Source organism: Streptomyces sp. NBC_01551 (genome assembly GCF_026339935.1).
Taxonomy (GTDB): Bacteria; Actinomycetota; Actinomycetes; order Streptomycetales; family Streptomycetaceae; genus Streptomyces.
On sequence record NZ_JAPEPX010000001.1, the window covers coordinates 968,462 to 1,196,214 of the forward strand.

Consider the following 227,753-nt stretch of genomic DNA (forward strand, 5'->3'; position numbering starts at 1 on the left):
TTCACCGCGAGGAAGTTGGCGTACGGGTTGCCCTCGGCCTTCTCCAGGGCGAGCGCGTCCTTGGCGGGCGAGAGCTTGGCTTCCAGGGCGTAGTTGCCGTTGATGACCGCGGCGTCCACGTCGCCCAGGGCGCGCGGGACGGTGGCGGCCTCCAGCTCCTTGAACTCCAGGCCCTTCTTGTCGGTGATGTCGGACAGCTTGGCGCTGGTGCCGACACCCTCCTTGAGGGTGATCAGGTTGTTCGCGGCGAGCAGCTGGAGCGCGCGGCCCTCGTTGGTGGTGTCGTTGGGGACGGCGATGGTCTGGCCGGGCTTGATGTCGCCGATGGCCTTGACCTTCTTGGAGTAGAGGCCGAGGGGCTCCAGGTGCACGTTCACGACGGGCACGATGTGGGTGCCGTTCTTCTTGTTGAAGTCGTCGAGGTACGGCTTGTGCTGGAAGTAGTTGCCGGCGACCTGGCCCTGCTCGGTGGCGGTGTTGGGCAGGACGTAGTCCGTGAACTCCTTCACCTCCAGCTTGAGGCCTTCCTTGGCCGCGAGCTTGTCCTTGACGAAGTTCAGGATGTCGGCGTGCGGGCTCGGGGAGGCCGCGATGACGAGCGGCTTGCTCTCGTCGGTCTTGCCGCCGTCGGCCTTGGTGGAGGACGGGTCCGAGGAGCTGCCGCAGGCGGTGAGACCGAGGGCGAGCGCGGCGGAAGCGGCGGCGAAGGCGGTGGCCTTGATGTTCTTACGCACGAAGAGTGCCTTTCATTGCGGTGCAAGTGCGCAGGTCGTGCGCGGTTCTTGCGGGTGGAGGCCCAAGCACGACAAGTGCGGGCTTTTCTGGGGTGGAGAAGGTTCAGGCGGTCCGGCCGCGGCGGGCGAGGACGCGGACCACGCCGTCGCCGATCAGCTGGATCACGGTGACGAGGACGACCAGGATCACGACGGTCGCGAGCATGAAGCCGGTCTCGAAGCGCTGGAAGCCGTAGGTGATGGCCTTGGAGCCGAGGCCTTCGCCGCCGACCGCGCCGGCCATGGCCGAGTAGCCGATCAGGGTGATCAGGGTGGTGGTGACGCCGGCGATCAGCGAGGGCAGGGCCTGCGGCAGCAGCACCTTGCCGACCAGGGTGGGGATCCCGCCGCCCATGGACTCGACGGCCTCGATCAGACCGGGGTCCACCTCGCGGACGGCCGTCTCGACGAGCCGGGCGAAGAAGGGGATGGCGCCGATGGCCAGCGGGACGATCATGGCGGTGGGGCCGATGAAGGTGCCGACGACCGCGGTGGTGACCGGGATCAGGGCGATCAGCAGGATGATGAACGGCAGCGAGCGGCCGATGTTCACGATCACGCCGAGGACCTTGTTGAGCGGCTGGTTCTGCAGGAGGCCGCCCTTGTCGGTCAGGACGAGCAGGATGCCGATGGGCAGTCCGCCGAGGACGGTCACCAGGGTGGACCACAGCACCATGTAGAGGGTGTCGTAGGTGCCCTGGGTGAGCAGGGGCTGCATCTCGGACCAGGTCACTTGGCACCGTCCTTGACGAGCTGGGCGAGCTCGGCGTCCGCGTCTTCGGGATCGTCGACCACGTCGACCTGAAGGCCCTGCTCGCGCAGGAAGCCGACCGGCACGACGTTGTCCTCGTAGCGGCCGGGCAGCTCGATGCGCATCCGGCCGATCTGGCGGCCGGCGACGGTGTCCATCGCGGCGCCGAGGATCGAGATGTCGATGTTGTACGTCCGCGACAGCTGGGAGATGACCGGCTGGGTCGCGGCGTCGCCGTGGAAGGTGACGTCCACGACGGTGCGGTCGGGGCCGGTGGCGGCGCCGCTGACCGGGAAGAGTTCACCGGCGAGCTCGGAGCCGGGGGTGGCGAGGAGCTCGGAGACGGTGCCGGACTCGATGATCCGGCCCTTCTTCATCAGGGCGGCGGAGTCGCAGACGGCCTTGACGACGTCCATCTCGTGCGTGATGAGCAGGACGGTCAGGCCGAGCTGCTGGTTGAGGTCGCGCAGCAGCTGGAGGATGGAGCGGGTGGTCTCGGGGTCCAGGGCGCTGGTGGCCTCGTCCGAAAGCAGCACCTTGGGGTCGCCGGCCAGGGCGCGGGCGATGCCGACGCGCTGCTTCTGGCCGCCGGAGAGCTGGGCGGGGTAGGCCTTGGCCTTGTCGGCCAGGCCCACGAGGTCGAGGAGTTCGGCGGCCTTGCGGGAGCGCTCGCCGCCGGAGATCCCGAGGATCTCCAGGGGCAGTTCCACGTTGGCCTGCACGGTGCGCGAGGACAGCAGGTTGAAGTGCTGGAACACCATGCCGATGCGGCTGCGGGCCTCGCGCAGTTCCTTGCCGGCGCGGCGGCCGCGGCCGGCGAGCGCGGTGAGGTCGACGCCGTCGACGGTCACGGTGCCGGTGGTGGGGCGCTCCAGCAGGTTCACGCAGCGGATCAGGGAGGATTTGCCGGCGCCGCTCTGGCCGATGACTCCGTAGACCTCGCCCTCGCGGACGTGGAGATCGACGCCGTCCAGGGCGGTGACCTCGCGGCCACGGGACTGGTAGACCTTCGTGAGGCCCGATGTGGTGATCACAGGATTTCCGTCGCTGTCGAGTGCTCGGCGCATGCGGGTGCCGGGCACGGGGCAAACATCTGGGGACGCGATACGGGTCAGACCATCAGAAAACGACGCTGACGACGCGTGCGCGGGGCAGGAGCGATCCGGTGCTGCTTCGGGGCGGCGGCGCGGACGGGCTCGGCCGGTCTCGCTTCGGGGCGCGAGACTGCAAGGAGAGGGGCCCTCAGAAGGCGCACATTCGACACATACAACGAGCACCGGGCGTCATCGTCGCCTCGGTCGCAAGGGTGCGGCTGCTCGTCGTGGTCATGGGCCCCAGTAAAGCAGACCTATCCCTTCACCGATCAACGCTGTCCGAATAGCGGACGAAATCCAGCCGCATTCCGGACAGCACCGGTCAGGAACGGTCATCCGCCCCGAAGGGTCCACCAGCCACGCTGACCTGCCCGGACGCGGCCCTGCGAGCCCGCGCGCGACGGCCCTCGGGCGGTCTGGCGGGGCGTCCGCTGTGGCCAAGGCCACGACGTCCGGCGCCCCGGGCCACGCGCGCGCCGGGGTGTACACAGGGGCGCCCGCAGGGGTGCGCGCGGCCGGGCCCGCGGCCCGTAATACGCTCGCTGCATGCTCGACGCCCTGACGGTCGCCATCGGTGTGACCGCACTCGCCCTCGCCGCCTGGTGCGGCCTCGCCGCCTGGCGGGACCAGCCGACCAAGGACTGGCATTTCATCGGCATGGCGGTCGTGACCGTGCTGGTCCTGGCCCAGCTGGTGGTGGGACTCGTCAAGCTGGCCCAGGGCGGGAAGCCCGACGAGGGCACGGTGATCTTCGTGGCCTATCTGGTCGGCGCCTTCGCGGCGGTCCCGGCCGCCGGGCTGCTGTCGCTGACCGAGCGGTCCAAGTGGGGCTCGCTGACCGTGGCCGCCGGCGCGGTCGTCCTGGCCGTGCTCGAAGTACGCCTCTATGACATTTGGGGAACCCCCGGTGCCTGACACGCAGACGGACGACACGGCCCCCGCGCCCGCCGAGCACAAGCGCCTGGTCTCCGGACCGGGGCTGCTGCTGGTCTGGCTGTACGGGGTGATCACGGTCGGCGCGGTCTCGCGCTCGGCCTACCAGATCTCCACCGAGTTCGACCGGGCACCGCTGGCGTACACGCTGAGCGGCGTCGCCGCGCTCGTCTACGCCTTCATCACGTACTCACTGGTGCGCGGCGGGGAGACGGCCCGCAAGGCGGCGCGGATCTGCTGCGCCGCCGAGCTGGCCGGTGTACTGACCGTGGGCACCTGGACGCTGGTGCGGCCCGAGGCGTTCCCGGATGCGACCGTGTGGTCGGACTTCGGGATGGGGTACCTGTTCATCCCGGTGATCCTGCCGATCACCGGGATGCTCTGGCTGCGCACGAAGCGCTGACTCCGCATCAGACGTACCGGACGTATCTGATGCATCTGACGTATCAGCGGTACCAGCAGTACCAGCCGTCAACAGGGATCAGGCGCTGACCGCGAAGTCGTCGGCGCTCTTGGCTTCCTTCTCCAGGATCACCAGCTTGACGCCGTCGGACGCGGTGCGGCCGCCGACCTGGGTGTAGCCCGCCTTGCGGTAGAGCCGCAGGTTGGACTCGCTCTTGTGTCCGGTGTGCAGCCGGAAGCGGGTGGTCCCGCCGTCGCCCTGGAGGGCCACCTCCACCGCGCGCAGCAGCCGGGCGCCGAGCCCGTGGCCCTGGAGACGCGGGTGCACGCACAGCTTGGCGATCTTGGCGGTGCCGTCCTCGTCGACGTTGCCGCGGACGGTGCCGACGACCTCGTCCCCGAGCCGGGCCACCAGGACGGTGTCCGTCTCCAGTTCCCCCTTGAGGGAGTCCAGGGTCTGGGTGAGCGGCTGGATGCGGTAGTTGCCGTACAGCTCGGCCTCCCGCTGGAACGCCAGATACTGCAGCTTGAAGATCTGCTCGGCGTCCTCGGCGGCCGCCGCCGAAATGGTCACGCTCATGCCCATGTGCGCATGCCTCCAGCTCACCTGGTAGCCCGTTGGTCTACCGCTCCTTTCCCCGCAGGCCAGGAGCCGCAACCTCTGCAGCCAGCATTCTGCGCAGACATCCCAGGCAACGGGAACGGACCGGCCCCAAACTTCCTTGTGAGATACCCAACTCCCCTGCGATTTCACGGTAAGTCAAGTCCCTGGGCGAAAGAAGTGCCCCTATGAGTTCAGGACAGCGTCCGGGCAACCGGGCGACAGCTGATCGGATGACCTTCTTCTCCTCGCCGTGGAGAAGGGCGTCTTCCGGCTCCGCCGCGCCGTCCACGAGATGAGCGCGCCGGCCGTACGGAACCTCGCGCCTGGCCCGGCGCCGGGCCACCCGGGCCTCGGCGCGCACCGCCCGGCGCAGCCAGCGCACGGGCTCGGCGGGGGCGGGGCCCTCTTCCAGCAGCCTGACCCAGACGGCTTGTTCGAGGTCGGCCGCTTCCACTCCGGTCCCGGGGGCTTCCGCGGCCGCCTCGGCGGAGAGGAGCGGGCCCAGTCGGTTCAGGAGGTCGGGTTCCTTCAGCAGGTCCATGCCGGGCGGGACGCGTGGGGCGTGCCCCGCGGTTTCCCCGCGGGGCACGCCCCACCCGTACGTGATATTCCGTTTATCGGTTGACGCCGCTCAGTCGCGGCGTTCGACCGCGCCGCTCAGCTGACGCCGCGGCCCGGGCGGAAGGCCTCGGCCGCGAGGAGTCCGGTGTCGGGGTTGTCGGTGAAGATTCCGTCGATCCCGAGTTCGAAATACGTCCGGAAAGCACCGAAGGCGTCCCCGTACCCGGCCGGATCCGTTCCCTTGCGGTATTCGGCCGGCAGGAAACTGTTCTCGTTGCGCGCCGTATAGGGGTGCAGCACCAGGCCGCGGGCGTGCGCGTCCTTGACCAGGGTGGTCGGGGTGCCCAGCTTGCCGTCCGCGTCGCGCGGCACGATCAGGTCGAGGGTCGGGCCGATGCCCTGGGCGAAGGAGGCGATCCACTTCAGGCCCTCGGGCTTGACCAGGTCCGCGACGGTACGGGGGTCCTTGGCCACCTCGAAGTCCCAGGGGCGGGTGTTCGCGGCGGACAGCAGCACCACGCGCGGCGCCGACACCAGCCGCGACAGCCGCTGGATGCTGGACGGCTCGAAGGACTGGAGGAAGACGGCGGCGTTCTTGCCGTCGCGGCCGTAGCGGCGCAGCAGCCGGGCGAGCGGCTCCTCCAGGGAGAGGCCGAGGGAGCGGAAGTAGCTGGGGTGCTTGGTCTCCACGTGCAGCCAGACGCGCTTGCCGCGCCGCTTGCCCTCGCGGTCGGCCCAGCGCAGCACCTCTTCGAAGGTGGGCACCGCCCAGCGGCCGTCGTAGAGCGTGTTGCGCTGGCGGACGGCGGGGATACGTTCCTTCGCCCGCAGGGTCTTCAGCTCGGCGAGGGTGAAGTCCTCGGTGAACCAGCCGGTGACGGAGACCCCGTCGACCGTCTTGGTGGCGCGCCGGGAGGCGAACTCGACGTGGTCGGCGACATCGGTGGTGCCCCCGATCTCGTTCTCGTGGCGGCACACCAGGTGGCCGTCCTTGGTGGGCACCACGTCCTGCTCGACCACGTCGGCGCCGAGGTCGAGCGCGAGCTGGTAGGAGCCGAGGGTGTGCTCGGGCCGGTACCCGCTGGCACCCCGGTGGCCGATCACCGTCGGGACGGGGAGGTCCCGGTAGCCGCCAACGCCGCCGCGGCCGCTCTCCGCCGCCGAGGCGGAACCCGCCGAGAGTCCGGCGATCGTGCCGCCGGCCGCCAGGACCGCCGCCCCAAGGACCGTGCGCCGCGCTGCCCCACCCTGCGTCATGAGTGCCACTCCTCATTCTGAAAGGGCCAGTACCCCCGGGATCTCCGGCGTCGCGCGGCCCGATTCGGCGTGGTGATCGTAGGCAGCGGCCCGTGTCCGGCGGATGGGGCGGCGGGGAACATGGCGCAAACGTGTGTCAACGCGTCAACACTGCGTATCCACCGCGTGAACCCGATGTGCGATCAGCCCACAGCCGCGAGTATCGTCCTCACCTGCACTACCGCCGTGTGGTGCGCACCGCTTTCGATGCCGGAGGGCTCACGTTGTTCCGTACCGCGCTCATCAAGGCCACTGTCGGACCCGTCATGCGCATGATGTTCCGCACCCGGGTGGAGGGCGTGGAGAACATCCCGGGGACCGGTCCGGTGATCCTGGCGGGCAACCACCTCACCTTCATCGACTCCATGATCCTCCCGCTGGTCTGTGACCGTACGGTCCACTTCATCGGCAAGGACGAGTACGTGACGGGCAAGGGCATCAAGGGCCGTCTGATGGCGTGGTTCTTCACCGGTTCCGGCATGATCCCCGTCGACCGCGACGGCGCCAACGGCGGGGTCGCGGCCCTGATGACCGGCCGCCGGATCCTCGAAGAGGGCAAGATCTTCGGCATCTACCCGGAGGGCACCCGCTCCCCCGACGGCCGCCTGTACCGCGGCCGTACCGGCATCGCCCGCCTGACCCTGATGACCGGCGCCCCCGTGGTCCCGTTCGCGATGATCGGCACCGACAAGCTCCAGCCGGGCGGCGCGGGCATGCCGCGCCCGGGCCGGGTCACCGTCCGCTTCGGCGAGCCGATGGAGTTCTCCCGCTACGAGGGCATGGACCGCGACCGCTACGTGCTGCGCGCCGTCACCGACTCGGTGATGGCCGAGGTCATGCGGCTGTCGGGCCAGGAGTACGTGGACATGTACGCCACCAAGGCCAAGGCGGCCTGACCTTCCCGGGCCGGAACCTACTGACGTTGCAGTGACCGGCTGACGCCCGCGGCGGTCGTCGTGGCGAGCACCCAGCCGGTCACGATCAGCAGGTACGACAGCCACTGGTACCAGCCGCCCGGCGCGAACGCGGCCTCCTGCCCGAAGCCGATGATCGGGACCATCAGGTCGAGCGTGTAGAACACGGCGTTGAAGTCCGGGGCCTCCCCCGCCTTGAGCGCCCGGGGCGGGTGCAGCCCGTACGCGATGGCCCCGGTCGTCAGCAGCGCCAGCAGCCACCCCGCCGCGCGCAGCGGCCGGAAGCCGTAGCCGACGGTGGCGTCCTGGAGCAGCCCCCAGAGCCGGGCGTGCCGCGGAAGCGTGCGCCGGTGCCGGCGCAGTTTGGCGAGCTGGACGGTCCGCGCGGCCCCCTCGTCCCCGGCCGTACGGTAGGCCGCCGCGAGCTGCTCGTAGGCGTACGGGAGGTACCCGGACTCCTCGCGCTCCAGCGCCGGCAGCCGCTGCTCGGCGGGCAGGTGCGGGGCGAGGGTGCGGTAGGTCAGGCCGTCGATGCGGATCTGCTCGGGCCAGGTTTCCGGCGATATGTACAGCATGTCGAGCTGGGAGCGCCGCAGGTTCACGTCGCCCTGGATGGTGTCGCAGGCCCGCAGCCACAGCTCTCCGATCACGCAGCTGGAGGCACGGAGGGCGACCCCGTCGGGGTTCACGAGCCGGGCGCGTGCGAGGTTGAGGTGGCCCGGTATCCGGGCGCTGCTGAGGTTGACCCGGCCGACGGCCTCCATCGCCCGGCCCCGCAGGTCGGTGCCGACGGTCAGGGTCTCGGCGTGCAGGGCGGTGCCGCCGGGGGCGTACAGACGGGCGCCGTCGAGGTTGATCTGGCCGCCGATGGTGGCGCCGTTGACGCGGGTCTGGCCGTGGACGGTGAGGTCCATGGCGATGACGTCGGTGCCGATGTCGGCGTGGTTGATCTGGAGGGCGGGTTCCTCCGCCTCCTCCTGCGCGCCGGGGTCTCCTATGACGGCCCGCTGGAGGAAGAGGCCGCCGCCGGTCCGGGCGCCCTGGAGGCGGACGGGCCCGGTGATGCGGCAGCCGGTCAGCCTCAGGGTGATGTCCACGCGCAGGGTGGCGGCGGTCAGCCCGGGCAGTACGGAGTGCGACAGGACGAGGGCGCGCAACTGGGCACCGTAGAGCAGCGGTTTGCGCTCGAACCAGCAGCCGCGCAGCCGGACGGCGTGCTCGACGACCGCGTACTTCAGGTCGAGCCTCCCGGCGATCCGGGCGCCCTCGATGTTGAGCCCGGCGACCCGGCCCTCGGCGGCCGCCGCGGCCGTGTCGGCGTGGTCCCCGCGCAGCAGCAGCGCGGCGAGCACCTCGGCGCGCAGGGTGCGCTCGGGCCCCCAGGCGGCCCCGCCCGAGACGTCCTCGTCGGGGTCTGCCCGGAAGTCGACGCGCTCGCCGCGCGGGAAGGCGTCCCACACGCGGCGTTCCGCCGGGGTCAGGTCGGTGATCTCCATCGCCGGGATGGTGTCCTGCGGGTCAACGGAATGTCAACTGTGCGCACGTCACCACCCCTTGGCTGGAAATCACCGAGGATCAGTGCTCGATGCCGTCCTGGAGCTTCTGCCCCTTCAGCAGGAACCAGGCGGCCGCGGCGGTGGCCAGCAGGACGGCCGCGCCGACGCCCGAGGCGAGGCGGAGGCCGTCCACGAAGGACTCCTGGGCGGCGTGCACCATGGTCTGCGCGGTCGCCGGGTCCACCGACCTGGCGGCCTCGACGGCCCCGCCCAGCGACTCGTGCGCGGCGTCGGCCACGGCGGCCGGCACCCCGGCCGGGGCGGTGAAGCCCTGGTAGACGCCGGTGACGATGGAGCCGAGCAGGGCGATGCCGAGGGCGGCGCCGAGTTCGTACGCGGTCTCGGAGACGGCGGAGGCCGAACCGGCCTGTTCCTTGGGCACGCTGGAGAGGATCACGTCGGCGGTGACGGTGAAGGAGAAACCGGCGCCGAGGCCGACGATCAACAGGGCCGCGCCGAGCAGCGGGTAGCCGCTCTCCTTGTGGATCAGGGTGAGCACGCCGAGCGCGAGGCCGATGGCCGCGAGACCGCCGGTCACGATCGACCGTACCGAGTAGCGGCGGGCGTAGCGGCCGGCGACGAGACCGGTGACCACCGCGCCGATGGCGGCGGGCAGTTCGGCCAGGCCCGCCTCCAGCGGCTCGCGGCCCTGGACGAGCTGGAGGAACTGGGAGAGGAAGAAGACCAGTCCGGACAGCCCGAACACGGTGAGCAGGTCGGCGAGGACCGCGCCGGAGAAGCCGCGGTGCTTGAAGAGCCGCATGTCGAGCAGCGGCGCGGTGAGGCGGAACTGGCGCCGTACGAAGGTGTACAGCGCGCCCGCGCCGAGCGCGGCGGCGGCCCAGACCTCCCAGGTGGGGCCGTGGGTGGCGACCTCCTTGACCGCGTACACGACCGCGATGATGCCGACCAGGGAGAGGGCGACGCTGGCCAGGTCCCAGGGCCCGGCGACCGGGTTCTTGGACTCGGGCAGCAGCTTGATGCCGACGATGACCAGGACGATCATCACGGGCAGGTTGATGAGGAAGACCGAGCCCCACCAGAAGTGCTGGAGCAGCGCTCCGCCGACCACGGGGCCGACGGCCGCGCCGGCCGAGGCGGTGGCGCCCCAGATGCCGATGGCGAGGCTGCGCTCCTTGGGGTCGTGGAAGATGTTGCGGATCAGCGCGAGGGTGGACGGCATCAGGGTCGCGCCGGCCACGCCGAGCAGGGCGCGGGCCAGGATCATCATCTCGGGGCTGGTCGCGTAGGCGTTGAGGACGGACACGGCGCCGAAGGCGGTCGCGCCGACCAGCAGCAGCTTCTTGCGGCCTATCCGGTCGCCGAGCGAGCCCATGGAGACGAGCAGGCCGGCGATGACGAAGGAGTAGATGTCGCCGATCCACAGCAGCTGGGTGCCGGACGGCTTGAGGTCCTCGCTGAGTGAGGGCGTGGCGAGGCCGAGTACGGTGGCGTCCACCGCGACCAGCAGCACGGCCAGGACGAGCACGGAGAGCGCGAGCCAGCGGCCGCGGCTCTTCTCCTCCGCCCCCGTCTGCGTGATCAGCTGTTCGGTCCGGCTCATTTCTCCACACTCCGTCGTGCGCCACCGAGCAGCAGCTCGATGATCATGTACTGAAAGTCCTTGGCGGCGACCCGGCCGTCCGTGACGGCCCAGGCGCAGGTGCCGATGAGGCCGTAGAGGGCCTCGGTGAGCCAGGCGGGGCTCAGGTCGATCCTGATGTGCCCCTCTTCCTGGCCGCGCCGGAAGAGCGCGCTGACCCGGGCGTCGAGCCGGGCCCATCCCTCGTGGACCTCGTCGCCCTCGAAGAGCTGGTTCTCGGTGACGAGAAAGGCCAGCAGCTGGGCGTTCGGCTCCGCCTCGGCGACGAGTCGCCTGAGCGCGTCCACCGCCGTGTCCTCGTCGAGGCGGGCATTGTCGAACGCCACCTCGAATTCCCGGATGCCGAGTTCTTCGAGGGCGCGCACGAGGGCGTCGCGCCCGGCGAAATGCCGGTGGAGGGTCGCGCGCCCGATTCCGGCGGCGCGGGCGACCTCGTCCATCGTGGCGGTCGATTTGCGGGAGAGCAGGGCCGCCGCGTCACGCAGCACCTGGTCACGATCCATGGCCATGAGACAAGCATACCCCGAATGAGACGTTCATGTCTCATTCGATAATGGGGGTGCCCCCGGGCGCCCGGAACGGAAGCATGATCGAGATGACGCACCCGACCCCGAAGCCCCTGCTCCTGATCGACGTGGACGGCCCCCTGAACCCCTACGCCGCCAAGCCGCAGCGCCGCCCGGAGGGCTACCTCACCCACCGGATGCGCCCCACGGGCTGGACGGAGGCCGAGAGCGCCAAGCCGCTGCGGGTCTGGCTGAATCCCGGCCACGGCGCGGAGCTCCTCGCGCTGGCGGACGCGTACGAACTGGTCTGGGCGACGACCTGGAAGGACGAGGCCAACGACTGGATAGGCCCGCACCTGGGCCTGCCGAGACTCCCGTTCATCGACTGGCCGCAGATGCACGGCCGGGCGCCGCGCGGCACGTTCTGGAAGACCCAGTACGTCCTGGAGTACGCGGCCGGGCGCCCGTTCGCGTGGATCGACGACGACATCACGGCCATGGACCGCGAGTACGTCGACCAGCGCCACCCGGCGCACACCCTGCTCCTGCGCATCGACGAGCGGATCGGCCTGGTCCGGGCCGACTTCGACGCCCTGGCCGCGTGGGCGGCGTAGCGCCCGCGTCGTCCGCCGATCACCCGCACGACGAAGGGGCGGTGGGAACCGTGTGGCTCCCACCGCCCCTTCACGCGTGACGGGTGACCGCTACTGCTTGTGCTTGGCCCAGGCGTGCTGGATCACCAGGTCGGCCTTCAGCTCGGTGAGCTGGAGCGCCACCGCCGACGGGGCGGTGCCGCCGCGGCCCTTGCGGGAGGCCAGCGCCCCGGGCACGTTGAGGACCGTGCGGACCTCCGGGGTCAGGTGCTCGGAGATCTTCGCGAACTGCTCGTCGGTGAGCTCGTCGAGCTCGATGCCGAGCGCCTCGCACTCCTTGACGCACTCGCCGGCCACCTCGTGCGCGACGCGGAACGGCACGCCCTGCTTGACCAGCCACTCCGCGATGTCGGTCGCGAGGGAGAAGCCCGCCGGAGCCAGCTCTTCCATCCGCTGCCGGTTCACCGTGAGGGTCGCCATCATGCCGGTGAAGGCCGGGAGCAGCACTTCGAGGGTGTCGCAGGAGTCGAAGACCGGCTCCTTGTCCTCCTGGAGGTCCCGGTTGTAGGCCAGCGGCAGCGCCTTCAGCGTGGCCAGCAGACCCGTCAGGTTGCCGATGAGGCGGCCCGACTTGCCGCGCGCCAGCTCCGCGATGTCCGGGTTCTTCTTCTGCGGCATGATCGACGACCCGGTCGAGAAGGCGTCGTGCAGGGTCACGAAGGAGAACTCCTTCGTGTTCCAGATGATGATCTCCTCCGCGATCCGGGACAGGTTGATCCCGATCATCGCGGTGATGAAGGCGAACTCGGCGACGAAGTCGCGGGAGGCCGTGCCGTCGATCGAGTTGCCGACCGAGCCGCGCTCGAAGCCCAGGTCGGCGGCGACCGCCTCCGGGTCCAGGCCCAGCGAGGAGCCGGCCAGCGCCCCCGAACCGTACGGGGAGACCGCGGTCCGGGTGTCCCACTGCCGCAGCCGCTCCGCGTCCCGGGACAGCGCCTGTACGTGGGCCAGTACGTGGTGGGCGAAGAGCACGGGCTGCGCGTGCTGGAGGTGGGTCCGGCCCGGCATGGCCACGTCGGCGTGCGTGTCGGCGAGGTGGACCAGCGCGTCCTGGAGGTCGGCGATCAGGCCGCCGATGATCCGGGCGTGGTCGCGCAGGTACATCCGGAAGAGGGTGGCGACCTGGTCGTTGCGGGACCGGCCGGCGCGCAGCTTGCCGCCGAGGTCGGCGCCGAGCCGCTCCAGCAGGCCGCGCTCCAGGGCGGTGTGCACGTCCTCGTCGGCGATGGTGCCCGTGAAGGAGCCGTCGGCCACGTCCGCTTCGAGCCGGTCGAGGCCCGCGATCATGCGGTCGAGCTCGTCGGCCGTGAGCAGGCCCGCCTTGGCGAGCACCCGGGCGTGGGCGCGGGAGCCGGCGATGTCGTAGGGGGCGAGGCGCCAGTCGAAGTGGACGGACGCGGACAGCAGGGCCAGCGCCTCCGAAGGGCCGTCGGCGAACCGGCCGCCCCAGAGCCGGACGTCACCACCGTTGTTGCTGCTCACAGCTACTGCTCCTCAAGACTGCATGGCCTGTACGGCTGCTTCTGGATGTGAAACAGCCTCCCCGCCGCGGAGGAAACGGGGAGGCGGTCACGTACTGCTGGTCGGTCAGGCGAGGTCGCGCCGCGCCGCGATCTTCGAGGACAGGCCGAAGATCTCGATGAAGCCCTGCGCCTTGGACTGGTCGAAGGTGTCGCCCGAGTCGTAGGTCGCGAGGTTGAAGTCGTAGAGCGACTCGTCGGACTTGCGACCGGTGACGACGGCGCGGCCGCCGTGCAGGGTCATCCGGATGTCGCCGGTGACGTGCTGGTTGGCCTCGTTGATGAAGCCGTCCAGGGCGCGCTTGAGCGGGGAGAACCACAGGCCGTCGTAGACCATCTCGCCCCAGCGCTGCTCGACCTGCCGCTTGTAGCGGGCCAGCTCGCGCTCGACGGTGACGTTCTCCAGCTCCTGGTGGGCGGTGATCAGCGCGATCGCGCCAGGCGCCTCGTACACCTCGCGGGACTTGATGCCGACGAGACGGTCCTCGACCATGTCGATCCGGCCGATGCCCTGGGCGCCGGCGCGCTCGTTGAGCTGCTGGATGGCCTGGAGCACGGTGACGGGCTTGCCGTCGATGGCGACCGGGACGCCCTCCTTGAAGGAGATGACGACCTCGTCGGCCTCGCGGGCCTCGGCGGGGTTCGAGGTGTACTCGTAGATGTCCTCGATCGGCGCGTTCCAGATGTCCTCCAGGAAGCCCGTCTCGACGGCGCGCCCGAAGACGTTCTGGTCGATGGAGTACGGGGACTTCTTGGTGGTCGCGATCGGGAGGTTCTTGGCCTCGCAGAAGGCGATCGCCTTGTCACGGGTCATCGCGTAGTCGCGGACCGGGGCGATGCACTTGAGGTCGGGGCCGAGGGCGGCGATGCCGGCCTCGAAGCGGACCTGGTCGTTGCCCTTGCCGGTGCAGCCGTGGGCCACGATCGAGGCGCCGTGCTTGTTCGCGGCGGCCACCAGGTGCTTGACGATGGTCGGCCGGGACAGGGCCGAGACCAGCGGATAGCGGTCCATGTAGAGGGCGTTCGCCTTGATCGCCGGGAGGCAGTACTCGTTGGCGAACTCGTCCTTGGCGTCCGCGACCTCGGCCTCGACGGCACCGCAGGCGAGCGCGCGCTTGCGGATGACGTCCAGGTCCTCGCCGCCCTGGCCGACGTCCACGGCAACGGCGATGACCTCGGCGCCCGTCTCCTCGGCGATCCAGCCGATGGCGACGGAGGTGTCCAGGCCGCCCGAGTAGGCGAGTACGACGCGCTCGGTCACGGGTTTCTCCTTACGGTGCATTGAACGACAGGCATAACTATGCACTACTCCGTATGTTTCGTCAATCAACCCCCTGTCGAGGCGTCTGACCAGGCCGAATATGGGAGGCGCGGATCCGGGCCGCCGCCTACGATCGGCGGCCTGGCCATACGGGGAGGACACATGGGCGCCACGGCGCGGTGGGAGACGGACAGCGGGCGCGACGCGGCGGAGCGCTTGCTGCTGCGCGGCGAGCGCTTCGGGATCGGCGGGATCCGCCGGCTCGACCTGCCCGGGGCCTGGACCGCCTTCGACGAGGAGGTGCGGCGCGTCCACGCCCGCTCGTACGAGCCGCCGCGCGGCGACCGGATCGAGACGCGGCTGTGCCACCCCGACGGCCGGATCCGCGAGGCCGCGCTCGGGGAGCGCAACCCTCCGCTCCCGCTCGTCGCCATCCGGTGCGCGGACTGGGTCCCGGCGGTCCGCGAGCGCGCCCGGCGGGTGCTCGCCGATGCGCTCGCCGCCCGGCCCGGACAGACCCTGGTCGACCTCGTGCCGCTCGTGCTGCGCCTCGGCCGGCGCGAGCAGGGCGCCTGGGCGCTGGAGCTGTTCGAGACCGCCCTGCGCGCCGAGGAGCCGGTGCTCGCCCCGCTGTGGCGCCCGGCCCGCCCCGCGCGGTGGTGGCGTGACGCCCGACCCGCCCTCACCATGACCGGCGAGGTGCCCGACACCGTCATGGCCTGGCTGCGGCGCAGCGGGGACCTGCGGGTCCGGCGGTTCGCCGTCCGGCTGACGCTCGACGCCGGGCTGTTCGACGTACGGGAACTCGCCCGGCGGGCCGCCGGCGAGCAGGATCCCCTGACGAGCCGGCTGTGGGCCGAGGCCGCGACGGCCGCGATGGCCGCCGACGGGCCGGACGACGAGGCGATCGACAGCCTGCTCGGCGGGCACGTCCCCATGGTCCGCGCCTGCGGGGTCACCGCCCTGCGCCGGGCGGGCCGGGCCGCGGAGGCCGGGCGGTACCTCACCGACCGCTCGGGCCTCGTACGGGCCTGCGCGCGCTGGCTCGTCAGGCAGGCCGGGGACGACCCGTACGCGCGCTGCCGCGAGCTCGTCGAGGACCCCGCCCGGGTCTCCGCCTACGCGGTGGCCGGGTTCTGCGAGTGCGCCGGGCGCGCCGACGCGCCGCTGCTGGGCGCGCTCCTGGGCCACCCCGACGGGGCGGTGCGGGCGGCGGCCGTCGCCGGACTGCGCCTGCTGGACGCCACCCCCGACGACGGGGTGCTGCTCCCGATGCTGGACGACCCGTCGGCGTCGGTGACCCGCGAGGTGTACCGGAGCCTGCGCGACGCGGCCTGCCGGCTGCCGACCGGCCTGCTCGCGGCGCGGGCCGTACCCGAGCGGCCGGTCCACGTCCGCCGGGCCGCGTTCCGCCTGCTGCGGGCCCAGGGCGGCGAGGCCGCGCTGCGGGCCGCCGTCACCCTGGGGGAGGACAGCGACCCGGGGCTGCGCGCGCTGGCGGCGGACACCGTCCGGGCGTCGCGGCGACGCGATTGACCGGCACCGGAAGGGAGTCCGGGCCGGCAATCGCCCCAACGGCGAGTGCGAGGCGGCCTTCCGCGACGACCCCCGCTGGAGCACTTCGACACCCGGCCGGCCGCGCTCAGCGCCGACGCGGGCGACTTCGCGACCGCGCGAGTTCATCGAAACGAGCCTCGACGGCCTGCCTGCGCTGCCGCTGCCCCTTGTGCCCCGTACCGTCTGACATGTGCTGCGTACCGCTCTTGTCACCGGCTCGCTGATCGTCACCTCCCTGCTCCCCCGGGGGACCGGCCCGCTGCCCGCCCGGCTCGCCGACACCGGCGGCGGAAGTCAGCTGATCACCGCCGTCGCCCCCGCACCCGGATCCACGACAGGCCGCCTGACCTGGTGGGACCGGCGCGCGGGGCACTGGTACGCGGAGGGCAGCGCCGAGGCCCGGTTCGGCGCGAACGGGCTGACCGAGGGCGCGACCCGGACCCAGGGCACGAACACCACGCCGACCGGCCTGTACGCACTCCCGTTCGCGTTCGGGATCCGGTCCGCCCCGGCCGGGACGGCGTACCACTACCGGCGGGTGACGGATCGTTCGTGGTGGTGCCAGGACAACGCGTCCGGCAGCTACAACCGCTGGGTGGAGCCGCTGCCGGCGGACTGCGCGCCGGGCGAGGCCGAGCACCTGGTGACGTACGAGAAGCAGTACGCGCACGCGCTGCTCATCGGCTTCAACTACGAGAGCCCGGTGCGCGGGCGGGGCGCGGGCATCTTCCTGCACGTCAACGGCAAGGGCGCGACGGCCGGCTGCGTGTCCGTGCCGGAGCGGACCATGCGGGCGATCCTGCGCTGGGCCGACCCGCGCCGGGCTCCCCACATCGCGATCGGCACGGAGTCCGGGGCGCTGGCCGTCACCCGCTACTGAGCGGCGGGCACGCTGCTCTCGGCGGGTGTCCGACGGCGGCGCGGACGCCCCCGGTTGCGGCCGCGCCGGGTGCGCACGCGGCTCACGCCCAGCCGCCGCAGGGCCTCCGGATCGCGGGCCTCCAGCGTGGCGAGCGCCGGATGGGTCAGGCGCGCGGCCTCCGCGACGTCGGCGTCCGCCGTCCAGCCGGCCCCGCGGGCCCGCGGGTAGACGGGGAACCAGATCACCTGGGCGATCAGTGCGGTCCAGGCAGCCCAGGCGGCCGTCCATTCGGCGTCGCCGTCGGGCCGCAGCGACATCAGGCCCGCGGCGCAGAAGAGCATCTCGGCCAGGACCAGGTACAGCCCGAACATGGCCGGACGGGCGGGCTCGCCGACCCTGAGGAGGGCCGGGCGGGCCGCGCGGAACTCCCGGCGGGCCGCCTCGAACCCCGCGTCCCGTTCCACGATGTTGCCGAGGGTCGCGGGGGCGGTCCGGCGCAGCAGGGCGGCCAGCAGGGCCTCCGGCAGGGGATGGCCGGGGATGCGGGCGGGGTCCGAAGCGGCCGGGGACGGCCTGAGGTTGCCGCGGTGGTTGACGGTGACGAGCCCGTCGAGGACCAGCCGCGCGGCGGCCGCCTGGGTCGTGTCGTACGGCCACCAGCGGTCCATGACCGCCTGGTACGGGTCGGCCAGGACGACCGCCCACCGGCGCAGGGCGCGCCGCCGCCGCACCGCGGTACGGCACCGGAGCACGCCCGCCAGCCCGTACAGCGCGGCCGTGACGGGCACGGCGACACTGGCGAGGGTGTAGGCATGCACACGCCGAGCCTAGGCCGCCCGGCCGGAGGCCGTACACCGGATATCCGCCCGCCGGAGCGCGGGAGGTGACGGGCCGTCGGCAAAGGCCGCGGGGCCGTCAGCCCTCCTTCTGGGCCAGCCTCAGCAGGTGGTCCGCGAGGGCCTGGCCGCCCGACGGGTCACGGCTGATCAGCATCAGCGTGTCGTCGCCGGCGATCGTGCCGAGGATCTCTCGGAGTTCGGCCTGGTCGATCGCGGAGGCGAGGAACTGGGCCGCACCCGGCGGGGTGCGCAGGACCACGAGGTTCGCGGAGGCCTCCGCCGAGATCAGCAGCTCACCGGAGAGGCGCCGCATGCGCTCCTCCTTCGCCGACTCGCCGAGCGGGGCCTGCGGGGTGCGGAAGCCGCCCTCGCTGGGTACCGCGTAGATCAGCTCGCCGCCGGTGTTGCGGATCTTCACCGCGCCCAGCTCGTCGAGGTCCCGGCTGAGCGTCGCCTGGGTGACGCTCAGCCCGTCGTCGGCGAGGAGTTTCGCCAGCTGGCTCTGGGAGCGGACCGGCTGCCGGTTGAGGATGTCCACGATCCGGCGGTGGCGGGCGGTGCGGGTCTGCGGGACGGACGGGCCGCTCTGCTCGTGTTCCTGCGCGTGACTCATCGTCGTCTCATTCCCCGGTTCGTCCGTCCCCGTTGGCAGCGTTCTCGGCGGCGCCGCTGGCCGCCGCCAGGATGCCCGGCAGGGCGTGGACGAACGCGTCCGCCTCGGCCTCGGTGAGGACGTACGGGGGCATGAGCCGTACGACGTCGGGGGCGGGCGCGTTGACCAGGAAGCCGGCATCCTGAGCCGCCTGCTGCACCTGAGGTGCGAGGGGCTCGGTCAGCACGATACCCAGCAGAAGGCCCGCACCGCGGACGTGGGATACGAGCGCGCTCCCGGAGGCCTCGATTCCGGAGCGCAGCCGCTCGCCCCGCGCCTTGACCCGGTCGAGCAGTCCGTCGGCGGCGATGGTGTCGATCACGGCGAGGCCGGCGGCGCAGGCGACCGGGTTCCCGCCGAAGGTGGTGCCGTGCTGGCCGGGCTGGAGCAGCTCGGCGGCCGGCCCGAAGGCGGCGACGGCGCCGACCGGCAGACCGCCGCCGAGCCCCTTGGCGAGGGTGACGAGGTCGGGGTCGACACCCTCGTGGGCCTGGTGCTCGAACCACTGGCCGCAGCGCCCGATGCCGGTCTGCACCTCGTCGAGGACGAGCAGGGTCCCGGTGGCCCGGGTGATCTCGCGGGCGGCCTTCAGGTAGCCGGCGGGCGGGACGACGACGCCGTTCTCGCCCTGGATCGGCTCGATGATCACGAGCGCCGTCTCCTCGGTGACGGCGGCCCGCAGGGCCTCCACGTCTCCGTACGGGACGTGCGTGACATCGCCGGGCAGCGGCAGGAAGGGGCCCTGCTTCGCGGGCTGGCCGGTGAGCGCGAGGGCGCCCATGGTCCGGCCGTGGAAGCCGCCGTCGGTCGCGACCATGTGGGTCCGCCCGGTCAGCCGGCCGATCTTGAAGGCGGCCTCGACGGCCTCGGCGCCCGAGTTGCAGAAGAAGACCCGGCCCGGGCGGCCGAAGAGCTGGAGCAGCCGCTCGCCGAGGGCGAGGACGGGCCCGGAGGCGTAGAGGTTGGAGACGTGGCCGAGGGTGGAGATCTGCTCCGTCACGGCCGAGACGACCGCCGGGTGCGCGTGGCCGAGGGCGTTGACCGCGATGCCGCCGACGAAGTCGGTGTACTGCCGGCCGTCGGCGTCCCAGACCTGGGCGCCCGCGCCGCGTACGAGGGCCAGCGCGGGGGTGCCGTAGTTGTTGGTCAGAGCGCCCTGCCAGCGGGCGGCGTATTCCTGGTTGCCGGTCATGCGGGTTCCCCTCCCTGCTCGTCGGGCACGACCATCGTGCCGATTCCCTCGTCGGTGAAGATCTCCAGCAGGATCGAGTGCTGGACCCGGCCGTCGAGCACCCTGGCCGTCCTGACCCCGTTGCGAACAGCGTGCAGACAGCCCTCCATCTTGGGCACCATGCCGCTGGACAGATCGGGCATCAGCTTCTCCAGCTGGCTGACCGTGAGGCGGCTGATGACCTCGTCGCTGTGGGGCCAGTCCGCGTAGAGGCCCTCGACGTCGGTGAGGACCATCAGCGTCTCGGCGCCGAGGGCGGCCGCGAGCGCCGCCGCCGCGGTGTCGGCGTTGACGTTGTACACGTGGTGGTCGTCGCCGCTGCGCGCGATGGAGGAGATGACCGGGATCCGGCCGTCCGCCAGCAGCGCCTCGATCGCCCCGGTGTCGATGGCGGTGATCTCCCCGACCCGGCCGATGTCGACGCTCTCGCCGTTGATCTGCGGGCTGTGCTTGGTGGCGGTGATGGTGTGCGCGTCCTCGCCGGTCAGGCCCACGGCGAGCGGCCCGTGCTGGTTGAGCAGCCCGACGAGCTCGCGCTGGACCTGGCCCGCCAGGACCATCCGTACGATGTCCATGGCCTCCGGGGTGGTGACCCGCAGGCCCGCCTTGAACTCGCTGACCAGGCCCTGCTTGTCGAGGGCCGCGTTGATCTGCGGGCCGCCGCCGTGCACGACGACCGGCTTGAGGCCGGCCTGGCGCAGGAAGACCACGTCCTGGGCGAAGGCGGCCTTCAGTTCCTCGTCGATCATGGCGTTGCCGCCGAACTTGATGACGACGACCTTGCCGTTGTGGCGGGTGAGCCAGGGCAGCGCCTCGATGAGGATCTGCGCCTTGGGCAGCGCGGTGTGCTTGCGCGCGGTGCCGGTGCCGGGCTGGCCGGCCTTCTCGTCGCTCATGAGCTGTACGCGCTGTTCTCGTGGACGTACTCGGCGGTCAGGTCGTTGGCCCAGATCACGGCGGACTCGTCGCCGCCGGCCAGGTCGGCCGTGATGCGGACCTCGCGGTCCTTCATGGAGACCTGGTCGCGGTCCTCGCCGACCGAGCCGTTCTTGCAGACCCAGACGCCGTTGATGGCGACATTGAGGCGGTCCGGGTCGAAGGCGGCCTTGGTGGTGCCGATGGCGGAGAGCACCCGGCCCCAGTTCGGGTCCTCGCCGTGGATGGCGCACTTGAGCAGGTTGTTCCGGGCGATCGAGCGGCCGACCTCGACCGCGTCGTCCTCGCTGACCGCGCCGATGACCTCGATGCGGATGTCCTTGCTGGCGCCCTCGGCGTCGCCGATCAGCTGGCGGGCGAGGTCGTCGCAGACCGTCCGTACGGCCTCCGCGAAGGCCTCGTACGCGGGGACCTGGCCGGACGCGCCGGAGGCGAGCAGCAGCACCGTGTCGTTGGTGGACATGCAGCCGTCGGAGTCGACCCGGTCGAAGGTGGTGCGGGTGGCGGAGCGCAGCGCCCGGTCGAGGGTGGCGCTGTCCACGTCGGCGTCGGTGGTGAGGACGACGAGCATGGTGGCCAGGCCCGGGGCGAGCATGCCCGCGCCCTTGGCCATGCCGCCGACGGTCCAGCCGTCCTGGGAGGCGGTGGCCGTCTTGTGCACGGTGTCGGTGGTCTTGATGGCGATCGCGGCGTCCTCGCCGCCGTCGGCGGTGAGGGCGGCGGCCGCGGTGTCGATGCCGGGGAGCAGCTTGTCCATGGGGAGCAGGACGCCGATCAGGCCGGTGGAGGCGACGGCGATCTCGCCGGCGTTGTGCTCGCCGCCGAGGGCCTGCGCGACCTTCTCGGCGGTGGCGTGGGTGTCCTGGAAGCCCTTGGGGCCGGTGCAGGCGTTGGCGCCGCCGGAGTTGAGGACCACCGCGCTGACGAGACCGCCGCGCAGGACCTGCTCGGACCAGTGGACGGGCGCGGCCTTGACGCGGTTGGAGGTGAAGACGCCCGCGGCGGCCAGTCGCGGCCCGTTGTTGACCACGAGGGCCAGGTCGGGGTTGCCGTTCGCCTTGATTCCGGCGGCGATGCCGGCCGCCGTGAACCCCTGTGCTGCCGTGACACTCACGGTGCGACTCCGATCGTGGAAAGACCCAGGCTCTCGTGGAGCCCCAGGGCGATGTTCATGCTCTGGACCGCGCCGCCGGCGGTGCCCTTGGTGAGGTTGTCGATGGCGCTGATGGCGATGATCCGCCCGGCGGCCTCGTCGTGGGCGACCTGGACCTGAACGGCGTTGGAACCGTAGACCGAGGAGGTGGCGGGCCACTGGCCCTCGGGGAGGAGCTGGACGAAGGGCTCGTCGGCGTACGCCTTCTCGTACGCGGCGCGGAGCGACTCGGCCGTCGTGCCGGGGAGGGCCTTGGCGGAGCAGGTGGCGAGGATGCCGCGGGGCATCGGCGCGAGGGTGGGCGTGAAGGACACGGAGACGCGCTGCCCGGCCAGGGGGCTCAGGTTCTGGATCATCTCCGGGATGTGGCGGTGGCCGCCGCCGACGCCGTAGGGGCTCATGGAGCCCATGACCTCGGAGCCGAGCAGGTGCGGCTTGAGCGCCTTGCCGGCGCCGGAGGTGCCGGTGGCGGCGACGATCACGGCCTCGGGCTCGGCGAGCTGGGCCTGGTATGCCGGGAAGAGGGCGAGCGAGACGGCGGTCGGGTAGCAGCCGGGGACGGCGACGCGCTTGGACCCGGCCAGCGCGGCGCGGGCGCCGGGGAGCTCGGGGAGGCCGTAGGGCCAGGTCCCGGCGTGCGGGGCGCCGTAGAACTTGTCCCAGTCGGCGGAGTCCTTCAGCCGGTGGTCGGCGCCCATGTCCACGGCGAGGACGTCCTCGCCGAGCTGGGCCGCCACGGCGGCGGACTGGCCGTGCGGCAGGGCCAGGAACACGACATCATGTCCGGAGAGCACCTCGGGCGTGGTCGCCTCCAGGGTGCGGCCCGCGAGCGGAACGAGGTGCGGCTGCAGGGAACCGAGGAGTTGCCCGGCGTTGGAGTTGGCGGTCAGCGCGCCGATCTCCACCTCGGGGTGGGCGAGCAGCAGGCGCAGCACCTCACCGCCCGCGTATCCGCTCGCTCCGGCCACCGCTACACGTACCACCATCGGACCCTCCTCTTCGATGGCATGACTATACGTAGACCCGCACGTTTATGCAATGTTCCCCCCGTCCGGGAAGGAGCGTGATCGGCGTGGCCCGCAACCGCCGCCTGATCCTGAGCTCGCCGTCCGAGGTCTGGCGCCTGCTGTCCGACGGCCACCGCTACGGGGAGTGGGTCACGGGTACCCGGCAGGTCCTCGCGGCGGACGCGCACTGGCCGGCGGTGGGCGCGCGCCTGCGGGTCCGGGTCGGCGTCGGCCCCCTGACCCTCGACGACACGTGTGTCGTACGGATCTGCGAACCGCAAACGCGCCTGGAACTGGAGGCGAAGGCGGAACCCTTCGGGGCGGCCCGCATCGCCATGAGGCTGACCCCCTGGGGCGAGAACACCCTCTTCACCCTCGACTGGCACCCCCTGCGGGGGCCGGGCACCCGGATGCACGGGCTCCCGGTCGACTACCTCGTCGCCGTCCGCAACGGCATGATGCTGACGAAGCTGGCCAGGATCGCGGTGCGCGAGCACGCGGGGAGCGTCCCGCCCCGGTAGGGCTACACCGGCGCCTGCAAAGAGAGGTGCCAGCGGCCGGACCAGCCCGTCAGGGTGATCGTGGAGAGCGGGCGGACGTCCACGTTCCAGTACGTCAGCGGGGGCGCCTTCAGCGCGTAGACCAGGGCCGCCCGGACCACCGCCGGCTCGGCCACCGCCACGATGGCGCCGCCGTCGTCCGCCGGCCGGGTGTCGAGCCAGCCGCCGATCCGGGAGATGAAGGCCAGCAGGGATTCCCCGCCGTGCGGGGCGGCGAGGGGGTCGCTGAGCCAGACGTCCACCGCCCCGGGTTCGCGGGCGGTCACCTCGCCCAGCGTCAGCCCCCGCCAGCGCCCCATGTCGCAGTCGCGCAGCGCCGGTTGGGCGAGCGGGGCGTACCCGAGGGCCTCGCCGGTGGCCCGGCTGCGCGGGGTCGGCGAGCAGTAGCGCAGCTCGGCGGCGCCCAGCGGCACCAGGCCGTGCGCGGCGGACTCCACCGCGCGCCAGCCGGCCCCGTCCAGCGGGCGGTCGTCGTCGAAGCGCTCGGCGAGCAGCGGGGTACCACGCGCTGCCGCGACGAGCGAGACCCGAACGTGCATGCGGTGATGGTGGGCCGCCCGCGGCGCGGGGTCAAGCGTCCGGGGCCGCCGCGTTCGCCCCGGGGCCGACCCGCAGCCGCCGCACGGCTTCGGCCAGCTCCCCCGCGCCCGACACCCCGGCGAAGCTGAGCCGTACGTACGGGCCCGGCGGTTCCGCGCAGAAGTACGGCCGCCCGGCCGCGACCGCGACGCCGGAGCGCAGGGCCGCCGCGGCGAAGGCCGTGTCGTCGGCGCCCTCGCCGAGCCGGGTCCAGAGCTGGTACCCGCCCGTCGGCGGATGCGTCAGTTCCAGCCCGGGCAGCTCCCTGCGCAGCGCGCCCGCGAGGACGTCCCGCCGGTGGCGCAACTCGGCGGCGACGGCCCGCAGGTGACGCGGCCAGGCGGGCGCGCCGACCAGTTCGAGCGCGGCCTCCTGGAGCGGCCGGGGCACGAAGAAGCTGTCCACCACCTGAATGGCCCGCAACCGGTCCAGCACCGGCCCCCGGGCGGCCAGCGCGCCCACCCGCAGGCTGGGCGACGTGGCCTTGGTCAGCGAGCGGACGTGTACGACCACCCCGTCGTGGTCCTCGGCGGCCAGCGTCGCGGGCAGCGGCCCGGCGTCCTCGTGGGCCAGGGCCCGGGCGTAGTCGTCCTCGACCACGAACGCCCCGGCGGCCCGCGCGATCCGCAGCACCTCGCCCCGCCGCCCGGCGGACAGCACCGCCCCCGTCGGGTTCTGGAACAGCGGCTGGCACACGAACACCCGCGCGCCGGTCGCCTCGAAGGCGGCGGCCAGCAGCTCCGGGCGGACCCCGTCGGCGTCGACCGGTACGGGGACGGGCCGGCAGCCGGAGGCACGGGCGATGGCGAGCAGCCCGGGGTAGGTCGGGGACTCCACCAGCACCGGCGCGCCGGGCGGGGCCAGCGCCCGCAGCGCGGTGGTCAGCGCGCTCTGCCCGCCCGCGGTGACCAGGACGTCGGCGGCCGCGACGGCCCCGCCGATCTCGCGGGCGAACCAGTCGCGCAGCTCGGGCAGGCCCTCCATCGGCGGCCGCCCCCAGGCGCCGGGGCGGCGGCCGGCCCGGGCCAGCGCGGCGGCCATGGCCCGCTCGGGCTGGATGGAGGGGTGCAGGTAACCGCTGTTGAGCCCGATCACCCCGGGCGGCGGTTCGGTCAGGCAGACGAGGACCCCGGAGGCGTCCACGGAGCGGGGCACCACGTCGCCCGCGCCCTCGGCGCTGAGGGCGACCTCCTGCCAGGAGGTGTCGCCGGGCACGCCGGTCTCCGTACGGGGCTGGGCGCGGAACACGCCGGCGCCGGGCCGGGTGACCACGAGCCCTTCGGCGGCGAGCTGGGCCAGGGCCCGGGAGACGGTGACCGGACTGACCCGGTAGCGCTCCACGATGGCCCGGCTCGACGGCAGCTTTCCACCGATCGAGTAGCGATTGAGCTCCGACCGCAGGGATTCTGCCAGTTCCGCCACACTGCTACGCTCGTACATGACAGCACAGAATAGCGCTACCCGCCCCAGCCCGATAGCAGTTCGGGGCCGGGCGGGCAGTCGCGCGAACTCCGGCACCGCCCTCGCCGCACTCGGCGTCGTCGCCTTCTCGCTGACCTTCCCCGCCACCGCCTGGGGCCTGGAGAGCTTCGGCCCCTGGTCGCTGGTCTCGCTGCGCAGCGTGCTCGCCGCGCTGATCGCGGGCGGCTTCCTGCTGGCCGGACGGGTGCCGCTGCCGGCCCGCGAGCACTGGGCGGGGCTCGCCGTCGTGGCCGCCGGGGTGGTGGTCGGGTTTCCGCTGCTCACCACGCTCGCCCTCCAGACGTCCACCACCTCGCACGCCGCCGTGGTGGTCGGCCTGCTGCCGCTGACCACCGCCGCCCTCGCGGCCCTGCGCACCGGGGTGCGCCCGCCCCGCCGGTTCTGGGCGGCGGCCGTCGCCGGAGCCCTGGTCGTGCTCGGCTTCACCCTCGGGCAGAGCGGCGGCGGCGTCTCGGCCGGCGACGGCTTCCTCGGCGCGGCCCTGCTGGTGTGCGCGGCCGGGTACACCGAGGGCGGGCGGCTGGCCCGCCGGCTGCCCGGCTGGCAGGTGATCGGCTGGGCCCTGGTGCTGTGCCTGCCGCTCAGCGCGGCCGGCTGCGTGCTCGGGCTCGCGTACGAGCCGGTGCACCTGACCGGCCACGGGCTGGCCGGGCTGGTCTGGGCCGCGGCCGGTTCCACCTTCCTCGGCCTGTACGTCTGGTACCGGGGGATGGCCGAGATCGGCCCGGCCCGGGCGAGCCAGCTCCAGCTCGCCCAGCCGCTGCTGACCCTGGTGTGGTCGGTGGCGCTGCTGGGCGAGCGGCTGTCGCCCGCCGCACCGCTGGCCGCCTGCGCGGTGCTGGTCTGCATCGCCGTGACCCAGCGGGTCAAATAGGGGCGATCCGCCCTAAACTGCTAACACCGGATCGGATCGGACCGCCACCGAGGAGGTCACTATGCGCGCGACCGAGGGCGACCAGTTGGTGCAGCACGGCAGGATCGTCGGGCAGCACGACAAGGTCGGCGAGATCACCCAGGTACTCGGCGAGAACGGCACCCCTCCCTACCGGGTCCGTTTCCAGGACGGCCACGAGGCCGTCATGTCCCCCGGCCCCGACTGCGTCGTGAAGCACCCGACGGAGCCCACGCACTGACTCAGCGCGGCGCCGCCGCGGTCGGGTAGTGGTCGGCGACCACCCTGGCCATCGCTCCATTGGGGTCCGCGACCACCTGCTTCGCCGAGAAGTAGCAGTGGCCGCGGACCTCGGGGTACCCCTTCGCGAACCGGAGGTGCCGCGACAGCTCCGCCGGATCGCGCCAGGCCGCCGTGGCACTGTCCGGGTCGCAGCGGTAGAGCGCCTCGCCGACGTAGAGCCGCACATTCGTGCCGGCGACGGTCCGCGCCCACCAGGGCACGAGGTCCGCGTAGTCGGCGCTCGCGTGTCCGATCTCCCAGTACGCCTGCGGCACGATGTAGTCGATCCAGCCCTCCCTGACCCACTTGCGGGTGTCCGCGTACAGGTCGTCGTACGTCGCGACGCCCGCCCGCGTGGGCGAGCCCTCCGGGTCCACGTTGGAGTTGCGCCAGACCCCGAACGGACTGACACCGAACCGCGCCGCCGGACGGACCTTCCTCACTCGCGCCGACATCTCGCTGACCAGCAAGTCGATGTTGTTCCTGCGCCAGTCCGCCCGGGAGTCGAAGGCGCCGCCGTACTCCTCGTACGCGTCGTCGTCGTCGAAGTAGTCGTCCTCGGCGGGGTACGGGTAGAAGTAGTCGTCCCAGTGCACCCCGTCCACCGCGTAGCGGGAGACGGCGTCGAGCATGGCCTCCTGGACGAAGCTCCGCACCTCGGGCAGGCCCGGGTTGTAGTAGGTCTTGCCGCCGTACTGGACCACCCACCCGGGATTGCGCAGGGCCGGGTGGCCGTCGGCCAGCCGGTCGAGGTCGGTGTGCTGGGCCACCCGGTACGGGTTGAACCAGGCGTGCAGTTCCAGCCCGCGGGCGTGCGCCTCGGCGACGGCGGTGCCGAGCGGGTCCCAGCCGGGGTCGCCGCCCTGTTCCCCCGTCAGCCATTCGCACCAGGGTTCCCGCGCCGCCGGCCACATCGCGTCGGCGGCCGGCCGGACCTGGAGGATCACCGCGTTCAGGCGCCGCCTGACGGCGGTGTCCAGCAGGGCGATCAGCTCGGACCGCTGCTTCGCGGCGGACAGCCCGGCCCGCGAGGGCCAGTCCACGTTCTGGACGGAGGCGATCCACATCCCCCGGAACTCGGCGGCGGCCAGCTGACCCCCGGCCCGCTCACCGGCCCTCGGCGCCGCACCCGCCGCAGCCGCACCCGCCGTGCTCGCCGCACCCGCCGGGGCCGCCGCCGCGCCCGTCGCCGCGACGGCAAGCGCCCCCGCCGCCCCCGTCAGCAGCCCGCGCCGCCCGATGTACTCCATGTGAGGACTCCACTCCGCTCGGTGACATTGTCCTGCTGGCGCCCAGCATGCCCGCCCCGGCCCGCCACGACGGTCAAGGTCGGGGGTAACGTCGGGGGGCGTGGCGGGCGCCGGAAAGCAGTTACCACTGTCGAGCACGGGGGACCCGCGATGGATGAGCAGCGAAAGGCACGATGTGACGGACCTCCCTACCGACATCGCACGCGTCGGCGTAGTGGGCTGTGGCCAGATGGGCGCGGGCATCGCGGAGGTGTGCGCCCGCAGCGGTCTTGAGGTGAAGGTCGCCGAGACCACCGGCGAGGCCCTGGAACTCGGGCGCACCCGGCTGCACAACTCCCTGACGAAGGCCGCCGAACGCGGCAAGATCAGCGAGGAGGAGCGGGACGCCACCCTGGCCCGCCTCACTTTCACCACCGACCTCGGCGAGTTCGCCGACCGCGACCTCGTCATCGAGGCCGTCGTCGAGAACGAGCAGGTCAAGACGGAGATCTTCCAGGTCCTGGACCAGGTGATCACCCGTCCGGACGCGATCCTCGCCTCCAACACCTCCTCGATCCCGCTGGTGAAGCTGGCCGTCGCGACCTCGCGGCCGGACCAGGTCATCGGCATCCACTTCTTCAACCCGGCCCCGGTGCAGAAGCTCGTCGAGCTGATCCCGGCGCTGACCACGGGCGAGGAGACGGTCAAGCGGGCCGAGGCCCTGGTGCGGGACGTGCTCGGCAAGCACGCGGTCCGCGCCCAGGACCGGTCCGGGTTCGTCGTCAACGCGCTCCTCGTCCCGTACCTGCTGTCCGCGATCCGGATGTTCGAGTCGGGCATCGCCAGCCGCGAGGACATCGACAACGGCATGGAGCTGGGCTGCGCCCACCCGATGGGCCCGCTCAAGCTGTCCGACCTGATCGGCCTGGACACCATCGCGTCGATCGCGGACTCGATGTACACCGAGTACAAGGAGCCGCTGTACGCCGCTCCCCCGCTGCTGCAGCGGATGGTCGACGCGGGCCGCCTCGGCCGCAAGACCGGCTCGGGTTTCTACCCGTACGGCTGACCCCCGTAACGGCCGCTAACCCAGCCTCAGGTGATGGAGCAGCAGGAGCCCGGCCGCCATGTTGGCGGCCGGGATCTCGCCGCGGGCGATCATGTCCGGCACCAGTTTGAGCGGGACCCATTCGCGGCGTGAGGACTCGAAGTCGTCCTCGGGGTGGCCCGTGTACGTGGCCCCGTCCGCCCAGTAGAGGTGGTGGCGGGCGTCGGTGAGCCCGTTGGAGGGCTCCACGGTCATCAGGTGGCGGAGCGGGCCGGGCCGCCAGCCCGACTCCTCCTCCATCTCGCGGGCGGCGGCCGCTTCGAGGGACTCGCCGTCCTCGACGACCCCCGCCGGCAGCTCCCAGCCCCAGCTGTCGGTGATGAACCGGTGCCGCCACAGCAGCAGCACCTCGTTGGCCCCGTTGACGGCCGTGGCGGCGGCGACCGGCCGCAGCCGGATCACGAAGTGGTCCAGGTGCCGCCCGTCCGGGAGCTCCACGTCCGCGAGGTTCACGTCGAACCAGCGGTTCTTGTACACGGTCCGCTCACTCAGGTTCGTCCACTGCACGGTTGTGCCACCTTCCGTTCGAGTAGGTGGCAACATGGCAGCAGTCCGGGCTGTCACAGGGGAACGCGCAGCGCCCCGTCGATGAGCTGTGCGGTCTCCTCCGCGCCGGCACAACCGCTGGTCAGAAGCTGTTCGCGGACCGCCCGCAGCCGCTCCCGCAGCCGGAGCGATTCCATCCCCTTGGCCCGTTCGGCCATCTCGGCCGCGGCCGCCACCGCCCGGTCGGCCTCGCCCTGGCGCAGCTGGATCTCGCACAGCATCGCCAGCCGGTGCACGCGCCCGCGATCGTGCGCCGGGGTGGCCGCGGCGGCCGCCGCCTGCTCGTGCGCGGCGTCCAGATCCCCCAGGCTCAGCAGCGCCTGAGCCACCTGTACGTTGACCAGCCCGGGCTGGACGTACCCCGTCTCGTCGGGCTCCGTGCCGGGGCGGATCCGCTCGGCGGCCGCCTCGGCCTGCCGGATGCACGCCAACGCGGTGCGGGTGTCGCCGAGTTGGGCGTACGCCTTGGCCTGCATCGCGTACAGGTCCGCGGCCAGGGCGGGGGTGGTGTGGCGGCCCGCCGCGCGCAGGGCGGCCTCGGCGAAGGCCACCGCCTGGCGGTGGTCGCACAGGTGCAGCGACTGGTTGACGAGCAGCGCGATCACATACGCCCCCAGGCCCCGGTCCCCACTGGCCTTGGCGAGCCGCAGCGCCTGGTGGAAGTAGCGCTGCGCCAGCCCGTGGGCGTCCGAGTCGTACGCGCAGATGCCCGCCACCGCCACCAGGGACCCGGTGGCGCGGTGCAGGCGGCGGCCGAGGGCGTCGGGGTAGCTGCCGCGCAGCAGGGGGGCCGCCTCGCTGCCCAGGAAGCGGATGATCCGCTCCCGGGTGGCCACCCCGCCGGCCCGGCGGTACATCAGCTCGTAGTGCGCGCGGGCCGCCCGCAGGATCTCGATGTGCTCGGGGCCGACCCTGGTCGCGCCGTCCCGGGACACGTCCATGTCCTCCGGCGGGTTCTCCCACTCCCAGACGGGGATGACGGCGGGGGTCCCGGTGACCGCCTCGGCGGCCAGGAGCTGGGTACGGCCCTGCTGGTCGGCGCGCCACAGGGCGGCGGCCCGGTCGACGAACCCGCTGAGCGGGGTGGCGTGCGGGGACGCCGGGCCGGGCACGCCGAGCCCGGCGTCGTCGAGGCCCACGGGCCGGCCCAGCCGGCCGCCGAGCACCTCGCAGATCAGGTCGGGCACCTGACCGCGCGGCCGCTGCCCCTTCAACCAGCGGGAGACCGCGGTGTGTTCGTAGCGCAGTGCGAGTCCGCGGGTGCGGCCCGCCTGGTTGACATGTGCGGCAAGTCCGGCGTGGGACATGCCCGCCTCGGCGAGGAGGGCGTCGAGCAGGGTGTTGGGCTGCATGGGCCCCTCCAAGGGCTCGTGGAACTCAGGCTAGTGGGTGTGCGATTCACACGGGGTGTGAATGCAGTACGCGCATAAATGCGATACGCACCCTCGCGCTGGGGTGCCCCGGGGCGGTTCACTTAAGGGCCTCGCCAAGAGGCAGCTCGGGTCGTCGGCTCCCCCTCGTACAGTGCGACGACCCGTCACCGCGCCGCCCGTTCTGCTGTCTGCCCGACACTCCACGGCAGGCGGGCGGCGCGCCTCGGTTCCGCCGGTGCCCGGTTGGTCGCCGGGCCCCGGCAGGGGCCGGGCCGGACGCGCGCCGGGCCCTCCCACCGGGCCCGGTGCGCGTGGCCAGGACCGGTCGCTACCGGTCGTTGCGGAGCACCAGCAGGGCGACATCGTCGGCGAGCCGCCCGCTGGTGTGACGCAGCAGCGCGGCGTGCACGCCCGCCACCAGCCGCGCGGGCGTGAGCGCCGGTTGCGCCGCGAGGGCGCCCGGCAGGTCGAAGAAGCGGCCGGCGTGGTCGCGGGCGTCCTCGGCGCCGTCGGTGTGCAGCACCAGTGCCTCGCCGGGGCGGAGCATGCCGCACTCCTGCGGCCGCACGTCCGGGTCCACGGGCACCACCCCGAGCGGCGGCCACGTCTCGCCCCCGTCCAGCGCCCGTACGCGGGCCCGCTGCGCGGAGCCGATCCCCGCCCCGCCCTCTCCCCGTCTCCCGGGGCTGCGCCCCAGACCCCGCGCCGCGGACGCCGGCGAGGCCGAACTCCCTGCGGGGACGGGCCCGCAGGGTTCGCCGGACGCCGCCGGGCGGAGCAGATGGGGCCAGGGGTGGCCGCGGTTCAGGGCCAGGAGGGAGCCGTCCGGGGCGATCTGGAGCAGCAGCACCGTGACGAACTCCTCCGACGACGGCGACTGCGGCTCCGCCGGGCACGCGGACGGGTGCTCCGCTCGGCCGCGGTCCCGCACGTGCCGGGCCAGCGCCCGCTCCATGCGCCGCAGCACCCCGCCCAGCGAGGGCTCGTCGTACGCCGCCTCCCGGAACGCGCCCAGCGCGGCCAGCCCGTGGCCCCGTACGTCCCCGATGACGACCCGCACCCCGTACCCCGTCGGCACCGCCTCGTACAGGTCCCCGCCCACCGCCGCGCCGCGGCTCGCGGACAGCTGGGCCGCCGCCAGCGCCAGGCCGTCGATCCGCCCCGGCAGCGGCCGCAGCAGTGCCCGCTGCGCCGCGCCCGCGATCTCCTGCGAGCGACGCAGCTCCGCGACCAGCCCGCGCCGGATGTGCAGCGCGCAGCCCGTCGCCAGCAGCAGGAACGCCGCACAGGTCGCGAGGCTCGGGGCCAGCCCGCCCGGGGAGGACAGCTCCCAGGACACCGCGGCGCCGCCCCAGGCGAGGACGCACACCCGGCGGACCTGGGGCATCTCCCCGCGCGTGATCATCGTTTCGGCCTCCCCTCGGCCGGAACCGATTGTGGCCACCATCCGCCCCACGCGACACGGCTCACCTGCGTTCTCACCCGAATGAGTGAGGGGCGCACCCGGTACCCCGGATGCGCCCCTCAACAGGCGTTGCCTACGGCCTACGGCCTACGGGCTAGGCGCCCCGGAGCACCGCCCCGGTCCGCTCGCCCGCCAGCGCCACCGCCGCGTCGCGCGCGGCCGTGGACTCCTCGGCCGTCAGCGTGCGGTCGGCCGCGCGGAAGCGCAGCGCGTACGCGAGGGACTTCTTGCCCTCGCCCACCTGCTCGCCGGTGAAGACGTCGAACAGCCGCAGGGACTCCAGCAGTTCGCCCGCGCCCTTGCGCAGCGCGGCCTCCACGGCGGATGCCGGGACCGACGCGTCCACGATCAGCGCGACGTCCTGGGTCGCCACCGGGAAGGTGGAGATCCGGGGCGCCCCCACGGGCTCGCCGCCGGCCGCCGCGAGGCGGTCCAGGTCGAGCTCCATCGCGCTGGTACGGGCCGGCAGGCCCATCGCCTTGACGACGCGCGGGTGCAGCTCACCGGCGTGACCGATGACCGTCTCCACCCCGTCCAGGGTGACGATCAGCTCGGCGCAGCGGCCCGGGTGCCACGGGCCGTACTGGCCCTGGCGCACCACGAGCTCCGCACCGGCCTCGACGGCCAGCGAGCGCGCGGCCTGGACGGCGTCCGCCCAGTCGGCCGGACGGCCCTTGCCCCACCAGCCGGCCTGCTCGCGCGCACCGGCCAGCACGACCGCGGCGTACCGCGGCTGCGCCGGCAGGGCGGCGTCGAGCGTGGCGATCTCCTCGTCCGTGGGACGGCGGTCGACGGGCAGCCGTACGGCCACACCCGGCTGCGCGTCGGCCCGGAAGACCGAACCGGTCTCGAAGAGCGCGAGGTCGTGGCTGCCCCGGCTGTCGTTGCGGCGCAGCGCGCCCAGCAGACCCGGCAGCAGCGTGGTGCGCAGCGCCGGCTCCTCGTCGGAGAGCGGGTTGACGAGCTTGACCACCTGGCGGGTGGCGTCGTGCGCCGCCAGCTGGAGCTGGTCGAAGACGCCCTCGCCCAGGAACGGGTAGCTCAGCGCCTCGACGTAGCCCGCGCCGGCCAGCGCGCGGCCGACCCGGCGGTGCAGCTGCTGCCGGGCGGTCAGACCGCGGCCGGACGGCACCTGCGGGAGGGTGGAGGGGAGGTTCGCGTAGCCCTCCAGCCGGATGACCTCCTCGGCGAGGTCGTTGGGCTCGGCGAGGTCGGGCCGCCACGACGGGACGGTGACGACGAGCTCGTCCTGCCCGTAGACGTCGCAGCCGATCTCCTGGAGGCGGCGGACGACGGTCTCGCGGCCGTACTCCATGCCCGCGACGCGGTCCGGGTGGTTCGCGCTCATCGCGATGGTGCGCGGGGCGCCCGGGGCGATGAGCTCGGTGACGCCGGCCTCGGCGGTGCCGCCCGCGAGCAGCACGAGCAGGTCGACGGTCCGCTGCGCGGCCGCGGAGGCGGCCAGCGGGTCGACGCCCCGCTCGAAGCGCTTGGACGCCTCGGAGGACAGCTTCAGGCGACGGGCGGTGCGCGAGATCGACACGGGGTCGAAGTGCGCGGCCTCGATGACCACGTCGGTGGTGCCGGTGACGGCACCCGTCTCGGGATCGGTGACGGAGTCGGCGATCTCGGTGTTGGCACCGCCCATGACACCGGCGAGCCCGATCGGGCCGCTGTGGTCGGTGATCACCAGGTCCTCGGCGTCGAGCGTGCGCTTGACGCCGTCCAGGGTGGTGAACTTCTCGCCCTGCTCGGCACGGCGGACGCCGATGGCGCCGTCGAGGCGCGAGCGGTCGTACGCGTGCAGCGGCTGGCCGAGTTCGAGCATCACGTAGTTGGTGACGTCGACGGCGAGCGAGACCGGGCGCATGCCGGCCTTCTGCAGGCGGCGCGTGAGCCAGATCGGGGAGCGCGCCTCGGGGTCCAGGCCGATGACGGTGCGCGCGGTGAAGCGGTCGCAGCCGGTCGGGTCCTCGACCTTGACGAGGTAGCCGTACGAGTTCGGCTGGGGCACGTCGAGCAGCGCCGGGTCGCGCAGCGGCAGGCCGTAGGCGGTCGCCGTCTCGCGGGCGACACCGCGCATGGACATGCAGTAGCCGCGGTCCGGGGTGATGTCGATGTCGAGGACCTCGTCGACGAGCTGGAGCAGCTCGATCGCGTCGGTGCCGACCTCGTGCTCCGGCGGCAGCACGATGATGCCGTGCGTGCCGTCGTCGCCCATGCCGAGCTCGTCGCCGGAGCAGATCATGCCGTGCGAGGTGCGGCCGTACGTCTTGCGCGAGGCGATCGCGAAGTCGCCGGGCAGCACCGCGCCGGGCAGGACCACGACGACCTTGTCGCCGACGGAGAAGTTCCGGGCGCCGCAGACGATCTCCTGCGGCTCGCCGGTGCCGTTGGCCTGGCCGACGTCGACCGTGCAGAACCGGATCGGCTTGCGGAAGCCCTCCAGCTCCTCGATGGTCAGCACCTGGCCGACGACGAGCGGGCCCTGGAGCCCGCCGCCGAGCTGCTCGACGGTCTCGACCTCGAGGCCGGCGTCGACGAGCTTGGCCGCCACGTCACGACCGGTCTCGCCCGCAGGCAGGTCGACGTACTCCCGCAGCCAAGAAAGCGGGACCCGCATCAGATCTCCATCCCGAAAGGCCGGGTGAAACGAACGTCACCCTCGACCATGTCTCGCATGTCTTCGACGTTGTGGCGGAACATCAGCATCCGCTCGATGCCGAACCCGAAGGCGAACCCGCTGTACTTCTCGGGGTCCACACCGCAGGCGATGAGCACCTTGGGGTTGACCATTCCGCAGCCGCCCAGTTCGATCCAGCCCTCGCTGGAGCAGGTACGGCACGGGCGGTCGGGGTTGCCCACCGACTCGCCGCGGCACACGTAGCACTGCATGTCCATCTCGGCGGACGGCTCGGTGAACGGGAAGAAGTGCGGGCGCAGCCGCGTGGTGGTCTCTTCCCCGAACAGCTCCTTGACCATGTGGTCGATGGTGCCGCGGAGGTCCGCCATGGTCAGGCCCTCGTCGACGGCGAGCAGCTCGACCTGGTGGAAGACCGGCGTGTGCGTCGCGTCGAGCTCGTCGGTGCGGTACACCCGGCCCGGGCACACGATGTAGACGGGGGGCTTGCGCTCCAGCAGCGAGCGCGCCTGCACCGGGGAGGTGTGGGTGCGCAGCACGACACCGGACTCGTCGCCCTCGGTGCCCTCGGGGCCCTTGACGAAGAAGGTGTCCTGCATCTGGCGCGCCGGGTGGTCGGGCGTGAAGTTGAGGGCGTCGAAGTTGAACCACTCCGCCTCGACCTCGGGGCCCTCGGCGACCTCGTAGCCCATGCCCACGAAGATGTCCGCGATGCGGTCCATCAGCGTGGTCAGGGGGTGCCGGGCGCCGGCCGGGACGCGGTCGTAAGGCAGCGTGACGTCCACGGCCTCCTCGACCAGCACCCGCTCGTCGCGCTCGGCCTCCAGCGCGACCGTGCGGGCCCCGAAGGCCTTGTTCACGGCGCCGCGGGCCTGTCCGACGCGCTTGCCCGCCTCGGCCTTGGCCTGGGGCGGCAGGGCGCCGATCTCGCGGTTGGCGAGCGCCAGGGGCGAGCGGTCGCCCATGTGCGCGGTCTTCGCCTCGCGGAGCTCGTCGAGGTCGCCGGCGGACGCGAAGGCGGCGAGCGCCTCGTCCCGCATGCGCTCGATCTCTTCCGGTTTCAGTGCCTCGACCTCGACAGGGTCGTACGACTTGTTCGGTGCCGACATCTCTTCCCGTACTTCCGATGGCTGGCTGGTGGTCCCCGACGACTCGATCGACCTGATCGGACAAGGACACAAAGGTGCCAAAGGACGAGTCTAAAGGCCGCTGGGGGTGGAGGGAGCCCGTGGGCCGCCTGCCGGGACTCCGCGCAGGGTCACTGCGTGAGGTAGGCCGGGGCGGCGACGGGCAGGATAAATCGGAACTCGGCGCCGCCGCTGTGCCCGCGGCCGACCGTGATGGTGCCGCCGTGGGCTTCCACGATGCCCTTGACGATGTAGAGGCCCAGGCCGGTGCCGCCGCGCTTGCTCCCCCGCCAGAAGCGGGTGAAGACGCGGCCCATCGACTCCTCGGGGATCCCGGGGCCTTCGTCGGTCACGGTGACGGCGGTTCCCTTCTCGTGCGGCGTTACGTCGATGGTGACCGTTCCGTCGCCGTGCCGCACCGCATTTTCGAGGAGGTTGCCGAGGATCTGGTCGATCTTGTCCGGATCGGCCCAGCAGTCGGGGAGCGGGCGGCTGACCCGTACGAGGAACCGGTCGGGCGCCTGTCCGTTCGCCGTCAGCGCCTGGACGTGCCGGCCCACCGCGGTCGCGAGGTCGACGGGCTGGCGGCGCACCTCCAGGCGCCCAGAGTCGATGCGGGAGATGTCCAGGAGCTCCGCGATCAGCCGGGTGACGCGGTTCGCGTCGGCGTCGACGGTCTCCAGCATCAGCCGCTTCTGGTCGTCGGTGAACCGCTCCCACTTGGCCAGCAGCGTCGCGGTGAAGCCCTTGACGGAGGTCAGCGGGGAGCGCAGCTCGTGCGCCACCGTCGCGATCAGCTCGGCGTGGCTGCGCTCGGTGCGGCGCCGGGCCTCGGTGCCCCGCAGGGTGACGACGAGGCGGCGCAGCGGCCCGGTGGGGTGGGTGCGTACGTAGCGGGCCGAGACCAGCACCTCGCGCCCGCCGGGGAGCAGCAGGTTCCGCTCGGGCTGGCCGCGCCGGGTGGCCAGCCCCCCGTACGGGTCGGTCAGCGTCCACCAGCGGCGGCCTTCGAGGTCCTCCAGCGGCAGCGCCCGGTCGATCAGCGCGCCGAGCGCGTCCCCCGCCTTCAGGGCGGTGATCCGGGCGGCGGCGGAGTTGAAGCAGATGACCCGCCCGGTGTGGTCGGCGATGACGAGCCCGTCGGGCAGGTCGTCCGGATCCATCCCGAGCCCGGCGAACTCGGCCGGGGCCGCATCGACGGCCGCTGGCGAGCTGTTCGTACCGACGGTCATGTCCCCGTACCCCACATCTCCGAGTACCGCAGTGGGCCCCCCGGGCCGCCACATTACTAGCTGGGGGTCACGGAGCGGCACCCTCCGGGAGCCCGCTGTGCACGCGCGGAGGCGTAGAGGCACACGGCGGCGGCCGTCGCGAGGTTCAGGCTCTCGGCCTTGCCGTGGATCGGGACCCGCACGACGGCGTCCGCGAGCGCCCGGGTCTCCTCCGGCAGACCCCACGCCTCGTTGCCGAAGACCCAGGCCGAGGGGGTGCCCATGGTGCCCGCGTCGAGCTCGGCGTCGAGGTCGTCCTCACCGGCCCCGTCGGCCGCGAGGATCCGTACGCCGGCGGCCCGAAGCCCCGCGACGGCCTGCTCGACGGGCACGCCGACCGCGACCGGGAGGTGGAAGAGGGAGCCCACGGAGGCCCGTACGGACTTCGGGTTGTACAGGTCCACCGAGGCGTCGGTCAGCACCACCGCGTCCGCGCCGGCGGCGTCCGCGCAGCGCAGCACCGTGCCCGCGTTGCCGGGGTCGCGGACGTGCGCGAGGACGGCGACCAGCTTGGGCCGGGCCGCCAGGATGTCCTCGAAGGGCGAGTCGAGGAAGTGGCAGACGCCGACCAGGCCCTGCGGGGTGACGGTCTGGGACACCTCGGCGAGCACCTCGTCGGAGGCGTAGTGGACGCGCGCCCCGGCGGCCAGCGCGGCCTCGACGATGTCGGCGTAGCGCTCGGCGGCCTCGGCGGTCGCGAACAGCTCGATCAGGGTCGCGCCCTCGGTCCCGCGGTGCTCCACGGCCTCGCGGACGGCCTGCGGGCCCTCGGCGATGAAGCGGCGCTCCTTGGTGCGGAAGTTGCGTCGCGCCAGGCGCCTGGCGGCGGCCACCCGGGGGGACCGGGGGGAGATCAGCTCGGCGGGGGCGGGGGTACCCATGGCGGTCGGCTCGCTTCCGTACGTACTGCGGGTGAAAACAGGTGGGTCGTCGACGACGGGTCCGCCGACAACGCACGGACCCGCAGGCACAGGGCCTGCGGGTCCGGGCTGAAGCCAGTGAGGCTTGCTGCGCGAAGCGGATCGCTTAGGCGGCAGCGGGGGCCTTCGGGGCGTTCACGTCGGCCGGAAGCGCCTTCTGCGCGACCTCGACGAGCGCGGCGAACGCGTTGGCGTCGTTGACGGCCAGCTCCGCGAGGATCTTGCGGTCCACCTCGATGTTGGCGGCCTTCAGACCCTGGATGAGGCGGTTGTACGTCATGCCGTTCTGGCGGGCAGCGGCGTTGATGCGCTGGATCCACAGCTGACGGAAGTCGCCCTTGCGCTTCTTGCGGTCGTTGAAGTTGTAGACCAGCGAGTGGGTGACCTGCTCCTTGGCCTTGCGGTACAGGCGCGAACGCTGACCGCGGTAGCCGGAGGCAGCCTCGAGGATCGCCCGGCGCTTCTTGTGGGCGTTTACTGCCCGCTTGACGCGTGCCACTTTTTACTCCTTGTAGCGGGGCCGTGGGTGTCTTCACACGGCCCGAAATTCGATGGGGTCCCGGTCATGGCGTCCCGCTCCCGGGAGGGAGCGGAGACGTCAGATGCCGAGAAGCTTCTTGATCTTCGCGGCGTCGCCCGGGGCCATCTCGGCGTTGCCGGTGAGGCGACGCGTCAGCTTGGACGACTTGTGCTCGAGCAGGTGGCGCTTACCGGCGCGCTCGCGCAGGATCTTGCCGGAGCCGGTCACCTTGAAGCGCTTCTTGGTACCGCTGTGCGTCTTGTTCTTCGGCATAGCGCCGTTATCTCCTCGTCGGTGGCGCTCCCGCCGGTCCGGTCCGTTGTGCGGACCGGGCTCGCGGGAGCGTCATGTTGTGTCGGTGACCCGGGACAGGCTGTCCCTGGATCAGGCCTCGGCAGACGCCTCGTGAGAGGTGGGTGCCTCGACGTCCTCGGCAACCTCGGCAGAGGCGGCAGCCTCGTCGGGGGCGGTCTCCGCCTCGACGGTGGCGTCCTCGGAAGGAGCCTCCTCGTCGGTGGCGGCAACACCCTGGCGCTCGGCCTTGCGGGCGGCCTGCGCCTCGCGGGCTTCGGCCATCGCCTCGGTCTTCTTCTTGTGCGGACCGAGAACCATGATCATGTTTCGGCCGTCCTGCTTCGGGTTCGACTCGATGAACCCGAGGTCCTCGACGTCCGAAGCCAGACGCTGCAGCAGTCGGTAGCCGAGTTCCGGCCGGGACTGCTCGCGACCACGGAACATGATCGTGATCTTGACCTTGTCGCCCTGCTTGAGGAACCGAACGACGTGACCCTTCTTGGTGTCATAGTCGTGCGGGTCGATCTTCGGCCGGAGCTTCATTTCCTTGATGACCGTGTGCGCCTGGTTCTTGCGCGCCTCACGGGCCTTCATGGCCGACTCGTACTTGAACTTGCCGTAGTCCATGAGCTTGCAGACCGGCGGGCGTGCAGACGCCGCGACCTCGACCAGGTCCAGGTCGTACTCCTGCGCGAGCTCAAGCGCCTTCGCAAGCGGGACGATGCCCACCTGTTCGCCGCTGGGACCGACGAGTCGCACCTCAGGGACACGAATCCGATCGTTGATGCGGGGCTCGGTGCTGATGGATCCTCCTCGGTAGCACCACACGGCTGCCTGGCAGACAGCCGCTGACGTTTTTTGTCGTCAGACCAACCGCGGCGGAAACACGAAAATGCCCCGCCGGGCACAGGCAGGGGCTCCAACACAACCGGAGCACCTCCGCATGCGAACCGCGGGGCGCAGACTCGGGCAGCTTTCCATCGTCCGTACGGAACGATGGATGCCGCCTGACCGGATGACCCGCCGCCCCGGAGGGCAGTCAGGTGGGAGATCGGAGCCTCCACTTGTGGGCCGGGCACAGAAGTGTCCGGCCGGTCGAAGTACATACTAGCACCCGCGTTGCAAGGCCGCCGCACGGCATATCGTGTGACACATGACTGACGCGACGCCCCCCATTGACTCCACCGTTTCCGACCCGGCCCCCGACTACGACGCCATGACCCGCGACATCGCGGACGTGCCCGCCGTCGAGGTCATCACCACGGTGGCCGTGCACCTGCTGAGCGCCGCGGCGGTCAACCTGGGGCTCGACAAGCCGGACTCCGAGCACAAGGACCTCGACGAGGCCCGCAAGCTGATCACGGCCCTGGCCGGCCTGGTCACGGCGAGCGCCACCGAGATCAGCTCCTTCCACGCGGCCCCGCTGCGGGACGGCCTGAAGTCGCTCCAGCTCGCCTTCCGCGAGGCCTCGATCGTGCCGGACGAGCCGGGCCAGGGTCCGGGCGAGAAGTTCACGGGGCCGGTGTACGCGTAGCCAGGGGAACGAGAAGAGGGAGGCCGGGGCCTGGCGCCCCGGCCTCCCTCTTCTCGTTCCGCGGGTCCTACGGGCGCGTGTACAGCGGCTCGCCGGGCGGGTTCGGCGCCTCGGCCGGCAGCAGCGCCAGGTTCAGCCCGCGCACCAGCCGCCCGCGCAGGGTCTCGTCGCCGGCCAGCGCCTCGGCGACCCGGCGGGCCGCCGCCTGGGCGGTCTGGGGGTCGCCGGCCAGCGCGATGGCGAGGGTGCCGTCGGCGTCCGCCCCGCCGGGGCCGAGGTGGGCGCGGAGCACGGCGGGCTCCCCCGCCACGGCGGCCCGTACGGCCTCCCGCACGGCGGGGTCGGCCAGCGGGTCCGCGTCCGTACGGCCCTCGGCGAGGGCGCGCAGGGCGGGGCCGGTGAGCTGGTAGGCGACCGGGCCGGCCAGGTCCAGGACGACGGTGTCGGCCTTCTCGTGCGCGGCGGCCTGGAGGGCCTGGTGCAGCGGGACGGCCACCGGGCGGGCCGCCGGGTCCCAGAGCGCGAGCGAGGCGATGGAGGTGAAGGCGGGCAGCGCGCGCCGGTCCCCCGCCTTGAGGGTGGGGACGGCCATGTCGCTGGTCTTCTCGCGCTTGAGGCCGGTCTCCGGGTCGGTCTCCACCTCGCCGAGGACGGCGACGACGGGGACCAGCAGGCGGGCGTCCTTGAGCGCCGCCAGCACCTCGGGCTCCTTGCCCCGGTCCTCGGCCCAGGCGGCCAGGGCCGCGCTCAGCCGGGGGTCGGCGGAGCCGTCGTCGTCGGAGAAGCCGGGGTCGGGGATGTTTTTGTTCGCCACAGTTACCCGACCCTATCCCGGTCCGGGGTCCTGTCCCGGCCCGGGGCGCCGCGGCCGCCGGGCCAGCACGAGGGCCAGCACGAGCAGCGCCGCCCCCGCGGCGGCGGCCGCCGGGGCCCCGAGCCGGGTACCGCGCCCGGCGGCCGGGGCGGGCTCGGGACCGGGGCCGAAGTAGGGCTGCCCGGCGGCCACCGGCGAGGGCAGCGGCCGCTCGGGGCGCAGCGCCTCGGCCGCCTGGAGCGCGGCGACGGGGTCCACCAGGCCGTGGCCCCTGGAGTCGTCGCGTCCGCCGGCCGGGGCGTCGGAGGCGGTGTCCTCCAGCAGCCTCTTGATCTGCGCCGGGGACAGGTCGGGGTGGGCGGCCTTGACCAGGGCGACGGAGCCGGAGACGAAGGCGGCCGCGGCGCTGGTGCCCCAGCCCTCGTAGTAGGAGCGGTCGGGATCGGCGATGACGACGCCGACGCCGGGGGCGCTGACGGTGGCGTACCAGTTGCGGGTGGAGAAGGCGGCCCGGCGGCCGCGCCGGTCGACCGCGGCGACGGCGATGACCCCGGGGTAGGCGGCCGGGTAGGAGACGGGGTCGCCGTCCTTGCCGCTGTTGCCGGCGGAGGCGACGACGACCACGCCCTTGCCGAGGGCGTACTGGACGGCCTCGTCCTCGGCGGCCTCGTGGTGCGCGGACTCGCTGTCGTCGCCGAGGGACAGGTTGATCACGTCGGCACCGTGGTCGGCGGCCCAGCGGATGCCCTCGGCGAGAGCGCCGCCCTTGTTCTCGCGGGCCTTGGCGCGGCCGGGGTCGCCTTCTTCGAGGATCACCCGGACCGGGAGGATCTTCGCCTGGGGGGCGATGCCGAGGACGCCCTGGCGCCGGTCGGTGCCGTGGCCGTGCCCGGCGATGATCCCGGCCATGGCGGTGCCGTGGCGGGCCCAGGCACGGTCGCCGCGACCGGCGCCCATGCCGATGAGGTCGGTGCCGTCCAGGACCCGCCCGGCGAGGTCGGGGTGGGTCGAGTCGACGCCGGTGTCCAGGACGGCGACGGTGACGCCGTCGCCCTGGGTGGTGCCCCAGGCCTCCTCGGCGCGCAGGGCGAGCAGGGCCCACTGGCGGTCGCGGACGATGTCGACCGTGTCGGCGGCGGCGGGGGCCGCGCCGACGCCGGCGAGCAGGAGGGCGAGGAGGAGGGCCGACTGCCGGCGGCGTCCGTTCACTTCTTCGGCTCCGGCACGGTGGCGAGGGCGCGGACGCCGCGCTCCATCCGGTCGGCGACGGCCTGCGCCTCGTGGCCGAGGCCGGCGCGGGCCACGGCCGAGGTGGCGCCCTTCTTCACCGCGTCCGCGGCGGGCAGCGGGGTGTCGAGGGTGCGGCCGTCGGCGAAGGCGGAGACGGCGTAGACGACGACGGGGGCCTCGGGGAGCACGGTCGCGGTCCAGGCGGCGCGCTGGGCGTCGGTGAACCCGTAGGCGGGCGGGGCGGTGAGATGCCCGCGCAGGCCGGCCATGGTGGTGGCGTCCGCGGGGGCGAAGACGAGCCCGACGGCGATGAGGGAGCTGCGGGTCGCGTCCGTGTACGTGGCACGGAGCACGCGGGTGCAGCCGGCGCCGGTCTCGGCGAGCAGGCCCTGCCACTCGGGAGCCAGGGCCGCGGCGCACTCGGCGTCGGGGGCCAGGGCGATCCGGGTCCAGGTCCGGTCGGAACCGCCGGGCCCGGCGGCGGCCCCGTCGAGCACGGGCGGAAACAGACGGTCCACGGGACTCCCGCGCCACAGCGACCCGGCCTTGCGATAGGCGACTTCGGCGCCCACCGCCCGCTCACCGTCCCGGCGCTTCTCCCAGGCGCTCACCCCGGCCCCACCCACGAGCCCGGCCCCGAGCACCCCACACAGCACGGCGGCCACCAGCCGCCGGGGTGCGGCCTGCACGGGCACGTCGGTCTGCTCTGTGGACATGCTCATACGGCGGCTCAGCCCCCCGTTCATCTGCTGCGGCCTCCCCGTACTCTACGTCCGCGCCCAAACCCCCCGCTCCACACCCCAAACCCCCCGCTCCACACCTCGACACCGCCGGCCACCGCGCACCAGCGCCGCGGCGCGCCGACATCGCCGCCGGCGTTTGAGGCGCGGGGGTTGTGGGGCCGGCCCCCGACACCGCCGGCGGCGCGCCGGCCGAGGGGTGAGACGGCGGGTTCCGGGGCCTACCCACCGGTAAAGGGGTCTGGCAAGCTGCCGCCATGAATCCCCCCGCCGGAGGTGACCGGGCCCGCTACGACCGGGCCACCGCCCACCTCGACGCGCCGCTGGCCATCGTCGACCTCGACGCCTTCGACGCCAACGCCGACGACCTCGTACGCCGCGCCGGCGGCAAGCCGATCCGCGTGGCCAGCAAGTCCGTCCGGTGCCGCGCGCTGCTCGAACGGGTCCTGGCCCGGCCCGGGTTCGCCGGGATCATGTCGTACACCCTCGCCGAGAGCATCTGGCTGGCCCGCTCCGGGTTCGAGGACGTCCTGCTCGCCTACCCCTCCGCCGACCGCGCCGGCTTCGCCGAACTCGCCGGCGACCCCAAGCTGGCGGGCGCCGTCACCGTCATGGTCGACGACCCCGCCCAGCTGGAGCTGATCGACCGGTCCCGCGACGGACACGGCACCCAGGAGATCCGGGTCTGCCTGGAGCTCGACACCGCGCTCCACCTCTTCGGCGGCAAGGTCCGCGTCGGCGCCCGCCGTTCGCCGCTGCGCGAGCCCGCGCAGCTCGCGGACCTCGCCCGTGCCGTCCGCGCCCGGCCGGGCTTCCGCGTCGTCGGGGTCATGGGCTACGAGGGCCATGTCGCCGGCGTCGGCGACGCCCTCGCGGGGCGGCCGCTGCGTTCCCGGGCCATCCGCCTGATGCAGGCCGCCGCCCGCAAGGAGCTGGCGGCCCGCCGCGCCGAGGCCGTCCGGGCCGTCCGCTCCGTGGTCCCGGACCTGGAGTTCGTCAACGGCGGCGGCACCGGAAGCGTCCAGCAGACCGCCGCCGAGGACGCCGTCACCGAGATCGCCGCCGGTTCGGGGCTCTACGTACCGCGGCTGTTCGACAACTACAGCTCGTTCCGGGGCCGCCCCGCCGCCCTCTTCGCGCAGCCGGTGGTCCGCAGGCCCGGCGTGGGCGTGGTCACCGTGCTCGGCGGCGGGTACCCCGCCTCCGGCGCGGCCGGGGCGGACCGGCTCCCGGTCCCGTACCTCCCCCAGGGCCTGCGCTACGACCCGCAGGAAGGCGCGGGCGAGGTGCAGACCCCGCTGCTCGGCAGCCCGGCCGACGACCTGCTGATCGGCGACCGGGTCTGGTTCCGCCACGCCAAGGCGGGGGAACTGTGCGAGCGCTTCGACGCGTTGCACCTGATCGAGGGCGACCGCGTCACCGCCACCGTCCCGACCTACCGGGGCGAAGGCCGCACCTTCCTCTAGCCCCCTTAGTCCCCTGGCCCCTGGGTTCTGTCTCTTTGGTCAGCGTCGTGCCCAGAGGAGGAGGGCGGCGAGGTGGAGTGCTGTCTGGTAGGCGATGGCGAGTTGGTGCGGTACTTCCACGCGATGGCCTCGAACCGACCAACCCGTCGAAGAGACACGCGCCGGCCGGGAGGCCCCAGCCGGCTGCTCCCTCGGGGCAGTCGGGCCCCGGTCAGATCGTGACCGGGCCGTGGGCGGTGGCGAACTCGACCGAGACCAGTCCCGGTTCCTCATCCTCGACCCAGGTGACGTCGATCTGGTCGAGGGGGTGGTCGGCCGGTTCGCCGAGGAATTCGGCGATGGAGGCGGCGTCGCCGGCGATGGAGACCCCCTGGATGGTGGTGGAGGTGCGCGGGTCGGCGCTCGGGCGCTCCTCGACGGGGACCGACCACTGAAGGAAGTAGGGCAGTTGCGGGTCCTCCAGCAGCTCCAGCAGGCCGATCTGCTTCCACCTCAGGTCGAACCCGTCGGGGCGGACACGGTGGCCCTCGGCCGAGGTGCGGCCGAGGCGGGCCTCGACCGGGGCGATGTCGTCGACGGAGACCACCCAACCGAGCCAGCCGCCGCCCTCGGCGGCGCGGCGCGCGACCGCCTGGCCGAAGGGTGCGCGGTCGGCGGCGGGGTGGTCGAGTGTGGTGACGACCTCGACGTAGGTGCCGCCGCTCAGCGGGAGAATGAAATTGCGGGTGCCGAATCGCGGGTGCACGCCCCCGTCGACGAACCCGGCGCCGAGGGCCGACCCGATCCACTGGACGGTCGAGACGAAGCTGTCGCGGGCCACCGCATAGGACACGTGATCAAGTCGCACCGCGCCATCATCACCCGACAACCCGTACAAATCCCGACGCCACGCCCGCCGCCCCGGCCACGCCCGCCGCCCCGGCCGCGTCCGCCGTGGATTCAGCCGTGGAGCGGATCGATCATCGTCATCCCGGCGGGGCATGCGGCACCATGCGCACCGCACTTCCAAGAGACAGGCTCTAGCCGCCGAACACCGCGTCCGTCTGGTCGGGGATGATGCTCGTGTCACCCCGCCGGACGGGCCCCGGCGTGCCGTCGTGGTCCACGTACCCGCTCGTCGCGCACGGGTACGGCGCGGCCTTGCGCGACTTCGGCTCGATGAACATCGGGTTCACGATCCACTTGCCGTCGCTGTTGTCGTACGCGCGGCACATCAGCTCGTTCTTGTTCCGGTTGACCACGAGCCGCAGCGCGGTCGCGTCCCGCAGGAACGAGATGTCGGTGTCGGAGTCGCCCGCGGCGAACACCTGTCGCCGCGCGGCCGGCTGGACCTTCTCGGCCGCGGCGCCGCGCACGCCGAAGATCTCCTTGTTGATCCAGCAGCGCTTGCCGTCGATGTACGTGATCATCGTGTCGGCGCCGTCCTCGACCGACCCGCAGCCCCGCAGGTGCGGGGTGAACTTCCCGCCGTAGGAGGTCACGTTGCGGATGCCGATGACGTGGTCCGCGTCGATGCCGACGCCCTCGGCCCACACCTCGACGACCGGCTGCGGCGAGGCCGAGCTGATCCAGACGTCGAAGCCGGCCTTCTGCAGGCCCCGCACGAGGTCCTTCTGCTGGTCGTAGTAGCGGACCCAGCCGGTGGCGGCGGAGCTGCCGACCTGCTGCTTGGCGCCGATCGGCGCCGCGAGGTTCTCGGTGCGGGCGGCGGCCGCGAAGCCGCGGACCTCGCGCGCGGTCCAGCCCTGCATCAGCTGCGGGAGCCAGGCGTAGCCGGGTTCGGTGGTGCGCCGGTCCCAGCCCGCGAAGGCGGCGGCCCCGCCCCGCGTCGCGGCCGTCCCGTAGACGGCGTTGATCTCGTCGGCGCAGCCTGCGCCCGCCGGGGTGCCGGTGGGCAGCGGGTCGCCGGGGTGGGCGAGTGCGCCGCAGGCGTCGGCCAGCGCCCGGGCGGCGGCAGGGGTGAGGAAGCGGCTGGTGGTGGACCAGTCGCGGGCGGCGGGCTGGCGTATCTTGCCGTTGCGCAGCAGCCAGAACATGGTGGCGTCGCCGACGTCGTTCTTGACGACGGTGTTGTCCCAGTCGAACACGGCGACGGGCTTGTTCCGGTTCGGCCGGTACGGGTTGCAGCGGCCGTACTCGTCGATCAGCCGCTGGAGGCGGGCCTGGTTGTCCCCGTACCAGCCGGCCGCGAGCTTCGGGGTGACGCAGTGGCCGCCGGGGCGGGCCGCCTGGGCGGCGGGCGCGGTGGCGACGAGGGTGCCGGCGGTGATCGCGGCGGCGGCGACGGCCTGGAGCCGTCGCGCGGTGCTACGTGGGGTCACTGAGGTGAACGCTCCCTTTTCTGATGAAGATCGTCTCGGACGGTAGAACACGACAGCCGGGCGTCGTGCGACGCCCGGCTGTCGGGGGGATGGAGTGCGGGTGAACGCCCGGGGCCACCCCGGCGCGCCGCCCGCGGGTGCCGCTACAGGGGCGTCACGTACGCGCCGGAGATGCCGCCGTCGACCAGGAAGTCGGTGGCGTTGATGAAGGAGGAGTCGTCACTGGCGAGGAAGGCCACGGCGGCAGCGATCTCGGTGGGCTCGGCGAACCGGCCCAGCGGGATGTGCACGAGCCGGCGGGCGGCCCGCTCCGGGTCCTTGGCGAACAGCTCCTGGAGCAGCGGGGTGTTGACCGGCCCCGGGCACAGGGCGTTGACGCGGATGCCCTCGCGGGCGAACTGCACGCCGAGCTCGCGGGACATGGCGAGCACGCCGCCCTTGGAGGCGGTGTACGAGATCTGCGAGGTCGCGGCGCCCATGATGGCCACGAAGGAGGCGGTGTTGATGATCGAGCCGCGGCCCTGGCGCTGCATGTAGGGCAGGGCGGCCTTGCAGCACAGGTAGACGGAGGTCAGGTTGACGTCCTGGACGCGCTTCCAGGCCTCCAGGCCGGTGGTGAGGATCGAGTCGTCGTCCGGGGGCGAGATGCCCGCGTTGTTGAAGGCGACGTCGACCGAGCCGTAGGTGTCGAAGGCGGTCTTGAACAGCGCCTCGACCTCCTCGGGGCTGGTGACGTCGACCTTGACGAACAGACCGCCCACTTCCTCGGCGGCGGCCTTGCCGGCCGTCTCGTCGATGTCCGCGCAGACGACGTTGGCGCCTTCGGAGGCGAGGCGGCGGGCGGTGGCGAGGCCGATGCCGCTGCCGGCTCCGGTGATGACGGCGGTCCGGCCGACCAGGCGGCGGCAGACGATCTCTTCGTGGGACGCAGTGGTCATGTGTTTCAGGCCTCCGTGCTGATGAAGACGTTCTTGGTCTCGGTGAAAGCGGTGAGGGCGTCGGGTCCGAGCTCGCGGCCGAGCCCGGACTGCTTGTAGCCGCCGAAGGGGGTCCAGTAGCGGACGCTGCTGTGGGAGTTGACGGACAGGTTGCCCGCGGCGACGGCGCGCGAGACGCGTAGCGCGCGGCCGATGTCGCGGGTCCAGAGGGAGCCGGAGAGCCCGTACTCGGTGGCGTTGGCCAGCCGTACGGCGTCCTCCTCGTCCTCGAAGGGCAGGACGACGGCGACCGGGCCGAAGACCTCCTCGACGGCCACGGGCGCGGTGGGGGCGACGCCGGTGACCAGGGTCGGGGCGTGCCAGAAGCCGCGGCCTTCGGGGGCGCTGCCGCGGATCGCCGTGAGGTCGTCGGTGACGTAGGACCGCACCCGGTCCAGTTGCAGCCGCGAGATCAGCGGCCCCATCTGCGTCTTCTCGTCGGCCGGGTCCCCGACGACCACGCCCTCGATCCCGGGCGCGACCAGCTCCAGGAACCGGTCGTACACCGAGCGCTGTACGAGGATCCGGGTCCGGGCGCAGCAGTCCTGGCCGGTGTTGTCGAGGAAGGCCATCGGCGCCGCGGCGGCCGCGGCCTCCAGGTCGGCGTCGGCGAAGACGATGTTGGGGCTCTTGCCGCCGAGTTCGAGGGTGACCCGCTTCACCCGGTCGGCGCACTTGGCCATGATCTGCTTGCCGACCCGGGTGGAGCCGGTGAACACGATCTTCGCGACGCCCGGGTGCTCGACGAGCGCGTCTCCGGCTTCGTCCCCGCGGCCGGGGAGCACCTGGAAGAGGTGTTCGGGGATCCCGGCTTCGAGGGCGAGTTCGGCGAGGCGCAGCGCGGTGAGCGGGGTGGTCTCGGCGGGCTTGAGGATGACGGCGTTGCCCGCGGCGAGGGCCGGGGCCAGGCCCCAGGCGGCGATCGGCATGGGGAAGTTCCACGGGGCGATCACGCCGATGACGCCGAGGGGTTCGAGGAAGGTGACGTCGATGCCCCCGGCGACGGGGATCTGGCGGCCGGAGAGCCGTTCCACTCCCCCGGCGGCGAAGTCCAGCAGGTCGCGTACGTTGCCGGCTTCCCAGCGGGCGTTGCCGATGGTGTGCCCGGCCTCCCGGACTTCCAGCAGGGCCAGTTCCTCGATGTGTCCGTCGACCACCGCGGCGAAGCGGCGCAGCAGCCGGGCCCGGTCGGCGGGGGCGGCCGCCGCCCAGCCGCGCTGCGCCGCGGCGGCCCGGGCGACGGCGGCATCGACGTCGTCCCGTGTGGCGGCCGGGACGACGGCGACGATTTCCTCGGTGGCCGGATTCAACACTGTCAACTTGTCGGGGGCCAGCGCATCGGACACGTGATGCCTCTCAGACGTTCGGTGAGGGTGGCTGCGGGTGGTGGCTGCTCGCGGGGTTACAGGCGTTCGAAGGAGCGGCGCAGCTCCCAGTCGGTGACGGCGGAGTCGTACGCGTCGAGTTCCACGCGGGCCATGTTGCGGTAGTGCGCGACCACCTCGGGGCCGAAGGCGGCCTTGGCGATCTCGCTGTTCTCCCAGAGCTCGGCGGCTTCCCGCAGGGTCGTCGGGACGTGGGCGAAGTCGGAGGTGTACGCGTTGCCGGCGCAGGCCTCGGGGAGCTCCAGCCGGTTCTCGATGCCGTAGAGCCCGGCCGCGACCAGGCCGGAGACGGCGAGGTACGGGTTGACGTCGCCGCCGGGGAGGCGGTTCTCGAAGCGCATCGAGCGGCCGTGGCCGACGACTCGGAGGGCGCAGGTCCGGTTGTCCACGCCCCAGGCGACGGCGGTCGGTGCGAAGGATCCCGGCCGGAAACGCTTGTACGAGTTGATGTTCGGGGCGTAGAGAAGGGAGAAGTCGCGCAGCGCGGCCAGCTGGCCGGCCAGGAAGTGCCGCATCACGGGGGACATTCCGCCCGGTCCGTCACCGGCCATCGCGTTGTGCCCGTCGGCGTCGGCGAGGGAGAGGTGGATATGACAGGAGTTGCCCTCGCGCTCGTCGAACTTGGCCATGAAGGTGAGCGAGACGCCCTCCTGGGAGGCGATCTCCTTGGCCCCCGTCTTGTAGACGGCGTGCTGGTCGCAGGTGGTGAGCGCCTCGTCGTATCGGAAGGCGATCTCGTGCTGCCCGAGGTTGCACTCCCCCTTCGCGGACTCGACGATCAGGCCCGCGGCCTGCATCTCGTTGCGGATGCGGCGCAGCAGCGGCTCGATGCGGCCGGTGCCGAGGACGGAGTAGTCGATGTTGTACTGGTTCGCCGGGGTCAGGTCCCGGTAGTTGGCGTTCCAGGCCTGCTCGTAGGTGTCCTGGAACACCATGAACTCCAGCTCGGTGCCGACCATCGCGGTGTACCCGTGCTCGGCGAGCCGCTCCAGCTGGCGGCGCAGGATCTGGCGGGGCGCGGCCACGACGGGCGAGGCGTCGCTCCAGGCCAGGTCGGCCAGGACGAAGGCGCTGCCCGGGTTCCAGGGGATGCGGCGCAGGGTGGCGAGGTCTGGGTGCATGGCGAAGTCGCCGTAGCCCCGGTCCCAGGAGGACATCTCGTATCCGTCGACGGTGTTCATGTCGGTGTCGACGGCGAGGAGGTAGTTGCAGCCCTCGGTGCCGTGCGCGAGGACCTCGTCGAGGAAGAACTGTGCGGCGAACCGCTTGCCCTGGAGGCGCCCCTGCATGTCGGGGAAGGCCAGGACCACTGTGTCGATCTCACCGCTGGCGACGAGGGCACGGAGCTCCTCGGGCGCGAGCGGCGGCTTGCGGTCTACCACTGGAATCTCTCCTTCGGTGAGCCGAGTGCGCCTAAGGTATTGAATAGAACCATTGCTTGGGAAGGGGAGGAGCCGAGATGACCGATACGGCGAGTGAAGGCGACGCGATCGCGCGGCTGAATCCCGTGCTGCGACAGGTGCGGGCGGGCAACGGTTTCGAGGAGGCGCTGGAGCAGATCCTCCAGGTGGTCCGGCTGGGCCTGGTGCCCGGCGGGGAACGGCTGCCGCCGGAGCGCGAGTTGGCCGAGCGGATGGGCATCAGCCGGGTCACCCTGCGCGAGGTGCTCAAGGTGCTCCAGGACCAGGGCCTGGTGGAGGCCCGGCGCGGCCGCTACGGCGGAACGTTCGTGCTGCCGCGCCCCGACACCCCGGCCGGCGGGGCCGAGGAGGAGCTGCGGCGGCGGGTCGCGAGCGTGGACATCGAGGACGTGCTGCGCTTCCGCGAGGTCCTGGAGGTCGGCGCGGCCGGCCTGTGCGCCGCACAGGGGCTGACCGAGGAGGGCTCCGATCGACTGCTCGGCGCGCTCGCCGCCACCCATGACGCGCCACTGGCGGACTACCGCCGCCAGGACACCCTCTTCCACCTCACCCTGTGCGAACTCGCCGGGTCCGCGACCCTGACCGCCCAGTACGCGGCGGTCAGGGCGTCCGTGAACGACCTGCTGGACTGCATCCCGCTGCTGGTGCGCAATCTGGAGCACTCCCAGCAGCAGCACTCCGCTCTGGTCGAGGCCGTTCTGGAGCAGGACGCCGACGGCGCCCGCGAGACGATGCGCGAGCACTGCTGCGGCACGGCGGCCCTTTTGAGGGGGTTTCTGGCCTGATCGGCTGATTCGCGCCCTTGTGGCGGGGAGGACTTCGTAACCGCTGTTTAACGCAGGGGTCTTGCGCGTTCCACTCCCCTGACGCAAAGGTACGCCTCACAACCATTGCCCTCAGGTAGGAGCGCACCATGGCCGACGACATCGACGCCCGGCTGAAAGCCGTGCCCGAACCCACCACGTCCCCCGGGGGCGACGGCTATCTGGAGCGCCGGACGCTGCGCCGCGGCAGCGCCGGCTGGCTGCTGCTCACCGGTCTCGGTGTCGCGTACGTCGTCTCCGGCGACTTCTCCGGCTGGAACGTCGGCCTCGCGCAGGGCGGCTTCGGCGGCCTCGCCATCGCCACCGTCCTGATGGGCGCGATGTACGCCTGTCTCGTCTTCTCCCTCGCGGAGCTGTCCGCGATCCTGCCGACGGCCGGCGGCGGCTACGGCTTCGCCCGCCGGGCACTGGGCACCTGGGGCGGCTTCCTCACCGGCACCGCGATCCTGATCGAGTACATCCTGGCCCCCGCCGCGATCGCCATCTTCATCGGCGACTACGTCGAATCCCTGAACCTCTTCGGGCTCACCTCCGGCTGGCCCGTCTACCTCGCCTGCTTCGCGATCTTCATCGGCATCCACCTGTGGGGGGTCGGCGAGGCCCTGCGCTTCTCCCTCGTCGTCACCGCCGTCGCCGTGATCGCGCTGATCGTCTTCGCGCTCGGCGCCTTCACCGAGTTCGACGCCTCCAACCTCAACGACATCGCCGTCGACACCAGCGCCGCCGGGGCCAACTCCTGGCTGCCGCTGGGCATACTCGGCATCTGGGCGGCCTTCCCGTTCGGCATGTGGTTCTTCCTCGGCGTCGAGGGCGTCCCGCTCGCGGCGGAGGAGGCCAAGGACCCGGTGCGCTCGATGCCGCGGGCCCTGTCGATCTCCATGGGCATCCTGGTCCTGCTCGCCCTGATCACCTTCCTGGCCTCGACCGGCGCGCGCGGCGCCGACGCCATCAAGGACGCCGGCAACCCGCTCGTCGTCGCGCTGGAGGGCAACCCGAGCCTGTCCTGGCTGAAGACCTTCGTCAACTACGCCGGTCTCGCCGGGCTGGTGGCCTCGTTCTTCTCCCTGATCTTCGCCGGCTCGCGCCAGCTGTTCGCCCTGTCCCGGGCGGGCTACCTGCCGCGGTTCCTGTCCCTGACCTCGAAGCGCAAGGCCCCGTACCTGGGCCTGCTGATCCCCGGCGCGATCGGCTTCGCGCTCGCGGCGGCCACCGGGAACGGCCCGCGCATGCTGAACATCGCGGTGTTCGGCGCGACCATCTCGTACGCCCTGATGGCCCTGTCGCACATCGTGCTCCGCAAGCGGGAGCCGGGGCTGGAGCGGCCGTACCGCACCCCGGGCGGCATCGTCACCTCCTCGGTGGCCTTCGTCCTGGCCCTGTCGGCCCTGGTCGCCACCTTCCTGGTGGACAAGGACGCGGCGTTCATCGCACTGGCCGTGTACGCCGTCGCCCTCGCCTACTTCGCGCTCTACAGTCGGCACCACCTGGTGGCCTCGGCGCCCGAGGAGGAATTCGCGGCCCTCGCGGAAGCCGAGGCGGAACTGTCCCGCGACTGAAACCCTTGCCCTGCCCGACCCGTCTGCTCCCGGAGGTAGAAACCGTGCCCAGGCCGCTCATCGGCATCTCCACCTATGTGGAGGAATCCACCCGCTACGGGGTGTGGGACCTTCCCACGTCCCTCGTTCCCGCCGGGTACTACGAACTCGTCCAGGCGGCGGGCGGCGCGGCCGTGCTGCTCCCGCCGGACGAACCCGGAAGGGCGGCGGAGGTGCTGAGCCGGGTGGACGGCCTGGTCATCGCGGGCGGCCCGGACGTGGACCCGGTCCACTACGGCGCCGCGCGCGACCCCCGTACGGGTGCTCCCGCGACGGTCCGCGACCACTGGGAGCTGGCCCTGATCGAGGCCGCGCTCGAAGCGCGGATGCCGCTGCTGGGCATCTGCCGGGGCATGCAGGCGCTGAACGTGGCCCTCGGCGGCACGCTGCACCAGCACATCGACGGCCACGTCGACACCCCGGGCGCCACCTCCTGGCACCCGGTCCGCCCGGTCCCGGGCACCCGCTACGCGGCGCTGGTCCCGGAGGAGGCGCAGGTCCCGACGTACCACCACCAGGCGGTGGACCGGCTGGGCCGCGACCTGATCGTCTCGGCCCACGCCGTGGACGGCACTGTGGAAGCCATCGAACTCCCCGACCCGGACCGCTGGGTCCTGGGCGTCCAATGGCACCCGGAACGCGACAAGGACACCCGTGTGATGTCCTCGATGATCGAGGCCTGCGCATTCAGCCTGGCCGCCGTCTAAGACACACGCCCGGGCCCGCCGGCACCCTCTCCGGCCCCCCTCAGCCTCGCCGGCACCCCCCAGCCCCGCCGGCGTTCGAGGCGCGGGGGTCCGGGGGCCGGCCCCCGGCAACGGCGCCGCACCCGACAACCCCGGCGCCACCCGGGCACGTTCCGCCTCGGGCCGGGACAATCCAGCCCCGCCGGCGATTGAGGCGCGGGGGTCCGGGGCCGACCCCCGGCAACGGCGCCGCACCCGACAACCCCGGCGCCACCCGGGCACGTTCCGCCCCGGGCCGGGACAATCCAGCCCCGCCGGCGATTGAGGCGCGGGGTCCGAGGCGGCGCCCCGGCGGCGGCGCAGCGGCGTCCGGTCAGGCGGCGGCCGGGGGCTGGCCGCGGGTCAGCGAGAGCAGGTCCCGCGCCGGCCCGGCCGGCCGGGTCCCCCCGGGCCACACCGCCCGTAGGGCCCGGCCGAGCCCGGCGGCCCCCGACACCGGCACCTCCACCAGCCGCCGCCCCGCCAGCTCGTCCCCCACCGCCAGCTCCGACAGGACACACGGCCCCGCCCCGCTCAGCGCCGCCGCCTTCACCGCGGTGGTCGACGCCAGCTCCAGCAGCGGCACCGCCAGCCCCCCGCACCCCGCCAGCGCCGCGTCCAGCACCTGCCTCGTCCCCGACCCCCGCTCCCGCAGGATCAACGGCGTCGCCGCCAGCTCCGCGGCCTCGACACCCCGCGCCCGCCGCGCCCACGGGTGCCCCGGCGCCACCGCGACCACCAGCCGGTCCTGCGCGATCACCACCGAGTCCAGCCCCTCCGGCACGGACAGCCCCTCCACGAACCCCAGGTCCGCCTCATGGGCCAGCACCCGCTCCGCCACCACCGCCGAGTTCCCGGCATGCAGCGACACCGCCGTGTCCGGCCGCTGCCCCCGCAGCGCGATCAGCCACCCCGGCAGCAGGTACTCCGCGATCGTCATGCTGGCCGCCACCCGCAGCCGCGAGTCCCGCCGCCCCCGCAGCGCCTGCGCCCCCGCGTCGAACGCCTCGGCCGCCTCCACCACCCGCCGGGCCCAGTCCGTGACCAGCGCGCCGTCCGCCGTCAGCGTCGACCCCCGCGGCGAGCGGTCCACCAACGCGACCCCCAGCCGGGTCTCCATCGCCCGGATCCGGCTGCTAGCGGCGGGCTGGGTGATCCCCAGTCGGCGCGCGGCCCCGCTCAGGCTGCCGACCCGCGCCACCGCCAGCAGCAGCTCCAGCGCGCCGAGGTCCGGCACGCGGTGCGCCAACGGCACCCACTCCTCGTTACCCATAAATGCAGTTTATGCCCTCATATGAACGTGACCTCTGCCGCCCCGCCCCCGCCGGGGCGACGCTGGCTCCATGGCCACCACCCTCGTGCGACCCCGCACCGCCACCGAACCCGTGCGCCCCGCCCACAAGGCACCCGCGCTCCGGCACCTCGGCCCCAACTGGTACGCGTCCGTCATGGGCACGGCGATCATCGCCAACGCCGGCGCGAGCCTCCCGTACCAGCTGCCCGGGCAGCGCGTGGCCTGCCAGCTGATCTGGGCGCTGTCCGCCGCCGCTCTCGCCGTCCTCCTGACCGCCCGCGCCGGGCACTGGCTCCACCACCGCGACCAGGCCCGCGCCCATCTCCTCGACCCCGCCGTCGCTCCCTTCTACGGGTGTCTCTCGATGGCGCTGCTGGCCGTCGGCGCCGCCACCCTCACCGTCGGCAAGGACCTGATCGGCGTCGGCCCGGCCGTCGCCGCCGACGCCGTCCTCTTCACCGCCGGCACCGTGACCGGCCTGGTCATGGCCGTCGCCGTGCCCTACCTGATGGTGGTCCGGCACCAGGTCGAGCCCCACCAGGCCACCCCCGTCTGGCTGCTCCCGCTGGTCGCCCCGATGGTGTCCGCCGCCGTGGGCCCGCTGCTGATACCCCACCTGCCCGCGGGCCAGCCCCGCGAGGCGCTGCTGCTCGCCTGCTACGCCATGTTCGGCATCAGCCTGCTGGCCACCCTGCTGATGCTGCCCCTGGTCTTCGGCCGGCTGATCGTGAGCGGCCCGCTCCCCCTGGCCCTCACCCCGACCCTCTTCCTGGTACTGGGCCCCCTCGGGCAGTCCACCACCGCCGTGAACCAGCTCGCGGACGTGGCCCCGCAGTCGATCGGCGCCCCCTACGCCGACGCGCTCGGCGCGTTCGCGGTCGTCTACGGGGTCCCCGTGATGGGCTTCGCGCTGCTGTGGCTGGCGCTGGCCGCCGCGATGCTGGTGCGGGCCGCGCGCCAGGGCATGGGGTTCGCGATGACCTGGTGGGCCCTGACCTTCCCCGTCGGCACCTGCGTCACCGGCGCCGCCGGCCTGGCCCGGCACACCGGCCTGACCGCCTACGCCTGGCTGGCCGCGGCCCTGTTCCTGGCCCTCGTCACCGCCTGGCTCCTGGCCGCCACCCACACCCTGCGCGGCCTCCGCACCGGCCGCCTCCTCGCGGCCCCGCGCTAGCTCCTGGTCGTCCGCCGCTCATAGCGCACGGACAGCGGCCGGGCCCGGCCCCGACCCGGACTCCGGCGCCGCGCAGGCACCGACCAGCAGGGCCGCCCCCGCGAACAGGGCAAGGCTTCTTCCGATACGCATCCCCGCGGAGTACGAGCGCCCCCCTCACCGCACCCCGCGCAGGGCCCCGCCGGGCAGGCACCGACCCCGCGCAGGGCCCCGCCGGGCACAGGCACCGGCCCCGCGCCGGCGCGAGCCCGTGCCGGCTCAGGCGCCGCCCGCACCCAAGGCCCGCGCCAGGACCGCCGGGGCCTCCGCCAGCGAGGGTCCGTACCAGGTCAGGTGCCGTCCGCTGACCAGCGCCGCCGGGAGTCCCGGGAAGGCCTCCGGCCCGTCCTCGGCCGTGAAGCGGTACGGCTCGTCCGGCAGCACCACCAGATCGCACCCGGACTCCGCGAGCTCCGCCACGGGGACCCTCGGATACCGCTCCGCGTGCCCGGCGTACACGTTGCGCACGCCCAGCCGCGCCAGCAGGTCCCCCGCGAAGGTGTCCCGGCCGAGCACCATCCACGGCCGCCGCCAGATCGGTACGAACGCCAACCGCTCCGCGTCCGGCTCCACCCGGGCCCACGCGGCCTCCGCGTCCGCCAGCCACCCCGGTCGCGCCAGCCCCAGCGCTCCCACCAGTACCCGGTCCAGCTCGCGCAGCGCCTGCGGCAGGCTCCGTACCTCGGTGACCAGCACCCGCACCCCGGCCGCCCGCAGCTCCGCGAGGTCGGGGGCCCGGTTCTCCTCCTCGTTGGCGATCACCAGGTCGGGGCGCAGCGCCACGATCGCCCGTACGTCGGGGTTCTTCGTGCCGCCGATCCGCACCGCGCCGCCGTCGGCGACCAGGTCGGCGGGGTGCGTGCACCAGTCGGTGACGCCGACCAGCAGCCCGGGCGCGGTCACCGCCACCGCCTCGGTCAGCGACGGCACCAGCGAGACGACCCTCACTGCCCGGGCGAGGGCGGCTCGGAGGTCGCGTCGATGTGCTCGCCGACCGCCACGACCAGGAACCGGGTGTCCTCGGTGACCGCCCGCCAGCGGTGGCGCACGCCGCCCGACAGGAACAGCGCGTCCCCGCTCTCCAGCCGGTACGCCCGCCCCTCGGCCTCCACCTGGCAGGCGCCCGAGACGACGTACATCAGCTCGTCGTTGCGGTGCTGGTACTCCCGGCCGGCGTCCTGGTCCCCGGTGAACTCCAGTGCGTGCAGCTGGTGGTGGCCCCGTACGAGGGGACGCACACCGGGCACCGGTTCGAGCCCGGAGTCGTCACCGGCCCGTACGAGGTCCACCGTGCGCGCGGTGTCGGAGGCGGCCAGAAGTTCGACGGCCGTGGTCTCCAGCGCGTCCGCGACCCGCTCCAGGGAACGCATGCTGGGCCGGGCCCGCTCGTTCTCTATCTGGCTCAGGAAAGGCACCGAGAGACCGCTGCGCGCCGACACCGCGGCCAGCGTCAGGTGGAGGGCGCGGCGCCGTTTGCGTACGGCCACACCCACCCGAAGCGGTTCCTTGGCGTCCTTGTCCCGTTCCTTGTCGTCTGCGCCGTCCCTGTCGTTCATGTCGGGGCTGCCCTCCCCTTGTCCGTCGCACATCGGTCTGCGGTAAGCGCGCACACTGCTGTAAGCACCATACGCAGCAACCGCCTCCGGTTTCGCGCGGTCGGCCTGGCTGGCCGGAGTCAGCGGTTCACGGCGCGGCTGCGGCATCATCGTCACCGTGACGACACGACGCCTGATGCTCCTGGACACCGCCTCCCTCTACTACCGCGCGTATTTCGGCGTACCGGATTCCGTGAAGGCCCCGGACGGCACCCCGGTGAACGCCGTGCGCGGGCTGCTCGACTTCATCGGGCGGCTGGTCCAGGACCACCGCCCGGACGACCTGGTGGCGTGCATGGACGCCGACTGGCGGCCGCACTGGCGGGTGGAGCTGATTCCCTCGTACAAGGCGCACCGGGTCGCGGCGGAGTCGCAGACCGGTCCTGACCTGGAGGAGACGCCCGACACCCTGGCCCCGCAGGTGCCGATCATCGAGGCGGCGCTGGACGCGTTCGGGATCGCGCGGGTGGGCGTCGCCGGGTACGAGGCGGACGACGTCATCGGGACCCTGACGGCGCGGGCGACCGGCCCGGTGGACATCGTCACGGGCGACCGGGACCTCTACCAGCTGGTGGACGACGCCCGGCAGCGGCGCGTGCTGTACCCGCTCAAGGGCGTGGGCTCGCTCCAGGTGACGGATGAGGCGTGGCTGCGCGAGAAGTACGGGGTGGACGGCCCGGGCTACGCGGACCTGGCGCTGCTGCGCGGGGACCCGAGCGACGGCCTGCCGGGGGTTGCGGGCATCGGCGAGAAGACGGCGGCGAAGCTGCTCGACGCGTACGGCGATCTGGCCGGAATCATCGCGGCGATCGACGACCCGAGGTCCAAGCTGACCCTCACGCAGCGTAAGCGGCTGCACGAGTCCCGGCCGTATCTGGCGGTCGCCCCGAAGGTCGTCAAGGTCGCCGCGGACGTTCCGCTTCCGGACTTCGACCCGGTTCTGCCGAAGGCTCCGGCGCAGCCTGATCTCGTGGACGCGCTCGCGCACAGGTGGGGTCTGGGCGGAGCTGTGTCGCGTCTGAGCGGCGCACTCCTCCCATGAGGTGCTAACTTAGGTAATCCTAAGTTTAACTGGAGTCAGGGGAGACGCCGTGGCAGAAGGACGCGCCCGCACAGTCGGCACTGCCGTCGTTGTACGCACCGAGCGGCTGACGCCGCACATGGTGCGCTTGGTGCTGGGCGGTGACGGGCTGGCCGATTTCGACGCGGGCGAGTTCACCGACCACTACATCAAGCTCCTGTTCGCGCCGGAGGGTGTCACGTACGACGCCCCCTGGGACCTGGAGGCGATTCGTTCCTCCCACCCGCGCGACGAGTGGCCGCGCCAGCGCGCGTACACGGTCCGGGCATGGGACCCGGCGCACCGGGAGATGACCCTCGACTTCGTGGTCCACGGGGACGAGGGCCTCGCCGGCCCCTGGGCCGCCCGGGTCCAGCCTGGTGAGACGGTACGTTTCCTCGGCCCGGGCGGCGCGTACGCCCCGGACCCGGCGGCGGGCTGGCATCTCCTGGTCGGCGACGAGAGCGCCCTGCCGGCGATCGGCGCGGCGATGGAGCGGATGCCGGTCGGAGCCGAGGTCCACGCGTTCGTGGAGGTCGAGGGCCCGGCGGACGAGCAGAAGATCGCCACCCCGGACGGTGTCATCCCCATCTGGCTGCACCGCGCGGGCCGCCCCGTCGGCGAGGCGCTGGTGGAGGCGATCACCGCCCTCGACTTCCCCTCCACCGACGTCCACGCGTTCGTCCACGGCGAGGCGGGCTTCGTCAAGGACCTCCGCCGCCACCTCCGCCTGGAACGCGGCGTCCCGCGCGAACGCCTGTCGATCTCGGGCTACTGGCGCCAGGGCGAAACGGACGAGGGCTGGCGCGCCATCAAGCGCGACTGGAACGCCACGGTGGAAGCCGAACAGGAACGCGCGGCCTGACCGGCCGGCCGGGGCCGAGCCCCGGCGGGCGGGGCGGCTTCCGCGCCGCCCTTGGCGCCGGCCCCGGACGTGGTTCGGCCACGACGGGCGGTGGGGCGGCGGCGGCAGGAGAATGTGGGCATGCGTACGCTGCGCGGGCTCACGGCCATCGGGGTTCTCGTCGCGCTGGGCGCCGCCGGGACGGCAACGGCAACGGCCGCCCCCAGCCCGCCCCCACCCCCGAAACCCCAGATCACGGACGCCGCCGTCGAGAAGGCCGTGGCCCGTCTCGACGACACCGTCGCCGCCATGATGAAGACGACCGGCGTCCCCGGCACCTCCGTGGCCGTCGTCCACAACGACAAGGTCGTCTATCTCAAGGGCTTCGGCGTCCGCAAGACCGGCGAGACCGGCAAGGTCGACCCCGACACCGTCTTCCAGATCGCCTCCCTCTCCAAGCCGGTCTCCTCCACCGTCGTCGCCGGCACCCTCACCGACCCCGCCGAGTGGGACAAGCACGTCCCCCTCCCCGGCTTCGCGCTGGGAGACCCCTGGGTCACCGACCACGTCGCGACCGCCGACCTCTTCTCCCACCGCAGCGGCCTCCCCGACCACGCCGGGGATCTCCTCGAAGACCTCGGCTACGACCAGGCGTACATCCTCGACCACCTCCGCCTCGAACCCCTCGACCCGTTCCGCATCAGCTACGCGTACACCAACTTCGGCTTCACCGCCGCCGCCGAGGCCATCGCCGCCGCCAAGGGCACCAGCTGGCAGAAGCTGTCGGAGGACACCCTCTTCAAGCCGGCCGGCATGACCCGCACCAGCACCGAGTTCTCGGCCTTCCGCGACGCCCCCGACCACGCCGCCACCCACGTGAAGAACCCCGACGGCACCTGGAGCCCCCGCTACGTCCGCGACCCCGACGCCCAGTCCCCCGCCGGCGGCGTCAGCTCCACCGCCCGCGACATGTCCCGCTGGCTGCGCCTCCAGCTCGGCAACGGCGCCCTCGACGGCAAGCAGATCGTCCCCGCCGACACCCTCGCCCGCACCCACCTGCCGCAGATCCTGTCGCAGCCGCCCACCACCGCCACCGGAGAGCACACCGGCTTCTACGGCCTCGGCTGGAACGTCTCCTACGACGACGCCGGCCGGCTGCGCCTGAGCCACTCCGGGGCCTTCGAACTCGGCGCCAACACCAACGTCACCATGCTCCCGCTGGAGCAGCTCGGCATCATCGTCCTCACCAACGGCGCCCCCGTCGGCCTCGCCGACGCCGTCGCCCTCGACTTCTTCGACGTCGCCGAACACGGCCGGCCCACCACCGACTGGCTCGCGCTCGCCTCCGCCCTGTACGCGCAGGCGCTCGACACCGGCCGCTCCCCCACCGACTACGCGCACCCGCCCGCGAACGCCAAGCCCGCCCGGGACGACACCGCGTACACCGGGACGTACGACAACCCGTACTACGGCAAACTCACCGTGACGGCGAACCCCGACGGCAGCGGCCTGACCCTCTCCCTCGGCCCCAAGCCCCTGAAGTTCCCCCTGACCCACTACGACGGCGACGTCTTCAGCTTCGAGACCGCCGGCGAGAACGCGGTCGGCCGCACCGGGGTCACCTTCGCCGACGGCACGGTCCGCGTGGAGTACCTGGACGCCAACCACCTCGGCACCTTCACCCAGCGGTAGGGCCGGCCCCGGCGGGAACAGGACACCCCGCCGGGACGCCTACGCTGGACCCCGATGAGACGCAGACCCCTACCCCCCGCGCCGCTCCCCCAGGTCGCCGGCATCGACCCGGTCCGGCTGCGGCTGCCCTCCGACCCCGACGGGCTCTGGCCGGACCTCGGCGCCTACCTCGCCGACCGCTACGCCGGCACCCGCGGCGCCGAGACCATGCCCGCCCTGCTCCGCGCCGGCCGGGTGCTCGGCGTCGGCGGCCGGGTGCTGCGCCCCGAGGACCCGTACGAGGCGGGCAGCTACCTGTGGTTCCACCGGGACATGCCGCCCGAGCCGCCGGTACCGTTCCCGATCGGCGTCGTCTACCGCGACGAGCACCTCCTGGTCGCGGACAAGCCGCACTTCCTGGCGACGACCCCGCGCGGCAGCCACGTCACCCAGACCGCGCTGGCCCGCCTCCGCGACGAGCTGGACCTGCCCGCCCTCAGTCCCGCGCACCGGCTGGACCGGCTGACGGCCGGCCTGGTCATGTTCAGCATCCGCCCCGAGGACCGCGGCGCCTACCAGCTGCTCTTCCAGAACCGGCAGGTCGAGAAGGAGTACGAGGCCCTCGCGGCGCCGGATCCGACGCTCGCGCTCCCGCGCACCCTGCGCAGCCGGATCGAGAAGACCAGGGGCGTCATCGCCGCGGCCGAGATCCCCGGCGGCGAACCGAACGCCGAGACCCTGGTCGAACTCGTCGAATCGAAGGGCGACCTGGGCCGCTACCGGCTGACCCCGCACACCGGCCGCACCCACCAGCTGCGGGTGCACATGAACAGCCTGGGGCTGCCCATCCTCGGCGACCCGGTCTACCCCGAGGTCAGCGACCCGGACCCGACGGACTACCGGCGCCCGCTGCAACTGCTGGCCCGGGTCCTGGAGTTCACCGACCCGGTCACCGGCGTAGCCCACCGCCTGGAGAGCCGGCGCACCCTGCTGGCGTGGGAAGACCCCACTGCCTGGGACGCCGGCCCCCGGCCGGGGAGCGGCTAGCCGACGGAGCTGTAGGCCACGACACCGCGCAGCAGCGAATCGACGGCCTTGCGGGCGTTCTTCGCCACCGTGCTCCCGGTCGAGGACGGCGGGGCCGCGGCGGCGATCTGCCCGAGCACGTCGATGACCTGCTTGCACCAGCGCACGAAGTCGCCGGCCGGCATCTCCGCCTCGCGCAGCACCTCGTCCAGCCCCTTGTCGGAGGCCCACTGGTACGCCGCCCACGCGAAGCCGAGGTCCGGCTCGCGCTGGCCCACGCCCTCCGCCTGGTTGATGCGGTGCTCCTCCTCCAGCGCGTCGAGCCGGCCCCAGATCCGCACCATCTCGCCGAGTGCCACCTTCGCGGCCCCGTTCGGCACCTTCGGCGCGGCCGCGTCGTCGGACTGCCGCGCCTCGAACACCAACGCCGAGACACAGGCGGCCAGTTCGGCCGGGTCCAGGCCCTCCCAGACCCGCTCGCGCAGACACTCCGAGGCCAGCAGGTCGAGCTCCCCGTACAGCCGGGCGAGCCGCTTGCCGTGCTCGGTGACCTCGTCCTCGCGCAGGTAGTCGAGCTCGGTGAGCAGCGCGTGGATCCGGTCGAAGGTGCGGGCGATGGTGTTCGTCCGGCCCTCGATGCGCCGCTCCAGCTGCTGCGTGTCCCGCTTGAGCCGGTGGTAGCGCTCCGCCCAGCGGGCGTGGTCCTCGCGCTCGTCGCACCCGTGGCACGGGTGCGCCCGCAGCTCGGCGCGCAGCCGGCTGATCTCACGGTCGTCGGCCGCCGCCGCCCGGCCCCGCTTGTGCCGGTCCGGCGCTATGTGCCCGGCCTTGGCCCGCAGCTGGGACGCCAGGTCCCGACGCGACTGCGGCGAACGCTGGTTGAAGGTCTTCGGGATCCGCATCCGCTCGATGGCCTCGACCGGAACCGGGAAGTCGATCGCGGCGAGCCGCTTGACCTGCCGCTCCGCGGTGAGCACCAGCGGGCGCGGGCCCTCGGTGTACTCCTGGCCCCGGTGCCCGTTGACCCTCCCGGCCGGCATGCCCGGGTCCAGCACCAGTGCCAGCCCGGCGAACTTGCCGGTCGGCACGTGGATGATGTCGCCCGGCTTGAGCCGCTCCAGCGAACTGGCCGCCTGCGCCCGGCGCTGCGCCGCGCCCTGCTTGGCCAGGTCGCTCTCGCGGTCCTTGAGGTCGCGGCGCAGCTGCGCGTACTCCTCGAAGTCCCCGAGGTGGCAGGTCATGCCCTCCCGGTAGCCGTCCAGGCCCTCCTCGTTGCGCTGCACCTGCTTGGAGATCCCGACGACCGAGCGGTCCGCCTGGAACTGCGCGAAGGACGTCTCCAGCAGCTCGCGCGAACGGTGCCGGCCGAACATCTGGACCAGGTTCACGGCCATGTTGTACGAGGGCTTGAAACTGGAGCGCAGCGGATACGTACGGGTACCCGCGAGCCCGGCGAGCCCGACCGGGTCCATGCCGCGCTGCCACAGCACCACCGCGTGGCCCTCGACGTCGATGCCGCGCCGCCCGGCCCGGCCGGTCAGCTGCGTGTACTCGCCGGGGGTGATGTCGGCGTGCTGCTCGCCGTTCCACTTGACCAGCTTCTCCAGGATCACCGTGCGCGCGGGCATGTTGATGCCCAGCGCCAGGGTCTCGGTGGCGAAGACGGCCTTGACCAGGCCGCGGACGAACAGCTCCTCCACGACCTCCTTGAAGGTGGGCAGCATGCCGGCGTGGTGCGCGGCGATGCCCCGCTCCAGGCCTTCGAGCCACTCGTAGTACCCGAGGACGTGCAGGTCCTCGGTGGGGATGGAGGCGGTCCGCTCCTCGACGATGCCGCGCACCTTCAGGCGCGCTTCCTCGTTGTTGAGCCGCAGCCCCGCGTACAGGCACTGCTGGACGGCGGCCTCGCAACCGGCCCGGCTGAAGATGAAGTTGATGGCCGGCAGCAGGTCCTCGTTGTCGAGGCGGGCGATCACCTCGGGACGGCTCGGCGTCCAGATCCGGCTGCGCGAGCGCCGCTCGCGCTCGCGGTCGGCCTCGCGGACCATCTTGCCGCGCCGCCGGTCCTTCGGGTTGTACGTGCGGCTGTTCTCCTCGCGCGCCATGCGCAGCAGGTCGGGGTTGACCTCCCGGCGGGCGGAGCCGCGGCCGCCGTGGTCGGACTCCTCCTCGAAGAGGTCGTAAACCCGGCGGCCGGCCATGACGTGCTGCCACAGCGGGACGGGCCGCTCCTCGGAGACGATCACCTCGGTGTCGCCGCGGACGGTGTCCAGCCAGTCGCCGAACTCCTCCGCGTTGGACACGGTGGCCGAGAGGGACACCAGGGTCACCGAGTCGGGGAGGTGGATGATCACTTCCTCCCAGACGGCGCCGCGGAAGCGGTCGGAGAGGTAGTGCACCTCGTCCATCACGACGTAGCCGAGGCCGCGCAGCGCCTGGGAGCCGGCGTAGAGCATGTTGCGGAGCACCTCGGTGGTCATCACGACCACGGGCGCGTCGCCGTTGACGCTGTTGTCACCGGTCAGCAGGCCCACCTTGTCGGCGCCGTAGCGCTTGACGAGGTCGGCGTACTTCTGGTTCGACAGGGCCTTGATCGGCGTCGTGTAGAAGCACTTGCGCCCCTGCCGGAGCGCCAGGTGTACGGCGAACTCGCCGACGATGGTCTTGCCCGAGCCGGTCGGGGCGGCGACCAGCACGCCCTTGCCGGCCTCCAGTGCCTTGCAGGCCTCGATCTGGTACGGGTCCAGGTCGAATTCGTACATCTCGCGGAAGGGGGCCAGGGCAGAGGCCTCTTCGGCGGCGCGGATCCGGGCAGCGGCGTACCGCTCGGCGGGTGAGAGTTCTTCGGTCATCTTGTAGTCGAGCCTACCCGCCGCCTCTGACAACAGTCGCGATCTTTATCAGGAGCCCTCTACCCGGGATCAGGGCGCCAGAAGCCTCAGGGCGGCGGGTACGCATTCGGCCGTCACGGGCAGCGGCCCCATGGGTTCGCCGTCCGCGTAGGCGGTGATCCCGGCCGCCTCCAGGGTGACCTTCCGGGCCCGGTGGACGGTCACCTTCGGGTGGTCGAGGTGGGTCCCCTTGTAGACGCGCGGGAACACCCGCAGCAGGGTGCCCCGGCTGCAGTCGCCGACCACCGTGATGTCGAAGAGGCCGTCGTCGGGCACCGCGTCCGCGCAGATCCGCATCCCGCCGCCGTACGAGGAGCCGTTGCCGACCGCGACCAGCGTGGCCTCGGTCTCGATGACCGGGCCGTCGTCCAGGGTGATCCGGTACGGGAAGGGCCGGAAGGCGGCCAGCTCCGCGATCATGGCCAGGTCGTACTTGAATCGGCCCGCCGGCAGCCGCATCCGGTTGCCGCGGTCGTTGACCCGCGAGTCGAAGCCGGAGCACAGCACGGTCCCGTACCAGGTCCCGCCGCCCTCCCCCCGGGGTGCGACCCGGCCGAGGTCGATCTCCCGGATCCGCCCCTCCTTGAGGGCCTCGGCGGCCAGCCGTCCGGCCTGCGCGGGCTCCCGTACGGGCAGCCCCATGGCCCGCGCGAAGTCGTTCCCGGTGCCCACGGCGATCACGCCGAGCGGCACCAGCGAGCCCGCGAGCGCCTGGAGGGCGAGGGAGACCATCCCGTCGCCGCCGACGGCGAGCACCGCGCCGGTGCCCTCGCGCACGGCGGTGCGCAGCCGGGCCAGCGCGTCCCCGGCGTCGGCGCCGAGGACGGTCCGCACCGAGAATCCGGCCGCCCGGAGCGCGGAAGCGGCCGGCTGCGCGGCGTGCGCGCCCCGGCCGCGTCCCGCGGTGGGATTGACGAAGAGGGTGATCTCAGCGCTCACCCCCGGAATGTACCTGTCAGGTCGCGTCGTCGTAACCGTTGATCCGCCGGCTCCCGCCGTCGGCCTGCTCGGGCAGCGCCTTCGGTGCCGGAACGGACTCCACGGCTCCGATCGGGGCGGGAGTCAGGTCCAGCTGGGAGGCCTCGTCGTCGTCGAGCAGCGCGTCGGGGTTGTTGCGCCCGCGCCGGCGGTCGTTGAGGAGGCAGATCCCGAGGGCCATGAAGTACAGGGCGACGATCGGGGACGCCAGCGTCAGCATGGTGAGCGGGTCGCCGGTCGGGGTCGCGAAGGCCGAGAAGAGCGTGATGCCGAGGACCATGGCCCGCCACCAGCTGCCCAGCCGCTTGGCGCTGAGCACCCCGGTGAAGTTCAGCAGCACCAGTATCAGGGGCAGCTCGAACGCGAGGCCGAACACCACGACCATGCGCGTCACCAGGTCGAGGTAGTCGTCGACCGGGAGCAGGTTCTGGACGTGGTCGGGGGTCAAGCCGAGGAGGATCTCCGCGGTCTGCGGCAGGATCTTGTACGCGAGCACCGCGCCGGCGAGGAACAGCGGGGCGCCGACCGCGACGAAGCTCAGCGCGTACTTCTTCTCGCTCTTGTGGAGGCCGGGGGCGGCGAACGCCCACAGCTGGTACAGCCAGACCGGGGCGGAGAGCACGACGCCGGCGGAGAGTCCGACCTTGAGCGCGATGGAGAAGGGCGCGGTCAGGCCGCTCGTCGTCATCTGGGCGCAGGGCTGGCCGTTGCGCTGGTAGGTCGCGCCGTTGCCGCAGCCGACCGAGGAGAGCATCGGCTCCAGCAGGAAGTCGATGATCGGCCGGTAGTAGTAGACCGCGACGGCGGTGATCACGATGATCGCCAGCACCGACTTCAGCAGCCGGTTTCTCAGCTCACGCAGGTGCTCGACCAGCGGCATGCGCCCTTCGGCGTCCTTCGCCTGCTGGTCCTGTTTCCCCTGCTTGCGGGCAGACTTGAGCAACCCACGTCCCTTGTCTCGTTGCAGATGACTGGCGTGACCTCGGCCGGTGCGGCCGGGGATCAGCCCTGGGCGGTGCGGTTCGGCTCGTTCACGGGCCGGGAGCTGGTGACGTCACCGGGCGCGGCCTGGATGGTGCGCGGGGCGACGGGCTGCTGCGGGGCCTGGTCGGCGACCGGAGCGGCAGCGGCGGCGTCCTCCGCCTCGCCCTCCTTCTTCATCGCCTTGGCCTCGCTCTTGAGGATGCGCGCCGACTTGCCGAGCGAGCGGGCCATCTCGGGGAGCTTCTTGGCACCGAAAAGCAGCACGATGACAGCGATGATCAGAAGGATCTCAAGGGGCTTCAGATTGCCGATCATGTGTGTCTTCCTTCTCACCGAAACGGCTGATTGTGGAGGGCGGTGGTGGTCTGGACGGAAATCCGGTGACCGCCTTGCCAAGGATCGTAACCCCCAGGGGTTAACGTCCGGCAATCCCCTCGGGTACCGCAGGAGTCCGAGCGTACGGCTCCGGCCTCGCGGTTTCTACGGTCGTACGCCTCTGCCCGCACGCGCCAGATCCGTCGCCGCGCGTTCAAGATCACACGAGGCGTCGGTGATCCGGCGGCTGGCCTCGGCGACCTGTCCGGACAGCCGCCGCACCTCCAGGAAGACCCGCAGGGCCAGCACGGAGAGGACGGCGACCCCCAGGAAACCCAGGGCAATTGCGAGCATCGGCCACAGCATGGGACCGAGCCTAGGCCACCGCCCGCCTCAGATGCTGCGCAGGGTGCTCACGCCGCCACCGGTCAGGAGTTCCACGATCCGCTCACCGGCCGGTTTGCGGACCGCCGCCCCGCAGGCGGGGCAGGTGAAGGAGTAGAAGGTGGTGCGCCGGCTGCCGCCGATCACCAGGCGCAGCGCGCCCGCCGCGAGCTCGAAGCTGCCCCGGCAGTCCGGACAGCCCGCCTTGAAGGTGACCGGCCCCGCCGGCTTCCCCGCACCGGCCCTCAGCCCTGGCGTCCCATACGTCGGCGACATCACTCGGCGCTCCCCTCGGCCCAGCTCTCCGTACCCAGCCCAGCTCTTCCTGCCCGCCCCGCCCCGCGGCCGCCGCCCCCGGCGGCCGCGGGCTCAGACCTGTTCCCCGTACCCCGCCAGCGCCTCGCGCGCGGCCTGCCGCGCGCTGTCCGCGAGCTCCGCGGGCGCCACGATCCGGCCCTCCCGGCCCAGCCGCAGCGCCAGCCGGCGCAGCGAGGCCGGGTCGGGGCTGCGCAGCGTGATCCGCAGACCACCCTCCGCCAGCTCCTCGGCGCTGTCGTGCGGGTAGTACTCGGCGACCCAGCGCCCGCCGGGACCCACCTCGACCACGACCTCCGGGTCCTCGGCGGCCGGCTGGACCAGCCCCTCGGACAGGTCGCGCGGCTCGATCGCGGGCGGCTCGGACCGCTCGTCGAGCAGCCGGATTTCGGCCACCCGGTCGAGACGGAAGGTGCGCCGCGCCTCCGAGAGGTGGCACCACCCCTCCATGTAGGTGTGCCCCACCGTGAACAGCCGGATCGGGTCGACGGTGCGCTCGGTGAGCTCGTCGCGGGCGGGCGAGTAGTAGCGCAGCCACAGCCGCCGGCGCTCCGCGATGGCCCGGTCGACGTCCGCGAAGACCCCGCCCTCGGCCTCGAACGTCACCGACAGCCGGGAGCTGGCCCCGGCCGCCTCGCCCGCCGCGGCCTCCAGCTTCGCGGTCGCCCGCAGCAGCGCGTCGCGGTCGCTCTCGCGCAGGCCGGGCAGCGTCGCCACCGCGCGGGCGGCGACCAGAAGCGCCGTCGCCTCGTCGGCGGCCAGCCGCAGCGGCTCGGCGGTGGACTCCCCCGAGGCGTCGGGATTGCGCCACCAGATGCGCTCCCCGTCGGTGTCGATGTCGAGCAGGTCACCGCCCCGGAAGCTGGTCCCGCACATGGGCAGCACGTCGAGGTCCGAGATCAGCTCGTCCTCGGTGATCCCGAAGGCGCGCGCCACGTCGGCGACGTGCGCCCCGGGCCGCTCGCGCAGGTAGGTCACCAGGGACAGCATCCGACGGGTCTGGTCAATGGCGTTCGCGGCCATGCTGGTACGTCTCCCCCTCAGGGCGTAACTAACGGATCTTGCGCGGTCGGCGGGTCAGCCCTTGGCGACGGCGCGCAACCGGTCCACCACGTCCGCCCGGAGATCGGCGGGCTCCAGGACCACCACGTCCGGCCCGAACTCCACCAGCCAGGCGTCCAGCCCGTGCCCGTACGGGATCTCCAGCTCGTCCCAGCCGTCCCCGTCCTCGCGGACGGCGGTGGCCTTGGCCCGCAGCGGGTACCCCGCCCCGGCGCGCAGCCGGATCCGCGCGGAACGGTCCGCGCTCTCCCCGGCCCAGCTCGCCACGGTCTCCCGCACGGTCACCACGTCCGGGACCTCGGCGGTGTACTTCGCCGCCCGCGAGCGGACCTTCCCGGTGATCCGGGAGAGCCGGAACACCCGCTCCGCCCCGCGGTCGCGGTCGAACCCGGCCAGGTACCAGTGGCCGCGCCAGCACTCCAGCGCCCACGGCTCGACCTGCCGCGTCTCGGGCCGCGCCGCCGTGGACTTGCGGTAGTCGAACACCACCGGCCGCCGGTCCCGGCATGCCAGCATCAGCGGCTCGAAGGCCGCCTCGTGGACCGGGATGCGCGGCTCGATGGCGCTGTGCCGGCTCTCGTACGGGTCCTCGGCCTCCGGCATCCCGCCCGCGCGCAGCTTCTGCAGGGCCCCGCTGGCCGCGCCCGCCAGGCGGGCCTGCTGCCACACCTTGGCCGCCAGCCCCAGGGCGGCGGCCTCCTCGGCATCCAGCGAAACGGGCGGCAGCCGGTTGCTGTCCCGGCGGGCCAGATAGCCCGTTTCGCCGTCCAGGTTCTCCACCGTCTCGATGACCAGGCCGAGTTCACGCAGATCGTCCTTGTCCCGCTCGAACATGCGGTTGAAGGACTCGTCGTTGCCGGCCTCAAGGTAGGCCTCGATGGAGCCGCGCAACTCCCGCTTGCTGAGCGGCCGGCGGGTCCCCAGCAGACACAGCGCCAGATTCATCAGCCGCTCGGCCTTGGCAATCGCCATCGACGCCCATCCGCCCTTCTCGACGCACACCCTGTTGGACACACTCGTGACCGTTGACCGTACCGCCCCGGCCGTCCGGGACAAAAGCGAGGGCCCCTGCCTCACGGCAGGGGCCCCACGGCTGTCACAGCCGGACGATCAGGCTCAGGCGGCCATCAGGTCACAGACGAAGATCAGCGTCTCGCCCGGGGCGATCGCGTTGCCCGCGCCGCGGTCGCCGTAGGCGAGGTGCGCGGGGATCGTCAGCTTGCGGCGGCCGCCGACCTTCATGCCCTGGACGCCCTTGTCCCAGCCGGCGATGACCTGGCCGACACCGAGCTGGAACTGCAGCGCGGAGCCGCGGTTCCAGGACGCGTCGAACTCCTCGCCGGTGGAGAAGGCCACGCCCACGTAGTGGACGGAGACCTTGGAACCGGCCTTGGCCTCGGCGCCGTCGCCCAGCCAGATGTCCTCGATCACGAGGTCGGTGGGAACCGGACCCTCGGGGAAGTCGATCTCGGGCTTCTCGAGCTTGTCGCTCACGGAACTGCTCCTCATATGTACGAACCGGTCAAGTGGAACGGAACAGTCTTACACTGCTCCGACGATGTCGACGACGAACACCAGGGTGGAGTTGGCCGGCAGGTCCTCACCCTTGGCCTGGTCCTTGTACGCCTGCTCCGGCGGGATCACCAGCAGCACACGGCTGCCGACCTTCTTGCCCACCAGGCCCTTGTCCCAGCCCTCGATGACCTGACCCTCACCGATCTTCGTCGAGAAGGGGGCACCGGTCTTCCACGACGTGTCGAACAGCTTCGCCGCGTCCTTGCCCTGGTTCGGCGCCCACGCGGCACCGCTGTACTGCATGTACACGGTCTGGCCGTTCTTGATCTCCGGGCCCTTGCCCTCGATCAGGACCTTGTCGACCAGCTCCTTCGGAGGGTCGTTCTTCGGGACCGTGATCGTCGCGGCCTCGTCCTTGTCGGCCTTGACCTGCGGCAGCTCCGACGGGATCGGCGCCTGCGTGCCCTCGACCTTCTTCGGCATCACCGAGTCCAGGTCCAGCACGAAGATCAGGTTGTCCTTCGGGCCGACACCCAGCTGCGGCTGGCCCTGCGGACCGAAGGCGGCCTCCGGCGGCGCCACGACCAGCACCCGGCTGCCGACCTTCTTGCCCAGCACCGACTCGCTGAACATCGGGACGATCGTCTGCGAACCGGCCGGGACGACGAGCGGCGTGCCGTCCTTGTCGTAGGACCCGGCCAGCTCCTTGCCGTCCTTCCAGATCTTGCCCGTGTACTTCGTGACGACGAGATCGTCCTTCTTGATCTCGGGGCCCGTGCCCTCCTTGAGCGTGTTCACCACGAACTTGCCGCTCGGCTCGCCCTTGGGGGCGGTGATCTCCGCCTTCTGGCCGACCTCACCCTTCACCGTCGGCATCGGGTCCGCGGACGCCACCGCCTTCGGCACGTCCGGCTGGGAAGGGCTGGCCGACGGGGACGCGTCCTTCTTCTTCCCGGAGTCGTCGCCCCCTCCGCAGGCCGCGGTGAGCATCAGAGCCGGCACGATGAGCGCGGCAGCAAGTCGGCGTCGCACAGTGGTCCTCAGGGTTGCTGGAATGGTCCGTCGTAGCGGCCCACTCTACGGCCAACCCCCTCCGCGACAAGGCGGTGGCGTGCGAAGAGCCCCGTACACCACCGTGCACGGGGCCCTCCGGCCGGCGACCCCTACATGCCGGCGATGAGCTTCTCCACCCGGTCGTCCACCGACCGGAACGGGTCCTTGCACAGCACCGTGCGCTGCGCCTGGTCATTGAGCTTCAGGTGCACCCAGTCCACCGTGAAGTCCCGGCGCTGCTCCTGCGCCCGGCGGATGAAGTCACCGCGCAGACGTGCCCGAGTCGTCTGCGGGGGCACCGACTTGCCCTCGAAGATCTTCAGGTCGTTGCAGATCCGCGCCGCCTGCCCCTTGCGCTCCAGCAGGTAGTACAGACCGCGCCGACGGTGGATGTCGTGGTAGGCGAGGTCTATCTGGGCGACCCTCGGGTTCGACATCGTCATGCCGCGCTTGGCCCGGTACCGCTCGATCAGCTGGTACTTCATGACCCAGTCGATCTCCGTGCCGATCCGGTCCAGGTCCTCCGACTCGATCGAGTCCAGCGTGCGGCCCCACAGCTCCAGCACCTGGTCCACGACACCCGTACGGATGCCCCGGCGCTCGGCGAAGTCCACGGCCTTGTCGTAGTACTCCCGCTGGATCTCCAGCGCCGACGCCTCCCTGCCACTGGCCAGGCGCACCTTGCGCTGCCCCGTGATGTCGTGGCTGACCTCGCGGATCGCCCGGATCGGGTTCTCCAGGGTCAGGTCCCGCATCACCGTGCCCGCCTCGATCATGCGCAGCACCAGGTCGGTGGCGCCGACCTTGAGCAGCATCGTCGTCTCCGACATGTTCGAGTCGCCGACGATCACGTGCAGACGCCGGTAACGCTCCGCGTCCGCGTGCGGCTCGTCCCGGGTGTTGATGATCGGCCGGGACCGGGTCGTCGCCGAGCTGACGCCCTCCCAGATGTGCTCCGCCCGCTGGCTCACGCAGTAGACCGCGCCCCGAGGGGTCTGCAGCACCTTGCCCGCGCCACAGATCAGCTGGCGCGTCACGAGGAACGGAATCAGGATGTCCGCCAGGCGGGAGAATTCTCCGTGCCGCGCCACGAGGTAGTTCTCGTGGCAGCCGTACGAATTACCCGCAGAGTCGGTGTTGTTCTTGAAGAGGTAGACGTCGCCCGCGATTCCCTCCTCGTGCAGGCGGCGTTCGGCGTCGACGAGCAGGCCCTCGAGAATGCGCTCGCCGGCCTTGTCGTGAGTGACCAGTTCGGTCAGGTTGTCGCATTCCGGCGTTGCATATTCCGGATGCGAACCCACGTCGAGGTAGAGGCGGGCGCCGTTCCGCAGGAAGACATTGCTGCTGCGGCCCCATGACACAACACGGCGGAAGAGGTAGCGCGCCACTTCGTCAGGAGACAGTCGGCGCTGTCCCCTGAACGTGCACGTGACGCCGTACTCGTTCTCCAGCCCGAAAATGCGGCGGTCCATGACTGAACATTACGCCTTCTGCCCTCTTCTGAAACCGGGTTCGCCAGCGCGGTTCGATCAGTTTCCCCGCAAACCCCCGACCAAGCGCCGGGAAGCCGCCGGAACACACAGACACGACACCTGTGCATACCCGGACGGCCCCCCTTCGAAAACCCCGGCCGGCCCTCAGCCCCGACCCGCGGCGGCATCCGCCGGCGCCCCGGCCGCGCCCGAGCCCGCCACCTCGCGCCCACGACCGCCCGTCGCCAGCACCCGCTGAGTGGCCATCAGCACCAGCAACGCCGCGGCCCCGCCGACACTCGCCACCCCGAAGCCCGCCGCCGTACCGCCCAGTTCCACCGCGGGACCCGCCGCGGCCGTACCGATGGCCGCACCCACCCCGAAGAACGTCACCAGCCACGAGAACGCCTCCGTCACCGTGCCCACCGGAGCATGCCGGTCCACCACGATGAACGCACAGGCGATCGCCGGAGCCAGGAACACCCCCGCCAGCGCCGCCAGCCCCGTCATCGCCACCGGCCCCGGAACCAGCATCAGCGGCAGGTAACACACCGCCAGCAACGCCACCAGCAGCCGCAGCCGCCGCTCCGGCGCACCCGCCCACTGCCGGGCCCCGTACGCCACACCGCCGACCAGCGCGCCCAGACCCAGCGCCGCCATCAGCCAGCCGTACACCGCCTGACCACCGTGATCGTCCGCGTACGCCACCCCGGCCACCGTGATCGAACCCAGCGCCGACCCCACGAAGAAGAACGCCGCCAGCAGCGCCAGCAGCCCGCGCGAGCGCAGCGCCCCCAGCCAGTGCGCCTCACGCGGCTCCGAGCGCCACGCCCGCGAAGGCTCCGACACCACCACCGACAGCGCGCCCAGCACCCCGATCGCGTTCAGCGCCAGCAGCGCCCCCGCCGGGGACCACACCGCCACGAACAGCGTCACCAGCAGCGGGCCCACCGTGAACATGACCTCCTGCGCCACCGCGTCCATCGCGTACGCCTGGTGCACCCGCTCCTCACGGCCGCCCAGCACACCCGGCCACAGCGCCCGCAGCCCGCCCTCCAGCGGCGGCGTGAACAGCCCCGCGACCACCACGGCCGCGTACGCCACCGCCACCGAACCGGTACCCGACAGCGCCAGCCACACCATGCCCAGCGCCGAGACCAGCGCCGCCGGCAACTGCACCCGCGGCTGCCCGTACAGGTCCACCGCCCGCCCCAGCAGCGGCTGACCGACCGCGTTGGCCACCCCGTAGGCGGCGGCCAGCGCCCCCGCCAGGCTGTAGCTGCCGCCCTCGGCCCGCGTGAACAGCACGATCGCGATCGGCGCGGTGCCGTTCGGCAACCGGCCGACCAGCGTGCCCACCAGCAGCCTCGCGGCGTGCCGGGTCCTGAGCAGCTCCGCGTAACCCGCGGCCATGACCGCCCCCTTCTGCCCGGATCAAGCCGGGGTAATACGTATAACGTGACTCGTCATACGTACCATGGCCGCAGCACCACGGTCCACCCCGCAGGCCCCGCCCACACCCACGACCTCGCACTTCAGGAGCCCCCTGTGACGAGACCCACCAGCCGCGACGTCGCCACCGCCGCCGGGGTCTCCCAGGCCACCGTCTCCCTCGTCCTCGGCGACAAATGGCGCGGCCGCGTCTCCGAACGCACCGCCGGCCTCGTCCGCGACGCCGCCACCACCCTCGGCTACCGCCCCAACCTCGCCGCCCGCAACCTCCGCCTCGGCAGCACCCGCACCGCCCTCCTCGTCGTCCCCGCCCTCACCAACGAATTCTTCGCCCGCGTCTACACCGGCGCCGCCCGCATCGCCGCCGAACACGGCTTCGGCGTCGTCCTCTACCCCTCCCCCGACGGCACCGGCCCCGCCCGCAACCCCTTCGCCTCCGCCCAGGCCGCCCTCGACGGAGTCATCGCCTCCTCCATGGCCGCCCACGCCCTCGACGCCATCGGCGGCGACACCCTCCCCCTCGTCATGCTCGACAGCGACCCCACCGCCGGCCCCGCCGCCGCCCACGTCAACCTCGCCATGGCCGACGGCATGCGCCAGGTCGCCGAACACCTCCTCGGCCTCGGCCACCGCCGCATCCTCCACCTCGCCTCCGCCGTGGACTCCTGGACCTTCGACGTCCGCGCCGAAGCCCTCGCCTCCCTCCTCGGCCCCCACACCGAGCTGCGCACCGTACGGGCCCCCCTCACCGTCCACGGCGCCCGTACGGCCACCGAGGCCGCCCTCGCGGCCCCCCACGGCCGACCCACCGCCATCGTCTGCGACGACGACATCCTCGCCGCCGGCGCCTGCAAAGCCGCCCGCCGCCTCGGCCTGCGCGTCCCCGACGACCTCTCCGTCACCGGCTTCGACGACCTCGCCCTCGCCACCGCCGTCGAACCCGAGCTCACCACCGTCCACCTCCCCGCCGAACGCGTCGGCGAACACGGCATGACCGCCCTGCTCGCCGTACTCGACGGCACCCCCTGGACGGCCCCCGACCTCCCCGTCCACCTCGTCGTCCGCGACTCCACCGGCCCCGCACCCGCCTGACCGCCCCGGAACGCGAAAATGCCCCGACCCGCCCAACAGGGCGGACCGGGGCACTCACGCGCTTGCTACTCGGAATCCTCGGGCTCTTCGTCGTTCGACACGGCATCGGCCTGAGCCGCCGCCGGAACATCCGCCTCCAGCAGCCGCGACAACTGCCGGCCCCGGATCCGCTTGAACTTCCGCTGCTGCGCCCGCGTCCGGTCCAGCACCGCGACCTCCAGCCGCTCCGCCGGAATCGTCTTGTCAGCACCGTTCGCCTGACTCGACAGCGCCTGCACCGCCAGCTTCAACGCCTCGGACAGGGTCATCCCGTCCCGGTGACGCTGGTCCAGGAACGTACTGATCTGCTCCGCGTTCCCGCCCACCGCGACCGAGCCGTGCTCGTCCACGATCGAACCGTCATGCGGCAGGCGGTAGATCTGGTCACCCGCGGCCGTCGCACCGACCTCCGCGACGACCAGCTCCACCTCGTACGGCTTCTCACCGGCACTCGAAAAGATCGTGCCCAGCGTCTGCGCGTACACGTTGGCCAGCCCACGGGCCGTCACATCGTCACGGTCGTAGGTGTACCCGCGCAGATCCGCGTAGCGCACACCGCCGATCCGCAGGTTCTCGTACTCGTTGTACTTGCCGGCGGCCGCGAAGCCGATCCGGTCGTAGATCTCGCTGAACTTGTGCAGCGCGCGGGACGGGTTCTCGCCGACGAACACGATGCCGTCGGCGTACTGCAGCACGACAAGGCTGCGACCGCGGGCGATGCCCTTGCGGGCGTATTCCGCCCGGTCGGCCATGGCCTGCTGGGGTGACACATAGAACGGAGTCGACACCGGCTGTCCGTCCCTTTCTTCTGGGCTCCTACGGGGCGACGGATGGTCAGAGCAGGGCGGCGCGCGGGCCGTCGGGCTGCTCCAGGCGACGGTTGGTGACCGTACGGGCGAGCTCCTGCGACTCCTCGTCGCTGAGCCTGCGGAATCCCTCGTCCGTGATGACGGTGACGATCGGGTAGATGTGGCGGTAGAGGTCCGGGCCACCGGTCGCCGAGTCGTCGTCGGCCGCGTCGTACAGCGCCTGCACGACCAGCGTGGTGGCCTGCTCCTCCGTCAGGTCGGGGCGGTACAGCTTCTTCATGGAGCCGCGCGCGAAGATCGAGCCGGAACCGGTGGCGGCGAAGCCGTGCTCCTCGGAGCGGCCGCCGGTCACGTCGTAGGAGAAGATCCGGCCCTTCTCCTTGCCCTCGTCCCAGCCGGCGAACAGCGGCACGACGGCCAGCCCCTGCATCGCCATCCCGAGATTGCTCCGGATCATGGTGGACAGCCGGTTCGCCTTGCCCTCCAGGCTCAGCGTCGCCCCTTCCACCTTCTCGAAGTGCTCCAGCTCCAGCTGGAACAGCTTCACCATCTCCACGGCCAGGCCGGCCGTACCGGCGATCCCCACCGCGGAGTACTCGTCCGCCGGGAACACCTTCTCGATGTCCCGCTGCGCGATCATGTTGCCCATGGTCGCCCGCCGGTCACCGGCGAGCACGACCCCGCCGGGGAAGGTGGTGGCGACGATGGTCGTCCCGTGCGGCGCCTCGACGACACCCTCCGGCAGCTTGCGGTTGCCGGGCAGCATCTCGGGCGAGTGCGCCCCGAGGAAGTCCATGAAGGACGAGGACCCCGGCGTCAGGAAGGCTGCCGGTAGACGCCCTGTGCCACGATTGTTGGCTTCCACGCGTTTCCCTCCAGGTATGAGATGGCCCGCTGGATGGTGCCGGGATCCTCTCCCAACAGTCCGATAGCCGTATTGCAGTTGAAGCACGGTACGCCACGGACCCTACCCGCCTCGTGGCAATGATCCACATGGACCGCCGGGGCCGTTTCGCGGATGCAGCAGGTGCCGTTGTGGAACGCGATCATTTCGTCGCGCACGGCCTCGGTGATGCCGTAAGCGCGCTTCAAGTGCCCGACCCGCCGTTCGACGGCGGTGGAGTCCGTCCAGGTTGGCCCGCCTGGAGGCGAACGCCCGGTCCGGCTTCTCCTCACCACACCGGGCGCACCGCTTCATCTGCCCCACCCCGACGCCGCCACCTTCAAATCGAAGGCAAACAGGCCCTACTGGCCACCCTTTTGAACGAAGGAGCGCACGAAGTCCTCGGCATTCTCCTCGAGCACATCATCGATTTCGTCGAGTACGGAGTCGACGTCGTCGGAGAGCTTTTCCTGTCGTTCCTTGAGGTCGGAGCTCGCCTCGGCGGTCGTCTCCTCGACCTCCTCGGTCGAGCGCGTCGCCTTCTGCTGTCCGCCGCCGGTGTCCTTGGTCGCCATGTCTACCTCACCCCGCTCGGTTCGCACGCTCATGTCGAGAGATCCCGGGTTCGGGATCTCCCAAGATCAGACCCTACGCCGGACCCTACAAGGAGGGTCCGGCATTCGTCCCCGTACTTTCACAACGTCCGGGTGTCTTCATGATTCCCGGACCGGGGGCTTTTCAGCCCCCGCCCGGGGACCCGGAATGGGCTCAGTTTCCGGACAGGACCCGGACCAGGTCCTCCGCCGTGCGGCAGCGGTCCAGGAGCTCCTTCACGTGGTTGCGGGTGCCGCGCAGCGGCTCCAGCGTCGGGACCCGCTGCAGCGAGTCACGGCCCGGCAGATCGAAGATCACCGAGTCCCACGACGCCGCCGCCACGTCATCCGCGTACTGCTCCAGGCACCGGCCCCGGAAGTACGCCCGGGTGTCCTCCGGAGGCTTGCTCACGGCCCGCTCGACCGCCGGCTCCTCCACCAGCCGCTTCATCTTGCCGCGGGCCACCAAGCGGTTGTACAGCCCCTTCTCGGGCCGTACGTCCGCGTACTGGAGGTCCACCAGGTGCAGCCGCGCCGCGTCCCAGCCCAGCCCGTCGCGCCTGCGGTAGCCCTCCAGGATCTCCCGCTTCGCGATCCAGTCCAGCTCCCCCGACAGGCTCATCGGGTCGCTCTCCAGCCGCCCCAGCACGTCCTCCCACCGAGCGAGGACGTCCTTGGTCTGGTCGTCCGCGTCGGCCCCGAAGCGCTCGTCCACGTACTTCCTGGCCAGCTCGAAGTACTCCATCTGGAGTTGTACGGCGGTCAGCGTGCGGCCGCTGCGCAGGGTGATCAGGTGGTGTAGGTCGGGGTCGTGGGAGACCTGGTGGAGGGTGCGTACCGGCTGGTCGACGGCCAGGTCGACGTTGATGAACCCGTCTTCGATCATGGACAGGACCAGCGCGGTCGTACCCAGCTTCAGGTACGTGGAGATCTCGGAGAGGTTGGCGTCGCCGATGATCACGTGGAGCCGGCGGTACTTCTCGGCGTCCGAGTGGGGTTCGTCGCGGGTGTTGATGATGGGGCGCTTGAGGGTGGTCTCCAGGCCGACCTCGACCTCGAAGTAGTCCGCGCGCTGGCTGATCTGGAAGCCGTGTTCGCGGCCGTCCTGGCCGATGCCGATGCGGCCTGCGCCGGTGACGACCTGGCGCGAGACGAAGAAGGGCGTGAGGTGGCGCACGATGTCCGAGAAGGGGGTTTCCCGCTTCATCAGGTAGTTCTCGTGCGTGCCGTAGGAGGCGCCCTTGTTGTCGGTGTTGTTCTTGTAGAGGTGGATCGGCTGGGCGCCGGGCAGCTGGGCGGCGCGCACGGCGGCCTCGGCCATGATCCGCTCGCCGGCCTTGTCCCAGAGCACGGCGTCGAGCGGGTTGGTGATCTCCGGGGAGCTGTATTCGGGGTGCGCGTGGTCGACGTAGAGCCGTGCGCCGTTGGTGAGGATGACGTTGGCGAGGCCGATGTCCTCGTCGGTGAGCTGGCTGTTGTCGGCGGCCTCGCGGGCGAGGTCGAAGCCGCGGGCGTCCCGCAGCGGATTCTCCTCCTCGAAGTCCCAGCGGGCGCGTCGCGCCCGGTGCATCGCCGCCGCGTAGGCGTTGACGATCTGGGACGAGGTGAGCATGGCATTGGCGTTCGGGTGCCCGGGGACGGAGATCCCGTACTCCGTCTCGATCCCCATTACTCGCCGTACGGTCATGCGGCCCTCCTTGCCCGGCGGCGCTCCCGTTCGGGAGCGGCGCTCAAGTACCGCTGGTGCTCCGGTGCGTGTGCTTGTGCGGTGCCCGTCCCCGCACTGCGCTACCGGCGGTACGGAAGAGCCTAGAACCACTCCGCGCTGGTGGGGAGATCATTTCAGTCATTGACCTGTCCCGTCTCCGGCTGAAATGCGGTCGGTAAAGCAGTCGGCTGCGGGTGCCCTGTGAGGGCATCCGCAGCCGCCCCGCTTTGTCAGAGGTACTGACCGGTGTTTGCCACCGTGTCGATGGAGCGTCCGGTGTCCGCGCCTTGCTTTCCGGTGACCAGGGTGCGGATGAATACGATCCGCTCGCCCTTCTTTCCGGAGATTCGGGCCCAGTCGTCGGGGTTGGTGGTGTTGGGCAGGTCCTCGTTCTCCTTGAACTCGTCCACGCAGGCCTGGAGGAGGTGGGAGACGCGGAGGCCCTTCTGGTTGTGCTCGAGGAAGGCCTTGATGGCCATCTTCTTCGCACGGTCCACGATGTTCTGGATCATGGCGCCGGAGTTGAAGTCCTTGAAGTAGAGGACTTCCTTGTCGCCGTTGGCGTACGTGACCTCGAGGAAGCGGTTCTCCTCGGTTTCGGCGTACATCTGCTCGACGACCGTCTGGATCATGCTGTGGACGGTGCCGGCGGTGGAGCCCTGGTGCTCGGACAGGTCGTCCGAGTGGAGGGGCAGCGAGGCCTTGAGGTACTTCGCGAAGATGTCCTTCGCGGCCTCGGCGTCCGGGCGCTCGATCTTGATCTTCACGTCGAGCCGGCCGGGGCGCAGGATGGCCGGGTCGATCATGTCCTCGCGGTTGGAGGCGCCGATGACGATGACGTTCTCCAGACCTTCCACGCCGTCGATCTCGGCGAGCAGCTGGGGGACGATGGTGTTCTCCACGTCCGAGCTGACTCCGGATCCGCGGGTGCGGAAGAGGGATTCCATCTCGTCGAAGAAGACGATGACGGGGGTGCCCTCGCTCGCCTTCTCCCGGGCACGCTGGAAGACGAGGCGGATGTGCCGCTCGGTCTCGCCGACGTACTTGTTGAGGAGTTCGGGGCCCTTGATGTTCAGGAAGTAGGACTTCCCGGCGGGCTGGCCGGTGACCTCGGCGACCTTCTTGGCAAGGGAGTTGGCGACGGCCTTGGCGATGAGCGTCTTGCCGCAGCCGGGCGGGCCGTAGAGCAGGATGCCCTTGGGCGGGCGCAGTTCGTGTTCCTTGAAGAGGTCCGGGTAGAGGTACGGGAGCTCGACCGCGTCGCGGATCAGCTCGATCTGGTCGCCCAGACCGCCGATCTTGTCGTAGTCGATGTCGGGGACCTCTTCGAGGACGAGTTCTTCGACCTCGCTCTTGGGGACCACTTCGTAGACGTAGCCGGAGCGGGGTTCGAGCAGGAGGGCGTCGCCGGGGCGGATGGTGATGTCCAGGAGCGGCTCGGCGAGCCTCACCACCCGTTCCTCGTCGGTGTGCCCGACCACCAGGGCGCGCTCGCCGTCCTCGAGGATCTCCTTGAGGGTGACGATGTCCCCGGCGCGCTCGAACTCCATGGCCTCGACCACGTTGAGCGCCTCGTTGAGCATGACCTCCTGGCCGCGCCGGAGGTCTTCCGGGTCGACGCTGGGGCTCACGTTCACGCGGAGCTTTCGGCCTCCGGTGAAGATGTCGACGGTGCCGTCCTCGTTCGCCTGAAGGAAGACACCGAAACCGGCCGGCGGCTGCGCGAGCCGGTCGACTTCTTCCTTGAGAGCCACGATCTGGTCGCGGGCCTCACGGAGGGTATTCGCCAGTCGTTCGTTCTGTGCGGAGACGCCGGCCAGATTTGTCTGGAGCTCGACGATCCGCTCTTCGAGAATCCTCGTGTGTCGCGGAGAGTCGGCGAGCTTACGTCGCAGGACGGCGATTTCCTGCTCGAGATAGGCAACCTGACCGGCGGGGTCCTCAGACCCTCGCCCGGGCCGGATGCCGCGGTTGATGTCGTCGTCGTGGGCTGCCACGGTCCTCACCTCCTCCAAGGGGAGCTGGACGCTTCCTGACCCTACCTGGGCTGGTGGTGATTGAAACCCCTAGATCACAAAGACGGTAGAGGTGTGTCCGATCTTCACCCTTGCGTACTCCCTCACGCCAAGGAAATACCCACCCATCAACATCGGAAAGCAGCCGGTTGTAAGGTCGAACTGTTCAACACCCGTCAGGGCTCGTGCGACTTGCCGCGAGTTGTGGCCGGGATGGATCACTCAGCGCAGGGAACGGCAGGAGATATGACCGTGCAGCAGGAGGCCCGGACGGGCGGTACCGGCGGGGCCGGGGAGCCGCTAGAGGTCTGGATCGACCAGGACCTCTGCACCGGGGACGGGATCTGCGTGCAGTACGCCCCGGAGGTGTTCGAGCTGGACATCGACGGTCTGGCGTACGTGAAGAGCCCCGAGGACGAGCTTCTGGTGGAGGCGGGGGCGACGACTCCGGTTCCGCTGACGCTGCTCCAGGACGTGGTCGACTCGGCGAAGGAATGCCCGGGGGACTGTATTCACGTAAGGCGCGTTTCGGACAGGGTCGAGGTCTTCGGTCCGGACGCCGAGTAATGGGCTTGTGACGCTTCAAACCCGCGCGGCGGCCGAGTCCGTCAGCTCCTGGCGGAATTTCCCGTCGCTCCAGCGCCACTTGGCGAGCTGCTTCGTGTCGGGGCTGGAGCGCGGGACGTCGGGCGAGGAGTAGCCGAGAAGGCTCGCGGTGACGACCCCGTCGCGCACGGTGAGGTCGGCGGCGGTCTGCCGCCGGGCGGTGTCGAGCAGGGTGGCCACGACCCGGGCGCGGGCGTCCGCACCCTTGTCCCGGGTCAGTACGTAGACCGCGTGGGGCGGGGTGCCGGAGCCGGCGTCGCAGCGGACGGCGGCGACGGTCTCGGGGCGGCCGTCGCCGTCGAGGTCGCCCTCGGCGGTGTCGGTGACGGCCTGCGGGAGACCGTGGCAGTCCAGGGGGTACGTGAGGGCCCGCGCGTCGGGAGCGGTGGCCTGGGGGCCGGCCGCGGCGGCGCCGGAGGCTCCGGCCGGGGCGCCGGAGCGGGTGGTGGCGCCTGCGGAGGGCTGGACGAGGCCCGCGGCTGCGATGACGGCGGCCATGGCCGAGGCGGTGGCGAGCCAGTGGACGGGCCGGGTGTGGTGGTGCGCCAGGGTTTCCAACGTTGGCGCGAGCTCGGCGGGGCTGTGCGGCACGCGGGGTGTCTCCTGTGCGAAGGGTGACGTGGCGCCAGCATCGTGCCACACCTCACACGGAGGTGGAACGGCTGGGTCCGCCCGGTGCGCGGGGCAACGAAAAGGCGCTGTGGCGCAGTTCCCGATCGCTTCGGGGAACTGCGCCACAGCGCCTGTGTGTTGGGTGCCGGGTGGCCGGTCCGGGTGGGGTCAGCCCCGGTCGCCGCGGTCGGCCCGGTCGGCGGAGCCGCCGGACTGGCTGCCGGGTCCGTCGTAGTCCTCGCCGTAGGCGCCCTTGGCGGGGCGGCGGCGGCGCATCGGGGGCTCGACGCCGTCCGCGAGGCGGCGGGCGGTGACGAGGAAGCCGGTGTGGCCGATCATCCGGTGGTCCGGGCGGACGGCCAGGCCCTCGACGTGCCAGTTGCGGATCATCGATTCCCAGGGCTGCGGCTCGGCATAGCAGCCGAACTCGCGGATGGATTCGACGGTGCGGGCGAGCTGGGTGGTGGTGGCCACGTAGCAGCACAGGATGCCGCCGGGGACCAGGGCCTTGGAGACGGCCTCCAGGCACTCCCAGGGGGCGAGCATGTCGAGGATCACGCGGTCGACGTCCGTGTCGGACAGGTTGTCCTGGAGGTCGCCGACGGTGAGCTGCCACGCGGGGTGCGGGCCGCCGAAGTAGCGCTCGACGTTGGCCGTGGCGATCTCGGCGAAGTCGGCGCGGCGCTCGTAGCTGTGGAGCATGCCCTGGTCGCCGATGGCGCGCAGCAGGAAGCTGCTCAGGGAGCCGGATCCGACACCCGCCTCCACGACGCGGGCGCCGGGGAAGATGTCGGCGAAGGCCAGGATCTGGCCCGCGTCCTTGGGGTAGACCACGGCGGCACCGCGGGGCATGGACAGGACATAGTCGGGGAGCAGGGGACGCAGCGCGAGGTAGGCGACGTTGCCCGTGGTACGGACAACACTGCCCTCGGGGGCACCGATCAGCTCGTCGTGGGGGAAGGAACCCTTGTGGGTGTGGAAATTCTTCCCGGCTTCGAGCGTGAACGTGTAGTGGCGGCCCTTGGGGTCGGTGAGCTGAACCTGGTCCCCGACCTCGAAGGGCCCGCGTCGGCGGGCGGCACCGGTCGGTTCGGACATGTGACCAGTGTATTGGCTTCAGGACTGGGGCCGCGCCATGGCCTTCACGAAGGCCTTCTCGACGTCGAGGGTGGACAGGACGCCGTAGATCTCGCCGCCGGTTTCGACGACGAGGTATTCGGTGGCGGGGGTGGCGCGGAGGTGTTCGAGGAGTTCTTCGCCGGTGAGTTCCGCTGAAACCTTCATGCCGTCGGTGAGGTCCTGGGCGAGGGTGCTGACGGCGACCCAGGGGCGGCGGTGTTCGGGTACGGAGGCGATGGCGCTCTCGCGGACGATGGCGGTGGGGTCGCCGTGTCCGTCGACGACGACGAGGGCGCGGGCGCCGGCTTCGTTGGCGCGGCGCAGCGCTTCGGAGAGCGGGGTGGCGTTCTCGACGGGGATGGCGCGGCGGGTGAGGGCGCGGGCCTGGAGTTCGGGGAGGTGTTCGCGCAGCCGGGCCATGCGCAGGCTGTTGCCGGCGCCGGTCCAGATGATGGCGGCGAGGATCGCGGCGAGCAGGGCGTCCATGACGGTGTTCATGCCGCCGATTTCGGTGCCGCGGTTGCCGAGGGCTCCGGTGTGGGTGAGCAGGGGCAGGCCGAGGAGGACGGCGACGGCGAGGCCGCGGCCGACCCAGGCGGCGGCGATGGTGCCGGTCATGGGTTTGCCGGTGATGCCCCAGATGACGGCGCGGAGCATGCGGCCGCCGTCGAGGGGGAGGCCGGGCAGCAGGTTGAAGGCGGCGACGAGGAGGTTGGAGATCATCAGGCCGGCGAGGAGGACGCCGGGGACGGTGGCGGGGTCGACGGCCTTCATCCCGAGGTAGAAGAGTCCGGCGAGGACGAGGGAGAGCAGGGGGCCGACGAAGGCGAGGACGAATTCGCGGCCGGGGGTCTCGGATTCCTTCTCGATCTCGGAGACTCCGCCGAAGAACTGGAGCTGGATGCGGCGGACGGGGAGTTTGAAGCGGAGGGCGGCGATGGTGTGGGCGAGTTCGTGGACGAGGACGGAGGCGTAGAAGGCGACGGCGAAGAAGAGGGAGACCAGGTAGCGGACGGGCCCGAGGTCGGGGAGGATCCGGTCGAGCTGGTCGCCGAAGACCCAGGTGATGAGGGCGGCGACGAGGAACCAGCTGGGCGAGACGTAGACGGGCACGCCGAAGGGGCGGCCCATGAGGATTCCGCCGCCCGGGTCGGAGCGCCGGCTCGCGCGCTCGCCGGTCTGGTCGGTGTCTGCCACGGCTGTCCTTCGTTCGGTGCTGTCCGCCGGGTCGGTTCCGCCGGTGGTTTCCATTGTGGTTCCCGCGCGGTCCCGGTGCGGGGCGGGTCGGGTCGTAGCGCGGTGTGATGCACCGATCATGCAGTGCGAGGGGGGCCGGCGTCGATGGTACGCACGTGCTGTCGGTGAGGGGTCGTACTGTTTTGGGTATGACGACGCCCCCCGGTTCCGTTCCCGGTGCCGCCGATGCCGACACCGCTGCCGCTGATGCCTCTGCCGCTGCCGACGCCGAGGCCGACGCCGTGGTGAGTGCCGCGCGGCCGAGTTCGCTGTCTCCTTCGCGGGCGAGCGATTTCATGCGGTGTCCGTTGCTGTACCGGTTCCGGGTGATCGACAGGCTGCCGGAGAAGCCGAGTGCGGCGGCGACGCGGGGGACGCTGGTGCACGCGGTGCTGGAGCGGCTCTTCGATCATCCGGCGCAGGAGCGGACGGCGCCGCGGGCGAAGGCGTTGATCCCGGGGCAGTGGGACCGGTTGCTGGAGGCGAAGCCGGAGCTGACGGAGCTGTTCCCGGAGGGGGACGAGGGGGCGGGGCTGGCGCGGTGGCTGACGGAGGCCGAGGCGCTGGTGGAGCGGTGGTTCACGCTGGAGGACCCGACGCGGCTGGAGCCGGTGGAGCGGGAGTTCTTCGTGGAGACGGAGCTGGATTCGGGGCTGCGGCTGCGCGGGATCATCGACCGGGTGGACGTGGCGCCGTCGGGTGAGGTGCGGATCGTCGACTACAAGACGGGCAAGGCGCCGCGGCCTGAGTACGCGGAGGGCGCGCTGTTCCAGATGAAGTTCTACGCGCTGGTGGTGTGGCGGCTGAAGCAGGTGGTGCCGCGGCGGCTGCAGCTGGTGTACCTGGGCAGCGGGGACGTGGTGACGTACGACCCGGTGGTCGCGGATCTGGAGCGGGTGGAGCGCAAGCTGCACGCGCTGTGGGAGGCGATCCGGGAGGCGACGGAGACGGGGGACTGGCGGCCGCGGCCGACGAAGCTGTGCGGCTGGTGTGATCATCAGGCGGTGTGTCCGGAGTTCGGGGGGACTCCCCCGCCGTACCCGCTGGTGATCGTCCCGCGTGCGGAGGCGGCACGCCCGGCGGATTCCTGATCGCCGGGCCAGGGCAGAATGGGCGGGGTCCGCCGAAGCCGTCCGACGAATACGAGGTAGACCCCGTGGCGATCCGCGTCCTTCTGGTCGACGACCAGCCGCTGCTGCGCACCGGTTTCCGGATGATCCTGGAGGCCGAACAGGACTTGGCGGTGGTCGGTGAGGCCGGGGACGGTCTGCAGGCGCTGGACCAGGTGCGGGCGTTGCAGCCCGACGTGGTGCTGATGGACATCCGGATGCCGCGGATGGACGGGGTGGAGGCGACCCGGCAGATCACCGGGCCGGGACGGGACGGGCCGGCGAAGGTGCTCGTGCTGACCACGTTCGATCTGGACGAGTACGTGGTGGAGGCGCTGCGGGCGGGGGCGAGCGGGTTCCTGCTGAAGGACGCGCCGGCCAATGAGCTGGTGCAGGCGATCCGGGTGGTGGCGGCCGGTGAGGCGATGCTGGCGCCGAGCATCACGCGGCGGCTGCTGGACAAGTACGCGGGGCACCTGCCGTCGGGTGAGGACGATGTCCCGAACACGCTCGGCACGCTGACGGAGCGCGAGGTCGAGGTGCTGAAGCTGGTGGCCCGGGGGTTGTCGAACGCGGAGATCGCAGCGGATCTGTTCGTCAGCGAGACCACGGTGAAGACGCACGTGGGGCACGTCCTGACGAAGCTGGGGCTGCGTGACCGGGTGCAGGCGGCGGTGTACGCGTACGAGAGCGGCCTGGTGCGTCCGGGAGCCGGGCAGTAGGCAGCGGGCAGTGGGCGGCCGTGCGAACGGGCCGGCAGCCGCGTGACGCGGTTGCCGGCCCGTTGGCTTTTCAGGCGTGCCAGGCGTACCGGGCGTGTCAGCCCTTGGAGATCTCCCAGAAGCGGAAGACGGTCGAGGCGTCCAGGGACCACTGCAGGCCGGTCACGTTCTGGCGGGTGACGGCGTACTGCTTGCCCTGCCAGAGCGGGAGGATCGGGATCTCCTCGGCGACGATGTCCTGGAGGCGGCCGTAGTCGACGGTGGCCGCGGTGCGGTCGGACTTGGCGGAGGTCGACGGGATGATGGTCCCGCTGATCTCCTTGTTCTCGTAGTTGTTGCCGAGGACGTTGTCCGGGCCGAAGAACGGCTGCGTGAAGTTGTCGGCGTCCGGGTAGTCGGGGACCCAGCCGAGCGCGTAGACGCCGTACTTGCCGGCCTTGATGTCCTTCTCGTACTGGTCGAAGGGCACCGACTTGACGTCGGCCTCGAAGAGGCCGCTGTCGTTGAGCATCTTGGCGATGGCCTGGAACTCCTGGTCCATGGCCGGGCCGTAGCGGGTGGGCGTCGAGTACAGGGTCAGCTTGACCTTGTCCTTGATGTTGGCCGCGCGCAGCACGGCCTTGGCCTTCTCGGGCTGCGGGGTGCCGCCGTAGCGGTCGAAGAACGCGGTGTTGTGCGAGCCGATGCCGGCCGGGATGATCGAGTACAGCGAGGTCGCGGTGCCCTGGTAGACGCCCTGGACGAGGGCCTCGCGGTCCACGAGGTAGGCCATGGCCTTGCGGATCGGGAGCTTTCCGGCGACCGGGTCGTTCATGTTGAAGACGAGGTGCTGGACCTCGGCTCCGGTGCCCTGGACGACGTCGATCTTCTGGTCGCCGGTCCGGCTGGAGAGTTCGGCGATGTCCTTGGCGGCGAGGCCGCGGTAGGCGAAGTCGACGTCGCCGCTTTCCAGGACCTTCTTCAGGGCTGCCTGGTCGTCGGTGAAGAACTTCATGGTCACGCCGTTGTTCTTCGCCTTGGCCTTGCCCGAGTACGACTCGTTGACGGAGAAGCTGGCGCTCTTGTCGTTGATCGAGTCGAGCTTGTAGACACCGGAGCCGGTGGCCTTGTTGTCGGTGCGGAGCTTGTCGGCCGGGTACTCGGTGTGGTCGACGATGGCGCCGGCGCCCGAGGCGATCTTGCTGGGGAAGGTCGCGTCGGAGGTCTTGAGGCGGAAGATGACGGTCTTGTCGTCGGGGGCCTCGATGCTGGAGATCGACGAGAGCATGACGGCGGGGCCGTTCTCGTCGTTGATCTTCAGCGTGCGCTCGAAGGAGTACTTGACGTCCTTCGAGGTCAGGCTGTTGCCGTTGCTGAACTTCAGGCCCGAGCGCAGGACGCACTTGAAGACCTTGCTGTCGCCGCCCTCGAAGTTGCAGGCCTGCGCGGCGTCGGGCTCCGGCGCGGTGCCGCCCTTGGGGAAGCTCAGCAGGGACTGGAAGACGTTGTTGAAGAGCAGCCACGAGCCCGGGTCGTAGCCCGACGCGGGGTCGGTGGCCTTGACCTTGTCGGATATGCCCATGACCACGCCCTTGCCGCCGCCCGCGGCCGTGCCATCCTGCGAACCGCAACCGCTGAGCAGCGCGGCGGCGGTGGCTGCGCCGAGCGGGGCCGCCAACCACTGGTTACGTCTCATCACGCGAACGTCCTTCACAGTCGAACTGTTTCGTTCTGGCCGGCTCGCGAGTTCCGCTGCCGGTTGGTGCCGTTCTCAGCCGCTGACTCCGCGGCCGAGTTCCCACAGCTGGAGGTCGGAGATGGCGTTGACCGACCACTCCACTCCGGTGATCCCGTCGCGCGCGGCGACGTACTGCTTGCCCTGCCACAGGGGCAGGACGGGTACGTCCTCGGCGACGATGTCCTGCATCTCCGAGATCGCGCCGGCGGCGACACCGCGGTCGGCCGCGCGGCGGGATTCGGGGATGAGCTTGGTGCGCACCGCGGCGTTGGCGTACGGCGTGCCCAGGAAGTTGTCCTGCTCCAGGAACGGGGCGAGGAAGTTGTCGGCGTCCGGGTAGTCGGGGAACCAGCCGAGCCCGTAGGCGGCGTAGTCGCCCTTCTTCTGGGCGGGCCGGAATTCGGACCATTCCTTGCCCTGGACGGTGATGTCGAAGAGCTGAGTGGAGTTCAGCTGGGTCTTGAGGGCCTCGAACTCGGCGGCGGTGCCGTCGCCGTAGTGGTCGGCGGTGTAGGTCAGGGTCAGCTTGACGGGGGTCTTGATCCCGGCGTCCTTCAGGAGTGCGGCGGCCTTGGTGGTGTTGGCGTCGCCGTACTTGTTGAAGAAGGAGTTGACGTGGCCGTTGACGCTGGTGGGGACCAGGGAGTACAGGGGCTGCGCGGACTTGCCGTAGACCTTGGAGACGAGGGCGCCCCGGTCGACGGCGGCGGCGAGGGCCTGGCGTACTGCCTTGTCCTTGACGACGGGGGCCTCGGTGTTGAAGCCGAGGTAGCGGATCTCCAGGCCGGGCAGGGGGGTCAGCTTGACGCCCTTGGGGGGCTTGGCGGAGAACTCGGCGATCTGGGCGGGCGACAGGGTGCGGGAGACCATGTGGACGGATCCGGCGGCCAGTGCCTTGCCCATGGCGGCGGAGTCGTCGAAGGTGCGCAGTTCGACCTTGTCGTTCTGCAGCTTGATGTCGCCCTTGTAGTGGGGGTTCTTGCTGAAGACGGCGCGGACGAGGTGGCCTTCCTTGACTTCGGCCTTCATGGTGTAGGGGCCGGAGCCGTCGATGGCGAAGCCTTCGCGGAGCTTCTTGGCGTCGTAGTTCTTCGCGCTGACGATGCCCGCGGCGGGGGTGGCGAGCTTGTACGGGAAGGTCGCGTCCGGGGTCTTCAGGTGGAAGACGACGGTGTCGGCGCCCTTGACTTCGACGGTGTCGAGGGTGGAGAGCAGCGAGGAGGGGCCGTTCTCGTCCTTGATCGCGCGGACGCGGTCGATGGAGAACTTGACGTCCTTGGCGGTGAGGGGCTCGCCGTCGGCGAACTTCAGCCCGGGGCGCAGGACGCAGCGGTAGCTCTCGTTGCCGGTGTCGGTGAAGCGGCAGTCGGAGGCTGCTTCGGGGACGGGCTGGCCGCCGCCGCGCGGGGTGTGCATCAGCGTCTGGACGGTCTGGCGCAGTACGTTCCAGGCCCCGGCGTCGTAGGCGTAGGCCGGGTCGAACGGGGCGGGCGCGTAGTCGGCGGCCTCGAACCGGTCGGTGGTGCCGACGACGATCGCTCCGGAGCCCGCTCCTCCGCCGGTCGCGGTGCCGCAGGCGGCCAGCGCGGGGGTGAGCAGTCCGGCCGCGGCCGTCAGCACCATGGTCTTGCGGTTCATGCTGGAAGTACTCCCTATACCGGCACTTGCTCAAAGCGGCGTAAAGGGCACTCGCGACGGTCGCCCGTTCAGGGCGGAACGATCGGGCCGGTGTTGTGACGATCGGTCCACGCGGTCTCGGCACAGGGGTGTGCGTCCGGGACGGCTGCGGTGCGGCGCGGTGCCCGGATTGACAGTAGTGGCCCTGGACGGGATGGCTGGAACTGGCCCGAGTTGGGGCGTAATCGCACGGTGATGGGAGCGGACTGCCTGTTCATGCCGGGGTCGCCGCAGATTGGGTCAGGAGCTGATCAATCCGGACACAAAGGAAGCCCCCGAGGGGTCCGGACAGGTCCGTCGGGGGCTTGACGCGTGACCAAGGTCACCCGGGGCAACTGCCCCGGAGGGGATGGAATTTCAGCCTCCGGGGCCTTCGGCGGAAGAATCTTCCGTCGGGCGTGTTTTTATGCACGTTCCGTTCGGTACGGAGCGTATGCGGTCAGTTCATCGGAGTGATGAGGGAGCGCAGGAAGGACAGGTCCACGTCCTCCAGCGAGCCGACGATCGTGCGGCCCGGGGCGGGCGGGATCATGCCGACCGAGGGAACGGCCACGACCCGGCAGCCGGCCGCCTCGGCGGCGGCCACCCCGGTGGCGGTGTCCTCGATGACGGCGCACCGCGAGGGGTGGGCGCCCAGGGTGCGGGCGGCGAGCAGGTACGGGTCGGGATGCGGCTTGGTACGGGGCACCTCGTCGCCCGCGACGCTCAGCGCGAACCGCTCGGGGCCCAGGGAGCGCAGCACCCGGTCGATGACCCGGCGGTGCGAGGCGGAGACGAGGGCGGTGGGCACGTTGTGCAGGGCCAGCTCGGCCAGCAGCCGCTCGGCGCCGGGCATGAGCGGCACCTGGTCGGCGATGCGGGCCTCGAAGCGCTCGTTGAGCAGGACGCTCAGCTCCGCCAGGGTGATGGCTGCGCCGGTGGACTCGATGAGGAAGGTGGCGCTGCGGGTCATGGGGCCGCCGACGACGATGTCGCGCCAGGACTCGTCGAGGCGGTGGCCGAGCTCGCCGAAGACGTCCACCTCGATCTCCCACCAGAAGCCCTCGGTGTCGACGAGGGTGCCGTCCATGTCGAGCAGCACCGCCTGGAGGGCATGCCCGTCGGCCGTGCGGGCGACGGGGGCGGGAACGGTGCTGGTCATGCGGCACGCCTCTCTCAGGGGACGAGAAGGCCGGCCGCCGTCTCCCCACGGGCATTCCCCCGGGGAACAGGCGACCGGCCTGTATGGGACCGACAAGTGTACGTCGGTCCGCGTCAGCGTGCGTTGAAATACTTCGCTTCGGGGTGGTGGATGACGATGGCGTCGGTGGACTGCTCCGGGTGGAGCTGGAACTCCTCGGACAGGTGGACGCCGATCCGCTCCGGCTGGAGGAGGTCGGCGATCTTGGCGCGGTCCTCCAGATCGGGGCAGGCGCCGTAGCCGAGGGAGAAGCGGGCGCCGCGGTACTTGAGGTCGAACATGTCCTCGACGGCGGCCGGGTCCTCGCCGCCGAAGCCGAGCTCGGCGCGGACGCGGGCGTGCCAGTACTCGGCCATGGCCTCGGCGAGCTGGACGGAGAGGCCGTGCAGCTCCAGGTACTCGCGGTAGGAGTCGGACTCGAACAGCTTGGCGGTGGCCTCGCCGATCTTCGAGCCGACGGTGACGACCTGGAGGCCGACCACGTCGGTCTCGCCGGACTCCTCCGGGCGGAAGAAGTCCGCGAGGCAGAGCCGGCGGCCGCGGCGCTGGCGCGGGAAGGTGAAGCGGGTCCGCTCGTTGCCGGCGTCGTCGAGGATGATCAGGTCCTCGCCCTTGGAGACGCAGGGGAAGTAGCCGTACACGACGGCCGCTTCCAGGAGGTTCTCGGTGTGCAGCTTGTCGAGCAGGCCGCGCAGCCGCGGCCGGCCCTCGCTCTCGACGAGCTCCTCGTACGTGGCGCCGCCGGCGCGGGCCTGCTTCAGGCCCCACTGGCCCTTGAAGAGGGCGCCCTCGTCCAGCCAGGAGGCGTAGTCCTTGAGCGGGATGCCCTTGACGACGCGGGTGCCCCAGAACGGCGGGGTGGGCACGGGGTTGTCGACGGAGACGTCGGAGCGGCCCCCCGGCTCGTCCGGCTCCTCCACCTGGAGGACGGGCGTGTCGCGCTTGGCGACGCGGCGCTGCTTGAGTTCGGGGAGCTTGGCGCCGGGCACGCCGCGCTTGACGGCGATGAGGGCGTCCATCAGGCGCAGGCCCTCGAAGGCGTCGCGGGCGTAGCGGACCTCGCCCTCGTAGATCTCGTGGAGGTCCTGCTCGACGTAGGCGCGGGTGAGGGCGGCGCCGCCGAGGATCACCGGGTAGTCGGCGGCCAGCTTGCGCTGGTTGAGCTCCTCCAGGTTCTCCTTCATGATCACGGTCGACTTCACGAGCAGCCCGGACATGCCGATGACGTCGGCCTTGTGCTCCTGCGCGGCTTCGAGGATCGCGGAGACCGGCTGCTTGATGCCGATGTTCACGACGTTGTAGCCGTTGTTGGTCAAGATGATGTCGACGAGGTTCTTGCCGATGTCGTGGACGTCGCCGCGGACGGTGGCGAGGACGATGGTGCCCTTGCCCTCGTCGTCGGTCTTCTCCATGTGCGGTTCGAGGTAGGCGACGGCGGTCTTCATGACCTCGGCCGACTGGAGGACGAACGGCAGCTGCATCTGGCCGGAGCCGAACAGTTCGCCGACGACCTTCATGCCCTCCAGGAGGGTGTCGTTGACGATGTCGAGCGCGGGGCGGGTCTGGAGGGCCTCGTCGAGGTCGGCCTCCAGGCCGTTCTTCTCGCCGTCGATGATCCGGCGCTGGAGCCGCTCGTCGAGCGGCAGCGCGAGGAGCTCTTCGGCGCGGCCGGCCTTGAGGGACTTGGTGTTGACGCCCTCGAAGAGGGCCATCAGCTTCTGCAGCGGGTCGTAGCCCTCGGCGCGCCGGTCGTAGATCAGGTCCAGGGCGGTGTTGACCTGCTCCTCGTCGAAGCGGGCGATCGGCAGGATCTTGCTGGCGTGCACGATCGCCGAGTCCAGCCCGGCCTTGACGCACTCGTCGAGGAAGACCGAGTTCAGCAGCACGCGGGCGGCCGGGTTGAGGCCGAAGGAGATGTTCGACAGGCCGAGGGTGGTCTGCACCGCCGGGTGGCGGCGCTTGAGCTCGCGGATCGCCTCGATCGTGGCGATGCCGTCGCCCCGGGACTCCTCCTGGCCGGTGCAGATCGTGAAGGTGAGGGTGTCGATGAGGATGTCGGACTCGTGGATGCCCCAGTTGCCCGTCAGGTCGTCGATGAGCCGTTCGGCAATGGCGACCTTGTGTTCGGCGGTGCGGGCCTGGCCCTCCTCGTCGATGGTCAGGGCGATGAGAGCGGCGCCGTGCTCCTGAGCCAGCCGGGTGACGTTGGCGAAGCGGGACTCCGGGCCGTCGCCGTCCTCGTAGTTGACGGAGTTGATGACGGCGCGGCCCCCGAGCTTCTCCAGGCCGGCCTGGATGACGGGAACCTCGGTGGAGTCCAGGACGATCGGCAGCGTCGAGGCGGTGGCGAAGCGCCCGGCCAGCTCCTGCATGTCGGCGACGCCGTCGCGGCCGACGTAGTCGACGCAGAGGTCGAGCATGTGCGCGCCCTCGCGGATCTGGTCGCGCGCCATCTCCACGCAGTCGTCCCAGCGGGCCTCCAGCATGGCCTCGCGGAACTTCTTCGACCCGTTCGCGTTCGTCCGCTCGCCGATCGCCATGTACGAGGTGTCCTGGCGGAACGGGACCGTCTGGTAGAGCGAGGAGGCGCCGGGCTCCGGGTGGGGCACCCGGGCGGCGGGGCTCAGCTCGCGGACCCGCTCGACGACCTGGCGCAGGTGCTCCGGCGTCGTGCCGCAGCAGCCGCCGACCAGGGAGAGGCCGTACTCGCGGACGAAGGTCTCCTGGGCGTCGGCGAGCTCGCTCGCGGACAGCGGGTAGTGCGCGCCGTTCTTGCCGAGGACGGGCAGGCCGGCGTTGGGCATGCAGGAGAGCGGGATGCGCGAGTTGCGGGCGAGGTAGCGCAGGTGCTCGCTCATCTCGGCGGGGCCGGTGGCGCAGTTCAAGCCGATCATGTCGATGCCCAGGGGCTCCAGCGAGGTCAGCGCGGCGCCGATCTCGGAGCCGAGCAGCATGGTGCCGGTGGTCTCGACGGTGACGGAGCAGATCAGCGGCACGGTGATGCCGAGGGCCTCCATGGCGCGGCGGGCGCCGATGATGGAGGACTTGGTCTGGAGGAGGTCCTGGGTGGTCTCGACGAGCAGCGCGTCGGCGCCGCCGGAGATCAGGCCCTCGGCGTTGACCTGGTAGGCGTCGCGGATGGTGGCGTAGTCGATGTGGCCGAGGGTGGGCAGCTTGGTGCCCGGGCCCATGGAGCCGAGGACCCAGCGCTGCTGTCCGGTGGAGGCGGTGTACTCGTCGGCGACCTCGCGGGCGATGCGGGCGCCCGCCTCGGACAGCTCGAAGTTGCGCTCGGGGATGTCGTACTCGGCGAGGGCGGCGAAGTTCGCGCCGAAGGTGTTGGTCTCGACGCAGTCCACGCCGACCGCGAAGTACTCCTCGTGGACGGAGCGCACGATGTCGGGGCGGGTGACGTTCAGGACCTCGTTGCAGCCTTCGAGGTTCTGGAAGTCCTCCAGGGTGGGGTCCTGTGCCTGGAGCATCGTTCCCATGGCTCCGTCGGCGACGACCACGCGGGTCGCGAGCGCCTCGCGGAGGGCATCGGCCCGGTTCTGCGGGTCGGTGGGCAGGTTCGGCAACGAGGCCATGGCTGAGCTCCCTGGAATGCGACGGCTGTCGGCTTTACACCCCATCTGCGTCAAGGGTGCACGCGGTCAGGGTAACCGCGCGGCAACAGCCCCGGTGGAGGTGTCCCACGTGGCGGACTGCATTCTGGGCGTGGGGGCTTCCCGGCGTGGCCGAAACCGGCTGTCCTGATGACCTGCACCTCGTGCGCAAGGTCGACATCGACCGATACTGTTCAGCATTGTCGAACTACGTCAGCAGGAGGCTGCACGATGGCACGGAACATCCAGTCGCTCGAACGAGCCGCTGCGATGCTGCGGCTCCTGGCGGGCGGCGAGCGCCGGCTGGGTCTCTCGGACGTGGCGGGCGCCCTGGGCCTCGCCAAGGGCACCGCGCACGGGATCCTGCGCACCCTGCAGGCCGAGGGCTTCGTGGAGCAGGATCCCGCCTCGGGCCGCTACCAGCTGGGCGCGGAGCTGCTGCGCCTGGGCAACAGCTACCTGGACGTCCACGAGCTGCGCGCCCGCGCCCTGGTGTGGACGGACGACCTGGCCCGGGCGAGCGGTGAGAGCGTCTACGTCGGCGTGCTCCACAAGAGCGGGGTGCTGATCATGCACCACGTGTTCCGGCCCGACGACAGCCGTCAGGTGCTGGAGGTGGGGGCCATGCAGCCGCTGCACTCCACGGCTCTGGGCAAGGTGCTGTCGGCGTTCGACCCGGTGGCGCACACGGAGGCCGTGGAGGTGGAGCGCGAGGCGTTCACGCCCCGGACGGTCACGGACGCCGTCGGCTTCGAGGAAGTGCTGGACCTGACCCGGGCCCGCGGCTGGGCCTCGGACGTCGAGGAGACCTGGGACGGCATCGCCTCGGTGGCCGCGCCCATCCACGACCGGCGCCGGATGCCCGTGGGCGCGGTGGCCGTCGCGGGCGCCGTGGAGCGGGTCTGCGGGGAGTCCGGGGAGCCGCGGCCGGCCCTGGTTGCCTCGGTCCGGGACTGCGCCCGGTCGGTTTCGCGCGACCTTGGCGCGGGCCGGTTCTGACCTTGCTTTGAGCACCCCGGTGGCCGATCCATACGCCATTGGGGTGCATTTCGCCATCTTCTGATCATGGGATGGCTGAATTTGGGCGATCGTACCGTGTGGTAACGATCCGGCATTTGACCTGGTCAACCCTTGACGCGTTCTTCACCCGGGATGAAAACTGCCGTTCATCGGTCGGCATTGTCGAACAGCTACCGGCAATAAGCGTTAGGCTGTGGCAAGGCCAAGGACCGGTGCAGCACTCACCGAGTGCGTGGACCACCGGAGGGACCCGGTGTCCGCCCACCCCTGGACGTAAGACAAAGGAGTCGCGGGTGTCCAGCTCCGACATCTTCATCGGCGAGACCATCGGTACCGCCCTGCTCACCCTGCTGGGTGGCGGCGTCTGCGCCGCCGTCACGCTCAAGAGCTCCAAGGCCCGGAACGCGGGCTGGCTCGCGATCACCTTCGGCTGGGGTTTCGCCGTACTGATCGCCGCCTACGTGTCCGCGCCGCTCTCCGGTGCGCACCTCAACCCGGCCGTCACCGTCGGCCTCGCCATCAAGAACAGCGACTGGAGCGACGTACCGGTGTACTTCGCCGGTCAGCTCCTCGGCGCCATGCTCGGCGCGGTCCTGATGTGGGTCACGTACTACGGCCAGTTCCTGGCGCACCTCTCGGACCCGGAGCACATCCGTGACGCCAAGCTCGGCCCCGAGGACCCGCACCCGCACGACCAGGCCGGCCCGGTCCTCGGTGTCTTCTCCACCGGCCCCGAGATCCGCAACGTCGTCCAGAACCTCGCGACCGAGATCATAGGTACGGCCGTCCTGGTCCTGGCGATCCTGACCCAGGGGCTCCAGGACGGCGGCAAGGGCCTCGGCGTCATCGGCGTCCTGATCACCTCGTTCGTCGTCGTCGGCATCGGCCTCTCGCTCGGCGGTCCGACCGGCTACGCCATCAACCCGGTCCGCGACCTCGGTCCGCGCATCGTCCACGCCCTGCTGCCGCTGCCCAACAAGGGCGGCTCGGACTGGGGATACTCCTGGATCCCGGTCGTCGGCCCGCTCGTCGGTGCCGCCGTCGCCGGTGGTCTGTACAACATCGCGTTCGCCTGATCAGCATCGGCTCGTATCGCAAGATCCGCACCGCACTCCTGATTCCGCCTACCTAGAGACCTGCCAGGAGCAGTCACCATGACGAACAGCACCGGCCCCTTCATCGCCGCGATCGACCAGGGCACCACCTCCTCCCGCTGCATCGTGTTCGACCGCGACGGCCGCATCGTCGCCGTCGACCAGAAGGAGCACGAGCAGATCTTCCCGAAGCCGGGCTGGGTCGAGCACGACGCCACCGAGATCTGGACCAACGTCCAGGAGGTCGTCGCCGGCGCCATCGCCAAGGCCGAGATCACCGCCGCCGACGTCAAGGCGGTCGGCATCACCAACCAGCGCGAGACCACCGTCCTGTGGGACAAGAACACCGGCGAGCCGGTGCACAACGCGCTGGTCTGGCAGGACACCCGCACCGACGCCCTGTGCAAGGAGCTCGGCCGCAACGTCGGCCAGGACCGCTTCCGCCGCGAGACGGGCCTGCCGCTCGCCTCGTACTTCGCGGGCCCCAAGGTGCGCTGGCTGCTCGACAACGTCGAGGGCCTGCGCGAGCGCGCCGAGGCCGGCGACATCCTCTTCGGCACCATGGACTCCTGGGTCATCTGGAACCTCACCGGTGGCGCCCAGGGCGGCGTGCACGTCACGGACGTCACCAACGCCTCGCGCACCATGCTGATGAACCTCCACACCCTGGAGTGGGACCACAAGATCGCGGAGTCGATGGAGGTCCCGACCAACGTCCTCCCCGAGATCAAGTCCTCCGCCGAGGTCTACGGCCACGTCAAGGACGGCGTCCTCGCCGGTGTCCCGGTCGCCTCGGCGCTCGGCGACCAGCAGGCCGCCCTCTTCGGCCAGACCTGTTTCGCCGAGGGCGAGGCCAAGTCCACCTACGGCACCGGCACGTTCATGCTGATGAACACCGGCGACAAGGTCATCAACTCCTACAGCGGCCTGCTGACCACGGTCGGCTACAAGATCGGCGACCAGAAGCCGGTCTACGCCCTGGAGGGCTCCATCGCCGTCACCGGCTCGCTCGTCCAGTGGATGCGCGACCAGATGGGCATGATCAAGACCGCGGCCGAGATCGAGACCCTCGCGTCCTCGGTCGACGACAACGGCGGCGCCTACTTCGTGCCGGCCTTCTCCGGCCTGTTCGCCCCGTACTGGCGCTCCGACGCCCGAGGCGTGATCGCCGGCCTCACCCGGTACGTCACCAAGGCGCACATCGCCCGTGCCGTCCTGGAGGCCACCGCCTGGCAGACCCGCGAGATCACCGACGCCATGACCAAGGACTCGGGCGTCGAGCTCGCGGCCCTCAAGGTCGACGGCGGCATGACCTCCAACAACCTGCTGATGCAGACCCTCTCCGACTTCGTGGACGCCCCCGTGGTCCGTCCCATGGTCGCGGAGACCACCTGCCTCGGCGCCGCCTACGCCGCCGGCCTGGCCGTCGGCTTCTGGCCCGACACCGACGCCCTGCGCGCCAACTGGCGCCGCGCGGCGGAGTGGACCCCGCGGATGCCCGCCGAGCAGCGGGACCGCGAGTACAAGAACTGGCTCAAGGCCGTCGAGCGGTCCATGGGCTGGATCGACGACGAAGACGCCAGCTGACGCACCAGCTGAGTCAATCGACGAGGAGCTAAGAGAGATATGAGCAGCCTGCAGAGCGTTCCCGCACTGGGCACGCACCCGACCGCCGGTTCGAACCCGAGCCGTGCCGAGACCCGCGAGCAGCTGGCCAAGGCCACGTACGACCTGCTGGTCATCGGCGGTGGAATCCTGGGCACCTCGGTGGCCTGGCACGCCGCGCAGTCGGGTCTGCGGGTTGCCATGGTGGACGCCGGCGACTTCGCCGGCGCCACCTCCTCGGCCTCCTCCAAGCTCGTCCACGGCGGTCTTCGCTACCTGCAGACCGGCGCGGTCAAGCTGGTCGCCGAGAACCACCACGAGCGCCGGGTGCTGGCCAAGGACGTGGCCCCGCACCTGGTCAACCCGCTCACGTTCTACCTGCCGGTCTACAAGGGCGGCCCGGTCGGCGCCGCCAAGCTGGGCGCGGGCGTCTTCGCCTACTCCGCCCTCTCGGCCTTCGGCGACGGCATGGGCAAGGTCATATCCCCGGCCCGCGCCGTCGCCGACAACCCCGGCCTCAAGACGGACAACCTCAAGGCCGTCGCGGTCTACTACGACCACCAGATGAACGACTCCCGCGTCGCCGTCATGACGGTCCGCGCGGCCGTCGAGTCCGGCGCCGTCGTCCTCAACCACGCCGAGGTCACCGGTCTGCGCATGACGCGCGGCCGGGTCAGCGGCGCCGAGCTCAAGGACCGCCTGGACGGCACCGAGTTCGGGATCGACGCGCGCGTCGTGCTCAACGCCACCGGCCCGTGGGTGGACCACCTGCGGCGCATGGAAGACAAGCACTCGATGCCGTCGATCCGCCTGTCCAAGGGCGCGCACATCGTGATGAAGCGCAAGTCGCCGTGGAAGGCCGCCATGGCCACCCCGATCGACAAGTACCGCATCACCTTCGCGCTCCCGTGGGAGGACCAGCTGCTGCTGGGCACCACCGACGAGGTCTACGAGGGCGACCCGGCGGACGTGCGCGCCACCGAGGCCGACATCCAGCAGATCCTCGACGAGGCGGCGTTCTCCGTGAACGACGCCGACCTCGACCGCTCGCTGATGACGTACGCCTTCGCCGGCCTGCGGGTGCTGCCCGGCGGCCCCGGCGGTGTCGAGAAGGCCAAGCGCGAGACGGTCGTCTCCGAGGGCGCCGGCGGCATGCTGTCGGTGGCCGGCGGCAAGTGGACGACGTACCGCCACATCGGCCGTGTGGTCATGGACAAGCTGGCCAAGCTCCCGGGCAGCCCGCTGACCGAGGACATGGAGCCGGTGAAGTCCCTCGTACGCCGGATCGCGCTGCCCGGTGTCGCCAACCCGAACGCCGTCGCGCACCGCCTGCTGGTGGACCGCGAGCCCGGCACCCGGATGGACCCGCTGACCGCCCGTCACCTGGCGTCCCACTACGGCTCGCTGGCCTTCGACATCGCGCGGCTCGCGAACGAGGACCCGGCGCTCGCCGAGCGGATCCACCCCGACGGTCCGGAGATCTGGGCGCAGGTCGCCTACGCCCGTGACAACGAGTGGGCCGAGACGGTCGACGACGTGCTGCGCCGCCGTACGACGGTGACGATCCGCGGCCTGGACAGCGACGACGTGCGCGGCCGGGTCGAGGAGATGCTGGGCCGCAAGGCATAGCTCTCCCGCAGGTGGGGAAGAGGGGCGGTTCCGAGGGGAACCGCCCCTCTGTCGTGGGCTGTGGCTGGTGTCGTCTCAAGGCTTAGGCTGACCCACGTACGCAAGGGAACTTCGGAAGGAGACCTGGGTGATCGAGCTTGAGGGCGTGCCCGAGCTGATCGACCCGGTCATGGTGGCCGCGTTCGAGGGCTGGAACGACGCGGGTGACGCGGCCTCCGGTGCGGTGGCGCACCTGGACCGGGAGTGGAAGGGCGAGGTCTTCGCGGCTCTGGACGCCGAGGACTACTACGATTTCCAGGTCAACCGGCCGACGGTGTGGCTGGACAACGGGGTACGGAAGATCACCTGGCCGACGACCCGGCTGTCGGTGGTGCGCATCGGCGGGACCAAGCCGCGTGACCTGGTGCTGGTGAGGGGGATCGAACCCTCCATGCGCTGGCGGTCGTTCTGCAACGAGATCCTCGGCTTCGCGCACGAGCTGGGCGTGGAGATGGTGGTCATCCTGGGCGCGCTGCTCGGGGACACCCCGCACACGCGTCCCGTTCCGGTGAGCGGGGTGACCTCGGACGCGGACCTGGCGCGGACGATGGACCTGGAGGAGACCCGCTACGAGGGGCCCACGGGGATCGTGGGGGTGCTCCAGGAGGCCTGTACGCACGCGGGCGTTCCGGCGGTGTCGCTGTGGGCGGCGGTGCCGCACTACGTGTCGCAGCCGCCGAACCCGAAGGCGACGCTGGCCCTGCTGAACCGGCTGGAGGACCTGATCGACATCCGGATCCCGCTGGGTGAACTCCCGGAGGACGCGCGGGCCTGGCAGCTGGGCGTGGACCAACTGGCCGCCGAGGACAGCGAGGTGGCCGAGTACGTCCAGACGCTGGAGGAGGCGCGGGACACGGCGGACCTGCCGGAGGCCTCGGGCGACGCGATCGCCCGGGAGTTCGAGCGGTACCTGCGGCGCCGGGACCCGGCCGGGCCGTCCTCGACGGAGCCGGGTGACGGTTCGTACCTGCGCGACCCGTCGAGCGGGCTCCCCCGCCCGCCGAAGCGCAAGCCGGACCCGGAGCCCCCGTCCCCGTCCTCGGACGATGAGGACGACACCCCGCCGGAAGCCTGACCGGGCCGGGCCGGGTGGAGGGAACTCCTCCCCGCCCCGCCCTTTCCCCGTTTCCCGGGGCTCCGCCCCGGACCCCCGTACCAGGGGCGGAGCCCCCGGCACGTGTGGTCGCGGGCGTCGCGGGCGGAATTGCTACAGGGCTACGCCCAAGAGGGCGTCCACGGCGCGCGAGACCAGGCCCGGGGCCGACTCGTCGTCGCCGTCCGAGGCGTTCTGGGCGTCCACCCAGCGGTCCACGGCCGCCAGCGCGGCGGGCGCGTCCAGGTCGTTGGCCAGGGCCTCGCGGATCTCCTCGACGAGGGCGTCCGCGGGCAGGCCGTCCGGGCGGGACACGGCCGCGCGCCAGCGCTCCAGGCGGGCCACCGCCCGGGCGAGGACCTCGTCGGTCCACTCCCAGTCGTCGCGGTAGTGGTGCGAGAGCAGCGCGAGGCGGATCGCGGCCGGGTCGACGCCCGCGCGGCGCAGCGCCGAGACGAAGACCAGGTTGCCCTTGGACTTCGACATCTTCTGGCCGTTCAGCGCGACCATGCCGGCGTGGACGTACGCCTTGGCCATCGGGAACTCGCCCGTCAGGACCTGCGCGTGCGAGGCGCCCATCTCGTGGTGCGGGAACGCCAGGTCGGAGCCGCCGCCCTGGATGTCGAAGCCCATGCCGAGGTGGTCCAGGGCGATCGCGACGCACTCGATGTGCCAGCCCGGCCGGCCGCGGCCCAGCGAGCCGCCGTCCCAGCTCGGCTCGCCCGGGCGCGCGGCCATCCACAGCATCGGGTCGAGCGGGTTCTTCTTCCCCGCGCGGTCGGGGTCGCCGCCCCGCTCCGCCGAGAGCAGCCGCATCGCCTGCGCGTCCAGGTTGGAGACCTGGCCGAAGTTCGGGTCGGACTCGACGGAGAAGTAGATGTCGCCGTCCAGCTCGTACGCGGCGCCGGCGTCGCGCAGCCGCTCCACCAGCGGCACGATGCCCGGTATGGCCTCGACGGCGCCGATGTAGTGCTGCGGCGGCAGCATCCGCAGGGCGGTCATGTCCTCGCGGAAGAGGGCCGTCTCGCGTTCCGCGAGCTCGGTCCAGTCCTGGCCGTCGCGCAGCGCCCGCTCCAGGAGCGGATCATCCACGTCGGTGACGTTCTGGACGTAGTGGACCTGCCGCTTGGTGTCGAGCCACACGCGCTGCACGAGGTCGAACGCGTTGTAGGTCGCCGCGTGACCGATGTGGGTCGCGTCGTACGGGGTGATGCCGCAGACGTAGATACGGGCGACGGGACCGGGGGCGAGGGTGATCGTCCCCTGGGTCGCGGTGTCGTGGATCTGGAGGTCGCGGCCCTTGCCAGGAAGGGCGGGGACCTCAGAAGCGGGCCAGGCATGCATGCGTCGAGCCTAACCGGACGGGTGTTCCGAAAACGAACCGGACCTGCGCTGTTGGCTTGATCGACACTCTTGCGGTCTGGCCGGTTCTGTGCGTGTGCCGCTTGGCTGGTTCAGACCGGTGGCCAGGGGATGGCGGGCCACTGCCCGGAGGGCTGCGGGTGCACTCCCGTGCGCAGCAGCTGCTCCACGCGGCCCCGTACGGCGGCCAGCTCGACGGGCGTGATCAGTTCGGCCAGCCGGGTGGCGAGGGGCTCGCCCTCGGCCAGCTGCGCCGCCAGGGACGCCAAGACCTCGCGGGCCTCGTCGGTCAGCGGCTCCCCCGCCCACCCCCACAGCAGGGTGCGCAGCTTGTCCTCGGTGTGGAAGGTCACTCCGTGGTCGATGCCGTAGAGCCGTCCGTCGGGCGTCGGCAGCAGGTGGCCGCCCTTGCGGTCGCCGTTGTTGATCACGGCGTCGAGGACGGCGAGCCGTCGCAGCCGGGGGTCGTCGGCGTGCACGAGCAGGGCGGTGCGGCCCTCGCCGACCTCGGCGAGGGCGACCGGCTTCCAGCCGTCCCCCGCCTCCTCGCCCTCGACGAGCGCGAGGAGCCCGGCCTCGGGGGACTCGCCCGCCTCGATCCAGTGCTGGACCATGCCCTCGCCGTACGGGCCGTCGCGCAGCACGGTCGCGGGGACCAGGCCCCAGCCGGTGGCCTCGGAGACCAGGTAGGCGGCGCGCTCGCGCTGAGCGAGGTTGCCGTCGGGGAAGTCCCACAGCGGCCGCTCGCCCTTGACCGGCTTGTAGACGCACTCCGCGCTGACGCCCTCGTACGTGACGTCGCACAGCAGTACCGCGTTGGACGCCTCGCGGATCCGTCCGCGTACGGTGAGCTCACCTCGGGCGAGCAGTTCCTCGATCGGGGTCTCGGCGGTCACGCCTGGCGCCGGTACCCGTTCTGGCGCGGACACACGTGCCCCTCGGGGTCCAGTGGCAGGCTGCACAGCGGGCACGGCGGCCGGCCGGCGTTGACGACGTCCAGGGCCCGCTTGGCGAAGGCGCGGGCCTGCGCGCCGGACAGGCGCACCCGCAGCATCGGCGGGCCGTTCTCCTCGTCCTGCAGGAGCCGCTCCTCGGCCTCGGCGAGGTCCTCGTCGGAGTCGGCGTCGAGCTCGACCAGGGCCTGCGCCTCGACGATCATCCGCTGTTCCTCGCCGTCCCAGGCCAGGGCCATCGTGCCGACGCGGAACTCCTCCTCGACGGGTACGTCGAGGGGGGCGGTGTCGGCGGCCTCGGTGGAGGCCATGGCCGGCACCGGGGCGTTGCCGCCGGTGCGCCGCACGACCTCGTCCAGCAGCTCGTCCATCCGCTCGGCCAGCGCCGCGACCTGGGTCTTCTCCAGGGAGACACTGGTGACCCGGGGGCCGGAGGAGGCCTGCAGGAAGAACGTACGGCGCCCCGGCAGACCGACCGTACCGGCCACGAAGCGGTCCGGCGGGTCGTAGAGGAACACCTGACGGGGCACGTCCAGTCTCCAAGTCTCGGCGGCGGGGCGGGGCTGCGCGCTTGTGTTGGCCCGTCCACCCTACTGCGCCGTTCGATCACACCGCGCCCGCACCGCCTCCCACGACCGCGATCCCGCCGTCTTCGGCGGCTTTGTCCGCGGCGGGCCCGGCGGCGGGCGGCTCGTCGCGCGGTACGAATCCGGCGAAGTCCCCGGTGTCGCCGAGCCGGAGCACGAACGGGCGGCTCGGGGTGTACCGGATCACGGTCACCGAGCAGGGGTCGACGTGGATGCGCTGGAACAGGTCGAGGTGCATGCCCAGGGCGTCCGCGACAAGGGACTTGATGATGTCCCCGTGCGAGCACATCAGGAAGAGGGCGTCGGCGCCGTGCTCCTCCTCGATCCGCGCGTTCCACTCCCGCACGGCGTCCACGGCGCGGGCCTGCATGGCGCGCATGGACTCGCCGCCGGGGAAGGCCGCGTTCGACGGGTGCTGCTGAACGATCTTCATCAGCGGGTCGTCGGAGAGCTCTGAGAGTTTGCGGCCCGACCAGTCGCCGTAGTGGCATTCGCCGATGCGCTCGTCGGTGTGCAGCGCCAGCTCGGGGCGGGCGGCCAGCAGGGGGGCGAGGGTCTCCCCGCAGCGCTGGAGCGGGCTGGAGACGGCGGCCGCGAGCGGCACCCCGGCGAGCCGGGCGGGCAGCGCCGCGGCCTGCTCGGCGCCGCGCTCGTCGAGGGCCACTCCCGGGGTCCACCCGGCGAGCAGCCCTGCGGTGTTGGCGGTGGACCGCCCGTGTCGTACGAGGATCAGCGTGGCCATGGACACCACCCTAAGCGGTGGCACGGGTGTGCGGGTGGGCCTCGGGCAGGGACAATGCCCAGGTGATTGTGGACTGCGCCATGTACCGGGACGGCCGTCGCTCGAACGCTCCCGAGGACTTCTCGGACGCCCTGGACGAGGCGCGCGCCACGGGCGACGCCTTCCTCTGGATCGGTATGCACGAGCCGACGGAGAAGGAATTCGAGCACGTCAGCCAGGAGTTCGGGCTGCACCCGCTGGCGGTGGAGGACGCCCTGACCGCGCACCAGCGCCCGAAGCTGGAGGTCTACGACGACTCACTCTTCGTCGTCCTCAAGCCCGTGACGTACGACGAGGACCGGGACACGGTGACCGCCGGCGAGCTGATGGTGTTCATCGGCGACTCGTTCGTGGTCACGGTCCGGCACGGCGAGGGGGCCGCGCTGAGCGCCGTACGGCAGCGCCTGGAGCACGAGCCGAACGTGCTGCGGCACGGTCCGACGGCGGTGCTGTACGCGGTGTCCGACGCGGTGGTGGACCACTACATCGACGTCGCCGCAGAGCTCCAGGGGGACCTGGAGGAGCTGGAGGCGGAGGTCTTCGCCCCGAACGCCGCCGACACCAAGAACACCGCGGCCCGGATCTACGCGTTCAAGCGGCAGGTGCTGGAGTTCCGGCGGGCGACGAGCCCGCTGCTGCTGCCGATGGACCGGCTCGCCTCCGGGAACGTGCCGTTCGTGCACGACCACGCGCAGCCGTTCTTCCGCGACGTCGCCGACCACCTGACGAAGGCGAACGAGTACATCGAGGGCCTGGACCGGCTGCTGTCGGACGCGCTGTCCGCGCACCTGGCGCAGATGGGCGTCCGGCAGAACGACGACATGCGCAAGATCTCGGCGTGGGCGGCCATGGCGGCCGTGCCGACGATGGTCGCGGGGATCTACGGGATGAACTTCGACCACATGCCGGAGCTCGGGCACGAGTGGGGCTACCCCGGAGTCATCGCGCTGATGGCCGGCGCGTGCCTGGGCCTGCACCGGCTGTTCAAGACCCGGGGCTGGCTGTAGGGCTCCCGCGCGTGGTGGGCTACGCGTATTCGGGCGCGGTCGTCGGCACGCCGCCCAGGGCGTCGCGGCGCGCCGGCATCCGCAGGCTCACCATCCGGTGCCAGCCGCTGAACCGCTCGTACGCGTACATCCCGCGGATGCCGGCGGCGAGCGCGGCGGCCTTCGGCGCGGGCCATCTCAGCAGCCGCCCCATGTGGCCCATGACGGCGAGGCTGACGTCCCGGTAGATGCCGATCTCGGTGAGGGCGCTGTCGCGCAGCACGCGCTGGATCATCCGGCCGTGGCCGTCGCGGACGAGTCCGAGCAGCTCTTCGTGGCAGTACGCGAGGTGGTTGTCCTCGTCGTCGCTGATCATGCGGATGGCCTTGCCGAGCTCGGGGTGATCCCCGAAGTTCTTGACCAGCATCTCCATCTGGTCGGCGGCGCGCTGTTCGGTGACGCGGCTGTGCGCGAGGTAGACGACGATGTCCTGCTCGGTCAGCGGCGCCTCGCGGCGCAGTTTGTCGTGCGCGAGGCCGATGCCGCGCCGCTCCAGCAGCATCGTGTAGTCCGTCTCGGGCGGCACCGGGACGGGCTCCAGGCCGCGTTTGCGGAGCAGGGCGTTGAAGATCCGGCCGTGCTTGTCCTCGTCGGCGCCGTGCCGGGCGATCTTGGGCCCGAGATCGCACATGGCGTCGGGGACCAGCGCCGCGATCCGGGCGTTCTCCCAGCCGCCCTGGGACTCCCCGCTGGCGGCGATGGAGCAGAACAGCTGGAAGGCGTCGTCGTCGTCGACGATCTCCTGGAACAGGCTGCGGGCAGAGAGCATGAACCGAGTCAAATGCGGATTTACCGGGCGGGCAACCGATACGTCGCACTACTCGGCCGAATGAACGAAGCGAAGGGGTGACGCCGCAGGCGTAACCCGGCGGGCTCCGGACGCGTTGTTGGGTGTGACGGCCGTGGCGGGGAAGACCCCCGAGCCCCCACCACGGCCGCAGAGACTTCCCCCGGGACGCCGTCGGCTTACGGCCTTACGCCAGTCCGGCCAGCTCCAGGGCCTGCGTGCCGGCGCGCAGCGCGGCGATCCGCTCGTCGAGGGTGAACCCGGCCGGGGCGAGCGTGAGGGTGGTGACCCCGGCGTCGGCGTAGGCCCGCATCCCGTCGGCGATCCGCTCGACCGGGCCGAGCAGGGTGGTCGAGTCGATCAGTGAGTGCGGAACGGCCTCGGCCGCGCCCGCCTTGTCGCCGCCCAGGTACTTGGTCTGGATCTCGGCGGCCTCCTTCTCGTACCCCATGCGCTGCGCGAGCTGGTTGTAGAAGTTCTGCTTGGGGCTGCCCATGCCGCCGACGTACAGGGCGGTGTACGGGCGGAACATGTCCGCGAGCGCGGTGACGTCGTCGCCGAGGGCCAGCGGCACCGTCGGGCAGACGTCGAAGCCGTCCATGGTGAGCCCGGCCTTCTCGCGGCCCGCGCGGATGTGGCGCAGCGCGGTGTCCTCCAGGTGCGCGGCGGACGGGAAGATCAGCAGGGCGCCGTCGGCGATCTCGCCAGTCTGCTCCAGGTTCTTGGGCCCGATGGCCGCGATGTAGAGCGGGATGTGCTCGCGCTCCGGGTGCACGGTGAGCTTGATCGGCTTGCCGGGGCCGCCGGGCAGCGGCAGGGTCCAGTGCTGTCCCTCGTACGAGAGCCGCTCGCGGCTCATGGCCTTGCGGACGATCTCGACGTACTCCCGGGTGCGGGCCAGCGGCTTGTCGAACTTCACGCCGTACCAGCCCTCGGAGACCTGCGGTCCGGAGACGCCGAGGCCGAGGCGGAAGCGGCCCTTGGTGAGGGAGTCGAGGGTGGCGGCGGTCATGGCCGTCATGGCGGGCTGGCGGGCCGGGATCTGGAAGATCGCGGAGCCGACGTCGATGCGCTCGGTCTGGGCCGCGACCCAGGCGAGGACGGTGGCGGCGTCGGAGCCGTAGGCCTCGGCGGCCCAGCAGACGTCGTACCCGAGGCGGTCGGCCTCCTGCGCGACGGCGAGGTTGTCGGCGTCCATGCCCGCACCCCAGTAACCCAGATTGATGCCGAGCCGCATGTGTCGTCCCCTTACCGGTTTACCGATCAGTAACGTTCGTTGCCGGGACTGTAGCGCGCCAAGGTCCGATCCGTCAGCGCCCCAGTAGTCTCAGCGCTCATGGAGCAGAGGCATCTCGGCCGCACCGGCCTGCGCGTGTCCCGGATCGGCCTCGGCACCCTGACCTGGGGCCGTTCCGCGGGGGGACCGGACGAGGCGGGCGCCGCCGAGCAGTTGAAGACCTTCTGGGAGGCGGGCGGCACGCTCGTCGACACCGCCGACGTGTACGGGGGCGGTGAGGCGGAGTACGTCCTCGGGCAGCTGGTGGACGGCCTGGTGCCGCGCCGGGACCTGGTGATCGCGACGAAGTCGGGCTCGGTACGGGACCCCGACCGCCGCTTCGACTGCTCCCGGGGCCATCTGCTGGCCGCGCTGGACGACTCGCTGGCCCGGCTGGGCACCGATTACGTGGACCTGTGGCAGGTGCACGCCTTCGACGCGGCGACCCCGCTGGAGGAGACCCTCCAGGCGGTCGACCTCGCGGTCAGCAGCGGGCGGGCCCGGTACGCGGGCGTGGCCGGGTTCAGCGGCTGGCAGCTGGCGAAGGCGGCGACCTGGCAGCTCGCGGCGCCGGGGGTACGGACCCGGCTGGCCTCGACGCAGATGGAGTACTCCCTGCTCCAGCGGGGCGTTGAGCGGGAGGTCCTGCCGGCGGCGCTGGACCTGGGCGTCGGACTGCTCCCCTCCTCCCCGCTGGGCCGGGGGGTCCTGACGGGCAAGTACCGGGACGGCACCCCGGTGGACTCGCGGGGCGCGTCGGAGACCCTGGCCGCGTTCGTGGACCCGTACCTGGACGAGGCGGCGGGCCGGATCGTGGACGCGGTGGCGACCGCGGCGCAGGGCCTGGCGGTGACCCCGCTCCAGGTCGCGCTCGCGTGGATCCGCGACCGGCCGGGGGTGGTCGCGCCGATCGTCGGCGCGCGGACGTCGGCGCAGCTCGGGGCGGCGCTGTCGGTGGAGGCCCTTAGTCTTCCGGAGGAGATCTGCCAGGCGCTGGACGACGTTTCGGCCCCGGTACACCGCTATCCCGATCAGGACTGGAGCACGCTGTGAGCACGGACCGCCCGGACGCCTCCGCGGCCGACCCGACCACCCCGACGCCGGGTCCGTCCGCCCCGTCCCCGGCCGGCTCCGGCCCCGCCGACGACGCCACCCCGCAACCGGCCCCCGCCGAACCGGCATCCGCCACCCCCGGCGAAGCCGGGTCCGACGGCCCGGAGGCTGAGCCCGGCGAAGCCGGGGACGGGGGGCCGGGGGCGGAGCCCCCGGTTTCGGGAAGGGGCGGGGAGGGGGAGAGCCCCGCAGGGCCCGAGGCGCCCGCGGTCAGCGAGGCGGCGGCGGAGTTGGCCGCGCAGAAGATCGAGCGCGAACGGATCGCCCGCCGGAAGGCGGAGCGGCAGGCCCCCGTCGAGGCCGGCGGCAAGCTCAGCGGCAAGGCCGCCGACCTGCTGGCCGCCGTACGGGCCGTGGAGAGCGGGGAGAAGCCCCCCGCCGTGTACTTCGACGACGCCCCCGCCGCGCCCCGCAAAGCAGTGGCGGGCGCTGTCACTCCCCCGCCCCGCACCCCGGCACCGGCACCCGCCCCCGCGGCCACCGCCGACGCCGTCGCCGCCGTGCAGGCCGTGCTCGGCCGCGGCGGAGCCCCCGCCGCGCTGGCCGGCCCCGCCGCCACCGCCCTCGGCGAGGACGCCGCCGGGCAGCTCGCCGAAGACCCCTGGCGGCTCCTCGCCGTCGCCGGGGTCCGCCCCACCCAGGCGGACGGGTTCGCCCGCGCCCTGCTCGGCCCCGACGCCGGCCCCGCCGACGAACGCCGCGCCGCCGCCCTGGTCGGCTGGCTGCTGGAGCAGGCCGCGCTCAAGGGGCACACCGCGCTGGAAGCCCCCACCCTGGAGTCCGCACTCGCCCAGTACGGCGTACCGGCCCCCGCCGAGGCCCTGGAGCAGTCCATCGGCGACGGCGCCGTGCTCGTCTTCAACGAGCCGCTCGGGCCGCCGGCGGAGGAGGGCGAGGAGCAGGCCGTACGGGTTCTCGTCGGCCTGGAGGGATACGCCCTCGCCGAGGAGAGCCTGGCCGACGGCTTGGCCCGGTTGGCCAGCACCTTCAACGACCCGGCGGACTGGGGCGACGGCTCCGAGCTGATCCGCGCCGTCGCCGGCCACGGCCTGGTCACCCACACCGGCGGCGAGGCCGCCCGCGCCGAGCCGCTGGCCCTGGCGGCGGCCGCCCGGGAACTCGGCCTGCGCGTCTGCCTGGCCGCGCACTCCCCCGCGCACACCCCGGCCCCCGACGCCGTCAGCACGGCGGGGCTGCTCGCCGACACCGAAGGCCCCGGCCGCGACGCCGACGGGCAGTTCGCGCTGGACCTGCTCATCCTCCTGGACGCCCCGCAGCTGGACGTGGAGGCGGCGGCCGCGCTGGTGGAGTCCGTCCCCGACGGCGCCCGACTGGTGCTGTCCGGGGACCCCGCGGTGCTCGGGTCAGCCGGTCCGGGGCGGGTGTTCGCCGATCTCCTGGCGGCCCGCGCCTGCCCCCAGGTGGTCTCCCGCGTCCCCGACCCCGGCCCGGTCGGCGAGCTCGTCTCCGGCATCGGGATCGGGGAGCTGAACCAGGTCGACGCCCCCGGCAAGGAGGTCGTCATCGTCCCGGTGCGCGACGCCGGGGAGGCCGTCCACCGCACCGTGCAGCTGGTGGCCGAATCGGTGCCGCGCGCCTTCGGGATCCCCGCGGACAGCGTCCAGGTCATCACCCCGGGCCACGGCGGCTCCGCCGGGACCCGCGCCCTGAACGCCGCCCTCAAGGAGCGGCTCAACCCCGGCCCCGGCCGGTTCGGCGGCTTCGACCCGGGTGACCGGGTGGTCCACGTACCCGCGCCCGGGAGGGCGGTACCGGCCGCGGTGGTGTCGGCCGACGCTCAGGGGCTGCACCTGGACGCCGCCGGCGCGCGGATCGTCGTACCGAAGGAGCGGGTGGAGTCGCAGGTGCGGCACGGCTGGGCGGTGACGGCGCACCAGGCGGTGGGCGCGCGCTGGCCGGCGGTGGTCGTCGTACTGCCGGGTGACGCGGCGCAGGCCCTGTCGCGGGACTGGGTCTACACCGCGTTCGGGCGGGCCGAGCGGCACCTTTCCGTCGTGCACGGCGTGGACCAGGCGCTGGCGCGCGCGGTCGCGGAGGTGCCGCCGAAGCCGCGCACGACCCGGCTCACGAGCCTGCTGCGCACCCTGTTCGAGGCGGCGCGGGAACAGCCCGGCCAGTGACGGGAGCGGCCCCCGCCCGGCTGGGCGGGGGCCGCACTCTCGGCGCTGCCGGGACCTGGGCCGGGGCCCGGACCGGGGCCTAGGCCGGGGCCAGGCCGGGCTCCACGGGCTCGTCGTCGTCCTCGTCCTCTTCGTCCGCCGCCTCGTCGTCCTCGTAGTCCTCCGACTCCTCGTCGAAGACGGAGCTCACGTCGAAGCGGTGCAGTACGTCCTGCGGATCGGTGTGCCCGAAGGGCGAGTTGAGCCACTCCCCCGGCTCGGCGACCTCCTCCGACGTCGCGATCCAGAGCGTGGAGTCGCCCTCTTCGAGACCGAACTCCTTGTAACGGGAGGCGATTTCGTCGGGCTCGTACTCCCCGAACAGCACGCCCAGCGCACCGGCGGAACCGGCCTCGTCACCGAGGTCGGCGTCCCGGTCGAGCGCGGTGAGGCGCTCGGCCTGGGCGACGAGCCGCTGCGGCTCCACGACGGCGTAGTCGCGGCGGATGAGCACGCTGAAGGCGGCGGGCTCGGTGGGGCCGGTGTACGGGACGGGGTCCTCGGGCGTGGGGATCTCGAACGGGGTGACCTCGTCGTACCGGTCGTAGAGGAGCTCGTCGTACTCCTCGGCGGCGGCGGCGAGTTCGTTGAACGCCGCGTAGACGGCCGGGTCCTCCTCCCCGGTCCTGCTCTCGACCGCGGCGAGGTGACGGTCGAGCGCGGCCTTGACCGCCTCGGCGGCGGCGCGTACCTCGGCAACAGTGGGCAGAGCGGCATCAGACATAGTGCAGACGCTATCCGTAGCAGGGCGCTGCTTGCACAATAGATGCGATGCCGGAATACGAATTTGTCGACGTGTACGTGCCCCGCGGTGTTCCCCGCAAGGAGGCGACCCGCCTGCTGACCGATCATGCCGAGTACGGGAACTGGGAACTCGACCGGCTGACGCTGCACCGGGACGGCAGTCGCCGGGTGCGGTTGCGCCGCCGGATCATCCGCCAGGTACGCGCCACCTGGTGACGCGGGTCCCTGGCGGGACCCGCGTCGTACGCGCCGGTCAGGCGGCGTTGCGCGCCCGCCGGTAGAGCACGGCGCCGCCGAGCAGCAGGCCGCCGGCGAGCGGTACGCCCGCGCTGAGGACGTCACCGGCGCCGGTGGCCGCCAGTCCCTGGCCGGGAGTGGAGCCGGTCCCCTGGGCGGGGTGCGTGACCGGCGTGACACCCGTCCCCTGGCCGGGGGCCGTGGGGGTGCCGGGCGTACCGGGCGTGTTCGGAGCACCGGGGTTGCCGGGCGGCGTTCCCGGGGCGCCGGGGGTGCCGGGGTGTTCGCCGCCGGGGGTGCCGGGCGTACCGGGGGTGTCCGGGTGGTCACCGCCGGGGTTCCCGGGCGTTCCCGGGGTGCCCGGCTGGTCGCCGCCGCCGTTGTGGTCGCCGCCGGGGTGGCCCGGCGTACCGGGGTGGCCCGGGTGCTCGCCACCGGGGTGGCCCGGGTGCTCGCCGCCCGGGTGACCGGGCTCGTCGCCGTCGCACGGCTCGTCCGGACCGCCGGGGTGGCCCGGGTTTCCGGGATGACCGGGGTGGCCCGGGTTTCCGGGGTGGCCCGGGTGACCCGGCTTGCCGGGCTTCCCCGGCTTGGCCACGTTCGAGCAGTGGTTGCCGAAGGCCGGGTTCAGCCCTCCCACCACCGTGATCGTGTTCCCGCAGAGGTTCACCGGCGCGTCCACGGGCGCCTGGACGTTGTTCCCGGACAGAAGGCCCGGAGAGTTCGCGGCGTGTCCGGACGCGGACGCCCCCGAATCCGCGTGTGCGTAGCCCCCGCCCAGCGCGAGAACACCACCCGCCGCCGCCATCGTGACCAGCGTCTTCCTGGTGACCTGTCGTCGCATCTGTACTCGTCCCCTGACGTGCTCGTTCGGTCGGCGTACCGGCCGTGCCTGCTCCCCCGCCGCGTACGCCGAAAAGATCTGGTTCCGGGCCGGAAAGCCCGGCGGCCCCGGAACGCTGGAATGCGCTCCGGGGCCAGAACTTCAGATGCGTCAGGCGTTGACGCAGGTGTTGCCGAAGGCCGGGTTCAGCAGGCCGATGACGTTCACGGTGTTGCCGCAGACGTTGACCGGGATGTGGACCGGGACCTGAACGACGTTGCCGGACAGCACACCGGGGGAGCCGATGGCCGCACCCTGGGCACCCGCGTCGGCGGAAGCCAGGCCCGCACCAGCGAGCAGCAGACCACCGGTGGCAGCCGCAGCGGCGACAACCTTCTTGAGCATTGTTCCTCCTAGTAGGCAAGTGCGGTCCCAGCCGCGGACCGCACCACCTGTAACGAGGAGGGATCACCGGGGCTACGAGCGTATGAGCGCATTCACTCTTCTCAGTGGAATCCGCACACCCACCCGAATCTCAGGCGTTGTCGATGAATCGGTCGAGCACGCGCACGCCGAACTTCAGCCCCTCCACCGGAACGCGCTCGTCCACGCCATGGAACATCCCGGCGAAGTCGAGCTCCGGCGGCAGCTGCAGCGGCGCGAAGCCGAAGCAGCGGATCCCGAGGTCGTCGAAGGACTTCGCGTCCGTGCCGCCCGAGAGCATGTACGGGACGGCGCGCGCGATCGGGTCCTCGGCCTTGAGGGCGCCCTGCATGGCGTCGACGAGCTTGCCGTCGAAGTCCGTCTCCAGCGCCCGGTCCCCGTGGACGTCCTCCCGCTTCACGCGCGGGCCGAGGATCCGGTCGAGGTCGGCGAAGAACTCGTCCTCGTAGCCCGGCAGGAAGCGGCCGTCCACGTGCGCGGTGGCCTGGCCGGGGATGACGTTGACCTTGTAGCCGGCGCCCAGCATCGTCGGGGCGGCGGAGTTGCGCAGGGTGGCGCCGACCATCTTGGCGATGCCGCCGAGCTTGGCGAGCGTGGCGTCCATGTCGTCGGGGTCGAGGGGGGTGCCGAGGGCGTCCGAGAGCTCGTCCAGGAAAGACCGTACGGTCTTGGTCACGCGCACCGGCCAGGTGTGGCGGCCGAGCCGGCCGACGGCCTCGCAGAGTTCGGTGATGGCGTTGTCGTTGTTCGTCATCGAGCCGTGGCCCGCGGTGCCCTCGACCGTGAGCCGCATCCAGTGCATGCCCTTCTGGGCGGTCTCCACGAGGTAGAGCCGCAGGTTCTCGTTGACCGTGAACGAGAACCCGCCCACCTCGCCGATCGCCTCGGTGACGCCCTCGAACAGCCCGGGGTGCTTGTCCACGAGGTACCGGGCCCCGTGGATCCCGCCCGCCTCCTCGTCCGCGAGGAAGGCCAGCACGATGTCGCGCGGGGGCTTGCGGCCGCTGCGCATCCGGTCGCGCACGACGGCGAGCGTCATCGCGTCCATGTCCTTCATGTCGACCGCGCCCCGGCCCCACAGGCAGCCGTCGGCGATCTCGCCCGCGAACGGGTCGTACGTCCAGTCCGCGGCGTTGGCCGGAACCACGTCGGTGTGCCCGTGGATCAGCAGGGCGGGCCGCGACGGGTCCTCGCCCTCGATCCGCGCGACGGTCGAGGCGCGCCCCTTGTGCGACTCGAAGATCTGCGGCTCCAGGCCGACCTCGGCGAGCTGCTCGGCGACCCACTCGGCCGCCTTGCGCTCACCGGGGCCGGAGTGGTCCCCGTAGTTGCTGGTGTCGATCCGGATGAGGTCCCGGCAGAGGTCGACGACCTCGTCCTCGCCGGAAACGGTCCTGCCCGCGCTCGTCTGGCTCACGCTGCTTCCTCCCACTGATCGGTACCGAACTCCTCCCATCCTCCCGCTCCGGGCCGCTCTCCCCAAGGACGATCCCCGGCCGATGGGGGGTGTGATCGGGCCCCCGGAATGTTTGGTAATGTTTTCCACGTCGGAACGGCCAAGGGCCGCGAGACAGACACCTTGTCCGGGTGGCGGAATGGCAGACGCGCTAGCTTGAGGTGCTAGTGCCCTTTATCGGGCGTGGGGGTTCAAGTCCCCCCTCGGACACCAACGGAAGACCCCAGCCCAGCTGGGGTCTTCCTGTGTTTGCGGGGGTCGCCGGGTCCGTGCCGCGGAGCGGGCGGGGATATTCTGGCGATGTGATCGAGAACCTTCCCCCCTGCCCCAGATGTTCCTGTGCCTACACCTACGAGATGAACGCGCTGGTCGTCTGCCCGGAGTGCGGGCACGAGTGGGTGCCCGCCGAGGATGCGGAGCGCGGGCCCGAGGGCGGCGGGGACCGGGTCGTCAAGGACTCCGTGGGCAACGTCCTGCGGGACGGCGACTCCGTGACCGTCGTCAAGGCGCTCAAGGTCAAGGGCAGCGCCTCCGGGATCAAGGCCGGGACCAAGGTGCGCAACATCCGGCTCGTGGACGGTGTCGACGGCCATGACATCGACTGCCGGATCGAGGGGTTCGGGGCCATGCAGCTGAAGTCCAGCGTGGTGAAGAGGGCCTGACCGGCCGCGGCGCTCCGAGCCGGAAGAACGAGAAAGGACCCCGCCGTCGAGCGGGGTCCTTCGTCGTCGGGCGGGGAGGGGTCAGTCCCGGGCTGCGGCGAGTTCGGCCACGCGGCCGCGGACGAGGAACCAGCCGAGGACCAGTGCGGCGGCGATGGCCGGGACCAGCATCACCGTGGTGCGGCCCACACCGCCGTCGCACCACATCAGGACCAGCACCGTGACCAGGAAGACCAGGGTGACGATCTGGGTGTACGGAGCCCAGGGCAGGCGGTAGGAGGGGCGCTCCACGAGGCCCTGCTGCGCCCGGCGCCAGAAGAACAGCGAACAGATCATGACCATCGCCCAGGTGCCGAGGATGCCCAGCGAGGCGAAGTTCAGGACCAGCTCGAAGGCGTCCTTCGGCATCAGGTAGTTCAGGCCCACGCCGGCGAGGCCGAAGGCGGCGGTGAACAGGACGCCGCCGTAGGGGACCTTGCCCTTGTTCATGCGGGCGGTGAACTTCGGCGCGGAGCCGGACATGGCCATCGAGCGCAGGATGCGGCCGGTGGAGTAGAGGCCGGAGTTCAGGCTGGAGAGGGCGGCGGTCAGGACGACCAGGTTCATGATGCCGGCGGTGCCGGGGACGCCGAGCTTGTCGAAGACCGTGACGAACGGGCTCTGGTCGGAGGAGTACTCGGTGTACGGCAGGAGCATCGCGAGCAGGACGACCGAGCCGACGTAGAACAGACCGACGCGCCACATGATCGAGTTGATCGCCTTCGGCATGATCTTCTCGGGGTTCTCGGTCTCACCGGCGGCGACGCCGCACAGCTCGACGGAGGCGTAGGCGAAGACCACGCCCTGGACGACCAGGAGCATCGGGAGGACGCCGGAGGGGAAGATGCCGCCGTTGTCGGTGATGCTGGACAGGCCCGGGGTGTGCCCGCCGATGTCGTGGCTGGTGGCGACCAGGTAGATCGCGACGATCAGGAAGATCGCCAGGGCGGCGACCTTGACCAGGGAGAACCAGAACTCCATCTCACCGAAGTACTTCACCGAGATCAGGTTCGCGGTGAGGACGACGGCGAGCGCGATCAAGGCCAGCGCCCACTGGGGGACGCTGGTGAACATCGACCAGAAGTGGGCGTAGGTCGCGGCGGCGGTGATGTCGGCCACGGTGGTCGTGGACCAGTTGAGGAAGTACAGCCAGCCGGCCGTGTAGGCGCCCTTCTCCCCCATGAACTCGCGCGCGTACGAGACGAAGGCGCCGGAGGAGGGGCGGTACAGGACGAGCTCGCCGAGGGCCCGGACGACGAAGAAGGCGAAGACGCCGCACACCGCGTAGGCGATCGCGAGGGAGGGTCCGGCGCCGGCGAGGCGGCCTCCGGCTCCGAGGAACAGGCCGGTGCCTATCGCTCCGCCGATCGCGATCATGTTGATGTGGCGGGACTTGAGGTCCTTGCTGTAGCCCTCGTCGCCGGCGTCGACATGGCGGGAAGACGCCGGGGCAGGGGCCTCGGTCAAGGTGCGGTCACTCATGTAGGACTTCGCCTTCGTGGGTGGGACAGGCAGTGCGGAACCGCCGCGCAGGGGAGCTGGGTGGTAACCCCTGTGCCGCGTTCCGGTGGGTTTTTATGCCCCAGGAGACCATGAGGCCCGCCACCCGCCCAAACCCGACTGTGCATGCGGAAGCCCCCGGCGACCATGGAAACGGGTGCCGGGGGCTTCGTGGGAGCTGGAAAGCGTGGTGGCCGGGGCTACTCGGCCGGGCCGGATCCGGCGGCCTGGTCGAGGCGGAACGCCTCGTTCCCGAGGCCGATGCGGCTGTGCGCCCCGGGGTCGCGGCGGCGCAGCACGAGGCCGCTCGCGAGCCCGACGAGGGCGGCGGCGGCGATGATCGCGGGCAGTACCCAGCTGAGCGCGGAGCCCTCCTCGGCGCCGACCAGGACGCCGAAGTCCTTGACGGTGTAGACGGCGATGCCGATGAGCGCGAGCCCGGAGAGGCCGGCCGCGACGAGCCGCCAGACCTGGGCACCGGCGGTGCCGCGGCGGACGAAGAAGGCGATGACGGCGATGGAGGCGGTGGCCATGAGGAGCGTCACACCGAGGGCGCCGACGCTGCCCATCCAGGTGAACAGGTGCAGGACGGGCGCGGTCGGGTCGCCGGCCGGCATGTCGTCGGTGAGGGCGAAGGCCAGGACGACGACGGCGGCGACGCCGGTCTGGAGGAGCGAGCCGGTGCCGGGGGCGCCGGTGCCGGGGTTGGTGCGGCCGAAGGCGGCCGGGAGCAAGCCCTCGCGGCCCATGGCGAAGGCGTAGCGGGCGACGACGTTGTGGAAGCTGAGCATGGCCGCGAACATGCCGGTGACGAAGAGCACGTGCAGGACGTCGGTGAAGGTGGTGCCGAGGCGGCTCTCGGTGAGCTGGAACAGCAGGCCCGGTCCGGCGTCGGCGGAGGCCTTGACCACCTCGGAGGGGCCGGTGGCGACGGTGAGGGCCCAGGCGCTGAGCGCGAAGAACAGGGCGACGAAACCGACGGCGAGGAACATCACCCGGGAGACGACGATGTGCGGCTTGCTGGTCTCCTCGGCGTAGACCGGGGACTGCTCGAAGCCGACGAAGGCGGCGATGCAGAAGCACAGGGCGGTGCCGAGGCCGGCGCCGCCGAGGGTGTCGGGGTTGAAGGCGTGCAGGGAGAGGCCTTCGGTGCCGGGCTTGGCGAGGGCGGCGAGGTCGAAGATGACGACGAGGACGCACTCGATGAGGAGGAGGACGCCGAGCACCTTGGCGTTGAGGTCGATCTTCAGCCAGCCGAGGGCGCCGGTGGCGGCGACCGCGAGCAGGGCGGGGATCCACCAGGCGATCTCGATCTCCAGGTAGGTGGCGAAGAGGCCGGAGATCTCGAAGCCGAGGATGCCGAAGACGCCGACCTGCATGGCGCTGTACGCGACGAGGGCGACGACCGAGGCGGCGGCTCCGGCGGTGGGGCCGAGGCCGCGCGCGATGTAGGCGTAGAAGGCGCCGGCGTTGTGGACGTGCCGGCTCATCTCGGCGTAGCCGATGCTGAACAGGGCGAGGACGGCGCCGAGGATCACGAACAGCAGGGGCTGGCCGACGATGCCCATCACGCCGAAGGTGGTGGGCATGACACCGGCGACGACCATGAGGGGCGCGCTGGCGGCCAGGACCGAGAGCAGCAGTCCGGCGGTGCCGAGGCGGCCCGCGCGCAGGGCGCGGTCCTCGCCCTTGTACGTGCGTATCTCGGCCGGGTTCGAGGCCGTGGTGGATCTGCCCGTCGGCATGGCGGCGTCCTTTCGCGGGGCGGTGGTGGCGGGGCGTGAGCGGGGGCGGTGCGGGGCCGTGCGGGGGCGGTGCGGGGCCTTTCGGCGCTAGGCGGAGCCGAGTGCGGCGTTGCGGGCGGCGAGGAAGGCCTTGTGCGGGTCGAGGTCCGGGTAGGACCAGGGGGCGCGGGTGGCGTGCCGTCCGATGCGGTGGAAGAGGGCGGCGGCCTCGGCGGGGCGGCCCTCGCAGAGTTTGGCGTGGGCGAGGAAGTTGAGGTCGACCCGGTTGCGGGGGTGGTCCTCGCGCTCCCACTCCAGCCACCAGTCGAAGGCGGAGCGCAGCACCTGGCGGGCCCGGCGGCCGGACCAGTGGTCGGCGGCGCTCTCGAAGGTGTGGCCGTGGGTCGCGGCGAGCACCCGGTAGCGCTCGGCGTGCGCGATGACGGGGAGCACCGCGAGCGGGGAGTCGGCCGGGGACTCCTCGGCGGCCCAGGAGGCGAAGTCGTAGACCTCGTGGAGCGGGTCGTGGCCGACTGCGGGGGTGCGCTCGGCCAGCTTGGCGACCATCAGGTGGTGGGCGTGGTGGTGCTCCCGGTGCCGGGCCCGGACCTGGTCGAAGTGGCGGCTGAACTCCTCCTCGGAGCCGAAGGCCCGGGAGAGCAGGAGCAGGCCGAGCCAGGGCGTGGGGTCGCCGGGGTGCAGGGCGGCGGCGCGGCGGCAGGCCTCCTCTGCGGCCTGGGGGGTGCCCTTGCCGCGCAGGGCGGCGAAGACGGCGGCGCAGGCGAGGAGGGTGGCGGCGTCGACGCTGTCGGGTTCGGCGAGCAGCCATTCGCGGGCCCAGGCGGTGGCTGCGGGGGTTTCGGCGAGGACGACGACGCGGTGGCCGCGGCGGTCCCAGTCGTCGCCGGTGCCGGCGAGGAGGGCGCGGGCCCTGGACCACCTGCCCTGGGTGAACTGGCTGCGTACGTCGACCAGTTCGGTGTCGCAGAGGGCGGAGTCGAAGAGCTGCGCGTCCCGCTTGCGGGCGCGGGGAAGGGGCGGCGGGGGCGGGGACACCGCGGGTTCCCTCCAGGACGCGGGCGCGGGCGGGCAGGCGGGCAAGGGGGCCACCCGGCGAGCGCATCCGGATGATCACGCACAGCAAAGCGGTACGCACAGCTCCGCGTCAAGGTCCAGGCCACTGGGTGGCGTGTTTCAACTGGTGTGACGAGGGGGTGAGTTGAGGCGCCCGTTCCGGTTGCGGGGTGGGCGCGGGGCCGGGCCGCCGGCCGTCGTAGGGTCGGGGAATGACCGACTATGACGATCTTCCCCCGTACCTGCTGGGGTTCCCCGGACCGATGCGCGACGAGCTCGTGGCGGCCGTGCTGAGCGGCGCGAAGACCGCGACGACGGGGCTGCTCCCGGAGTACGAGGCGGAGGGCGAGCCGCTGCCGGTGCCGGGTGAGCGGAGCCTCCTGATGGACTCGGCGGAGCGCGCGGTGGCGGTGGTGGAGGTGACGGACGTACGGGTGGTGCGGCTCGCGGAGGTGGACCTGCGGCACGCGCTGGACGAGGGCGAGGGGTACGCGTCCGTGGCCGAATGGCGTGCCTCGCACGAGGGGTTCTGGCACAGCGAGCCGGTCCGCGAGGCGCTGGGGGACCCGGGGTACACGGTGGACGACGACACGCTGGTGGTGATGGAGCGGTTCCGCGTCCTCGCCCGGCTCCCGGTCGCCTAGCCGGGGCGCGGCCGCCTGACCGGGGCGCGGTCCCCTGACCGGGGCGCGGTCCCCTGACCGGGGCGCGGTCCCCTGACCGGGGCGCGGTCCCCTGACCGGGGCGCGGTCCCCTGACCGGGGCGCGGCGGGGCCGCAGCGGCCGGACGACCGCCGCGACCCCGCCCCGGGGTCAGGAGACCGCCGCGGCGGCCGCGCGGCCGGCGGCGCGGCCGGAGAAGATGCAGCCGCCGAGGAAGGTGCCCTCCAGTGCGCGGTAGCCGTGGACGCCGCCGCCGCCGAAGCCGGCCGCCTCGCCCGCCGCGTACAGGCCGGGCAGGGGGGCGCCGGACCCGGTCAGGACACGGGAGGAGAGGTCGGTCTCCAGGCCGCCCAGGGACTTGCGGGTCAGGATCGAGAGCCGGACGGCGATCAGCGGGCCCGCCTTCGGGTCCAGGATCCGGTGCGGCGCGGCGGTGCGGATCAGCCGGTCGCCCAGGTACTTGCGGGCGCCGTGGATGGCCGTCACCTGGAGGTCCTTGGTGAAGGGGTTGGCGATCTCCCGGTCCCGGGCCACGATCTCGCCCCGAACGGTGGCCTCGTCGAGGAGGTCCGCCCCGGTCACCGCGTTCATGCCGCGCACCAGCGCGGCCAGGTCCCGCTCGACGACGAAGTCCGCGCCGTGGTCCATGAACGCCTTGACCGGCCCGGGCACCGCCTGCCGCGCGCGGTCGACGACGCCGCGGACGGACTTCCCGGTCAGGTCCGGGTTCTGCTCGGAGCCCGAGAGGCCGAACTCCTTGCCGATGACGCGCTGGTTGAGCACGAACCAGGTGTGGTCGTGGCCGGTCTTCATGATGTGGTCGAGGGTGCCGAGGGTGTCGAACCCCGGGAAGAGCGGTACGGGCAGCCGCTTGCCGGTGGCGTCCAGCCAGAGGGAGGACGGGCCGGGCAGGATGCGGATGCCGTGCTTGTCCCAGATCGGGTTCCAGTTGCCGATGCCCTCGGTGTAGTGCCACATCCGGTCCTTGTTGATGTGGCTGGCGCCCGCCTCCTCCGCGATGCCCAGCATCAGGCCGTCCACGTGCGCCGGGACCCCGGAGAGCAGCCGGTCCGGCGGGGTGCCCAGGCGGGCGGGCCACTGTTTGCGCACGAGGTCGTGGTTGCCGCCGATGCCGCCGCTGGTGACGATCACCGCCTGGGCCCGCAGGGAGAACTCCCCGGTGCTCTCGCGGCCGCTCGCGGTGCCCCGTACGGCGTCCGAGGGCGCCAGGATCTCGCCCGTCACGGTGTCCAGGGCGCCCGCGGTGCGCCCGAGGCCCGTGACCCGGTGGCGGAACCGGAGCTGGACGAGGCCGCGGGCCACCCCGGCGCGGACCCGGCGTTCGAAGGGCTCGACCAGGCCGGGGCCGGTGCCCCAGGTGATGTGGAAGCGGGGGACGGAGTTCCCGTGGCCGTTGGCGTCGTAGCCGCCGCGCTCCGCCCAGCCGACGACGGGGAAGAAGCGGACGCCCCGGGCGTGCAGCCACGGCCGCTTCTCGCCGGCCGCGAAGTCCACGTACGCCTCGGCCCAGCGGCGCGGCCAGGCGTCCTCCTCGCGGTCGAAGCCGGCGGTTCCGGACCAGTCCTGGAGGGCGAGTTCGCGGCTGTCCTTGATCCGCATCCGGCGCTGTTCGGGCGAGTCGACGAAGAAGAGACCGCCGAAGGACCAGTGCGCCTGGCCGCCGATGGACTGCTCGGGTTCCTGGTCGAGCAGGATGACCTTGCGGCCCGCGTCGACGAGCTCGGCGGTGGCCACGAGGCCGGCCAGCCCGGCCCCGATCACGATCACGTCTGCGTCGTACTGCATGGGCACCCGTCCTCCGGTCGCTGTGGTGGGGCAGATCCTTGGCTACGGAGCGGTAACCAGTCAACAGTGGTGGCCGGATGGCCGCGTGGTTGGATGATCGCCGTGAGTGCCGCTGATGAAGTACTGGACGTGGTGGACCGGGACGACCGGGTGACGGGGCGGGCGCCGCGCGGGGAGGTGTACGCCCGCGGGCTGCTCCACCGGTGCGTGTTCGTGCTGGCCAGGAACCCCGAGGGGCGGATCTTCGTGCACCGGCGGACCGCGTCGAAGCTGGTGTTCCCCTCGGCCTACGACATGTTCGTGGGCGGGGTGCTGGGCGCCGGGGAGGACTACGCGGGCGCCGCGCTGCGCGAGGCCGAGGAGGAGCTGGGGGTGACGGGCCTGGGGCAGCCGGAGCCGCTGTTCAAGTTCCTGTACGAGGGGCCGGGCGGGGCCTGGTGGTCGTACGTGCACGAGGTGCGGTGCGAGCTGCCGGTGTCGCCGCAGGCGTCGGAGGTGGCGTGGCACGCCTGGCTCACGGAGGAGGAGCTGGCGGCGCGGGTGGCCGACGGGGTGTGGCCCTGGGTGCCGGACGGGCTGGAGGCCTACCGGCGGCTGCGCGCGTACCGGGAGCCCCGCCAGTAGATTGGCCGGGTGATCGAATTCGCCAAGGATGTCCGGCTGTGGTTCGCGCCGCAGCGGCTGAGGGACGAGGGCGAGACTCCCGACTACCGGTTCTCGCTCGCCAACGAGCGCACCTTCCTGGCCTGGATCCGGACGGCGCTGGCGCTGGTGGGCGGTGGTTTCGCGGTGGACCAGTTCCTGCCGGACCTGCGCTGGGGGGTGCGGGTCGGGATGGCGCTCGCGCTGCTCCTGGTGGGCGCGGCGTGTGCACTGCGGGCGGTGAACCACTGGGTGCGGTGCGAGCGGGCGATGCGGCGGGCCGAGGACCTGCCGCTGTCGCGGTTCCCGGTGGTGCTGAGCCTGGGGGTGGGACTGGTCGCGGTGGCGATGGTGGTGGTCGTGCTGCTCGGCTGGACGACGGGGCGGTGAGCGGTGAGCCCTTCCGGCGGCGGCTCCGGCGCGGTGGCGCGCGACGCCGGGCTCCAGCCGGAGCGGACCCGGCTCGCGTGGCGGCGTACGACGCTGGCGTGCTCGGTGGTGGCGGTGCTGGCCCTGCGGGCGGCCCTGCGCGGCTCCGGCTCGCCGACGGAGGTGGGCGGGGCGGCGGTGATCGCGCTGGTGTGGGTGGCGTTCCTGTGGGCGGCGCACCGGCGGATCCGGGAGCTGGCGGCGGACCGGCCGCCGGCACTGGCGCCGCGCACGTCGCTGGCGGTGGTGGCGTGCACGGTGGCGCTGGCGGCGTTCGCGGTGGCGGTGATCCTCTGAGCCGCTGATGTGATGGTCCGCCTTGTCGCGCGTCCCCACGCCACTGGGGGACAGAACGGGCGATCCCGGATGATTCGCACTAGCCTCGGCCGCATGACGACCTTGCACCACGAACACCCCACGCACGAGCACACGCACGGCCCCGGCTGTGGCCACACGGAGGTCGAACACGGCGACCACGTCGACTACGCGCACGACGGCCACCTGCACCGCGAGCACTCCGGGCACTGGGACGAGTGCGAGCCCTCGGGCCACACGGCCCACGCCGACCACGACCACGCCCACCGCCCGGGCTGCGGGCACGAGGCGGTCCCGCACGGGGACCACGTGGACTACGTCCACGACGGCCACCGCCACGCCGAGCACGACGGCCACTACGACGACCACTAGTGCGGTCACGGCACCAGGGTCCCCACCCCCTGCTCTCCCCCGGCGCCGTGACGGCTGGCAGGATGCCGACTGCCTGTCACAGCGAGCCGGGGAGAGCGCACATGACCGTCGACGAGCCCTACGTCGTCCAGCCCGCCGCCGGGGTCCACGCCTACGTCCAGCCGGACGGCGGCTGGTGCCTCAACAACGCCGGCTGGGTCAGTGACGGCGGCCGCACGCTGCTCATCGACACCGCCGCCACCGAGCGGCGGGCGCTGGCGCTGCGCGACGCGGTGGTGGCGGCCGGGGCGCCGCTGCCGCGCATGGTGGTCAACACCCACCACCACGGAGACCACACCTACGGCAACGGCGTGTTCGCCCCCGACGCACTGATCCTCGGGCACGACAACGCGCGGGCCGAGCAGCTCGCGGCCGGACACCAGCTGGAGATGATCTGGCCGGCCACCGACTTCGGGGCCATAGAGATCACCGCGCCCGACCTCACGTACAGCGACCGGACGACCCTCTACGTGGGCGACACCGAGGTACGGGTCATCCACCCGGGCGTCGCGCACACCACCGGGGACTCCCTCGTCTGGCTGCCGCGGCAGCGCACCGTGTTCACCGGCGACCTGGTCTTCGCCGGGGGGACGCCGTTCCTGGCGATGGGCTCGCTGGCCGGGTCGCTGCGGGCGCTGGAGCTGCTGCGCTCGCTGGGCGCGGAGACCGTCGTACCGGGGCACGGGCCGCTGACCGACCCCTCGGCCTACGACTCCACCGAGCGCTACCTGCGGTACGTGGCCGAGCTGGCCGGGGAGGGCCGGGCGAAGGGCCTGACCCCGCTGGAGGTGGCCCGGCAGGCGGACCTCGGCGAGTTCGCGGCCTGGCGGGAGAGCGAGCGGCTGGTGGCGAACGTACACCGGGCGTACGCGGAGCTGGCCGGGGAGCCGGAGGGGGCGCCGCTGGACATCCTGGCGGTGCTGCGGGACATGACGGTGATGAACGGCGGGACGCCGATCCTCTGCCACGCCTGACCGGGGCGGGCCCCGAGCCGGATGGGGCCCGGCCCTCGAGCCGGATCCGGCCGGGCCCCGCGCCCGGCCGGTCCGGGCCGGACTCGTCGGCCGCTCCCTCTGGACGGCATACCGACTGGTCGGCATGATGGCTCTCGTTCGTTTCGTCGTCGTCAACTCCGTACGGAGGCGCGCACCATGACCTCAGCTCCAGCCCCCGGCCCGGCCGACCCACGCGGTCTCGATCTGGAGCGGCTGCGCGGCCATCTCGACGCCGCGCTGCCGGGACTCGTCGCCGGGGCGCTGAGCGGCCGGCTGATCGAGGGCGGCCGCTCGAACCTCACGTACGAGATCACCGACGGCAGCTCCCGCTGGGTGGTGCGGCGCCCGCCGCTCGGCCACGTCCTGGCCACCGCGCACGACATGCGGCGCGAGCACCGGGTCATCGCGGCGCTGCACGGCACGGCCGTACCGGTGCCGCAGCCCTTGCTGCTATGCGAGGACGAGACGGTGCTCGGTGCGCCGTTCTACGTCATGGAGTACGTGGCCGGGGTGCCGTACCGGACGGCCGGCGAGCTCGCCGCCATCGGCCCGGAGCGGACCCGGCGGGCGGTGCTGGGCCTGGTGGACACCCTGGTCGAGCTGCACGCGGTGGATCCGGAGGCGGTGGGTCTGGGCGACTTCGGCCGGCCCGAGGGATTCCTCGACCGGCAGCTGCGGCGCTGGGGCAAGCAGCTGGCGGCCTCGCGGGGCCGGGAGCTGGCCGGGATCGACGAGCTGCACGGCGCGCTCGGCCGGGCCCTGCCGCACTCCCCCGCCCCCACGGTGGTGCACGGGGACTTCCGGCTCGACAACGTGCTGATCGGCGGACCGGACGACACGATCCGGGCGGTGCTGGACTGGGAGATGTCCACGCTCGGCGATCCGCTGACGGACCTCGGGCTGCTGGTGATGTACAGCTCGGACCTGGGGCTGACCGACTCCCCGGTCAGCACGACGAGCGCGGCGCCGGGCCACCCGGCGCCGGCCGAGTTGATCGAGCGCTACGCCGCCCGCTCGGGACGGGACACCGGGGCGATCGCCTGGTACACGGCCTTCGCCTGGTTCAAGCTCGCGGTGATCCTCGAAGGCATCCACTACCGCTACACGCTCGGGCAGACGGTGGGCGCGGGCTTCGACCGGATCGGCGAACTGGTCCCGGTCTTCATCGAGCACGGCCTGACCACCCTCCAGGCCCCCCGTACGTTCCAGAACGGCCAGGAAGGCTGACACACCCATGGACTTCGCATTCGACGCCCGGACCGAGGAACTCCGTGAGCGGCTCCTCGCGTTCATGGACGAGTACGTGTACCCGGCGGAACCCGTCGCCGCCGAGCAGCGCGCGCGGCTGGCCTCGCCCTGGGACACCCCGGCCGTCTTCGGTGAACTGAAGGCCGAGGCGCGCCGTCAGGGCCTGTGGAACCTCTTCCTGCCCGACGCCGAGCACGGCGCCGGGCTGACCAACCTCCAGTACGCCCCGCTCGCCGAGATCACCGGCCGCAGCCCGCACCTGGCGCCGACGGCGACGAACTGCGCCGCCCCGGACACCGGGAACATGGAGCTGCTCGCGCAGTTCGGCGACGAGGAGCAGAAGAAGCAGTGGCTGGAGCCGCTGCTGGCCGGGGAGATCCGGTCCGCCTTCGCGATGACCGAGCCGGACGTGGCCTCCTCGGATGCGACGAACATCGAGACCCGCATCGAGCGTTCGGCGAGCGGTGACGAGTACGTGGTCACCGGCCGCAAGTGGTTCATCTCCGGGGCCATGAACCCGGACTGCAAGATCTTCATCGTGATGGGCAAGACCGACCCGGAGGGCGCCGATCCGCGCCGCCAGCAGTCGATGATCCTGGTCCCGCGCGACACCCCGGGCGTCGAGGTGCGCCGGGCGATGACCGTCTACGGGTTCGAGGACCACGACCACGGCGGCCACGCCGAGGTGGTCTTCGACGGGGTCCGGGTCCCGGCGGCGAACCTGATCGGCGAGGAGGGGACCGGTTTCGCGATCGCCCAGGCGCGGCTCGGACCGGGCCGGATCCACCACTGCATGCGGCTGATCGGCATGGCGGAGCGGGCGATCGAGCTGATGTGCCGGCGCGCGATCGGACGTACCGCCTTCGGCAAGGAGCTGGCCGCGCAGGGCGTCGTGCAGAACTGGATCGCGGACGCCCGGGTCACGGTGGAGCAGTTGCGGCTGCTGGTGCTGAAGACGGCCTGGCTGATGGACACGGTCGGCAACCGGGGCGCGCACACCGAGATCCAGGCCATCAAGATCGCGACGCCGCGCGCGGTGGTCGGGATCCTGGACCAGGCGGTGCAGCTGCACGGCGCGGGCGGGGTGAGCCAGGACTTCCCGCTGGCCGAACTGTGGGCGGCGGCAAGGACGTTGCGGCTGGCCGACGGCCCGGACGAGGTGCACCAGCGGTCGCTGGCCCACCGGGAGCTGAAGAAGTACGCGCCCCGTCCGTGAACGTGAAGGAATCGTGCGGGAGTTCGGGCGAACAGGTGTGCGCGGTGAAGGGGATGCGGGGGGCCTTTTAAGAAACCTTGTTGAACAACCCCGAACCGCCGGTACGTTCTTGATTTGCGCCTGTCAATCGGAACAGGGTTCTCCAGAAAGTTTGACGCCCCACACGTCACACGAGGAGAACTCTCCAGATGGCAACTCACAAGCGCTCCCGCGGTTTTCGGTACGCGGCGGTCGGCACGGGTGCCGCCGCCGCGGCCGCCGTGGCCTTCATCGCCACCCCCTTGGCGGGAGCGGCGACACCGGCCGAGGGCACGGTGTACGGACTGGGCGCACCCGGCGCGATCAGCGGTAGTTACGTCGTCATCCTCGACGCATCCGCGAACAAGGAAAAGCTCGCCAGCAAGTACGGCGGTGAGCTGCAGCGCACCTACTCCTCCGGGGTCAACGGCTTCTCGGCCTCAGGGCTGAGCGAGACCGAGGCCAAGCGGCTCGCGGCGGACCCGGCCGTCGGCAAGGTCGTGCAGAACAAGAAGTTCAGCATCAACGCCAACCAGGACAACCCGCCTTCGTGGGGGCTGGACCGGATCGACCAGACCGCCACGGCGGGCGACAAGAAGTACGGCTACCCGGACAGCGCCGGCGAGGGGGTCACCGCGTACGTCATCGACACCGGCATACGCACGACCCACAAGGACTTCGGCGGCCGCGCGACGTCCGGGTTCGACGCGGTGGACAACGACGACAGCGCCGACGACGGCAACGGCCACGGTACGCACGTGGCCGGCACCATCGCGGGGACCGGGCACGGCGTCGCGAAGAAGGCGAAGCTGGTCGCGGTGCGGGTGCTGGACGACAACGGCTCGGGCACCACGGAGCAGGTCGTCGCGGGCATCGACTGGGTCACCCAGCACCACTCGGGTCCCTCGGTGGCCAACATGAGCCTGGGCGGCGGCGCGGACGAGGCGCTCGACGAGGCGGTGCGCCGGGCCATCGCCTCGGGCGTCACCTTCGCCGTCGCGGCGGGCAACGACGCGAGCGACGCCGGGCAGGGCTCCCCGGCCCGGGTACCGGAGGCGATCACCGTGGCGTCGAGCACCATCGACGACGCGCAGTCGCCGTTCTCCAACTTCGGCTCGGTGGTGGACCTGTACGCGCCGGGCTCGGACATCACGTCCGACTGGAACGACAGCGACACCGGTACCAAGACGATCTCCGGCACCTCCATGGCCACCCCGCACGTGGCGGGCGCCGCGGCGCTCTACCTGGCCGGGCACCCGTCCGCGACCCCGGCCGAGGCCGCCTCGGCCCTGACGGGGGCGGCGACCTCGGGCGCGGTGACCAACCCGTCGGCAGGCACGGTGAACAAGCTCCTGAAGGTCACTCCGTAGGAGCGCGGGGAGCGTAGGAGCCCGTAGCGGGTCCCGGGGCAGCCCGGGGCCCGCTACGGGCGCAGCGCGCGGAGCAGGAGGTCTGCGAGGTGATCGGCGACCTCCCTCGGGGTGAGGGGGCCGTCCGCGCGGTACCAGGTGGAGAGGTGGTGGACGGAGCCGAAGTGGTAGTCCACCACCAGGTCGGCCGGCGTGGCCGTGGAGAACACCCCGGCCCGCTGGCCTTCCTCGACCAGCGCGCGGAAGCGCTCGTGGTAGCGCCGGCGCTCCGCCCGCACCTGCTTGAACTTCTCCGGGCTCAGCTGGTGCATCGAGCGGAAGAAGATCGCCGCGTCGTCGAGGTTCTCGATGGTGGTCACGACCACGTCGGCGGCCGCGGCGCGCAGCCGCTCCTCCACGGGGGCGTCGGAATCGGCCACCGCGTCCAGCCGCTGCTGCTGGAGCCGCAGCATCCGCGCGTACACCTCGTGCAGCAGATCGTCCTTGGACCCGAAGTAGTGGTACAGCGCGCCCTTCGTCACCCCGGCCGCCTCGACGATCTCCTGTACGGAGGTGCGGTCGTAGCCGCGCTCGGCGAACAGCCTGGTGGCGACGGCGAGCAGCCGCTGCGGTACCGGGGCCTCGTGCGTGCCTTCGGTCTCCGTGGTGGTCCTGGCGGCCATGGCGCTCACCTTCCTTTGTCTGATCCCTCGCCTGTACGGCGCGGCGCGAGCTTCCGGCTGTTTTCAGCCGCGCTCGCGCAGTTCCCGTCGCAGGATCTTGCCACTGGTCGTCTTCGGCAGGACAGGCAGGATCTCCACCTGGCGCGGGTATTTGTACGCGGCGATGCGCGCGGCGCAGTACGCGGACAGTTCCGCCGGCTCGGCTGAGGCCCCAGGGCGCAGGCTCACGTAGGCCTTCACGGTCTCGCCGCGGTACGGGTCCGGGACGCCGACGACGGCCGCCTCGCGGACGGCGGGGTGGGTGTAGAGGACGTCCTCGACCTCGCGCGGCCAGACCTTGAAGCCGGACGCGTTGATCATGTCCTTCTTGCGGTCGACGACGTACAGCCAGCCGTCGGCGTCCATGAACCCGACGTCCCCGGTGCGCAGTTCGCCGTCCGGGAAGGTCTGCGCGGTCTCGGCCGGCAGGCCCCAGTAGCCGGGCACGACCTGCGGGCCGCGGACGGCGATCTCGCCGGTCTCGCCGAAGGGCAGCTCGGCGCCGTGCTCGTCGAGGACGCGCACGACGGTGTCGGCGCCGGGGACGCCGACGGACAGGGTGCCGGAGGACGGGTCGACGGGGGCCTCGCGGTGCGCGGGCACGGTGGCGCAGGCGGCGGTGGACTCGGTGAGGCCGTATCCGTTGCGCAGGTAGAAGCCGAAGGAGGCGCGCAGCCGCTCGACGAGCGCGGGCGGGAGCGGGGCGCCGCCCGAGGAGAGCACCCGGAACGAGGAGAAGTGCTCCGGGGTGACGCCCGGGTGGGCGGCGAGGGCCATGAAGGCGGTGGCCGGGCCGACGGCGTAGTCGGGGCGGTGGTCGACGAAGGCGTCGAGGACGACGCCCGCGTCGAAGCGGTGGGCCAGGACGAGGGTGCCGGCGTTGACGAAGCAGGCGGCGAGCTCGCAGACCATGCCGGTGATGTGGAAGAGCGGGGCGAGGGCGAAGTAGCGCGCGCCCTCGGGGATCGGGTGCCCGGTGACCTGGCGCAGGGCGTTGTGGGTGAGCGCGCCGTGCGGGTTCATGGCGCCCTTGGGGGTGCCGGAGGTCCCGGAGGTGTAGCTGATGAGGGCGGTGTCGGCGGCGGTGAGGCCCGGGTCCGGCGGGGCCGGGTGGCCGCGGCGGGCCACGGTGGCGAGGTCGGCGGCGTCGGACGGCCGGCCCGGCCCGGCGAGCGTGAGGACCCGTATGTCGTTGCGGGTCTGGAAGTCCAGGTCCGAGGCGGTCAGCGCGGTCCGCACGCCGGCGCCGTACGCGGCCTCGCGCAGGTACGCGGCCCAGGCGCGGTCCTCGCAGACCAGCGCGGCGGCCCCGGAGTCGCGCAGGATGTGGCCGACCTCGGCGGCCTTGTACATCGGGTTGAGCGGGACGACCACCGCCCCGGCCTTCCAGGCGGCCAGGACGGCGAGGGCGAAGTGCGGGGTGTTCTGGAGCATGACGGCGACCCGGTCGCCCCGGCCGACGCCCTGTGCGGCGAGGTGTCCGGCGACGGAGTCGGAGAGCGCGTCGGCCTCGGCGTAGCCGATCCGGCCGTCGAAGTAGGCCAGGGCGGTGCGTTCGGGGGCCCGGGCGGCGGACGCGCGGAAGGCGTGCAGCACGCTGGGCGGAGGCGCGACGGGCGCCCGCTGGGCCGGGCTGAGCCGCCCGAGCCAGGGCTTCGCCGTGTACCGGGACTCCGCGCGGGCGGCGGGCCGGGGCGCTGCCCCGGTCTGCGCGGCCGGCCCGAACGCCGCTGCCGGCCCGGGCTCCGCGGCCGCGTGCGGCACCAAGGCCGTGCTCGTCTCGCCGGTCTCCGCGACCGCCGCGGACTCCGCGGCTGCCCCGGACTCCGCGGCCGCTCCGGTCTCCACGACCGCCTCAGGCTCCACGGCTGTCCCGGGCTCTACGGCTGCCCCGGGCTCGACGGCTGCCCCGGGCTCGACGGCTGCCCCGGGCTCAGCGGCCGACCAGGGCTCCACAGCCGTCCCCGCCGCGCGGGTCTGCGGCGTCACGGGGTCTCCCAGGTGCGCTGGAGCCGGTTCATGCCGCTCAGCCAGCGGTCCGGGTCGGTGGCACGGGCGGCGTAGAAGTCCGCGACCTCGGGGTGCGGGAGGATCAAGAACCGGCCCTTCTCCATGCCGTCGAACAGCGCGTCCGCGACCGCTTCCGGCTCGATCGCGGTCGGCGCCAGGACGAGGTCGCCCGCCGAGCCCGCGGCGGTCAGCATGTCGGTGCGCACCCCCTGCGGGCAGATCGCGTGGACCTGGACACCCCGGTGGCGGTAGGTCAGCGAGAGCCATTCCGCGAAGGCGAGGGCACCGTGCTTGGTGACACTGTACGGGGCGGCCCCGATCATGGTCAGCAGCCCGGCGGCGGAGACGGTGGACACGAAACGGCCGCTCCCCCGCTCCAGCCAGTCCGGCAGCAGTGCGCGGGCGGCGCGGACGTGAGCCATGACGTTGACGTCCCAGGCCGCCTCCCACACGGCCTCGTCGGCGAACGCGTCGCCGCCCGAGGCGAGTCCGGCATTGGCGCAGTAGACGTCCACCCGCCCGCCGAGGGCCTCGCGGGCCTCCTCGACGATCGCCGAGGCGTCACCGGGGACGGCGATCGCGCGGGCTCCGATCCCGCCCGCGACGGAGGCCGCCTTGGCCGCGTCGAGGTCGTTGACCACGACGGTGGCCCCCTCGGCGGCGAACCGCTCTGCGAGGGCGGCGCCGATGCCGCCGCCCGCTCCGGTGACGACGACTCGCTGGTCCTGGTACGCGCTCACGGGGATCACCTTTCGGGGGCGGCTGCCGGATTCCCGGGCAGACTAACCAGTCGGTATGTCATGGCGGAAGGGGTCGGACCTCTAGCGTGGCGGGATGACTCTGTCGCGACGCGGGTTGCTGGGGCTGGCGGGAACCACCGGCGCCCTGGGGGTGGTCGGGGCCGCGGGCGCGGGAACCCCGACGGCTGCGGCGACGGCCGCGGCCACATCCGCGGCCTCGGCCTCGGCCCCGACGGCGGGCCCCCGGGACGGCCGGGTGCGGACCGGGTTCGAGGCCCTCGCCGCGGCCGGGTACGAGGCACTGGCCGGGCAGAAGGTCGGGGTGGTCACCAACCCCACCGGGATCACGGCCGACGCCCGGCACCTGGTCGACGTACTGCACGCGGACGAACGGGTGGACCTGGTCGCGGTGTTCGGCCCGGAGCACGGGTTCCGAGGGACGGCCCAGGCGGGCGGTTCGGAGGGCGCCGGGCGCGATCCGGCGACCGGCCTGCCGGTGTACGACACGTACGACAAGAGCGGGCAGAAGCTCGCGGACGTGTTCACGGCGGCCGGGATCGACACGGTCGTCTTCGACATCCAGGACGTCGGGGCGCGCTTCTACACCTACATCTGGACCCTGTACGACTGCATGCGCGCGGCCGCGCTGGCCGGCAAGGCGGTGGTGGTCCTGGACCGGCCCAACCCGGTCGGCGGCCGACGGGCGGCGGGGCCGGTGCTGGAGCGGCCGTACGCGAGCTTCGTGGGCCGGGAGCCGATCGCGCTCGCGCACGGGATGACGGCGGCGGAGCTGGCGCTGCTCTTCAACGGTGAGTTCCTGGCCGGGAACCCGGTCGCGCTGCGGACCGTACGGATGACCGGCTGGCGGCGGGACCTCCTCTTCGGCGCCACCGGACTTCCGTGGGTGCCGCCGAGCCCGAACATGCCGACGCCGGACACGGCGCTCGCGTACGCCGGGACCTGCCTGTTCGAGGGGACGAACCTGTCCGAGGGCCGGGGTACGACCACGCCCTTCGAGGTGCTGGGCGCGGAGGGCCTCGACCGGCGCTGGGCGGAGGCGGCGAACGCGCTGGAGCTGCCCGGGGTGTGGTTCCGGGAGGCGTACTTCACGCCGACGTTCTCGAAGCACAGCGGGAAGCAGTGCGGCGGGGTCCGGCTGATCGTGCACGACCGGGCGGCGTTCGATCCGGTGCGGGCGGGGATCGGGCTGCTGGTCACCGCGCGGCGGAGCTGGAGCGGCTTCGCCTGGCGCACGGACCACTGGATCGACCGGCTGACCGGCTCGGACCGGGTGCGCACGCTGGTGGACGCCGGGGCCGGGGTGGAGGAGATCGCGGGCGACTGGGCGGCGGGGCTGGAGCGGTTCGCGGCGGTCCGCGAGGAGTACCTCCTCTACCGGTGACGCGGTCGCGTCGCGGGGCTGGCCGGGCGGGCGCGGCAGCGGGATGCTGACTGCACCGGAGGCACCGCGCGGAGGGGGACGTCATGGCGGACATCGGTGGGGCCGGCGGGATCGGGGTCGGGCCCTACGAGGAGCTGACGTTCGACGCCGACGGGGACGTGGACCGGGGCGGGCGGGAGGCGGTGGCCAGGATCGAGGCCACCGACCTGGTGGTCTTCGCGCACGGCTGGAACAGCGACCGCTCCACCGCCACCCGGCTCTTCGACCGGTTCTTCGCCCCCTTCCCGGGGCTGGTGGGGCCGGGGGTGCGGCTGGGATACGTGGGGGTCGTCTGGCCCTCGATCCGGTTCTCGGACGAGCCGATACCGGACTTCGACGCGCGCGCAGCCCTCGCGGAACCGGGGTACGGGACGGCGCTGGACCCCGCAACCCGGCAGGCCCTCGGCGCGTTCTGGCCGGAGCGGGAGGCCGAGCTGGACCGGGTGGCCGAAATGCTGGAGGACCGGCCCGAGTCGGAAGCGGCACTCATCGAGTTCGGGGCCCTGGTACGGGAACTGGCGGGGGTGGACGCGGCGGACACCGCCGGGGCCGTCTCCGGAGTCTCCGGCGCCACCGGCGCGGCTGGTGGGGCAGGCGGGGTGCCCGCGATGTTCGCCGAGGACGTCCTGGCCGTGTTCCGCGCCTTCACCGAGGCGCTGGCCGAGGCCGGCGGCGGGCCCGCCGGGGACCCGGGATTCTCCGCCGTCGGCGGGCTGCGCGCCCTGTGGAGCGGCGCGAAAGAGGTGCTGCGGCAGGCCACGTACTACGAGATGAAGAAGCGGGCCGGGATCGTCGGCGAACGCGGGCTCGGCCCGGTGCTGACGGAGCTCGCCGGGCGCCGCCCGAGCCTGCGGGTCCACCTGATCGGCCACAGCTTCGGCGCCCGGGTGGTCTCGTTCTCCCTGCGCGCGGTGCCGGACGGGGCCCGGCAGGTGAAGTCCCTGACCCTGCTCCAAGGGGCCTTCTCCCACTACGCCTTCGCCGACCGGCTCCCGCACGACAAGGGCCGGGGCGGCGCCCTGCGCGGCCTCCAGCGGCGGGTGGACGGCCCGGTCGTGGCCTGCCATTCCTCGTACGACACCTCGCTGAAGGTGTTCTATCCGCTGGCCTCCCGGATGGCGCGGGATTCGGCCGGTCTGTTCGGCTTCGACGAGCGGTGGGGCGCGATCGGGCACGACGGAGTGCAGGCGGTGCCGGGCGCGCCGCGGCTGGCCCTCGCCGAGGTGCTGCGCGCCGGGCTGCCCGGGAGCGGTTGCGTCAGCGTGGACGCGGGCTCCGTGGTCCGCCGCGGCGGCGCTCCCTCGGGGGCGCACAGCGACATCTGCCACGAGGAACTGGCCCGGGTGGTGGTTGCCGCGGGGCGCATGGGGCGTTGACTTCCGGCCATGTGCCACCCGCACGCCTCGACCGCCCCCGCATGCGCCCACATCTCGCCGGGCATGTTGGGCACGTCGGAGCGTGTGGCGTCGTTCGATTGAGTACGACGCCTCGGTGCGGGCGTGGGCGTGGCGGAGGTGAAGGTGTGATGGCGGGTTTCCGGAGTCTGGCCTACCAGGTGCGTGATGCGCAGAACGACCGTGCCCTGCGGCGCCACTCGCTGCGCCGCTGCCTGGAGCGGTTCGCTCCGTACGGGCACCGGGCGACCTGGTGGCACCTGTGCGACCGGCACGGGATCGCCCCCGAGGACCGGGGGGCCGATCCGCTGCGGCTGGTCGCGGCGCTGGAGGAGCTGGAGGAGGCGCGGGCCGTCTGGCTGGAGTACGAGCGCCAGTTCGCGGCGCGGCGCAGGCGCGAGAAGCACGACGGGCTGCGTCGGCCCGAGTGGGCGTGGGGCGGCAGCGGGGACGCGGTGGTGCGCTGCGCCGATCCGGGGGTGCGGCCGGACGGGACGCTGGGCGAGGTGCTGCGGCGGCTGGTGCGGGCGCTGGAGTCGGAGCCGGGGACGGCGTGCCCGGTGTGCGGGGAGCGCGAGCTGCGCTGGCCGCCGCCGGGCGCGGGGCACGGGCGGTGGGCCGCCGGGGCGTGGGCGTGGGACGGGCCGCTGTGCGGGGGCTGCGGAATCGTGGTGCCCAGACCGGCGCTGGCCGACGCGCTGGCCGTGGCCCCTTCGGCGGGCGCGGCATGAGGCGGGGTGCGGTGCGGCCCGTGCTCCAGGTCTCGCTCAACGGCTCACGGGGCGCCGGGGAGGGGGCCGCCGTGCCGGTGTCCCCGGAGGATCTGGTGGAGGCCGCGCTGGGGGCGGTCGCGGCCGGAGCCGGGGAGGTGCTGGTGCACCCGAGGACGCCGTGCGGGCGGGAGAGCCTGTCGCCCCGGGTGGTGGGGCCGCTGCTGGAGGCGCTGGGGGACGCGGGGATCGGCGTACCGGTCGTCGTCCCGGCGGGGGTCGGGGCCGAGCCGGATCCGGCGGGGCGGCTGGAGCGGGTGCGGTCCTGGGCGGTACTGCCCGACCGGGCGACGGTGCGCTTCGCGGACCCCGGGGCGGAGGAACTGGCGCAGGCCCTGCTGGCCCGGGGGGTGGCGGTGGACGCGGTGGTTCCGCTGGGCGGGGACGCCGGCCCGGCCGGGGTGCGGCCGCTGGAGCGGTTCCTGGCCTGGCCGGCTCCGGACCATGGGCGGGTGCGGCTGGTGGCGGAGCCGGCGGCTGCCGATCCGGCGCTGGTGGCGGGGTTGCGCTGGCTGCCGCCGGTGCCGGTGCTGCTGTCCGGGCGGGAGGCCGCCGCCTGGCCGGTGCTGCGGCTGGCCGCGCGGTGCGGCGCGGGCGCGCGGATCGGCGTAGGGGACGTACTGCACCTGCCGGACGGGCGGGCGGCCCGGTCGAATGCCGAGCTGGTGGCGGCGGCCGTCGCGGAGCTGGCCGCGGCGTCGGCCGCTACAGCCGGGAGCCGGTGAGGCGTTCGCCGAAGACGTCGTCCGGGTTGGACAGGGCGCAGGTCTCCAGCGAGAGGCAGCCGCAGCCGATGCAGTCCGTCAGGTGGTCGCGCAGCCGGCCGAGTTGCTTGATCCGCTGGTCGAGCTCGGCGCGCCAGGCCTCGGAGAGCCGGGCCCAGTCCTCGCGGTTGGGGGTGCGTTCCTCGGGCAGCTGGGCGAGGGCGTCGCGGATGCTGGCGAGCGGGATGCCGACGCGCTGCGCGGCGCGTACGAAGGCCACCCGGCGCAGCGCGTCGCGGCTGTAGCGGCGCTGGTTGCCGGAGGTGCGGCGGCTGGTGATCAGGCCCTTGGCCTCGTAGAAGTGGAGCGCGGAGACGGCCACGCCGCTGCGCGCGGACAGCTGGCCGACGGTGAGTTCGTGGATTTTTTCGGGAATCTGCGGCACCTGGCCGAGCGTAGTCGGAGGGCTCGGAGTCCGTTGACAGATACATGTGGCCCCACCATGCTGGGCAGGCGCTGAGCAAGCGCTTGTTCGTCCGGGAGTCCGGAAGTCCGGGAGAAGGAGACACGCATGGTCGAGCCGAGGATCTTCACGTCCGCCGAGGAGCTCGGTGCGGGGGTCGGCGAGCCCCTGGGTCCCAGCGGGTGGCTGGAGGTGGACCAGAAGCGGATCGACCTCTTCGCGGACGCCACCGGAGATCACCAGTGGATCCACGTGGACCCCGAGCGGGCGGCCGCCGGACCCTTCGGCTCCACCATCGCGCACGGCTATCTGACCCTGTCGCTGCTGCCCAGCCTGGTGCCGCAGATCATGCGGGTCGAGGGCATGAAGATGGGCATCAACTACGGCGTGAACAAGGTGCGCTTCCCGGCGCCGGTGCCGGTCGGCTCGCGGCTGCGCGCCACCGCGGTGATCACCGAGGTGACGGAGGCGGGCGGCGGAGTGCAGGTCGCGGCCACCGTCACGGTCGAGTGCGAGGGCGCCGACAAGCCGGTGTGCGTGGCGGAGTCGGTGTCCCGCTACTACTTCTGAGGCGCCTGGAGCCCCGCGGGGCGGGCGCCCACCATGCGGAGCACGAGGTCGGCGTAGAGCGCGCCGACCTCGTCGGGCGTGCGCTGCCCGGCCACGCTGAACCAGCGGGCCACGTCGATGCAGAGCGAGAGCACGGCGAGCGTGGTGCCGGGCACGTCCGGGACGTCGAACTCCCCGGTGCGCACGCCGTCGGCCAGGATGCGGCGCACGGCGGCGTCGCTCTGGCGGCGCAGCGTCACGATGTCGGAGCGGTGCTCCGGAGCGAGGGCGTCGAGCTCGTACTGGACGACCCGCGCGGTGGTGTGGTGGGCCGCGTGCCACCCCACGAAGGACCGCACGGCCGCGTCGAGCCGCTCGGCCGCGCTGCCGGTGCCGGAGGCGGCGGTCTCCAGGATCTCCAGCGCCTTGTCGTGGCCGATCCTGCTGATCCGGTGGAGCAGCTCTTCCTTGGTCTTGTAGTGGATGTACAGCGCGGCCGGACTCATGCCGGCCCGCCCGGCGATGTCGCGTGTGGTGGTCGCGTGGTATCCGCGCTCCGCGAAGGCTTCGACGGCGGCGACGAGCAGCCGCCGCGCTGCGTCGGGGGTGACCTCGGACCACGGCTGGTAGCCGCCGGTCTCCGCCGCGCTGTCCATCGCTCGCTCACCCTCTTCGCCGTGTAGGAAGGAACACCCTACCGGAGGGTGAGCAAGCGCTTAGCGTTCTTGGCGGTCGCGGATCACCTTGGCGAGGGTGAAGGCGGAGGTGGTGAGGTACAGGACCGCGATGGCGAGGAAGGCGCGGACCCAGCCGTTCGCGTCCAGCCGGTAGATCCCGATCGCCACCGCGGCGATGGCGACGGCGAAGGAGGCGACGGCCTGGCCGTAGTACGCGCCCGTGTTCTGCTGCTTGACCGGTGTCTCGTTCATGGGTCCAGCATCCGGCGGCAGTGGCCGGGGTCACATCCGCGCGGATACTCACGTACGTACTCATCTGCGGGGGCGGAAGCCGCCCGCAGGGGCTCAGAAGGCGGAAACCCCGGTACGGGCGCGGCCGATGAGCAGCTTCTGGATCTGGCTGGTGCCCTCGTACAGGGTCATGACGCGGGCGTCGCGCAGCAGCTTCCCGGCCGGGTACTCGTCGATGTAGCCGTAGCCGCCGTGCACCTGGAGGGCGTTGCTCGCGGCGCGCACGGCCGCCTCGGAGGCGAAGAGCTTGGCGGTGGAGGACTCGGTGGCGAAGGGCAGGCCGCGGTCGACGAGGTCGGCGACGCGCCAGGTCAGCAGCCGGGCGGCGTCCACGTCGACCGAGATGTCGGCGATCAGCTCCTGGACCAGCTGGTGGTGGGCGATGGGCTTGCCGAACTGCTCGCGCTCAGCGGCGTACGAGACGGCAGCGTCGAGCGCGGCCTGCGCGATGCCGACGCATCCCGCGGCGACCGACATCCGGCCCTTCGCGAGGGCCGACATGGCGACGGAGAAGCCCTTGCCCTCCGGGCCGAGCATGGCGGAGGCGGGTACGCGGACGCCGTCGAGGGAGAGTTCGGCGGTGGCCTGGCCGCGCAGGCCGAGCTTGCCGTGGATCTCGCGGCGGGTCAGGCCGGGGCTGTCGGTGGGGACGAGGAAGGCGGAGACGCCCCGGTGGCCGGGCTCGTCGTTGGTGCGGGCGAAGAGGAGGGCCACGTCGGCCCAGGTGCCGTTGGTGATGAACATCTTGCTGCCGCTGATGAGATACCCGTCCCCGTCGCGCACGGCGCGGGTGGTCAGGTTGCCTGCGTCGGAGCCGGTGCCGGGTTCGGTCAGGCCGAAGCAGCCGAGGGCGTCGCCGGAGCACAGCCGGGGCAGCCAGGCGTGCTTCTGCTCCTCGGTGCCCCAGGCGGCGACGGTCTTGGCGACCAGGCCGAGGGAGACGGAGACGATGCCGCGCACGGCGGAGTCGCCGCGGCCGAGTTCCTCGGTGACGAGGACGTAGGAGAGGTGGTCGCCGCCGGAGCCGCCGTACTCCTCGGGGACGGTCAGGCCGAGGAAGCCGATGGCGCCGAGCTTCTTCACCATGGCCCGGTCGACGCTCTCGGCGCGGTCCCAGTCGGCGGCGTAGGGCGCGATCTCGCGCTCGGTGAACGCGCGGGCGAGCCGGCGTACGGCCTCCTGCTCCTCGCTCAACTCCAGGTTCACCGGGCACCTCCGGGCGGTCCGGCGCGAGGTAACCAGCGAGGTTAACTAGCACCGGTAGTTTATGGCGGGCAGGCCCTACTATGTGGCGCATGGCCAGACCGCGCAAGCCCCTTCTCAGCAGAGACCGCATCGTCGAGGTGGCCGGCTCGCTGGTGGACGCGGAGGGGCTGGAGGCCGTGTCGACGCGGCGGCTAGCGGCCGCGCTGGGGGTCAGCGGGCCGTCCCTGTACAACCACTTCCGCACCAAGGACGAGATCCTGGAGGCGGTGGCGGACGCGGTGAGCGCCCGGGTCGACTTGTCGATGTTCGACGAGGGCAACGGCCGGGGGTGGCGGGCCGCGCTGCACGACTGGGCGCATTCCTACCGGGACGCCCTGTCCGACCATCCGAACATCGTGCCGGTGCTCGCGCGCGGCCCGGGCCGGCGTCCGGCGGGGTTGCGGGTGGCGGACGCGGTGTTCGGCGCGATGACGGCGGCCGGGTGGCCGCCGGCCCATGCGACCCGGATCGGCGCGCTGATGCGGTACTTCATCCTGGGCTCGGCGGTCGCCTCCTTCGCCACGGGCTTCGTGGACGACGAGGCGGCCTACGACCCGGCCGAGTATCCGCATCTCGGCCAGGCCCACCTGCTGGCGGAACGCCGGCGCGAGGTGGACGAGGGCGCGTTCGAGACGGGCCTGACGGCCCTGCTCGACGGCCTGGCCCTCCAGTACGCGGCGCTGCCCGAGGCGTGAGGCCGGCCGCCGCGGGCCAGGCGCCGCTTTGACGACGGGACCTACGGCTGGAAGACGACCAGCGAACGGCCGCCCTTGCCCGCGACCATCGCGTCGAAGGCGGCCGGGATGCCTTCGAGGGTGATGCGGTCGGTGACGAGGGAAGCCAGGTCGAAGCGGCCGGCGCGGACGTGGTCCGCGATCACCGGGAGGTCGCGGGCCGGGTCGCTGTTGCCGTACACGCAGCCCGTGAGGGTGCGGGCGAAGTGGAATATCTCCAGCGCGTGGAAGGTGACCTGCTGCTCCTTGCCGCCGATGCCGACGACCGTGGTGCGGCCGCCGCGCCGGGTGGACTCCCAGGCCGCGCGGATGGTGTCCGCCCGGCCGACGCACTCGACGGCCACGTCCGCGCCCTGGCCGGCGGTGAGCGCGCGGATCTGCTTCGCGGTCGTGTCGGAGGCGAGCACGAACTCCGTGGCCCCGGCGGCGCGCGCCAGTTCCTCCTTGGCCGGGGACACGTCCACGGCCACGATCGGGCCCGCCTGGGCGATCCGGGCGGCCTGGAGGGCGGCCAGGCCGACCCCGCCGACGCCGAAGACGGCCACCGACTCGCCCGGGCGGACCTGGGCGCTGTGGTGGACGGCTCCGTAGCCGGTCAGGACGGCGCAGCCGAGGAGGGCGGCCTCGGCCAGCGGGATCCCGGCGGGCGCGGGCAGCACGCAGTTGGCCGCGACGACCGTCTCCTCGGCGAACGCGGCCACGTTCAGCCCGGGGTGCAGCTCAGCGCCCTCGGCGTCGTGGGCGTAGACCGCCCCGACGCCGGTGAGGGCCTTGGCGCAGAGCCAGACCTCCCCGATGAGGCAGTGGTGGCACTCCCCGCAGGACGGGGCCCAGTTGAGCACCACCCCGTCGCCCGGGGCGACGTGGGTGACGCCCTCGCCGACCGCGAGGACCGTGCCCGCGCCCTCGTGGCCGAGGACGGCGGGGACGGGGACCCGCATGGTGCCGTTGGTGAGGGAGAGGTCGGAGTGGCAGACCCCGGCCGCGGCGAGCCGCACCCGGACCTGCCCGGGGCCGGGTTCGGGCAGCACGATCTCCCGTATCTCCAGCGGGGCTCCGACGGCGGGCAGTATCGCGGCGCGGACCATGGTCGTCGTCTCCGTGTTCGCGGGGCTGAGGGGGAGGGATGAGGAGGGACTTGAGGAAGGGGCCAGGTGGGTCAGACCGGGTCGAGTCGGCTCAGAACTGGAGCGACTTGGTCTGGAGGTACTCCGCCAGGCCGTGCGGGCCCATCTCGCGGCCGACGCCCGACTGCTTGTAGCCGCCGAAGGGCGCGAGCGGGTTGTAGCGCCCGCCGTTGATGTCCACCTGACCGGTGTCCATGCGGCGGGCGAACGCGACGGCCGTCTCCTGGTCCGCCGCCCAGACGGCGCCGCCGAGCCCGTACACCGTGCCGTTGGCGATGCGCAGGGCGTCGTCCTCGTCCTCGTAGGCCAGGATCGAGATCACCGGGCCGAAGATCTCCTCCTGCGCGATGGTCATCTCGGGCGTGACGTCGGCGAACACCGTCGGGGCGACGAAATACCCCAGCTCGCGCGGCGCGTCGGGGCCGCCCGCGACGAGGCGCGCGCCTTCCTCGATGCCCTTGACGATGTACCCGCGCACCCGGTCGCGCTGCTTGGCGTTGATGACGGGGCCGATGCGGGTGGCCTCGTCGAGCGGGTCACCGATCGGGTACGTCGCCACCGCCGCGGCCGCGAGCGAGACGGCCTCCTCGTACTGGTCCCGGTGGACGAGCATCCGGGTGAGCGCGTTGCAGCTCTGGCCGGTGTTGTTCATGACGTGGCCCACGCCCACCGCGACGGCCTTGGCCAGGTCGGCCCCGGGCAGGATGACATTGGCCGATTTGCCGCCCAGCTCCAGGGCGACGCGCTTGACGGCGGCGCCGGCGGTGGCGCCGATCTGCTTGCCGACGGCGGTCGAACCGGTGAAGGAGACGAGGTCGACTCCCTCGTGCGCAGCCAGCGCCTGCCCGGCGACCGGGCCGGTACCGGTCACCAGGTTGAAGACTCCGGCCGGGATGCCCGCCTCGTGCACGGCTTCGGCGAAGAGCTGTGCGGTCAACGGGGTGTCCTCGGCCGGCTTGAGGACGAGGGTGCAGCCGGCGGCGAGAGCGGGTGCCACCTTTGCAACGATCTGGTGCAGCGGGTAGTTCCAGGGGGTGATGGCCCCGACCACACCGACCGGTTCCAGCAGAACGGTGGAGCTCCCGAGCCGCTCCTCGAAGCTGTACGAGGCCGCCAGTTCGACGAACGAGGAGGCGACCGCGATCGGCGCCCCGGCCTGGACCCGCTCCGAGAAGCCCAGCGGGGCTCCGAGCTCGGCAGTGATGGTCTCGGCGATCTCGCTCCTGCGGGCGACCAGGACGTCGCGGAGGGCGCCGATGAAGGCGGCGCGCTCGGCGGGCGGGGTCGCCGCCCAGCCGGGGAACGCCGCCCGGGCCGCGCTCACGGCCGCGTCCACGTCATCGGCGGTGCCGGCCGGGACCCCGCCGATGACCTGCTCGTCGGCCGGGTTCACGACCTCGATCCGCTCGCGTCCGGCGGCGGGCCGCCACTCCCCGCCGATGTACATCCCGTCGTGGGCCTTCATCGCATTCCTCCCGAGCACGCGCGAGCGCATTGGCCGACCTGGCACAGACCTCGCGTCCACCCTACAAACTAGCGCCGGTAGTTTTGCGCGCGCCAGAGGCCAACGCATCAGATGATGCCGAAAAGCATCCCTGCCGCGAGCACGACGAGCGAGGTGAGGGCCGCCCATTTCACGGTGAAGCGGGTGTGGTCGCCGAACTCGACCTTGGCCATGCCGACGAGGACGTAGACGGCGGGAACCAGCGGGCTGGACATGTGCAGGGCCTGGCCGACCAGGGAGGCGCGGGCGATCTCCAGCGGCGAGACCCCGTGCGCGGCGCCGGCTTCGGCGAGCACCGGCAGGACGCCGAAGTAGAAGCCGTCGTTGGACATGAAGTAGGTGAGCGGCAGGCTGAGCACGCCGGTGACCAGGGCCATGTGCGGGCCCATGCCCTCGGGGATGGCGCCGACCAGCCAGTCGGCCATGTGCTTGACCATGCCGGTGCCGCTGAGGACGCCGGTGAAGACGGCGGCGGCGAAGACCATTCCGGCGACGTTCAGGACGTTGTCCGCGTGGGCGGCGATCCGGGCCTTCTGGTCGGGCATGTGGGGGAAGTTGACCGTGAGGGCGAGGGCCGCGCCGAGCAGGAACAGCACGGGGATGGGCAGCAGCTCCATGATCATCGCGGTCAGCAGGGCGACGGTCAGGCCCGCGTTGAACCAGTACAGGCGGGGTCGCAGGGTGGCGCGGTGCGGGTCGAGGCCCTGGAAGCCGTCCTCCCCCGCGGCGTCGCCGGAGGCCGGGGATCCGGCGCCGGTCGCGGGGGGCGTCGTACCGGTCTGCCCCTCGGCGGCGCCGGCCCCGACGGTGACCAGCTCGGGCTCCTCGTCGGCCTCGGACGGGAGGACGAGCGTGCCGACGCGGCGGCGCTCCTTGAGGCCGAGGACGTACGCGAGGACGAACACGCAGAGCAGGCCCGCGGCCAGGGCCGGGATCATCGGGACGAAGATGTCGGCGGCGTCGAGCTTGAGCGCGGTGGCGGCGCGGGCCGTGGGGCCGCCCCAGGGCAGGGTGTTCATGACGCCGTTGGCGGTGGCGGCGACGCCCGTCATGACCACCAGGCTCATGCCGAGCCGCTTGTAGAGCGGGTACATGGCCGAGACGGTGATCATGAAGGTGGTCGAGCCGTCGCCGTCGAGGGAGACGATCGCGGCGAGGACGGCCGTGCCGACCACGACACGCAGGGGGTCGGCCTTGCAGAAGCGCAGGATGCCTTTGACGATCGGGTCGAACAGGCCGACGTCGATCATCAGGCCGAAGTAGACGATGGCGAACATCAGCATGGCGGCGGTCGGCGCGAGTTTGCCGACTCCGTCGATGACGTAGTCGCCGAGGTGGGCGCCCTTTCCGGCGAACACGCAGAACAGCGCGGGGATGAGGACGAGCGCCGCGATGGGCGACATTTTCTTCAGCATGATCAGGACCAGGAAAGTGGCGATCATGGCGAAGCCGAGGAAGGTCAGCATGGGGGGAACGTAGGGGTCGCCTCCTGGTGCCAACAAGACGTCAAGGCGTGAGCAATACGAGCAAAACCCCAGCTCAGGGCAGGGGTGCAAGCTCGACGGGGAATCCGTTGAGCACCGCCGTGCCGGACAGCGGGTCGAGCCGGGTGCCGTCGAGGAGCTGGTTGACGTTGGCCCCGGGCTCAAGGGAGGCCACCGAGAGGCGGGATCCGGCGCGGTCGTGTCCCCAGCCGTGCGGGAGGCTGACGACACCGCGGCGGACCGCTTCGGTGACCTCGACGGGAACCTCCAGGCTGCCGCCGTCCGCGGTGATCCGGGCCCGGCCGCCGTCGGCGAGGCCGAGCCGGCCCGCGTCGGCCGGGTGGACCTGGAGGGTGCAGCGGTTGGAACCTCCGGTGAGGGCCGGGACGTTGTGCAACCAGCTGTTGTTGGAGCGCAGGTGGCGGCGGCCCACGAGCACCAGGGCGGCGGGGCGTTCGGCGAGCGCCGCGCGCAGCCTGGGGAGTTCGGCCGCGATCGGGTCCGGCAGCAGCTCGATCCTGCCGCTGCGGGTCTTCAGCACGCCCGGGAGCCGGGGCCCCAGCGGACCCAGGTCGATGCCGTGCGGCGCCTGCTTGAGGGCGTCGAGGCTCAGGTCGTACGGCCCGAGGCGGAGCATCATGTCGAGCCGCCGCTCCGGGCCGGTGCGGCCGCTGAGCGTGCGCGCCTGCGCGTGCGGGTCGCTGCCGTGCAGCGGTGAGTGGGGGTCGGCGGCGGCCCGGGCGAGGGTGTCGGCGATGACGCGCTCGTCGAGGGCCCGCGGCGGGGCTCCGTGCTGCCCGGACACGGCGAGGATCAGGCGCGCGTGGATCTCGCACTCGTCCATCCGCCCCTCCTCCAGGGGGATGGCGGGCGGGGAGTAGCGAACCTGGTTGCGGACGGCGAACGCGTTGAAGGCGAAGTCGAAGTGGGCGCTCTGCGCGGGCGGCGGCGGAGGCAGCACGACGTGGGCGTGGCGCGCCGTCTCGTTCAGATACGGGTCGATGCTGATCATGAAGTCGAGGCCGGACAGGGCGGCGTCGAGCCGCCGGCCGTCGGGGGCGGACAGTACGGGGTTCGCCGCGATGGCGATCAGGGCGCGGATCCGCCCCTCCCCCGGGGTCTCGATCTCCTCGGCGAGTGCGGCGGTGGGGAGTTCGCTCTTGGCCTCGGGGTGGCCACTGACCCGGCTGCGCCAGCGGCCGAGGGCGAACCCCTTGCCGGGACCGGCCGGCCGGGGCGCGTGGTCGGTCGCGGAGAGCGGGAAGAGGACTCCGCCGGGCCGGTCGAGGTTGCCGGTGAGGATGTTCAGTACGTCGACCAGCCAGCTGGCGAGGGTGCCGTACTCGGTGGTGCAGCTGCCGATCCGCCCGTAGACGGCGGCGGTCGGCGCGGCGGCGAGCTCGCGGGCGAGGGCGCGGATCTCACCGGCCGTGAGGTCGCAGGCGGGGGCCACGGCCTCAGGAGTGAAACTCGCGAGCGCGGCGCCGAGTTCCCCGAGGCCCTCGGTCCATTGCGCCGTTTCGCCCGGCGCGGCGAGCTTCTCTTCGAGCAGGGTGTGCGCGAGGGCGGCCAGCAGCAACGCGTCGCTGCCCGGGCGCGGCGAAAGGTGCAGGTCGGCGAGCCGGGCGGTGCGGGTGCGGCGCGGATCGACCACGACCAGGGTGCCGCCGCGGGCGCGCAGGGCCTTGAGCCGGCCGGGGAAGTCGGGGGCGGTGCACAGGGAGCCGTTCGACTCGACCGGGTTGGCACCGAGGAGCAGCAGGAAGTCGGTGCGGTCGAGGTCGGGCACCGGGATGGCGAAGGGGTCGCCGAAGAGCAGGCCGCTGGAGACGTGCTTGGGCATCTGGTCCAGGGTGCTCGCGGTGAAGAGGTTGCGGGTGCCGAGGGCCTTGAGGAGCAGCGGCGGATAGAGGGCTCCGGCCATGGTGTGGGTGTTCGGGTTCCCCAGGACGACGCCGACGGACTGCGGGCCGTGCTCCCGGACCAGGGCGGGGACCGCGGCGGCGATGGCCTCGTAGGCCTCCTCCCAGGTGGCTTCCCTGAGTCGGCCGGCGCGCCGGACGAGGGGCGTGCGCAGCCGGTCGGGGTCCCCGTCGACGGCGCCGAAGGCGGCGCCCTTGGGGCAGATGAAGCCGCGGCTGAAAACGTCGTCGCGGTCACCGCGGGCGCCGGTGACGGCGGAGCCGTCGATGGTGAGGGTGAGGCCGCAGGTGGCTTCGCAGAGGGGACAGACGCGCAGGGCGGTGCGGGGCATGGGCCCTCCTGGGGGCGGCAGGCTGCGACACGGGCACTGGGGGACCCCGAGCATACCGACCGGTAGGCATGGCGGGGAGGGCCCTGCGGCACGGATCGACGGGAAGGCCCGGGTGGCGGGGAGCCGGGGAGCCCGGGGGCCCGGGGAGCCCGGGGGCCCGGAGGAGCGGGGGCCTGGGCCCGGAGGAGCGGAGGATTCGGCGGAGGCGCCGCTCAGTCGCCGGTCAGGCGCCCGCCAGTCCCCCGTCAGGTGCCGCTCAGTCCAGGACGCGCGCCAGGTAGGCGTGCATCATCGCGCGCGTCTCGGCGACGATGTCGGGGTCCCCGGCCGGATCGACCCGGAAGGCCAGTTTGGTCAGCGCGTCGGTGGCCTCGACCGCAACGAGGACGGCCCGCCCCAGCGCGGCGTCCGGTTCGAGGCCGAGGTGTGCGCCGAGCAGCTCGGTGAGGCGCGAGGCGACGAGGTGGTTGGGGTCGGAGCCGGGCCCCTCGGCGGGCGGCGCGGGCACCCCGAAGTCCACCAGGGCGAAGCCGGGCACGCTGCGCTTCATGGCCAGGTACTCGTCCAGTACGGCGTCCACGACGGGCCGCCATTCCCCGGCCGGGAGGCCGGCGAGCCGGCTCTCGATGCCGTCGGCGTAGCGGTCGAGGTTGCGGTGCGCGAGGGCGAGGGCCAAGGCCCGCTTGTTCCCGAAGAAGCGGTAGACCGAGCCGATGGGCACGCCGGCGCGCAGCGCGACGGCCCGGGTGCTCAGGTTCTCGTACCCGGTCTCGTCCAGGAGCTCGGCGCAGGCGTCGAGGATCCGGGCGAGCCGGTCGGCGCTGCGCTGCTGGATCGGGGTCCGGCGCAGGGGGTGGGCTGGGGGCACGGGGTCCATCATGCCGCTCCCGGCTTCTCGGATCGGCGGCGGTCTCAATTCAGCAGGAGACCGATCCCTCCGATGGTGTACGTGATCATCAGCGCGAGCAGCGGGAGCTGGCCCGCCACGGCCTTGGCGGGCGGGAAGAGGCGTACGGAGCGGTCGTGGGCGGCGATCACTCCGAGTACGTGACCCGTGACGACGGCGGCGACCTGGAGGGTGGCGAGACCCCCGGGGTCCAGTGGCGGCAAGGGTTCTGAGGCGTTGTCAGTGCCGAGTGCCATGCTTACTGTGCGTGGTCCTTCGGTGACGAGGAGGGAGAAGTAGTGGGCGGTGAGATAGCCGAGCGCGATCGGCACGAGTGAGTGCGCGAAGGCGGTCAGCGGGCCGGGGTGCGGGCCGCAGGCGAGGCGGGTGGCCGCCGCGCACAGGCAGTACAGGGCGGCGACGAGGGCGATGGCGCCGAGGAGTCCGAGCGTAGCCGTGGGGGTGCGGCCGAGGGGGGAGGTCTGTATCGAGTTGATCCAGGAGGGGTTGTCGGAGAAGCCGTCATAGGCGGTGGATCCGAGCAGGACGCAGACGGTGGCGACGAGTCCGGGCCGCTCGGGCGTCGCGTCGAGTCCGTGGAAGGGGTTACGGAGAACCAGGCGGCCGTCGTCGCGACGGCCGAGGGGGGAGAGACGGGCCAGCAGGGCGGAGTAGGCCTCGAAGGCGTCTCCGTCGGCGAACCAGCGCTCGCCGAAGCGGGCGGCGAGCAGGAGCTGGGCGGCGGCGTAGACGCCGAGGGCGATCAGAAGGGTGGTGGTGGACGCGGGATCAGGAGAGACGAGCTCGAGCCAGGTGAAGCCGAACAGCCCGACCGCGGCGGGCCATTGGCCGAGCCGGGCGGGCAGGGGGCGGGCTGCGGGACGGGCTGCGGGGCACCCGACTCGGGCGAGCAGGCGGTGCAGGGTGCGGAGCGGGTTGAGGAGGCGCCAGACGGGGCCGAGGAGGAGGGAGGCGGGCACGAGGCCGACCCAGAGCAGGACGTAGACGGCGCCGGGAGCGGGGTTCCGGGCGGGGTCGTCGGGACCGAGGAGGAGGGAGAGCAGGACGGCGAGCGCGGCCGCGAGGCCGAGCCCGCGCAGGGCGGTGCGGGTGGCAGGCGCGTCTGCCACCCGCTGGAGCCCGGCGGGCAGGGCGAGGCCGGAGCGGTCGCCGCGGAACCGGGAGGTGGACCAGAGCAGGCCGAGGGCGAGGAAGGAGACGAACAGAGCGGCGAAGGCACCTGCGAAGGCATAGAAGGGAGAGATGGGCAGATCGTGCTGGGACCCGATCCCGTGCGCGAGGGCGTTGAGCGGATCGGCCGGGTGAAGGACCACGCCCTGGCCGAGGCCGACGGCGCCCGCGCCGGGGGCGGGACCCGGCCCGGCCGGGGTCATCGGACGAGGAGCTGGGTCAGGACGAGGCGGGACTCGTGGGTCTCCACCTCGAAGAGGCCGGTGCGGTCGGCCGTCAGGGTCAGGGTGGCCTCCTGCCCTGCCGGCAGGGCGAGTTCCTTGTCGTAGCCGTGGACGTGCAGGGTGTCCGGGCGGTCGCTGGTGACGCGGAGCGCTACGCGTTCACCACGCCGCAGCTCGGTGCGGCCCGGGGCGGGGGTGACCTTGCCTTCCCGGATCGTGACCGTGACCGTGCGGTCGGCCTGCGGGGACGCGGCGGGCGGGGACGACGCCGGGACGGGTGCGTGGGGGTGGCCGCCCGCGCCCTGGCCCGGGGCGCCCCCGGTGAGTGGGATGGCGGCCTCGACCGGCTTGCCGGCGACCGCCCAGGCGGTGTGGTCGTCCGCGTAGAGGCGGACGGTCAGGGTGTGCGCGCCCTCGGGCACCTGCGCGGCCGGCAGGTGGAACCAGGGGCCGTACAGCCGGGCCAGCTTGCGGCCGTCGAGCTCCAGGTGGGCGTGGCCCGCGCCCGGGAGGGCGGCGCCGCCGGTGCTGTCGGGGGTGAAGCGGAAGTTCCGCACCGTCAGTTGCAGGTTCCAGCCGTCCTCGCTGTCGGGGCGGGCGGCGACCCGCACCTCCGGCGCGCCCTCGGCCGGAACCTCGCGCAGCCGGTGGCCCGTCCCGTCCTGGACCTCAAGCAGGGTGCCCACACTGCCGGAGGCCTGCTCGTGGCTGGTGCCGGGTTTGTGGTGGGTGGTCGCCCTGCCCCCACAGCCCACGGCCGCACCGCCCACGAGCAGCAGCAGGACGGCGAGCAGCGCCGCACCACGAAAACCCCGCCGGGCCGAACGTTGCGCGCGGGGCGCGGTACCGCAGGCATCGCACCAGGTACGGCCGACCGGGGCGGCCGGGGCGGAAGGCTGGTTCCGGGTCGGGTCGGGGGTCATCGGGGGGCTCCGGGGGTGGCCGGGGGGTCGGGGGTAGCGGAGGCGGACAGGGCTGGGGTGGGGCCGGGTGGGGCGGGGGTGCGGTCGCCGTCGGGGTCGCCACCCGGGGCGGCGGGGCGGGGCGGGGTGCCGGGGCGGGCCGAGGCGATGACGGCCCAGAGGACCCAGGGCACCGCCACCAGACCGCGGATCCAGGCCGGGCCGAGGGGGATCCACGGGATCATCAGGACGGCCTTGTCGAAGGCGTCCAGCAGGGTCAGCCCGCCCAGCAGCAGGGTCAGGCGGGCCGGCCACGGGCGGTCGGGGCGCAGGGCCAGGCCGACGCCCGTCCACCACAGGCCCGTCAGCAGCAGCGCGAGCGCCGGGACGGGGGTGGGGGTCAGCGGCATCGTGGAGCCCGCCACGTCCAGGATCAGCCCGGCCAGGCCCAGCAGGGTCGCGGCCGTGCCCAGCCGGGAGCCGCGCAGCCGGCGCCACCACAGCACCCCGCCGACCAGCAGCAGCACCGCCGCCACGGCCGCCGCGAGCTGGGTCTCCACCCGCTCCGCACCGCGCGCGCCGTACCAGTCGCAGCCCGCCGGGAGCTTGCGCGCCTGCACGTTGTAGTCGGCGCAGACCAGCAGCTGGGCGAGTTTCACCGGTTCGCCCACCAGGCGGGAGGACGCGCCGGACACCGCGCCCCGGCGGTCGCCGCACTGCGGGACCGTGCCGGGGGTGGAGCCGTCGGGTCCGTCCTGCCAGCAGTTCGCGCGGCCCTGCCCGTCCCACCACACGTCCATGCCGTTGGGCCGGGACGCGCCGGACTTGTCCTTGCCCAGCACGTTCCCGGCGTAGCGGTTGTGGTGGGAGGTGTCGGTCTGCTTGCCCCAGTCCTCCTCGCCGCGGATGAAGGCGGGGACGGCGCTGAGGAAGAACCCGGCGCGCCGGTGTCCGTACACCCAGTTGTTCTCGTACAGGTTCCAGTTGCCGCCCGCGGTGATGATGCCGGTGCCCGGCGGCATGGAGATCTGCGGGCAGACCACGCCCTGCTCGTAGCCGCGCTCGACGGGCGGTTTGGCGCAGGTGCCGTCGGCGACGAAACGGTAGTAGTCCTGGTTGTTGTCGTGGATCAGGTTCCGTTCGAACTTGGCGTGGTTCTGCGGGAGTCCGGGATGTCCGGGGAAGGCGCTGTCCATCGAGGCGCCGCCCATGTTCTGGTCGAACTCGTTGTCGTGCACCCACACCGAATCCCCCGCGGTGCCGGAGTAGCCGACCATGTTGTGGTGGCTGCGGCAGCCGGTGATCTCGATGGCGTAGCGGGGGACGTCGTATCCGCGGCCGTCGTTGATGTCGGAGGCGCTGCCGGGGTAGATGCCGGAGTCGCCGTTGCCGTAGGACTCGCAGTTCTTGTACAGGCCGTGGTCGCTGGCGAAGGTGAGGAAGCCGTACTCGTCGTTCCAGCGGGTCAGCACGTCGTCGATGACGAAGCCGTCGCCCGCGAGGACGTACAGCGAGTTGAAGGTGGTGCGCTGCGCGGTGAAGTTGCGGAAGTAGATGCCGTTGGACTTGTCGGCGCGGATCGCGTTCAGCTTCTGGTACTTGGCGTCGATGACCACGTCCAGCCGGGAGGCGCCGGTGCCCTCGATCTGGAGGTCCGTCTTGCCGAGGATCGCGACCAGGTTCTGGTTGTGGCGGCAGGCGACCTGCTGCTCGTAGCTGAGGATCTGGTAGCCGAGTGAGGAGTTGGGCGCCTTCAGGGCGGCGCATTCCCCCGTGGGCTTGGGAAGCGAGGGCTCCTCCTCGTACAGGCCGGGGAGGATCGCGATGTTCATCCCCGGCCGGTCCACGGCGTCGACGGCCTCTTGCAGGTGCCGGTAGCCGTTCTTCTCGCAGCGTTCGAAGAGGGCGAGGTTGCGCTGCCTCAGCTCCTCCGGGAAGCCGGCGATCCGGCGCTCGAAGGCGGGCCGGTCGGTCTTGCAGACGACCAGGTCGGGCTCGGCGCCGCGGTAGCGCGGTACGGATCCCGAGCCGTCCGGGAGGGCGACGGGCCGCTCCTCGTGCGCGCGGGCGGCGGGCGCGGCGAGGAGCAGGGACAGGAGGGCGAGGAGGGCGGCGAGGAGCACCGCCGGCACGGCAGGGAACCTGCGGGTCCACGACATGCGCGTGAGAGTAGAGCAATGTTCATCTTTTGGGATCCCCCGCGACGTCACGAAATGAGCCGCCAGGCAGGGCCCGGCCGAATCGCCAGGCAGGGAGCGTCCAGGCCGACCGGTGAAGTCCGGCCGGGGCCGCCAGGCCAGGAGCGTCCGGGCCGACCGGTGGGGTCCGGCCGGGCTGCCGAGCGAGGAGCGACCGGGCCGCCAGGCGGGGAGCGGCCGAGGCGCCCGATCGAGCGCGGCCAGAAGGTCCCGTTGACGTGCGGGCCGAGGAATCCTACTGTCACCCATAGGATTCCTTCGACAGAGCGGGAGCAGCCATGAGCGAGCAGGCCAGGAAGACGGCGGAGGCGCTGGAGTACCTCACCGGCTTCGGCAACGAGCACAGCTCGGAGGCCGTCCCCGGCGCGCTGCCGCTCGGCCGGAACTCGCCCCAGCGCTCCCCCCTCGGCCTCTACGCCGAGCAGCTCAGCGGCAGCGCCTTCACCGAGCCGCGCCGCCACAACCGCCGCTCCTGGCTCTACCGGATCCGCCCGTCGGCCGCGCACCCGCCGTTCACCCGGGTCGACAACGGCGCCCTGCGCTCCGCGCCCTTCACCGAGGCCCCGGCGGACCCGAACCGGCTGCGCTGGAACCCGCTGCCCGACCCTGCTCCCGGCACCGACTTCCTGTCCGGCCTGTGGACCCTCGGCGGCAACGGCGACGCCACCCAGCGCGCCGGCATGGCGATCCACCTCTACGCCGCCAACGCCTCGATGACCGACCGGGTCTTCAGCGACTCCGACGGCGAGCTGCTGATCGTCCCCGAGCGCGGCGGGCTGCTGCTGCGCACCGAGCTCGGCCTGCTCGCCGCCCGCCCCGGCGAGGTCGCCCTGATCCCGCGCGGCGTCCGCTTCCGCGTCGAGCTCCTCGACGAGGACGCCCGCGGGTACGTCTGCGAGAACTACGGCATGCCCTTCGAGCTGCCGGACCTGGGCCCGATCGGCGCCAACGGCCTCGCCGCCGCACGGGACTTCCGGGCTCCGGTGGCCGCGTACGAGGACAGCGAGCGCCCGACCGAGGTGGTCAACAAGTTCTGCGGCAACCTCTGGTCCGCGACCTACGACCACTCCCCGCTGGACGTCGTCGCCTGGCACGGCACCCACGCGCCGTACGTGTACGACCTGCACCGGTTCAACGTCCTGGGCTCGATCAGCTACGACCACCCGGACCCGTCGATCTTCACCGTGCTGACCTCGCCCTCCGACACCCCGGGGCTGGCGGGCGTGGACTTCGTGGTCTTCGCCCCGCGCTGGCTCGTCGGCGAGGACACGTTCCGCCCGCCGTACTTCCACCGGAACGTCATGAGCGAGTACATGGGCCTGATCGAGGGCGCCTACGACGCCAAGGCGGAGGGATTCGTACCGGGCGGCGGCTCGCTGCACAACATGATGTCGGCGCACGGCCCGGACCGGGAGACCTTCGACAAGGCGAGCGCCGCCGAGCTGAAGCCGCAGAAGATCGACGACGGCCTGGCCTTCATGTTCGAGACCCGCTGGCCGATCACCGCCACCGCGCAGGCGGCCGGCGCGGACCACCTCCAGCGCGCCTACGACGACGTCTGGCAGGGTCTGGAGCGCCACTTCCGGGCCTAACATGCGCTGAGCGCCTCAGCCACGAGCAGCCGCACGCACGCTCAGCCCGACCACCGAAGTCCATCCGTACGGAGAACGACCCGTGACCGCCTTCGCTCCCGACTCGCTGGTGCTCAACCGGAAGCTGCCGCTCTGGTACCAGGTGTCACAGTCGCTGCGCGCCTCGATACTGGGGCGCACCCCGGACGCCTCGCTGCGCCTGCCCACCGAGGAGCAGCTGGCCGAGCACTACGGGGTGAGCGTGCTGACCATGCGGCAGGCGCTCAAGGAGCTGGAGGGCGAGGGCCTGATCAGCCGGCACCGGCGGCGCGGCACCTTCATCGAGCCGGGCGCGATGCGCAGCGCGCCCGTGCGGCTGCTGGGTTCGGTCGACGCGATCGTGGCCCAGCAGTCGGGCGACCGTACGACGGTCCTCGGGCACGAGACGACGGCAGTGTCCGGGGAGCTGCTGGAGCACTTCCCGGACACGCCCGAGGTCGTCACGTACCGGCGGCTGCGCCACGACAGCGAGAGCGGCGAGCCGACCAACTGGGCGGAGAACGCGGTGCGCCCGGAACTGGCGGAGGCCATCGACCTGGCCGATCTGGCGCGCTGGCCGATGACCAAGGTGATACGGGACATCGTGGGCGTGAAAATCAGCCGGATCACCGACACCGTCGAGGCCCGCCTCGCCGACCCGGCGACGGCCGAGCTGCTCCGGGTGCCGTTGCTCAGCCCGATCCTGCACTACACGGGCGTGACCTACGACGACGGCGGCCGGGTGGTGGACGTGGCGCGGATCCGGTACCGCGGCGACCGGTTCTCCTTCACGGTGACGGTCGACGCGCACTGACCGGCCGGTCGAAGTCAGCCCTTCTCGTCCTCGTCCGTGCGGCGCTCGCCCTCCGCCTGCGACGGCGTGGTCCGCATCGTCGCCGGGTGCCGTTGCTTCTTCTCGGTGTCGTCCATGTCCTCGTCGAGCCGCTCGCCCTCGGCCTGGGACGGAGTCGTGTATTCGTCGTAATGACTCATTGCCGTCTCCTCAGTCGGTACGCCGGTCAGGCGGTACCGGGACGATCTCGGGGCATACCCCTCTCTATGGAGCGTAACGCTTCGGCCTGGACAGGGCCCGGTCGCCGGGTCCCGTCGCTACCATCGGCCGGGTGAGCGCTGACGCCGCTGTGCCGAACCTGCCGCTGGACGATCTGATGCCCTGGTCCGTGGGCGCGCTGCGGCTGGGCCGGGACTGGGTCGCCGCGCCCGATCCGGCGACGCTGCGGGCCCGCTGGACGGCCCTGACCGGCGCCGAAGCCCCCGAGCGGGACCGGCTGTTCCGCCCCACGAGGACCCGTACCCCCACCGCGGGCGCCGCCGCGCTGCCCGGCCAGCGGGCCGGCTCCACGACCCGGTTCGCGGACGCGCCCGGCGCGTTCCCCGATCCCGTACGGGTCCTGCGCGAGCCCTTCGACGAGCAGTGGCTGCTTCCCGACCAGCGGCTCATCGACCTCGCCCGCCCCGAGCTGTGGCGGGTCCGGGACGAGCACCAGCTGTTCGTCGTCGAGACCCCGCAGCTGCTGGTCACCGCGCACCTCCCGGCGGGCCGGCCCGGCCTGATCCGCCCCCTGCACCGGCGCCCGGGCGGCGCCGAGCCGAATCTCGCGCCCGGCCTGCTGCCGCTGCTCGGCGAGCGGTACGGGGGCTGGGTCACCCCGGAGGACGTGCTGTGCTGGATCCTCGTCGCGGGCCGCCCCGGGCCGCGCGGGTACGAGGTGCCGCTCGCGGCCGATCCCGAGCGCTGGCGGGCGGGCTTGGAGCTGGGACACCGGCTGCTCACCGTCCAGCTGCGCGGGGTGCGCGGCGGTGAGCCGCCCCGGCTGCCCGGTGGCCGCAGGCCCTACGTCCGCTCCGCGCTGCCGGCCTGGCCGCGCGAGCTCGCGTACGACCCGGAGACCGAGACGCTGAGCCTGGGGAGCGGGACGGTCTCCCCCGTCCCGGCGGGCGCCTGGGAGTACGAGGCGAACGGCACGCGGGTGCTGGAGGCCTGGTTCGCCGCCCGGCAGGCCCACCGCGCGCCCGATGCCGACGGGCTGGAGGCGCTCGGCCCCGCCGAGTGGCCGCAGGCCTGGACCTCCGAACTGCTGGCGCTGGTCACGACGCTGGCGCTGCTGGCCGATCTGGCCCCGCTCCAGGCGGCGTTCGAGGCCGGGCCGCCGCTGACCGGCGCCGAGCTGCGCGCGGCCGGGGTGCTGCCGGCGCCGCGCTGGGCCCGGCGGCCGGCCTCGGTCCTGGACCACCAGGAGGAGGGCCCGGGCGGGCAGTTCGCGCTGCTGTGACCCCTACACCGGCTGCTCCCACGCCCCGAGCAGCCGGGAGACCGAGCGGTCGAACACCGTACCCATGTCCGCCGCCGCCTCCGCTACCGGGTCTCCCCCGGTGAGCGCGGCCGCGAGCAGCGGGTACTCCCCCGTCGCCAGGCGCGAGCCCAGGTAGGCCGTCCGTACGCCGTGTTCGGCGCTCTCACTCCAAGGCAGGGACCGGGTCCGCTCCGCCAGAGCCAGTTCGGCGGCGACGAAGGTCGAGACCGAGCCGTTGACGGCGGCGACGAGCTCCAGCTTCTCGCCGTCCGGGACGCCGAGGGGTACCAGGCAGGCCAGGCAGTGCTCCAGGTAGCGCAGGGCGTTGGGGCTGAATCCGTACACGGGGCTGAGCAGCCGGGGCAGCCAGGGGTGCCGGTGCATCAGCTCGCGCGTGCGGCGGGCGAGGTCGAGCAGGTCGGCCCGCCAGTCGCCGCTGGGCGGGGTGAGCTCGTACTCCCCGCTGACGGCGTCGACCATCAGCTCGTACAGGTCCTCCTTGCGCGGCACGTAGTTGTACAGGGACATCGTCCCGGCCCCGATCCCGGCCGCCACGCGGCGCATCGAGACGGCCTCGATCCCCTCCGCGTCGGCGATCCGCACCGCCTCGGCCGCGATCGATTCACGGCTGTGCGCGGGCCGGGGGCCGCGGCCCGCGCGCTGCGGGCGGGCCCAGATCACTTCGGGTTCAGCGGGGCGGCCGCTGGGTGTCATCGCTCATCACCTCGTCCATCGCCACCATCCTAGTTACGTACACCGTACGGAGTCGGGTAGGGTGCCACACATGACAACTACGTACGCTGTACTTAGTGAGGGTCTGGAGAAGAAGTACGGGGAGGTCCACGCCCTGCGCGGGCTGGATCTGGCGGTACCGGAGGGCACGGTCTGCGGTCTCCTCGGCCCGAACGGCGCCGGCAAGACCACCGCCGTACGGATCTTCACCACGCTCACCGGACCCACCGGCGGCCACGCCCTCGTGGCCGGCCACGACGTCACCCGCGAGCCGGCCGCCGTCCGCCGGGCCATCGGGGTCACCGGCCAGTACGCCTCGGTGGACGGGGATCTGACCGGCCGGGAGAACCTGCGGCTGTTCGCCCGCCTCGCCGGACTGCGCGGGCGGGCCGGGCGCGCCCGCGCCGACGAACTCCTGGAGCGCTTCGGGCTGGGCGAGGTCGCGGGGCGGATGGCCTCCACCTGGTCGGGCGGGACGCGGCGGCGCCTGGACCTGGCCGCCGGGCTGATCACCCGCCCCCGGGTGCTGTTCCTCGACGAGCCGACCACCGGCCTCGATCCGGCGGCCCGCGAGCAGATCTGGACGGCGGTACGGGAGCTGGCCGACGAGGGCACGACCGTACTGCTGACGACCCAGTATCTGGAGGAGGCCGACCGGCTCGCCGAGGACATCGTCGTCATCGACGGGGGCCGGGCGATCGCCACCGGCACCCCGGCCGACCTCAAGGCCCGGATCGGCTCCCACGCCGAGGTCACGGTTCCCGCCGCCGATGCCCTCACCCGCGCGGCCGCCGTGCTCGACCGGCTCACCGGCGGCCGGCCGTCGCTCGACGAGGAGCGGCTCACGGTCGGCGTGACCGTCTCCGACCCGGGGCTCACCCTGCCCGGCATCGTCCGCGCGCTCGACGCCGCCGGGGTCCCGGTGACCGACGCCGGCCTGCGACCGCCCACCCTCGACGAGGTGTTCCTGCGCCTCACCCGTACCGACGCGAAGGAGTACGCCGCATGAGCACCCTGCTGTCGGACGGCGGCGCGGTCCTGACCCGCCAGCTGCAGAAGGCCCGGCACGCTCCGGCGCTGCTGCTCCTCACCCAGACCATGCCGATCACCATGCTGCTGTTCTTCGGCTATGTCTTCGGCAGCGCGCTCGCCATGCCGGGCGCGGAGTACCGGGAGTTCCTGGTGCCGGGGCTGCTCGCCGCGACGGCCGCGGGCGGGCTGATGACCGGCATGTTCACCGCCGCGCAGGACGCCCACCGCGGGGTGATGGACCGCTTCCGGACGCTGCCGATGAGCCGCGGCGCCGTGCCGCTCGGGCAGACCGCTGCCGATCTGCTGACCACGGCGGCCGGAACGGTTCCGCTGATGCTGGTGGGCCTCGCCATGGGCTGGCGCGTCGAGAACGGGTGGGCGGGCGCGCTCGGCGCCTTCGGCGTGCTGCTGCTGTTCCGGTTCGCGATGGCCTGGGTCGGCACGTACCTCGGCCTGGTCAGCGCGAGCGAGGAGGCGGCCGGGCAGCTGGGCAGCGCCACCTTCGTGCTGCCGCTGCTGTCCAGCGCGTACCTGCCGACGGCGGGAATGCCGTCGTGGCTGCGCACGGTCGCCGAGTGGAACCCGATCAGCGCGGTCGCCACGGCCGTACGGGAGCTGTGCGGCAACGCGGGCGCCGAGGCGGCGGCGGGCGCCGCCTGGCCGGCCGCCCATCCGGTGGCCGGGTCGGTCGCCTGGTCGCTGGCGCTGCTGCTCGTCTTCGCACCGCTGGCCATGCGCAGGTTCGCGCGCGGCCGGGATTGAGGGCCGCCCCGCCGCCGTGGCGGATTCGGGCACCGTGGCGGATTCGGACACCGTGCGTGGTGACAGGCCGGGGTCCGAGCCTGTAGGCAGGCTGTCATGATCCCTGACACGCGTGCCGCGGAGCCGCTGCCCCTCGACGGTGTCACCGTCGTCGCCGTCGAACAGGCCGTCTCGGCCCCCTTCGCCACCCGCCAGCTCGCCGACCTCGGGGCCCGGGTGGTCAAGGTCGAGCGCCCCGACGGCGGCGACTTCGCGCGCGCCTACGACACCACCGCGCACGGCCTCGCCTCGCACTTCGTGTGGTGCAACCGCGGCAAGGAGTCGATCGCCCTCGACCTCAAGGACCCGCGCGGCCTGGAGGTCCTGCACGGGCTGCTCGACGGCGCCGACGTGTTCGTGCAGAACCTCGCCCAGGGAGCCGCCGCCCGCCTCGGACTGGACTCGGCGGCGCTGTGCGCGCGTTACCCCAGGCTGATCGCCGTCGACATCTCCGGCTACGGCGCCGAGGGCCCGTACGCCCACAAGCGCGCCTACGACATGCTCGTGCAGTGCGAGGCGGGCCTGGTCTCGGTGACCGGCACCCCGGAGCAGCCCGTCAAGGCGGGGATCCCGGCCGCCGACATCGCGGCCGCCATGTACGCCTTCTCGGGGGTGCTCGCCGCCCTGCTGCGCCGCGGGATCACCGGGCGCGGCGGTCGCGTGGAGGTGTCGATGCTGGACGCGCTCGCCGAGTGGATGGGACATCCGCTGCACCACACGATGCACGGCGGGGAGCAGCCCGTACGGACGGGTCTCGCGCACGCGGTGATCGCTCCCTACGACGCCTACCCGACGGCGGACGGGGACCGGGTGCTGCTGTCCGTACAGAACGACCGGGAGTGGCGACGGCTGGCCAAACAGGTGCTGGAGCGGCCCGAGTTGGCGCTGGATCCGGCGTACGCGACGAACGCGGCGCGCACTCGGGGCCGGGAGAAGACGGACGCCGTGGTGGCCGAGGCGCTGGGCCGGCTGGACGCGGAGGAGGCGGTCGCGCGGCTGGAGGCGGCGGGGATCGCCTGCGCGCGGCTGAATTCGGTGGCCCGGCTGGCGGAGCATCCGCAGCTGGCGGCGCGGGACCGCTGGCGGGAGGTGGGTTCACCGGCCGGGCCGCTGCGGGCGCTGCTGCCACCGATCGGGCTGCCGGGGGGCGCGGAACCGCCGATGGGCGCGGTGCCCGCCCTCGGTGAACACACCGAGGCCCTGCTGCGCGCCCTGGGGATGACGGGCGCGCAGATCACGACACTGCGCCGGGACGGTGTGATCGCCTGAGGCCGGGGATACCCCAGGCTGTGCGGACGAGGGGCCGGGTGCGTGCGCGGCCGGCCAATCGACCGCGCTGCGGGGACAGTTACGAGCGGCGGCTGCCGAAGAGCGTGCGCCGCAGCCGGCGCAGCGGCGCGAAGAGCGCGACGCGCGCGCTCCGGCTCCGCAGCACGTGCGTGTGGTCGCGGGAGGTGAGCTCGCGCATCAGCAGGGTCGCCTCGGCCGTCTCGTGGTGCGGGACGGCGGGGCCGCCCAGCACGGCGAGGTGGCGGTCGAGGCGCGAGCTGGTCGCGCTGCTGCCGCAGGTGATGGCAGGCACGCGAGGCGGCCTGCTGCGCATTGCTATCTGTTCCATGTCTCTCCCCACCCGTACGAGGGCACCCGGCCCGGGCAGGGTAACCCTATCGCCATCGCGTCGTGCTCGGGTATCCCGGGCGTGTGAATTACCCCTGCTTATACGGGCGTTGACGATTACTCAGCGGAGTCGACCGTCACTCTCCGCACAAATCGGGTCCTGTGGGGACGGTTGCGGCGAACCGCGCCGTCAGAGGGGCCGAAAAGCCCGCTCTGCGCTAACTTGGAGTGATCGCCCGGTGGCACACATGGGGGTCTCGCGTGACGGAAGACATGGGTGGCGGCGGGCGTGTCATCGCCGGCCGGTACCGGTTGCTGGGCCCGCTGGGCCGCGGCGGCATGGGCATCGTGTGGCGGGCCCGGGACGAGGTCCTGGGCCGCGAGGTGGCCGTCAAGGAGGTACGGGCCCCGGCCGGGCTGGATCAGGCCGAGGTGGCCCGGATGTACCGGCGGCTGGAACGCGAGGCCTGGGCGGCCGCGCGCGTCTCGCACCGCGGGGTCGTCACCGTCTACGACGTGGCGACCGAGGACGGCCGGCCCTGGATCGTGATGGAGCTGGTGCGCGGGCTCTCGCTGGCCGACGTACTGGAGGCGGAGGGGCCGCTCACCCCGCAGCGCGCCGCGCACTACGGGGAGCAGGTGCTGGCCGCGCTCCGCTCGGCGCACGAGGCGGGGGTGCTGCACCGGGACGTCAAGCCCGCCAACGTGCTGATCGCCAATGACGGCCGGGTCGTGCTGAGCGACTTCGGGATCGCGAGCCTGGAGGGCTCCTCGGCGATCACCATGACCGGCGAGGTGATCGGTTCCCCCGAATTCCTGGCGCCGGAGCGGGCGTTGGGGCGCGACCCGGGACCCGAGTCGGACCTGTGGTCGCTCGGGGTGATGCTGTACCAGGCCGTCGAGGGGACGTCCCCGTTCCGGCAGGACACCCCGCTGGCCACGCTGCGCGCGGTGGTCGACGAGGAACTCCCGCCGCCGCGCCGGGCCGGGCCGCTGGAGCCCGTGCTGGAGGGGCTGCTGCGCAAGGACCCCGCCGAGCGGCTGCCCGCGCCGGAGGCGGCCCGGATGCTGCGGATCATCGGCGCGGGCGGGGACGTACGGACCGTGGGCGGTGCGGTGTCGGGGCCGGACTCGCCGACCGCCGTCGCCCGGCACCGGCAGGACGCGGACCCGTACGGGACACCGCGCGGTCCGGCGTACGGCGGGCCGACCGAGCAGGTGCCGACCCCGGCGACCGCGCCGCTGCCGCCGCCCGCGGCGGGGCCGCCGCAGGGCCAGGGGCGGGCCGGGGCGCTGCTGACCGTCGGGATCGTGGTGCTGCTGCTGGTACTGGCGTTGCTGGGGTGGCTGCTGCTGAAGGACCGCGGGAGCGGGGACGGCGGGAGCGTCAGCCCGACGGACGAGACCAGCAGCTCGCAGTCCGCCTCGGAGTCCCCGTCGCCGACCCCGTCCGAGTCGCCGTCGGGGTCCGAGTCCCCGAGCGAGGCCGCGCAGCAGGTCACGGTGCACGCGCGGACCGTGCGGGACGGCTACCGCGGCTCCTGCCCGCCGCCCGCCTCGCAGGCACCCGCGTTCACCGCGACCGTCGAGGTCAGCCGGGTCCCGGCCGAGGTGGAGTACCGCTGGGCGGCGCGCGGCGGGGTCACGTCCGGGCCGGGCTGGCAGTCCGTTACCTTCGAGGAGGGCGGGTCCAGGAGCCGGCAGCTGGAGCACACCGAGCTGACCCACCACGCGGACGGCACCTTCGAGGACGCGGTCCGGCTGGAGGTGCGGTCGCCCGCGCAGGCGGCCTCGGACTGGCTGGAGTTCTCCGTGACGTGCGAGGAGGAGACCCCGACGAGCGGGGCCTCCTCCCCCGGCGCGACCGGTTCACCGTCGCCGAGCGCGAGCGGTGACGGCGAGGGCGACGGTGACGACGGCGGTGCCGGTGGCGGGACGGCGAGCCCGGCGGTCAGCCCGTAGGCCTGATCCGGGGCCCGGGGTTCGGGGGCCCGGGGGCCGGTCAGGCGGCGTTGGTGAACACCGGCAGGTATCCGCCGGACTGCCCGGCGGCGGTGGGGTGGTACGACTCCCCGATGTTGAGCCAGTTGACGCTGTGCAGCCACGCGCTGCCGGAGCAGATCTCGTGGCCTGTGAAGGCGCCGGCGACCGAGGCGAAGGTGAAGCCGTGGTCGGCGGCGCGCTTGGCGATGGCGGCGTTGAGGTAGTCGGCGGCGCCGTTGATGGCGGAGCGCTCGCCCTCGGAGAGGCCGGCGACGCAGGTGCCGTTCAGCTTGTAGAACCGGGGATAGCCGAGGACGACGACCCTCGCGTTCGGCGAGCGGCTGTCGATGGCGTTGTAGACCTGGTCGAGCTTGCCGGGGAGGGTGGAGTCCACGTAGGCCTTGGCCTGGTTGACGCGGCTCACGCAGGTGGATTCGGACTGGAGGACGCACGTCGTCATCACGTCCGAGAATCCGGCGTCGTTGCCGCCGATGGTGATGCTGACGAGGTCGGTGCCGGAGTTCAGCGGGCCGAGCTGGCCGGCCAGCACATCACCCGTACGGGCGCCCGAGCAGGCGGTGAAGGCGAAGCTCTGCGGGGAGTGCGCGGCGGCCCACAAGGCCGGGTACGCGCGGCTGGTGCGCTTGCAGTCGCCGCTCCCGCTGTCGTAGTTGCCGGCGCCGACGCCGGAGGAGTAGGAGTCGCCGAGGGCGACGTAGCCGAAATCGGCCTGGGCGGCCGAGGCCTGGCCCGCGCCGAACAGGGCGGCGGAGGCGGCGAGTAACAGGGAGGAGGTCAGGGCAGCGAGGCGCGGCATCTTCAAGCTCATGTGTGCGGCTCCTTGTGGGGGTTACTCCTGAGTCCGTGGTACAAGCAGCCGCGCTTGGCTGGAAGTGTTCATGCCAAGAATTTTCGGGGCAGAGTTGTGGCCCGAATCTTCACCCCGACGGTGTTTCAAGAGGGAACCCGGCCACCCGATCCGGCGAAACACGGGTGCGGGACGGCACTTCGTGCCGGATCATGGGCGCCATGTCAGCCACCGCGGACGACCCGCACCACGCGCTGCCGATCCGGCTCAACGTCGACGACAGCGATTCACCGGCGGACGTCGTCGACGCGCTGTTCCTCGGCCGGTTCGCGTCAGGCGAGCAGCCGTACTCGCACAGCGTGACGATCGAGCGGGTGAAACCGGAAGCGACCCTGCTGCCGCCCGAGGCCACCGTGCTGCGCTCCGCCCGCGACAGCGACCGCAGCGCCACGCTCGCCCAGGGCGAGGGCTGGACCATGCTGGTCTCGCGCTGGAGCCGCGGGGCCGACGTCACGGTGACGGCGGTCAGCGACGAACTCGCCTCCGGCGTCCTCGACCAGGCGACGCAGGGGGCGCAGGACGAGCCCGAACCGCAGCCGGACAACGTCACGATGGGGTTCTGGTACGTCTCCCCGCGCCGCGGCCCGTACCGGACGACCCGCCAGATCGCCGCCGGGACCTGGGCGGAGGTGCGGCCCAACTACACCGCGCCGGTGGCCGGGGCGATGGACCGGCTGATGAAGGTCACCCCGGACGACATCGCGGGCCGGCTGCTGTTGCTGCACGGGCCGCCGGGGACGGGGAAGACCTCCGCGCTGCGCACGCTGGCCCGGTCGTGGCGGGACTGGTGCCAGGTGGACTGCGTACTGGACCCGGAGCGGCTGTTCAACGACGTCGGCTACCTGATGGACATCGCGATCGGCGAGGACGAGGGCACGTCCAAGGGGCGCTGGCGGCTGCTGCTGCTGGAGGACTGCGACGAGCTGATCCGCGGCGAGGCCCGGCACACGGCCGGGCAGGCGCTGTCCCGGCTGCTCAACCTGACGGACGGACTGCTGGGGCAGGGCCGCAACGTCCTGGTCGGGGTCACGACCAACGAGGACCTGGAGCGCCTGCACCCGGCTGTGGTCCGGCCGGGCCGCTGCCTGGCCCGCATCGAGGTGGGCAGGCTGACCCACCGCGAGGCGGTGGACTGGCTGGGCACCGACGAGGGGGTCCCCCGCGAAGGCGCCACGCTGGCCGAACTCTTCGCGCTGCGGCGCGGTACGGGGCCTGCGGCCCTGCTGCCGCCGCAGGGACAGTCCAGCGAGGCGGGGCTGTACCTGTAGCAGAGCGTGCGGAGGCCGGTGGCGTGCGGGTTCTGGTGGCGCGCGGGTTAGGTGGCGTGCGCCGACGACAATGGGCCGGGGCCGAAGGTCCCGCCCCGTCGGCCGCTTCCACCACCACCCGGCCGGGGGACACACCGAACAGGAGAGCGCACCGTGCCCGAGCCGGCGCAGGAGAACCCGTACCCCGACAGCCACGTCCTCGGCGAGGGACCCGAACCGCACCCGCAACTCCGGCCGGTGCTGCCCCTGCTGGGCCGCTGGCACGGCCGCGGGCGCGGCGAGTACCCGACCCTGGAGCAGGGATTCCGGTACGAGCAGGAGATCACCTTCAGCCATGACGGCCGGCCGTTCCTGCGCTACGAGTCGCGCGCCTGGCTGATCGACGAGTCGGGCACCGCGCTGCGGCCGTCGGGGCGGGAGTCGGGGTGGTGGCGGATCATGCCCGACGCCTCCGTGGAGGTCACCCTCGCCCACCCCACCGGCATCGTGGAGACGTACGTCGGCCAAGTGTCCGGCACGGAGATCGAGATCGCGACGGACAACGTGGCGCGCACGCCCCGGGCCAAGGAGGTCAACGCCATGCGGCGCCGCTACACCGTCCGCGACGGGGAGCTGACGATCGTCCAGGACATGGCGGCGATGGGCGTGCCGATGACGCACCACCTCAGGGCGGAACTCCGGCCGTACAAGGGCTGACGTGGGGGCCGACGCGGGGCGACGCCCGGGATCAGGCCCGGACCGGCCGGACCGGTGACCGGCCGGACCGGTGACCGGGCTGACCGGGCTGACCGGCCTGACCGGCCTACTTTCCGTACCGCGCCCGCAAGCCGTCGAGGGCGGCGGCCGTGGCCTCGTCGAAGGTGAGCCCCAGCCGCCGCACCCGCTCCGCGTACGCCTGCGCCGCGGCGGCCGCCTCCCGCGCCGCCGAATCCCCGGCGGCCGCGACGAAGGTCCCGTTGCGGCCGCGCGTCTCGATCACCCCGTCGCCCTCCAGCGCCCGGTACGCCTTGGCGACCGTGTTCGCCGCCAGCCCCAGCTCCTCCGCCAGCCCCCGCACCGTCGGGAGCTTGTACCCCACCGGCAGCCGCCCCGCCCGCGCCTCGTCCGCGATCTGCGCGCGCAGCTGCTCGTACGGGGCGGCGGCGCCTGCCGAGGCGTCGATCCGGATGTTCAGGTTCGTCGAGGTCACGCGCCGATTCTCCCCCATCCCCCGCGAAATTCGCAGGCGCCCGCGGCGCCCGCGATCTACGGTCGGCTCCATGACCGCAACGATCCGCGACCTCCGCCCCGGCCACCCCGGGGACGCCGAGTCCGTCGTCCGAGTACGCCGCGCCGCCCTCCCGTTCCTGATCACGACCGCCGCCCGGGTGGCCTTCGAGGCCGCCTCCGCGAACCCCGCCGGGCGCCGCCGGCTCCTCATCGCCGAGAACGGGGACGGCCTGGCCATCGGCACCGCCGAGGTCGGTCTCGCGTACGAGAGCCCCACGCCGGGCCTCGCGTACGTCAACGCCTACGTGGACCCCGCGCACCGCGGGCTCGGCACCGGGACGGCCCTGCTGCGCGCGGCCGAGGAGCACCTGGCCGCCGAGGGCTCGGCGCACGCGTACGCCTGGGTGCTGGACGAGCCCGGCCACCGCGCCTTCGCCGAGCGGCACGGCTACCGCCCCAGCCGCTCCGCGCACTTCCTGCGCCTGGACCTGACCGCGCGCCCGCTGCCCCCGTACCCGGCCGGGCTCCCCGCCGGGGTCGAGCTGCGCACCGCCTCCGACTTCGCCGCCGATCCGCGCCCGCTCCACGCGGCCGACGCGGAGGCCACCGCCGACGAACCCGGCGACGTACCGGCGGAGCTGGACGACTACGAGGACTGGCTGCGCACCGTCTGGCACGACCCGTCGCTCGACAAGGACCTGACCACGGTCGTCCTCGTCGACGGGGCCGTCGCCGCCTTCACCGCAGCCCGCACCGACGGCGCCGGCCGCTACGGCTCGGCGATGACCGGCACCCTGCGCGCGTACCGGGGCCGCGGCCTGGCCTCACTCGCCAAGACGGACTCCCTCCACCGGGCCCTGGCGGCCGGCTACACGGAGGCCTTCACAGGCAACGACGCCGGGAACGAGCCGATGCTCGCCATCAACCGCCGCTTCGGATACGAGATCTGCGCCACCGAAACCCGCTACACGAAGAACCTGGAGTCCACGTCCCGATGACCGCCACCCTCACCGTCACCCTCACCAAGGCCGGCCGAACCAAGATCCGCTACCCGGCCGCCCTCATCGCCGACGACGGCGACCGCATCACCGTCCGCGCGCCCTGGGCCGCGGACACCGTACGGGACTTCGGCTTCGTACGCTTCGAGCCGGGAGACGTGTTCACCGAGCACTTCTGGCGCACCCGCTGGTACGCGATCAAGGAGGTCCGCACCTCCGAGGGCGCCCTCAAGGGCTGGTACTGCGACGTCACCCGCCCGGCCACCGTCACCGAAGACGCAGTCCTGGTGGAGGACCTGGACCTCGACCTCTGGGTCTCGGCGGACGGCGCCACCGTACTCCGCCTCGACGAGGACGAGTTCGCCGCGAGCCCCCTCCCCACCACCGACCCGCCGGCCGCCGCCGAGGCCCTGAACGCCCTCAACACCCTCGACCACCAGGCCCACTCCCCCGCCGGCCTCCTGGCCCTCCTCGCCTGACGGGCCACCAACAGGCGCCCGACGAGGAAGACGGAGAGAGCCACGACCGTTGGCCGCAGTGCGGTTGGGGGTTCGTTCCTGAGGGCGCTCTTTTCCCTGCCTTAAGCGGAGCCTAAGGATCGGGGCGGGGGGCGGGAAGGCGGCTGGGAGGGGGTGGGGGGCCGTTAGTTTGGCCGGGCCAGGGAGGGCTGGCGGTGGCGTCGGGACCCCGTGGGGGTGGCGTCGCGCAGTCCGATTCCGTCTGTGAGGAGATCCACCCATGCCCGCACGCCGTACCGTCACCCGACTCGCCGCCGTTGGTCTCGCCCCGCTCGCGGTGGCCGCGTACGCCACCGCGCCTGCGGTCGCGCACGGGTCGATGACGGACCCGGTCAGCCGGGTCGCGGCGTGCTACGCGGAGGGGCCGGAGGCCCCCAAGTCGGCCGCCTGCAAGGAGGCCGTCAAGGCGAGCGGGGCGCAGGCGTTCTACGACTGGAACGCGGTCAACATCGCCAACGCGGCCGGGAAGCACCAGGCGTTGATCCCTGACGGGAAGCTGTGTTCCGCCGGCAACGACAAGTACCGGGGTCTGGACCTGGCCCGCGCCGACTGGCCGTCGAGCCCGATGAAGGCCGGGGAGCACACCTTCCGCTACAAGGGCACCGCCCCGCACAAGGGCTCGTTCGAGCTGTACGTCACGAAGGACGGCTACGACCCGGCCAAGCCGCTGAAGTGGTCGGACCTGGAGCCGGCGCCGTTCGCCAAGGTCACCGACCCGGGGATGCAGAACGGGGACTACGTCTTCAAGGGGACCGTGCCCAACAAGACCGGCCGGCACCTCATCTACAGCATCTGGCAGCGCTCCGACAGTCCCGAGGCGTTCTACACCTGCTCCGACGTGGTGTTCGGGAAGGACAGCGGTGGGAGCGGCAGCGGTGGGGCCGGCGTGCCGAGTGCCAAGCCCAGTGTGACGGCGAGTGCGGCGGCTCCCGCCGCGCCGACCGCCAAGGCGCCGACCGATCAGCAGATAGCCGCCGGGGAGGGCAAGTCGTCCGTGGAGCACAACGGGCACGGCGACAACGACCCGAAGACGAACGGGGAGTCGGCGCCCTCCCCGGTCGCCCCGGTGAAGGAGACGGAGGCGGAGGCGGAGCCGGAGGCGTCGCGGTCCGGGGCCGCGGTCCAGGCCCAGTCCGGTGACCTCGCCGAGACCGGCGGCAGCAGTGCCACGCCGGTGATCGCGATCGCCGGGGCCACGGCCCTGGCCGTCGGCGCGGCCGTGCTGTTCGGGCTGGCCCGTCGCCGTGCGACGACGACGGGCCGTCGTCCGTAGCCCCGCGGCCCCGTAGGGCGGACGGGCCCCTGCGCGTCGTCGTCAGCTGAAGACCGACGCGCAGGTGGTCCGTTCGGCGTTGGCCGGGTCGAGGGCGTTGAGCACCTCGTGCCACGCGATCCGGTCGGTCAGGCCGATGGTCACGTGTTCGGAGAAGTCCAGGGCGCACAGGTCCTGGAGGACCACATTGCGTACGTTCGACCCGCTCAGGAACGCGCTCCGGTACGGGGTGACCACCTCGTCGTACTTGGTCGCGATGACCGTGTACTTCACGCCGGGGACGGTGTCGCCGCCCGCGTTCAGCTTCGTGACGAAGGCGGATCCGGCGATCTGGTCGGCCAGGCCCGGGGTCGCCGCGCTGATCAGGTCCTCGGCGCCGGGGAAGTACGGGAGCAGCTGGGTGAGTCCGCTCAGGGTGGTGCCGTGGTTGTCGGGGGCGAGCCCGACCAGGGCGTTGACCTTGGGGGCGCCGCCGAGGAACTTGAGGTAGTAGTTCGGCATCATGCCGCCCTGGGAGTGCCCGACGATGTCGGTCTTGGCGGCTCCGGTGGAGGCGAGCACCTTGTCGACGAAGACGTCGAGCTGGCCGGCCGACTTGTCGATGGGACCGAGCCCGTTGAAGAAGGGCACGCCCGGCAGTTGTCCGTAGTCGAGGGAGTAGACGCAGTACCCGCGGTGGACGAGGTACGGCGCGAAGCCGAGCCAGTTGTCGACCGAGTTCCCGAAGGTGCCGTGCACGAGGACGACGGGGCGGGGATGGGCTGCTGACGGTTTGCAGGACCAGTTGTTCCAGCCGCTGCTCGGGGCGGAGGCGGCATGCGCGGCGCCGGTGGGGACGACGAGCGCGGCGGCGAGGGAGAGGACGGCCAGCGGGCGGAGCAGGCGTCGCCAGGGCAGCATCGATTGTTCTCCTTGCGGTCAGGGACATGCGTGGGGGTTCAGCCCGTGATCCGGATCACAAGGGGTGCTGCTGTCGCTAAATTACGGGCGGGTAGCAAGACTTGGAAGTTACGCGTCAGTAAAAAATGTGTGTCGCGGCCCGTCCCTGCGCTACTTCGCCCCCTGCGCCACTACGCCGCCCTGCGGAACGCGGCGGCCGGGCGGAACGTGGCGGCCGGGCGGACCGTGCCCGGGCCGAAGCGGGCGTTGGCCCGGTCGATGGCCGCCTCCACCGTCAGGCGGGATTCGCGGACCGGGTCCAGCGTGAGCTGCCGCGCCGCCCGGTCGGCGCCGGTCAGGTCCTCCGCGCGGAGCACCATGCCGGTCAGCCGGGCCCGTTGCAGTCCGGCCGCGTCCATCAGGCGGTACGCCAGGATCCGCAGGTCCTCGTCGTGCGCGGACGCCTCGGGCAGGCGCCGGGTCTTCTCCCAGCGGGTACCGCCCGCGAACCGCAGGGTCAGGGTCAGGGCCCGGGCGGCCTGGCGGCGGCCGCGCAGGGTCGCACCCAGCCGGACCACCAGACCGAGCAGCTCGGCCCGGGCGTGCGGGCCGTCCAGCTCCTCCCGGGCGAACCGGCTCCGGACCGCCACCGACGGGGGCAGGTCCCTCGGGGTGACCGGGCGCGGGTCGATGCCCCGGGCGCGCTCCGCGACCACCCGCCCGGCGCGCCGGCCCAGGATCCGCTCGACGACCCCGGGCGGGACCTCGGTCAGCGCCCCGACGGTGTGCAGCCCGTACCGGCGCAGCGCCTCGGCCTGGCGGGAGCCGAGCCCGTGCAGCGCCTCCACCGGCAGCGGTCCGAGGAACTCCGCCACCCGCTCCCCGGGCACGGCCAGGATGCCGCCGGGGCCCGGGATCCGGGCTGAGGCCATGGCGGCGACCGCCCAGGTGCCGGCGACGCCGATGCGGACGTCCGCGCCCAGCCGGGCCACCGCGCGCAGCCGGACCACCTCCGCGATGCGTTCGGCGTCCACCCCGAAGTACCGCTGGGCACCCCGGACCTGGACGAGGGCGGCGCGCGGCGGGAGGGCCTGGACCAGCGGGGAGAACTCCCGCAGCAGCTCCAGCACCGCGCGGTAGCCCTCCTCGGGCAGGACCGGGGCGCACCGGACGTGCAGGACCGCGCCGGTCATCCCGCGCTCCCCGGGCTGGAGTGCCACAGCTTGCGGCCGGTCGCGGCGCCGTTGCCGGGGGGCTGGAGGTCGGCCCACGGGTTCATCTCGTACCCGGTCGGCAGGTGGATCCGGCGGCCCCGGTCTCCGGTTCCCTCCGCGGCCCCGCCACCGGTCCCGTCCCCGGCCCCAGCCCCGTCACCGCCCCCGGAACCTGCACCGGCACCGCCCCCTGCACCGCCCCCACCCATCGGCTCCGACAGCCGGGCCGCGACCGCGTCCACCCCGCCCGCCGCCCGCAGTTCCACCAGCTCCGCCAGGTTCCAGGCCGCCGCGCCGACCACGCTCAGGCTCTGCGGGCCACGCCGCTGCACCACGCCCCGTACCAGCAGCAGGAAGGAGTGGAACACGGTGTGCGCGCACGCCTCGTGGCTGTCGTCGAAGAAGGCCAGGTCGACCAGCCCGGTCCCGTCGTCCAAGGTCGTGAAGATGACCCGCCGCCCGGACCGGATCGGCGGGGTCTGGGTGGCCGCCTTGGCGCCCGCGACCAGGACCGTCTGCCCGTGCGCGGTCTCCCGCAGCCGCCGCGCCGGGATCACGCCCAGCTCGGCCAGGAAGGCGTGGTGCTCGCCCATCAGGTGTCGCGAGGCGTCCATGCCGAGGACGCCCAGCTCGGCGCTGAGCCGCTCGGCGTCGGTCAGGTCGGGCAGCCCGACGGCGGCCGTGGACTTCCCACCGCCCAACGGGAGTTGACCGGCCCCCCGAGTGCCCGCCGCCCGCTGGGCGCCGTGCAGTTCGGACAAGTGGAGCAGCAGGTCGCGCCGGTTGGCGCCGAAGGCGTCCAACGCGCCTACCTGCGCGAGCCGTTCGGCCACCGGGCGACCCGGGTGCGCCCGGTCCCAGAAGTCGCGCAGCGAGGCGTACGGCTGCCCGGACTCGATCCGGCCCGCCTCCGCCTCGCTGATCCCGTGGACGTCGGCCAGGGCGAGCCGCAGCCCCCACAGCGGGGGAACATCGGACACCAGTTCGATACGGTGGGCGACCGCCGACCGGTTCACGTCCAGCGGCAGCACCGGCACGCCCCGCCGACGCGCGTCCGCCAGCAGCAGCCGCTTGGGGTACATGCCCGGGTCGTGGGTGAGCAGCCCGGCGTAGAAGGCCGCCGGGTGGTGGGCCTTCAGCCAGGCCGACTGGTACGTGGGCACGGCGAAGGCCACCGCGTGCGCCTTGCAGAACCCGTACGAGCCGAAGGCCTCGACGATCTCCCAGGTACGGCCGATCACCTCGGGCGAGTAGCCGCGCCGGCCCGCCGTCGCCGCGAACCAGACCTTGATCCGCCCCTGCGACTGCGGATCGGACAGCCCGCGCCGCACCCGGTCCGCCTCGTCCCGGCCGCAGCCGGTCATGACGTGCACGATCTCGATGATCTGCTCGTGGAAGACCACCACCCCGTACGTCTCGCGCAGCGCCTGCTCCAGGTCCTCGTGCGGGAAGCGGACCGGAGCCCGCCCGTGCCGGGCCTCGATGAAGGGCCGCACCATGTCGGCGGCGACCGGGCCCGGCCGGAACAGCGAGATGTCGACGACCAGGTCGTGGAAGGTGGCCGGCTGGAGCCGCCCCACCAGGTCGCGCTGGCCCGGGGACTCGATCTGGAAGCAGCCCAGCGTCTCGGCGGAGCGGATCAGTTCGTACGTCGCCCCGTCGCCCGGGGGGACCTGCGCCGGGTCGTCGAGGTCGAGCTCCTCCCCCGTGGCGCGCCGGAGTTCGGCGACCGCGTGGGCCATCGCGGACTGCATCCGTACGCCCAGCACGTCGAGCTTGAGCAGCCCGAGGTCCTCCACGTCGTCCTTGTCGAACTGGGACATGGGGAACCCCTCGCCGCTGCTGGGCACCACGGGGGTGCGGGCGAGCAGCGAGGCGTCGGAGAGCAGCACCCCGCACGGGTGCATGGCGATCCCGCGCGGCAGCGCGTCCAGCGCCTCGACGAGCTCCCACAGCCGCCCGTGTTCCTCCCCGCGCACGTCGCGCAGTTCGGGGAGTTCGGCGAGCGCGGCGCGGGCGTCGCGGGCCCGGATGTGCGGGAAGGCCTTGGCGAGCCGGTCGGTCTCGGCCGGGGCCATGGACAGGGCGGCGCCCACGTCGCGGATGGCGTGCCGGACGCGGTAGGTCTCGGGCATGGAGACGGTGGCGACGCGCTCGGTGCCGAAGCGGTCGATGATCCGCCGGTAGACCTCCAGTCGGCGGGCGGACTCCACGTCGATGTCGATGTCGGGCAGGACGTGGCGGCGCTTGGACAGGAAGCGCTCCATCAGCAGTCCGTTGGCGACGGGGTCGGCGTGCGCGATGCCGAGGAGGTGGTTGACGAGCGAGCCGGCGCCGGAGCCACGGGCGGCCACCCTGATCCCCATCGCCCTTACGTCGTCCACGACTTGGGCGACCGTCAGGAAGTACGAGGCGAAGCCGTGGTAGGCGATGACGTCGAGCTCCTCGTGCATGCGCTCCCAGTACGCGCGCTCGTCGGCGTAGCCGCGCAGCACCATGCCGGCGGAGGCGCGGGAGGCCAGTACCCGCTGGGCGGTGCGGTGGGCCGCGCCGACGAGGTGGGCCTCGGGGAAGCGGACGGAGCCGATGCCGAGGTCGTCCTCGGGGTCGACCGCGCAGGCTTCGGCGCTACGGCGGGTCTCCGCGAGGAGCCCGCGCGCGTCGGCGGGGCGCAGGCCGGCGGCCTGGGCGATCCGGTCGGCGGCCGCGGCCATGGCGGCGGGGTCCTTGAGCCAGCGCTCGCCGCCGTCGAGGGGGCGGCGGGGGTCGACGGGGACGAGGCGGCGGGCCGCGTCGAGGATGTCGGCGACCGGGCCCTGGCCGGGGTCGGCGTACCGGACGGCGTTGGTCAGCACGGCCGGGACACCCTGCTCGGCGGCGAAGCCGACGGTGCGGGCGGCCAGGCGCAGCGAGCCGGGACCGGTGCCGGGGCGGCCGTGGTGGACGGCCTCCAGGCGCAGGGCGTCGCCGTAGATCTCCCGCCAGGGCGCGAGCAGCCGCGCCGCGCGGTCGGGGCGGCCGGCGGCGAGTGCCCGGCCGACCTCGGAGCCGGGGCCGAGCAGTACGGACACGCCGGTGCCGCGCAGGGCCTCCCAGGGGAGTACGGGTTGCGGGCGGGCGCCGGAGCCGGAGCCGGGTGTCGCGCCGGTGCCGGTGCCGGGGCCCGCGCCGGGGGCCGGGTCCGCGTGGGCGGCGGTGACCATCCGGCAGAGTTCGGCCCAGCCGGTCGCCCCGTCGCGGGCCAGGAACACGGCGCGGGGGGCGGATTCGTCGATGAAGGCCCCGCCTTTGACGGGGGTCCGGCGGCGGTGGGAGGGCTCCGGACCCCGGGATCCCGTCCGGGGGGACGGGGCGGGCGACACGGCCAGGTCGACGCCGAACAGGGGGCGGATGCCGGCCGCCCCGCACGCCTTCGCGAAGCGCACGGCGCCTGCGAGGGTGTCCCGGTCGGTCAGGGCGAGGGCGTCCATGCCGCGGTCGGCGGCGCGCTCCGCCAGGCGTTCGGGGTGGGAGCCTCCGTAGCGCATGGAGAACCCCGAAACGGTGTGCAGATGCGTAAAACCAGGCACCCGCGGCCTCCTGCTTCGCTCGACCCCCGCTCTTCTTCGGTCCCGTCTCCACCATAGAGCAATTCGAATACCCGTGCGAAACACCAGTTCGAGTGGCCGGGGACGGGGGGTGTCATCCGTTCGGACCGTTCCTGCTGCGGTGGGGGCGGGGTACGCCGAGCGTGTGAGGCATGACGCAGCCCACCGACGCCCCGCCCGCCGGATTCCTCGCCGAGGTCAAGGACGCCGTCACCACGCGGGCCGCCCTGCTGGTCCTCGGAGTGCTGGCGCTCCAGCTCGCCTTCGTCGCCTCCTACATCGGCGCCTTCCACGACCCCGAGCCGAGCGAGATCCCCCTCGCCGTGACCGCCCCGGCCGCACCCGTCACCGCGCGGTCCGTCGAGCAGCTCGACGCGCTCCCCGGCAAGCCCCTCGACGCCCACGCCGTCACCGACGAGGCGGCGGCGCTCGCGCAGGTCAGGGACCGCGAGGTGGACGGCGCGCTGATCATCGACCCCGCCGGCACCACCGACCGGCTGCTCGTCGCGAGCGGCGGCGGGGCCTCGCTCTCCCAGGCCCTCACCGAGATCGTCGCCCGGGCCGAGCAGTCGCAGGGGCGCGACCTGCGCGTCACGGACGTGGTCCCGGCGGCCGAGGGCGACGCCCGCGCCCTGAGCGCGTTCTACCTGGTGGCCGGCTGGTGCGTCGGCGGGTACCTGTGCGCCGCGATCCTCGCGGTCAGCGCCGGCGCCCGGCCCGCCAACTCCCACCGCGCCGTCATCCGGCTCGGCGCGCTGCTCGCGTACGCGATCGTCGCCGGGCTCCTCGGCACGGTGATCGCGGGGCCGCTCCTGGGCGCGCTCCCCGGCAGCGTCATGGCCCTGTGGGGGCTCGGCACCCTGGTCGTCTTCGCGGTCGGCGCGATCACCCTGGCCTTCCAGGGCCTGGCGGGCGTGGTCGGCATCGGCCTGGCGATCCTGGTGGTGGTCGTCTTCGGCAACCCGAGCGCGGGCGGTGCCTACCCGTACCCGCTGCTGCCGCCGTTCTGGAAGGCGATCGGGCCCGCCCTGCCGCCGGGCGCGGGTACGTACGCCGCGCGCTCGATCGCGTACTTCCGGGGCAACGACGCGCTCGGCTCCTTCCTCGTCCTGGCCGGCTGGGCGGTCCTCGGCTCGGTCGCCACCGTGGCCTGCGCGATCTTCCGGAGGGGCCGCAGGGACCGCGCCGACCTCGCGGACACCCTCCGCGAGGACGAGACGGCGCCCGCCGGGCCGAGCAGACCCGCGACCTGATCACGCCACGGCTCAGCCCAGCGGCTCCAGCAGCCGCTCCGCACCCCGCAGCGCGTGCCGGCCGACCGCCTTGCCGAGGACGACGCCCGCCTCGTCGGCGGAGCGGGTGTGGATCCCCGAGAGGATGCGCGCCTCGACGTTGTCCCGCGTCAGCTGCTCCCAGCCCGTGTACGTGCGGGTGACCCCGGGCGCGGTCGGGCTCGTCAGCGTGAACGGCGCGGTGCGCGCCCCGGTGAGGGCGTCCAGGACCGCCTCCGCGGCCCCCGCGTACGTGGCGTGGCCGCTGGGGTAGTCCGGGTGGGCCGGGGTCTCGTGGAGCGGGGTCCAGGCCGGGTCGGTGCCGATGGAGCCGGTCCGGATGGCCGTGACCGGGCGCCAGCGCGTGTACGCGTACTTGCTGTCCGAGGTGGCGATCTGGGTGTCGACCAGGGCGGCGTGGAACAGCGCGACCAGCCCCGCCCGCTCGGCGGTCGAGCCGTGCGACCGGGTCAGGGCCACCCGCAGCGGCTCGGTGTAGAGGGTCAGCGAGGAGCCGTACCAGAAGGTGGCCGTCTCGGTCTGCCGCGCCGTGCGCACGGCGCTGTCGGCCTTCCCGTACGCCCGCACCTCCGCCAGGTCGGCCCGGTACCGGCGCGAGTCGAGCGCGGGCGGCGGCCCGAGGCGGTACTGGGACGGGGAGTCGAGCAGGAACGGCCTGGCCAGGCGGTTGCCGTACTGCACGGCGGGGGCGTAGCCGGCGGGCGTCGGCTGCCACACGCCGGGCGCGCTGGGCGGTACGGCGAAGGGCGCGTTCACGGACTCCGGGTCGAGGCCGTCGCCCTGGCGGGCGGCGAGCGCGAGCCGCGCCTGGCGGGCTCCGGCGGCGACGCCCCGGTCCTCGGCGCGGCCGTCGGGGATCCGGCGGAGGCTGGCGGCGAGCGCGGCGTCGAGCTCTGGGGCGCGGGCGGGGGCCAGCGCGACGAGGGAGTCGTGGACGGCGGAGGCGACGGCCGCGTCCTGGAACGCGGCCCGGTCGCGCCCGGCCGGGGCCTCCCGGGTCGCCCGCGCGGCGGCGAGCCAGCTGATGGCCCAGGTACGGCTGTTGGTGATCTGGGTGGCGGCCCCGGCGACGGCCACGGTCTGCGCGGTGGTGTCGTACCAGTCCCGCACCACGGCTCCGGGCGGGGCGGTCGCGGCCGTGGCCGCCGTGGCCCCGGCGGAGGGGACTGCGATCGAGGCGGACAGGGCCAGGGCGGCCCCGAGGGTGACCAGGGCAGAGCGGGACGACGTCACGGACACTCCTGGAGGACTGGATGGCTGGAGGACTGGCGGGACTGGCGGGACTGGCGGGACTGAAGAAACGGAGAAACGGAGAAACGGAGCGGGAGCCGGGAAGCCGCAGCGCGGAACCGGTCACCGGCAGAGCGCGCCGGAGACCCTCATCAAGTCGACCGCGCGCCGCTCGGCCGCAAACGCGGTGATCGCCATGCGCCGAAGCTAGCCACGGCGCACCCGGCACCGCAACAGCCCTTTTCCGTCACGGCAGTTCGGAAACAGACCTGTCGCAAGCCCGCCACTCGCCCGCCACGTGCCCGCCATACGCCGCCACGCGCCGCCACGTGCCCGCCACTGACAAGGCCCCTCCCCCACCCACCTCAGCCCGCCCGGTGGACCACCTCGCCCGCCACCACCACCGTCTCCGCGACCGTGCCCGGGATGGACTCCACCGGCACCGCGAAGATGTCCCGGGAGAGCACCACGAAGTCCGCGGCCTTGCCCACCGTCAGCGAACCCCGCTCCTCCTCCAGGAAGTTGGCGTAGGCCGAGCCCATCGTGTAGCCGTGCACAGCCGTCGCCACGTCCACCGTCTCGCCCGGCTGCCAGGCCGGCCCGTCGCCGCGCAGCGGGCGCCGCGTCACCGCCGTGTAGATGCCGATCATCGGGTCCATCTCGGCGACGTTCCAGTCGCTGGAGAACGCCAGCACCGCCCCCGCCTCGTGCAGGCTGCGCATCGGCCAGGCCTTGTGCCAGCGGCCCTCGCCCACGTTCCGCGCCCAGTCCTGCCCCGGCCCCGCGATCTCCGGCGCGCAGTGCCTCGGCTGCATGCAGGCCACCACCCCCAGCTCCGGGAAGCGGGGCACGTCCGCCGGGTCCAGGCACTCCACGTGCACCACCTGGTGCCGGGCGTCGCGCGGGCCGTTCAGCGCCCGCGCGTGCTCCACCGCGTCCAGCACGGTCCGGATCCCCCGGTCCCCGGTCGCGTGGACGAAGCACTGGAAGCCCCGCGCGTCCAGCTTCGCCAGCAGCTCCGCGAACTCCTCGGCCGGGTAGAAGGTCTCGCCCCGGTGCGCCCCGCACCCGCTGTACGGCTCCAGCAGCGCCGCCGTGCGCGGCTCCACCACGTCGTCGATGTACAGCTTCAGCGGGCCCACCCGCAGCCGGTCCCCGGCGAACCGCCGCGCCGCGTCGGCGAATTCGTCGAGGTCGGCGTCGCCCGTGCCGCGCGGGTGGAACAGCGCCGCGACGATCCGCGACCGCAGCCGCCCCTCCGCCCGGGCCCGCTCGAAGAGTTCCAGGTCGTCCAGGGAGTTCTGCGGCTCGACCACCGTCGTGATGCCGAAGCCGATCGCGTCGTCCAGGCTCTTGGCGAGGCGTCCGTACTGCCGGTCGGGCGAGGCCCACGGCACGCCGAGCTCGCGCAGTGCCCGGTGGCCGTCCCGGGACAGCCCCTTGACGGCGAAGTCCTTGACGAACCCGGTGGGCTCGCCGGTCTCCGGATCGACGGCCGCCGTCCCGAAGGGCAGGTCGACGCGGTCCCTGGAGACCCCCAGCCGCCGCATCGCCGCCGTGTTCAGCCACGCGGTGTGCACGTCGTACGAGAGGACGATCGCCGGGACGTCCCCGGTGACCGGGTCCAGGTCGGCGGCGCGGGGCATCCGCCCGCCGGGGATCGCCGAGTAGTCGAAGGCCTCGGCCTCGATCCACTCGGCGCCGGGGTTGGCCTCCCGCCAGGCCAGGATCCGCTCGTGGATGCCCTCCAGGGTGCGGACCCCGGCGAGCTGGACGCAGGCGTCGTCGGAGCCGAGCCGGACGTGGTTGTGGGCGTCGACGAACCCGGGCAGCACCAGCCGGCCGCCCGCGTCGATCCGCTCGGTGTCCGGTCCGGCCCAGGCGGCGGCCTCGGTGTCCGGGCCGACCCAGACGATCACGCCGTCGCGCACGGCGAGGGCCTCAGCCTCGGGGAGCGCGGGATCGACGGTGTGGATCCGGGCTCCGGTGAGCAGCAGGTCGGCGGGGCGGGGGCTGGACATGGGGCGGTACTCCTGTGCGACAGAGGGGATACGGGAGATCAGGCGGCGGGCGCGAAGGCGGTGACCCGGCGGCGTGCCAGGGCCCAGTAGACGAGCCCCGAGACGACCGAACCGCCCAGCGTGAGGTCGGCGCCCCCGAGCGGCGCCACCAGCGGCCCGGTCCACAGCTCGGAATCGCAGGTCAGGGCGGCGAAGGCCATACCGGCGAGCAGCGCGGCGAGCCCGGCCGGGTGGTAGCCGGCCCGGTACCAGTAGGCGCCCGCGCTCCCGGCGTGCAGCGCGTCGGCGTCGTAGTGGCAGCGGCGCAGCAGCATGTCGGCGAGGAAGACCCCGCCCCAGGGCGCGAACACGATGATCAGCAGGGAGAGGAAGGAGAGCAGGGCGCTGGTGAAGTCGGTCAGGAACAGCGCGGCGAGCGATCCCGCGGCGGTCACGGCGGCGCTGACGACGATCGCCCGGGACCGGCTCCACGGGATGCCGAGGACCTGGAGGTTCAGGCTGGAGGAGTAGAGGGTGATGATCGAGTTGGTGACGGAGCCGCCCAGGACCAGGGCCAGGAACACCGGCTTGAACCAGCCGGGCAGCAGCCCCTCGGCTCCGGCGACGGCGTCGGTCATGTCGGTCTGGGTGGCGGCCGCGACTCCGGCGACGCCGAGGGCGACGGAGGAGACGAAGCCTCCGAGGGCGCCGCTCCAGGTGATCGACTTCAGCGAGGTGGTCCGGGGCAGGTAGCGGGTGTAGTCGGCGGGCATCGGCAGGTACGAGAAGGGCCCTGCCAGCATGACGACGAAGGCGAGGCTCCACCCGGACAGGCCGGGCGCGGCGGCCGCGGGGGCGCCGGTCTCGGCGCCGGGCAGGACGAAGACCAGCAGCGCGCCGAAGCCGGCGGCGAGGACGTAGGCCATCCAGCGTTCGGCGAACTGCACGGTGGCGTGGCCCCACAGGGCGACGGCGAAGGTCAGCGCGAGGGTGATCATCAGGGCGGCGGCGCGGGTGGGGTTCCCCCCGTCGCCGAGGCCGAGCTCGGTGAGGAACACCTCCAGCGCCAGGGTGCCGACGACGGTGTTGACGATGGTGTAGCCGATGCTCACCACCCAGTTCAGGACGCCGGCGGGGAAGTTGCCGCGGACGCCGAACGCGGCGCGGGAGATCACCAGGGTGGCGGTGCCGGTGCGGATGCCGCCGAGTCCGGCGGCGCTGACGGCGAAGAAGGAGAGCCCGCTGATCACGACGACGGCAGTGGCCTGCCAGAAGGAGAGCCCGAACGCGACGGCGAGGGCGCCGTTGATCACGTAGGTGAGGGTCAGGTTGGAGCCGAACCAGAGCCAGAAGAGGTCCTTGGCGCTGCCGTGCCGCTCCGCGTCGGGGATGGGGTCGATGCCGTGGGTCTCGACGCGGAACACCTCGTCGACGTCGGCCGTCGCCTCCTGCCGCACTGTCTCCTGCTGTCTCATGCGCGGTGCCCCTGACCTTGGATCCAAGCCCTCACGGGATCTTGAATGACGTTCTAAGTTCTTGAATGGCATTCAAGATGCGCCGCCGACCGGGGGCCCGTCAAGACCCTGTCCGGGATAAGGTCGGGGCAGGAAGATCAGGAAGGCGGACCGGTGGCGGGAGCGGTGCGGCGGCGCGACGGGCAGATCGCCCAGGAGCGGATGCTGGAAGAGGCCATGGCGGCGATCGCCGAGGACGGGCTGGCGGCCCTGACCATGTCGGCGCTGGCCGAGCGCCTCGGCACCAGCGGCGGCCACATCCTGTACTACTTCGGCAGCAAGGACCGGCTGCTGCTGGAGGCGCTGCGCTGGAGCGAGGACCGGCTCACCGCCGAGCGCACCGAGCTGCTGGGCCGCCGGGTCACCGCGCACCGCAAGCTCGCCCTGTTCCTGGAGCTGTACCTGCCGCGCGGCCCCCGCGATCCGCGCTGGACGCTGTGGATCGAGCTGTGGGCCCGCACGCCCGCCAGCGAGCAGCTGCGCACGGCCCAGCAGGACATCGACGACGGCTGGCAGCGCGATCTGGAGGCCCTGCTGGCCAAGGGCGTCGGCCAGGGGCGCTTCGACGCCGCCCTGGACGTCCCCGCCCGGGCCTCCGAACTGCTCGCCCTCCTGGACGGGCTGAGCACCCGGGTGGTGCTCGGCCAGCACGGCGCGGACCGCACCGAGGCCCTGGCCCGCGCCCACTCGGCGGCGTCCCTGCTGATCCCCCACCTCTGACGCCGGCCCCGGGCCCCGGGCCCCGGGCTCCGGGCCCATGACCTCCGCCCCATGACTCCTGGCCCGGACCCCCGGCCCCGGACCTCCGGCCTCGGGCCGCCACAACCGCCCGGGACGGCACACGAAGTTCCCCCCGAGTGCGCCCTACCGCCCTCCTCCCCCAGCGCGCACAATCACCGTGACAACTCGCGTCGACCGTGAGGGGGGAACGCGTGCGCGATCAGGTGCGCGCCGCGGACGGACGCGCTCTGATGGTGGAGCGCTGGGGCGACCCGGAGGGCAAGCCGGTCTTCCTGCTCCACGGCATGCCCGGCAGCCGGCTCGGACCGGCGCCCCGGGGGATGGTCCTCTATCAGCGCCGGATGCAGCTCATCGCCTACGACCGGCCCGGCTACGGCGGCTCCGACCGCCACCCGGGACGCACCGTCGCCGACGTGGCCCAGGACGTGGCCTCGATCGCCGACGCCCTCGGCCTGGACACCTTCGCCGTCGCGGGCCGCTCCGGCGGCGCCCCCGGCGCCCTGGCCTGCGCCGCCCTGCTCCCGGACCGGGTCACCCGGACCGCGGCCCTGGTCCCGCTCGCCCCCCGGGACGCGGAGGACCTGGACTGGTTCGCCGGGATGGCCGCCTCGAACGTACGGGAGTACACCACCGCCTCCACCGACCCCGAGGAGCTCGCGGCCCGGCTGATCCCGCGCGCCGACGGCATCCGCAAGGACCCCGGGCGGCTGCTGGACGAGCTGCGCCGGGAGCTGACCGCGAACGACCGGATGATCGTCTCGGACTCGGGCCTGCGCTCGATGCTGCTGCGCAACTACCGCGAGGGGCTGCGCACCTCGGCGTGGGGGTGGATCGACGACGTCCTCGCCTTCAGCGGCCCCTGGGGCTTCGACCCCGCCGACATCCGCAGCCCCGTCCTGATCTGGCACGGGGAGCTGGACGTGTTCTCCCCCGTGGGCCACTCCCGATGGCTGGGCCGCCGGATCCCCGGGGCCACCACCACCATCGACCCGACCGCCGCGCACTTCGCGGCGCTGCGCGCGCTGCCCGACGTACTGACCTGGCTGCTGCGGGCCCTGCCCGCCCCGCCGCTCGGCGAACAGCAGCCCGCATGAGGGGAGTTGCCGGAAGCGTCGGCTCGGTCGACGGGCAGGCGGAGACGGTGGCGGGACACGTCGGGGCGGAGGCGGGCGCGAGCCGTGGTCAAAATCGTTGCCGCCGGGGCCGCCTGACGCCCGGTCCGGGCGGGTCCGCCAGGGGAAAAGGGAATTGGATCTTGTCATCAGGCGAACGGCCGAATACGGGACCCCGGGAAATGCCGGAGGCCTGCCGTAGAACGCTTGACCAGGCGTCATGCCTCAGTTGCCAATGGGGTGTGGACGAGTAAAGTCCACGCTTGACACCAGCATGTCGCTGTTGTCATTCACATGCCCATTCCACATGGCTTCCCCGAGGACGGTGTCGTGAACACTTCCGCAACCCCCCCGACCAGCACGGTCAAGGCCCGTCGGGTCCCGCTCTCCCGGATCGACGTCCGCAGCGCTTCCGCCACCGCGACGCTCGGTCGCGTACTGCCGACGGAATCCGGTCGCGCGGTCCAGGCGCCCATCTTCAACTCCGCGCTCTGACCCGGAAGTACGGCTCTAGACTGGCGCAATGACCGGCCTGATCGCTTTTCGCGAGATCGTCCTGAAAGTTCACAGCAGATGCGATCTCGCTTGTGATCATTGCTATGTCTACGAACACGCAGATCAGAGCTGGCGAGGCCGGCCGAAAGTGATCTCCCCCGAGGTCGTCACCCACACCGCGTCACGACTCGCCGAGCATGCCCGTGACCATGCGCTCCCCTCCGTCACGGTGATTCTCCACGGAGGGGAACCCCTGTTGGCGGGCCCGGCCCGGCTCCGGCTCGTCTGCGAGGAGTTCACCCGGGCGCTCGCCGGAATCGCGGACCTCGATCTGCGCATCCACACCAACGGACTCCAGCTCAGCCCGCGCCATCTCGACCTCTTCGCCGAATACGGCGTCCGGGTCGGCGTCTCCCTCGACGGCGACCGCGCCGCCAACGACCGGCACCGCCGCTTCGCGGACGGCCGCACCAGCCACCCCCTGGTCCTCGCCGCCGTCGCGCTGCTCCGTTCGGAGCCCTACCGCCACCTCTACCAGGGCCTGCTCTGCACGGTGGACGTGGCCAACGACCCCGTCGCCGTCCTGGACGCCCTCGTCGAGCTGGAACCACCCCGGGTGGACTTCCTGCTCCCGCACGCCACCTGGGAGACCCCGCCGCCCCGCCCCGACGGCGCCCCCGACGCGTACGCGCGCTGGCTGCTGCGGGTCTTCGACCACTGGGAGCGGCTCGGTCGCCCCGTGCCCGTGCGGCTCTTCGAGTCCCTGCTGTCCACCCTGCGCGGCGGGCCCAGCCTCACCGAGTCGCTGGGACTGGCCCCGACCGACCTCGTGGTGGTCGAGACGGACGGGACCCTCGAACAGGTGGACTCCCTCAAGAGTGCCTTCGACGGTGCGGCGGCCACCGGGTTCAACGTCTTCGACCACGCGTTTGACCAGGTCGCGGCCCATCCGGGGGTACGGGCCCGGCAGCTGGGCCTGGCCGGCGTCAGCGACTCGTGCCGCCGCTGCCCCGTCGTACGCTCGTGCGGCGGCGGCCTCTACACGCACCGCTACCGGGCCGGCAGCGGCTTCGACAACCCCTCCGTGTACTGCGCCGACCTGCGCGAGCTGGTCGACGGGGTGCAGGCCCGCACCGCGCCCCGCGAGAGCGCGCCGCAGCTGGCCGACCCCGCCGAACTCGCCCGCGCCCAGGAGGACCTGACCCGGGTGCTGCTGGCGCGCCTGCACGAGGACCTGGCGGGCCACCCCGAGTGGGCGCGGGCCTGGGAGGTGCTGGCCGAGGTGGAGCGGGCCGGGGCCGTCCGCGAGGAGGCCGCGGACGCGGTGGACGCGGTATTGGACCACCCGTTCACCCGGACCTGGGTGCTGACGGCGCTCGACGCCGTCCGGGACGGCGCGGGAGCGGGCGCCGGAGCGGGGCGCGAGGACGTCGCCGCCGAGGCCGCGCGCAGGCTGGCCGCGCTGACCGCCGCCGCCGTGCTGCGGGGCGGGCTGGAGCTGCCGGCCGAGGTGGCCTACCGGGACGGCGAGGTGTACCTGCCGACGCTGGGGCTGCTGCGGCGCGGGGAGCCCGCCGCCGACGGGCGGGCCGCGCTGCGCGCCGCCGGGGACGGGTACGCGGTACGGGACGGCCGCGCCGAGCACCGCTTCGGACCCGGCGCGGGGGACGCCCGCTGGCTGCCCGTACGGACCTGGTCGCCCGGGCCGGACGCGGCGCCGGTGGCGCTGGAGGACCTCGACCCGTACCGCAACTGCTTCGCACGGCCGCCCCGGCTGCGGCTCGGGACCGGCGAGGCCGGGCAGTGGCGGACCCGGCTGGACGGGGCCTGGGCGCTGCTGCACGAGACGGTCCCGGAGTTCGCCCGGGCCGCGCAGGCGGGGCTGACGACGCTGACCCCGCTCGCGGGCGGCCCCCGCTCGGTCGGCTGGGGCGAGGCCGGGCGGCACGGGCCGGGGGCGCTCGGGGTGCCGTACGCGGCGGGGGTACGGGAGACCGCGCTCGCGCTGCTCACGGGGCGGCGGCGGACCCGGCTGCGGGCCCTGACCGAGGTGACGGACCTGTACGCGCTCGACGGTGAGTGGCAGCACCCGTCGCCGTGGCGGGAGCGGCCGGTTCCGGTGTCCCGGCTGCTGGCCGACGTACACGAGCGGGTGGCGGTGGAGGCGTACCGGCGGGCGGCGGCGGTCCCGGAACCGGGCGGGGCGGACCGGATCCACCGCGCCCTGGACCGGCTGTCCGGGGCGGCCGAGCTGACCAGCACCGGCAAGCGCCTGGTGGAAGAACTCCGCTGGGAACTGAAGGGAGCCGGTGCATGACACCCCCGCCCAGCCCGGCCGCCCCGCCGACGCCGGCCGCCCCGCCCGGCGCGCTCGCCCTCGCCGTTCAGCTCCGCCTGCTCGGTGTGCGCCCCCGCACCCGGCTCCTCGTCCACGCCTCCCTCGGCGGCACCGGCCTGCGCGCCGACGCCCTGCGCGACGCCCTGACCGGGCTCCTCGGCCCGCACGGCACCCTGCTGGTCCCGGCGTTCACCCCGGAGAACTCCACCACCTCCAGCGCCCACCTGGCCCGGATCGCCGGTCTGACCGAGGACGAGGTGCGGGCCTTGCGCGACCGGATGCCCGCCTTCGACCCGGAACGCACCCCGAGCCAGGGAATGGGCGCCTTCGCCGAGGCCGTCCGCACCGCCCCCGGCGCGGCGCGCAGCGGGCACCCCCAGACCTCTTTCGCCGCGCTCGGCAAGGACGCGGAACGCCTCTGCGAAGGACATCGGCTCGAAAGTCATCTGGGCGAGGAGTCACCCCTGGGGAAGATGTGCTGGGAGGGCGGCCAGGTACTCCTGATCAATGTGGGATTTTCGGTCTGTACCGCTTTCCATCTCGCGGAGTATCGAATTCCCAAGCCCCCCTTGCGCATGTACGAGTGTGTGGTGAAGGTGAACCTTCCGGGAGCTCAGCTGCGGGAAGGGTGGACCGCGTACGAGGACGTCGCGCTGGACGACAGCGATTTCGCGGAGATCGGCAGGACGTTCCCGGAATCCCGGGTGCGCAGGGGGCGGGTGGGAGGGGTATCGGCCATGCTCTTCTCCCTTGCGGATGCCGTCGATCACGCGTTGGACTGGATGACCGAAAACAGACGCTGATTGACTGAACCACGAGGGGATGTGGCGAAGCAGCTCCGGAATGATGTTTCTTCGCTCGACATCTTCGGGACGGGGGTCGTGTGCCCGCATCAGTGCAGCCGTATTTTTTTCTCAGTTATGCGCATACGCCGAGATTCGGGGCCGGGGGGCCCGACCCCGACATGTGGGTCGAGCGCCTCTATCGCGATCTCTGCAGCCATGTCATGGCGCTGACCGATCTGCCCGCGGGCTCCGAAGCGGGTTTCATGGACCGGGAGATACGCAGCGGCGAGGGCTGGTCGGAACGGCTCGCGCAGGCGCTCGCCACCTGCCGGGTCTTCGTCCCCCTGTTCTCGCCACGGTACTTCGCCAGCGAGATGTGCGGGAAGGAGTGGTTCGCCTTCGCGCAGCGCGCCATCCAGCACGGCGCGATCAGCAACCAGCCGGCCGAGGCCATCGTGCCCGCCCTGTGGGTTCCGGTGCCGCCCTCCCAACTGCCCGGCCCCGCCGAGCGGTTGCAGTTCAACCACAACACCTTCGGCGAGCGCTACGTCACCGACGGCCTGTACGGGCTGATCAAACTGCGCGGCTACGCCGAGCAGTACGAGCGGGCCGTGTACGAACTCGCCAAGCGCATCGTGCGGGTCGCCGAGACCGTCCGCCTCGAATCCGTGCGCCCGGTGGACTACCGGGTGGTGCCGAGCGCCTTCGGCACGACCGGCAGCCCGGCCCGCACCCTCCACGTCACCGTGGCGGCGGCGGCCCGGCACGAGCTGCCGGAGGGCCGCAGCCCCGAGTACTACGGGGAGAGCGCGCTGGACTGGAATCCGTACCACCCGGCCTCCCAGCGGCCCATCGCCTACGTCGCCGAAGACCTGGTGCGCAACCTCAACTACCGCACCACCATGAGCTCCTTCGACGACGAGGCGGGGCACTTCGACGGAAAACAGCCGCCGACCCGCCCCGAGATCCTGATCATCGACCGTTGGGCGGTGGAGGACGAGCAGCGCCGCCAGCGGCTGGCCGCCTTCGACCAGGAGTCCCGGCCCTGGATCAACGTGGTGGTGCCGTGGAACCGCTACGACCACCAGAGCCGCGCCCGGGAGAACGAGCTGGTGCACCGGCTGGAGGACACCATGCCCGTCAAGATGAGCCAGGGCCGGGCCGCCTGCCGGGCCGCCGCCAACGGGGTGGCGAACATGGAGACCCTCGGGCAGATCCTGCCGCAGGTCGTCGAGGCCGCCGCCCAGCAGTTCCTCAGACACGCGCAGGTGTACCCACCGGCCGGCGGCACCCCCACCGAACGCCCGCGGCTGCTCGGCCCGATGGGGATGAACGGGCCGCCCGCACCGCCGCCCCGCGCCCCGTTCCCACCCGACGCCGACGAGGCCGGCGCCACCCGCCGGGGCCGCCACGAACGCGATGCCACAGCCGACAACGACACCGACCGGGGGGACACGGATGACAGCGAGTCGTGACAGCAGCGGCCGTGACGGACGCATCGTCACCTTCTACTCGTACAAGGGCGGCACGGGCCGCACCATGGCGCTGGCCAACACCGCCTGGATCCTCGCCGCCAACGGCAAGCGGGTGCTCGCCGTGGACTGGGACCTGGAGGCCCCGGGCCTGCACCGGTTCTTCCACCCCTTCCTGGACCCCTCCACGCTCGGCGCCACCACCGGGGTCATCGACCTGATCAGCGAGTACGCCTGGGCGGCGACCAGCCCGGCGCAGCGCGCCGACGACTGGCACAAGGACTACGCGCGCATCCAGCCGCACGCGGTCTCCCTCACCCCCGAGACCCTGGGCTGGGAGTTCCCCGACGGCGGCACCCTCGACTTCGTCTCGGCGGGCCGGCAGAACCGCGAGTACTCGGCGACCGTCTCCACCTTCGACTGGGACAACTTCTACGACCGGCTCGGCGGCGGCCTCTTCTTCGACGCCTTGCGGGCGGACATGAAGCGGAACTACGACTACGTCCTGATCGACAGCCGCACGGGGCTCTCCGACATCGCCGACATCTGCACCGTGCACCTCCCGGACGTCCTGGTGGACTGCTTCACCCTCTCCGACCAGTCCATCGACGGCGCCGCCTCCGTCGCCCGCCAGATCGACGAGCGGTTCAACGACCGCGGCATCAAGATCTACCCGGTCCCGATGCGCATCGACGAGGGTGAGAAGGAGAAGGCCGACGCGGGCCGCGCGCTCGCGCGGATCAAGTTCGACCGCTTCCCCAACGGCCTCGTCGGCGACGAGCTCACCTCGTACTGGGGCGCGGTGGAGATCCCGTACCGGCCGTACTACGCCTACGAGGAGACCCTGGCCACCTTCGGGGACGAGGCCGGGCTCACCAACTCGCTGCTGTCCGCCTTCGAGCGGCTCACCGCCGTGGTCACCGAGGGCGAGATCACCTCCATGCCGGCCATCGGCGAGGAGGTCCGGCTGCGGATCCGCGACGCGTTCACCCGGCGGCGCCCGGCGCTGCCCGCCGACCTGTTCCTCTCCTACGTCGCCGAGAACCGGATGTGGGCCGACTGGATCGAGTCGGTGCTCACCCGGGCCGGGTTCCGCGTCGTCCCCAAGGACGTCTCCGCCGAGCGCGCCCCGGGCACCGCCCCCGGCGACACGCTGGGCGCGGGCATCAGCGTCGACACCGCGGCGCGGACCGTGGTGCTGCTCTCCAGCGCCTACCTCAAGTCGGCCCGGGCGGTGGACGTCTGGGAACGGGCGGCCGCCGAGGACCCGACCGGGGGCCGGCGGCAGCTGGTGCCGCTGCGGGTGGGCGACGTACGCCTGTCCACGCCCTACATCGACCGCAACCCGGTGGACCTCTTCCGGCTCGACGAGGTGCACGCCACCACCGCCCTGCTGCGCGCGGTGGAGCGGCCGACGGCGCTGCCGGACAGTGTCGCCAGCGCCTCCCAGCCCGGCCCCCGCTTCCCGGGGACCGTGCCGAAGATCTGGAACGCTCCGCCGCGCAACCCCGGGTTCACCGGCCGCAGCATCGTGCTGGAGCGGATGCGCGACCAGCTCGGCGGCGGGATGGCGGTGGTGCTGCCGCAGCCGCAGACCCTGTACGGGCTCGGCGGCGTCGGCAAGACCCAGGTGGCGCTGGAGTACGTCCACCGGTTCATGGCGGACTACGACCTGGTCTGGTGGATCTCCTCGGAGCAGACCGACGACGTGGTCGCGGCCCTCGCGGAGCTGGCCGTACGGCTGGGCGCGCAGACCGGCGAGGACATGTCGGCGGCCTCGCAGGAGGCGATCGACCTGCTGCGGCGCGGGGTTCCCACCTCGCGGTGGCTGCTGGTCTTCGACAACGCCGACGATCCCGAGACGCTCAAACGGTTCTTCCCGCCGGGCGGCCCGGGCCACGTGCTGGTGACCTCCCGCAACCAGTCCTGGTCGCAGTACGGGGACGCGCTCCCGGTGGACGTGTTCCTGCGCGAGGAGTCCATCGAGCACCTCCAGCGCCGGGCCCCCGGCCTGACCAAGGACGACGCCGAGCAGGTGGCCGTCGCGGTGGGCGACCTGCCGCTCGCGGTCGAGCAGGCGGGCGCCTGGATCGCGGAGACGGCGACGCCGGTGTCCGCGTACCTGGAGCAGCTGGCGCAGCAGGCCGCCCGCGTGCTGGGGCTGAACCAGCCGCCCGGGTACCCGGAGCCGGTGGCCGCGACCTGGAACGTGTCGATCGAGCGGCTCCAGTCCCGCTCCCCGGCCGCCGTGCGGCTGCTCCAGCTGTGCGCGTTCTTCGCGCCGGAGCCGATCTCGGCGAACCTCCTCTACAGCAAGGAGATGATCGACGCGCTCAAGCCGTACGACTCCTCGCTCCAGGAGAAGCTGGTGCTGGGCCGGGTGATCCGGGAGATCGGCCGCTTCGCGATGGCCAAGGTCGACCAGGTCGGCAACAGCATCCAGGTGCACCGGCTGGTGCAGGCGGTGATCCGGGCGCAGCTGTCCGAGGAGGAGCAGCGCGAGGCCCGGCACGCGGTGCACCGGATCCTGGCGGGGGCCCGGCCGGACGACGACGAGCCGATAGACAACCCGGAGACCTGGCCGCGGTTCAACACCATCTGGCCGCACCTGACGCCGTCCGAGGCCCGTTTCTGCCGCGAGCCGGAGACCCGCCGGCTGATGATCGACCGGGTGCGCTACCTGTGGAAGCGCGGTGACTTCAAGGCCGCGTACGCGCTGGGCGAGGAGCTGCGCGAGACCTGGAAGGAGACGCTCGGCAACGACGACCTCCAGTACCTGTACCTGCGCTTCCACCTCTCCAACATCCTGCGCTCGCAGGGCCGGTTCGTGGAGGCGAAGGAGCTGGACGAGGTCACGCTGGAGCGGCAGCGCGGCGCGCTCGGCCCCTCGCACCCGCACACGTACATGACGACCAGCGGCCTGGCGATGGACCTGGGCGCGCTCGGCCGGTACGGCGAGGCGATGGACCTGGCGAAGGCCGCGCACGAGGGCTTCGGCCAGATCTTCCACGAGGCGCACCCGCGCACCCTGGCCGCCGCGAACAACCTGGCGCTGAACCTGCGGATGGTGGGGCAGTACGCGCGGGCCCGGGAGATCGACCAGGAGGTCTTCGACCGGCGCACCGAGGTGCTGGGCCCGGACCACCCGTACACCCTGTCGTCGGCGCAGAACCTGGCGCGGGACCTGCGCGAGGTGGGCCGGTACGACGATTCGGTGCAGCTGCTGAGCCGGACGTACGAGATCTACAAGCGGCAGTTGGGCCGGGCCTTCCCGGGCACGCTGTCGGCGGCGAAGAACCTCGCGGTGTCGCTGCGGCGGGCGGGGGACCTGGAGGACGCGCTGCGGCTGACCACGGCGACCCGCAACCGCTACCGGGCCAAGTACACCTCGGTCAACCCGGACCTGCTGGCCTGCGAGCTGAACCTGGCCGCGGACATGTTCGCGACCGGGGACCCGGGCGGGGCGCGGGACCTGGCGCAGGAGGTGGTGGACGAGTACATGAAGGTGCCGGGCGAGCGGCACCCGTACACCCTGGCCGCGCTGAACAACCTGGCGGTCTTCCACTGGGGCACGGGCGCGGCGGACACAGCGGACACGATGCTGAGGCAGACGATCCGGTACATGCGCGAGGTGCTGGGCGACAACCACCCGCACACCGTCTTCGCCCACCTGAACCTGGCCAACGCCCGCGCCGACCAAGGCGATCCCGAGGGCGCCCTGGAGCTGGAGCGGACGGCGGTGATGCGGCTGCGCGAGGCGCTCGGGGCGCATCACCCGGAGACCCTGGCGAGCGCCTCCAACATGGCGGTGAGCCTGGACGCGATGGGCCGCAAGGAGGAGGCGGCGCGGGTCCGCGCGGACGCGGTCGCGGAACTCACGCGGCTGCTCGGCGAGGACCACGGGCTGACCCGCTACGCCCGCGACGAGCGACGGGTCCACCGCGACCTGGAGCCGCTGGCGGTGTGATCCGCCGGCGGGCGGCGGGGACGACGGGTCCCCGCCGCCCGCACCCACCCGACAGCAGACTGGGGGGTTCGCTGTGACCGACAGCATGACCTTTCGAAACGAGGACCTGCCGGCCCTCTTCCACCACACCGACCAGGCGGCGATCTCCCGGCAGCGGGAGTCCACCCAGGCCACCCGCGCCCAGCTGCTGCTGCTCGTCGCGGCCGCCGGGGCCGCCGCCCTGCCCTCGGCGCCCGCCGTGGGCTCGCTGCACGTGTTCGCGGCGCTGAGCGCTCTGGCGTACGCGGGGGTGCTGGCCGTGGGCGTACGGGCGTCCAGGCGGCGGGCGCGCCCGCAGTGGCAGCTCAACCGCAGCGCGGCCGAGTTCATCAAGTCCCTGGCCTGGCGGTACGCCGTGCACGGGGCGCCGTTCGGCACCGAGGTCGAGAGCCCGCAGGCGACGTACCGCACGCGGCTGGAGAAGGGGCTGGACGAGCTGCGCAAGATGGGCTGGGAGGATCCGCGGACGGCGGGCCTTGTGCCGGAGGGCGGGGAGATCACCGGCGCGATGCAGCGGCTGCGCTCGATGGGCTACCAGCCGCGGCGCGAGACGTACGTACGGGACCGGCTGATCGAGCAGCGCAACTGGTACCGGCGCAAGACGGAGGTGTCGCGGCGGGCCACGTCGCTGTGGTCGTGGACGATCGTGCTGCTGACCTGCGTGGGCCTGCTGTTCGCGCTGTCCGGGGCATGGGGTTCGGGGCCGGGGGCGGGGCCGACGGGGCTGCTGAGCTCGGCGGCGGCCGCCGCGATCGCCTGGAACGAGGTACGGCGCCACCACCCGCTGATCGAGGCGCACACCCTGATCGAGCAGGATCTGGCGGCGATGATGGTCGTGATGCAGACGACGATCACCGAGGCGCACTGGCCGAACGCGGTGTACGAGACGGAGCGCTACGTCTCGCCGCAGCACACGGACTGGCTGGCCCGGCACAGCAGCTGACGCGGGGTGCTCCGGCGCGAGGGGCTCCGGCGCGAGGTGCGCGGCTCAGTCGCGGGTCACGCCCTCGCGCCAGATGACGGTGACCGGCTTCCCCAGGGCGCGCGCGTAGGCGACGATCTCGGCGGTGCCGCCGTGGCCGCGGGCGGGCCGGCCGTCCCAGACGGCGACGAGCCGGTCGCAGGAGTCGGCGATGTAGGTGCCGGCGGCGTAGTAGGCCTCGTCCGTGGAGCGGGCGAAGTCCATCCGGATCTCCTGGGAGGCACGCCCCTTGAGCCGCCGGTAGCCGGCCAGGGACTCGGGGTCCTCGAAGGCGTCCTCGTAGTCCCCGCTGGGGATGACCACGGTGAGGTCGGCGCCGCATTCGAGCGCGATGGCGGCGAACAGCTGGTCCGCTCCCTCGGCGAGGCTGGAGAGGGCCTCCAGCGGCCCCTCGTGGTCCCGCAGTACGGCGCGCAGGCCGTCCCGCACGTGGCCGAGCACCTCGCCGGGAATCGACCGGTGCCCGGTCACGCCGATGCGTTTCATACGCACACCTGCTCCCCCATGGACACGGACGCCCCTGGACATCCTCCCAGAAGGCGGGAGGACGTCCAGGGGTGCGACGGGGGCGCACGGAGCGGTGTCCGCGCGGTGCCCGGTCAGTAGACGCTGACTCCGTAGGCGCTGAGCGCCTCCACCACGGGCTGGAAGAAGGTCGTTCCGCCCGAGGAGCAGTTGCCGCTGCCGCCCGAGGTGAGGCCGACCGCTCGGGTGCCGGAGTAGAGCGGGCCGCCGCTGTCGCCGGGTTCGGCGCAGACGTTGGTGCGGATCATGCCGTACACGATGTCGCCGCCGCCGTAGTTGACGGTGGCGTTGAGGCCGGTGACGGTGCCGCTGTGGATGCCGGTGGTGGAGCCGCGGCGGGTCACGGACATGTTGAGGGTGGGGTTGACGGCGCTGGTGATGTCCTGGCTGCCGACCGTGCCCGGCGGCACGGGCGAGTTGCTCGCGTATTTGATGAGGCCGTAGTCATTGGTCGGGAAGCTGGATCCGACGGTGCTGCCGACGACGGCGGTGCGGGCGGAGTTGCTCCACCAGGTGCCCGCGCCGTCGGTGCAGTGCCCGGCGGTCAGTGCGTAGTAGGTGCTGCCGCTGCGCACGTTGAAGCCGAGGGAGCAGCGCCAGCTGGTCGCGTAGATGGCGTCTCCGCCGGAGGCGAGCTTGGTCAGCTTGCCGGGGACGCGTTCGATGCGCAGGGCGGCGGCGTCGGCACCGGCCTCGCGCTTGATCTTCGTGAGGGACGCCTCGGTGACGGTGGAGTCGGCGGTGACCACGAGGGTCCCGGTGGCGGGGTCGGTGTGCCAGGCGGTGCCGCCGACGTCGGCGCGCAGGACGGAGGCGTCGGCCGAGGCGAGCCGGGCGGCGCTGAATCCGGTGTCCTGGCCGTCGCGCGGTCCGTCCGCGCTCGCCGCGGTGGGCACGGCGAGTGCCGCGGCGGCGGCCAGGCCGGTGGCCACCGCGAGCAGCCTGGTACGGGTCATGCTCTTGATCCTCACTTCTCGTCCTCCCGGGAGGGATCGGGGGCCCGGCGAACGTGGGGGTGCCGGAGCCCGTGAGGCGCAGTCGGCGGCACGGCGGGCGCTTGGGCTCGGGTCGTGCTCCTGACGCGCCCCTGACAAATTCCTGGGCCAGCCACCGACAAGCACTGTCGGGAGTGTCCTGGCGTCAGTTACCGGTCGCAAGAGCGCCTTTCAGCCTTCGCTCGCCCGCCGCGGCGGCGCGCAGCGACCTCGAAGGGCGGGGCCTCGTCGGCGGCGAGTATGACCTCTCCGGCGAAAAGCTCTCCGTCGAGGCGGATGCCGTCCGCGGGGGCGGCCGTGAGTTCCATCGCGTCACCGTCGGCACGCCAGCGCCCCGGAACGGCCGGAATTCGCCCTTCCGGGTAGTCGGCGAGCCGGTGCGTTCCGGTCAGCGCGAGGGAGCCGCAGGGGGCGGACACGGCGGCCACCCGGCGCTCGTGCCAGTTCCGCCAGGCGGCGTGCGGGTCGTGCGCGTCATCGTTCATGCCGCTCAACCCTTCCACGCCCGCCCGGACGGGAACCACCCCGTACGCCGTCCGGACGCGCGGAATCTGAAAGAGCCTCAGCTCAGCAGTCGCAGCCGCACCCGTCACAGCAGCAGCCGTCACAGCTGCAGCAGCCGTCGCAGTTGCCGCAACCGGGGTCGCCACAGTCGCTGCACGCGTCGCACCACGCGTCCCGCTTCTTGCGGGACCACGGGCCCTCGTGGTCGGTGCAACAGAGCTGGCAGGTGCAGAACAGCCCGAGAGCGACGGCGCAGCCCGCGAGCAGCCCCCGGCGCGGCTTCTGCGGCGGCCGCCCGCCGCCGCCGTGGCCCCCGGAACCGCCCGGACCGCCCGGGCCCATGGGCGGGGGCAGCCCCGGGCCGCCGGGGGCGACCGGGGTGGTGGGGCCGTACGGATTGTGGCCGTAGGGCTGCCGGCCGTGGGGCGCCTGGACGCCGCCGTACGGACCGGCGCCCCCGCCCGGGGCGCCGTAGCCCTGCGGCGGCGCGCCGTAGCCCCCGCCGGAGTTCGTGACGGTGTGGCCGCAGGAGGCGGTCCCGAAGGCCCGGTCCACCGAGGTGCGCAGCTCGTGGACGAGCAGCCGGTGTGCCAGCCCCGCGTCCGCGAACTCCACCTCGCGCAGAGCGAGCCGGATGCCCCGCAGGGCGTCGTCGCACAGCCGGCGCGCCTCTGCGAGGGAGGTCCCGGTGGCCGTGAGCGGGTTCCAGGCGCCCGAGGCGGCGTCGGCGGCCTGGTCCTCCACGGCGTCCAGCAGGTGCGCGAGCCGCCCGAAGTAGCGGCCCGCCTCGGCGAGCGGGGCGGTGTTGCCTGGCCGTCCCGCGAGGATCGCGGTATGCGCGAAGGCGGCGGCCGTCGCGGTCTCCGTCGGCTCGGTCACCACCAGCACGGGCGTGCCGGGCCCGGCCAGGGTCTCGATGCCGCCCTGCCGGTCGACCGCGTCCACCAGCACCGCGGTGTCGAAGCCGAGCGAGGCCCCGGTGCGCGCGCCGGCCCGGTCCCAGCCCCGGGCCACCTTGCGCGCGGCGGCGGCGATCGGGGCGCGGGCCAACAGCCCGTCCCGGTCGGCCACGTGGTCGCGCACCTTCGCGGAAGCCAGCACCAGCGAGACGGCGGCCGCGAGCCGGGCCCCCTCGCCGTTGGCCACCGGCGCGGTGCGCATGCCGCGCAGCGGGCAGGGCCCGGCGACACGCCGGGCGCCGGGCGCGGGACCGGACTGAGCCTCCGTCAGAACGGAGACCAGCAGCCCGTCGTAGTTGGTGACGATCCGGGCGAACTGCCCGTGGTCACCGCGAAGTGCCAGGCAGAGACCGCAGAGATGGGCCATCCACTCCGTCTTGAATCGCTCCCCCAGGCGGTGCGTGCAGGGCCTGACGATGCCGAACAATGCGTTCCCCCGTGTGTCATACGCGTACGTGCGGGGCATCGTATCCAGCCGGTTCGTTCACCCGTACGCCCCCACCGCTCACCCGCCCGGCGGCTCCGGTCGTATTTTCACTCAGTCAGCAGTGGTAGCCGCCGGGAACCTCGGCAGTGCAACGGATGTTCTGCACCAGTACCGTCACGAAACCCCTGCGCGGCGGCTATCCACTTGGCGCGTTGTCAGCATCATGGACGACCATAGGGACGCGGAGAAGAAGACAGACTGATCGCGGTGAAAGGAGGCGTCCATGGGTTCGGTGCGCAAGGCGAGTGCCTGGTTGGGTCTCGTGGAGGACAGCGACGACGAGCGGTACTACGACGACGACTACGCGGAGGCGGTGGAGCGCCAGCACGGCTCGGTCTCCGGCCCCGGCGACCAGTGGGTCACCGACCCCCGGGTCAAGGTGGCCTCGGAGTCGGCGGTGGAGCAGGGCCGGCGGATCGCGACCGTGACCCCGGACGGCTTCCGTGACGCGCGCGGAATCGGCGAGCTGTTCCGCGAGGGCGTCCCGGTGATCGTGAACCTGTCCTCGATGGACCCGGGCGACGCGAAGCGCGTGGTCGACTTCGCGGCCGGTCTGACCTTCGGGCTGCGCGGCTCGATCGAGCGGGTGGCGACCAGGGTCTTCCTGCTGACCCCGGCCGACACCCAGATCGTGAGCGGCGAGCCCGCCGGCCGCTCGCGCGACTTCTTCAACCAGAGCTGAGCAGGGCCCTCACCGGAAGGCGTCGAGGCCGGTGAGCGCCTTGCCCAGTACCAACTGGTGCATCTCGACGGTGCCCTCGTAGGTGAGGACCGATTCGAGGTTGGTGGCGTGCCGCATGACGGGGTACTCCAGTGAGATCCCGTTGGCCCCGAGGATGGTCCGCGCGGTGCGGCAGATCTCGATCGCCTCGCGGACGTTGTTGAGCTTGCCGAAACTGATCTGCTCGGGCCGCAGCGTGCCCGCGTCCATCCGCCGCCCCAGGTGGTGGGCGAGCAGGATCCCCTTGTGGAGTTCCAGCGCCATGTCCGCCAGCTTGGCCTGGGTGAGCTGGAAGCCGCCGATCGGCTTCCCGAACTGCTCGCGCGTCTTCGCGTAGTCGAGCGCGGACTCGAAACTGGCGCGCGCCGCGCCCATGGATCCCCAGATGATCCCGTACCGCGCGTGGCTGAGGCAGCCGAGCGGTCCCTTGAGCCCCGTGACACCGGGCAGCACCGCGTCGGCGGGCAGCCGTACGTCGTCCATCACCAGCTCGCTGGTCACCGAGGCGCGCAGCGACCACTTGTGCTTGATCTCCGGCGCGGAGAAGCCGGCGCTGTCCGTGGGCACCGCGAACCCGCGGATGCCCTCGTCCGTCTGCGCCCAGACGACGGCCACCGCCGCGACACTGCCGTTGGTGATCCACATCTTGCGGCCGGTCAGTACCCAGTCGGTGCCGTCGCGCTTCGCGTACGTGCGCATCGCCGCCGGGTCGGAGCCGACGTCGGGCTCGGTCAGCCCGAAGCAGCCGATCAGTTCGCCGGCCGCCATGCCGGGCAGCCAGCGCTGCTTCTGCTCCTCGGAGCCGTACTTCCAGATCGCGTACATGGCGAGCGAGCCCTGTACGGAGACCAGCGAGCGGATCCCGGAGTCGGCCGCCTCCAGCTCAAGGCAGGCCAGGCCGTACTGCACGGCGCTGGCGCCGGCGCAGCCGTAGCCCTCCAGGGACATCCCGAGCGCCCCGATGGAGCCGAGCTCGCGGGCCAGCTCCCGGATCGCGGGCAGCTCCCCGCTCTCGTACCACTCGGCGATGTGCGGCAGGACCCGGTCGGCGGCCCAGCCGCGGACGGTGTCGCGGACGGCACGGTCCTCGGGGCTGAGCAGCTCGTCGAGGCCGAGCGGATCGGTGGGCAGGAACGGTGACACGGGGCCTCCCGGCGGCCTGGTCGGAACCTCGGTCGTGCCGTCGAACCACCGCCTGGTCAGCGGGTCCGGCACGCACGCCCGTCCGACGCTAGACGCCACCCCTCCCGCGATCAACCCCCGCCGGACCCGCCCCTGCCGGGGCGTGAGCCACGACACCCGCCCATGCGTGTGACACGGCTCCCGCCGGCGCTTGAGACACGGGACCCGCCGCATCCGGCCCAGCCCGCGTTCGAAGCGCGGGCTCGCGGGGTTCGGGGCGGAGCCCCGGCGGCGGTGCTCAGCCCACCCGTTCCGGGGGAGCCGGGCACGGCTCGGCGGCGGACTGCGCGGGCAGCCGGACCGCCGGCGGCTCACCGCCGCCCTCGGCGGCCCCGCACTCCATGACCTTCGGCAGCCTCAGCGCCATCACCGCCCCCGCCACCAACAGCCCGGCGCTGACCAGCAGCGTCACGTGCAGCCCGTGGACGAACGCGTGCCGCGCCGCCGCGTGCAGGGCCGCCCCCGCCGGGCCGCCCAGCTGCGCCGCGACCTGGTACGCCTCGCCGAGCGAGTGCGCCGCGGCCGCCGAGTCCCGCCCCGAGACCCCCGGCACCCCCGCGAGCCCGGGCGCGTACGCCGCGTTCATGACGCTGCCGAGCAGCGCGATGCCGATGCCCGCGCCCAGCTGGTACGAGGTCTCGCCGATCGAGGCCGCGCCCCCGGCCGTGTCCGCGGGAGCCTCGCTCAGCATGGACTCGTAGGCCGCGAACAGCGTCGTCTGCAGGCCGAAGCCGAGCAGGATGAACCCCACGGTGAGCAGCGCCGGCCGGTCCTGCTGCCCCATCAGCGTCAGCAGCAGCACCGCGCAGGCCGTCAGCGCGAACCCCGACGACACCATCACGCGCGGCCCGATCCGGGCCAGGGTGTACGAGCCGGTGGCGCCGGCGGCCATGGCGGCGAAGGTGAGCGGCAGCAGCCGCAGCCCCGTCTCCAGCGGGCTCAGCCGCAGCACCAGCTGGAGGTACTGGACGGCGATCAGCTCCAGGCCGACCAGCGCCAGCATGGCGAGCACGATGCAGCCGACGGACGTCGTGAAGGCCGGCCGCGAGAACATCCGCATGTCGATCAGCGGGTGCGCCCGCCGCTTCTGCCGCCGGACGAACAGCACCAGCAGCGCCACCCCGAGCAGCAGCGGCACCACCGCCCAGGCGTCGGCCAGGTGCCGCTCCGCGCCGATCCGCTTGATCCCGAGGACCGCGCCGAGCACACCGGCGGCGGCCATCAGCGCGCCGAGCACGTCCCACGGCCCGTCGCAGGAGCCCTTCGACTCCGGCAGCAGCCAGCGGCCGAGCGGCAGGATCAGTGCCATCAGCGGGATGTTGATGAGGAAGACGGAGCCCCACCAGAAGTGCTCGACGAGGAAGCCGCCGAGTACGGGCCCACTGGCGGCCCCGACGGCGGCGACGGCCGTCCAGATGCCGATGGCGAGGGCCCGCTCGCGCCGGTCGGGGAAGACCTGGCGCAGGATGGACAGCGTGGCGGGCATGATCATCGCGCCGCCGACGCCCAGCAGGGCGCGGGCGACGATCAGCACCTGCGCGTTGTCGGCCACGGCGGCGATCGCGGAGGCGACGCCGAAGAGCCCGTACCCGAGGAGCAGGACCCGGCGGCGGCCGACCCGGTCGCCGAGGGTGCCGAACAGGATCAGCAGCGCGGCGCAGACCAGCGGGTAGGCGTCGACGATCCACAGGAGTTCGATCGGGCCGGGGCGCAGGTCCTCGGTGACTGAGGGGACGGCCACGTGCAGGATCGTCGCGTCGAGCGCGACGAGGACGAGGCTGACGCAGAGGACGGCGAGGACGAGCCAGCGGTTGGCGCCGCCCGAGACCGCGCGCACGCGCTGTCGGAGCGAAGGGGCCGGGTGGTCACCGGCGGCGCCGGCGGACCTGCGGTCGGCCGCGTTCGTCTCCGACATGCATGTACCTCCCAGGTGAGCCCTCACACTCGGTGGACCAGCGTCTTGCGGAGCCGCTGCGGGTGGTGCGCGGTGCGGCGGCGTCCTACGGGGTCCGGCATCGACGTGCGAGTGAACGGTCAGCGTACGCGAGTTCGTCAGCGCCTCACGTGGTCAAGCTCTCATCCCGGCGGCGGTCGCCGTGTGGTGTGCGCCACTCGCCCCACCCCACCCCTTCCCCCGCGTACACGGCTGCTCACGGCCCGTGGTTCCGGCCGTCGCGCCCCTGTGCCGCCACCGATAATCATGCCTGTGAAAGATCTTGGATTTCGCCGGGCCGCGCCCGCGCTGGCCGTCTTCGCGGCCGTCCGGCTGCTCGGGCTGACCGTGCTCGGCGCGTGGGGGGCGGCGGCCGGCAGTAGTGCGCACACGCTGCTCTCCGCGCGCTGGGACTCCCTCTGGTACGCGCGGATCGCGGCCGAGGGGTACGGGTACGAGGTGGTCCTCCCGAACGGGGCGGTCCACTCGAACCTGGCGTTCTTCCCCCTGCTGCCCTGGCTTGAGCGGCTGGTCGCGGCGCCGACGGGGCTCTCGTACGGCTCGGCGGGCCTGGTGGTCTCGGTGGCGGCCGGGCTCGCCGCGGCCTGGGGGATCTTCGCCGTCGCCGACCTCTCGTACGGCCGCCGGGCCGGGGTGCTCGCGGTGGCCGCGTGGGCGGCGCTGCCCGTGGGGATCGTGCAGTCCATGGCGTACAGCGAGGCGCTGTTCACGGCGCTGGCCGCGTGGGCGCTGTACGGGGCGCTGCGCGGGCACTGGCTCACGGCGGGTCTCCTCGCGGCCGGGGCGGGGCTGACCCGCCCGGTCGGCGCCGCGGTCGTGGCGGCGGTGTGGGTGGCCGCCGTCCTCGCGTGGCGGCGCGGGGAGCGGTCCTGGCGGATGGCGGCCGGTGTGCTGCTGGCCCCGCTGGGGGCGGCGGCGTACGTCCTGTGGGTCGGGGCGCGCACCGGTGGCGGACTGCTCGGGTACCTCGACGTACAGGAAGGCTGGGGCAACGGCTTCGACGGGGGCTGGGCCTTCGCCCGCTTCATCGGCGCGCGGCTGGCCTCCTCCGCCTTCCTCGCCGGGATCGCCCTGATCGCGGGGGTCGCGCTGGTGCTGTGGCTGTACGCGCTGTGCGTACGGCAGCGCCAGCCGGCCGCGCTCCTCGTCTACTGCGGGATCGTGGTGGCCCTGGCGCTGTGCGCCTCGGGGTACTTCGGCTCCAAGCCCCGGCTGCTGCTCCCGGCGTTCCCCCTGATGTTCCCGGTGGCGGTGGCGCTGGCCCGGTGGCGGACCGGGCGGGCTGCGGCCGTGCTGGGCGCGGCGGCGCTGGCCTCGGCGGTGTACGGGGCGTTCTGGCTGAACGGTTCGGGACCCCCGTAAAGAAATCCCGCCTGCTGAAATAAAGTTCAGGTAAGCATCAGAAACAATGCGCGGACGGTTGATCAAGACGGCTCCAACCAATGCCACGATAAAGGGAATTAACTCCCGCGTGAGACCAACTCCACATCACATGGTCATCACAAACCCCGTGATTCGCCCGGGCTGAGCAGCCTCGCGCGGTAACGTCGATTCAGTGCGTACCGAACATTTCCTGACCCGTCTGGACCGGGCGTTCGCCCGGCTCGACCGGGAACCAGAGCGACCGGCTCATCTGCAAACGCCGCAGATGAGCCGGCACCGCGTCGTGCTCCTGGGATCGACCCTGGCCTTCTACCTCGCCATCGTCGTGGCCGTGCTGACCACCTCGTGGCTGGTCCGGCTGGACTGGCAGATCATGTTCTTCCGGCCCTACGAGCAGTGGCCGCAGCTGCACGCCTTCCTCGACTACCTCGTCGTCCTGGGCCAGCGCGGACCGACCGCGGTCATGGTCGCGGCGTGGCTCGGCTGGCGCTCTTGGCGGCAGCACACCCTGCGCCCGCTGATCACCCTCGGCGTGTCACTGCTGCTCCTCAACATCACCGTCGGCGCCGTCAAGCTCGGCCTCGGCCGGCTCGGCCCGCACTACGCCCGGCAGATCGGCTCGGCCGAGCTGTTCGCGGGCGGCGATATATTTCCCTCCGGCCACACCGCCAACGCCGTCGTGACCTGGGGAATCCTGGCGTATCTGGCCTCGACCGTGGTCACCCGGCGGGTGCTGTCCGTGGTCTCCGCCGTCGTCTCGCTGAGCGTCGGCGCCACCACCGTGTACCTGGGCACGCACTGGGTCAGCGATGTGCTGCTGGGCTGGTCCGCCGGCCTGCTGATCCTGCTGGCGCTGCCCTGGTTCGAGCCGCTGATCGCCCGGATCGAGGCGTACGTGTTCGAGCTCCGCGAGCGGATGCGCCGTCGCGTGGAGGCCGGGCTGGTGCCCGAGCCGGTCGCGGTCGCGCTCACCCCGCTGCTGTCGGCGGGCGGGAAGTGGCAGCGCCGCCGGCCCGTCGGACCCGTCGTCCCGACCGCGCTGCCCGCGCCCGCCACCGCCCCGGCCGGGCACTCGCCGGTCGCCGTCCGGCCCGCCGCGCACCTGTCGGGCCGGCCGCACGTGATCCGCTCCGAGCGGACCCCGGTCACGCCGGCCGGCAGCCGCCGCCCGGCGCACACCGAGCGGGCGGCGGCCGCCGCCCGGGGCACCTCGGCCCGCCCGGTCGCCGGCGGCTGAGCCGCCCGGCCCGCGGGGGCGGTACGCACGACTCCCCCGCGGCACGCAGACCCACCCTCGCGGCGGGCCGGTCACCCACCGGCCCGCCGCGGGCATTTGGGGCGCGGTCGTCCATTTGCCCAGGACGTCAGCTCGGCGCCGGGACGTTCGTCCGTCCCGGGTCACGCTTGGGTCACGGAATGTCGACAGTTCTTTGACAGCGGCGCGTTCGCCCGACTTCGTCCGCAAAGGCGTCCGGCCAATTGTTTTCCCGTGCGCCGCGCTCCCGCCGCGGCCGCCCTTTCGAATTCCCGCCGGAAGCTGTTGAATTCCTGTGAGGGATTGCCCGGCCGTGCTGGTTCAGACCATGCGGATCTCGTGAATCCCCCTCAGATTCCTTACATGTCCTTCACCGACGCGGGCTCCAGAGCCCGCGTCGGCCGGTCCCGGGCGGCCCTGATCCGGTCGGTCAGCTCCGGCGGTTCGACCACTTCGAACCCACAGCCGAGCAGCATCAGGCGGATCACGGGAACGTCGAGGTTCACCGCCCCGGCGCGCAGCGGACAGCCGTCCTCGCCGGTCTCCCCCAGGGCCCCTGAGCGGGCCCACGGCCCGCACCCGGTGCCCCCTACGGGGCCGGGGCGGACGCCCCCGTTCCGTCCGGGGCGGCGGCAGCCGGAGCCGCGGGGCCGGGCGAAACGGGCACGGCCACCGGGGCGGGAGGCGGGGTCGCTGCGGGTACCGCCGGAGGCGGCGAGGACGGATCGGACGAGGGCAAGGTCAGCAGTGCGCCCACCGTGAGAGCCTGTGGGTGGGGGCCGATCGCGGGGCGGTTCGCCTCGTACAGGGCGCGCCAGCCGCCCCGGACGCGGTACCGGCGGGCGATCGAGTCCAGCGAGTCGCCCGGCCGCACCACGTGCATCCGGCCCGCCAGCCCGTACCGCTTCGAGCACACCGGCCAGGCGTCCCACCCCTGCGTGCCCAGCAGTTCCTCCGCCACCCTGATCTGCTGCTCCCGCGTCGCCAGGTCGGCCCGGGCCGCGTAGGCCAGTCCCCCGTGCTCCTCCCAGGTCGGCTGCCAGAACTGCAGCCCCCCGTAGAACCCGTTCCCGGTGTTGACCGACCACCGCCCGCTGCTCTCGCAGTCGGCCACGCAGTCCCAGGGCCACTGCCCGCCCGGCCCGCAGTCCCCCGGCCCGGTCCCGATCACGCCGGGCGAGCCGGGGTGCCCCGCCGCCGCGGGCCCGGGCGCCGGGGGCGGCGGAGCCGAAGCGGCGGCGGCCGCCGGAACCCACGGGAGTACGAGTACCAGCGCGGCCGCCGGCGCGGCCCGGCGAACACGGCGGAAGCGGGCGCGGAGAGCGGGCATCGCGTCACGCTACGCAGCACCCGCCGCCCGTCCGCCGCGCCACGCGCGGCGCCCGCGCGCCCCACCCGGACGGCCGACCCGCCGACCCGCCCGAAACGGCCAGCACCGGCCACCAACTGCACACAACCAAACAACACTTGGCACCGAAACGAAGGCCCGGCCGGGCCGTTCACCCCTCCGGGTGCCAGGTTCGATTCCGTTCCCTCAAACGGCGTGACCCCACCCGCCGCTCCCCCGTTGAGCCCGGCGAGCCGGGAACCGCCCGGCCCCCGCACGCCTAGTCCGAGGAGCCACCCCGTGCCCCGCATGCTCGACGTCAGTGATGAGGTACGTGCCGAGATCGGTGACGAAGAAGCCGACAGGCTGCTCGTCGGCCCCGACGCGCCGGGCAGTTACGACTGCACCTCCTGCCGTACCCCCGGGGACCCCGAGAACGACCGCACCAGCACGGTGCTGTTCGTCGGCGAGGAGACCGCCGTCCTCGCGTTCGCCCACGCCACCTGCATCCCCTCCCAGGTCGTCTCCGTCTCCGAAGAGCAGCTCCAGGGCGCCGTCCGCAGCATCACCGGCGACAGCCCGGCCCCCGCCGACCCGGCGGCCGCCGCCGACGCTCCGCAGAACGTGCCCGGCGGCCAGGCCGTCCTCGGCATCACCAGCGGCCTGGTCCTGATCGGCGGCGAGCTGCACCCCGCCCTCGTCGTCGAGCCGACCGCGCCGATCGCCCGCCCCGGCACCACCGGCCCCGGCGACGACTTCCTGCCGCTCCTGATCGAGCAGGGCTTCATCCCGGTCACCGACACCGCCCAGCTCCCCTCGCCCCTGAACGGCTGGTCCGTGCTGCTCGCCGCCGGCCAGCTGCACGCCGTGCTCCAGCCCGGCGCCGAGGGCGGCGGCCAGGTCGCGTGGTGGCAGGCCCACCAGGCCCTCTCGGTCACCGACGGCTGGCGGGCCGCCGTCAACAAGACCCAGCGCGTGCTCATCTACGCCGCCCCGGTCGGCTCCATCGGCCAGCAGCCCCGCGAGGACCTGCTGCGCGACGCGCTCGACAAGGCGGCCGCCGACGGCAAGCTCGTCGCCGCGTCGATGCCCCTGGCCGGTACCCCGGGAGCCTGATCCCCCTCCCCCCTCCTCCGCCCCGAACTGCCGTCCGCCCCCTGCCGAGGGGGCCGGATGGCATGCGCCGGGGGTGCGCGGTCCGTCCCGCGCACCCCCGGCGATCTGCGTTTACTCCCCCGCCGCCCGCATCCGCAGGGCCCCGGTTTCGTTGGCTGATACGTGCATTCATACGACCCACCCCGCGCCCCGTACTACCCGAGCACCGTCTCCCAGCTGCGCCCCGCACGGGACCGGGAGAGCGCTCCGGCCGCCTCGCACACCCCCATCTTCGACACCCTGTACTCGGAGTACCTGCGCGCCTTCCGGGCGCTGCCGGGGGACCGTACGGGCGAGGAGGACCTCGGCTTCACGGCGTTCTCGTACGGGGGCGCCTACGGCGGCTCCGGCACCTCCGGCGGCTCCGCCTCGTACGGCACCGGCAGTGCCGGCTGGAACGGTTCCGCATGGCAGCAGACGGACTCCTGGCAGCCGTCGTACACCCCGCAGCCGGCCTACTCGTACGCCGTCTCGGCCACCACCGCGTCCCCTTCCGGATACGGCAACGGGCGGCAGCACCAGACCGGGATGCACCACATCCCGGCGGCCCTGCCGCCCGCTCCGCGCCGGGGCTACTGACCCCGGCGCGGCGTCACTCCGTACGCCTCACTTCTTCTTCTTGTACTGGGCACCGCGCTTCTCGCGCACGCGCACCGAGATGTGGATCGGGGTTCCCTCGAACCCGAACTCCTCGCGCAGACGGCGCTCGATGAAGCGCCGGTAGCCGTGCTCCAGGAAGCCGGAGGCGAAGAGGACGAACCGCGGCGGCTTGCTGCCCGCCTGGGTACCGAACAGGATGCGGGGCTGCTTGCCGCCGCGGATCGGGTGCGGGTGCGCGGCGACGACCTCACCGAGGAAGGCGTTCAGCCGACCGGTGGGGACGCGCGTCTCCCAGCCCGCGAGGGCGGTCTCGATCGCCGGGACCAGCTTCTCCATGTGGCGGCCGGTCAGCGCGGAGACGTTGACGCGGGGCGCCCAGGCGACCTGCTGCATCTCGGTCTCGATCTCGCGCTCGAGGTAGTAGCGGCGCTCCTCGTCGAGCTCGTCCCACTTGTTGTAGGCGACGACGATCGCGCGGCCCGCCTCGACGGCCATCGTGATGATGCGCTGGTCCTGGACGCTGATCGTCTCGGTGGTGTCGATCAGGATGACCGCGACCTCCGCCTTCTCGACCGCGGCGGCGGTGCGCAGGGAGGCGTAGTAGTCGGCGCCCTGCTGGAGGTGCACCTTCTTGCGGATGCCCGCGGTGTCCACGAACTTCCAGGTCACGCCGCCGAGCTCGATCAGCTCGTCGACCGGGTCGCGGGTGGTGCCGGCCAGCTCGTTGACGACGACCCGGTCCTCCTTCGCGACCTTGTTCAGCAGCGAGGACTTGCCGACGTTCGGGCGCCCGATGAGCGCGATGCGGCGCGGGCCGCCGGGGGCGCCGGCGCCGAAGGTCTGCTCGGGGGCCTCCGGGAGCGCCTCCAGCACGGCGTCGAGCATGTCGCCCGTACCGCGGCCGTGCAGCGAGGAGACCGGGTGCGGCTGGCCGAGGCCCAGCGACCACAGGGAGGCCGCGTCGGCCTCGCCGCTCTGGCCGTCGACCTTGTTCGCGCACAGGACGACGGGCTTGCCGGCCCGGCGCAGCAGCTTGACGACGGCCTCGTCGGTGTCGGTGGCGCCGACCTTGGCGTCCACGACGAAGACGACCGCGTCGGCGGCCTCGATGGCGTACTCGGCCTGGGCGGCGACGGAGGCGTCGATGCCGAGGACGTCCTGCTCCCAGCCGCCGGTGTCGACGACCTTGAAGCGGCGCCCGGCCCACTCGGCCTCGTACGTGACGCGGTCGCGGGTGACGCCCGGCTTGTCCTCGACGACCGCCTCGCGGCGGCCGATGATCCGGTTCACCAGGGTCGACTTGCCGACGTTCGGGCGGCCGACGACGGCGAGTACGGGGAGCGGCCCGTGGCCGGCCTCCGAGATCGCGCCCTCGACGTCCTCGACGTCGAAGCCTTCCTCCGCGGCGAGCTCCATGAACTCCGCGTACTCGGCATCGCCAAGCGCTCCGTGGTCGTGCTGGTCGTTCATGAAGTCCGTTCCTCGTCGTTCGTGGTGATCGGTGGCACCCGCGCAGCGCGGTTCCACTACTAGGTCAAGTCTCGCTCAGCGCCCGGTCAGGCGCTTGGCGTCGGCCAGGTGGGCGGTCAGCCGGTCCTGGATGCGTACGGTGGCCTCGTCCAGCGCGGTACGGGTACGGCGGCCACTGCCGTTCCCCGCGTCGAAGGCGTCGCCGAAGACGACGTCGACCCGGCTCTTGAGCGGCGGCAGGCCCTTGACGAGCCGGCCCCGGCGGTCGGTGCTGCCGAGCACGGCCACCGGCACGATGGGCGCGCCGCTGCGGACCGCGAAGTACGCGAGCCCGGCGCGGAGCGAGGCGAAGTCGCCCTCGCCCCGGGTGCCCTCGGGGAAGATCCCCAGGGCCCCGCCCTGCTCCAGTACGCCGAGTGCCCTGGTGATCGCGGTGCGGTCCGTGCCGGAACGGTCCACCTTCACCTGCCCGATCCCCTCCAGGAAGGGACCGAGCGGGCCTATGAAGGCCTCTTTCTTGATCAGGAAGTGCAGCGGCCGGGGGGCCGTGCCCATGAGCATGGGGCCGTCGATGTTGTGCGCGTGGTTCACGGCCAGGATGACGGGGCCGGAGGCCGGCACCTTCCAGGCGCCGAGCACGCGCGGCTTCCACAGCCCGTACATGAGGCCGATCCCGATCCGCCGGCCGACCGCCGCACCCTTGAGGGAGGGCGTTTCACTCACTTGCGCCCCGCCCGCTTCTCCTCCACCAGGGTGACGACGCACTCGATCACCTGGTCGAGCGTGAGCTCGGTGGTGTCGACCTCGACGGCGTCGCCGGCTTTGGCCAGCGGGGAGGTCTTGCGGCCGGAGTCGGCCGCGTCCCGCTTGATCAGGGCTTCCTTGGTGGCGGCCAGGTCACCGGCCTCCTTGCCCTTCAGCTCGCCGCTGCGGCGGGCGGCGCGGGCCTCGGCGGAGGCGGTGAGGAAGATCTTGAGGTCGGCGTCGGGCAGGACGGTGGTGCCGATGTCCCGGCCCTCGACGACGATCCCGCCGTCCGCCTCGGCGGCGATGGTGCGCTGCAGCTCGGTGATCCGGGTGCGGACCTCGGGGACGGCGCTGACGGCGCTGACCTTGGAGGTGACCTCCTGGGTCCGGATCGGCCCGGCGGCGTCCAGGCCGTCGACGGTGATGGTCGGTGCGCAGGGGTCGGTCCCGGAGACGACGGCGGGCTTGCCGGCCGCAACCGCGATGGCGTGCGGGTCGTCGGTGTCGACGCCGTTGGTGATCATCCACCAGGTGATGGCCCGGTACTGGGCACCGGTGTCCAGGTAGCGCAGCCCGAGCTTGGCGGCCACGGCCTTGGAGGTGCTGGACTTGCCCGTGCCGGAGGGACCGTCGATGGCGACGATCACGGCGGACGGAGCTGCGGTTTCCACGGTGCGGGCACCTTCCTGGTTGCGCGTACGTGTCCGGGCGCGCCAAAGCGCCCCTCCCCAAGGTTACCGGCCCCGCACACCTCCCGGCCCCGCCCCCGTTTCCACCACCCGCCCCGACCCCGCCCAGACCCCGTCAGCCCATCCGGCCCCGTCAGCCCATACGGCCCCGCCGACCCATCCAGCCCCGCCGGCGTTTGAGGCGCGGGGGTCCGGGGGCAGCGCCCCCGGCAACGGCACCGCACCGGCCCCACTCAGCGTCGCTGGCCCACTCAGCGTCGCTGGCCCACTCAGCCGCACCGGCCCCGCTCAGCCCCGCCGGCGATTGAGGCGCAGGGGTCCTGGGGGCGGAGCCCCCGGGGGTCACTGCTGGCGCAGTGCCCAGCCCCGCTCCCGCAGCTCGGCCGTGAGGCCGGGAACGGCCCGGGGTTCCACCATCAACTGCACCAGACCGGCCTGCTGCCCCGTCGCGTGCTCGATCCGCACGTCCTCGATGTTCACCCCGGCCCGCCCCGCATCGGCGAAGATCCGCGCCAGCTCCCCCGGCCGGTCGCTGATGAACACCCCCACCGTCTCGTACGCCATCGGCGCGGCCCCGTGCTTGCCCGGCACCCGCACCCGCCCCGCGTTCCCCCGCCTCAGCACGTCCTCGATGCCGGCCGCCCCGCCCCGCCGCTTCTCCTCGTCCGCCGACTGGAGCCCCCGCAGCGCCTCCACCGTCTCCGACAGGTCGGCCGCGATCCCGGCCAGGACGTCCGCCACCGGCCCGGGGTTCGCCGACAGGATCTCCACCCACATCCGCGGATCGGACGCCGCGATCCGCGTCACGTCCCGGATCCCCTGCCCGCACAGCCGGACCGCCGTCTCGTCGGCGCCCTCCAGCCGCGCCGCGACCATGCTCGACACCAGCTGCGGGGTGTGCGACACCAGCGCCACCGCCCGGTCGTGCGCGTCCGCGTCCATCACCACCGGTACCGCCTTGCACAGCGCCACCAGCTCCAGCGCCAGGTTCAGCACCTCGTGGTCGGTGTCCCGGGTCGGCGTCAGTACCCACGGCCGACCCTCGAACAGGTCCGCCGTCGCCGCCAGCGGCCCCGAGCGCTCCTTGCCGGCCATCGGGTGCGTCCCGATGTACGCCGCCACGTCCACGCCGAGGGCCTCCAGCTCCCGCCGCGGCCCGCCCTTGACGCTCGCGACGTCCACGTACGCCCGCGCCAGGTCCCGCCCTATCGCGTCGGCCAGCGCCGCCGCCACGTGCGCCGGCGGTACGGCCACGACCGCCAGGTCGACCTTGCCCTCCGGGGCGTCGTCCGTGCCGGCCCCGAGGGAGGCGGCCGTCCGGGCCTGGGCCGGGTCGTGGTCGGCGAGGTGGACGGTGATCCCGCGGGCGGTCAGGGCGAGCGCCGCGGAGGTGCCGATCAGTCCGGTTCCGATGACGACGGCGGTTCTCACGGGGCGCTCCAGGGTGATCGCGTACGGGGGCAACGGCATTCCTGACTCAGGGTAGCCATCCCGTACGGCACGAGGGCCGGGCGACCGCCCCTTGGACGGCCGCCCGGCCCTCACGCACCGCCCGGGAGCCGGCTAGAGGTTCTGCTGCCGGATGATGTCCTCCAGCGATCCCGTCGGCAGCTGTCCCTGCGGACTCAGCTTGTCGACGGCCGTCGGAAGCGACCGCGCGATCTGGTCGGCGGCCTCCTGGGTGCTGACGCCGGTCTGCTCGGCCACCTTCCGGAGGGTCTCGTCCGGCAGTGCCTGCGCGATCTCCGCGCCGGAGACGGCCTTGTTGTCGCCCGTCCCGATCCACGACTGCGCCTGGTCGGTCAGGCCCGACTTGGTCAGCATGTCCATCAGCCCGCCGAGCGGGTTGTTCCCGCCCCCGGCCGCCTGGGCCCCGCCCGCGCCCCCGCCGCCGCCCACAAGGGCGCCGAGCAGCGCGCCGAGGATGTTGCCGGCCCCGCCCGAGCTGCTCGCGCCGCTGCCGCTGCCGCCGAGGAGACCGCCCAGAAGGGAGCCGAGGTCATTTCCCGCCATGGTCACGCCTTTCGAAGAGGGGCCGGGCGCACGACGCTGGGCGCCCGGCTTCGAGACACGGACAATGTCGCCCGGACCGGACGGCTCCGCCACCTGGCGCAGACCCCGCGCCCGCTGGGGTAGAACACTCGGCATGATCTTCCACATCGTCCCGCTCGCCGACTGGACCGCCGAGCCCGACCTCCCGTACGCCCCGCCCTCGCTCGACTCGCAGGGCTTCGTGCACTGTTCGGCCGATCCCGCGACCGTGCTGGCCATCGCCGAGTCCCACTACCGCCAGACGCCCGGAACCCTGCTCGCCGTGGAACTCGACGAGGCGGCCCTGACCGCGGAGGTCCGCCGGGAGGGTGAATCCGGGGGTCGCTATCCGCACGTGCACGGTCCGTTGAACCGGGGAGCGGTGAGGCGCGTGTGGGAGGTGGTACGTACCCCTGGCGGCCCGGCGGAACTCACCCCCTGGCGGCCGGGGCCCTGAAACGGAAACGGTGTGGCGGGCTTCTGCTGGGGCCCGTCACTTGCCAGGATGCGTCTCGCCATCCCGGCAACGAGCGAGGAGATGTCATGAGCGACCCGAACCGCACTGCCCGGCGCACCGTACTGGCGGCAGGAGCGGCCGCCCTGGCCGGCGGCGCCCTCACCGCCTGCGGCAGCGAGGACAAGGCCGCGACCGAACTGGGCACCCCGGCCCCGCAGCCGTCCGGGAACGCGCAGGGCTCGGCCCCGGCGTCCGCCCCGGCCGGCGGGAAGACGCTGGCGAAGGCCGCGGACGTGCCGGTGGGCGGCGGGACCGTCCTCAAGGAGCAGAAGCTGGTCGTGACCCAGCCGACGGCCGGGTCCTACCGCTGCTTCACGGCGGTCTGCCCGCACCAGGGCTGCCTCGTCAACAAGGTCGAGAACGGCACCATCGACTGCCCGTGCCACGGCAGCGAGTTCAAGGTCACGGACGGCGCGGTGGTCAAGGGGCCGGCGACCCGCCCGCTCGCGGAGAAGAAGATCAACGTGACCCCGGCCGGCGAGATCCAGCTCGCCTGAATCCCCTCGCGGGGCGGGCGGCGGTCCGCTTACGCTCCCCCGATGAACGAACTGACGCCCGAATCCCTGGAACTGGTACGCGACCACACGGTCTACGCGTGCGTGATGGGCTCGCGGGCGTTCGGCCTGGCGACGGAGGCGAGCGACACCGACCGGCGCGGTGTCTACCTCGCCCCGACCCCGCTGTTCTGGCGGTTCGAGAAGCCGCCCACGCACGTGGAGGGGCCGCGGGAGGAGCAGTTCTCCTGGGAGCTGGAACGCTTCTGCGAGCTCGCCCTGCGCGCCAACCCGAACATCCTGGAGTGCCTGCACTCCCCGCTCGTGGAACGGGTGACCCCGCTGGGCGAGGAACTCCTCTCCCTGCGCGGGGCGTTCCTCTCCCGCCGGGCCCACACCAGCTTCGGCCGGTACGCGGTCTCCCAGCACGGCAAACTCGTCGCGGACGTCCGCGTCCACGGCGCCCCGCGCTGGAAGCACGCCATGCACCTGCTGCGGCTGCTGCTGTCCTGCCGCGACCTGCTGCGCACGGGCCGCCTGACCATCGAGGCCGGCCCGCACCGCGAGCGCCTCCTCGCGGTCAAGCGCGGCGAGCTGTCCTGGTCCGAGGTCGACGCCTGGATGGCACGGCTCACGCTGGAGTGTGAGACGGCCCTGTCCACCACCCCGCTCCCGGAGGCCCCGGACCACGCCCGCGTGGCGGACTTCCTCCTGCGCGCCCGCCGCGCCTCGGCCGCCGCCCCGGTCTAGCCGGGACCCGCGCTCACGCGTCCCAGAGGGCGCCGAAGGCGAGCAGCTCGGAGCGGTACTCGATGCCGCCCTCCCACTCGCGGGGCCAGACGTCCGCGCCGAGGTGGGCGCCCGCGAACGCGCCGGCGAGGCAGGCGAGGGAGTCCGAGTCGCCGCGCGTGCAGGCGGCCCGGCGCAGCGCGAGCAGCGGCTCCTCGGGGAAGAGCAGGAAGCACTGCAGCGCCGTGGCGAGGGCCTCCTCGGCGATCCAGCCGTCGCCGGTGGTCAGGCAGGGGTCGGTCTCCGGCGAGGGCGTCCGCAGGGCCGCCGCGAGACGGTCCAGGACGGCCAGGCACTCGTCCCAGCCCCGCGCGATGAAGGACTCGGGCGAGGCGTCGGACGCGGTGCGCATCCAGAGGTCCCCGAGCCACCGCTCGTGGTAGCGGGTGCGGTTCTCCAGTGCGTACGAGCGCAGCAGCCCCACCAATCCCGTCACCTCCGTGCCCCGGGCCAGCAGGTACACCGCGCGGGCCGTCAGGTCCGAGGCGGCGAGCGCCGTCGGGTGGCCGTGGGTGAGGGCGGACTGGAGCTGGGCGGCGCCGGCCCGTTCCTCCTGCGTCCAGCCGGGGACCAGGCCCACCGGGACGACCCGCATGTTCGCGCCGCAGCCCTTGGAGCCGAGCTGGCTGGCGTCCCGCCAGTCCCGCTCCGGCTGGTCGAGCAGGCCGCAGGCCTTCAGGCAGGTGTTGCCCGGCGCCCGGTTGTTCTCCGGGGAGTGGTACCAGTCGACGTACTCCTCGCGGACCGGCCGCGCGAGGCTCTGCGGGTCCAGCCGGCCGCTGTCCGTGGCAATCCGTATGCCGCGCGCCAGGGCCAGCGTCATCTGGGTGTCGTCCGTGACGATCGCCGGGCTGGGCAGGCTCATCTTCCGCCAGGGGCCGGTCTTGGCCAGGATCGACGGCACGTCGTTGAACTCGGTCGGGAAGCCCAGGGCGTCGCCGAGGGCCAGGCCGATCAGGGCTCCCGTCGCGGCCCGCTTCCCCGCCTTCGTGGTCGTCGCGCTCGTCGTGGTCGTCGTCATCGTGCGGGTCCTTCCGAGGGGCGCAGCAGGGGCGGGTGCAAGGTGGTGGCCGGTCCCGACCGGTACAGCGCGGCCGGTTTGCCGCGCCCGCCGGTCAGCCGGGCGGCCCCGGGCACGGCCTCGACGAAGCCGGGCGTGGCCAGGACCTTGCGGCGGAAGTTGGGGCGGTCCAGGGCGGTGTCCCAGACGGTCTCGTAGACGGCCTGGAGCTCGCCGAGGGTGAACTCGGGCGGGCAGAAGGCGGTGGCCAGGCAGGTGTACTCCAGCTTCGAGCCGACCCGCTCCCGTGCGTCGGCCAGGATCGCCGAGTGGTCGAAGGCCGGCTCGGAGCCGGGAGCGGTGGCGTCGCCCACCGGCACCCAGCGGGCCCGGTCGGCGTCTCCGCCGCCCCCGGCCACCGGCTCCGGCAGGTCCGGGACCAGCGCGGTGAAGGCCACCGAGACCACCCGCATCCGGGGGTCGCGGTCCGGGTCGCTGTAGGTGCGCAGCTGCTCCAGGTGCAGGGCGGCGACGAGCTCCCCCGCCAGCCCGGTCTCCTCGGCCAGTTCGCGCCGGGCGGCCGTCTCGGCGGACTCCCGGGGCAGGACGAACCCGCCGGGGAGCGCCCACGCGCCCGCGTACGGCTCGCGGCCGCGCCGGATCAGCAGCACGTGCAGGGCCCCGGCGCGGACGGTGAACACGGCGAGGTCGACGGTCACCGCGAACGGCTCGAAGGCGTGCGGGTCGTACCCGGCGGCGGTCACGGGGCCTCGGCCCGGACGTTCTCCGGCAGCGGGTCGGCGAAGTACCAGCCCTCGCCGAGCAGTTCGTCGACGGCGGCGACCGCCTTGGAGAGGCGGGTCTCCCGGTCCCCGTCCACGGTCAGGAAACGTCTCCCGGTGCGCTCCAGTTCCTCCCGGAACCGGCCGGTCATCCAGGGCCGCAGCTGGGGCCCGTCGCGCAGCCCGTCGTCCTCGAAGGGCACGTCGGCGTGGTCCGTCAGCAGGTACAGGTCCCGCCGGGTGCGGGCGGCGATCCGCTCGACCTCCGCGTTGCGGCCGTCCATGTAGCGCTCGTGCCAGATCCCGGTCGCGAAGGAGTCGGTGTCGCAGAACAGCACCGGCGAGCCGAGCCGGGCCGCCCGCTCCTCGTCCGCGTCCTGCCGGCGCGCGATGACCGGGAACTCCTCCGAGGTGAAGGTCACGTCCGCCCAGGAGGCCGCCGGGTCCGCCGCGCGGGCCGCCGCCAGCTTCTCCTCGCTGTACGCGCGCCCGTACTCGGCGACCCAGCCCGTCTTCGCCCACACCCCGCCGCGCGCCCGGTAGTGCCCGGCCAGCGCCCGCGACAGGGTCGTGGTCCCGGTGGACTCGGCGCCCAGTACGACGATCCGCCGGGTCAGGGCGGCCCGTACGGCGGGCCCGAGGAACTCCCAGGACCCGACGGGATCCGCCCGTACCGCCGTACCGGAGACGGGGAACAGGATCCGCTCCCGGTCGACGAGGACCTCCTCGGCCCCGAACCGCCGGGCGAGTTCGCTCCCGTACTCCTCCGAGGTGAACACGGCGTCCACCCGGCCGGGGACCGCGCCCCGGAAGACCGCCATGTGGGCCTCCCAGACCGCCGGGTCGTACAGGTCGACGGGGATGTCGTCCACCGCGCCGACGACCTCGGCCCCGGGGTGCGCCTCGCGCATCCAGGCGACCCGGTCCGCGAGCGGCACCGACTCCACCGAAGCCGCGCACACCAGCACGGTCAGCCGCTCGCACTGGTCCTGGGCGGTCCGCACGAGGTGGTGGTGCCCGGCGTGCGGCGGGTAGAACTTGCCCAGCACCAGGCCGTGCCCGTAGCGCCTCATGCCGAGGCCTGCGCCGTCTCGGCCCCGGTACGGGCCCCCGGCGCGGGCAGCGTGCGCCGCCAGCCGAGCAGTCCGACGACGCAGAGCGCGAGGAAGCCGACGTACAGGGCGGAGGTCAGGTAGAGCCCCTTGTAGGCGTAGAGCGGGATGTAGACGAGGTCGGCGGCGATCCACAGCCACCAGGACTCGACGAGCTTGCGGCACTGCCCGTAGGTGGCGGCGAGCGACAGCCCGGTGGTCAGCGCGTCCCAGAACGGGACGGTGGAGTCGGTGGCCGCGCTCAGCAGGAGGGTCAGGCCGAGCACCCCCACCGCCCCCGCCGCGGCGAGCGCGGCCCATTCGGTGCGCGTGGTGCGGCGCACCGGCAGGGCCTCGGCGGTTCCTGGTCCACCCCCGTGGGTCCAGGACCACCAGCCGTACGCGGCGAGGGCGATGAAGACGATCTGGAGCCCGGCGTCGGCGTAGAGGCCGGCCTGGGCGAAGAGCACGATGAAGAAGACGTTGTTCGCGATCCCGATCGGCCAGTTGGCGACGTGCTGGCGGGCGACCAGCCACACGCACAGGGCGCCGGTGGCGAAGCCGAGCACCTCGGTCCAGCTCATGGTCCAGCTCACGCCGGGCCCCCTCCCTCACAGCCTTAATAGTCAGGTTGACTATAAACAGGGACCGGGGCCCGGGACAAGCCGAAAAAACCCGCGGCGCCCGAAGGCACTGCGGGTTTTCGACGGACCGCCGAGGTGGCGGGCCGGGTCCTTGCGGACCGGGTGCTTACAGACCGACCTCGCGCATGAGCATGCCGACCTCGGTGTTGGTCAGGCGGCGCAGCCAGCCGGACTTCTGGTCGCCCAGCTCGATCGGGCCGAAGGAGGTCCGGACGAGCTTCTCGACCGGGAAGCCGGCCTCGGCCATCATGCGGCGGACGATGTGCTTGCGGCCCTCGTGGAGGGTCACCTCGACCAGGTAGTTCTTGCCGACCTGGTCGACGACGCGGAAGTGGTCGGCGCGGGCGTACCCGTCCTCCAGCTCGATGCCGTCCTTGAGGCGCTTGCCGATCTCGCGGGGCAGCGGGCCGGTGATGGCGGCGACGTACGTCTTCTTCACGCCGTACTTGGGGTGCGTGAGGCGGTGGGCCAGCTCACCGTGGTTGGTGAGCAGGATGATGCCCTCGGTCTCGGTGTCGAGCCGGCCGACGTGGAAGAGACGGGTCTCACGGTTGGTGACGTAGTCACCGAGGCACTGACGGCCGTCCGGGTCCTCCATGGTGGAGACGACGCCGGCCGGCTTGTTCAGCGCGAAGAACAGGTACGACTGGGTGGCGACGGTCAGGCCGTCCACCTTGATCTCGTCCTTCGGCTGGACGCGCTTGCCCTGCTCCAGCACGATCTCGCCGTTGACCTCGACGCGGGCCTGCTCGATGAGCTCCTCGCACGCGCGGCGCGAACCCATGCCGGCGCGGGCGAGCACCTTCTGCAGGCGCTCACCCTCCTGCTCGGCGCCCGGGAAGGTCTTCGGCGTCTTGATCACGGGCTTGTCGGCGTACCGGTCGCGCACACGCTCCTCGATCCGCGCGTCCAGCTCGCGGGGACGGGACTGGCCGCTGCGGCTGCCGGGACCGCGGCGCGGGCCGCCGGCCCCGCCGATGCCGGGGGTCTTGGAGGTCTTGGGGCCGCCCTTGGCACCACCGCGCGCGGCCGCGCCGCGGGCACCGCCGGAGCCGCCCCGGTTGCCGTCGGCGGCGCCGCGGGCACCGCCGCCGCCCGCCTTGGCGCCGCCGCGGCCGTTGCGCTCACCCTCGGGGCCGACGTCGTAGCGGCGCTCCTCGGGGCGGGGGTTGCGGATGCGCGGCGGCGGCGCGTCGCGGTCACGCGAGTCCGAGCCGCCGCCCTGGTAGCCGCCGCCGGAGCCGCCGCCCCGGTAGCCGCCGGAGCCGCTGCCCCCGCTGGAGCCGCCACCGCGGTAGCCACCACCGCCCGTGCCGGAGCCGCCGCCGCGGTAGTTACCGCGCCCGCCGCCACCGCCACTGCTGTTCCTGTTGCCGCCGCCGTTGCCGTTGCCGCTGCTTCGCATCAAAGTTCCGTCGTCTTGTCGTCTTCATCGGTGTCCGGTAGGTCCGGATCGAACGACGGAACACCCTCTTGCGTCTCGGCTTCGATCGCGTCCGCCTCGGGGAGGAAGGGCGCGAGCTCCGGGAGCTCGTCCAGGCCTCGCAGGCCCATCCGCTCCAGAAAGTAGTTCGTCGTCCTGTACAGGATCGCACCTGTTTCGGGTTCCGTGCCCGCCTCGGCCACCAGACCGCGCTGCAGGAGGGTCCGCATGACCCCGTCGCAGTTGACTCCGCGCACCGCCGAGACCCGTGTCCGGCTCACCGGCTGGCGGTACGCGACGACCGCCAGGGTCTCCAGCGCGGCCTGCGTGAGACGGGCCTGCTGCCCGTCCAGTACGAAGGCCTCGACGGCCGGGGCGTACGCGGCGCGGCTGTAGAACCGCCAGCCGCCGGCGACCAGCCGCAGCTCGAACCCGCGCCCTTGGACGGCGTAGTCGTCGGCGAGCTCGCGCAGCGCCTGCGCGACCTCGCGCGGGGTCCGCTCCAGCACCTTGGCCAGGTGCTCCTCGGTCGCGGGCTCGTCCACGACCATGAGGACGGCCTCCAGGGCCGGCTTCAGCGCCAGCTCGGCCACGTCGCTCATTCCTTGACCTCCACGATCCGATCGAACTCGTCGCTCACGCCCGACAGCCCGTCCCCGTCGCCGCCGGCCCCGTCTGCGCCGCTCCAGCGCACCGTGAGCGTCCTGAGGGCCTCCTCCTGCTCCAGGACGACGGCCTTCTCCCGGTAGAGCTCCAGAAGGGCCAGGAAGCGCGCCACGACGGTCAGGGTGTCGGGGGCGTCCTCGGTGAGCTCCTGGAAGGTCGCCTCGCCCCGCGCCCGGAGCATGGCGACGACGAGCCCGGCCTGTTCGCGCACGCTGACGAGGGGTGCGTGGATGTGGTCCACGTAGACCTGCGGTTTCGCCTTGGGCTGCATCGCCTGGACGGCGAGCCGGGCGAACCCCCGGGCGCCGATGCTGATGACGACGTCGGGCAGCAGCCCGGCGAGGTGCGGCTCCAGTCCGACGGTGCGGGGGTAGCGCCGCCCCTCGTCCTCGGCCCGGCGCCGGAAGATCTCGGCGACCTGCTTGTACGCCTTGTACTGGAGCAACCGCGCGAAGAGCAGGTCCCGGGCCTCGAGCAGCGCGAGGTCGGCCTCGTCCTCGACCTCCGCGACGGGCAGCAGCCGGGCGGCCTTGAGATCGAGCAGCGTGGCGGCGACGACGAGGAACTCGGTCGTCTGATCGAGATCCCAGTCGGGCCCCATGGCCCGGATGTGCGCCATGAACTCGTCGGTGACCTTGGACAGCGCGACCTCGGTGACATCGAGCTTGTGCCGCGAGATCAACTGCAACAGCAGATCGAAGGGCCCCTCGAAATTGTCCAGCCGCAACACGAACCGCCCCTCCCCTCCGGGACCGGCAGCGGGTCCGCCGCCGCTTCCCGCCGCGGCCGCAGGGCCGGCCACGGACGCGGGTGCCGTCGCGGAAACGGCCCCGGGCTCACGTGCGGTCGCGGGCGCGGACGCCGATCCGGACGCGAGCCCCGGCTCGAACGCGGGCGCGGGCGCCGGGGCGATCGCCGACGCGGTCGCGGTCGCGGGTTCGGACGCGGATTCCGGCGCGGGTGCTGCGGCCTCAGCAGCCCGCGCGGTGTCTGCCGGTACGGCAGCGTCTGCGGGGTGCCGGGTGCCAGGAGCGGTGGTCTCCGAGTCCTCAGCCGGCCCTGCCGTGCCCTCCGCGGCTACGGGGGCGGCCCCGTCGGGCACCGGACGCTCAGCCGGGGGCGCGACGGGCGTGGGAGGGGAGCCGGGGGTCTCCCCCCGGTTTCGGGAAGGGGCGGGATCGGGGAGAGCCTCCTGCGGGGCGGGCGCGGCGGCGACACCCGGGCCGCGGCCCAGCAGGCGGCGGGTCGGGCGGCCGGGTTCGGCAGGAGTGGGCATCGCGATCCAGGGTGGGTACGGGAGGGTGTCCGGCGTAGCGGTACGACTCGCGCCCGGACGGGGCGGGCCGGGTCAGTCCCCGCCGCCACGAGCAGCCTAAAGCCCGACCCGCCCGCAACAACGCATCGCACGGCGGACGGCGGACGGCGGACGGCGGACGACCCGAGCCCCACCCCGGACGGTTGACCGGCCCGCAGGGCCACGGGGCCCATACGAAAACCCCGCCAACCGGGAACAGCCCACGGAGCCCGGCCCGCACACGCGGTCGGCCCGCAGAGGCCCAAGGGCGAGCGCCCCTGCCGGGACGGACCCACGGGGGCCAACCGGGACAGCCGCGGCGAGGTTGGCCCCGTATGCCCCCTCAACGGCACGCCACGGGGCGAAACCCGGACGACCCGAGCGGGGCCGGGGACCGTAACGGGGCCCCGCCGGGACCGAGAAGGGACGCCCGGCAGAGCCAAGGCCCTCAGGGCCGGGCTCCGGCAGGGGCAGAGGGCACGGGAGCGCCCCACCAGGGTCGAGGAAGGACGCCCGCAGGGACGGGGGGCTCCCGCCAGGGGCCGAGGGGGGACGGACCCGCAGGGGCGCCGGGACGGGGCCGCGCCCCGCCAGGGGACGACCCGCACTGCCTGAACGGGGCCGAGGCAGACGGGCCCGCAAGACCGCGGGGGCGGGCCGCGCCCAGGGGATGGCACGTGGCCGGGGAAAGGGGGACGGGCCCCACGGGGCCGCCAGAGCGGGAGCCGCCCCCCGCCAGGAGACGCCCCGCACTGCCGGAAGGGGGCCGAGGGAGACAGGCTCGCAGAGGCAGCAGGGCGGGTAGCCGCACCCCGCCGGGGACGGCGCGCGCGGCCGGGGCGGGCCCCGGTCCGTCAGGGGGTCAGCGGCCAGGTCCCGTTAGGGGCCGAGGGAGACGGGCCCTCAGGGCCGCCAGAGCGGGGGCCGGGCCCCGGCAGGGGGCGGTGTGCGCGGCCCGGGCGGGGCCGGGTCCGTCAGGGTCAGCGGCCGCGGAGGCGGCGGACCAGGATGCTGGCGTCGCCGCGGGACTCCAGGTCCGCCAGGACGACCGCCACCGCCTCGCGCACGATGCGGCCGCGGTCGACCGCGAGACCGTGCTCCCCGCGCAGGACGAGGCGCGCGTGCTCCAGGTCCATCAGTTCCTCGGCGGAGACGTAGACCGTGATCTTCTCGTCGTGCCGCTCCCGCCCGCTGGGCCGGCGGTTCGCCCCCCGGCCCTGGCCCTGGCCCTGGCCGCCGCCACCCTTGCCCCGCCGGGGCTCCTGGCTGACAGAACCTTCCTGCGACCGCCGAGGTGCGCCGACCGCGGGTTCCGCCACCGCCGCCGCCCCGTGCTGCTCCCCGGCCGGCGACTCGTCCCGCCGCGGCGAGGACGACTGCAGCGCCATCCCCCCGGTCGTGCGGAACAGTTCGTCGGCTCCGGGCAGACTCACTCGGCGGGACACCGCGCGAGCACCTCCCTGGCCAGCTGGCGATAGGCGGCGGCACCGACGGAGTTGGACGCGTACGTGGTGATCGGCTCGCCGGCGACCGTGGTCTCCGGGAAGCGCACCGTACGGCCGATGACCGTGTGGTAGACGTGGTCGTCGAAGGCCTCGACGACGCGCGCCAGCACTTCACGGCTGTGCACCGTGCGGGAGTCGTACATCGTGGCGAGGATGCCGTCGAGCTCCAGCTCCGGGTTGAGCCGCTCCTGCACCTTCTCGATCGTCTCGGTCAGCAGCGCCACACCGCGCAGCGCGAAGAACTCGCACTCCAGCGGGACGATGACCTTGTGAGCCGCCGTCAGGGCGTTCACGGTCAGCAGACCGAGCGAGGGCTGACAGTCGATCACGATGTAGTCGTAGTCGGCCATCAGCGGCTTCAGCGCCCGCTGCAGCGTCGACTCGCGCGCGACCTCGCTGACCAGCTGCACTTCGGCCGCGGACAGGTCGATGTTGCTCGGCAGCAGGTCCATGTTCGGAACGGCCGTCTTGAGCAGCACCTCGTCGGCCGACATGCCCCGCTCCATGAGCAGGTTGTAGACCGTCAGGTCGAGTTCCATCGGGTTGACTCCGAGGCCCACGGACAGCGCGCCCTGCGGGTCGAAGTCGACGAGCAGCACGCGCCGCCCGTACTCGGCGAGTGCGGCGCCCAGGTTGATGGTCGACGTGGTCTTGCCCACGCCGCCCTTCTGGTTGCACATCGCGATGATCTTCGCCGGACCGTGATCGGTCAGCGGACCCGGGATCGGGAAGTACGGCAGCGGCCGTCCGGTCGGGCCGATCCGCTCACGGCGCTGACGGGCAGCGTCGGGGGCGAGAGTGGCCGCGTACTCGGGGTCGGGCTCGTACTCCGCGTCGGGGTCGTAGAAGTGCCCCTCGGGCACATTTTCGTAGTCGGCGAAACCCACGGGCTTTTCGCCGCTCAGGTCGCCGGCCCTGGAGTTCACGTCTAGGCCGTCCATGCTCTTTTGAGGCGTCGTCATGTGCTGGTGGTTTGCGAAGGTGCGTACTGCGACGGAGCCGACAGCTTCGAGCCCGGCTGGGCCCTGGCCCCGCTCAGGCGTCCCTGCTCGACCACCTCCAGGAGTAAATGTCGACTCATTCACAAGTCGTCTTACCTCCTCGGACGTGACCAGGACACTTATCGATAGGTCAGCGTGGCACCATGCCGACGGTTGGCGACTCTATGGCGTGTCACCGCCCAGCGGCAACACAATCCACCGGACCCGGCACGATGTGTCGGCAACCGAACACCACTCTGTCAAGGGCGTGCGGGCTGTCGCCGCGAAGTTTCGCGGGTGCGCGAAAGGGTTAAAGGGTTACGTTCGAGGCGAGTTGAGCGGTACGGACGGGCTCTGCGCAAACGCGTCCGGCCGGACCTTGCGGGCAAGGTCCGGCCGGATACGTGAGATTGACGTCAGTCGTTGACGAGGTCTGACCGATCAGCCGAGCAGCGTGCTCAGCTCAAGGGTCGCGAGGCCGTGGGCCTCGGCGACCGGGCCGTAAACGACCTGGCCGTCATGGGTGTTGAGGCCCAGCGCGAGCGCCGGGTCACGACGCAGCGCCTCGACCCAGCCGAGGTTCGCGAGCTGCACGATGTAGGGCAGGGTCGCGTTGGTCAGGGCGTAGGTGGAGGTGTTCGGCACCGCGCCCGGCATGTTGGCGACGCAGTAGAAGACCGAGTTGTGGACCTGGAAGGTCGGCTCGGCGTGGGTGGTCGGACGGGAGTCCTCGAAGCAGCCGCCCTGGTCGATCGCAATGTCGACAAGGACACTTCCGGGCTTCATCTTGGCGACGAGCTCGTTGGTGACCAGCTTCGGGGCCTTCGCACCCGGGATCAGAACGGCGCCGATGACGAGGTCGGCCTCGACGACGGCCTTCTCCAGCTCGAAGGCGTTGGAGACGATCGTCTTGATCTTCGTGCCGAAGATCTTGTCGGCCTCGCGGAGCTTGTTGATGTCCTTGTCGAGCAGGGTCACGTGGAAGCCCATGCCGATGGCGATCTGCGCGGCGTTCCAGCCGGAGACGCCGCCGCCGATGACCACGCACTCGCCGGCGTGGGTGCCGGGCACGCCGCCGGGGAGCACGCCGCGGCCGCCGGCCGAGCGCATCAGGTGGTAGGCGCCGACCTGCGGGGCCAGGCGGCCCGCGACCTCGGACATCGGGGCGAGCAGCGGGAGCGCGCGGTTGGCGAGCTCGACCGTCTCGTACGCGATGGCGGTGGTGCCGGACTCCAGGAGGGCGTCCGTGCACTCGCGGGAGGCCGCGAGGTGCAGGTAGGTGAAGAGCGTCTGGTCCTTGCGGAGGCGGTGGTACTCCTCGGCGATGGGCTCCTTGACCTTCAGCAGCAGGTCGGCGGTGGCCCAGACCTCGTCGGCGGTGCCGAGGATCTCGGCGCCGGCGGAGACGTACTCAGCGTCCGTGATCGAGGAGCCGACACCGGCGTTCTGCTCGATGAAGACCTGGTGGCCGTTACGGACCAGCTCATGCACGCCGGCGGGCGTGATGGCGACCCGGAACTCGTTGTTCTTGACCTCGCGGGGGATGCCGACCTTCATCGTCGATCACGGTCCTTGGCTCAGGGGATTTTTCGGGGCACTTACATACATACCCGCCCACAAGAACGCGCAACGGGATGCACCACGGGATGTCGTGGTGAAGCCAGTCTAATGAAGGACGACGCGCTGTCTAGCCTTGCAAACAAATAATCTCAGTCGGAATCACTACGGATTTCGCAGGCTGCGGGGTCATCTCCCAGCAATCTGTCGGCCGTGGCACGGTGCAGCCTGGCAGCCGCGGGATCACCCAGCCGGTCCAGCGTGTCGGCCAGCCGGACCTCCAGCGCGGCGTGAAGCCGCAGGTCCCCGGCACGGCGCGCGAGGTCCACCGCCTCGCGGCAGGTGTGCAGCGATTCCTCGGGCCGCCCGGCGTACTCCTGGACGCGCGCCATCTCGCTCAACGCCTTGGCCTGGCCCGGGACATCGGCCAGTCTCCGATAGCCCGCGGCGGCCGCCCGCCAGCTGCGCAGCGCGTCCCCGTACCGGCCCGCGTACGTGTGCACGTTGCCGAGCCGCCCGTACAGCCGGGCCTCGTCCGCGCGCTCCCCCCGGGCGAGGGCCTGGGACAGCGCCCGGCCGAACCAGTCGGAAGCCCGGTGCCAGTCCGCCAGCTCCTGGTAGGCACCGCCTACGGATTCCATCGCGCGGCCGGTCGCGTACGGGTCGTTCGCGGCCCGTCCGGCGTCCAGCGCGGCCCGGTAGCGCTCCAGCGCCTCCTGGGTACGCCCGGTCTCGGCGTCCAGGTCCGCCAGGTTCAGCAGCGCGGCGGCCTGCTCCCGGTACAGGTCGCGGCGCTCGGCGACGTCCAGGACCAGTCGGTGCAGCCCGTACAGCTCGGGGGCGGCCGCGGCGGTGCCGCGGTGCTCCGCCAAGGCCCGCACCAGGGCCGCGACCAGCCGCCGGGCCAGGGTGTCCAGCCCGCCGTCCGCCACCGCGAGGGAGGCGGCCGCCGACAGCGCGGGCAGCCGGGTGTCCAGCCAGGTCGCGGCGGCCCGCCGGTCGGGGAAGCGCAGGGCGCGGGGCAGCCCGTCCAGCTTCTCGGGCCCGCCGACCCCGGGATCCTCGTCATCGGTCGCCATGGCCCGGCAGGAGTGCAGCAGCCGGACGGTGCGCTCCAGCATCCGCGCCCGGGCCAGCTGGACCTCGGCGGGGCGCTCCTTGGCCTCCAGCAGCGCCCGCAGCAGCGGCGTGAGGCAGCCGGGCAGCAGGAACAGGCCGTCCTGTCCGGGCCGGACCAGTCCCAGCCCGGCGAAGTCCTCCAGGGTGGACTGCGCGGCGGCCACGGAGCAGCCGGCGAGGGCGGAGGCGGTGTGCGAGTCGACGATGCCGGCGGGCGCGAGCGGAAGCAGCCGCAGGGTGCGCTGGGCGGGCTGCGGCAGGGACTCGTAGACGAGCCGGAAGGCCCGGCCGAGCGGGCCGCTGATGCCGGGCGTCATCTCGTGGAGCTGCTTGGCCACGTCGGCGACGGAGGCCTTGGGGTGGACGGCGAGCCATCCTCCGGCCAGGGCCAGCGCGGCGGGCTGCCCGCCGCACTCCTCGGCGAGGCCCTCGGCGGCGCGCGGGTCGACGGTGATCCGGGTGTCCCCGATCCGCCGCGAGAGCATCAGGACGGCGGAGGTGGGGTCGAGCCCGCCGAGGGTGCAGGGGCGGACATCCGGAATCCCGGTGAGGGGCCCCTCGGAGGTCACGACGACCAGGCACTCGGGGGTGTCGGGGAGCAGCGCGTCGACCTGGAAGGGGTCGCCGGCGTCGTCGACGAGCAGGATCGCCTTGCGGTCGGCGAGGGCGGCGCGCAGCGCCGAGCTGAGCTCGTCCTCGGCGGCGCCGGGCGGGGTGGGCTCTCCGAGCCCTTCGAGCAGGCCGCGCAGGGCCTGCTCGGTGGCGACGGCCTCCCCGCCGGGGGTGGTGAGGCGGGTGCGCAGGACCCCGTCGGGGTAGTCGGAGCGGACCTCGCGGACGAACGCCTCGGCGAGGGCGGTCCGGCCGGAGCCGGGCCGACCCGCGACGAGCAGCACCCGCGCGCGCGGGGCCTTCGCCTTCCGGCCGGAGAGGGTGTCGAGCCCGGTCCGGGCGATGTCCTCGCGGAGCTCCTTGAGCTCACGCCGCCGCCCGACGAAATCCGTCACGGATCCGCTCCTCTCCCTGCCTTCGGGTTGCGAGCGTAGTTCACGCAGAGCGACGACCCGTGTGGAGCGCGGCGGGTGGATCGCCCGATCGGATCAGCAGATGGTCACACCAGCCCCGTCCGGGCGCCCGGACGGGTCAGGCCTCGTAGGGGCGGGCGGGCCAGGGCGCGAGGGCGGGCCGCAGGGCGTCGAGACCGCCCTCTGCGGACCGGGCCGCGGAGAGGGCCAGCACGCCCACGACCAGCCCCATGTTGCCCAGCTCTCCCGCGAGGACGCCCCGTACCAGCTCGTCCTGCGGGACCCAGGCCAGTTCCATGTCCGCCTCCTCCGAGCCGGACTCCGTGTAGCGCTCGCCCTCGGCGGGGGAGACCTCGCGCGCCAGGAAGATCCGGATCGCCTCGTCCGAGCCGCCGGGCGACGCGTAGTAGTCGCTCAGCACCCGCCAGTCCTCGGCCTTGACGTGCGCCTCTTCGTACAGCTCCCGCTGCGCGCCGTGCAGCGGGTTCTCCCCCGGTACGTCCAGCAGCCCCGCCGGGAGCTCCCACAGGCGCCGCCGCACGGGGTGGCGGTACTGGCTCAGCACCAGCACCCGCCCCTCCTCGTCCAGCGCCACCACGCACACCGAGCCGGGGTGCACCTGGTAGTCGCGGCGGGCCACGGACCCGTCGGGCATCCGGACCTCGTCGGAGTTCACCGCGGTCTTCGCGCCCTGGAACGGCCGCTGGGTCGACAGGGTCTCCCAGGATTCCGACGTGTCCTTGATGTTCATGCCCCGAAGTCCTCCACAACGCGCGACAGCCGGGGTACGGATCTCCGTACCCCGGCTGTCTACGGTATGCGGTCAGGCCGTCGGACTCACTTGGCGGCCTGCTGGCGCTCCACGGCCGCCTTCACCAGACCCGCGAAGAGCGGGTGCGGGCGGGTCGGGCGCGAACGCAGCTCCGGGTGGGCCTGGGTGGCCACCAGGTACGGGTGCACCTCGCGCGGGTACTCGACGTACTCGACGAGCTTGTTGTCCGGGGAGGTGCCGGAGAAGACGATGCCCGCCTTCTTCTCCAGCTCGCCGCGGTAGGCGTTGTTGACCTCGTAGCGGTGCCGGTGGCGCTCGTCCACGTACGCCTGGTCGCCGTAGACCTCGCGGACGATGGAGCCCTCGGCGAGCTTCGCCGGGTACATGCCCAGGCGCATCGTTCCGCCCAGGTCGCCCGCGCCCTCGACGAAGGCCAGCTGCTCCTCCATGGTCGAGATGACCGGGTGCGGGGTGGAGGCGTCGAACTCGGTCGAGTTGGCGTCCTCGATGCCGGCCAGATTGCGCGCGGCCTCGATGAC

The 227,753-nt window shown here is 72.7% G+C and carries 208 protein-coding genes, 1 tRNA gene and 3 pseudogenes (2 of these 212 running past the window's edge); 79 read left to right on the forward strand and 133 right to left on the reverse strand.

What is annotated here, in order from left to right:
• The 3 genes from OG982_RS04205 to OG982_RS04215 form a co-directional block, all read right to left on the reverse strand.
• Positions 1–734: the 5' portion of a MetQ/NlpA family ABC transporter substrate-binding protein gene (locus OG982_RS04205; RefSeq protein ID WP_266947939.1), read on the reverse strand. The gene continues 133 nt to the left of window position 1, outside the view; 734 of the gene's 867 nt are visible here — the first part of the coding sequence; it begins with the start codon at positions 732–734; its stop codon lies beyond the left edge, outside the window.
• A 103-nt stretch (positions 735–837) separates the two neighbouring features.
• Positions 838–1,506 (reverse strand): methionine ABC transporter permease, encoded by a 669-nt coding sequence (locus tag OG982_RS04210; RefSeq protein ID WP_266789602.1) that lies wholly within the window; start codon positions 1,504–1,506, stop codon positions 838–840.
• Positions 1,503–2,558 (reverse strand): methionine ABC transporter ATP-binding protein, encoded by a 1,056-nt coding sequence (locus OG982_RS04215; RefSeq protein WP_266789600.1) that lies wholly within the window; start codon positions 2,556–2,558, stop codon positions 1,503–1,505. The genes OG982_RS04210 and OG982_RS04215 overlap by 4 nt, the downstream gene beginning before the upstream one ends.
• Positions 2,559–3,164: 606 nt before the next feature.
• On the opposite strand from OG982_RS04215, the gene OG982_RS04220 reads away from it, so the two are divergent.
• Together OG982_RS04220 and OG982_RS04225 are read left to right on the forward strand one after the other, a co-directional pair.
• Positions 3,165–3,533 (forward strand): hypothetical protein, encoded by a 369-nt coding sequence (locus OG982_RS04220; RefSeq protein WP_266789599.1) that lies wholly within the window; start codon positions 3,165–3,167, stop codon positions 3,531–3,533.
• Positions 3,526–3,954, forward strand: a complete 429-nt coding sequence (locus OG982_RS04225) for a hypothetical protein (RefSeq protein ID WP_266789597.1) — start codon at positions 3,526–3,528, stop codon at positions 3,952–3,954. The genes OG982_RS04220 and OG982_RS04225 overlap by 8 nt, the downstream gene beginning before the upstream one ends.
• A 78-nt stretch (positions 3,955–4,032) precedes the next feature.
• Here OG982_RS04225 and OG982_RS04230 read toward each other — a convergent pair whose 3' ends face one another.
• From OG982_RS04230 to OG982_RS04240, 3 genes are all read right to left on the reverse strand, one after another.
• A complete protein-coding gene (locus OG982_RS04230; protein WP_266789595.1) occupies positions 4,033–4,539 on the reverse strand; it encodes a GNAT family N-acetyltransferase in 507 nt (168 codons plus the stop codon).
• A gap of 37 nt (positions 4,540–4,576) precedes the next feature.
• Positions 4,577–5,098 carry a sigma-70 family RNA polymerase sigma factor gene (locus tag OG982_RS04235; RefSeq protein ID WP_266789593.1) on the reverse strand — a complete coding sequence of 174 codons (522 nt, stop codon included), beginning with the start codon at positions 5,096–5,098 and terminating at the stop codon, positions 4,577–4,579.
• A gap of 116 nt (positions 5,099–5,214) precedes the next feature.
• The gene (locus tag OG982_RS04240) at positions 5,215–6,375 is read right to left on the reverse strand and encodes a glycerophosphodiester phosphodiesterase (protein WP_266947941.1); all 1,161 of its coding nucleotides are present in this window, start codon (positions 6,373–6,375) and stop codon (positions 5,215–5,217) included.
• Between the two features lie 227 nt (positions 6,376–6,602).
• Between OG982_RS04240 and OG982_RS04245 the strand changes: the two genes are divergently transcribed.
• Positions 6,603–7,310, forward strand: a complete 708-nt coding sequence (locus OG982_RS04245; protein WP_266789589.1) for a 1-acyl-sn-glycerol-3-phosphate acyltransferase — start codon at positions 6,603–6,605, stop codon at positions 7,308–7,310.
• Between the two features lie 17 nt (positions 7,311–7,327).
• Here OG982_RS04245 and OG982_RS04250 read toward each other — a convergent pair whose 3' ends face one another.
• From OG982_RS04250 to OG982_RS04260, 3 genes are all read right to left on the reverse strand, one after another.
• On the reverse strand, positions 7,328–8,824 hold the full coding sequence (locus OG982_RS04250) for a membrane-associated oxidoreductase (RefSeq protein WP_266789587.1): 1,497 nt from the start codon (positions 8,822–8,824) through the stop codon (positions 7,328–7,330).
• A 79-nt stretch (positions 8,825–8,903) separates the two neighbouring features.
• Positions 8,904–10,448, reverse strand: a complete 1,545-nt coding sequence (locus tag OG982_RS04255) for an MFS transporter (protein ID WP_266947942.1) — start codon at positions 10,446–10,448, stop codon at positions 8,904–8,906.
• Positions 10,445–10,996, reverse strand: a complete 552-nt coding sequence (locus OG982_RS04260) for a TetR/AcrR family transcriptional regulator (protein ID WP_266789583.1) — start codon at positions 10,994–10,996, stop codon at positions 10,445–10,447. The genes OG982_RS04255 and OG982_RS04260 overlap by 4 nt, the downstream gene beginning before the upstream one ends.
• 86 nt (positions 10,997–11,082) lie before the next feature.
• Between OG982_RS04260 and OG982_RS04265 the strand changes: the two genes are divergently transcribed.
• Positions 11,083–11,607, forward strand: coding sequence for an HAD domain-containing protein (locus OG982_RS04265; protein WP_266792230.1), 525 nt, complete (start codon positions 11,083–11,085; stop codon positions 11,605–11,607).
• Positions 11,608–11,697: 90 nt separating this feature from the next.
• Here the strand turns inward: OG982_RS04265 and argH are convergent, their stop codons facing one another.
• Both argH and OG982_RS04275 read right to left on the reverse strand, forming a co-directional pair.
• On the reverse strand, positions 11,698–13,128 hold the full coding sequence (argH, locus tag OG982_RS04270) for an argininosuccinate lyase (protein WP_266789581.1): 1,431 nt from the start codon (positions 13,126–13,128) through the stop codon (positions 11,698–11,700).
• A 105-nt stretch (positions 13,129–13,233) separates the two neighbouring features.
• Complete coding sequence (locus OG982_RS04275; protein ID WP_037797237.1) at positions 13,234–14,427, reverse strand: argininosuccinate synthase; 1,194 nt, start codon at positions 14,425–14,427, stop codon at positions 13,234–13,236.
• A gap of 162 nt (positions 14,428–14,589) precedes the next feature.
• Here OG982_RS04275 and OG982_RS04280 point away from each other — a divergent pair, with 162 nt between their 5' ends.
• Together OG982_RS04280 and OG982_RS04285 are read left to right on the forward strand one after the other, a co-directional pair.
• Positions 14,590–15,963 carry a hypothetical protein gene (locus OG982_RS04280; protein WP_266789579.1) on the forward strand — a complete coding sequence of 458 codons (1,374 nt, stop codon included), beginning with the start codon at positions 14,590–14,592 and terminating at the stop codon, positions 15,961–15,963.
• A gap of 241 nt (positions 15,964–16,204) precedes the next feature.
• On the forward strand, positions 16,205–16,864 hold the full coding sequence (locus tag OG982_RS04285) for a L,D-transpeptidase (protein WP_266792228.1): 660 nt from the start codon (positions 16,205–16,207) through the stop codon (positions 16,862–16,864).
• Here the strand turns inward: OG982_RS04285 and OG982_RS04290 are convergent.
• From OG982_RS04290 to argC, 6 genes are all read right to left on the reverse strand, one after another.
• A complete protein-coding gene (locus tag OG982_RS04290) occupies positions 16,858–17,664 on the reverse strand; it encodes a hypothetical protein (RefSeq protein WP_266789578.1) in 807 nt (268 codons plus the stop codon). The genes OG982_RS04285 and OG982_RS04290 overlap by 7 nt on opposite strands.
• A 97-nt stretch (positions 17,665–17,761) precedes the next feature.
• Positions 17,762–18,298 (reverse strand): arginine repressor, encoded by a 537-nt coding sequence (locus OG982_RS04295; protein ID WP_266789577.1) that lies wholly within the window; start codon positions 18,296–18,298, stop codon positions 17,762–17,764.
• A gap of 7 nt (positions 18,299–18,305) precedes the next feature.
• A complete protein-coding gene (locus OG982_RS04300) occupies positions 18,306–19,529 on the reverse strand; it encodes an acetylornithine transaminase (protein ID WP_266947944.1) in 1,224 nt (407 codons plus the stop codon).
• Positions 19,526–20,464, reverse strand: a complete 939-nt coding sequence (gene argB / locus OG982_RS04305; protein ID WP_266789573.1) for an acetylglutamate kinase — start codon at positions 20,462–20,464, stop codon at positions 19,526–19,528. The genes OG982_RS04300 and argB overlap by 4 nt, the downstream gene beginning before the upstream one ends.
• Positions 20,461–21,618 (reverse strand): bifunctional glutamate N-acetyltransferase/amino-acid acetyltransferase ArgJ, encoded by a 1,158-nt coding sequence (gene argJ / locus OG982_RS04310; RefSeq protein WP_266947945.1) that lies wholly within the window; start codon positions 21,616–21,618, stop codon positions 20,461–20,463. The genes argB and argJ overlap by 4 nt, the downstream gene beginning before the upstream one ends.
• Entirely contained in the window at positions 21,615–22,643 is a 1,029-nt protein-coding gene (gene argC, locus OG982_RS04315; protein WP_266947946.1) for an N-acetyl-gamma-glutamyl-phosphate reductase, read from the reverse strand. The genes argJ and argC overlap by 4 nt, the downstream gene beginning before the upstream one ends.
• Before the next feature lie 86 nt (positions 22,644–22,729).
• On the opposite strand from argC, the gene OG982_RS04320 reads away from it, so the two are divergent.
• Positions 22,730–23,185: an SRPBCC family protein gene (locus OG982_RS04320; RefSeq protein WP_266789567.1), complete on the forward strand. Its 456-nt coding sequence runs from the start codon at positions 22,730–22,732 to the stop codon at positions 23,183–23,185.
• A 2-nt stretch (positions 23,186–23,187) separates the two neighbouring features.
• Here the strand turns inward: OG982_RS04320 and OG982_RS04325 are convergent, their stop codons facing one another.
• Positions 23,188–23,763 (reverse strand): histidine phosphatase family protein, encoded by a 576-nt coding sequence (locus OG982_RS04325; RefSeq protein ID WP_266789565.1) that lies wholly within the window; start codon positions 23,761–23,763, stop codon positions 23,188–23,190.
• Positions 23,764–23,794: 31 nt separating this feature from the next.
• Positions 23,795–25,243 (reverse strand): PLP-dependent aminotransferase family protein, encoded by a 1,449-nt coding sequence (locus tag OG982_RS04330; RefSeq protein ID WP_266789563.1) that lies wholly within the window; start codon positions 25,241–25,243, stop codon positions 23,795–23,797.
• Between OG982_RS04330 and OG982_RS04335 the strand changes: the two genes are divergently transcribed.
• Entirely contained in the window at positions 25,242–26,159 is a 918-nt protein-coding gene (locus OG982_RS04335) for a DMT family transporter (protein ID WP_266789561.1), read from the forward strand. The genes OG982_RS04330 and OG982_RS04335 overlap by 2 nt on opposite strands.
• A gap of 61 nt (positions 26,160–26,220) precedes the next feature.
• The gene (locus tag OG982_RS04340) at positions 26,221–26,418 is read left to right on the forward strand and encodes a DUF1918 domain-containing protein (protein ID WP_266630889.1); all 198 of its coding nucleotides are present in this window, start codon (positions 26,221–26,223) and stop codon (positions 26,416–26,418) included.
• Between the two features lies 1 nt (position 26,419).
• Here the strand turns inward: OG982_RS04340 and OG982_RS04345 are convergent, their stop codons facing one another.
• Positions 26,420–27,709, reverse strand: a complete 1,290-nt coding sequence (locus OG982_RS04345) for a glycoside hydrolase family 10 protein (protein ID WP_266947948.1) — start codon at positions 27,707–27,709, stop codon at positions 26,420–26,422.
• Between the two features lie 154 nt (positions 27,710–27,863).
• On the opposite strand from OG982_RS04345, the gene OG982_RS04350 reads away from it, so the two are divergent.
• Positions 27,864–28,757, forward strand: coding sequence for a 3-hydroxybutyryl-CoA dehydrogenase (locus OG982_RS04350; protein ID WP_266789557.1), 894 nt, complete (start codon positions 27,864–27,866; stop codon positions 28,755–28,757).
• A 15-nt stretch (positions 28,758–28,772) separates the two neighbouring features.
• Here OG982_RS04350 and OG982_RS04355 read toward each other — a convergent pair whose 3' ends face one another.
• The 10 genes from OG982_RS04355 to infC all read right to left on the reverse strand — a co-directional run bounded on the left by OG982_RS04355 (position 28,773) and on the right by infC (position 39,781).
• The gene (locus OG982_RS04355; RefSeq protein ID WP_266789556.1) at positions 28,773–29,303 is read right to left on the reverse strand and encodes an NUDIX hydrolase; all 531 of its coding nucleotides are present in this window, start codon (positions 29,301–29,303) and stop codon (positions 28,773–28,775) included.
• A 53-nt stretch (positions 29,304–29,356) separates the two neighbouring features.
• On the reverse strand, positions 29,357–30,694 hold the full coding sequence (locus OG982_RS04360) for a transcriptional regulator (RefSeq protein WP_266789555.1): 1,338 nt from the start codon (positions 30,692–30,694) through the stop codon (positions 29,357–29,359).
• A 349-nt stretch (positions 30,695–31,043) separates the two neighbouring features.
• Complete coding sequence (locus OG982_RS04365; RefSeq protein ID WP_266947950.1) at positions 31,044–32,120, reverse strand: PP2C family protein-serine/threonine phosphatase; 1,077 nt, start codon at positions 32,118–32,120, stop codon at positions 31,044–31,046.
• Between the two features lie 154 nt (positions 32,121–32,274).
• A complete protein-coding gene (gene pheT / locus OG982_RS04370) occupies positions 32,275–34,803 on the reverse strand; it encodes a phenylalanine--tRNA ligase subunit beta (RefSeq protein WP_266789552.1) in 2,529 nt (842 codons plus the stop codon).
• On the reverse strand, positions 34,803–35,930 hold the full coding sequence (gene pheS / locus OG982_RS04375) for a phenylalanine--tRNA ligase subunit alpha (RefSeq protein WP_266789551.1): 1,128 nt from the start codon (positions 35,928–35,930) through the stop codon (positions 34,803–34,805). Before pheS ends, pheT begins: the two co-directional genes overlap by 1 nt.
• Before the next feature lie 149 nt (positions 35,931–36,079).
• Positions 36,080–37,180, reverse strand: coding sequence for an ATP-binding protein (locus OG982_RS04380; protein WP_266789549.1), 1,101 nt, complete (start codon positions 37,178–37,180; stop codon positions 36,080–36,082).
• A gap of 56 nt (positions 37,181–37,236) precedes the next feature.
• Positions 37,237–38,100 (reverse strand): RNA methyltransferase, encoded by an 864-nt coding sequence (locus OG982_RS04385; protein ID WP_266789547.1) that lies wholly within the window; start codon positions 38,098–38,100, stop codon positions 37,237–37,239.
• Positions 38,101–38,245: 145 nt separating this feature from the next.
• On the reverse strand, positions 38,246–38,638 hold the full coding sequence (rplT, locus tag OG982_RS04390; RefSeq protein ID WP_008741875.1) for a 50S ribosomal protein L20: 393 nt from the start codon (positions 38,636–38,638) through the stop codon (positions 38,246–38,248).
• A gap of 99 nt (positions 38,639–38,737) precedes the next feature.
• The gene (gene rpmI, locus OG982_RS04395; RefSeq protein WP_008741876.1) at positions 38,738–38,932 is read right to left on the reverse strand and encodes a 50S ribosomal protein L35; all 195 of its coding nucleotides are present in this window, start codon (positions 38,930–38,932) and stop codon (positions 38,738–38,740) included.
• 111 nt (positions 38,933–39,043) lie between these two features.
• Positions 39,044–39,781 (reverse strand): translation initiation factor IF-3, encoded by a 738-nt coding sequence (gene infC / locus OG982_RS04400; RefSeq protein ID WP_266789546.1) that lies wholly within the window; start codon positions 39,779–39,781, stop codon positions 39,044–39,046.
• 325 nt (positions 39,782–40,106) lie between these two features.
• On the opposite strand from infC, the gene OG982_RS04405 reads away from it, so the two are divergent.
• On the forward strand, positions 40,107–40,487 hold the full coding sequence (locus OG982_RS04405; protein WP_266789544.1) for a DUF1844 domain-containing protein: 381 nt from the start codon (positions 40,107–40,109) through the stop codon (positions 40,485–40,487).
• 67 nt (positions 40,488–40,554) lie between these two features.
• Here OG982_RS04405 and OG982_RS04410 read toward each other — a convergent pair whose 3' ends face one another.
• From OG982_RS04410 to OG982_RS04420, 3 genes are read right to left on the reverse strand one after another with little or no spacing between them, the layout of a single operon-like run.
• On the reverse strand, positions 40,555–41,301 hold the full coding sequence (locus OG982_RS04410; protein ID WP_266947952.1) for an SseB family protein: 747 nt from the start codon (positions 41,299–41,301) through the stop codon (positions 40,555–40,557).
• 12 nt (positions 41,302–41,313) lie between these two features.
• Positions 41,314–42,510, reverse strand: coding sequence for a type VII secretion-associated serine protease mycosin (mycP, locus tag OG982_RS04415; protein ID WP_266947954.1), 1,197 nt, complete (start codon positions 42,508–42,510; stop codon positions 41,314–41,316).
• Complete coding sequence (locus tag OG982_RS04420; protein ID WP_266947956.1) at positions 42,507–43,253, reverse strand: hypothetical protein; 747 nt, start codon at positions 43,251–43,253, stop codon at positions 42,507–42,509. The genes mycP and OG982_RS04420 overlap by 4 nt, the downstream gene beginning before the upstream one ends.
• 275 nt (positions 43,254–43,528) lie before the next feature.
• Here OG982_RS04420 and OG982_RS04425 point away from each other — a divergent pair, with 275 nt between their 5' ends.
• Positions 43,529–44,737 carry an amino acid deaminase/aldolase gene (locus OG982_RS04425; protein WP_266789536.1) on the forward strand — a complete coding sequence of 403 codons (1,209 nt, stop codon included), beginning with the start codon at positions 43,529–43,531 and terminating at the stop codon, positions 44,735–44,737.
• 211 nt (positions 44,738–44,948) lie between these two features.
• Here OG982_RS04425 and OG982_RS04430 read toward each other — a convergent pair whose 3' ends face one another.
• The 5 genes from OG982_RS04430 to OG982_RS04450 all read right to left on the reverse strand — a co-directional run bounded on the left by OG982_RS04430 (position 44,949) and on the right by OG982_RS04450 (position 50,802).
• Positions 44,949–45,584, reverse strand: a complete 636-nt coding sequence (locus OG982_RS04430; protein ID WP_266789534.1) for a VOC family protein — start codon at positions 45,582–45,584, stop codon at positions 44,949–44,951.
• Between the two features lie 172 nt (positions 45,585–45,756).
• On the reverse strand, positions 45,757–47,058 hold the full coding sequence (locus OG982_RS04435) for a haloacid dehalogenase-like hydrolase (RefSeq protein ID WP_266947957.1): 1,302 nt from the start codon (positions 47,056–47,058) through the stop codon (positions 45,757–45,759).
• Positions 47,059–47,201: 143 nt separating this feature from the next.
• Entirely contained in the window at positions 47,202–47,996 is a 795-nt protein-coding gene (locus tag OG982_RS04440; RefSeq protein ID WP_266789531.1) for a 3-oxoacyl-ACP reductase, read from the reverse strand.
• 5 nt (positions 47,997–48,001) lie between these two features.
• Positions 48,002–49,381, reverse strand: a complete 1,380-nt coding sequence (locus OG982_RS04445) for an aldehyde dehydrogenase (protein ID WP_266947959.1) — start codon at positions 49,379–49,381, stop codon at positions 48,002–48,004.
• 56 nt (positions 49,382–49,437) lie between these two features.
• Complete coding sequence (locus OG982_RS04450) at positions 49,438–50,802, reverse strand: glutamine synthetase family protein (RefSeq protein WP_266789527.1); 1,365 nt, start codon at positions 50,800–50,802, stop codon at positions 49,438–49,440.
• Positions 50,803–50,879: 77 nt separating this feature from the next.
• On the opposite strand from OG982_RS04450, the gene OG982_RS04455 reads away from it, so the two are divergent.
• The 3 genes from OG982_RS04455 to OG982_RS04465 all read left to right on the forward strand — a co-directional run bounded on the left by OG982_RS04455 (position 50,880) and on the right by OG982_RS04465 (position 53,967).
• Positions 50,880–51,626 (forward strand): FadR/GntR family transcriptional regulator, encoded by a 747-nt coding sequence (locus OG982_RS04455; RefSeq protein ID WP_266789525.1) that lies wholly within the window; start codon positions 50,880–50,882, stop codon positions 51,624–51,626.
• 128 nt (positions 51,627–51,754) lie between these two features.
• On the forward strand, positions 51,755–53,221 hold the full coding sequence (gene eat / locus OG982_RS04460; RefSeq protein ID WP_266789523.1) for an ethanolamine permease: 1,467 nt from the start codon (positions 51,755–51,757) through the stop codon (positions 53,219–53,221).
• Positions 53,222–53,265: 44 nt separating this feature from the next.
• Positions 53,266–53,967: a gamma-glutamyl-gamma-aminobutyrate hydrolase family protein gene (locus OG982_RS04465; protein ID WP_266947960.1), complete on the forward strand. Its 702-nt coding sequence runs from the start codon at positions 53,266–53,268 to the stop codon at positions 53,965–53,967.
• A 352-nt stretch (positions 53,968–54,319) separates the two neighbouring features.
• Here OG982_RS04465 and OG982_RS04470 read toward each other — a convergent pair whose 3' ends face one another.
• Complete coding sequence (locus OG982_RS04470; protein WP_266789520.1) at positions 54,320–55,258, reverse strand: LysR family transcriptional regulator; 939 nt, start codon at positions 55,256–55,258, stop codon at positions 54,320–54,322.
• Positions 55,259–55,328: 70 nt separating this feature from the next.
• On the opposite strand from OG982_RS04470, the gene OG982_RS04475 reads away from it, so the two are divergent.
• Positions 55,329–56,453, forward strand: a complete 1,125-nt coding sequence (locus tag OG982_RS04475) for a TDT family transporter (RefSeq protein ID WP_266789518.1) — start codon at positions 55,329–55,331, stop codon at positions 56,451–56,453.
• Positions 56,454–56,711: 258 nt separating this feature from the next.
• Here the strand turns inward: OG982_RS04475 and OG982_RS04480 are convergent, their stop codons facing one another.
• Together OG982_RS04480 and OG982_RS04485 are read right to left on the reverse strand one after the other, a co-directional pair.
• Positions 56,712–57,440, reverse strand: coding sequence for a helical backbone metal receptor (locus OG982_RS04480; RefSeq protein ID WP_266789516.1), 729 nt, complete (start codon positions 57,438–57,440; stop codon positions 56,712–56,714).
• The gene (locus OG982_RS04485) at positions 57,437–58,048 is read right to left on the reverse strand and encodes a helix-turn-helix domain-containing protein (protein ID WP_266789514.1); all 612 of its coding nucleotides are present in this window, start codon (positions 58,046–58,048) and stop codon (positions 57,437–57,439) included. Before OG982_RS04485 ends, OG982_RS04480 begins: the two co-directional genes overlap by 4 nt.
• A 175-nt stretch (positions 58,049–58,223) precedes the next feature.
• Between OG982_RS04485 and OG982_RS04490 the strand changes: the two genes are divergently transcribed.
• The 4 genes from OG982_RS04490 (at position 58,224) to OG982_RS04505 (ending at position 62,709) form a co-directional block, all read left to right on the forward strand.
• Entirely contained in the window at positions 58,224–59,129 is a 906-nt protein-coding gene (locus OG982_RS04490) for a 5'-3' exonuclease (RefSeq protein WP_266792226.1), read from the forward strand.
• Positions 59,130–59,178: 49 nt separating this feature from the next.
• Positions 59,179–60,012, forward strand: coding sequence for a siderophore-interacting protein (locus tag OG982_RS04495; RefSeq protein WP_266789513.1), 834 nt, complete (start codon positions 59,179–59,181; stop codon positions 60,010–60,012).
• Positions 60,013–60,132: 120 nt separating this feature from the next.
• The gene (locus OG982_RS04500; RefSeq protein WP_266789511.1) at positions 60,133–61,683 is read left to right on the forward strand and encodes a serine hydrolase; all 1,551 of its coding nucleotides are present in this window, start codon (positions 60,133–60,135) and stop codon (positions 61,681–61,683) included.
• 54 nt (positions 61,684–61,737) lie between these two features.
• Positions 61,738–62,709 (forward strand): pseudouridine synthase, encoded by a 972-nt coding sequence (locus tag OG982_RS04505; protein WP_266947961.1) that lies wholly within the window; start codon positions 61,738–61,740, stop codon positions 62,707–62,709.
• Here OG982_RS04505 and OG982_RS04510 read toward each other — a convergent pair.
• The 12 genes from OG982_RS04510 to OG982_RS04565 all read right to left on the reverse strand — a co-directional run bounded on the left by OG982_RS04510 (position 62,706) and on the right by OG982_RS04565 (position 75,070).
• Positions 62,706–65,540 (reverse strand): RNA helicase, encoded by a 2,835-nt coding sequence (locus OG982_RS04510; protein WP_266789508.1) that lies wholly within the window; start codon positions 65,538–65,540, stop codon positions 62,706–62,708. The genes OG982_RS04505 and OG982_RS04510 overlap by 4 nt on opposite strands.
• Positions 65,541–65,609: 69 nt before the next feature.
• Positions 65,610–66,518, reverse strand: a complete 909-nt coding sequence (locus tag OG982_RS04515; protein ID WP_266789506.1) for a diacylglycerol kinase — start codon at positions 66,516–66,518, stop codon at positions 65,610–65,612.
• Positions 66,519–66,534: 16 nt separating this feature from the next.
• Positions 66,535–67,500, reverse strand: coding sequence for a twin-arginine translocase subunit TatC (gene tatC, locus OG982_RS04520; RefSeq protein ID WP_266789504.1), 966 nt, complete (start codon positions 67,498–67,500; stop codon positions 66,535–66,537).
• A 59-nt stretch (positions 67,501–67,559) separates the two neighbouring features.
• Positions 67,560–67,856, reverse strand: coding sequence for a Sec-independent protein translocase subunit TatA (gene tatA, locus OG982_RS04525; protein ID WP_266789502.1), 297 nt, complete (start codon positions 67,854–67,856; stop codon positions 67,560–67,562).
• A gap of 165 nt (positions 67,857–68,021) precedes the next feature.
• A complete protein-coding gene (locus OG982_RS04530) occupies positions 68,022–68,222 on the reverse strand; it encodes a hypothetical protein (protein WP_266789500.1) in 201 nt (66 codons plus the stop codon).
• Between the two features lie 27 nt (positions 68,223–68,249).
• On the reverse strand, positions 68,250–68,516 hold the full coding sequence (locus tag OG982_RS04535) for a hypothetical protein (protein ID WP_266789498.1): 267 nt from the start codon (positions 68,514–68,516) through the stop codon (positions 68,250–68,252).
• A 93-nt stretch (positions 68,517–68,609) separates the two neighbouring features.
• Positions 68,610–69,578, reverse strand: coding sequence for a YafY family protein (locus tag OG982_RS04540; RefSeq protein ID WP_266789497.1), 969 nt, complete (start codon positions 69,576–69,578; stop codon positions 68,610–68,612).
• 54 nt (positions 69,579–69,632) lie between these two features.
• Positions 69,633–70,589 (reverse strand): YafY family protein, encoded by a 957-nt coding sequence (locus OG982_RS04545; RefSeq protein ID WP_266792224.1) that lies wholly within the window; start codon positions 70,587–70,589, stop codon positions 69,633–69,635.
• Between the two features lie 144 nt (positions 70,590–70,733).
• A complete protein-coding gene (locus tag OG982_RS04550) occupies positions 70,734–71,126 on the reverse strand; it encodes an FKBP-type peptidyl-prolyl cis-trans isomerase (protein ID WP_266789495.1) in 393 nt (130 codons plus the stop codon).
• Positions 71,127–71,159: 33 nt separating this feature from the next.
• Positions 71,160–72,164 (reverse strand): FKBP-type peptidyl-prolyl cis-trans isomerase, encoded by a 1,005-nt coding sequence (locus tag OG982_RS04555; protein ID WP_266789494.1) that lies wholly within the window; start codon positions 72,162–72,164, stop codon positions 71,160–71,162.
• 131 nt (positions 72,165–72,295) lie between these two features.
• Complete coding sequence (pafA, locus tag OG982_RS04560; protein WP_266947962.1) at positions 72,296–73,657, reverse strand: Pup--protein ligase; 1,362 nt, start codon at positions 73,655–73,657, stop codon at positions 72,296–72,298.
• 165 nt (positions 73,658–73,822) lie between these two features.
• On the reverse strand, positions 73,823–75,070 hold the full coding sequence (locus OG982_RS04565) for an MFS transporter (protein ID WP_266789490.1): 1,248 nt from the start codon (positions 75,068–75,070) through the stop codon (positions 73,823–73,825).
• Positions 75,071–75,205: 135 nt separating this feature from the next.
• Here OG982_RS04565 and OG982_RS04570 point away from each other — a divergent pair, with 135 nt between their 5' ends.
• Positions 75,206–76,201: a LacI family DNA-binding transcriptional regulator gene (locus OG982_RS04570; protein WP_266789488.1), complete on the forward strand. Its 996-nt coding sequence runs from the start codon at positions 75,206–75,208 to the stop codon at positions 76,199–76,201.
• Positions 76,202–76,266: 65 nt separating this feature from the next.
• Here the strand turns inward: OG982_RS04570 and prcA are convergent, their stop codons facing one another.
• The 6 genes from prcA to arc all read right to left on the reverse strand — a co-directional run bounded on the left by prcA (position 76,267) and on the right by arc (position 82,230).
• Positions 76,267–77,028: a proteasome subunit alpha gene (gene prcA / locus OG982_RS04575; protein WP_266789486.1), complete on the reverse strand. Its 762-nt coding sequence runs from the start codon at positions 77,026–77,028 to the stop codon at positions 76,267–76,269.
• Between the two features lie 46 nt (positions 77,029–77,074).
• On the reverse strand, positions 77,075–77,914 hold the full coding sequence (gene prcB / locus OG982_RS04580) for a proteasome subunit beta (RefSeq protein WP_266789484.1): 840 nt from the start codon (positions 77,912–77,914) through the stop codon (positions 77,075–77,077).
• Positions 77,866–78,141: an endonuclease VII domain-containing protein gene (locus OG982_RS04585; protein ID WP_266947964.1), complete on the reverse strand. Its 276-nt coding sequence runs from the start codon at positions 78,139–78,141 to the stop codon at positions 77,866–77,868. Before OG982_RS04585 ends, prcB begins: the two co-directional genes overlap by 49 nt.
• Positions 78,142–78,294: 153 nt before the next feature.
• Positions 78,295–78,507 carry a ubiquitin-like protein Pup gene (locus OG982_RS04590; RefSeq protein WP_175439096.1) on the reverse strand — a complete coding sequence of 71 codons (213 nt, stop codon included), beginning with the start codon at positions 78,505–78,507 and terminating at the stop codon, positions 78,295–78,297.
• A 193-nt stretch (positions 78,508–78,700) separates the two neighbouring features.
• Positions 78,701–80,212 (reverse strand): depupylase/deamidase Dop, encoded by a 1,512-nt coding sequence (dop, locus tag OG982_RS04595; RefSeq protein ID WP_266789482.1) that lies wholly within the window; start codon positions 80,210–80,212, stop codon positions 78,701–78,703.
• Between the two features lie 251 nt (positions 80,213–80,463).
• On the reverse strand, positions 80,464–82,230 hold the full coding sequence (gene arc, locus OG982_RS04600) for a proteasome ATPase (protein ID WP_266789481.1): 1,767 nt from the start codon (positions 82,228–82,230) through the stop codon (positions 80,464–80,466).
• 264 nt (positions 82,231–82,494) lie between these two features.
• On the opposite strand from arc, the gene OG982_RS04605 reads away from it, so the two are divergent.
• A complete protein-coding gene (locus OG982_RS04605; RefSeq protein ID WP_266789479.1) occupies positions 82,495–82,815 on the forward strand; it encodes a ferredoxin in 321 nt (106 codons plus the stop codon).
• A gap of 15 nt (positions 82,816–82,830) precedes the next feature.
• Here OG982_RS04605 and OG982_RS04610 read toward each other — a convergent pair whose 3' ends face one another.
• From OG982_RS04610 to OG982_RS04620, 3 genes are all read right to left on the reverse strand, one after another.
• A complete protein-coding gene (locus tag OG982_RS04610; protein WP_266792222.1) occupies positions 82,831–83,352 on the reverse strand; it encodes a hypothetical protein in 522 nt (173 codons plus the stop codon).
• 282 nt (positions 83,353–83,634) lie between these two features.
• Positions 83,635–84,564, reverse strand: coding sequence for a tRNA (adenine-N1)-methyltransferase (locus tag OG982_RS04615; protein WP_266789477.1), 930 nt, complete (start codon positions 84,562–84,564; stop codon positions 83,635–83,637).
• Between the two features lie 18 nt (positions 84,565–84,582).
• Positions 84,583–85,902 (reverse strand): site-2 protease family protein, encoded by a 1,320-nt coding sequence (locus tag OG982_RS04620; RefSeq protein ID WP_266789476.1) that lies wholly within the window; start codon positions 85,900–85,902, stop codon positions 84,583–84,585.
• A 68-nt stretch (positions 85,903–85,970) separates the two neighbouring features.
• Between OG982_RS04620 and OG982_RS04625 the strand changes: the two genes are divergently transcribed.
• The gene (locus OG982_RS04625; protein WP_266789474.1) at positions 85,971–86,912 is read left to right on the forward strand and encodes a RecB family exonuclease; all 942 of its coding nucleotides are present in this window, start codon (positions 85,971–85,973) and stop codon (positions 86,910–86,912) included.
• A 65-nt stretch (positions 86,913–86,977) separates the two neighbouring features.
• Entirely contained in the window at positions 86,978–87,652 is a 675-nt protein-coding gene (locus tag OG982_RS04630; protein WP_266789472.1) for a response regulator transcription factor, read from the forward strand.
• Between the two features lie 97 nt (positions 87,653–87,749).
• Here the strand turns inward: OG982_RS04630 and OG982_RS04635 are convergent, their stop codons facing one another.
• From OG982_RS04635 to metH, 4 genes are all read right to left on the reverse strand, one after another.
• Complete coding sequence (locus OG982_RS04635) at positions 87,750–89,327, reverse strand: ABC transporter substrate-binding protein (protein WP_266789470.1); 1,578 nt, start codon at positions 89,325–89,327, stop codon at positions 87,750–87,752.
• Between the two features lie 75 nt (positions 89,328–89,402).
• On the reverse strand, positions 89,403–91,007 hold the full coding sequence (locus OG982_RS04640) for an ABC transporter substrate-binding protein (protein ID WP_266789469.1): 1,605 nt from the start codon (positions 91,005–91,007) through the stop codon (positions 89,403–89,405).
• Positions 91,008–91,485: 478 nt separating this feature from the next.
• Positions 91,486–92,187 carry an HAD family phosphatase gene (locus OG982_RS04645; RefSeq protein ID WP_266789467.1) on the reverse strand — a complete coding sequence of 234 codons (702 nt, stop codon included), beginning with the start codon at positions 92,185–92,187 and terminating at the stop codon, positions 91,486–91,488.
• A gap of 113 nt (positions 92,188–92,300) precedes the next feature.
• Complete coding sequence (metH, locus tag OG982_RS04650) at positions 92,301–95,813, reverse strand: methionine synthase (protein ID WP_266947966.1); 3,513 nt, start codon at positions 95,811–95,813, stop codon at positions 92,301–92,303.
• A gap of 249 nt (positions 95,814–96,062) precedes the next feature.
• On the opposite strand from metH, the gene OG982_RS04655 reads away from it, so the two are divergent.
• From OG982_RS04655 to OG982_RS04675, 5 genes are all read left to right on the forward strand, one after another.
• Positions 96,063–96,830, forward strand: a complete 768-nt coding sequence (locus OG982_RS04655; RefSeq protein WP_266789464.1) for an IclR family transcriptional regulator — start codon at positions 96,063–96,065, stop codon at positions 96,828–96,830.
• 314 nt (positions 96,831–97,144) lie between these two features.
• On the forward strand, positions 97,145–97,927 hold the full coding sequence (locus OG982_RS04660; RefSeq protein ID WP_266789463.1) for an MIP/aquaporin family protein: 783 nt from the start codon (positions 97,145–97,147) through the stop codon (positions 97,925–97,927).
• Between the two features lie 78 nt (positions 97,928–98,005).
• On the forward strand, positions 98,006–99,532 hold the full coding sequence (gene glpK / locus OG982_RS04665; RefSeq protein WP_266789462.1) for a glycerol kinase GlpK: 1,527 nt from the start codon (positions 98,006–98,008) through the stop codon (positions 99,530–99,532).
• A gap of 39 nt (positions 99,533–99,571) precedes the next feature.
• Positions 99,572–101,179: a glycerol-3-phosphate dehydrogenase/oxidase gene (locus OG982_RS04670; RefSeq protein WP_266789461.1), complete on the forward strand. Its 1,608-nt coding sequence runs from the start codon at positions 99,572–99,574 to the stop codon at positions 101,177–101,179.
• 127 nt (positions 101,180–101,306) lie between these two features.
• A complete protein-coding gene (locus tag OG982_RS04675) occupies positions 101,307–102,293 on the forward strand; it encodes a PAC2 family protein (protein ID WP_266789459.1) in 987 nt (328 codons plus the stop codon).
• A 132-nt stretch (positions 102,294–102,425) separates the two neighbouring features.
• Here OG982_RS04675 and mshC read toward each other — a convergent pair whose 3' ends face one another.
• The 4 genes from mshC to OG982_RS04695 form a co-directional block, all read right to left on the reverse strand.
• Positions 102,426–103,655 carry a cysteine--1-D-myo-inosityl 2-amino-2-deoxy-alpha-D-glucopyranoside ligase gene (gene mshC, locus OG982_RS04680; RefSeq protein ID WP_266789458.1) on the reverse strand — a complete coding sequence of 410 codons (1,230 nt, stop codon included), beginning with the start codon at positions 103,653–103,655 and terminating at the stop codon, positions 102,426–102,428.
• A 110-nt stretch (positions 103,656–103,765) separates the two neighbouring features.
• Positions 103,766–104,602 carry an SCO1664 family protein gene (locus tag OG982_RS04685; RefSeq protein ID WP_266789456.1) on the reverse strand — a complete coding sequence of 279 codons (837 nt, stop codon included), beginning with the start codon at positions 104,600–104,602 and terminating at the stop codon, positions 103,766–103,768.
• Positions 104,566–105,156 carry a DUF3090 domain-containing protein gene (locus OG982_RS04690; RefSeq protein ID WP_266789454.1) on the reverse strand — a complete coding sequence of 197 codons (591 nt, stop codon included), beginning with the start codon at positions 105,154–105,156 and terminating at the stop codon, positions 104,566–104,568. The genes OG982_RS04685 and OG982_RS04690 overlap by 37 nt, the downstream gene beginning before the upstream one ends.
• A gap of 76 nt (positions 105,157–105,232) precedes the next feature.
• Positions 105,233–105,955, reverse strand: a complete 723-nt coding sequence (locus OG982_RS04695) for a histidine phosphatase family protein (RefSeq protein ID WP_266789452.1) — start codon at positions 105,953–105,955, stop codon at positions 105,233–105,235.
• 62 nt (positions 105,956–106,017) lie between these two features.
• On the opposite strand from OG982_RS04695, the gene corA reads away from it, so the two are divergent.
• Entirely contained in the window at positions 106,018–107,001 is a 984-nt protein-coding gene (corA, locus tag OG982_RS04700) for a magnesium/cobalt transporter CorA (RefSeq protein WP_323139224.1), read from the forward strand.
• A gap of 19 nt (positions 107,002–107,020) precedes the next feature.
• Here the strand turns inward: corA and OG982_RS04705 are convergent, their stop codons facing one another.
• The gene (locus tag OG982_RS04705; RefSeq protein ID WP_266789450.1) at positions 107,021–107,809 is read right to left on the reverse strand and encodes a ferritin-like domain-containing protein; all 789 of its coding nucleotides are present in this window, start codon (positions 107,807–107,809) and stop codon (positions 107,021–107,023) included.
• Between the two features lie 205 nt (positions 107,810–108,014).
• Positions 108,015–109,064, reverse strand: a complete 1,050-nt coding sequence (locus OG982_RS04710) for an LLM class F420-dependent oxidoreductase (protein WP_266789448.1) — start codon at positions 109,062–109,064, stop codon at positions 108,015–108,017.
• A gap of 99 nt (positions 109,065–109,163) precedes the next feature.
• Here OG982_RS04710 and OG982_RS04715 point away from each other — a divergent pair, with 99 nt between their 5' ends.
• On the forward strand, positions 109,164–110,156 hold the full coding sequence (locus OG982_RS04715) for an aldo/keto reductase (RefSeq protein ID WP_266789446.1): 993 nt from the start codon (positions 109,164–109,166) through the stop codon (positions 110,154–110,156).
• Positions 110,153–112,357 carry a helix-hairpin-helix domain-containing protein gene (locus OG982_RS04720; protein WP_266789445.1) on the forward strand — a complete coding sequence of 735 codons (2,205 nt, stop codon included), beginning with the start codon at positions 110,153–110,155 and terminating at the stop codon, positions 112,355–112,357. The genes OG982_RS04715 and OG982_RS04720 overlap by 4 nt, the downstream gene beginning before the upstream one ends.
• Positions 112,358–112,436: 79 nt before the next feature.
• Here the strand turns inward: OG982_RS04720 and OG982_RS04725 are convergent, their stop codons facing one another.
• Positions 112,437–113,120: a hypothetical protein gene (locus OG982_RS04725; protein WP_266789443.1), complete on the reverse strand. Its 684-nt coding sequence runs from the start codon at positions 113,118–113,120 to the stop codon at positions 112,437–112,439.
• Between the two features lie 47 nt (positions 113,121–113,167).
• Here OG982_RS04725 and OG982_RS04730 point away from each other — a divergent pair, with 47 nt between their 5' ends.
• Positions 113,168–113,356, forward strand: coding sequence for a DUF5703 family protein (locus tag OG982_RS04730; protein WP_031146791.1), 189 nt, complete (start codon positions 113,168–113,170; stop codon positions 113,354–113,356).
• 37 nt (positions 113,357–113,393) lie between these two features.
• Here the strand turns inward: OG982_RS04730 and OG982_RS30940 are convergent, their stop codons facing one another.
• The 3 genes from OG982_RS30940 to OG982_RS04745 all read right to left on the reverse strand — a co-directional run bounded on the left by OG982_RS30940 (position 113,394) and on the right by OG982_RS04745 (position 116,061).
• Positions 113,394–114,221, reverse strand: a complete 828-nt coding sequence (locus OG982_RS30940) for a chaplin (protein ID WP_323139225.1) — start codon at positions 114,219–114,221, stop codon at positions 113,394–113,396.
• Between the two features lie 150 nt (positions 114,222–114,371).
• A complete protein-coding gene (chpH, locus tag OG982_RS04740; protein ID WP_037797273.1) occupies positions 114,372–114,605 on the reverse strand; it encodes a chaplin ChpH in 234 nt (77 codons plus the stop codon).
• 130 nt (positions 114,606–114,735) lie between these two features.
• The gene (locus OG982_RS04745) at positions 114,736–116,061 is read right to left on the reverse strand and encodes a M20/M25/M40 family metallo-hydrolase (protein ID WP_266789441.1); all 1,326 of its coding nucleotides are present in this window, start codon (positions 116,059–116,061) and stop codon (positions 114,736–114,738) included.
• Positions 116,062–116,225: 164 nt separating this feature from the next.
• Between OG982_RS04745 and OG982_RS04750 the strand changes: the two genes are divergently transcribed.
• Positions 116,226–116,313, forward strand: a tRNA-Leu gene (locus OG982_RS04750).
• An 89-nt stretch (positions 116,314–116,402) separates the two neighbouring features.
• Positions 116,403–116,762: a zinc ribbon domain-containing protein YjdM gene (locus OG982_RS04755; protein WP_323139226.1), complete on the forward strand. Its 360-nt coding sequence runs from the start codon at positions 116,403–116,405 to the stop codon at positions 116,760–116,762.
• A gap of 81 nt (positions 116,763–116,843) precedes the next feature.
• Here the strand turns inward: OG982_RS04755 and OG982_RS04760 are convergent, their stop codons facing one another.
• From OG982_RS04760 to OG982_RS04770, 3 genes are all read right to left on the reverse strand, one after another.
• Positions 116,844–118,283 carry an amino acid permease gene (locus OG982_RS04760; RefSeq protein WP_266789439.1) on the reverse strand — a complete coding sequence of 480 codons (1,440 nt, stop codon included), beginning with the start codon at positions 118,281–118,283 and terminating at the stop codon, positions 116,844–116,846.
• A 218-nt stretch (positions 118,284–118,501) separates the two neighbouring features.
• A complete protein-coding gene (locus OG982_RS04765) occupies positions 118,502–120,046 on the reverse strand; it encodes an APC family permease (protein ID WP_266947967.1) in 1,545 nt (514 codons plus the stop codon).
• A gap of 87 nt (positions 120,047–120,133) precedes the next feature.
• Positions 120,134–121,081, reverse strand: coding sequence for a hypothetical protein (locus tag OG982_RS04770; protein ID WP_266789436.1), 948 nt, complete (start codon positions 121,079–121,081; stop codon positions 120,134–120,136).
• A gap of 230 nt (positions 121,082–121,311) precedes the next feature.
• Here OG982_RS04770 and OG982_RS04775 point away from each other — a divergent pair, with 230 nt between their 5' ends.
• Positions 121,312–121,743 (forward strand): ASCH domain-containing protein, encoded by a 432-nt coding sequence (locus OG982_RS04775; RefSeq protein ID WP_266947968.1) that lies wholly within the window; start codon positions 121,312–121,314, stop codon positions 121,741–121,743.
• Between the two features lie 169 nt (positions 121,744–121,912).
• On the opposite strand, the gene OG982_RS04780 is transcribed toward OG982_RS04775, so the two are convergent.
• Positions 121,913–123,568, reverse strand: coding sequence for an FAD-binding dehydrogenase (locus OG982_RS04780; protein ID WP_266789433.1), 1,656 nt, complete (start codon positions 123,566–123,568; stop codon positions 121,913–121,915).
• 102 nt (positions 123,569–123,670) lie between these two features.
• Between OG982_RS04780 and OG982_RS04785 the strand changes: the two genes are divergently transcribed.
• From OG982_RS04785 to OG982_RS04825, 8 genes are all read left to right on the forward strand, one after another.
• On the forward strand, positions 123,671–124,192 hold the full coding sequence (locus OG982_RS04785) for an NUDIX hydrolase (RefSeq protein ID WP_266789431.1): 522 nt from the start codon (positions 123,671–123,673) through the stop codon (positions 124,190–124,192).
• Between the two features lie 9 nt (positions 124,193–124,201).
• The gene (locus OG982_RS04790) at positions 124,202–124,600 is read left to right on the forward strand and encodes a YidH family protein (RefSeq protein WP_266789429.1); all 399 of its coding nucleotides are present in this window, start codon (positions 124,202–124,204) and stop codon (positions 124,598–124,600) included.
• Positions 124,601–124,603: 3 nt separating this feature from the next.
• Positions 124,604–124,936 (forward strand): DUF202 domain-containing protein, encoded by a 333-nt coding sequence (locus tag OG982_RS04795; protein ID WP_266789428.1) that lies wholly within the window; start codon positions 124,604–124,606, stop codon positions 124,934–124,936.
• A gap of 93 nt (positions 124,937–125,029) precedes the next feature.
• A complete protein-coding gene (locus OG982_RS04800; protein ID WP_266789426.1) occupies positions 125,030–125,326 on the forward strand; it encodes a hypothetical protein in 297 nt (98 codons plus the stop codon).
• A 101-nt stretch (positions 125,327–125,427) separates the two neighbouring features.
• On the forward strand, positions 125,428–126,339 hold the full coding sequence (locus OG982_RS04805; protein WP_266789425.1) for an MBL fold metallo-hydrolase: 912 nt from the start codon (positions 125,428–125,430) through the stop codon (positions 126,337–126,339).
• A gap of 177 nt (positions 126,340–126,516) precedes the next feature.
• On the forward strand, positions 126,517–127,587 hold the full coding sequence (locus OG982_RS04810) for a phosphotransferase family protein (RefSeq protein ID WP_266947969.1): 1,071 nt from the start codon (positions 126,517–126,519) through the stop codon (positions 127,585–127,587).
• Positions 127,588–127,594: 7 nt separating this feature from the next.
• Positions 127,595–128,824 carry an acyl-CoA dehydrogenase family protein gene (locus OG982_RS04815; RefSeq protein WP_266789421.1) on the forward strand — a complete coding sequence of 410 codons (1,230 nt, stop codon included), beginning with the start codon at positions 127,595–127,597 and terminating at the stop codon, positions 128,822–128,824.
• A 188-nt stretch (positions 128,825–129,012) separates the two neighbouring features.
• Positions 129,013–130,212: a S8 family serine peptidase gene (locus OG982_RS04825; RefSeq protein ID WP_323139227.1), complete on the forward strand. Its 1,200-nt coding sequence runs from the start codon at positions 129,013–129,015 to the stop codon at positions 130,210–130,212.
• A gap of 53 nt (positions 130,213–130,265) precedes the next feature.
• On the opposite strand, the gene OG982_RS04830 is transcribed toward OG982_RS04825, so the two are convergent.
• From OG982_RS04830 to OG982_RS04840, 3 genes are all read right to left on the reverse strand, one after another.
• Positions 130,266–130,874 carry a TetR/AcrR family transcriptional regulator gene (locus OG982_RS04830; protein WP_266789420.1) on the reverse strand — a complete coding sequence of 203 codons (609 nt, stop codon included), beginning with the start codon at positions 130,872–130,874 and terminating at the stop codon, positions 130,266–130,268.
• A gap of 63 nt (positions 130,875–130,937) precedes the next feature.
• Positions 130,938–132,902, reverse strand: a complete 1,965-nt coding sequence (locus tag OG982_RS04835; RefSeq protein ID WP_266947970.1) for a class I adenylate-forming enzyme family protein — start codon at positions 132,900–132,902, stop codon at positions 130,938–130,940.
• Positions 132,899–133,672, reverse strand: a complete 774-nt coding sequence (locus OG982_RS04840; protein WP_266789416.1) for an SDR family oxidoreductase — start codon at positions 133,670–133,672, stop codon at positions 132,899–132,901. The genes OG982_RS04835 and OG982_RS04840 overlap by 4 nt, the downstream gene beginning before the upstream one ends.
• Positions 133,673–133,757: 85 nt before the next feature.
• Here OG982_RS04840 and OG982_RS04845 point away from each other — a divergent pair, with 85 nt between their 5' ends.
• The 4 genes from OG982_RS04845 to OG982_RS04860 all read left to right on the forward strand — a co-directional run bounded on the left by OG982_RS04845 (position 133,758) and on the right by OG982_RS04860 (position 137,993).
• Positions 133,758–135,065, forward strand: a complete 1,308-nt coding sequence (locus OG982_RS04845) for a DUF1343 domain-containing protein (protein WP_266789414.1) — start codon at positions 133,758–133,760, stop codon at positions 135,063–135,065.
• A gap of 83 nt (positions 135,066–135,148) precedes the next feature.
• Entirely contained in the window at positions 135,149–136,480 is a 1,332-nt protein-coding gene (locus OG982_RS04850; protein ID WP_266947971.1) for a serine-threonine protein kinase, read from the forward strand.
• Positions 136,481–136,629: 149 nt separating this feature from the next.
• Positions 136,630–137,229: a hypothetical protein gene (locus OG982_RS04855; protein ID WP_266789411.1), complete on the forward strand. Its 600-nt coding sequence runs from the start codon at positions 136,630–136,632 to the stop codon at positions 137,227–137,229.
• 11 nt (positions 137,230–137,240) lie between these two features.
• A complete protein-coding gene (locus OG982_RS04860) occupies positions 137,241–137,993 on the forward strand; it encodes a 3-keto-5-aminohexanoate cleavage protein (RefSeq protein ID WP_323139228.1) in 753 nt (250 codons plus the stop codon).
• Here the strand turns inward: OG982_RS04860 and soxR are convergent.
• Positions 137,974–138,417, reverse strand: a complete 444-nt coding sequence (soxR, locus tag OG982_RS04865) for a redox-sensitive transcriptional activator SoxR (protein ID WP_266789409.1) — start codon at positions 138,415–138,417, stop codon at positions 137,974–137,976. The genes OG982_RS04860 and soxR overlap by 20 nt on opposite strands.
• Positions 138,418–138,543: 126 nt before the next feature.
• Here soxR and OG982_RS04870 point away from each other — a divergent pair, with 126 nt between their 5' ends.
• On the forward strand, positions 138,544–139,005 hold the full coding sequence (locus OG982_RS04870; protein WP_266789407.1) for a MaoC family dehydratase: 462 nt from the start codon (positions 138,544–138,546) through the stop codon (positions 139,003–139,005).
• Here the strand turns inward: OG982_RS04870 and OG982_RS04875 are convergent.
• The 3 genes and pseudogenes from OG982_RS04875 to OG982_RS04885 all read right to left on the reverse strand — a co-directional run bounded on the left by OG982_RS04875 (position 138,996) and on the right by OG982_RS04885 (position 141,158).
• Positions 138,996–139,640, reverse strand: a complete 645-nt coding sequence (locus OG982_RS04875) for a TetR/AcrR family transcriptional regulator (protein WP_266789405.1) — start codon at positions 139,638–139,640, stop codon at positions 138,996–138,998. The genes OG982_RS04870 and OG982_RS04875 overlap by 10 nt on opposite strands.
• A 66-nt stretch (positions 139,641–139,706) precedes the next feature.
• A pseudogene (locus OG982_RS04880) lies at positions 139,707–139,913 on the reverse strand (YiaA/YiaB family inner membrane protein); the annotation flags it as partial.
• A gap of 93 nt (positions 139,914–140,006) precedes the next feature.
• On the reverse strand, positions 140,007–141,158 hold the full coding sequence (locus tag OG982_RS04885) for an acyl-CoA dehydrogenase family protein (protein WP_266947973.1): 1,152 nt from the start codon (positions 141,156–141,158) through the stop codon (positions 140,007–140,009).
• 80 nt (positions 141,159–141,238) lie between these two features.
• On the opposite strand from OG982_RS04885, the gene OG982_RS04890 reads away from it, so the two are divergent.
• Positions 141,239–141,892 carry a TetR/AcrR family transcriptional regulator gene (locus OG982_RS04890; RefSeq protein ID WP_266947975.1) on the forward strand — a complete coding sequence of 218 codons (654 nt, stop codon included), beginning with the start codon at positions 141,239–141,241 and terminating at the stop codon, positions 141,890–141,892.
• A 41-nt stretch (positions 141,893–141,933) separates the two neighbouring features.
• Here the strand turns inward: OG982_RS04890 and OG982_RS04895 are convergent, their stop codons facing one another.
• The 8 genes from OG982_RS04895 to OG982_RS04930 form a co-directional block, all read right to left on the reverse strand.
• Positions 141,934–143,019 carry a Zn-dependent alcohol dehydrogenase gene (locus tag OG982_RS04895; RefSeq protein WP_266947977.1) on the reverse strand — a complete coding sequence of 362 codons (1,086 nt, stop codon included), beginning with the start codon at positions 143,017–143,019 and terminating at the stop codon, positions 141,934–141,936.
• A 91-nt stretch (positions 143,020–143,110) separates the two neighbouring features.
• A complete protein-coding gene (locus OG982_RS04900; RefSeq protein WP_266789397.1) occupies positions 143,111–144,523 on the reverse strand; it encodes an aldehyde dehydrogenase family protein in 1,413 nt (470 codons plus the stop codon).
• Between the two features lie 107 nt (positions 144,524–144,630).
• The gene (locus OG982_RS04905; RefSeq protein WP_266789395.1) at positions 144,631–146,028 is read right to left on the reverse strand and encodes a CitMHS family transporter; all 1,398 of its coding nucleotides are present in this window, start codon (positions 146,026–146,028) and stop codon (positions 144,631–144,633) included.
• A 73-nt stretch (positions 146,029–146,101) separates the two neighbouring features.
• Positions 146,102–148,300: a molybdopterin oxidoreductase family protein gene (locus tag OG982_RS04910; RefSeq protein WP_266947978.1), complete on the reverse strand. Its 2,199-nt coding sequence runs from the start codon at positions 148,298–148,300 to the stop codon at positions 146,102–146,104.
• A gap of 256 nt (positions 148,301–148,556) precedes the next feature.
• Positions 148,557–149,177, reverse strand: coding sequence for a TetR/AcrR family transcriptional regulator (locus OG982_RS04915; protein ID WP_266792212.1), 621 nt, complete (start codon positions 149,175–149,177; stop codon positions 148,557–148,559).
• Between the two features lie 35 nt (positions 149,178–149,212).
• On the reverse strand, positions 149,213–150,580 hold the full coding sequence (locus OG982_RS04920; protein ID WP_266947979.1) for a hypothetical protein: 1,368 nt from the start codon (positions 150,578–150,580) through the stop codon (positions 149,213–149,215).
• Positions 150,577–151,524, reverse strand: a complete 948-nt coding sequence (locus tag OG982_RS04925; protein WP_266947980.1) for a hypothetical protein — start codon at positions 151,522–151,524, stop codon at positions 150,577–150,579. Before OG982_RS04925 ends, OG982_RS04920 begins: the two co-directional genes overlap by 4 nt.
• Complete coding sequence (locus OG982_RS04930) at positions 151,521–153,662, reverse strand: right-handed parallel beta-helix repeat-containing protein (RefSeq protein WP_266947981.1); 2,142 nt, start codon at positions 153,660–153,662, stop codon at positions 151,521–151,523. Before OG982_RS04930 ends, OG982_RS04925 begins: the two co-directional genes overlap by 4 nt.
• Positions 153,663–153,979: 317 nt before the next feature.
• Between OG982_RS04930 and hmgA the strand changes: the two genes are divergently transcribed.
• Together hmgA and OG982_RS04940 are read left to right on the forward strand one after the other, a co-directional pair.
• Complete coding sequence (gene hmgA / locus OG982_RS04935; RefSeq protein WP_266947983.1) at positions 153,980–155,293, forward strand: homogentisate 1,2-dioxygenase; 1,314 nt, start codon at positions 153,980–153,982, stop codon at positions 155,291–155,293.
• Positions 155,294–155,375: 82 nt separating this feature from the next.
• Positions 155,376–156,125 carry a GntR family transcriptional regulator gene (locus OG982_RS04940; RefSeq protein WP_266789385.1) on the forward strand — a complete coding sequence of 250 codons (750 nt, stop codon included), beginning with the start codon at positions 155,376–155,378 and terminating at the stop codon, positions 156,123–156,125.
• A gap of 14 nt (positions 156,126–156,139) precedes the next feature.
• Here the strand turns inward: OG982_RS04940 and OG982_RS04945 are convergent, their stop codons facing one another.
• Positions 156,140–156,304, reverse strand: a complete 165-nt coding sequence (locus OG982_RS04945; RefSeq protein ID WP_266789384.1) for a hypothetical protein — start codon at positions 156,302–156,304, stop codon at positions 156,140–156,142.
• Positions 156,305–156,480: 176 nt separating this feature from the next.
• Here OG982_RS04945 and OG982_RS04950 point away from each other — a divergent pair, with 176 nt between their 5' ends.
• On the forward strand, positions 156,481–157,605 hold the full coding sequence (locus OG982_RS04950) for a type ISP restriction/modification enzyme (RefSeq protein ID WP_266792210.1): 1,125 nt from the start codon (positions 156,481–156,483) through the stop codon (positions 157,603–157,605).
• Positions 157,606–157,608: 3 nt separating this feature from the next.
• Here OG982_RS04950 and OG982_RS04955 read toward each other — a convergent pair whose 3' ends face one another.
• Positions 157,609–158,340 carry a TetR/AcrR family transcriptional regulator gene (locus tag OG982_RS04955; RefSeq protein ID WP_266789383.1) on the reverse strand — a complete coding sequence of 244 codons (732 nt, stop codon included), beginning with the start codon at positions 158,338–158,340 and terminating at the stop codon, positions 157,609–157,611.
• A gap of 70 nt (positions 158,341–158,410) precedes the next feature.
• Between OG982_RS04955 and OG982_RS04960 the strand changes: the two genes are divergently transcribed.
• From OG982_RS04960 to OG982_RS04970, 3 genes are all read left to right on the forward strand, one after another.
• A complete protein-coding gene (locus OG982_RS04960) occupies positions 158,411–159,367 on the forward strand; it encodes an ATP-binding cassette domain-containing protein (RefSeq protein WP_266789381.1) in 957 nt (318 codons plus the stop codon).
• Positions 159,364–160,152 (forward strand): ABC transporter permease, encoded by a 789-nt coding sequence (locus OG982_RS04965; protein ID WP_266789379.1) that lies wholly within the window; start codon positions 159,364–159,366, stop codon positions 160,150–160,152. The genes OG982_RS04960 and OG982_RS04965 overlap by 4 nt, the downstream gene beginning before the upstream one ends.
• Positions 160,153–160,248: 96 nt before the next feature.
• Positions 160,249–161,460 (forward strand): CaiB/BaiF CoA-transferase family protein, encoded by a 1,212-nt coding sequence (locus tag OG982_RS04970; RefSeq protein ID WP_266947985.1) that lies wholly within the window; start codon positions 160,249–160,251, stop codon positions 161,458–161,460.
• A 79-nt stretch (positions 161,461–161,539) separates the two neighbouring features.
• On the opposite strand, the gene OG982_RS04975 is transcribed toward OG982_RS04970, so the two are convergent.
• Positions 161,540–161,809, reverse strand: a complete 270-nt coding sequence (locus tag OG982_RS04975; protein ID WP_266789375.1) for a hypothetical protein — start codon at positions 161,807–161,809, stop codon at positions 161,540–161,542.
• 272 nt (positions 161,810–162,081) lie between these two features.
• Here OG982_RS04975 and OG982_RS04980 point away from each other — a divergent pair, with 272 nt between their 5' ends.
• Positions 162,082–163,770 (forward strand): serine/threonine-protein kinase, encoded by a 1,689-nt coding sequence (locus OG982_RS04980; protein ID WP_266792208.1) that lies wholly within the window; start codon positions 162,082–162,084, stop codon positions 163,768–163,770.
• A 40-nt stretch (positions 163,771–163,810) separates the two neighbouring features.
• Here OG982_RS04980 and OG982_RS04985 read toward each other — a convergent pair whose 3' ends face one another.
• Entirely contained in the window at positions 163,811–164,614 is an 804-nt protein-coding gene (locus tag OG982_RS04985; protein ID WP_323139291.1) for an SGNH/GDSL hydrolase family protein, read from the reverse strand.
• A gap of 206 nt (positions 164,615–164,820) precedes the next feature.
• On the opposite strand from OG982_RS04985, the gene OG982_RS04990 reads away from it, so the two are divergent.
• Positions 164,821–165,927 carry a DUF5925 domain-containing protein gene (locus OG982_RS04990; protein ID WP_266789373.1) on the forward strand — a complete coding sequence of 369 codons (1,107 nt, stop codon included), beginning with the start codon at positions 164,821–164,823 and terminating at the stop codon, positions 165,925–165,927.
• 153 nt (positions 165,928–166,080) lie between these two features.
• Entirely contained in the window at positions 166,081–166,623 is a 543-nt protein-coding gene (locus OG982_RS04995; RefSeq protein ID WP_266947987.1) for an FABP family protein, read from the forward strand.
• 106 nt (positions 166,624–166,729) lie between these two features.
• Here the strand turns inward: OG982_RS04995 and OG982_RS05000 are convergent, their stop codons facing one another.
• The gene (locus OG982_RS05000) at positions 166,730–167,134 is read right to left on the reverse strand and encodes a GntR family transcriptional regulator (RefSeq protein WP_266789370.1); all 405 of its coding nucleotides are present in this window, start codon (positions 167,132–167,134) and stop codon (positions 166,730–166,732) included.
• Positions 167,135–167,186: 52 nt separating this feature from the next.
• Between OG982_RS05000 and OG982_RS05005 the strand changes: the two genes are divergently transcribed.
• The 3 genes from OG982_RS05005 (at position 167,187) to OG982_RS05015 (ending at position 169,925) form a co-directional block, all read left to right on the forward strand.
• Positions 167,187–168,134 (forward strand): GNAT family N-acetyltransferase, encoded by a 948-nt coding sequence (locus OG982_RS05005; protein ID WP_266947988.1) that lies wholly within the window; start codon positions 167,187–167,189, stop codon positions 168,132–168,134.
• Positions 168,131–168,613 carry a DUF402 domain-containing protein gene (locus OG982_RS05010; protein WP_266789366.1) on the forward strand — a complete coding sequence of 161 codons (483 nt, stop codon included), beginning with the start codon at positions 168,131–168,133 and terminating at the stop codon, positions 168,611–168,613. The genes OG982_RS05005 and OG982_RS05010 overlap by 4 nt, the downstream gene beginning before the upstream one ends.
• 259 nt (positions 168,614–168,872) lie before the next feature.
• Positions 168,873–169,925, forward strand: a complete 1,053-nt coding sequence (locus OG982_RS05015; protein WP_266947989.1) for a lytic polysaccharide monooxygenase — start codon at positions 168,873–168,875, stop codon at positions 169,923–169,925.
• A gap of 42 nt (positions 169,926–169,967) precedes the next feature.
• Here OG982_RS05015 and OG982_RS05020 read toward each other — a convergent pair whose 3' ends face one another.
• From OG982_RS05020 to OG982_RS05030, 3 genes are all read right to left on the reverse strand, one after another.
• A complete protein-coding gene (locus OG982_RS05020; RefSeq protein WP_266789362.1) occupies positions 169,968–170,825 on the reverse strand; it encodes a triacylglycerol lipase in 858 nt (285 codons plus the stop codon).
• A 170-nt stretch (positions 170,826–170,995) separates the two neighbouring features.
• Positions 170,996–171,997, reverse strand: a complete 1,002-nt coding sequence (locus OG982_RS05025; protein WP_266947990.1) for a hypothetical protein — start codon at positions 171,995–171,997, stop codon at positions 170,996–170,998.
• The gene (locus OG982_RS05030) at positions 171,994–175,587 is read right to left on the reverse strand and encodes a DNA polymerase III subunit alpha (RefSeq protein ID WP_266947991.1); all 3,594 of its coding nucleotides are present in this window, start codon (positions 175,585–175,587) and stop codon (positions 171,994–171,996) included. Before OG982_RS05030 ends, OG982_RS05025 begins: the two co-directional genes overlap by 4 nt.
• Positions 175,588–175,757: 170 nt before the next feature.
• On the opposite strand from OG982_RS05030, the gene OG982_RS05035 reads away from it, so the two are divergent.
• On the forward strand, positions 175,758–176,858 hold the full coding sequence (locus tag OG982_RS05035; protein ID WP_266789357.1) for a DUF3533 domain-containing protein: 1,101 nt from the start codon (positions 175,758–175,760) through the stop codon (positions 176,856–176,858).
• Between the two features lie 12 nt (positions 176,859–176,870).
• Here the strand turns inward: OG982_RS05035 and OG982_RS05040 are convergent, their stop codons facing one another.
• The 4 genes from OG982_RS05040 to OG982_RS05050 all read right to left on the reverse strand — a co-directional run bounded on the left by OG982_RS05040 (position 176,871) and on the right by OG982_RS05050 (position 181,602).
• The gene (locus OG982_RS05040) at positions 176,871–178,130 is read right to left on the reverse strand and encodes a vanadium-dependent haloperoxidase (protein ID WP_266789355.1); all 1,260 of its coding nucleotides are present in this window, start codon (positions 178,128–178,130) and stop codon (positions 176,871–176,873) included.
• Between the two features lie 120 nt (positions 178,131–178,250).
• Entirely contained in the window at positions 178,251–178,325 is a 75-nt protein-coding gene (locus tag OG982_RS31040) for a putative leader peptide (protein ID WP_353961818.1), read from the reverse strand.
• 167 nt (positions 178,326–178,492) lie between these two features.
• Entirely contained in the window at positions 178,493–180,148 is a 1,656-nt protein-coding gene (locus tag OG982_RS05045; protein ID WP_266947993.1) for an amidohydrolase, read from the reverse strand.
• Positions 180,149–180,186: 38 nt separating this feature from the next.
• Positions 180,187–181,602, reverse strand: coding sequence for a cytosine permease (locus OG982_RS05050; RefSeq protein WP_266947994.1), 1,416 nt, complete (start codon positions 181,600–181,602; stop codon positions 180,187–180,189).
• A gap of 153 nt (positions 181,603–181,755) precedes the next feature.
• Between OG982_RS05050 and OG982_RS05055 the strand changes: the two genes are divergently transcribed.
• From OG982_RS05055 to OG982_RS05090, 8 genes are all read left to right on the forward strand, one after another.
• Entirely contained in the window at positions 181,756–182,361 is a 606-nt protein-coding gene (locus tag OG982_RS05055) for a TetR/AcrR family transcriptional regulator (protein WP_266947995.1), read from the forward strand.
• A 212-nt stretch (positions 182,362–182,573) separates the two neighbouring features.
• Positions 182,574–183,476, forward strand: a complete 903-nt coding sequence (locus OG982_RS05060) for an alpha/beta fold hydrolase (RefSeq protein ID WP_266789347.1) — start codon at positions 182,574–182,576, stop codon at positions 183,474–183,476.
• Positions 183,477–183,824: 348 nt separating this feature from the next.
• Complete coding sequence (gene fxsA / locus OG982_RS05065) at positions 183,825–183,989, forward strand: FxSxx-COOH cyclophane-containing RiPP peptide (RefSeq protein WP_266789345.1); 165 nt, start codon at positions 183,825–183,827, stop codon at positions 183,987–183,989.
• 28 nt (positions 183,990–184,017) lie between these two features.
• Positions 184,018–186,306, forward strand: a complete 2,289-nt coding sequence (gene fxsB, locus OG982_RS05070; protein ID WP_266947996.1) for a radical SAM/SPASM protein FxsB, inactivated metallohydrolase extension form — start codon at positions 184,018–184,020, stop codon at positions 186,304–186,306.
• Entirely contained in the window at positions 186,303–187,130 is an 828-nt protein-coding gene (locus OG982_RS05075; protein WP_266947997.1) for an aminoglycoside N(3)-acetyltransferase, read from the forward strand. The genes fxsB and OG982_RS05075 overlap by 4 nt, the downstream gene beginning before the upstream one ends.
• Positions 187,131–187,210: 80 nt before the next feature.
• Complete coding sequence (locus tag OG982_RS05080) at positions 187,211–188,587, forward strand: TIR-like protein FxsC (RefSeq protein ID WP_266947998.1); 1,377 nt, start codon at positions 187,211–187,213, stop codon at positions 188,585–188,587.
• Complete coding sequence (gene fxsT / locus OG982_RS05085; protein ID WP_266789338.1) at positions 188,571–192,551, forward strand: FxSxx-COOH system tetratricopeptide repeat protein; 3,981 nt, start codon at positions 188,571–188,573, stop codon at positions 192,549–192,551. The genes OG982_RS05080 and fxsT overlap by 17 nt, the downstream gene beginning before the upstream one ends.
• Positions 192,552–192,636: 85 nt before the next feature.
• The gene (locus OG982_RS05090) at positions 192,637–193,533 is read left to right on the forward strand and encodes a DUF4231 domain-containing protein (RefSeq protein WP_266789336.1); all 897 of its coding nucleotides are present in this window, start codon (positions 192,637–192,639) and stop codon (positions 193,531–193,533) included.
• A 45-nt stretch (positions 193,534–193,578) separates the two neighbouring features.
• Here OG982_RS05090 and OG982_RS05095 read toward each other — a convergent pair whose 3' ends face one another.
• From OG982_RS05095 to OG982_RS05110, 4 genes and pseudogenes are all read right to left on the reverse strand, one after another.
• On the reverse strand, positions 193,579–194,058 hold the full coding sequence (locus tag OG982_RS05095; RefSeq protein WP_266789334.1) for a hypothetical protein: 480 nt from the start codon (positions 194,056–194,058) through the stop codon (positions 193,579–193,581).
• Positions 194,059–194,171: 113 nt separating this feature from the next.
• Complete coding sequence (locus OG982_RS05100) at positions 194,172–195,053, reverse strand: S1 family peptidase (RefSeq protein ID WP_266789332.1); 882 nt, start codon at positions 195,051–195,053, stop codon at positions 194,172–194,174.
• 266 nt (positions 195,054–195,319) lie between these two features.
• Positions 195,320–195,577: pseudogene (locus OG982_RS05105) on the reverse strand (hypothetical protein); the annotation flags it as partial.
• Between the two features lie 82 nt (positions 195,578–195,659).
• The gene (locus OG982_RS05110; RefSeq protein ID WP_266789330.1) at positions 195,660–196,982 is read right to left on the reverse strand and encodes a DUF5685 family protein; all 1,323 of its coding nucleotides are present in this window, start codon (positions 196,980–196,982) and stop codon (positions 195,660–195,662) included.
• Between the two features lie 283 nt (positions 196,983–197,265).
• Here OG982_RS05110 and OG982_RS05115 point away from each other — a divergent pair, with 283 nt between their 5' ends.
• Positions 197,266–197,724 carry a cell division protein SepF gene (locus tag OG982_RS05115; protein ID WP_266789328.1) on the forward strand — a complete coding sequence of 153 codons (459 nt, stop codon included), beginning with the start codon at positions 197,266–197,268 and terminating at the stop codon, positions 197,722–197,724.
• Positions 197,725–197,733: 9 nt separating this feature from the next.
• Here the strand turns inward: OG982_RS05115 and OG982_RS05120 are convergent, their stop codons facing one another.
• Together OG982_RS05120 and OG982_RS05125 are read right to left on the reverse strand one after the other, a co-directional pair.
• Positions 197,734–198,906, reverse strand: a complete 1,173-nt coding sequence (locus OG982_RS05120; protein ID WP_266789326.1) for an acyl-CoA dehydrogenase family protein — start codon at positions 198,904–198,906, stop codon at positions 197,734–197,736.
• Between the two features lie 277 nt (positions 198,907–199,183).
• Positions 199,184–200,860 (reverse strand): MFS transporter, encoded by a 1,677-nt coding sequence (locus OG982_RS05125; RefSeq protein WP_266789324.1) that lies wholly within the window; start codon positions 200,858–200,860, stop codon positions 199,184–199,186.
• 285 nt (positions 200,861–201,145) lie between these two features.
• Between OG982_RS05125 and OG982_RS05130 the strand changes: the two genes are divergently transcribed.
• Both OG982_RS05130 and OG982_RS05135 read left to right on the forward strand, forming a co-directional pair.
• Positions 201,146–202,261, forward strand: a complete 1,116-nt coding sequence (locus OG982_RS05130) for a hypothetical protein (protein WP_266947999.1) — start codon at positions 201,146–201,148, stop codon at positions 202,259–202,261.
• A 193-nt stretch (positions 202,262–202,454) separates the two neighbouring features.
• Positions 202,455–203,519 (forward strand): phosphatase PAP2 family protein, encoded by a 1,065-nt coding sequence (locus OG982_RS05135; protein WP_266789320.1) that lies wholly within the window; start codon positions 202,455–202,457, stop codon positions 203,517–203,519.
• A gap of 377 nt (positions 203,520–203,896) precedes the next feature.
• Here OG982_RS05135 and OG982_RS05140 read toward each other — a convergent pair.
• Together OG982_RS05140 and OG982_RS05145 are read right to left on the reverse strand one after the other, a co-directional pair.
• A pseudogene (locus OG982_RS05140) lies at positions 203,897–204,064 on the reverse strand (DNA-binding transcriptional regulator); the annotation flags it as partial.
• Positions 204,065–204,126: 62 nt separating this feature from the next.
• Positions 204,127–204,867, reverse strand: coding sequence for a transglycosylase family protein (locus tag OG982_RS05145; RefSeq protein ID WP_266789318.1), 741 nt, complete (start codon positions 204,865–204,867; stop codon positions 204,127–204,129).
• A 297-nt stretch (positions 204,868–205,164) separates the two neighbouring features.
• Between OG982_RS05145 and OG982_RS05150 the strand changes: the two genes are divergently transcribed.
• A complete protein-coding gene (locus tag OG982_RS05150; RefSeq protein WP_266789316.1) occupies positions 205,165–205,980 on the forward strand; it encodes a hypothetical protein in 816 nt (271 codons plus the stop codon).
• A 162-nt stretch (positions 205,981–206,142) separates the two neighbouring features.
• A complete protein-coding gene (locus tag OG982_RS05155; protein ID WP_266789315.1) occupies positions 206,143–206,598 on the forward strand; it encodes a hypothetical protein in 456 nt (151 codons plus the stop codon).
• Positions 206,599–206,625: 27 nt separating this feature from the next.
• On the opposite strand, the gene der is transcribed toward OG982_RS05155, so the two are convergent.
• The 5 genes from der to OG982_RS05180 form a co-directional block, all read right to left on the reverse strand.
• On the reverse strand, positions 206,626–208,089 hold the full coding sequence (der, locus tag OG982_RS05160; RefSeq protein ID WP_266789314.1) for a ribosome biogenesis GTPase Der: 1,464 nt from the start codon (positions 208,087–208,089) through the stop codon (positions 206,626–206,628).
• A 75-nt stretch (positions 208,090–208,164) separates the two neighbouring features.
• Positions 208,165–208,752 (reverse strand): 1-acyl-sn-glycerol-3-phosphate acyltransferase, encoded by a 588-nt coding sequence (locus OG982_RS05165; RefSeq protein WP_266792205.1) that lies wholly within the window; start codon positions 208,750–208,752, stop codon positions 208,165–208,167.
• A gap of 56 nt (positions 208,753–208,808) precedes the next feature.
• Complete coding sequence (gene cmk, locus OG982_RS05170) at positions 208,809–209,507, reverse strand: (d)CMP kinase (protein ID WP_266789312.1); 699 nt, start codon at positions 209,505–209,507, stop codon at positions 208,809–208,811.
• A gap of 360 nt (positions 209,508–209,867) precedes the next feature.
• Positions 209,868–210,956, reverse strand: coding sequence for a prephenate dehydrogenase (locus OG982_RS05175; protein ID WP_266949858.1), 1,089 nt, complete (start codon positions 210,954–210,956; stop codon positions 209,868–209,870).
• Between the two features lie 132 nt (positions 210,957–211,088).
• Complete coding sequence (locus OG982_RS05180) at positions 211,089–211,538, reverse strand: YidB family protein (protein WP_266789310.1); 450 nt, start codon at positions 211,536–211,538, stop codon at positions 211,089–211,091.
• A gap of 133 nt (positions 211,539–211,671) precedes the next feature.
• Between OG982_RS05180 and OG982_RS05185 the strand changes: the two genes are divergently transcribed.
• From OG982_RS05185 to OG982_RS05195, 3 genes are all read left to right on the forward strand, one after another.
• Complete coding sequence (locus tag OG982_RS05185) at positions 211,672–212,013, forward strand: DUF952 domain-containing protein (protein WP_266789308.1); 342 nt, start codon at positions 211,672–211,674, stop codon at positions 212,011–212,013.
• An 86-nt stretch (positions 212,014–212,099) separates the two neighbouring features.
• Positions 212,100–212,570, forward strand: coding sequence for a Rieske (2Fe-2S) protein (locus OG982_RS05190; RefSeq protein ID WP_266789307.1), 471 nt, complete (start codon positions 212,100–212,102; stop codon positions 212,568–212,570).
• A 42-nt stretch (positions 212,571–212,612) separates the two neighbouring features.
• A complete protein-coding gene (locus OG982_RS05195; RefSeq protein ID WP_266789305.1) occupies positions 212,613–213,317 on the forward strand; it encodes a nucleotidyltransferase domain-containing protein in 705 nt (234 codons plus the stop codon).
• A gap of 13 nt (positions 213,318–213,330) precedes the next feature.
• Here the strand turns inward: OG982_RS05195 and OG982_RS05200 are convergent, their stop codons facing one another.
• The 13 genes from OG982_RS05200 to OG982_RS05260 all read right to left on the reverse strand — a co-directional run.
• Entirely contained in the window at positions 213,331–214,377 is a 1,047-nt protein-coding gene (locus OG982_RS05200) for an ADP-ribosylglycohydrolase family protein (RefSeq protein WP_266789303.1), read from the reverse strand.
• Complete coding sequence (locus tag OG982_RS05205; RefSeq protein ID WP_266789301.1) at positions 214,374–215,120, reverse strand: NUDIX domain-containing protein; 747 nt, start codon at positions 215,118–215,120, stop codon at positions 214,374–214,376. Before OG982_RS05205 ends, OG982_RS05200 begins: the two co-directional genes overlap by 4 nt.
• Positions 215,117–216,211, reverse strand: coding sequence for an AAA family ATPase (locus OG982_RS05210; RefSeq protein WP_266789300.1), 1,095 nt, complete (start codon positions 216,209–216,211; stop codon positions 215,117–215,119). Before OG982_RS05210 ends, OG982_RS05205 begins: the two co-directional genes overlap by 4 nt.
• Positions 216,208–216,825 carry a nicotinamide riboside transporter PnuC gene (gene pnuC / locus OG982_RS05215; protein ID WP_266789298.1) on the reverse strand — a complete coding sequence of 206 codons (618 nt, stop codon included), beginning with the start codon at positions 216,823–216,825 and terminating at the stop codon, positions 216,208–216,210. The genes OG982_RS05210 and pnuC overlap by 4 nt, the downstream gene beginning before the upstream one ends.
• 154 nt (positions 216,826–216,979) lie before the next feature.
• Positions 216,980–218,278 carry a pseudouridine synthase gene (locus OG982_RS05220; RefSeq protein ID WP_266789296.1) on the reverse strand — a complete coding sequence of 433 codons (1,299 nt, stop codon included), beginning with the start codon at positions 218,276–218,278 and terminating at the stop codon, positions 216,980–216,982.
• The gene (gene scpB, locus OG982_RS05225) at positions 218,278–218,898 is read right to left on the reverse strand and encodes an SMC-Scp complex subunit ScpB (RefSeq protein WP_266789294.1); all 621 of its coding nucleotides are present in this window, start codon (positions 218,896–218,898) and stop codon (positions 218,278–218,280) included. Before scpB ends, OG982_RS05220 begins: the two co-directional genes overlap by 1 nt.
• The gene (locus OG982_RS05230; RefSeq protein WP_266789292.1) at positions 218,895–220,238 is read right to left on the reverse strand and encodes a segregation/condensation protein A; all 1,344 of its coding nucleotides are present in this window, start codon (positions 220,236–220,238) and stop codon (positions 218,895–218,897) included. Before OG982_RS05230 ends, scpB begins: the two co-directional genes overlap by 4 nt.
• Before the next feature lie 998 nt (positions 220,239–221,236).
• Complete coding sequence (locus OG982_RS05235; RefSeq protein WP_266789290.1) at positions 221,237–221,701, reverse strand: hypothetical protein; 465 nt, start codon at positions 221,699–221,701, stop codon at positions 221,237–221,239.
• A complete protein-coding gene (locus OG982_RS05240; RefSeq protein ID WP_229895477.1) occupies positions 221,686–222,723 on the reverse strand; it encodes a ParA family protein in 1,038 nt (345 codons plus the stop codon). The genes OG982_RS05235 and OG982_RS05240 overlap by 16 nt, the downstream gene beginning before the upstream one ends.
• Before the next feature lie 459 nt (positions 222,724–223,182).
• The gene (ald, locus tag OG982_RS05245) at positions 223,183–224,298 is read right to left on the reverse strand and encodes an alanine dehydrogenase (RefSeq protein ID WP_266789286.1); all 1,116 of its coding nucleotides are present in this window, start codon (positions 224,296–224,298) and stop codon (positions 223,183–223,185) included.
• A gap of 152 nt (positions 224,299–224,450) precedes the next feature.
• Positions 224,451–226,424 carry a tetratricopeptide repeat protein gene (locus tag OG982_RS05250; RefSeq protein WP_266789284.1) on the reverse strand — a complete coding sequence of 658 codons (1,974 nt, stop codon included), beginning with the start codon at positions 226,422–226,424 and terminating at the stop codon, positions 224,451–224,453.
• Between the two features lie 136 nt (positions 226,425–226,560).
• Positions 226,561–227,193: an NUDIX hydrolase gene (locus OG982_RS05255; protein ID WP_266789282.1), complete on the reverse strand. Its 633-nt coding sequence runs from the start codon at positions 227,191–227,193 to the stop codon at positions 226,561–226,563.
• An 86-nt stretch (positions 227,194–227,279) separates the two neighbouring features.
• Positions 227,280–227,753: the 3' portion of a CTP synthase gene (locus tag OG982_RS05260; protein ID WP_266789280.1), read on the reverse strand. 1,179 nt of this gene lie beyond the right edge of the window; the window shows 474 of its 1,653 coding nt (coding positions 1,180–1,653); its start codon lies off the right edge, out of view; it ends in the stop codon at positions 227,280–227,282.

Coding starts and splice junctions, on each gene's coding strand:
- OG982_RS05195 (WP_266789305.1), top strand. CDS start 212,613: ATGAACGAACTGACGCCCGAATCCCTGGAACTGGTACGCGACCACACG.
- OG982_RS04800 (WP_266789426.1), top strand. CDS start 125,030: ATGACGACCTTGCACCACGAACACCCCACGCACGAGCACACGCACGGC.
- OG982_RS04240 (WP_266947941.1), bottom strand. CDS start 6,375: ATGACGCAGGGTGGGGCAGCGCGGCGCACGGTCCTTGGGGCGGCGGTC.
- OG982_RS04470 (WP_266789520.1), bottom strand. CDS start 55,258: ATGGGTAACGAGGAGTGGGTGCCGTTGGCGCACCGCGTGCCGGACCTC.
- OG982_RS04905 (WP_266789395.1), bottom strand. CDS start 146,028: ATGCTGACCTTCCTCGGCTTCGCCATGATCGCCACTTTCCTGGTCCTG.
- OG982_RS04625 (WP_266789474.1), top strand. CDS start 85,971: ATGACGACGCCCCCCGGTTCCGTTCCCGGTGCCGCCGATGCCGACACC.
- OG982_RS04695 (WP_266789452.1), bottom strand. CDS start 105,955: ATGGCCACGCTGATCCTCGTACGACACGGGCGGTCCACCGCCAACACC.
- OG982_RS04365 (WP_266947950.1), bottom strand. CDS start 32,120: ATGATCACGCGCGGGGAGATGCCCCAGGTCCGCCGGGTGTGCGTCCTC.
- OG982_RS04235 (WP_266789593.1), bottom strand. CDS start 5,098: ATGGACCTGCTGAAGGAACCCGACCTCCTGAACCGACTGGGCCCGCTC.
- scpB (WP_266789294.1), bottom strand. CDS start 218,898: ATGAGCGACGTGGCCGAGCTGGCGCTGAAGCCGGCCCTGGAGGCCGTC.
- OG982_RS04345 (WP_266947948.1), bottom strand. CDS start 27,709: ATGGAGTACATCGGGCGGCGCGGGCTGCTGACGGGGGCGGCGGGGGCG.
- OG982_RS04910 (WP_266947978.1), bottom strand. CDS start 148,300: ATGCCCCGCACCGCCCTGCGCGTCTGTCCCCTCTGCGAAGCCACCTGC.
- OG982_RS04295 (WP_266789577.1), bottom strand. CDS start 18,298: ATGAGTCACGCGCAGGAACACGAGCAGAGCGGCCCGTCCGTCCCGCAG.
- OG982_RS05100 (WP_266789332.1), bottom strand. CDS start 195,053: ATGACCCGTACCAGGCTGCTCGCGGTGGCCACCGGCCTGGCCGCCGCC.
- OG982_RS04925 (WP_266947980.1), bottom strand. CDS start 151,524: ATGACCCCCGACCCGACCCGGAACCAGCCTTCCGCCCCGGCCGCCCCG.
- mshC (WP_266789458.1), bottom strand. CDS start 103,655: ATGCATGCCTGGCCCGCTTCTGAGGTCCCCGCCCTTCCTGGCAAGGGC.
- OG982_RS04540 (WP_266789497.1), bottom strand. CDS start 69,578: ATGGCCGCGAACGCCATTGACCAGACCCGTCGGATGCTGTCCCTGGTG.
- OG982_RS05230 (WP_266789292.1), bottom strand. CDS start 220,238: ATGCCCACTCCTGCCGAACCCGGCCGCCCGACCCGCCGCCTGCTGGGC.
- OG982_RS04425 (WP_266789536.1), top strand. CDS start 43,529: ATGAATCCCCCCGCCGGAGGTGACCGGGCCCGCTACGACCGGGCCACC.
- OG982_RS05255 (WP_266789282.1), bottom strand. CDS start 227,193: ATGAACATCAAGGACACGTCGGAATCCTGGGAGACCCTGTCGACCCAG.
- OG982_RS04920 (WP_266947979.1), bottom strand. CDS start 150,580: ATGACCCCGGCCGGGCCGGGTCCCGCCCCCGGCGCGGGCGCCGTCGGC.
- OG982_RS05125 (WP_266789324.1), bottom strand. CDS start 200,860: ATGTCGGAGACGAACGCGGCCGACCGCAGGTCCGCCGGCGCCGCCGGT.
- OG982_RS05130 (WP_266947999.1), top strand. CDS start 201,146: ATGCCTGTGAAAGATCTTGGATTTCGCCGGGCCGCGCCCGCGCTGGCC.
- OG982_RS04670 (WP_266789461.1), top strand. CDS start 99,572: ATGAGCAGCCTGCAGAGCGTTCCCGCACTGGGCACGCACCCGACCGCC.
- OG982_RS04760 (WP_266789439.1), bottom strand. CDS start 118,283: ATGAGTGACCGCACCTTGACCGAGGCCCCTGCCCCGGCGTCTTCCCGC.
- OG982_RS04775 (WP_266947968.1), top strand. CDS start 121,312: ATGACCGACTATGACGATCTTCCCCCGTACCTGCTGGGGTTCCCCGGA.
- OG982_RS05210 (WP_266789300.1), bottom strand. CDS start 216,211: ATGAGGCGCTACGGGCACGGCCTGGTGCTGGGCAAGTTCTACCCGCCG.
- pafA (WP_266947962.1), bottom strand. CDS start 73,657: ATGGACCGCCGCATTTTCGGGCTGGAGAACGAGTACGGCGTCACGTGC.
- OG982_RS04915 (WP_266792212.1), bottom strand. CDS start 149,177: ATGGACCCCGTGCCCCCAGCCCACCCCCTGCGCCGGACCCCGATCCAG.
- OG982_RS04635 (WP_266789470.1), bottom strand. CDS start 89,327: ATGAGACGTAACCAGTGGTTGGCGGCCCCGCTCGGCGCAGCCACCGCC.
- OG982_RS04335 (WP_266789561.1), top strand. CDS start 25,242: ATGACAGCACAGAATAGCGCTACCCGCCCCAGCCCGATAGCAGTTCGG.
- OG982_RS04300 (WP_266947944.1), bottom strand. CDS start 19,529: ATGACCGGCAACCAGGAATACGCCGCCCGCTGGCAGGGCGCTCTGACC.
- OG982_RS04265 (WP_266792230.1), top strand. CDS start 11,083: ATGACGCACCCGACCCCGAAGCCCCTGCTCCTGATCGACGTGGACGGC.
- OG982_RS05050 (WP_266947994.1), bottom strand. CDS start 181,602: ATGAGACAGCAGGAGACAGTGCGGCAGGAGGCGACGGCCGACGTCGAC.
- rpmI (WP_008741876.1), bottom strand. CDS start 38,932: ATGCCGAAGAACAAGACGCACAGCGGTACCAAGAAGCGCTTCAAGGTG.
- argB (WP_266789573.1), bottom strand. CDS start 20,464: ATGAGCGACGAGAAGGCCGGCCAGCCCGGCACCGGCACCGCGCGCAAG.
- hmgA (WP_266947983.1), top strand. CDS start 153,980: ATGAGCGAGCAGGCCAGGAAGACGGCGGAGGCGCTGGAGTACCTCACC.
- pheS (WP_266789551.1), bottom strand. CDS start 35,930: ATGTCGGCACCGAACAAGTCGTACGACCCTGTCGAGGTCGAGGCACTG.
- OG982_RS05115 (WP_266789328.1), top strand. CDS start 197,266: ATGGGTTCGGTGCGCAAGGCGAGTGCCTGGTTGGGTCTCGTGGAGGAC.
- OG982_RS05015 (WP_266947989.1), top strand. CDS start 168,873: ATGCCCGCACGCCGTACCGTCACCCGACTCGCCGCCGTTGGTCTCGCC.
- OG982_RS04250 (WP_266789587.1), bottom strand. CDS start 8,824: ATGGAGATCACCGACCTGACCCCGGCGGAACGCCGCGTGTGGGACGCC.
- OG982_RS04485 (WP_266789514.1), bottom strand. CDS start 58,048: ATGAACGACAGGGACGGCGCAGACGACAAGGAACGGGACAAGGACGCC.
- OG982_RS04455 (WP_266789525.1), top strand. CDS start 50,880: ATGACCGATACGGCGAGTGAAGGCGACGCGATCGCGCGGCTGAATCCC.
- OG982_RS04620 (WP_266789476.1), bottom strand. CDS start 85,902: ATGATCGGTGCATCACACCGCGCTACGACCCGACCCGCCCCGCACCGG.
- OG982_RS04510 (WP_266789508.1), bottom strand. CDS start 65,540: ATGACCGAAGAACTCTCACCCGCCGAGCGGTACGCCGCTGCCCGGATC.
- OG982_RS04830 (WP_266789420.1), bottom strand. CDS start 130,874: ATGGCCGCCAGGACCACCACGGAGACCGAAGGCACGCACGAGGCCCCG.
- OG982_RS04710 (WP_266789448.1), bottom strand. CDS start 109,064: ATGCGGCTCGGCATCAATCTGGGTTACTGGGGTGCGGGCATGGACGCC.
- OG982_RS04900 (WP_266789397.1), bottom strand. CDS start 144,523: ATGAAGGCCCACGACGGGATGTACATCGGCGGGGAGTGGCGGCCCGCC.
- OG982_RS04340 (WP_266630889.1), top strand. CDS start 26,221: ATGCGCGCGACCGAGGGCGACCAGTTGGTGCAGCACGGCAGGATCGTC.
- OG982_RS04990 (WP_266789373.1), top strand. CDS start 164,821: ATGTCAGCCACCGCGGACGACCCGCACCACGCGCTGCCGATCCGGCTC.
- OG982_RS04260 (WP_266789583.1), bottom strand. CDS start 10,996: ATGGCCATGGATCGTGACCAGGTGCTGCGTGACGCGGCGGCCCTGCTC.
- OG982_RS04505 (WP_266947961.1), top strand. CDS start 61,738: ATGAGACGCAGACCCCTACCCCCCGCGCCGCTCCCCCAGGTCGCCGGC.
- OG982_RS04895 (WP_266947977.1), bottom strand. CDS start 143,019: ATGGTCCGCGCCGCGATACTGCCCGCCGTCGGAGCCCCGCTGGAGATA.
- OG982_RS04950 (WP_266792210.1), top strand. CDS start 156,481: ATGCCCTGGTCCGTGGGCGCGCTGCGGCTGGGCCGGGACTGGGTCGCC.
- fxsT (WP_266789338.1), top strand. CDS start 188,571: ATGACAGCGAGTCGTGACAGCAGCGGCCGTGACGGACGCATCGTCACC.
- OG982_RS05185 (WP_266789308.1), top strand. CDS start 211,672: ATGATCTTCCACATCGTCCCGCTCGCCGACTGGACCGCCGAGCCCGAC.
- OG982_RS05025 (WP_266947990.1), bottom strand. CDS start 171,997: ATGACCGGCGCGGTCCTGCACGTCCGGTGCGCCCCGGTCCTGCCCGAG.
- OG982_RS05165 (WP_266792205.1), bottom strand. CDS start 208,752: ATGTACGGGCTGTGGAAGCCGCGCGTGCTCGGCGCCTGGAAGGTGCCG.
- OG982_RS04765 (WP_266947967.1), bottom strand. CDS start 120,046: ATGCCGACGGGCAGATCCACCACGGCCTCGAACCCGGCCGAGATACGC.
- OG982_RS05095 (WP_266789334.1), bottom strand. CDS start 194,058: ATGAAACGCATCGGCGTGACCGGGCACCGGTCGATTCCCGGCGAGGTG.
- OG982_RS04405 (WP_266789544.1), top strand. CDS start 40,107: ATGACTGACGCGACGCCCCCCATTGACTCCACCGTTTCCGACCCGGCC.
- OG982_RS04380 (WP_266789549.1), bottom strand. CDS start 37,180: ATGACCGTCGGTACGAACAGCTCGCCAGCGGCCGTCGATGCGGCCCCG.
- OG982_RS05190 (WP_266789307.1), top strand. CDS start 212,100: ATGAGCGACCCGAACCGCACTGCCCGGCGCACCGTACTGGCGGCAGGA.
- OG982_RS04870 (WP_266789407.1), top strand. CDS start 138,544: ATGGTCGAGCCGAGGATCTTCACGTCCGCCGAGGAGCTCGGTGCGGGG.
- OG982_RS05005 (WP_266947988.1), top strand. CDS start 167,187: ATGACCGCAACGATCCGCGACCTCCGCCCCGGCCACCCCGGGGACGCC.
- dop (WP_266789482.1), bottom strand. CDS start 80,212: ATGACCGTACGGCGAGTAATGGGGATCGAGACGGAGTACGGGATCTCC.
- OG982_RS04475 (WP_266789518.1), top strand. CDS start 55,329: ATGGCCACCACCCTCGTGCGACCCCGCACCGCCACCGAACCCGTGCGC.
- OG982_RS04440 (WP_266789531.1), bottom strand. CDS start 47,996: ATGACCACTGCGTCCCACGAAGAGATCGTCTGCCGCCGCCTGGTCGGC.
- OG982_RS04360 (WP_266789555.1), bottom strand. CDS start 30,694: ATGCAGCCCAACACCCTGCTCGACGCCCTCCTCGCCGAGGCGGGCATG.
- OG982_RS05220 (WP_266789296.1), bottom strand. CDS start 218,278: ATGCGAAGCAGCGGCAACGGCAACGGCGGCGGCAACAGGAACAGCAGT.
- ald (WP_266789286.1), bottom strand. CDS start 224,298: ATGAAGGTCGGCATCCCCCGCGAGGTCAAGAACAACGAGTTCCGGGTC.
- OG982_RS04640 (WP_266789469.1), bottom strand. CDS start 91,007: ATGAACCGCAAGACCATGGTGCTGACGGCCGCGGCCGGACTGCTCACC.
- OG982_RS05075 (WP_266947997.1), top strand. CDS start 186,303: ATGACACCCCCGCCCAGCCCGGCCGCCCCGCCGACGCCGGCCGCCCCG.
- OG982_RS04715 (WP_266789446.1), top strand. CDS start 109,164: ATGGAGCAGAGGCATCTCGGCCGCACCGGCCTGCGCGTGTCCCGGATC.
- OG982_RS04490 (WP_266792226.1), top strand. CDS start 58,224: ATGCTCCTGGACACCGCCTCCCTCTACTACCGCGCGTATTTCGGCGTA.
- OG982_RS04875 (WP_266789405.1), bottom strand. CDS start 139,640: ATGGACAGCGCGGCGGAGACCGGCGGCTACCAGCCGTGGTCCGAGGTC.
- OG982_RS04805 (WP_266789425.1), top strand. CDS start 125,428: ATGACCGTCGACGAGCCCTACGTCGTCCAGCCCGCCGCCGGGGTCCAC.
- OG982_RS04545 (WP_266792224.1), bottom strand. CDS start 70,589: ATGGCGATTGCCAAGGCCGAGCGGCTGATGAATCTGGCGCTGTGTCTG.
- OG982_RS04530 (WP_266789500.1), bottom strand. CDS start 68,222: ATGCTGTGGCCGATGCTCGCAATTGCCCTGGGTTTCCTGGGGGTCGCC.
- OG982_RS04970 (WP_266947985.1), top strand. CDS start 160,249: ATGATCCCTGACACGCGTGCCGCGGAGCCGCTGCCCCTCGACGGTGTC.
- OG982_RS04255 (WP_266947942.1), bottom strand. CDS start 10,448: ATGAGCCGGACCGAACAGCTGATCACGCAGACGGGGGCGGAGGAGAAG.
- OG982_RS04500 (WP_266789511.1), top strand. CDS start 60,133: ATGCGTACGCTGCGCGGGCTCACGGCCATCGGGGTTCTCGTCGCGCTG.
- chpH (WP_037797273.1), bottom strand. CDS start 114,605: ATGCTCAAGAAGGTTGTCGCCGCTGCGGCTGCCACCGGTGGTCTGCTG.
- OG982_RS04725 (WP_266789443.1), bottom strand. CDS start 113,120: ATGTCTGATGCCGCTCTGCCCACTGTTGCCGAGGTACGCGCCGCCGCC.
- OG982_RS04605 (WP_266789479.1), top strand. CDS start 82,495: ATGACCGTGCAGCAGGAGGCCCGGACGGGCGGTACCGGCGGGGCCGGG.
- OG982_RS04590 (WP_175439096.1), bottom strand. CDS start 78,507: ATGGCGACCAAGGACACCGGCGGCGGACAGCAGAAGGCGACGCGCTCG.
- OG982_RS04705 (WP_266789450.1), bottom strand. CDS start 107,809: ATGCTCTCTGCCCGCAGCCTGTTCCAGGAGATCGTCGACGACGACGAC.
- OG982_RS04330 (WP_266789563.1), bottom strand. CDS start 25,243: ATGTACGAGCGTAGCAGTGTGGCGGAACTGGCAGAATCCCTGCGGTCG.
- OG982_RS05180 (WP_266789310.1), bottom strand. CDS start 211,538: ATGGCGGGAAATGACCTCGGCTCCCTTCTGGGCGGTCTCCTCGGCGGC.
- OG982_RS05035 (WP_266789357.1), top strand. CDS start 175,758: ATGACGCAGCCCACCGACGCCCCGCCCGCCGGATTCCTCGCCGAGGTC.
- OG982_RS04815 (WP_266789421.1), top strand. CDS start 127,595: ATGGACTTCGCATTCGACGCCCGGACCGAGGAACTCCGTGAGCGGCTC.
- OG982_RS04220 (WP_266789599.1), top strand. CDS start 3,165: ATGCTCGACGCCCTGACGGTCGCCATCGGTGTGACCGCACTCGCCCTC.
- OG982_RS04960 (WP_266789381.1), top strand. CDS start 158,411: ATGACAACTACGTACGCTGTACTTAGTGAGGGTCTGGAGAAGAAGTAC.
- OG982_RS04385 (WP_266789547.1), bottom strand. CDS start 38,100: ATGGGTACCCCCGCCCCCGCCGAGCTGATCTCCCCCCGGTCCCCCCGG.
- OG982_RS04780 (WP_266789433.1), bottom strand. CDS start 123,568: ATGCAGTACGACGCAGACGTGATCGTGATCGGGGCCGGGCTGGCCGGC.
- OG982_RS04955 (WP_266789383.1), bottom strand. CDS start 158,340: ATGACACCCAGCGGCCGCCCCGCTGAACCCGAAGTGATCTGGGCCCGC.
- OG982_RS04980 (WP_266792208.1), top strand. CDS start 162,082: ATGGGTGGCGGCGGGCGTGTCATCGCCGGCCGGTACCGGTTGCTGGGC.
- OG982_RS04845 (WP_266789414.1), top strand. CDS start 133,758: ATGACTCTGTCGCGACGCGGGTTGCTGGGGCTGGCGGGAACCACCGGC.
- glpK (WP_266789462.1), top strand. CDS start 98,006: ATGACGAACAGCACCGGCCCCTTCATCGCCGCGATCGACCAGGGCACC.
- OG982_RS04930 (WP_266947981.1), bottom strand. CDS start 153,662: ATGTCGTGGACCCGCAGGTTCCCTGCCGTGCCGGCGGTGCTCCTCGCC.
- OG982_RS05200 (WP_266789303.1), bottom strand. CDS start 214,377: ATGACGACGACCACGACGAGCGCGACGACCACGAAGGCGGGGAAGCGG.
- der (WP_266789314.1), bottom strand. CDS start 208,089: ATGAACGACCAGCACGACCACGGAGCGCTTGGCGATGCCGAGTACGCG.
- OG982_RS05045 (WP_266947993.1), bottom strand. CDS start 180,148: ATGTCCAGCCCCCGCCCCGCCGACCTGCTGCTCACCGGAGCCCGGATC.
- OG982_RS04325 (WP_266789565.1), bottom strand. CDS start 23,763: ATGCACGTTCGGGTCTCGCTCGTCGCGGCAGCGCGTGGTACCCCGCTG.
- OG982_RS04965 (WP_266789379.1), top strand. CDS start 159,364: ATGAGCACCCTGCTGTCGGACGGCGGCGCGGTCCTGACCCGCCAGCTG.
- pheT (WP_266789552.1), bottom strand. CDS start 34,803: ATGCGGGTCCCGCTTTCTTGGCTGCGGGAGTACGTCGACCTGCCTGCG.
- OG982_RS04825 (WP_323139227.1), top strand. CDS start 129,013: ATGGCAACTCACAAGCGCTCCCGCGGTTTTCGGTACGCGGCGGTCGGC.
- OG982_RS04550 (WP_266789495.1), bottom strand. CDS start 71,126: ATGAGGAGCAGTTCCGTGAGCGACAAGCTCGAGAAGCCCGAGATCGAC.
- eat (WP_266789523.1), top strand. CDS start 51,755: ATGGCCGACGACATCGACGCCCGGCTGAAAGCCGTGCCCGAACCCACC.
- OG982_RS04230 (WP_266789595.1), bottom strand. CDS start 4,539: ATGGGCATGAGCGTGACCATTTCGGCGGCGGCCGCCGAGGACGCCGAG.
- OG982_RS04850 (WP_266947971.1), top strand. CDS start 135,149: ATGGCGGACATCGGTGGGGCCGGCGGGATCGGGGTCGGGCCCTACGAG.
- OG982_RS04855 (WP_266789411.1), top strand. CDS start 136,630: ATGGCGGGTTTCCGGAGTCTGGCCTACCAGGTGCGTGATGCGCAGAAC.
- OG982_RS04535 (WP_266789498.1), bottom strand. CDS start 68,516: ATGTCGCCGACGTATGGGACGCCAGGGCTGAGGGCCGGTGCGGGGAAG.
- OG982_RS05240 (WP_229895477.1), bottom strand. CDS start 222,723: ATGACGACGCCTCAAAAGAGCATGGACGGCCTAGACGTGAACTCCAGG.
- OG982_RS04420 (WP_266947956.1), bottom strand. CDS start 43,253: ATGAGCATGTCCACAGAGCAGACCGACGTGCCCGTGCAGGCCGCACCC.
- fxsB (WP_266947996.1), top strand. CDS start 184,018: ATGACCGGCCTGATCGCTTTTCGCGAGATCGTCCTGAAAGTTCACAGC.
- OG982_RS04655 (WP_266789464.1), top strand. CDS start 96,063: ATGGCACGGAACATCCAGTCGCTCGAACGAGCCGCTGCGATGCTGCGG.
- argC (WP_266947946.1), bottom strand. CDS start 22,643: ATGGTGGTACGTGTAGCGGTGGCCGGAGCGAGCGGATACGCGGGCGGT.
- OG982_RS04645 (WP_266789467.1), bottom strand. CDS start 92,187: ATGACCAGCACCGTTCCCGCCCCCGTCGCCCGCACGGCCGACGGGCAT.
- OG982_RS30940 (WP_323139225.1), bottom strand. CDS start 114,221: ATGCGACGACAGGTCACCAGGAAGACGCTGGTCACGATGGCGGCGGCG.
- OG982_RS05090 (WP_266789336.1), top strand. CDS start 192,637: ATGACCTTTCGAAACGAGGACCTGCCGGCCCTCTTCCACCACACCGAC.
- tatA (WP_266789502.1), bottom strand. CDS start 67,856: ATGATCGGCAATCTGAAGCCCCTTGAGATCCTTCTGATCATCGCTGTC.
- OG982_RS04565 (WP_266789490.1), bottom strand. CDS start 75,070: ATGGCCGCGGGTTACGCGGAGCTGCTCAGGACCCGGCACGCCGCGAGG.
- OG982_RS04945 (WP_266789384.1), bottom strand. CDS start 156,304: ATGAGTCATTACGACGAATACACGACTCCGTCCCAGGCCGAGGGCGAG.
- OG982_RS05020 (WP_266789362.1), bottom strand. CDS start 170,825: ATGCTGCCCTGGCGACGCCTGCTCCGCCCGCTGGCCGTCCTCTCCCTC.
- OG982_RS04280 (WP_266789579.1), top strand. CDS start 14,590: ATGGGCGCCACGGCGCGGTGGGAGACGGACAGCGGGCGCGACGCGGCG.
- OG982_RS04975 (WP_266789375.1), bottom strand. CDS start 161,809: ATGGAACAGATAGCAATGCGCAGCAGGCCGCCTCGCGTGCCTGCCATC.
- OG982_RS04610 (WP_266792222.1), bottom strand. CDS start 83,352: ATGGCCGCCGTCATCGCAGCCGCGGGCCTCGTCCAGCCCTCCGCAGGC.
- OG982_RS05010 (WP_266789366.1), top strand. CDS start 168,131: ATGACCGCCACCCTCACCGTCACCCTCACCAAGGCCGGCCGAACCAAG.
- OG982_RS04890 (WP_266947975.1), top strand. CDS start 141,239: ATGTGGCGCATGGCCAGACCGCGCAAGCCCCTTCTCAGCAGAGACCGC.
- OG982_RS04350 (WP_266789557.1), top strand. CDS start 27,864: ATGAGCAGCGAAAGGCACGATGTGACGGACCTCCCTACCGACATCGCA.
- OG982_RS04730 (WP_031146791.1), top strand. CDS start 113,168: ATGCCGGAATACGAATTTGTCGACGTGTACGTGCCCCGCGGTGTTCCC.
- metH (WP_266947966.1), bottom strand. CDS start 95,813: ATGGCCTCGTTGCCGAACCTGCCCACCGACCCGCAGAACCGGGCCGAT.
- OG982_RS05000 (WP_266789370.1), bottom strand. CDS start 167,134: ATGGGGGAGAATCGGCGCGTGACCTCGACGAACCTGAACATCCGGATC.
- OG982_RS04810 (WP_266947969.1), top strand. CDS start 126,517: ATGACCTCAGCTCCAGCCCCCGGCCCGGCCGACCCACGCGGTCTCGAT.
- OG982_RS05145 (WP_266789318.1), bottom strand. CDS start 204,867: ATGCCCGCTCTCCGCGCCCGCTTCCGCCGTGTTCGCCGGGCCGCGCCG.
- OG982_RS04615 (WP_266789477.1), bottom strand. CDS start 84,564: ATGTCCGAACCGACCGGTGCCGCCCGCCGACGCGGGCCCTTCGAGGTC.